At 61.8% G+C, this 230686-nt stretch carries 201 protein-coding genes, 2 tRNA genes and 3 pseudogenes (2 of these 206 running past the window's edge); 97 read left to right on the forward strand and 109 right to left on the reverse strand.

The window, feature by feature from the left end; genetic code table 11:
• Nucleotides 1-545 carry the final stretch of a pyridoxal phosphate-dependent aminotransferase gene (locus DBIPINDM_RS05260; protein ID WP_258584742.1) on the forward strand. The gene continues 568 nt to the left of window position 1, outside the view, so 545 of the gene's 1113 nt are visible here — the last part of the coding sequence; the start codon falls outside the window, past its left edge; the stop codon is at nt 543-545.
• Between the two features lie 98 nt (nt 546-643).
• Here the strand turns inward: DBIPINDM_RS05260 and DBIPINDM_RS05265 are convergent, their stop codons facing one another.
• Nucleotides 644-1153 (reverse strand): MarR family winged helix-turn-helix transcriptional regulator, encoded by a 510-nt coding sequence (locus DBIPINDM_RS05265; RefSeq protein WP_258584743.1) that lies wholly within the window; start codon nt 1151-1153, stop codon nt 644-646.
• A gap of 203 nt (nt 1154-1356) precedes the next feature.
• Here DBIPINDM_RS05265 and DBIPINDM_RS05270 point away from each other — a divergent pair, with 203 nt between their 5' ends.
• The 13 genes and pseudogenes from DBIPINDM_RS05270 to DBIPINDM_RS05330 all read left to right on the forward strand — a co-directional run bounded on the left by DBIPINDM_RS05270 (nt 1357) and on the right by DBIPINDM_RS05330 (nt 14027).
• Entirely contained in the window at nt 1357-1641 is a 285-nt protein-coding gene (locus tag DBIPINDM_RS05270) for an acylphosphatase (protein ID WP_258584744.1), read from the forward strand.
• Nucleotides 1642-1723: 82 nt separating this feature from the next.
• Entirely contained in the window at nt 1724-2374 is a 651-nt protein-coding gene (locus DBIPINDM_RS05275; RefSeq protein WP_258584745.1) for a TetR/AcrR family transcriptional regulator, read from the forward strand.
• Between the two features lie 61 nt (nt 2375-2435).
• A complete protein-coding gene (locus DBIPINDM_RS05280) occupies nt 2436-3599 on the forward strand; it encodes an isovaleryl-CoA dehydrogenase (RefSeq protein ID WP_258584746.1) in 1164 nt (387 codons plus the stop codon).
• A gap of 1 nt (nt 3600) precedes the next feature.
• Entirely contained in the window at nt 3601-5208 is a 1608-nt protein-coding gene (locus tag DBIPINDM_RS05285) for a carboxyl transferase domain-containing protein (RefSeq protein ID WP_258584747.1), read from the forward strand.
• A gap of 1 nt (nt 5209) precedes the next feature.
• Entirely contained in the window at nt 5210-5740 is a 531-nt protein-coding gene (locus DBIPINDM_RS05290) for an O-acetyl-ADP-ribose deacetylase (protein WP_258584748.1), read from the forward strand.
• 120 nt (nt 5741-5860) lie between these two features.
• Entirely contained in the window at nt 5861-6232 is a 372-nt protein-coding gene (locus DBIPINDM_RS05295) for a hypothetical protein (RefSeq protein WP_258584749.1), read from the forward strand.
• Nucleotides 6233-6268: 36 nt separating this feature from the next.
• A complete protein-coding gene (locus tag DBIPINDM_RS05300) occupies nt 6269-6637 on the forward strand; it encodes a hypothetical protein (protein WP_258584750.1) in 369 nt (122 codons plus the stop codon).
• A gap of 93 nt (nt 6638-6730) precedes the next feature.
• Complete coding sequence (locus DBIPINDM_RS05305; protein ID WP_258584751.1) at nt 6731-7048, forward strand: hypothetical protein; 318 nt, start codon at nt 6731-6733, stop codon at nt 7046-7048.
• Between the two features lie 48 nt (nt 7049-7096).
• A pseudogene (locus DBIPINDM_RS05310) lies at nt 7097-9056 on the forward strand (acetyl/propionyl/methylcrotonyl-CoA carboxylase subunit alpha).
• 383 nt (nt 9057-9439) lie between these two features.
• Nucleotides 9440-9937, forward strand: a complete 498-nt coding sequence (locus tag DBIPINDM_RS05315; protein ID WP_258584752.1) for a spore coat U domain-containing protein — start codon at nt 9440-9442, stop codon at nt 9935-9937.
• Between the two features lie 25 nt (nt 9938-9962).
• Nucleotides 9963-10679 (forward strand): molecular chaperone, encoded by a 717-nt coding sequence (locus DBIPINDM_RS05320; RefSeq protein ID WP_258584753.1) that lies wholly within the window; start codon nt 9963-9965, stop codon nt 10677-10679.
• Entirely contained in the window at nt 10651-13074 is a 2424-nt protein-coding gene (locus tag DBIPINDM_RS05325) for a fimbria/pilus outer membrane usher protein (protein WP_258584754.1), read from the forward strand. The genes DBIPINDM_RS05320 and DBIPINDM_RS05325 overlap by 29 nt, the downstream gene beginning before the upstream one ends.
• 14 nt (nt 13075-13088) lie before the next feature.
• Nucleotides 13089-14027, forward strand: a complete 939-nt coding sequence (locus DBIPINDM_RS05330; protein ID WP_258584755.1) for a spore coat U domain-containing protein — start codon at nt 13089-13091, stop codon at nt 14025-14027.
• Nucleotides 14028-14098: 71 nt separating this feature from the next.
• Here DBIPINDM_RS05330 and DBIPINDM_RS05335 read toward each other — a convergent pair whose 3' ends face one another.
• Both DBIPINDM_RS05335 and DBIPINDM_RS05340 read right to left on the reverse strand, forming a co-directional pair.
• Nucleotides 14099-15220, reverse strand: a complete 1122-nt coding sequence (locus DBIPINDM_RS05335) for a branched-chain amino acid ABC transporter substrate-binding protein (protein ID WP_258584756.1) — start codon at nt 15218-15220, stop codon at nt 14099-14101.
• 427 nt (nt 15221-15647) lie between these two features.
• The gene (locus DBIPINDM_RS05340; RefSeq protein ID WP_010915070.1) at nt 15648-15914 is read right to left on the reverse strand and encodes a sel1 repeat family protein; all 267 of its coding nucleotides are present in this window, start codon (nt 15912-15914) and stop codon (nt 15648-15650) included.
• 438 nt (nt 15915-16352) lie between these two features.
• Here DBIPINDM_RS05340 and DBIPINDM_RS05345 point away from each other — a divergent pair, with 438 nt between their 5' ends.
• The 6 genes from DBIPINDM_RS05345 to DBIPINDM_RS05370 all read left to right on the forward strand — a co-directional run bounded on the left by DBIPINDM_RS05345 (nt 16353) and on the right by DBIPINDM_RS05370 (nt 21198).
• Nucleotides 16353-16694, forward strand: a complete 342-nt coding sequence (locus DBIPINDM_RS05345; RefSeq protein ID WP_258584757.1) for a DUF2147 domain-containing protein — start codon at nt 16353-16355, stop codon at nt 16692-16694.
• A 544-nt stretch (nt 16695-17238) separates the two neighbouring features.
• Entirely contained in the window at nt 17239-17877 is a 639-nt protein-coding gene (locus tag DBIPINDM_RS05350) for a hypothetical protein (protein WP_258584758.1), read from the forward strand.
• Nucleotides 17878-18089: 212 nt separating this feature from the next.
• Nucleotides 18090-18245, forward strand: a complete 156-nt coding sequence (locus DBIPINDM_RS05355) for a hypothetical protein (RefSeq protein WP_258584759.1) — start codon at nt 18090-18092, stop codon at nt 18243-18245.
• 41 nt (nt 18246-18286) lie between these two features.
• On the forward strand, nt 18287-18481 hold the full coding sequence (locus DBIPINDM_RS05360) for a hypothetical protein (RefSeq protein ID WP_258584760.1): 195 nt from the start codon (nt 18287-18289) through the stop codon (nt 18479-18481).
• A gap of 116 nt (nt 18482-18597) precedes the next feature.
• Nucleotides 18598-20061: an AMP nucleosidase gene (locus DBIPINDM_RS05365; protein ID WP_258584761.1), complete on the forward strand. Its 1464-nt coding sequence runs from the start codon at nt 18598-18600 to the stop codon at nt 20059-20061.
• A 126-nt stretch (nt 20062-20187) separates the two neighbouring features.
• Nucleotides 20188-21198, forward strand: a complete 1011-nt coding sequence (locus DBIPINDM_RS05370; protein WP_258584762.1) for an endonuclease/exonuclease/phosphatase family protein — start codon at nt 20188-20190, stop codon at nt 21196-21198.
• 37 nt (nt 21199-21235) lie between these two features.
• On the opposite strand, the gene DBIPINDM_RS05375 is transcribed toward DBIPINDM_RS05370, so the two are convergent.
• The 3 genes from DBIPINDM_RS05375 to DBIPINDM_RS05385 all read right to left on the reverse strand — a co-directional run bounded on the left by DBIPINDM_RS05375 (nt 21236) and on the right by DBIPINDM_RS05385 (nt 23816).
• Entirely contained in the window at nt 21236-21832 is a 597-nt protein-coding gene (locus DBIPINDM_RS05375; RefSeq protein ID WP_258584763.1) for a DUF922 domain-containing Zn-dependent protease, read from the reverse strand.
• A gap of 94 nt (nt 21833-21926) precedes the next feature.
• Nucleotides 21927-23606 (reverse strand): electron transfer flavoprotein-ubiquinone oxidoreductase, encoded by a 1680-nt coding sequence (locus DBIPINDM_RS05380; protein ID WP_258584764.1) that lies wholly within the window; start codon nt 23604-23606, stop codon nt 21927-21929.
• 63 nt (nt 23607-23669) lie between these two features.
• Nucleotides 23670-23816 carry a hypothetical protein gene (locus DBIPINDM_RS05385; protein ID WP_258584765.1) on the reverse strand — a complete coding sequence of 49 codons (147 nt, stop codon included), beginning with the start codon at nt 23814-23816 and terminating at the stop codon, nt 23670-23672.
• A 10-nt stretch (nt 23817-23826) separates the two neighbouring features.
• Between DBIPINDM_RS05385 and DBIPINDM_RS05390 the strand changes: the two genes are divergently transcribed.
• From DBIPINDM_RS05390 to DBIPINDM_RS05400, 3 genes are read left to right on the forward strand one after another with little or no spacing between them, the layout of a single operon-like run.
• Entirely contained in the window at nt 23827-24471 is a 645-nt protein-coding gene (locus DBIPINDM_RS05390) for a hypothetical protein (protein WP_258584766.1), read from the forward strand.
• 51 nt (nt 24472-24522) lie between these two features.
• Nucleotides 24523-25398 (forward strand): uracil-DNA glycosylase, encoded by an 876-nt coding sequence (locus DBIPINDM_RS05395; RefSeq protein WP_258589470.1) that lies wholly within the window; start codon nt 24523-24525, stop codon nt 25396-25398.
• A gap of 54 nt (nt 25399-25452) precedes the next feature.
• The gene (locus tag DBIPINDM_RS05400) at nt 25453-26265 is read left to right on the forward strand and encodes a helix-turn-helix domain-containing protein (RefSeq protein ID WP_258584767.1); all 813 of its coding nucleotides are present in this window, start codon (nt 25453-25455) and stop codon (nt 26263-26265) included.
• Here the strand turns inward: DBIPINDM_RS05400 and DBIPINDM_RS05405 are convergent, their stop codons facing one another.
• Nucleotides 26266-27288 (reverse strand): DMT family transporter, encoded by a 1023-nt coding sequence (locus DBIPINDM_RS05405; protein WP_258584768.1) that lies wholly within the window; start codon nt 27286-27288, stop codon nt 26266-26268. It abuts the gene before it with no gap.
• A 148-nt stretch (nt 27289-27436) separates the two neighbouring features.
• On the opposite strand from DBIPINDM_RS05405, the gene pepN reads away from it, so the two are divergent.
• Together pepN and DBIPINDM_RS05415 are read left to right on the forward strand one after the other, a co-directional pair.
• Nucleotides 27437-30082, forward strand: a complete 2646-nt coding sequence (gene pepN, locus DBIPINDM_RS05410) for an aminopeptidase N (RefSeq protein ID WP_258584769.1) — start codon at nt 27437-27439, stop codon at nt 30080-30082.
• Between the two features lie 196 nt (nt 30083-30278).
• On the forward strand, nt 30279-32600 hold the full coding sequence (locus tag DBIPINDM_RS05415) for a PAS domain-containing sensor histidine kinase (protein WP_258584770.1): 2322 nt from the start codon (nt 30279-30281) through the stop codon (nt 32598-32600).
• Between the two features lie 45 nt (nt 32601-32645).
• Here DBIPINDM_RS05415 and DBIPINDM_RS05420 read toward each other — a convergent pair whose 3' ends face one another.
• The 20 genes from DBIPINDM_RS05420 to DBIPINDM_RS05515 all read right to left on the reverse strand — a co-directional run bounded on the left by DBIPINDM_RS05420 (nt 32646) and on the right by DBIPINDM_RS05515 (nt 54677).
• Nucleotides 32646-33125: a hypothetical protein gene (locus DBIPINDM_RS05420; protein WP_258584771.1), complete on the reverse strand. Its 480-nt coding sequence runs from the start codon at nt 33123-33125 to the stop codon at nt 32646-32648.
• A gap of 50 nt (nt 33126-33175) precedes the next feature.
• Nucleotides 33176-36136: a bifunctional [glutamine synthetase] adenylyltransferase/[glutamine synthetase]-adenylyl-L-tyrosine phosphorylase gene (locus tag DBIPINDM_RS05425; protein WP_258584772.1), complete on the reverse strand. Its 2961-nt coding sequence runs from the start codon at nt 36134-36136 to the stop codon at nt 33176-33178.
• Complete coding sequence (locus DBIPINDM_RS05430) at nt 36136-37617, reverse strand: sensor histidine kinase (protein ID WP_258584773.1); 1482 nt, start codon at nt 37615-37617, stop codon at nt 36136-36138. The genes DBIPINDM_RS05425 and DBIPINDM_RS05430 overlap by 1 nt, the downstream gene beginning before the upstream one ends.
• A gap of 130 nt (nt 37618-37747) precedes the next feature.
• Complete coding sequence (locus DBIPINDM_RS05435) at nt 37748-38422, reverse strand: response regulator transcription factor (RefSeq protein WP_027046649.1); 675 nt, start codon at nt 38420-38422, stop codon at nt 37748-37750.
• A gap of 352 nt (nt 38423-38774) precedes the next feature.
• Nucleotides 38775-40331: a Do family serine endopeptidase gene (locus tag DBIPINDM_RS05440; protein ID WP_258584774.1), complete on the reverse strand. Its 1557-nt coding sequence runs from the start codon at nt 40329-40331 to the stop codon at nt 38775-38777.
• Nucleotides 40332-40464: 133 nt separating this feature from the next.
• Nucleotides 40465-40932: a cytochrome c-type biogenesis protein gene (locus DBIPINDM_RS05445; protein WP_258584775.1), complete on the reverse strand. Its 468-nt coding sequence runs from the start codon at nt 40930-40932 to the stop codon at nt 40465-40467.
• The gene (locus DBIPINDM_RS05450) at nt 40929-42920 is read right to left on the reverse strand and encodes a heme lyase CcmF/NrfE family subunit (protein ID WP_258584776.1); all 1992 of its coding nucleotides are present in this window, start codon (nt 42918-42920) and stop codon (nt 40929-40931) included. The genes DBIPINDM_RS05445 and DBIPINDM_RS05450 overlap by 4 nt, the downstream gene beginning before the upstream one ends.
• A gap of 38 nt (nt 42921-42958) precedes the next feature.
• Nucleotides 42959-43402 carry a cytochrome c maturation protein CcmE gene (gene ccmE / locus DBIPINDM_RS05455; protein WP_258584777.1) on the reverse strand — a complete coding sequence of 148 codons (444 nt, stop codon included), beginning with the start codon at nt 43400-43402 and terminating at the stop codon, nt 42959-42961.
• An 8-nt stretch (nt 43403-43410) separates the two neighbouring features.
• Nucleotides 43411-44544: a c-type cytochrome biogenesis protein CcmI gene (gene ccmI / locus DBIPINDM_RS05460; protein ID WP_258584778.1), complete on the reverse strand. Its 1134-nt coding sequence runs from the start codon at nt 44542-44544 to the stop codon at nt 43411-43413.
• Nucleotides 44545-44661: 117 nt separating this feature from the next.
• Entirely contained in the window at nt 44662-45099 is a 438-nt protein-coding gene (locus DBIPINDM_RS05465; RefSeq protein ID WP_258584779.1) for a hypothetical protein, read from the reverse strand.
• A gap of 209 nt (nt 45100-45308) precedes the next feature.
• Nucleotides 45309-46757, reverse strand: coding sequence for an ATP-binding protein (locus tag DBIPINDM_RS05470; RefSeq protein WP_416361743.1), 1449 nt, complete (start codon nt 46755-46757; stop codon nt 45309-45311).
• On the reverse strand, nt 46720-47385 hold the full coding sequence (locus DBIPINDM_RS05475) for a response regulator transcription factor (protein WP_019857144.1): 666 nt from the start codon (nt 47383-47385) through the stop codon (nt 46720-46722). The genes DBIPINDM_RS05470 and DBIPINDM_RS05475 overlap by 38 nt, the downstream gene beginning before the upstream one ends.
• Before the next feature lie 88 nt (nt 47386-47473).
• Nucleotides 47474-47773 (reverse strand): hypothetical protein, encoded by a 300-nt coding sequence (locus tag DBIPINDM_RS05480; RefSeq protein ID WP_258584780.1) that lies wholly within the window; start codon nt 47771-47773, stop codon nt 47474-47476.
• Between the two features lie 173 nt (nt 47774-47946).
• Nucleotides 47947-48354 (reverse strand): DUF3168 domain-containing protein, encoded by a 408-nt coding sequence (locus tag DBIPINDM_RS05485; RefSeq protein ID WP_258584781.1) that lies wholly within the window; start codon nt 48352-48354, stop codon nt 47947-47949.
• Between the two features lie 471 nt (nt 48355-48825).
• Nucleotides 48826-49548 (reverse strand): SDR family NAD(P)-dependent oxidoreductase, encoded by a 723-nt coding sequence (locus DBIPINDM_RS05490; RefSeq protein ID WP_258584782.1) that lies wholly within the window; start codon nt 49546-49548, stop codon nt 48826-48828.
• A 135-nt stretch (nt 49549-49683) separates the two neighbouring features.
• Nucleotides 49684-50490: an ABC transporter permease gene (locus tag DBIPINDM_RS05495; RefSeq protein ID WP_258584783.1), complete on the reverse strand. Its 807-nt coding sequence runs from the start codon at nt 50488-50490 to the stop codon at nt 49684-49686.
• A complete protein-coding gene (locus DBIPINDM_RS05500; RefSeq protein WP_258584784.1) occupies nt 50490-51323 on the reverse strand; it encodes an ABC transporter permease in 834 nt (277 codons plus the stop codon). The genes DBIPINDM_RS05495 and DBIPINDM_RS05500 overlap by 1 nt, the downstream gene beginning before the upstream one ends.
• A 20-nt stretch (nt 51324-51343) precedes the next feature.
• Nucleotides 51344-52456, reverse strand: a complete 1113-nt coding sequence (locus tag DBIPINDM_RS05505) for an ABC transporter substrate-binding protein (RefSeq protein WP_258584785.1) — start codon at nt 52454-52456, stop codon at nt 51344-51346.
• Between the two features lie 69 nt (nt 52457-52525).
• A complete protein-coding gene (locus DBIPINDM_RS05510; RefSeq protein WP_258584786.1) occupies nt 52526-53620 on the reverse strand; it encodes an ABC transporter ATP-binding protein in 1095 nt (364 codons plus the stop codon).
• Between the two features lie 169 nt (nt 53621-53789).
• A complete protein-coding gene (locus DBIPINDM_RS05515; RefSeq protein ID WP_258584787.1) occupies nt 53790-54677 on the reverse strand; it encodes a LysR substrate-binding domain-containing protein in 888 nt (295 codons plus the stop codon).
• Between the two features lie 75 nt (nt 54678-54752).
• Between DBIPINDM_RS05515 and DBIPINDM_RS05520 the strand changes: the two genes are divergently transcribed.
• The 5 genes from DBIPINDM_RS05520 to DBIPINDM_RS05540 all read left to right on the forward strand — a co-directional run bounded on the left by DBIPINDM_RS05520 (nt 54753) and on the right by DBIPINDM_RS05540 (nt 60944).
• Entirely contained in the window at nt 54753-56339 is a 1587-nt protein-coding gene (locus DBIPINDM_RS05520; RefSeq protein ID WP_258584788.1) for an amidohydrolase, read from the forward strand.
• 40 nt (nt 56340-56379) lie between these two features.
• The gene (locus DBIPINDM_RS05525; RefSeq protein WP_258584789.1) at nt 56380-57312 is read left to right on the forward strand and encodes a dimethylarginine dimethylaminohydrolase family protein; all 933 of its coding nucleotides are present in this window, start codon (nt 56380-56382) and stop codon (nt 57310-57312) included.
• A 220-nt stretch (nt 57313-57532) separates the two neighbouring features.
• Nucleotides 57533-59686, forward strand: coding sequence for a transglycosylase domain-containing protein (locus DBIPINDM_RS05530; protein ID WP_258584790.1), 2154 nt, complete (start codon nt 57533-57535; stop codon nt 59684-59686).
• A 111-nt stretch (nt 59687-59797) separates the two neighbouring features.
• Nucleotides 59798-60382, forward strand: a complete 585-nt coding sequence (locus DBIPINDM_RS05535) for a DUF1214 domain-containing protein (RefSeq protein ID WP_258584791.1) — start codon at nt 59798-59800, stop codon at nt 60380-60382.
• A complete protein-coding gene (locus DBIPINDM_RS05540) occupies nt 60375-60944 on the forward strand; it encodes a DUF1254 domain-containing protein (RefSeq protein WP_258584792.1) in 570 nt (189 codons plus the stop codon). The genes DBIPINDM_RS05535 and DBIPINDM_RS05540 overlap by 8 nt, the downstream gene beginning before the upstream one ends.
• A gap of 81 nt (nt 60945-61025) precedes the next feature.
• Here DBIPINDM_RS05540 and DBIPINDM_RS05545 read toward each other — a convergent pair whose 3' ends face one another.
• The gene (locus DBIPINDM_RS05545; protein WP_258584793.1) at nt 61026-61211 is read right to left on the reverse strand and encodes a hypothetical protein; all 186 of its coding nucleotides are present in this window, start codon (nt 61209-61211) and stop codon (nt 61026-61028) included.
• 210 nt (nt 61212-61421) lie between these two features.
• Between DBIPINDM_RS05545 and DBIPINDM_RS05550 the strand changes: the two genes are divergently transcribed.
• Complete coding sequence (locus tag DBIPINDM_RS05550; RefSeq protein WP_258584794.1) at nt 61422-62450, forward strand: hypothetical protein; 1029 nt, start codon at nt 61422-61424, stop codon at nt 62448-62450.
• Here DBIPINDM_RS05550 and DBIPINDM_RS05555 read toward each other — a convergent pair.
• The 3 genes from DBIPINDM_RS05555 to DBIPINDM_RS05565 form a co-directional block, all read right to left on the reverse strand.
• Nucleotides 62428-62775 (reverse strand): DUF1491 family protein, encoded by a 348-nt coding sequence (locus DBIPINDM_RS05555; protein WP_258584795.1) that lies wholly within the window; start codon nt 62773-62775, stop codon nt 62428-62430. The genes DBIPINDM_RS05550 and DBIPINDM_RS05555 overlap by 23 nt on opposite strands.
• A gap of 69 nt (nt 62776-62844) precedes the next feature.
• Nucleotides 62845-63636: a peptidoglycan-binding protein gene (locus tag DBIPINDM_RS05560; protein WP_258584796.1), complete on the reverse strand. Its 792-nt coding sequence runs from the start codon at nt 63634-63636 to the stop codon at nt 62845-62847.
• Nucleotides 63611-65374, reverse strand: coding sequence for a sensor histidine kinase (locus DBIPINDM_RS05565; protein ID WP_258584797.1), 1764 nt, complete (start codon nt 65372-65374; stop codon nt 63611-63613). The genes DBIPINDM_RS05560 and DBIPINDM_RS05565 overlap by 26 nt, the downstream gene beginning before the upstream one ends.
• Nucleotides 65375-65907: 533 nt before the next feature.
• Here DBIPINDM_RS05565 and DBIPINDM_RS05570 point away from each other — a divergent pair.
• Nucleotides 65908-66258: a DUF5330 domain-containing protein gene (locus DBIPINDM_RS05570; protein ID WP_258584798.1), complete on the forward strand. Its 351-nt coding sequence runs from the start codon at nt 65908-65910 to the stop codon at nt 66256-66258.
• A gap of 101 nt (nt 66259-66359) precedes the next feature.
• Nucleotides 66360-66788 carry a SufE family protein gene (locus DBIPINDM_RS05575; RefSeq protein WP_258584799.1) on the forward strand — a complete coding sequence of 143 codons (429 nt, stop codon included), beginning with the start codon at nt 66360-66362 and terminating at the stop codon, nt 66786-66788.
• A 93-nt stretch (nt 66789-66881) separates the two neighbouring features.
• Here the strand turns inward: DBIPINDM_RS05575 and DBIPINDM_RS05580 are convergent, their stop codons facing one another.
• The gene (locus DBIPINDM_RS05580) at nt 66882-67307 is read right to left on the reverse strand and encodes a MucR family transcriptional regulator (RefSeq protein WP_010915014.1); all 426 of its coding nucleotides are present in this window, start codon (nt 67305-67307) and stop codon (nt 66882-66884) included.
• 450 nt (nt 67308-67757) lie between these two features.
• Nucleotides 67758-68125, reverse strand: a pseudogene (locus DBIPINDM_RS05585) (SH3 domain-containing protein).
• Between the two features lie 116 nt (nt 68126-68241).
• On the opposite strand from DBIPINDM_RS05585, the gene DBIPINDM_RS05590 reads away from it, so the two are divergent.
• The 9 genes from DBIPINDM_RS05590 to DBIPINDM_RS05630 all read left to right on the forward strand — a co-directional run bounded on the left by DBIPINDM_RS05590 (nt 68242) and on the right by DBIPINDM_RS05630 (nt 76979).
• The gene (locus tag DBIPINDM_RS05590) at nt 68242-70365 is read left to right on the forward strand and encodes a S9 family peptidase (RefSeq protein WP_258584800.1); all 2124 of its coding nucleotides are present in this window, start codon (nt 68242-68244) and stop codon (nt 70363-70365) included.
• Complete coding sequence (locus DBIPINDM_RS05595) at nt 70362-70988, forward strand: LysE family translocator (RefSeq protein WP_258584801.1); 627 nt, start codon at nt 70362-70364, stop codon at nt 70986-70988. Before DBIPINDM_RS05590 ends, DBIPINDM_RS05595 begins: the two co-directional genes overlap by 4 nt.
• A gap of 152 nt (nt 70989-71140) precedes the next feature.
• Nucleotides 71141-71530: an SET domain-containing protein gene (locus DBIPINDM_RS05600; RefSeq protein WP_258584802.1), complete on the forward strand. Its 390-nt coding sequence runs from the start codon at nt 71141-71143 to the stop codon at nt 71528-71530.
• 102 nt (nt 71531-71632) lie between these two features.
• Nucleotides 71633-72508, forward strand: a complete 876-nt coding sequence (locus tag DBIPINDM_RS05605; protein WP_258584803.1) for a helix-turn-helix domain-containing protein — start codon at nt 71633-71635, stop codon at nt 72506-72508.
• Nucleotides 72509-72588: 80 nt separating this feature from the next.
• Nucleotides 72589-73482 carry a PhzF family phenazine biosynthesis protein gene (locus DBIPINDM_RS05610; RefSeq protein ID WP_258584804.1) on the forward strand — a complete coding sequence of 298 codons (894 nt, stop codon included), beginning with the start codon at nt 72589-72591 and terminating at the stop codon, nt 73480-73482.
• A gap of 79 nt (nt 73483-73561) precedes the next feature.
• Nucleotides 73562-74314, forward strand: coding sequence for a transporter substrate-binding domain-containing protein (locus DBIPINDM_RS05615; RefSeq protein WP_258584805.1), 753 nt, complete (start codon nt 73562-73564; stop codon nt 74312-74314).
• An 81-nt stretch (nt 74315-74395) separates the two neighbouring features.
• A complete protein-coding gene (glnP, locus tag DBIPINDM_RS05620; RefSeq protein ID WP_258584806.1) occupies nt 74396-75052 on the forward strand; it encodes a glutamine ABC transporter permease GlnP in 657 nt (218 codons plus the stop codon).
• A 2-nt stretch (nt 75053-75054) separates the two neighbouring features.
• Nucleotides 75055-75777 (forward strand): glutamine ABC transporter ATP-binding protein GlnQ, encoded by a 723-nt coding sequence (gene glnQ / locus DBIPINDM_RS05625; protein WP_258589472.1) that lies wholly within the window; start codon nt 75055-75057, stop codon nt 75775-75777.
• A gap of 14 nt (nt 75778-75791) precedes the next feature.
• Nucleotides 75792-76979 carry a serine hydrolase domain-containing protein gene (locus DBIPINDM_RS05630; RefSeq protein ID WP_258584807.1) on the forward strand — a complete coding sequence of 396 codons (1188 nt, stop codon included), beginning with the start codon at nt 75792-75794 and terminating at the stop codon, nt 76977-76979.
• Nucleotides 76980-77024: 45 nt separating this feature from the next.
• Here DBIPINDM_RS05630 and DBIPINDM_RS05635 read toward each other — a convergent pair whose 3' ends face one another.
• A complete protein-coding gene (locus DBIPINDM_RS05635; protein ID WP_258584808.1) occupies nt 77025-77978 on the reverse strand; it encodes a cytochrome c in 954 nt (317 codons plus the stop codon).
• Nucleotides 77979-77986: 8 nt separating this feature from the next.
• A complete protein-coding gene (locus DBIPINDM_RS05640; RefSeq protein WP_258584809.1) occupies nt 77987-78424 on the reverse strand; it encodes a c-type cytochrome in 438 nt (145 codons plus the stop codon).
• 12 nt (nt 78425-78436) lie between these two features.
• Here DBIPINDM_RS05640 and DBIPINDM_RS05645 point away from each other — a divergent pair, with 12 nt between their 5' ends.
• Nucleotides 78437-78604: a hypothetical protein gene (locus tag DBIPINDM_RS05645; RefSeq protein WP_258584810.1), complete on the forward strand. Its 168-nt coding sequence runs from the start codon at nt 78437-78439 to the stop codon at nt 78602-78604.
• Here the strand turns inward: DBIPINDM_RS05645 and DBIPINDM_RS05650 are convergent.
• The gene (locus DBIPINDM_RS05650) at nt 78586-79185 is read right to left on the reverse strand and encodes a superoxide dismutase (protein WP_095786539.1); all 600 of its coding nucleotides are present in this window, start codon (nt 79183-79185) and stop codon (nt 78586-78588) included. The genes DBIPINDM_RS05645 and DBIPINDM_RS05650 overlap by 19 nt on opposite strands.
• A 177-nt stretch (nt 79186-79362) precedes the next feature.
• The gene (locus DBIPINDM_RS05655) at nt 79363-80241 is read right to left on the reverse strand and encodes a branched-chain amino acid aminotransferase (protein ID WP_096456197.1); all 879 of its coding nucleotides are present in this window, start codon (nt 80239-80241) and stop codon (nt 79363-79365) included.
• Between the two features lie 156 nt (nt 80242-80397).
• Here DBIPINDM_RS05655 and DBIPINDM_RS05660 point away from each other — a divergent pair, with 156 nt between their 5' ends.
• Nucleotides 80398-81060, forward strand: coding sequence for a haloacid dehalogenase type II (locus DBIPINDM_RS05660; RefSeq protein ID WP_258584811.1), 663 nt, complete (start codon nt 80398-80400; stop codon nt 81058-81060).
• Between the two features lie 168 nt (nt 81061-81228).
• A complete protein-coding gene (locus DBIPINDM_RS05665; protein WP_258584812.1) occupies nt 81229-82059 on the forward strand; it encodes a L,D-transpeptidase in 831 nt (276 codons plus the stop codon).
• 57 nt (nt 82060-82116) lie between these two features.
• Here the strand turns inward: DBIPINDM_RS05665 and DBIPINDM_RS05670 are convergent, their stop codons facing one another.
• The 3 genes from DBIPINDM_RS05670 to DBIPINDM_RS05680 all read right to left on the reverse strand — a co-directional run bounded on the left by DBIPINDM_RS05670 (nt 82117) and on the right by DBIPINDM_RS05680 (nt 88643).
• Nucleotides 82117-83049, reverse strand: coding sequence for a hypothetical protein (locus tag DBIPINDM_RS05670; RefSeq protein ID WP_258584813.1), 933 nt, complete (start codon nt 83047-83049; stop codon nt 82117-82119).
• Nucleotides 83046-86624: a CHAT domain-containing protein gene (locus DBIPINDM_RS05675; RefSeq protein WP_258584814.1), complete on the reverse strand. Its 3579-nt coding sequence runs from the start codon at nt 86622-86624 to the stop codon at nt 83046-83048. Before DBIPINDM_RS05675 ends, DBIPINDM_RS05670 begins: the two co-directional genes overlap by 4 nt.
• 471 nt (nt 86625-87095) lie before the next feature.
• Nucleotides 87096-88643, reverse strand: coding sequence for a helicase HerA-like C-terminal domain-containing protein (locus DBIPINDM_RS05680; RefSeq protein ID WP_258584815.1), 1548 nt, complete (start codon nt 88641-88643; stop codon nt 87096-87098).
• Nucleotides 88644-88959: 316 nt separating this feature from the next.
• Between DBIPINDM_RS05680 and DBIPINDM_RS05685 the strand changes: the two genes are divergently transcribed.
• The 3 genes from DBIPINDM_RS05685 (at nt 88960) to DBIPINDM_RS05695 (ending at nt 92826) form a co-directional block, all read left to right on the forward strand.
• Complete coding sequence (locus DBIPINDM_RS05685; protein WP_258584816.1) at nt 88960-90402, forward strand: methylmalonyl-CoA mutase subunit beta; 1443 nt, start codon at nt 88960-88962, stop codon at nt 90400-90402.
• Nucleotides 90399-92519 carry a methylmalonyl-CoA mutase gene (gene scpA, locus DBIPINDM_RS05690; RefSeq protein ID WP_258584817.1) on the forward strand — a complete coding sequence of 707 codons (2121 nt, stop codon included), beginning with the start codon at nt 90399-90401 and terminating at the stop codon, nt 92517-92519. The genes DBIPINDM_RS05685 and scpA overlap by 4 nt, the downstream gene beginning before the upstream one ends.
• 67 nt (nt 92520-92586) lie before the next feature.
• Nucleotides 92587-92826, forward strand: coding sequence for an AbrB/MazE/SpoVT family DNA-binding domain-containing protein (locus DBIPINDM_RS05695; RefSeq protein WP_258584818.1), 240 nt, complete (start codon nt 92587-92589; stop codon nt 92824-92826).
• A 2-nt stretch (nt 92827-92828) separates the two neighbouring features.
• Here DBIPINDM_RS05695 and greA read toward each other — a convergent pair whose 3' ends face one another.
• Nucleotides 92829-93302, reverse strand: coding sequence for a transcription elongation factor GreA (gene greA / locus DBIPINDM_RS05700; protein WP_258584819.1), 474 nt, complete (start codon nt 93300-93302; stop codon nt 92829-92831).
• Between the two features lie 140 nt (nt 93303-93442).
• Between greA and DBIPINDM_RS05705 the strand changes: the two genes are divergently transcribed.
• Nucleotides 93443-94819, forward strand: a complete 1377-nt coding sequence (locus DBIPINDM_RS05705) for a TIGR03808 family TAT-translocated repetitive protein (RefSeq protein WP_258584820.1) — start codon at nt 93443-93445, stop codon at nt 94817-94819.
• Nucleotides 94820-94828: 9 nt separating this feature from the next.
• On the opposite strand, the gene DBIPINDM_RS05710 is transcribed toward DBIPINDM_RS05705, so the two are convergent.
• Together DBIPINDM_RS05710 and DBIPINDM_RS05715 are read right to left on the reverse strand one after the other, a co-directional pair.
• On the reverse strand, nt 94829-95833 hold the full coding sequence (locus DBIPINDM_RS05710) for an asparaginase (RefSeq protein ID WP_258584821.1): 1005 nt from the start codon (nt 95831-95833) through the stop codon (nt 94829-94831).
• A 78-nt stretch (nt 95834-95911) separates the two neighbouring features.
• The gene (locus DBIPINDM_RS05715) at nt 95912-97078 is read right to left on the reverse strand and encodes an acetyl-CoA acetyltransferase (protein WP_258584822.1); all 1167 of its coding nucleotides are present in this window, start codon (nt 97076-97078) and stop codon (nt 95912-95914) included.
• A 200-nt stretch (nt 97079-97278) separates the two neighbouring features.
• On the opposite strand from DBIPINDM_RS05715, the gene betI reads away from it, so the two are divergent.
• The 5 genes from betI to betB all read left to right on the forward strand — a co-directional run bounded on the left by betI (nt 97279) and on the right by betB (nt 103583).
• On the forward strand, nt 97279-97869 hold the full coding sequence (gene betI / locus DBIPINDM_RS05720; RefSeq protein ID WP_258584823.1) for a choline-responsive transcriptional repressor BetI: 591 nt from the start codon (nt 97279-97281) through the stop codon (nt 97867-97869).
• Nucleotides 97866-99395: a choline-sulfatase gene (gene betC / locus DBIPINDM_RS05725; protein ID WP_258584824.1), complete on the forward strand. Its 1530-nt coding sequence runs from the start codon at nt 97866-97868 to the stop codon at nt 99393-99395. Before betI ends, betC begins: the two co-directional genes overlap by 4 nt.
• Entirely contained in the window at nt 99392-100396 is a 1005-nt protein-coding gene (locus DBIPINDM_RS05730; protein WP_258584825.1) for a threonine/serine dehydratase, read from the forward strand. Before betC ends, DBIPINDM_RS05730 begins: the two co-directional genes overlap by 4 nt.
• On the forward strand, nt 100389-102041 hold the full coding sequence (gene betA / locus DBIPINDM_RS05735; protein ID WP_258584826.1) for a choline dehydrogenase: 1653 nt from the start codon (nt 100389-100391) through the stop codon (nt 102039-102041). Before DBIPINDM_RS05730 ends, betA begins: the two co-directional genes overlap by 8 nt.
• 78 nt (nt 102042-102119) lie before the next feature.
• On the forward strand, nt 102120-103583 hold the full coding sequence (gene betB, locus DBIPINDM_RS05740) for a betaine-aldehyde dehydrogenase (RefSeq protein WP_258584827.1): 1464 nt from the start codon (nt 102120-102122) through the stop codon (nt 103581-103583).
• Nucleotides 103584-103590: 7 nt separating this feature from the next.
• On the opposite strand, the gene DBIPINDM_RS05745 is transcribed toward betB, so the two are convergent.
• Together DBIPINDM_RS05745 and DBIPINDM_RS05750 are read right to left on the reverse strand one after the other, a co-directional pair.
• Entirely contained in the window at nt 103591-105831 is a 2241-nt protein-coding gene (locus DBIPINDM_RS05745) for a mannose-1-phosphate guanylyltransferase/mannose-6-phosphate isomerase (protein WP_258584828.1), read from the reverse strand.
• Nucleotides 105832-105873: 42 nt separating this feature from the next.
• The gene (locus DBIPINDM_RS05750; protein ID WP_258589473.1) at nt 105874-106773 is read right to left on the reverse strand and encodes a LysR family transcriptional regulator; all 900 of its coding nucleotides are present in this window, start codon (nt 106771-106773) and stop codon (nt 105874-105876) included.
• A 100-nt stretch (nt 106774-106873) separates the two neighbouring features.
• On the opposite strand from DBIPINDM_RS05750, the gene DBIPINDM_RS05755 reads away from it, so the two are divergent.
• From DBIPINDM_RS05755 to DBIPINDM_RS05780, 6 genes are all read left to right on the forward strand, one after another.
• On the forward strand, nt 106874-107758 hold the full coding sequence (locus DBIPINDM_RS05755; RefSeq protein ID WP_258584829.1) for an NmrA/HSCARG family protein: 885 nt from the start codon (nt 106874-106876) through the stop codon (nt 107756-107758).
• Nucleotides 107759-107833: 75 nt separating this feature from the next.
• Nucleotides 107834-107910: transfer RNA gene (locus DBIPINDM_RS05760), tRNA-Pro, on the forward strand.
• 910 nt (nt 107911-108820) lie between these two features.
• Nucleotides 108821-109102 (forward strand): hypothetical protein, encoded by a 282-nt coding sequence (locus DBIPINDM_RS05765; protein WP_258584830.1) that lies wholly within the window; start codon nt 108821-108823, stop codon nt 109100-109102.
• A gap of 599 nt (nt 109103-109701) precedes the next feature.
• Nucleotides 109702-109917 carry a hypothetical protein gene (locus DBIPINDM_RS05770; RefSeq protein WP_258589474.1) on the forward strand — a complete coding sequence of 72 codons (216 nt, stop codon included), beginning with the start codon at nt 109702-109704 and terminating at the stop codon, nt 109915-109917.
• Nucleotides 109918-109921: 4 nt separating this feature from the next.
• Nucleotides 109922-110359, forward strand: coding sequence for a hypothetical protein (locus DBIPINDM_RS05775; RefSeq protein ID WP_258584831.1), 438 nt, complete (start codon nt 109922-109924; stop codon nt 110357-110359).
• 333 nt (nt 110360-110692) lie between these two features.
• Nucleotides 110693-111037 (forward strand): hypothetical protein, encoded by a 345-nt coding sequence (locus tag DBIPINDM_RS05780; protein ID WP_258584832.1) that lies wholly within the window; start codon nt 110693-110695, stop codon nt 111035-111037.
• A gap of 45 nt (nt 111038-111082) precedes the next feature.
• Here DBIPINDM_RS05780 and DBIPINDM_RS05785 read toward each other — a convergent pair whose 3' ends face one another.
• The 4 genes from DBIPINDM_RS05785 to DBIPINDM_RS05800 all read right to left on the reverse strand — a co-directional run bounded on the left by DBIPINDM_RS05785 (nt 111083) and on the right by DBIPINDM_RS05800 (nt 116496).
• A complete protein-coding gene (locus DBIPINDM_RS05785) occupies nt 111083-112702 on the reverse strand; it encodes an ABC transporter ATP-binding protein (protein WP_258584833.1) in 1620 nt (539 codons plus the stop codon).
• Nucleotide 112703: 1 nt separating this feature from the next.
• The gene (locus DBIPINDM_RS05790; protein ID WP_258584834.1) at nt 112704-113825 is read right to left on the reverse strand and encodes an ABC transporter permease; all 1122 of its coding nucleotides are present in this window, start codon (nt 113823-113825) and stop codon (nt 112704-112706) included.
• Nucleotides 113818-114741, reverse strand: coding sequence for an ABC transporter permease subunit (locus DBIPINDM_RS05795; protein ID WP_258584835.1), 924 nt, complete (start codon nt 114739-114741; stop codon nt 113818-113820). The genes DBIPINDM_RS05790 and DBIPINDM_RS05795 overlap by 8 nt, the downstream gene beginning before the upstream one ends.
• A 162-nt stretch (nt 114742-114903) precedes the next feature.
• Nucleotides 114904-116496: a peptide ABC transporter substrate-binding protein gene (locus DBIPINDM_RS05800; RefSeq protein ID WP_258584836.1), complete on the reverse strand. Its 1593-nt coding sequence runs from the start codon at nt 116494-116496 to the stop codon at nt 114904-114906.
• 283 nt (nt 116497-116779) lie between these two features.
• On the opposite strand from DBIPINDM_RS05800, the gene DBIPINDM_RS05805 reads away from it, so the two are divergent.
• On the forward strand, nt 116780-117226 hold the full coding sequence (locus DBIPINDM_RS05805) for a TadE/TadG family type IV pilus assembly protein (protein ID WP_258584837.1): 447 nt from the start codon (nt 116780-116782) through the stop codon (nt 117224-117226).
• Nucleotides 117227-118996 (forward strand): TadG family pilus assembly protein, encoded by a 1770-nt coding sequence (locus DBIPINDM_RS05810; protein WP_258584838.1) that lies wholly within the window; start codon nt 117227-117229, stop codon nt 118994-118996. It begins immediately after the preceding gene.
• Here the strand turns inward: DBIPINDM_RS05810 and DBIPINDM_RS05815 are convergent.
• The 10 genes from DBIPINDM_RS05815 to DBIPINDM_RS05860 all read right to left on the reverse strand — a co-directional run bounded on the left by DBIPINDM_RS05815 (nt 118990) and on the right by DBIPINDM_RS05860 (nt 135209).
• Nucleotides 118990-120648: an alpha-glucosidase family protein gene (locus DBIPINDM_RS05815; protein ID WP_258584839.1), complete on the reverse strand. Its 1659-nt coding sequence runs from the start codon at nt 120646-120648 to the stop codon at nt 118990-118992. The two genes, DBIPINDM_RS05810 and DBIPINDM_RS05815, sit on opposite strands and share 7 nt — an antisense overlap.
• The gene (gene glgX, locus DBIPINDM_RS05820; protein WP_258584840.1) at nt 120648-122648 is read right to left on the reverse strand and encodes a glycogen debranching protein GlgX; all 2001 of its coding nucleotides are present in this window, start codon (nt 122646-122648) and stop codon (nt 120648-120650) included. Before glgX ends, DBIPINDM_RS05815 begins: the two co-directional genes overlap by 1 nt.
• Nucleotides 122649-122847: 199 nt before the next feature.
• Nucleotides 122848-124476: an alpha-D-glucose phosphate-specific phosphoglucomutase gene (locus DBIPINDM_RS05825; RefSeq protein ID WP_258584841.1), complete on the reverse strand. Its 1629-nt coding sequence runs from the start codon at nt 124474-124476 to the stop codon at nt 122848-122850.
• A gap of 3 nt (nt 124477-124479) precedes the next feature.
• On the reverse strand, nt 124480-125925 hold the full coding sequence (gene glgA, locus DBIPINDM_RS05830) for a glycogen synthase GlgA (RefSeq protein ID WP_258584842.1): 1446 nt from the start codon (nt 125923-125925) through the stop codon (nt 124480-124482).
• A gap of 59 nt (nt 125926-125984) precedes the next feature.
• On the reverse strand, nt 125985-127250 hold the full coding sequence (gene glgC / locus DBIPINDM_RS05835) for a glucose-1-phosphate adenylyltransferase (protein ID WP_258584843.1): 1266 nt from the start codon (nt 127248-127250) through the stop codon (nt 125985-125987).
• A 54-nt stretch (nt 127251-127304) separates the two neighbouring features.
• Nucleotides 127305-129518: a 1,4-alpha-glucan branching protein GlgB gene (gene glgB, locus DBIPINDM_RS05840; protein WP_258584844.1), complete on the reverse strand. Its 2214-nt coding sequence runs from the start codon at nt 129516-129518 to the stop codon at nt 127305-127307.
• A gap of 105 nt (nt 129519-129623) precedes the next feature.
• Entirely contained in the window at nt 129624-132092 is a 2469-nt protein-coding gene (locus DBIPINDM_RS05845; protein ID WP_258584845.1) for a glycogen/starch/alpha-glucan phosphorylase, read from the reverse strand.
• A gap of 132 nt (nt 132093-132224) precedes the next feature.
• Nucleotides 132225-133007, reverse strand: a complete 783-nt coding sequence (locus tag DBIPINDM_RS05850) for an ATP-binding cassette domain-containing protein (protein WP_027034295.1) — start codon at nt 133005-133007, stop codon at nt 132225-132227.
• Between the two features lie 2 nt (nt 133008-133009).
• Nucleotides 133010-134071, reverse strand: coding sequence for an ABC transporter permease (locus tag DBIPINDM_RS05855; RefSeq protein WP_258584846.1), 1062 nt, complete (start codon nt 134069-134071; stop codon nt 133010-133012).
• 160 nt (nt 134072-134231) lie between these two features.
• Nucleotides 134232-135209, reverse strand: coding sequence for a sugar ABC transporter substrate-binding protein (locus DBIPINDM_RS05860; protein WP_409371715.1), 978 nt, complete (start codon nt 135207-135209; stop codon nt 134232-134234).
• Between the two features lie 268 nt (nt 135210-135477).
• Between DBIPINDM_RS05860 and DBIPINDM_RS05865 the strand changes: the two genes are divergently transcribed.
• The 4 genes from DBIPINDM_RS05865 (at nt 135478) to DBIPINDM_RS05880 (ending at nt 139477) form a co-directional block, all read left to right on the forward strand.
• Nucleotides 135478-136704 (forward strand): ROK family transcriptional regulator, encoded by a 1227-nt coding sequence (locus tag DBIPINDM_RS05865; protein WP_258584847.1) that lies wholly within the window; start codon nt 135478-135480, stop codon nt 136702-136704.
• Nucleotide 136705: 1 nt separating this feature from the next.
• Nucleotides 136706-137152, forward strand: coding sequence for an RbsD/FucU family protein (locus DBIPINDM_RS05870; protein ID WP_258584848.1), 447 nt, complete (start codon nt 136706-136708; stop codon nt 137150-137152).
• Nucleotides 137149-138072 (forward strand): carbohydrate kinase family protein, encoded by a 924-nt coding sequence (locus DBIPINDM_RS05875; protein WP_258584849.1) that lies wholly within the window; start codon nt 137149-137151, stop codon nt 138070-138072. Before DBIPINDM_RS05870 ends, DBIPINDM_RS05875 begins: the two co-directional genes overlap by 4 nt.
• 262 nt (nt 138073-138334) lie before the next feature.
• Entirely contained in the window at nt 138335-139477 is a 1143-nt protein-coding gene (locus DBIPINDM_RS05880) for a DegT/DnrJ/EryC1/StrS family aminotransferase (RefSeq protein WP_258584850.1), read from the forward strand.
• Between the two features lie 197 nt (nt 139478-139674).
• On the opposite strand, the gene cysQ is transcribed toward DBIPINDM_RS05880, so the two are convergent.
• Genes cysQ through cysD form a run of 3 tightly spaced genes read right to left on the reverse strand, consistent with a single transcriptional unit; the run spans nt 139675 to nt 143319 of the window.
• Complete coding sequence (gene cysQ, locus DBIPINDM_RS05885) at nt 139675-140463, reverse strand: 3'(2'),5'-bisphosphate nucleotidase CysQ (RefSeq protein WP_258589475.1); 789 nt, start codon at nt 140461-140463, stop codon at nt 139675-139677.
• Between the two features lie 10 nt (nt 140464-140473).
• On the reverse strand, nt 140474-142411 hold the full coding sequence (cysN, locus tag DBIPINDM_RS05890) for a sulfate adenylyltransferase subunit CysN (protein ID WP_258584851.1): 1938 nt from the start codon (nt 142409-142411) through the stop codon (nt 140474-140476).
• A 2-nt stretch (nt 142412-142413) separates the two neighbouring features.
• Nucleotides 142414-143319 (reverse strand): sulfate adenylyltransferase subunit CysD, encoded by a 906-nt coding sequence (gene cysD / locus DBIPINDM_RS05895; RefSeq protein WP_056563762.1) that lies wholly within the window; start codon nt 143317-143319, stop codon nt 142414-142416.
• Between the two features lie 592 nt (nt 143320-143911).
• Here cysD and DBIPINDM_RS05900 point away from each other — a divergent pair.
• A complete protein-coding gene (locus DBIPINDM_RS05900; protein ID WP_258589476.1) occupies nt 143912-145171 on the forward strand; it encodes an O-antigen ligase family protein in 1260 nt (419 codons plus the stop codon).
• A 16-nt stretch (nt 145172-145187) separates the two neighbouring features.
• Nucleotides 145188-146141, forward strand: coding sequence for an NAD-dependent epimerase/dehydratase family protein (locus tag DBIPINDM_RS05905; protein WP_258584852.1), 954 nt, complete (start codon nt 145188-145190; stop codon nt 146139-146141).
• Here DBIPINDM_RS05905 and DBIPINDM_RS05910 read toward each other — a convergent pair.
• The 3 genes from DBIPINDM_RS05910 to DBIPINDM_RS05920 form a co-directional block, all read right to left on the reverse strand.
• Nucleotides 146120-146674, reverse strand: coding sequence for a sugar transferase (locus DBIPINDM_RS05910; RefSeq protein ID WP_258584853.1), 555 nt, complete (start codon nt 146672-146674; stop codon nt 146120-146122). The two genes, DBIPINDM_RS05905 and DBIPINDM_RS05910, sit on opposite strands and share 22 nt — an antisense overlap.
• A gap of 79 nt (nt 146675-146753) precedes the next feature.
• Nucleotides 146754-148742 (reverse strand): nucleoside-diphosphate sugar epimerase/dehydratase, encoded by a 1989-nt coding sequence (locus DBIPINDM_RS05915; protein ID WP_258584854.1) that lies wholly within the window; start codon nt 148740-148742, stop codon nt 146754-146756.
• 220 nt (nt 148743-148962) lie between these two features.
• Nucleotides 148963-150369, reverse strand: a complete 1407-nt coding sequence (locus tag DBIPINDM_RS05920) for a glycosyltransferase (protein WP_258584855.1) — start codon at nt 150367-150369, stop codon at nt 148963-148965.
• A 239-nt stretch (nt 150370-150608) separates the two neighbouring features.
• On the opposite strand from DBIPINDM_RS05920, the gene DBIPINDM_RS05925 reads away from it, so the two are divergent.
• Entirely contained in the window at nt 150609-151337 is a 729-nt protein-coding gene (locus DBIPINDM_RS05925; protein WP_258584856.1) for an FkbM family methyltransferase, read from the forward strand.
• Nucleotides 151338-151404: 67 nt separating this feature from the next.
• Nucleotides 151405-152400, forward strand: a complete 996-nt coding sequence (locus tag DBIPINDM_RS05930; protein ID WP_258589477.1) for an acyltransferase family protein — start codon at nt 151405-151407, stop codon at nt 152398-152400.
• Here the strand turns inward: DBIPINDM_RS05930 and DBIPINDM_RS05935 are convergent.
• From DBIPINDM_RS05935 to DBIPINDM_RS05950, 4 genes are read right to left on the reverse strand one after another with little or no spacing between them, the layout of a single operon-like run.
• The gene (locus tag DBIPINDM_RS05935) at nt 152353-154896 is read right to left on the reverse strand and encodes a glycosyltransferase (RefSeq protein WP_258584857.1); all 2544 of its coding nucleotides are present in this window, start codon (nt 154894-154896) and stop codon (nt 152353-152355) included. The two genes, DBIPINDM_RS05930 and DBIPINDM_RS05935, sit on opposite strands and share 48 nt — an antisense overlap.
• On the reverse strand, nt 154865-156718 hold the full coding sequence (locus DBIPINDM_RS05940; RefSeq protein ID WP_258584858.1) for a hypothetical protein: 1854 nt from the start codon (nt 156716-156718) through the stop codon (nt 154865-154867). Before DBIPINDM_RS05940 ends, DBIPINDM_RS05935 begins: the two co-directional genes overlap by 32 nt.
• Nucleotides 156711-157469, reverse strand: coding sequence for an ABC transporter ATP-binding protein (locus DBIPINDM_RS05945; protein ID WP_258584859.1), 759 nt, complete (start codon nt 157467-157469; stop codon nt 156711-156713). Before DBIPINDM_RS05945 ends, DBIPINDM_RS05940 begins: the two co-directional genes overlap by 8 nt.
• 8 nt (nt 157470-157477) lie before the next feature.
• Complete coding sequence (locus tag DBIPINDM_RS05950) at nt 157478-158287, reverse strand: ABC transporter permease (RefSeq protein WP_258584860.1); 810 nt, start codon at nt 158285-158287, stop codon at nt 157478-157480.
• A 366-nt stretch (nt 158288-158653) separates the two neighbouring features.
• Between DBIPINDM_RS05950 and DBIPINDM_RS05955 the strand changes: the two genes are divergently transcribed.
• The 4 genes from DBIPINDM_RS05955 (at nt 158654) to DBIPINDM_RS05970 (ending at nt 164621) form a co-directional block, all read left to right on the forward strand.
• On the forward strand, nt 158654-159772 hold the full coding sequence (locus tag DBIPINDM_RS05955; protein ID WP_258584861.1) for a glycosyltransferase family 4 protein: 1119 nt from the start codon (nt 158654-158656) through the stop codon (nt 159770-159772).
• Between the two features lies 1 nt (nt 159773).
• Nucleotides 159774-160889: a glycosyltransferase gene (locus tag DBIPINDM_RS05960; RefSeq protein WP_258584862.1), complete on the forward strand. Its 1116-nt coding sequence runs from the start codon at nt 159774-159776 to the stop codon at nt 160887-160889.
• 232 nt (nt 160890-161121) lie between these two features.
• Nucleotides 161122-163446: a glycosyltransferase gene (locus tag DBIPINDM_RS05965; protein WP_258584863.1), complete on the forward strand. Its 2325-nt coding sequence runs from the start codon at nt 161122-161124 to the stop codon at nt 163444-163446.
• 89 nt (nt 163447-163535) lie between these two features.
• Nucleotides 163536-164621 (forward strand): glycosyltransferase, encoded by a 1086-nt coding sequence (locus DBIPINDM_RS05970; RefSeq protein ID WP_258584864.1) that lies wholly within the window; start codon nt 163536-163538, stop codon nt 164619-164621.
• A 126-nt stretch (nt 164622-164747) separates the two neighbouring features.
• Here the strand turns inward: DBIPINDM_RS05970 and DBIPINDM_RS05975 are convergent, their stop codons facing one another.
• Together DBIPINDM_RS05975 and DBIPINDM_RS05980 are read right to left on the reverse strand one after the other, a co-directional pair.
• Nucleotides 164748-166526, reverse strand: coding sequence for an FkbM family methyltransferase (locus tag DBIPINDM_RS05975; RefSeq protein ID WP_258584865.1), 1779 nt, complete (start codon nt 166524-166526; stop codon nt 164748-164750).
• A 225-nt stretch (nt 166527-166751) separates the two neighbouring features.
• Entirely contained in the window at nt 166752-166967 is a 216-nt protein-coding gene (locus tag DBIPINDM_RS05980; RefSeq protein WP_258584866.1) for a hypothetical protein, read from the reverse strand.
• 92 nt (nt 166968-167059) lie between these two features.
• Here DBIPINDM_RS05980 and DBIPINDM_RS05985 point away from each other — a divergent pair, with 92 nt between their 5' ends.
• Nucleotides 167060-168703, forward strand: coding sequence for a glycosyltransferase family 4 protein (locus DBIPINDM_RS05985; RefSeq protein ID WP_258584867.1), 1644 nt, complete (start codon nt 167060-167062; stop codon nt 168701-168703).
• A gap of 35 nt (nt 168704-168738) precedes the next feature.
• Here DBIPINDM_RS05985 and DBIPINDM_RS05990 read toward each other — a convergent pair whose 3' ends face one another.
• From DBIPINDM_RS05990 to DBIPINDM_RS06065, 15 genes are all read right to left on the reverse strand, one after another.
• On the reverse strand, nt 168739-169434 hold the full coding sequence (locus DBIPINDM_RS05990; RefSeq protein WP_258584868.1) for a hypothetical protein: 696 nt from the start codon (nt 169432-169434) through the stop codon (nt 168739-168741).
• Between the two features lie 329 nt (nt 169435-169763).
• Nucleotides 169764-170504 (reverse strand): ABC transporter ATP-binding protein, encoded by a 741-nt coding sequence (locus tag DBIPINDM_RS05995; protein ID WP_258584869.1) that lies wholly within the window; start codon nt 170502-170504, stop codon nt 169764-169766.
• 8 nt (nt 170505-170512) lie between these two features.
• Nucleotides 170513-171322 (reverse strand): ABC transporter permease, encoded by an 810-nt coding sequence (locus DBIPINDM_RS06000; protein ID WP_258584870.1) that lies wholly within the window; start codon nt 171320-171322, stop codon nt 170513-170515.
• A 63-nt stretch (nt 171323-171385) separates the two neighbouring features.
• The gene (locus tag DBIPINDM_RS06005) at nt 171386-172090 is read right to left on the reverse strand and encodes a hypothetical protein (RefSeq protein ID WP_258584871.1); all 705 of its coding nucleotides are present in this window, start codon (nt 172088-172090) and stop codon (nt 171386-171388) included.
• A gap of 116 nt (nt 172091-172206) precedes the next feature.
• Nucleotides 172207-173451: a class I SAM-dependent methyltransferase gene (locus DBIPINDM_RS06010; protein WP_258584872.1), complete on the reverse strand. Its 1245-nt coding sequence runs from the start codon at nt 173449-173451 to the stop codon at nt 172207-172209.
• Between the two features lie 48 nt (nt 173452-173499).
• The gene (locus DBIPINDM_RS06015; protein WP_258584873.1) at nt 173500-174456 is read right to left on the reverse strand and encodes an NAD-dependent epimerase/dehydratase family protein; all 957 of its coding nucleotides are present in this window, start codon (nt 174454-174456) and stop codon (nt 173500-173502) included.
• 21 nt (nt 174457-174477) lie between these two features.
• Nucleotides 174478-175467 (reverse strand): GDP-mannose 4,6-dehydratase, encoded by a 990-nt coding sequence (gmd, locus tag DBIPINDM_RS06020; RefSeq protein WP_258584874.1) that lies wholly within the window; start codon nt 175465-175467, stop codon nt 174478-174480.
• 109 nt (nt 175468-175576) lie between these two features.
• Nucleotides 175577-176992, reverse strand: coding sequence for a mannose-1-phosphate guanylyltransferase/mannose-6-phosphate isomerase (locus DBIPINDM_RS06025; protein WP_258584875.1), 1416 nt, complete (start codon nt 176990-176992; stop codon nt 175577-175579).
• A gap of 3 nt (nt 176993-176995) precedes the next feature.
• On the reverse strand, nt 176996-178423 hold the full coding sequence (locus DBIPINDM_RS06030) for a phosphomannomutase (protein WP_258584876.1): 1428 nt from the start codon (nt 178421-178423) through the stop codon (nt 176996-176998).
• Between the two features lie 440 nt (nt 178424-178863).
• Complete coding sequence (gene rfbD / locus DBIPINDM_RS06040; RefSeq protein ID WP_258584877.1) at nt 178864-179751, reverse strand: dTDP-4-dehydrorhamnose reductase; 888 nt, start codon at nt 179749-179751, stop codon at nt 178864-178866.
• Complete coding sequence (gene rfbB, locus DBIPINDM_RS06045; RefSeq protein ID WP_258584878.1) at nt 179748-180818, reverse strand: dTDP-glucose 4,6-dehydratase; 1071 nt, start codon at nt 180816-180818, stop codon at nt 179748-179750. The genes rfbD and rfbB overlap by 4 nt, the downstream gene beginning before the upstream one ends.
• Nucleotides 180818-181369 (reverse strand): dTDP-4-dehydrorhamnose 3,5-epimerase, encoded by a 552-nt coding sequence (gene rfbC / locus DBIPINDM_RS06050; RefSeq protein ID WP_258584879.1) that lies wholly within the window; start codon nt 181367-181369, stop codon nt 180818-180820. Before rfbC ends, rfbB begins: the two co-directional genes overlap by 1 nt.
• Before the next feature lie 3 nt (nt 181370-181372).
• A complete protein-coding gene (gene rfbA / locus DBIPINDM_RS06055) occupies nt 181373-182254 on the reverse strand; it encodes a glucose-1-phosphate thymidylyltransferase RfbA (RefSeq protein ID WP_258584880.1) in 882 nt (293 codons plus the stop codon).
• Nucleotides 182255-182336: 82 nt separating this feature from the next.
• Nucleotides 182337-183371, reverse strand: a complete 1035-nt coding sequence (locus DBIPINDM_RS06060; RefSeq protein WP_258584881.1) for an NAD-dependent epimerase — start codon at nt 183369-183371, stop codon at nt 182337-182339.
• Between the two features lie 64 nt (nt 183372-183435).
• The gene (locus tag DBIPINDM_RS06065) at nt 183436-184026 is read right to left on the reverse strand and encodes a biotin transporter BioY (RefSeq protein ID WP_258584882.1); all 591 of its coding nucleotides are present in this window, start codon (nt 184024-184026) and stop codon (nt 183436-183438) included.
• Between the two features lie 114 nt (nt 184027-184140).
• Here DBIPINDM_RS06065 and DBIPINDM_RS06070 point away from each other — a divergent pair, with 114 nt between their 5' ends.
• A complete protein-coding gene (locus DBIPINDM_RS06070) occupies nt 184141-185049 on the forward strand; it encodes an MBL fold metallo-hydrolase (RefSeq protein ID WP_258584883.1) in 909 nt (302 codons plus the stop codon).
• A gap of 57 nt (nt 185050-185106) precedes the next feature.
• Here DBIPINDM_RS06070 and DBIPINDM_RS06075 read toward each other — a convergent pair whose 3' ends face one another.
• Entirely contained in the window at nt 185107-185892 is a 786-nt protein-coding gene (locus DBIPINDM_RS06075; protein ID WP_258584884.1) for a DUF1499 domain-containing protein, read from the reverse strand.
• Nucleotides 185893-185972: 80 nt separating this feature from the next.
• Nucleotides 185973-187601, reverse strand: a complete 1629-nt coding sequence (locus tag DBIPINDM_RS06080; protein ID WP_258584885.1) for a fatty-acid--CoA ligase — start codon at nt 187599-187601, stop codon at nt 185973-185975.
• A 321-nt stretch (nt 187602-187922) separates the two neighbouring features.
• Between DBIPINDM_RS06080 and DBIPINDM_RS06085 the strand changes: the two are divergent.
• Together DBIPINDM_RS06085 and DBIPINDM_RS06090 are read left to right on the forward strand one after the other, a co-directional pair.
• Nucleotides 187923-188264: pseudogene (locus tag DBIPINDM_RS06085) on the forward strand (hypothetical protein); the annotation flags it as partial.
• Between the two features lie 142 nt (nt 188265-188406).
• Nucleotides 188407-188796, forward strand: a complete 390-nt coding sequence (locus tag DBIPINDM_RS06090) for a DUF427 domain-containing protein (protein ID WP_258584886.1) — start codon at nt 188407-188409, stop codon at nt 188794-188796.
• Between the two features lie 32 nt (nt 188797-188828).
• Here the strand turns inward: DBIPINDM_RS06090 and DBIPINDM_RS06095 are convergent, their stop codons facing one another.
• The 3 genes from DBIPINDM_RS06095 to ppdK all read right to left on the reverse strand — a co-directional run bounded on the left by DBIPINDM_RS06095 (nt 188829) and on the right by ppdK (nt 193721).
• Nucleotides 188829-189569 carry a polysaccharide deacetylase family protein gene (locus tag DBIPINDM_RS06095; RefSeq protein ID WP_258584887.1) on the reverse strand — a complete coding sequence of 247 codons (741 nt, stop codon included), beginning with the start codon at nt 189567-189569 and terminating at the stop codon, nt 188829-188831.
• Between the two features lie 250 nt (nt 189570-189819).
• Nucleotides 189820-190923, reverse strand: coding sequence for a glycosyltransferase family 9 protein (locus DBIPINDM_RS06100; protein ID WP_258584888.1), 1104 nt, complete (start codon nt 190921-190923; stop codon nt 189820-189822).
• Between the two features lie 119 nt (nt 190924-191042).
• Nucleotides 191043-193721 carry a pyruvate, phosphate dikinase gene (ppdK, locus tag DBIPINDM_RS06105; protein ID WP_258584889.1) on the reverse strand — a complete coding sequence of 893 codons (2679 nt, stop codon included), beginning with the start codon at nt 193719-193721 and terminating at the stop codon, nt 191043-191045.
• A gap of 225 nt (nt 193722-193946) precedes the next feature.
• Here ppdK and DBIPINDM_RS06110 point away from each other — a divergent pair, with 225 nt between their 5' ends.
• Both DBIPINDM_RS06110 and DBIPINDM_RS06115 read left to right on the forward strand, forming a co-directional pair.
• Nucleotides 193947-194291, forward strand: a complete 345-nt coding sequence (locus DBIPINDM_RS06110; RefSeq protein WP_258584890.1) for a VOC family protein — start codon at nt 193947-193949, stop codon at nt 194289-194291.
• Nucleotides 194292-194420: 129 nt separating this feature from the next.
• A tRNA-Gln gene (locus DBIPINDM_RS06115) sits at nt 194421-194495 on the forward strand.
• A 59-nt stretch (nt 194496-194554) separates the two neighbouring features.
• On the opposite strand, the gene DBIPINDM_RS06120 is transcribed toward DBIPINDM_RS06115, so the two are convergent.
• Complete coding sequence (locus DBIPINDM_RS06120; RefSeq protein WP_258584891.1) at nt 194555-195256, reverse strand: WbqC family protein; 702 nt, start codon at nt 195254-195256, stop codon at nt 194555-194557.
• A 60-nt stretch (nt 195257-195316) separates the two neighbouring features.
• Nucleotides 195317-196405 carry a dTDP-4-amino-4,6-dideoxygalactose transaminase gene (gene rffA, locus DBIPINDM_RS06125; RefSeq protein ID WP_258589478.1) on the reverse strand — a complete coding sequence of 363 codons (1089 nt, stop codon included), beginning with the start codon at nt 196403-196405 and terminating at the stop codon, nt 195317-195319.
• A gap of 340 nt (nt 196406-196745) precedes the next feature.
• Between rffA and DBIPINDM_RS06130 the strand changes: the two genes are divergently transcribed.
• Nucleotides 196746-197750: a glycosyltransferase family 2 protein gene (locus DBIPINDM_RS06130; protein ID WP_258584892.1), complete on the forward strand. Its 1005-nt coding sequence runs from the start codon at nt 196746-196748 to the stop codon at nt 197748-197750.
• Here the strand turns inward: DBIPINDM_RS06130 and DBIPINDM_RS06135 are convergent, their stop codons facing one another.
• Complete coding sequence (locus DBIPINDM_RS06135; protein WP_258584893.1) at nt 197751-198731, reverse strand: class I SAM-dependent methyltransferase; 981 nt, start codon at nt 198729-198731, stop codon at nt 197751-197753.
• A gap of 80 nt (nt 198732-198811) precedes the next feature.
• Between DBIPINDM_RS06135 and DBIPINDM_RS06140 the strand changes: the two genes are divergently transcribed.
• From DBIPINDM_RS06140 to DBIPINDM_RS06155, 4 genes are all read left to right on the forward strand, one after another.
• Nucleotides 198812-199465 carry a class I SAM-dependent methyltransferase gene (locus tag DBIPINDM_RS06140; protein ID WP_258584894.1) on the forward strand — a complete coding sequence of 218 codons (654 nt, stop codon included), beginning with the start codon at nt 198812-198814 and terminating at the stop codon, nt 199463-199465.
• Entirely contained in the window at nt 199462-200127 is a 666-nt protein-coding gene (locus tag DBIPINDM_RS06145) for an acetyltransferase (protein ID WP_258584895.1), read from the forward strand. The genes DBIPINDM_RS06140 and DBIPINDM_RS06145 overlap by 4 nt, the downstream gene beginning before the upstream one ends.
• Nucleotides 200128-200203: 76 nt before the next feature.
• A complete protein-coding gene (locus tag DBIPINDM_RS06150; RefSeq protein ID WP_258584896.1) occupies nt 200204-201034 on the forward strand; it encodes a hypothetical protein in 831 nt (276 codons plus the stop codon).
• 129 nt (nt 201035-201163) lie between these two features.
• Nucleotides 201164-201919 carry a class I SAM-dependent methyltransferase gene (locus DBIPINDM_RS06155; RefSeq protein ID WP_258584897.1) on the forward strand — a complete coding sequence of 252 codons (756 nt, stop codon included), beginning with the start codon at nt 201164-201166 and terminating at the stop codon, nt 201917-201919.
• A gap of 88 nt (nt 201920-202007) precedes the next feature.
• Here the strand turns inward: DBIPINDM_RS06155 and DBIPINDM_RS06160 are convergent, their stop codons facing one another.
• Nucleotides 202008-202334, reverse strand: a complete 327-nt coding sequence (locus DBIPINDM_RS06160) for an EamA family transporter (RefSeq protein ID WP_258584898.1) — start codon at nt 202332-202334, stop codon at nt 202008-202010.
• A gap of 414 nt (nt 202335-202748) precedes the next feature.
• Here DBIPINDM_RS06160 and DBIPINDM_RS06165 point away from each other — a divergent pair, with 414 nt between their 5' ends.
• Nucleotides 202749-204827, forward strand: coding sequence for a hypothetical protein (locus tag DBIPINDM_RS06165; RefSeq protein ID WP_258584899.1), 2079 nt, complete (start codon nt 202749-202751; stop codon nt 204825-204827).
• 40 nt (nt 204828-204867) lie between these two features.
• Here the strand turns inward: DBIPINDM_RS06165 and DBIPINDM_RS06170 are convergent, their stop codons facing one another.
• From DBIPINDM_RS06170 to tnpA, 5 genes are all read right to left on the reverse strand, one after another.
• Nucleotides 204868-205683: a phytanoyl-CoA dioxygenase family protein gene (locus DBIPINDM_RS06170; protein ID WP_258584900.1), complete on the reverse strand. Its 816-nt coding sequence runs from the start codon at nt 205681-205683 to the stop codon at nt 204868-204870.
• On the reverse strand, nt 205680-206681 hold the full coding sequence (locus DBIPINDM_RS06175) for a class I SAM-dependent methyltransferase (protein WP_258584901.1): 1002 nt from the start codon (nt 206679-206681) through the stop codon (nt 205680-205682). Before DBIPINDM_RS06175 ends, DBIPINDM_RS06170 begins: the two co-directional genes overlap by 4 nt.
• A 387-nt stretch (nt 206682-207068) precedes the next feature.
• Nucleotides 207069-208640 (reverse strand): IS66 family transposase, encoded by a 1572-nt coding sequence (gene tnpC / locus DBIPINDM_RS06180; protein ID WP_258581801.1) that lies wholly within the window; start codon nt 208638-208640, stop codon nt 207069-207071.
• 54 nt (nt 208641-208694) lie between these two features.
• On the reverse strand, nt 208695-209048 hold the full coding sequence (gene tnpB / locus DBIPINDM_RS06185; protein ID WP_014761846.1) for an IS66 family insertion sequence element accessory protein TnpB: 354 nt from the start codon (nt 209046-209048) through the stop codon (nt 208695-208697).
• Complete coding sequence (tnpA, locus tag DBIPINDM_RS06190) at nt 209029-209502, reverse strand: IS66-like element accessory protein TnpA (RefSeq protein ID WP_258580855.1); 474 nt, start codon at nt 209500-209502, stop codon at nt 209029-209031. Before tnpA ends, tnpB begins: the two co-directional genes overlap by 20 nt.
• Before the next feature lie 251 nt (nt 209503-209753).
• Between tnpA and DBIPINDM_RS06195 the strand changes: the two genes are divergently transcribed.
• Nucleotides 209754-210095, forward strand: coding sequence for a hypothetical protein (locus DBIPINDM_RS06195; RefSeq protein ID WP_258584902.1), 342 nt, complete (start codon nt 209754-209756; stop codon nt 210093-210095).
• Here DBIPINDM_RS06195 and smc read toward each other — a convergent pair whose 3' ends face one another.
• The 3 genes from smc to DBIPINDM_RS06210 form a co-directional block, all read right to left on the reverse strand.
• Complete coding sequence (smc, locus tag DBIPINDM_RS06200; protein ID WP_258584903.1) at nt 210096-213554, reverse strand: chromosome segregation protein SMC; 3459 nt, start codon at nt 213552-213554, stop codon at nt 210096-210098.
• A gap of 117 nt (nt 213555-213671) precedes the next feature.
• Nucleotides 213672-214415 carry a DsbA family protein gene (locus tag DBIPINDM_RS06205; protein WP_258584904.1) on the reverse strand — a complete coding sequence of 248 codons (744 nt, stop codon included), beginning with the start codon at nt 214413-214415 and terminating at the stop codon, nt 213672-213674.
• Nucleotides 214416-214569: 154 nt separating this feature from the next.
• Nucleotides 214570-215079: a DUF721 domain-containing protein gene (locus DBIPINDM_RS06210; RefSeq protein WP_258584905.1), complete on the reverse strand. Its 510-nt coding sequence runs from the start codon at nt 215077-215079 to the stop codon at nt 214570-214572.
• Nucleotides 215080-215133: 54 nt separating this feature from the next.
• Between DBIPINDM_RS06210 and mutY the strand changes: the two genes are divergently transcribed.
• Both mutY and DBIPINDM_RS06220 read left to right on the forward strand, forming a co-directional pair.
• Nucleotides 215134-216252, forward strand: coding sequence for an A/G-specific adenine glycosylase (gene mutY, locus DBIPINDM_RS06215; protein ID WP_258584906.1), 1119 nt, complete (start codon nt 215134-215136; stop codon nt 216250-216252).
• Between the two features lie 10 nt (nt 216253-216262).
• Complete coding sequence (locus tag DBIPINDM_RS06220) at nt 216263-216874, forward strand: HAD family hydrolase (protein ID WP_258584907.1); 612 nt, start codon at nt 216263-216265, stop codon at nt 216872-216874.
• A gap of 65 nt (nt 216875-216939) precedes the next feature.
• On the opposite strand, the gene DBIPINDM_RS06225 is transcribed toward DBIPINDM_RS06220, so the two are convergent.
• Nucleotides 216940-218073, reverse strand: a complete 1134-nt coding sequence (locus DBIPINDM_RS06225; RefSeq protein WP_258584908.1) for a site-specific DNA-methyltransferase — start codon at nt 218071-218073, stop codon at nt 216940-216942.
• 176 nt (nt 218074-218249) lie between these two features.
• Here DBIPINDM_RS06225 and DBIPINDM_RS06230 point away from each other — a divergent pair, with 176 nt between their 5' ends.
• A complete protein-coding gene (locus tag DBIPINDM_RS06230; protein WP_258584909.1) occupies nt 218250-218939 on the forward strand; it encodes an HAD family hydrolase in 690 nt (229 codons plus the stop codon).
• 41 nt (nt 218940-218980) lie between these two features.
• On the opposite strand, the gene DBIPINDM_RS06235 is transcribed toward DBIPINDM_RS06230, so the two are convergent.
• On the reverse strand, nt 218981-219739 hold the full coding sequence (locus DBIPINDM_RS06235) for a hypothetical protein (RefSeq protein ID WP_258584910.1): 759 nt from the start codon (nt 219737-219739) through the stop codon (nt 218981-218983).
• 129 nt (nt 219740-219868) lie between these two features.
• Between DBIPINDM_RS06235 and thrC the strand changes: the two genes are divergently transcribed.
• From thrC to DBIPINDM_RS06255, 4 genes are read left to right on the forward strand one after another with little or no spacing between them, the layout of a single operon-like run.
• Nucleotides 219869-221266, forward strand: a complete 1398-nt coding sequence (thrC, locus tag DBIPINDM_RS06240; RefSeq protein ID WP_258584911.1) for a threonine synthase — start codon at nt 219869-219871, stop codon at nt 221264-221266.
• 14 nt (nt 221267-221280) lie between these two features.
• The gene (locus DBIPINDM_RS06245; protein WP_258584912.1) at nt 221281-222573 is read left to right on the forward strand and encodes a M16 family metallopeptidase; all 1293 of its coding nucleotides are present in this window, start codon (nt 221281-221283) and stop codon (nt 222571-222573) included.
• A gap of 13 nt (nt 222574-222586) precedes the next feature.
• Nucleotides 222587-223183 carry a GNAT family N-acetyltransferase gene (locus tag DBIPINDM_RS06250; protein ID WP_258584913.1) on the forward strand — a complete coding sequence of 199 codons (597 nt, stop codon included), beginning with the start codon at nt 222587-222589 and terminating at the stop codon, nt 223181-223183.
• A 3-nt stretch (nt 223184-223186) separates the two neighbouring features.
• The gene (locus DBIPINDM_RS06255) at nt 223187-226075 is read left to right on the forward strand and encodes an EAL domain-containing protein (protein ID WP_258584914.1); all 2889 of its coding nucleotides are present in this window, start codon (nt 223187-223189) and stop codon (nt 226073-226075) included.
• 299 nt (nt 226076-226374) lie between these two features.
• Here DBIPINDM_RS06255 and DBIPINDM_RS06260 read toward each other — a convergent pair whose 3' ends face one another.
• Nucleotides 226375-226983 (reverse strand): YqgE/AlgH family protein, encoded by a 609-nt coding sequence (locus tag DBIPINDM_RS06260; protein ID WP_027046619.1) that lies wholly within the window; start codon nt 226981-226983, stop codon nt 226375-226377.
• A gap of 171 nt (nt 226984-227154) precedes the next feature.
• On the opposite strand from DBIPINDM_RS06260, the gene DBIPINDM_RS06265 reads away from it, so the two are divergent.
• The 3 genes from DBIPINDM_RS06265 to DBIPINDM_RS06275 all read left to right on the forward strand — a co-directional run bounded on the left by DBIPINDM_RS06265 (nt 227155) and on the right by DBIPINDM_RS06275 (nt 229093).
• Complete coding sequence (locus DBIPINDM_RS06265; RefSeq protein WP_258584915.1) at nt 227155-227961, forward strand: protein-disulfide reductase DsbD domain-containing protein; 807 nt, start codon at nt 227155-227157, stop codon at nt 227959-227961.
• Nucleotides 227962-228044: 83 nt separating this feature from the next.
• Nucleotides 228045-228527 (forward strand): peroxiredoxin, encoded by a 483-nt coding sequence (locus DBIPINDM_RS06270; protein WP_258584916.1) that lies wholly within the window; start codon nt 228045-228047, stop codon nt 228525-228527.
• 89 nt (nt 228528-228616) lie between these two features.
• A complete protein-coding gene (locus DBIPINDM_RS06275; RefSeq protein WP_258584917.1) occupies nt 228617-229093 on the forward strand; it encodes a DUF2938 domain-containing protein in 477 nt (158 codons plus the stop codon).
• An 18-nt stretch (nt 229094-229111) separates the two neighbouring features.
• Here the strand turns inward: DBIPINDM_RS06275 and rnhA are convergent, their stop codons facing one another.
• The 3 genes in view from rnhA to ispH are tightly spaced (at most 5 nt apart) and all read right to left on the reverse strand, a layout consistent with a single transcriptional unit that may run on beyond the window.
• Nucleotides 229112-229642 carry a ribonuclease HI gene (gene rnhA, locus DBIPINDM_RS06280; RefSeq protein WP_258584918.1) on the reverse strand — a complete coding sequence of 177 codons (531 nt, stop codon included), beginning with the start codon at nt 229640-229642 and terminating at the stop codon, nt 229112-229114.
• Nucleotides 229639-230616, reverse strand: a complete 978-nt coding sequence (locus tag DBIPINDM_RS06285; protein WP_258584919.1) for a homoserine kinase — start codon at nt 230614-230616, stop codon at nt 229639-229641. The genes rnhA and DBIPINDM_RS06285 overlap by 4 nt, the downstream gene beginning before the upstream one ends.
• A 5-nt stretch (nt 230617-230621) precedes the next feature.
• A protein-coding gene (gene ispH / locus DBIPINDM_RS06290) for a 4-hydroxy-3-methylbut-2-enyl diphosphate reductase (protein ID WP_258584920.1) crosses the window boundary here: on the reverse strand, nt 230622-230686 show its end. Its footprint extends 946 nt past the window's final position; only the last 65 of its 1011 coding nucleotides appear in the window; its start codon lies off the right edge, out of view; its stop codon occupies nt 230622-230624.

Genomic DNA, 230686 nt, shown 5'->3' on the forward strand with positions numbered 1-230686 from the left:
TGCTGGTGCTCGACGAGGCCTATGGCGAATTGGGGCCGGCCACGGCCCTGCCGCCGATCGACATCTCACGCCCGAATGTCGTCCGCATGCGAACCTTTTCAAAGGCTTACGGGCTTGCCGGGATACGCTGCGGCTATGCGGTGGCGGAGGCCCAGGTGATCCGCAACTTCGAGAAGATCCGCAACCACTATGGCGTCAGCCGCATGGCGCAGATCGCCGGCGTCGAGGCGCTAGCCGACCAGGCCTATCTCGAGACGGTGGTGGCGCGGGTGGCTGCCGGGCGCCGGCGCATCGCGGCGATCGCCGAGCAGAACGGGTTGAAGCCGCTGGCCTCGGCGACCAATTTCGTCACCATCGATTGTGGCCATGACGGAGCCTTCGCGCTGAAAGTGCTGCAGGGGCTGCTGTCGCGCGACGTGTTCATCCGCAAGCCGATGGCGCCAGGGCTCGACCGCTGCATCCGCGTCAGCGTCGGCCTCGACCACGAACTGGACATTTTCGCCGAGGAACTGCCGGGCGCGCTGGCGGCGGCGCGAGGGAACTAATGCATGTCGCCCAAAAGTGACCCCGGTTTTGGGTGGACACATGCATGAAAACATCGGCCTAAAACGCGTCGGATGAATCTGTTTCGACGCGACGCGCTTTAGGCAATTTCGCAGCGTTCGGATGCCGGTGCCCCGCCCAGCAGATGCCTGACGCGCGCCAATATGTCAGACAACTCGGCGGCTTCCTCGTCGTCCAGATTCGCGGTCAGGCGGACGAGATCGCAATCCGCGGCCGCCTGGAGCGCGGCAAGCGCGGCCTGGCCGCGGACGGTGAGCGAGAGGACGCGACCGCGCAGGGCATTGGGGCCGGCATGCGTTTCCATCAGGCCGGCGGTAGCGAGTTTTCGAAGGATTCTCGTGACGTAGGCCGGCTCCAACTGGAGCTCCTGGGCGATGTCGGACGCTGCTGGTGCGAAATCGATTTGAAACGCCCGCGCCAGAAAGCCTGCCTTGCCCTCAGGGGTGGCGGCAATATGGCCGGATCGACGGCCCAGTTCGAACAGCACCCGCGCCTCGGTCAGCGTATAGGCGCTGTGCGTCAAGGTTTCGTCGAGCAGCCCGATCAGGCCGGTATAGAACCGGTTGAAGCACCTGAGGTCGCTGACCAAGACATTCCGATCGGCGGGCATGTCCTGCGCCTTCCATGAGATTCCACGTCGGCAGATCATGACGCAAAAGTTGACCAAGTCAACTATTTATTGGATCAAGTCATCTATCTTCCGAACAAACCTCGACTCATATTCGATAGCCTCCCCTTCAAGCCAGTTGCCTTCGCTCGATCCTGCGCCAGACTCTATGCAAGGAGCGCGAGATGAACGATCAGAAAAGGGCAGTGCAGGCCAGCGTGCACGGCAGGGTGCAAGGCGTCGGCTACAGGATCTGGGTGAGAGGCGAAGCGGCAGGGCTTGGGCTGGTGGGCTGGGTGCGCAACGAAAGAGACGGCTCGGTAACGGCATGGCTTGCCGGCGCCGACGCGGCGGTTTCGGCCATGATCGAACGACTTTGGCAAGGCCCGCAAGGCGCTTCAGTCTCACGGATCGATGTCGAGGAGATCGAGACCTGGACCGCGCCTGGAGACTTCAGGATCGTCGCATAGGCGCATGCGCGTCTTGAATTTATCGGGCGCTCTTGAATTAATTGAACGTTCGTTTTATTATCTCCGAATTGACGAGGCGATCATGGCGCGCACCACAGGATCCGACGGCGGGCGAACCGAGGCGGCAGTCCGCGAAGCGGCGGTCAATCTGATCGCACGCTACGGCTACGAGGCGATGTCTATGCGCCAGCTGGCGGCCGAGGTCGGCGTCCAGGCGGCCGCGCTTTACCGCTATTTCCCGACCAAGGAAGACCTGTTGTTCACGCTGATGCGCGAGCACATGGAAGGACTTCGCGAGGCCTGGGAACACGCCAAGCCAACCGGCGCCGATCCGGCGGAGCAGCTTGCGGCCTATGTGCGCAACCACATCGCTTTCCATATCGAGCGCCGGCACGCCACGCATGTGTCGAACATGGAATTGCGCAGCCTGTCGCCCGACAGGCTGACGCAGATCCTGCGCATGCGCACAGCCTACGAAAAGGAACTGCGGATCATCCTGCGCGACGGCGCCGAGGCCGACGTCTTCAACATCGAGGACACCGGCCTGACGGCCATGGCGCTGATCCAGATGATGACCGGCGTCATCGTCTGGTTCCGGCCCGGCGAGCGGCTGTCTGTCCCTGAAGTAACGGCGACATATCTTTCAATGACAATGCGCCTGGTCGGCGCGAGGATGGATACCTACAGCGCCGCGCGTCCCTTCGGTCGCGCAAAGGACGCTGTCGCACTTTGATTTGAGTATGATCCCGAAGATCGAGAGCGATCTTCGGGATCATACTCGGGGGAGGAACGAGATGTACACGAACACGCTCAGCTTCGGGCATGACGAGGATATCGAGGCGCTGCGCGACCTGGTGCGGCGCTTCGCCCAGGACAGGATCGCGCCGATCGCCGGCGATATCGATCGCGACAACGAATTTCCGGCGCATCTGTGGCGCGAGCTCGGTGCGCTTGGCCTGCTCGGCATCACCGCCGATCCCGATTTCGGCGGCAGCGGCATGGGCTATCTCGCCCACGTGATCGCGGTGGAAGAGATTTCCCGCGCCTCGGCTTCGATCGGCCTCTCCTACGGCGCCCACTCCAACCTCTGCGTCAACCAGATCAACCGCTGGGCGACGCCGGCACAGAAGGAGAAATTCCTGCCGCAGCTGTGCTCGGGCGAGCGTGTCGGTGCGCTGGCGATGTCGGAATCCGGCGCCGGCTCCGACGTTGTCTCGCTCAAGCTGCGTGCCGAAAAACGCAATGACCGCTATGTGCTCAACGGCACCAAGATGTGGATCACCAACGGGCCGGACGCCGATACGCTGGTCGTCTACGCCAAGACCGATCCGGAGCGGAAATCGCGCGGCATCACCGCCTTCATCGTCGAGAAGGCGATGACGGGATTCTCCGTGGCGCAGAAACTCGACAAGCTCGGCATGCGCGGTTCCAACACCGGGGAGTTGGTGTTCGAGAATGTCGAGGTGCCGTTCGACAATGTGCTGCACGAGGAAGGACGTGGCGTCGAGGTGCTGATGTCGGGCCTCGACTATGAACGCACTGTGCTTGCCGGCGGCCCGATCGGCCTGATGGCGGCGTGCCTCGACGTGGCGATCCCCTATGTGCACGAGCGCAAGCAGTTCGGTCAGCCGATTGGCGAATTCCAGCTGGTGCAAGGCAAGCTGGCCGACATGTACACGGTGATGAATGCGGCTCGCGCCTATGTCTATGCCGTCGCCGCTGCCTGCGATCGCGGCCAGACCACCCGCAAGGACGCCGCCGGCTGCGTTTTGTTTGCCGCCGAAAAGGCGACGCAGATGGCGCTCGACGCCCTCCAACTGCTGGGCGGCAATGGCTATATCAACGATTATCCGACCGGCCGGCTTTTGCGCGACGCCAAGCTCTACGAGATCGGCGCCGGCACCAGCGAAATCCGGCGCTGGCTGATCGGCCGCGAGATCATGGCGGAGGGGGTGTAGCATGACCACGCTCCAAACCCAGATCTCCCCCTCCTCCGACACCTTTCGCGCCAATGCCGAACGCATGCGCGCACTGGTCGCCGACATCGCCGAAAAAGCCGCGACCGTCGAGCGCGGCGGCTCGGAGGAGGCACGCGAGCGCCACGTCTCCCGCGGCAAGCTGTTGCCGCGCGAACGCCTCGCCCAATTGCTCGACACCGGCTCGCCCTTCCTCGAGATCGGCCAGTTCGCGGCGTGGTCGATGTATGGCGAGGAGATTTCGTCGGCCGGCATGATCGCAGGCATCGGCCGTGTCGAAGGCACCGAGGTGATGGTCGTCGTCAACGATGCCACGGTGAAGGGCGGCACCTACTACCCGCTGACGGTGAAAAAGCATCTACGCGCGCAGGAGATCGCGCTGCAGAACAATCTGCCCTGCATCTATCTGGTCGACAGCGGCGGCGCGAACCTGCCCAACCAGGACGAGGTGTTTCCCGACCGCGAGCATTTCGGCCGCATCTTCTACAACCAGGCCAACATGTCGGCAGCCGGCATTCCGCAGATCGCCTGCGTCATGGGCTCCTGCACCGCGGGTGGGGCCTATGTGCCGGCGATGTCGGACGAGACGATCATGGTGCGCAACCAGGCAACCATCTTCCTCGGCGGCCCGCCGCTGGTGAAGGCGGCCACCGGCGAAGACGTCAGCGCCGAGGATCTGGGCGGCGCGGACGTGCATACCAGGCTTTCCGGCGTCGCCGACCATTATGCGATGGACGACGACCATGCGCTCGCCATCTGCCGTCGCATCGTCAAAAACCTGAATCGAAACAAGACCGTAAGCCTGAACTTACAGAAATCGATTCCGCCACTTCATCCGGCGGACGAACTCTACGGCGTCGTCCCGACCGATCTGCGCCAGCCCTACGATGCGCGCGAGGTGATCGCACGCCTCGTCGACGGGTCCGAATTCGACGAGTTCAAGCAGAACTACGGCACCACGCTGATCACCGGCTTTGCCCATCTCCATGGCATGCCGGTCGGCATCATCGCCAACAATGGCGTGCTGTTTTCCGAAAGCGCGCTGAAGGGTGCGCACTTCATCGAACTGTGCTGCCAGCGCAAGATCCCGCTTGTCTTCCTGCAGAACATCACCGGCTTCATGGTCGGCCGGAAATACGAAGCCGGCGGCATCGCCAAGGACGGCGCCAAGCTGGTGATGGCGGTTGCCACCGCGAGGGTGCCGAAGGTGACCGTCATCATCGGCGGTTCATTCGGCGCCGGCAATTACGGCATGTGCGGCCGTGCCTATTCGCCACGCTTCCTGTGGATGTGGCCGAATGCGCGCATATCGGTAATGGGCGGCGAGCAGGCGGCGACCGTGCTTGCCATGGTCAAGCGCGAAGGCATCGAGCGCAAAGGGGGCGAATGGAGCGCCGAGGAGGAAGCAAAATTCAAGAAGCCGATCCTGATGAAATACGAGCATGAGGGCCATCCCCTCTACTCGTCCGCCCGCCTCTGGGATGACGGCATCATCGATCCGGCGAAGACGCGCGAGGTGCTGGCGCTCAGCCTGTCCGCCGCGCTCAATGCCGAAATCGAGGACACGCGCTTCGGCGTGTTCAGAATGTGAGATGACCAAGGCTCTGGACAGGATCCGCATCCACACCGGCGACATCACGAAGCTGGATGTCGACGCCATCGTCAATGCCGCCAATTCGTCGCTGCTCGGTGGCGGCGGGGTCGATGGCGCCATCCATCGCGCGGCGGGCCGCGAGCTCGAGTTCGAATGCCGGATGCTGAACGGGTGCAAGGTCGGCGACGCCAAGATCACCAAGGGTTATAAACTGCCGGCTCGACACATCATCCACACAGTCGGACCCGTCTGGCAGGGCGGCGGCAAGGGCGAGGCCGAACTGCTGGCGTCCTGCTATCGCAGGTCGCTGGAACTCGCGGCCGCCAATGATTGCCGCTCGGTGGCGTTTCCGGCGATCTCGACCGGTGTTTACCGCTACCCGAAAGATGAGGCGACCGAGATCGCCGTCGGCACGGTCAGCATGGTCGTCGAAGAGAAAGACATGCCCGAAACCGTCATCTTCTGCTGCTTCGACGAGGATGCGGCGCAACTATACCAGCGAACAGTTGCTGCGCTCCGGAAAGACTGAACTGTATGGACCAACCGATTCATCAGCACAGGCAAACTCGAATCCCCGACAACGAACTGGCGGCGAGGCAAAATATTCGCTACTGCTTATCCCGCGCAATGCAATGGGGACAGGGCGGGAATGGAACTGAAATATTGCCGGGGGACGGCTGCTTCGATACTTGCAGGATTGCTTATATTAACAACAGCCGGCACCAGCCCGGCAGAGTCGCTTGCAGGAAGCAAAGGGCATACTCGCTTTCCTGTCTTTATCGCACCGGGTTCGATAGGAGGTTGTGGCAAGCACTACCGCGAATACGTCGCGGCGCGTGGCCATTCCGCCTACGCAATGACGCCGTTCAACTGGGCGACGGAATTCACGATCTGCGGGGTCTCCTTGAATGCACCGTCGCAGCAGGCGGCGGAGGACAAGGCAATGAAGTCCTGCGAATCTGGCCGGAAACAGTGGAAGATTTCCACGGCCGGAACCTGCGGAATCGCCGCATCCAAATAGCTTTCAAGCCGCAAGCGTATTCCCGGGGGAAACAGAATGAAATTCGTGACCATCAAACGGACAGCCGTATCGACGCTGGCCGGACTGCTGATTGTAGCCGCGGTCGGCGCTTCCGCAGCCGGATCGCTGGCGGGCAGCAAGGGAGACGTGCGTTTTCCGCCCACCCTGGGCTCGGGCGAATGCAATGTTGCCTACAAAGCCTATGTCGCGGCGAGCGGTCATTCGGCCTACGCCACGACCTTCTATTCGCGCGTTGTCGACCTCTACATCATCTGCGGAACGAAGCTCAACGCGCCGTCCCAGAAGGCAGCGGAAGAGATGGCGCTGCGCAACTGCCAGGCCGGCTTGACACGGTGGAAGCTCAAGACCGCAAGTGGCGGCTGTGCAATCTCGTCATCGAAATAGGCAACCAGCCGAGACTTTTTTCCGAATGGGGACAGCAGAATGAAATCCACGAATTCCAGGCGACCAGCCATCGCGATACTGGCCGGGTTGGTCATGATCATCTCGTCCGGCACCGGCGTGGCCGGGTCGCTGGCAGGAACCGAGGGGGACAAGCGTTTTCCCCCGAATTTGGGCGACTCGAAGTCACCATGCGCCAAGGCGTACAAGGCCTATGTGGCCGCCAGCGGCCATTCGGCTTATGCCACCACGCCATATTCAAGGGTGGTTTCACTGTACATCCTATGCGGTGCGCAGCTGAATGCGCCGTCGCAAAAGGTGGCGGAAGGGTTGGCGATGAAATCCTGCGTGGCCACGCGTGCGCACTACAAGGTGACGAACGGCGGCGGCTGCGAGATTGCCGCTTCGAAGTAGGCCGGCGCCTGCCCAATAGCGCCGCCCGAGACAGACCCGGGAGGCTCCATGTTTAGCAAGATCCTGATCGCCAATCGGGGCGAGATCGCCTGCCGTGTCATCCGCACGGCCCGCAAGCTCGGCGTGCACACCGTCGCCGTCTATTCGGATGCCGACGCGAAATCCCTGCATGTCGAGATGGCCGACGAGGCTGTTCATATCGGCCCCTCGCCTGTCGGCGAAAGTTATCTGCGCGGCGACAAGATCGTCGCGGCGGCGCTTTCGACTGGGGCGCAGGCCATCCATCCCGGTTACGGCTTCCTGTCGGAAAATCCTGATTTCGTCGACCAGGTGGTGGCGGCAGGGCTCATCTTCATCGGCCCGTCGGCGGCCTCGATCCGCGCCATGGGACTGAAGGACGCCGCCAAGCGGCTGATGGAGAAGGCCGGTGTGCCGGTGGTGCCGGGCTATCATGGTGAGGCACAGGAGATCGTCCTGCTTGCGTCCAAGGCACGCGAGATCGGCTACCCCGTACTGATCAAGGCGCGCGCCGGCGGCGGCGGCAAGGGCATGCGCCGCGTCGAGCATCCCGATGATTTCTCCGAGGCGCTGTCCAGCGCCCGGCGCGAAGCGAAAGCCGCGTTCGGCGACGACCGCGTGCTGGTCGAAAAATATGTCGACAAGCCGAGGCACATCGAAGTGCAGGTGTTCGGCGACAATTTCGGCAATGCGGTGCATTCTCTACGAACGCGACTGCTCGGCGCAGCGCCGCCACCAGAAGGTGATCGAGGAAGCGCCCGCCCCCGGCATGACGCCGGCTTTGCGCAAGGCAATGACGGAAGCCGCCGTGAAGGCCGCCAAGGCGATCAATTATTCCGGCGCCGGCACCATCGAGTTCATCGTCGATGCCTCGCAAGGCCTCAAGGCCGACCGATTCTGGTTCATGGAAATGAACACCCGCCTGCAGGTCGAGCATCCGGTCACCGAAATGGTCACCGGCACTGATCTGGTCGAGTGGCAGTTGCGGGTCGCCAGCGGCGAAAAGCTGCCGAAGATGCAGAACGAGATCGTGCTTGCCGGCCATGCCTTCGAGGCGCGCATCTATGCGGAGGACGCGGCAAAAGGGTTCCTGCCGGCAACGGGCACACTGCACCATCTGAAGTTTCCCGAGCCCGACGCGGCGACGATGCGTATCGAGACCGGCGTGCGGGCCGGCGATGCCATCTCGCCCTATTACGATCCGATGATCGCCAAGCTGGTCGTCCATGCAAAGGACAGGCAGGCGGCGCTGGAGGCCCTCGGCGCGGCGCTGTCGCAAACCGAGATCGCCGGTTCCACCGTCAACACCGCCTTTCTTGCCGCCCTTGCCGCCGATCCGGACTTTTGCGCTGGTGACGTCGACACCGGCCTGATCGGCAGACGTCAGGAGGCACTGACCGAGGTCGCGCCGCCGACTGCTGAAATCGTCGCGGCTGCCGCCCTTGCCGCCTCCGGCGCAGGCGCTTTGCCGCCATCGAACGACCCATGGTCTTCGCTTTCCGGCTACGCGCATTTCCACTGTGTGGCGCGTCGCACGCGGCTGAAGTTCGGCGAGGCCGATATACTGGCGAAGGTTTCGGTGCGGCCGGACGGGCGCTTCCTGGTGGCGCTCGATGCGCCCTATGACAGCGCCAATGCACATGATTTTCGCGCCGTTCCTCGCCTCGCCCGCTGGCCAGGCCACGTCACCGTGTTCGAAGGCGCCGTCGGCTATACATTCGTGGTGCCGGACCCCTTGGCCAGGAGCGATGACGCGGCAGCCGCCTCCGGCAGCCTGCGCGCGCCGATGCCGGGTCTGGTCAAGCTGGTGCGCGTGGCAAAGGGCGACGCGGTGATCAAGGGACAACCTTTGCTGATCCTCGAGGCGATGAAGATGGAGCACACCATCGCCGCCCCGCATGACGGGGTGGTTGCCGAGATCGCCGTGGAGGGAGCCCAGGTCAGCGACGGGACCGTGCTTGTGCGGTTCGTCGAGGAACAGAACACGTAGAGCTCGATCCCGAAAACTGGATCCGGTTTTCGGAAATGATCTATCGCGACATCCCAAGGCACATTGGAAGCGCCCTGCCAAAATCAAAGCGGCCGCGACGAGATGGGCGCCGGCAGTACTCAATCGTGATAAAATATAAAACGCAACCCCTTTTTATATGTCGATATTATCAATCTCGCTCTTGGCTGATTCAGGGTCAATTGGATAGAAAAACGTATATATAAGATTTTACTTAAAGACCTTTTTACCATCCGCTGACCTGAAATTTGCTTTAGGTTTATTTATAGCCTATACCTACTCTGGGTTTGATATCTGCAAACGATGGGTTAGCGTTAACGGGATCGGGCGGATTTCCTTACGCGGGCCTTTTCGAGGAAAAACCCATGAAGACTTCCATCAAAGCGCTCGCTTTGACCGCCGCGTTGACACTGCAGTGGTTCAGTCCCGCACAAGGAGCGACCGCCACCGGCAATATGACAGTCCGGATCACCATTCAGGCGGAGTGCAAGGTTCAGACCGCGACCGATATGGATTTCGGCACAAATGGTGTCATTGACGCCAATGTCGACCAGACCAGCACCATTTCAGTGCAATGCACCAACAGTACGCCCTACAATGTCGGCCTGAGCGCCGGTGTCGGCGCCGGGGCAACGATCGCCGTCCGCAAGATGACCGGCCCAGCAGCCGCGGTCGTCAACTACTCGCTTTATCGCGACGTGGCGCGAGCCCAGCTATGGGGCACCACCATAGGCACCGACACGGTGGCAGGCACCGGCAATGGCGCCGCGCAACCACTTACGGTTTATGGCCGCGTGCCGCCGCAAACAACGCCTGGTGCGGGTGTCTACACAGACACGGTTGCGATCACCGTCACCTACTAAGGTGCTGTCAAACAGGGAGGACGCCATGCGTTCCATGCTCAAAAGCATTAGCGCGATCGCGCTTTTGCTCCTCGCGGTCGGTTTGGCGCAAGCAGCGTCGCTTCGGGTAGCGCCGACCAGCATCGAGATGATCGCGCCGGACAGTGCGGCGGTCTTGACCCTGCGCAACGAGGCGAAACAGCCCATCAACGTACAGATAAGAGTGTTTCGCTGGACTCAAGAGGGCGGCATCGAACGGCTCGAGCCGACCAGTGATGTTGTTGCCAGTCCCCCGGCTGCGAAGCTTGGCCCCGGCGCCGACTATCTGGTGCGGGTTGTGCGGGCATCGAAATCAGCCGTTGCAGGCGAGGAAAGCTATCGTGTGATCATCGACGAACTTCCTGATCCGTCGAGAAAGAAGGCCGGTACCGTCAGTCTGGTCCTGCGCTATTCGGTTCCGGTGTTCTTTCGCAATCCCGACGCGGCTGCTCCAAATGTTTCCTGGAGCCTCTCAGGCAAGGGGCGCGGGCTGCTCCTGACAGCAAAAAACACTGGCGAAAGTCGCTTGAGATTGTCCGATTTGACGCTGACGCAGAGCGGGCGAAAACTCGGCAACCGCAACGGTCTTGTCGGCTATGTGCTCGGCGGTGCGACCATGCAATGGCCGATCGCGGGGAAGACGCTTTCGGGCGGGGCGGTTTCGCTGTCGGCCCAGAGCGATTTTGGACCGTTCGATGCCAACGTTTCGATCAAGGGCCAGTAGGGTCGCGATCACCGCTGTCGTGGCCGCATTTTCCACCATGCAGGTCAAAGCACAAGATGTGTTGCCGGCCCCCGCGGCAACGGATTCCGCGGCGGCTCCAGCCGACGGCCGCGATCTGTATCTGGAAGTCTTCGTCAACGACGTCTCGACCGGGCTGATCGGCGCTTTCAGGCAGCTGTCGGATGGCGGCCTGGCTTCCACGCCAGACGAATTGCAGCAGGTTGGGCTGCAACCTGTCGAAAGTGCGATGGGTGCCGATCACCTAGTGCGGGTCGATCGGCTCCCTGACGTCTCCTATCGTATCGATGAAGCGACCCAACGTCTCTATGTGACGGCCACCAATGCGGCACGCTCCGCCCACGTCATCGACATCGCTCCGCAGGGTAAGCAGGACAGGCTCGAGCCGCAATCCGGCTTTGGCGGCGTGCTGAACTACTCCCTGTTCGCCAGCATCAACGATCTGAAGGATCCTACCTTGCAGCTCTTTAGTGGCGTCTCAGGCGGTTTCGATGCGCGGCTTTTCAGCCCTTACGGAACGTTGAGCCAAGGCTTTATCGTTGGCCTGTCCGACGGCGAACTTGACGGCTTCACCCGGCTGAACACGACCTGGAGTTATTCCGATCCCGAGCGGTTGCTGACCTACAAGGCGGGTGACTTCGTCTCGGGTGGGCTGGCATGGACAAGGCCTGTGTATCTCGGCGGCTTTCAGGTCCAGCGCAATTTTTCCTTGCGTTCCGATCTCGTCACCTTGCCGCTTCCGAGCTTCTCGGGAACAGCTGCTGTCCCCTCCACGCTCGAAGTCTATACACAGAATGTGCGGACCTATTCCAGCGACGTCCCGGCCGGGCCGTTTCAGGTGACAAACCTGCCAATATTCACCGGAGCTGGCCAAGCCCAAATTGTCCTGCGCGACAGCCTCGGCCGCGAAACCACCGTAACGTTGCCATTCTACAATTCCAGCATGCTTCTGAAACGGGGCCTCCTCGACTTCTCCGCCGAGGTCGGCTCTCCGCGGCGCAATTTCGGTGTCGAATCGTATGATTATGACGGCGGCATCTATGGCTCGGCAAGTGCGCGCTATGGGCTGACCAACCGGCTGACACTGGAAGGCCACGTCGAAGGCGGCGAAGATCTTGTGAATGGCGGCGCCGGCATAGCGTTTCCGCTCAGCTATTTCGGCGCAGCCTCCATTGCTGCGGCCGGCAGTCGTCACAATGGCCAGACGGGCGCGCTCGTCAACGCCTCGCTTGAGCTGAGCTACGATGGGTGGTCGCTCTATGGCCGCATGCAGCGCGCGTTCGGGGACTACGAGGACATTGCATCGGTCACCGCCGAGATCAATGCTGTACCGGGTCCGAACGAGTTCCCGATCTTCACAGCCGGCGTTTCTCGCGCGCTCGATCAGGTAACGCTGAGCGTGCCGATGCCGCTTGATTTTTCAAACCTCAACCTCTCCTACGCGCACCTTAAGAGCGCCGAGGGAGAGAGCAGCCAGATCGTCGGCGTTTCGTACAGCCAGACAGTGTTCAAGGACAGCAGCTTCTATGCCACCGCCTTCACCGACCTTGACGACAAAAACAGCTTTGGCGTGTTTGCGGGCATCTCCGTACCGCTCGGCCGTGATGTCACCGCCTCAACCGGGGTCGCAGACGGCCCCGACGGCGTGTCGGTGGTCGCCGACATCGCCAAGTCCGAACGGCTGGAGAACGGCAGCATCGGCTGGCGTGCCAGGACGTCCGAGGGCGGCACACCCAACCGGTCTGCGGCCGCCAGCTACCGTTCACCATGGGCGCGCGTAGAGGCCGGCATCCAGCAATTCGACAAGAGCGTTCGCGGAACCGCGGAACTCGATGGGGCAATCGCCGTCGCCGGTGGCGGCGTTTTTGCCACCAACCACATCAACGACGCGTTCGCGGTTGTCGATGTCGGTGTTGCTGGCGTGGAAGTCCAGCACCAGAACAGGCGGGTCGGCGTCAGCAACCGGCAGGGAAAGATCCTGGTTCCCGATCTGAACTCCTACGAAGACAATACCATTTCCATCGACCCAAGGAACTTGCCGGTCGATGCCGATGTGCCGGAGACGCGCAAAATCGTCGTGCCGGCCGGTCGAAGTGGCGTCGTCCTTGATTTCGGCGTCTCAAAGGCTGCCGATGCGGCGCTTGTCTCCCTGGTCGACAGCAAAGGCACGCCGATCGCCGTCGGCGCCAAGGGCCGTGTCGAGGGCGCCGACGAGGAATTCGTGATCGGCTATGACGGCGAGGCCTATATCCGCACCCTCCACCGACAAAATGCCGTGGCCATTGAATTGCCGGATGGCAGCTCGTGTCGAGCCGAATTCGCCTATCGAGCGGTACCCGGCCAACAGGTGGTCATAAAGCAGGTCATCTGTTCTTGAGGCGAGGACGAACAATGCTGCGTTTCGCTATGCTGTCGGCCGCCCTGCTCTTGCCGACCGTTGCCTGGGCCCAAAGCTGCAGCTTTGGCGTATCGGCGATGAATTTCGGGTCGGTCGACACGCTTTCCGGTTCACCAAGCAATTCAACAGCCACGCTCAGCGTAAACTGCTCCGGATTGTTGTTGCAGCGCATCCTCATCTGTCCAAATCTGGGTACGGGCAGCGGCGGTGCGACGGCTTCGGCTCGTCAAATGCTGAGCGGCGCCAATCATCTCAACTACCAGCTTTATTCGGATTCCGCGCGCTCGGTGGTGTGGGGCTCCTATGCGTGGCCGTATCCGCCGACGGCGCCGGGCTTTGCGCTGACGCTGAGCGTGCTCGGCAGCGGTTCAGCCAGCCAGACGATCTATGGCGCGGTATTGGGTGGACAGGCGATCGCGGTGCCGTCGACCTATCTCTCCACATTTTCCGGGAGCCACGTCGAGTTCCGCTATCGAGCCACTCCCAGCAACGATTGCAGCACCAGCGCAGGCTCCGTCGACAGACCCACATTCACGATCAACGCGATCGTTCCGGCCAATTGTCTGCTGGCAATCCAGAACATCGATTTCGGATCAAACGGCATTCTGGGCGCCAATGTCGATGCGACTGGCGGGGTTTCCATCACCTGCACCCCGGGCACGCCCTATACAGTGTCGCTCAGCAACGGAACGACTGGTTCGGCCCCAACCGCGCGCAAGATGTCCAAGGGCGTGGAAACCGTAACCTACGGCCTCTACAAGGATAACGCACGCAGCCAGGTGTGGGGCGACGCAGCGACGCCAGGCAGTACGGTTGCGGGAGGCGGCAGCGGTGCGGCGCAAAATCTCACCATCTACGGCCGTGTTCCCGCGCAAACGACACCTTCGGCCGGCGTCTATACCGATACCGTCGTCGTTACCGTGACCTATTAGGCCGCTGCATCAGAGCGCCGCGCGTCCAGAAGAACGCGCGGCGCTGCAATGCCGCTAGATGATGTCAGCGACTACTGCGCGATCGGCGCGTATTTGCCGTCATGCCACTGGTTGATGTCGTAGCTGGCATTCTTGAGGTCACCCTTTTCGTCGAAGGTGACATCGCCGACGACAGTGCTGATCGGCGTGCCGTTCTTCAGCGCTTCGGCAACCTTGGCCGGATCGTCGCTGCCGGCACGCTTGATGCCTTCGGCGAAAGCCTGGACGACGGCGTAGGAGAACAGGGTGAAGCCTTCCGGCACGAAGCCGCCGGCCTTGATCTTCTCGACAGCCGCCTTGGCTTCCGGCTTTGCCTGCGGGTCCGACGGGAACACGAACATGGTGCCCTCGCCGGCCGGGCCGGCAACCTGCCAGAATTCCGGCGAAGCAATGGAGTCCGGCATGATCAGCTGGAACTTCAGGTTCTGTTCGGCCGACTGACGCAGGATCAGGCCAGCTTCAGGATGGTAGCCGCCGAAATAGACGACGTCGGCCTTGAGATCCTTGAGCTTGGTGACAAGCGCCGAATAGTCCTTCTCACCGGGATTGATGGCGTCATAGTAGACTTCCTTGAGGCCGCCAGTGTTCATGGTTGCCCTGACGGCATCGGCCACGCCCTGACCGTAGGCGCTCTTGTCGTGCAGGATGACGACGTTCTTGCCGGCAAACTTCTTGGCGATCCATGGGCCGATGAAGGCACCCTGTGCGTCGTCACGCGTATAGAGACGCATGATTGTCGGCCAGCCGGCCTTCGCGGCCGCGTCGGTCAGCACCGGGTTCGAGGAAGCCGGGCTCATCATCAGGGCACCGGCTTCGGCATAGACGGCCGAGGCCGGAATGCTCGAGCCCGAGCAGGCATGGCCATCGATGAACTTGACGCCGTTGGCGACGATGCGGTTGGCGACCGACACGGCCTGCTTGGGATCGCACTGATCGTCCTCGATGTCGAGCTTGATCATCGAGCCGTTGACGCCGCCCGCGGCATTGATGGCGTCGGCGGCGGCCTGTGCGCCCTGCTTGAACTGATCGCCGATGGTGGCGAGCTGTCCGGTCATCGGGCCGACCACCGAAACGGTGATGTCGTCGGCTAATGCGACCGGCGCACTCATCATCAGGCCGAAAATGGCCGCGCTCAAAATACTCATTTTTTTCATGACAATAAAACTCCTCCACTCACGCGCGGCCGCCCCGGCCGCGCTTCTTCCAGAGAGGCGGGACAATTTCATCCTTCATTGGGCCTGTCTAGGCGCATTGGCACCGCTCGATTGGGCCTGCGAGGCGTCATTCAAGCAAAAAAGCCACGCCAGCCTTGTTCCGGCTGGTCGTGGCTTTTTTTGCCTGTCGGGCTGTTTCCCCAGCGCCCCCGCGCCGCGAACCCCAACGTCGCCTTCCCTGTCTTCCTGCTGACCATGATCTTTCCCGATTTTCGGGATCATGGTTCGTCGCGCGGCTTGGACCTGGCGGCCTGCCGCATTCTTGTTGTTGATGGCCTGTGGCCTGGCTGTCTGCGCAGCCTTATCCCTGTTTTGGCCCGACCGTCTTGGAGCGGTCTTGGCCGGAGCGTCCCCGTCTGGCAGAACTTTAGTGCATGGTCATCCATTCGCGGGCTTCGCGCAGCGCCTTGGCGATCTCGACCTTCGACATGGCCGCCGACAGTTCAGAGCGCAGTTCCGCGGCGCGGGCCGAGCCCTTGATGGCGGCGATGTTGAACCATTTGTGGGCGGCAACGACGTCGGTCTCGCAGTCGCGGCCGGTCGCATACATCATGCCCAGTTCGAAAAGAATGTCGGCCTGGGCAGTTGCCCCCATGGCGCCGAAACCTGCTTCAAGCATTTCAAAACGTGCCATTTTAGTCCCCTGTCTGGCTCCCGAGAGCTGCCTCCGTTTGTCTTGTCCGGGCCGCTCTTTCGATGCTTCCGAGAATGCCGATCAGGCTTGAATCCGTCGTTAAATGGCGTGCTTAATTTGAAGAAAACAAAGCTAAAACAAGAGGTAAACGCGCAAATTCGTTAAGGATACGAAGCCAGCAATTCAGCCGATTTGCGCCAAATTTGACGAAAATTTTCGCGGCCGGAATCAACACTCCGCTAACCACGGGAAACAAACACGACGCGCCGGTCGTTTTCGTTTCGCCGCCGACAAGGCGAATTCGGGCGGCTTCAAAATGCCAAAGTCTTCCGTTGCGGCACCGCTTTTGTTTTGTCGGGAGCTGGATTAGCTTACGTTTGCGTAAGCGGCAGACCGGCGAGGCGGAGAATTCGGCCGGCTATCCAAAGGGAGCACGACATGTTTCGAAAAGTGAGCCTGGCTCTTGCAGCCACATTGATGATTGCCGGGGCGGCGTGGGCCGATCCGATCGAGGGCAACTGGAAGACGCAAGCGGGCGACACCGCCGCCATTTCAGGCAGCGGCTCGTTCTCCATCACGCTCAAATCAGGAAAATATGCCGGCAAGACCATCGGCTCGCTGAAGGCAGCCGGCGACAACAAATATGCCGGCAGCATCACTGATCCGGCGAACGACAAGACCTATTCGGGCAAGGCGACATTGTCGGGCACCTCGCTCAAGATGAGCGGATGCGTGCTCGGCGGACTGATCTGCAAGAGCCAGACCTGGCACAAACTTTAATTCTGCTGAGTGATATCGGGCGACCTCCAGACCAATGGAGACGCCCACACCTGCCCCACAAATTCAAACCAGACTTCGAGCAAAGCCCTTGAAATAACCCGTTAACAGGTTCTTACTTGCTGCAGGCAGGTTGGGGCTCTGTCAGGTTATGCGTCCAGTTTCTCTAGTTGTAGCAGTTGGGTCAATTGTCGCGGCAGCGGCGTCTCCGGTTTGGGCGCTAGAGTACACTCCAGTTTCCTCTCCAGGCCAACAGCCATTCCTAGTGGTCTCCGGAGAATTTGGCGTCAGCGAACCACTGACAGCATTCACAAACGCCGTTGTAAGCAGCGGGGCCAGGGTGATTGTCTTCAACTCCCCCGGAGGCAGCGTCGGCACTGCAATACAGCTAGGACGTATGATCCGGACAGCGGGCTTGGACACACTCCAAGTTCGCCAATTGCAGTGCGCCTCGGCTTGCTCACTTGCCTTCTTGGGTGGTGTCCGCCGAGTTGCAGATGCGGGCTCCATTGGCGTTCACAGGGCATCTTTCGATACGAATAGCGGAATGTCCGCTGATGAAGCTGTGGCTCAAATCCAGGCCGGAACTGCTCAGGTCATGGCCTACATGACGGAAATGGGAGTAGACCCCAAGCTCATGGAAGTAGCCTTGAGCTACGACAGGTCCGACATGAGGTACCTATCGGCCAGCGAAATGGCGGAAATGCGGGTGACCAACGTCGCGGTCACGCAATCGCCGGTAGATACATCTCAGGTGCCCACGAGCTCCAATCCTGCGCCTGTGCCAGATGTCAACTCCAAGCAAGAGTTGGAGGGCGCTGCGGTAGCGTTCATTAAGGGGCTTATAGAGCACCATGGGGACAACGCCGATTTGGCTCTCGCTGAGGTTCAGTCTTCCTACGCTCCCACCGTTGACTACTATGGGAAGCTGACAGACCTAGGCTCGATCATTCAGGACAAGCGAAACTATTTCGAGCGTTGGCCCGAGCGGGGATACAACGTTCGCGATGGTAGCCTGATGGTCTCCTGCGCTAACGACAGATGCATGGTCTCGGGCACCTATGACTGGATCGTGCGTAGCCTGCCTAGGCACAAGCAGGCAAAGGGCGTAGCGAACTTTAGCTACACGATATCGATTGGGTCCAACCCCAAGATCGTTGCAGAGACTAGCAAAGTCTTGCGCTGATAGAGGGTGAGTTCTACCCGCCGGCAGGCCCCGTTTTCGTTTCAGCGGCACGTCGAGCCCTGGTGCTCTCGCCCTGCTCACTGTGGCCGTCCGGGCTCGCGGCGACCCGGTCAGATCCCGTCAATCAATTTGAACCGCAGATGAACGCCGGCATCAGAGCCGGTTCAGAGGCGTTGGGGCATTCTCTCCCGTGTTGAAGGAGACACGACCCAATGCTTGCTCGCCGCTTCACCATCGTTTGCCTGCTGATGAGCCTGTTTGGGATGTTCTTCGCCATCCTCGTCGCTGAAGCGGGCCGTTCCCCCCGCTCCTGGGACGAAGCCACCAGAATGTGTGGCCTCGCCTGCCCGACCAACCTTCGCCACTGAGACAAAGAAACCCGGACCTCGAACAGAAAAGCACAAACATCATGAACCGCATCGCCGCCAACACCCTCAAGACCCTCCGGCTTCTGCCGCGGGCGGCGCTTGTCCTGATGCTTCTGGCCGCTCCGGTTCTGGCGGTGCCGATGATGCGCGCCGATGCCGGCTCGACGATCGAGGCGCCGGCCCTGAAGCAGTCCGGCGTGGGTTTCGTCCTGCTGGTCAGCCTGCAGCGGGGATAAAGAAAAATGGCGGTTTGGGCGCCTTCGACGGCGACACCCCTCCCAACCGCCCGTCCAAGTCTCTATATTGAGTCATGGAAAAGCGAATCTACCCCCAGGCCATCGAATCAGTCGTCATGCCGGAGCCTTTTGGCCGGCAAAGCTTCGACAGCGCCGAAAAAGCCGTTGCCGCACTGCAGCTGCTCTACGACCGCAACACCAAGTTCCTGCGCGATGCCTTCGCCGCACTGGCGGCAGCCGGAGGCGACAGCAGCAAGCGCTACCGGGCCTTCTATCCCGAGATCGGCGTCACCACGAGTTCGTTCACCCAGGTCGACTCGCGCCAGGCCTATGGCCATATGCCGACGCCCGGCCATTTCGCCACCACGATCACGCAGCCGCGGCTGTTCGAGCGGTACCTGATCGAACAGCTGCGCCTGATCATGCGCAACCACGGTGTCGCGGTCACGGTTTCGGAATCGACCACACCCATTCCGCTGCATTTCGCCTTCCTGGAGGGAACTTATGTCGACGGGGCCGCTGCGGAGCGCATCAAGCGGCCGATCCGCGACCTGTTCGACGTGCCGGATCTCGACGGCACCGACGACCAGATTGCCAATGGCACGTTCGAAGTGGCCTTCGGCGAACCAAGACCGCTGGCACCATTCACGGCGCAGCGCATCGACTATTCGCTGCACCGCATGACCCATTACACGGCGACCAGCCCGCAGCATTTCCAGAACTTCGTGCTGTTCACCAACTACCAGTTCTACATCGACGAGTTCGTCGCCCGCGCCCGCGACCTGATGGAGAAGGGCGGCGGCGGTTACGCAGAATTCGTCGAGCCGGGCAATGTCGTGACCAGGGCCGGACAGAGCGCGCCTGGCGAAGGCGTTGGACCGCAGCGCCTGCCGCAGATGCCGGCCTATCACCTGAAAAAGCCGAACCATGGCGGCATCACCATGGTCAACATCGGCGTTGGCCCTTCCAATGCCAAGACGATCACCGACCATATCGCCGTGCTGAGGCCGCATGCCTGGGTGATGCTTGGCCATTGCGCCGGGCTGCGCAACACCCAGGCGCTCGGCGACTATGTGCTGGCGCATGCCTATGTGCGCGAAGATCACGTGCTGGACGACGACCTTCCCGTCTGGGTGCCGATCCCGCCGCTGGCCGAGATCCAGGTTGCGCTGCAGGAAGCGGTCGCCGAAGTCACCGGCCTGTCGGGCTATGACCTGAAGCGCATCATGCGCACCGGCACGGTCGCCACCATCGACAACCGCAACTGGGAACTGCGCGACCAGCGCGGACCGGTGCAGCGCCTGTCGCAGTCGCGTGCCATCGCGCTCGACATGGAATCGGCGACGATCGCCGCCAATGGCTTCCGCTTCCGCGTGCCCTACGGCACGCTGCTGTGCGTTTCCGACAAGCCACTGCATGGCGAGCTGAAACTGCCTGGCATGGCGACCGAGTTCTACAAGCGCCAGGTGGCGCAGCACCTGACCATCGGCATCAGGGCGATGGAGAAGCTGGCCGAGATGCCGATGGAGCGGCTGCATTCGCGCAAGCTCCGAAGCTTTTCGGAGACAGCGTTCCAGTAGGCGGTCGCGAGGCAGCGGCGAGGCAATTCGTCGTCTTGATCAGGCCGCAATTTGGCCGATAAGCAGATCGAACGCAGGCGGCATCCAGCAGACACGACCTCAATGATAACAGGCGCGCGCTTGAAAATGACGGCTGGGTTGGCATTCCTGGCGATGACGGCATTGTCGGTCGCGCTGCTGGCCGGGTTCTTCGGCACGCTGCATCCGGCTTTCGATTCCTTCTCGCATTTCCGCATGCACTTCAGCGGGCTTATGGCGCTTCTGGCGCTGCCACTGCTTGCCAGCTCGTTTCGGCTGCAGGCAGCAGCGGGGCTGGTCTTTGCCATCGCCTGCCTGGCCACGACGGCAAGCGCGCTGCCGAGGCTTTGGCCGCAGCCTGCGGCTGCCAAGCCCGCCGATCAAGCCGTCTACAGCCTGCTGCAGATGAATCTGCGCTTCAACAACCCGACACCGAAAAAAGTGCTCTCCCTGATCGGCCGCACCAACCCGGACGTGATCACCCTCGACGAGGTGTCGGAGATGTGGACGACCGAGCTTGGCACCATCACCAGCGCCTACCCCTACCGTATCCTCTGCCCCTACCCGAACGGCATGTTCGGCGTGGCGCTGCTGTCGCGCCGGCCCTTTTTGGCCGGCACGACACCGCGGTGCGAGCCGCGCGGCGCGATGGCGACCGCGACCATCGACTTCGGCGGCATTCCCGTCGATGTCGCCGCGATCCATTTGAGCTGGCCGTGGCCGAAGGAGCAATACTGGCAGATCGGCGAACTTGCGCAGACACTGGCCGGGCTTGGCCCGACCGCGATCATGGCCGGCGATTGCAACGCCGTGCCGTGGAGTGCGGCGGTGCGGCGGGTCGCGGCTCTCGGCGGGCTGACACTTATGCCTTCGGCCGGCCCGACCTGGATCCACCGGACACTGCCCGACGTCCTGCGCCGCTATGCGGGCCTGCCGATCGACCAGGTGTTCAGCAAAGGTGGGCTGACCATCCTGTCTTCGACGCGGCTGGAGGATACCGGCTCCGACCATCTGCCGGTGCTGGTCGAGTTCACGCTTCGCCCTGACGACAAGCAGCCTGAGAATGACCACGCCACAGCACTCGCGGCGAGTAACCTGTCAGCCAAGCCTCACGGCTGAGCGAAGCCCGCGCCACGACGCTGACCGGATCACTCGTTCATGGTTTTTTGATCAAGGCAGCGATCAGATGCTCGACATGGCCGCCGTTGCTGTGCTCGCGCCGATCGAAGGCGTTTTGTTTGGCCTCATATTCGGCATAGACAGCCTTGATGCGAAGCTGAGCTTCGCGGCGCGTCTTGTAGCAAGACGGGTCGTTGGCCACCCGCAGGCCGGCTATCGACCTTTCCGTAGCGCGCATCATTTCCCTGGCGATGCGCCCATGTGTTTCCTCATGGGCGCGAACACCGGCGAAAAACCTGTTCCAGCGCCTTTTCAGTGCCGGCGTCGCGGGCGAGGCAAAGCGAGGGAAGGTGTAGAAAAGATTGAGCGTGCCATTGACGCCCCGCATCCGGCAGAAGCCGTTGCTCTGACCGGCGTCGAGGTCCCAATCGACGGTATAGGCAGTCGTGGCGATGGCATGCGTCATGAAGCCGTGCCTTGGGCCCTTGCTGTCCATCGCCTCGACGAGGGCCGCGCCCGAGCTTCCCGTAATGTCGTAAGTCCGCGTCTGGACCACCGCCCTGGTGCCGGCCAGGGCCTCTGGCGCACACAGCGCTCCAATAGCGACGAGGCATGTCATAACCATCCGGCGCATCGGCCTTCTCCCCTATCCCGGGAGAAGGAACCATAGACCGGTGGCCGTTTCAACGGTTTTGCCGCCGAGGCCCAAACCGCCCGGCCGCGCGAGGTCACATACCCTGGTAGACCGGACCTTCTCCGCCCTGTGGCGGCACCCAATTGATGTTCTGGTTCGGGTCCTTGATATCGCAGGTCTTGCAGTGGACGCAGTTCTGCGCGTTGATGACGAAGCGCACATCTTTCGCCGCCGGATCAGCGGCGGCATTGCCGTCCTTGTCGACCCATTCATAGACGCCAGCCGGGCAATAGCGTGTCGAAGGCCCGGCAAAGACATCGTGCTCGGACCGCTTCTGCAGTTCCATATCGCCGACCAGCAGATGGACCGGCTCGTTCTCTTCGTGATTGGTGTTGGACAGGAATACCGAGGACAGGCGGTCGAATGTCAGCACGCCATCCGGCTTCGGATAGGCGATCTTCTTGTGCTTGGCGGCTGGCTCGAGCGCCGCATAGTCGGCCTTGCCGTGCTTCAGCGTGCCGAAGGGCGAGACGCCGAACAGCGTGTTCAGCCACATGTCGAGGCCGCCAAGGCCGATGCCGACGATGGTGCCGAAGCGCGACCACAACGGCTTGACGTTGCGCACCTTCTTCAAATCCTTGCCGATGTCGGTGGCGCGCCAGGCCGCCTCATAGGAGGAAAGCTCGTCATTGGCGCGGCCAGCGCCGATCGCCTCGGCGACATGCTCGGCCGCCAGCATGCCGGAGAGCACCGCATTGTGCGAACCCTTGATGCGCGGCACGTTGACGAAGCCCGCCGCGCAGCCCATCAGCGCGCCGCCTGGGAAGGACAGTTTCGGCACCGACTGCCAGCCACCCTCGGTGATGGCGCGCGCACCATAGCCCAGGCGCTTGGCGCCTTCGAAGGTGCCGCGGATCGCCGGATGGGTCTTGAAGCGCTGGAATTCCTCGAAAGGCGATAGATACGGATTCTTGTAGTTGAGGTGGAGAACGAAGCCGACCGCCACCTGATTGTCCTCGAGATGGTAGAGGAACGAGCCGCCGCCGGTCTTCATGTCGAGCGGCCAGCCGAAGGAATGCTGGACCAGGCCTGGCCGATGGTTCTCCGGCTTGACCTGCCAGAGTTCTTTCAGGCCGATGCCGTATTTGCCAGGCTCGCGGCCATCGGAAAGCTTGTATTTGGCGATCAGCTGCTTGGCGAGCGAGCCGCGCGCGCCTTCGCCGATCAGCACATATTTGCCCATCAGCGCCATGCCCGGCGCGAAGCCCGGGCCGTGCGTGCCGTCCTTCTCGACGCCCATATCGCCGGTGACGACGCCGGTGACGGCGCCTTCTTCATTGTAGAGCAGGCCTGCGGCGGCAAAGCCCGGATAGATTTCGACGCCAAGCGCCTCGGCCTTACCAGCCAGCCAGCGGCAGACATTGCCGAGCGAGACGATGTAATTGCCGTGATTGTTCATCAGCGGCGGCATCAGAATGTTGGGCAGGCGGAACGAGCCGGCAGGGCCGAGCACCAGGAAATGATCCGCCGTGACCGGCGTCTTGAAGGGATGGCCATCCTCCTCGCGCCAGCCGGGCAGCAGCCGGTCGATGCCGATCGGGTCGACGACGGCGCCGGAGAGGATGTGGGCGCCGACCTCGCCGCCCTTTTCCAGCACGACGACGGAAAGCTCGGGATTGACCTGCTTGAGGCGGATGGCCGCGGCAAGGCCGGCCGGACCGGCACCGACGATGACCACGTCGAATTCCATGCTTTCGCGTTCGATATCGCTCATCAACCCCTCCGCACTGGCTTGCCGCTGTTGCGTATCTTGCTGGCTCCTGCGCTGCATAGCGCATCAATTGGCGACAGGAAACCGGCGCAGACGTGACAATGCGGATTTGGCCAAAAAGTCGCGCATCTTGCAGCAGGGCAGCCGTTTGTGCACGGCGAGACCTGCAGTGCTCGCGTTTTTTAATTGTTCGACGGCTTGCTTATCAGCCATACTTCCCGCCATGCGCATTCCTGGGCCTGCCGGCTTTTCTTCGACGCGCTTTGTTTTCCCGCCCGGCCGGGCCTGCCGGGCGATTCTTCTGGCCCTTCTGATGTCGGCACCGGGGCACGCCGCCGCGGACGAAGTGAAAGTCTGGGCGACAGGCGCCTATTCCTTTTCCGACGAGCTTGGCGGCTTCCGCATCACCGGTGCTTCCGGCATCGGGACCAAGGACGACCCGCTGGTCATCACCGAAGAGCTGAATTCGGCGACACCGGTGACGCTGACCATCCGCACCACCAAGCCGATCCAGACATTCGGCAAGGCGGGCGAGTTCGCCAACGGCATCATGTATATGCGCATCGACGTGCTCAACAACAGCGGCCAGGCCTGGATCGAGTTCCAGTTCGAGCTTCAGGAGATCCTGAACCAGCCGAGCGTGTTTGGAGACGGGTTCTCGTTCGACCAACGCAACAAGACGCCGGAAAATATCTGGTCGAGCAATTTCGCCGATTTCGACCGCGAGTTCGAACCTTATGACCGGCTGCTGTTCAAGAACGGCAAGGTCGACCCGCACAAGACCGTCAGCTTCGAGTTCCTGATGACCGACTATACGCCGCGATGGACCTTCTATGTGGTGCAGGATCCGCGCATCCCGACGGGATAGGGCAAGCGGCCGGCCTTGCAAATTGCAGTCATGCGGACGAATGTGCGCACCATGACTGCCGCCTCCCCCAACAACCCTACCGAAATTGCCGACATCCTGGCCTTCTATGCCAGCGCCGGCGTCGATGAGGCGTTGGAAGACGCCCCGGTGAACCGCTTCGCCGAGCCGGCGCCGAGGCCTGTCGAGCGCGCACCGGTGCAGGCGGCGCCCCCTCGCGAGGAGAGGGCGCCGGAGCGGCCAGCGGCTTCGCCCGGCTTGGATACGAGCAACGTGCCGGATGCGCCACCGGCACGTTCATCGGTAGCCGCCGTGCCAGACGAAGCTCAGGCGGCGCTGGCGCGCCAGTTGGCAACAACGGCAACAACCTTGGACGAGTTGCGCCAGCATATGGCTGCCTTCGACGGCTGCAATCTCAAGACCACCGCCAAGAACCTGGTGTTCGCCGACGGCAACCCGGAGGCCGCGGTCATGCTGGTTGGCGAAGCGCCGGGCCGCGACGAGGATATTGAGGGCTTGCCCTTCGTCGGCCGCTCGGGCCGGCTGCTCGACCGCATGCTGGCCGCGATCGGGCTCGACCGCACTTCGGTCTACATCGCCAATGTCATTCCGTGGCGGCCGCCAGGCAACCGCACGCCGACGCCGCACGAGACCGAGATCTGCCGGCCGTTCATCGAGCGGCAGATCGAGCTGGTCAATCCCAAGGTCTTGGTCAATCTCGGCGGACCCTCGGCCAAGACCTTGCTCAACACCTCCGAAGGCATTTTGCGGCTGCGTGGCAACTGGCGCGTCCACACCACGGCCTCCGGCATCGCCATTCCGGCCATGCCGACACTGCATCCGGCCTATCTCCTGCGAACGCCCGCGCACAAGAAGCTGGCATGGCGGGATTTTCTTGAGGTGAAGGCGAAGCTGCGGGCGCTCTCCTAGCGATGACCTCGCGGGTAATTGAAATGCCGTCCCTGTCGCCCTAACCATCCTCCCATGACATCAGCCCAAACCTCCGCCGGCAGCCTCATTCGCGAATGGCGCACGCGCCGCCGCATGAGCCAGCTCGACCTCGCCATGGAGGCCGAGATTTCGCAGCGGCATCTGAGTTTTGTCGAAAGTGGGCGTGCCGCGCCCTCGCGCGATATGGTCTTGCATCTGGCGGAGCAGCTTTCGATCCCGCTGAGGCAGCGCAACCAGTTGCTGCTGGCGGCGGGCTTTGCGCCGAGCTTCAGCGAAAGGCCGCTGACCGACACGACACTGGCACCGGCGATGGCGGCCGTCGAGATCGTGCTCAAGGGGCATGAGCCCTTCCCGGCGCTGGCTGTCGATAGGCACTGGAACCTGGTTTCGGCGAATGCCGCAATTGCTCCCTTCCTTGCCGATGTCGGCGAGGCTTCGCTGCTGGCGCCGCCGGTCAACGTGCTTCGCCTCAGCCTGCACCCCGGCGGCATCGCACCGCGCATCGTCAACCTCGCGGAATGGCGCACGCACCTGCTCGAACGTCTCAAGCACCAGAACGATGCCAACGGCGATCCGGTGCTGGTCGAACTGGAGCGCGAGCTGCGCAGCTATCCTTCCGGCCTCAAGGGCAACAGGCCAACACCCGTCGAGCCGAATGCCATCGTGCATCCGCTGCGCCTCGCGCATGGCGATCAGGTGCTGTCTTTCATCAGCACCATCACCGTGTTCGGCACGCCGCTCGACGTGACCTTGTCTGAACTGGCGATCGAGTCCTTTTTCCCGGCCGACGAACAGACTCGCTCGGTGCTGGTGCGACTGGCCAAGGAGCGGAACGAACGATCCTGATCACCCCTGTGGCAGTGTCACCTTTCGCGTTCGGGTGCGCTCAAGGCCAAGCTGGCGCTCGCGCCAGATGATGAAGACGCCGGCGGTCACCACGATCGCACCACCGACCAGCGTGCTGAGCGAGGTCACGTCGCCGAAAACAAAATAGCCGACGATGACGCCGAGGATCATCGAGGTGTACTCGAACGGCGCCACCACCGAAGCCTCGGCATGGCGATAGGCCGAGGTCATCAGGATCTGGCCGAGGCCGCCGCAGAAGCCGGCCATGATGAGCAGCGCGGCTTGCGCCGGCGTCAGCGATTGCCAGCCGAAAGGCAGCGTCAGCAGCGAGAGCACGCTCGCGGTCGACGAGAACCATAACACGATGGTCGCCGTCTTCTCCGTTTGCACGAGATTGCGCACAAGCAGCATGGCGACAGCCGAGACCGCCGCGGCCACCAGCGCGGCCATGACGCCCAGGACCTCCTGGTCGTCGAGCGCTTCATCCGAATTGAGCAGGGTCAGTTCCGGCCAGGAAATGATGAGCACGCCGACAAGACCAATGGCGACAGCGCTCCAGCGATAGACGCGGATCGTCTCGCCAAGGAAGACCGAGGAGAACACCACGACCAGCAGCGGCTGCGCATAGTTCAGGGTGATCGCCTCCGGCAGCGGCAGCCTGGTCAGCGCGAAGAAGCCAAGCCCCATGGCGCCAACGCCCACAATACCGCGTGCGACGTGGTTGAAGGGACGTTTCGTGACGAATGCCGTCGACAGCTGTCCCTTCAATGCCAGGAAGGCAATGATCGGGAAGATGGCGAAGAAGGAGCGGAAGAAGACGATCTGCCCGGCCGGCACGTCGCCGGCCGCCTTGATGCAGGTTTGCATGCCGACAAAAACCGCGACGGACACGATCTTCAGGGCGATGCCCCTCAGCGTACCGTGGCCGCCGGTTGTTTCTGGTTGAGCACCGGCTCCTGATGTCACGCTGGCGATGAGTCCATGATCGTTGCCTGTATGCCCGGCAACGCTGGCATTCAACATGCTTTAGCCGCGATGCCGCAAAGAAGGCCCCGATAGACCCCCTCGCAGTTTTGTCGAGGGACTGTTTCGTGTAAAGAGCGCGGACTTCAAATTTCTTGGACCAGCGGGAACGTCCGCTTCCAACGCAATCGACAGGAAAACCCAGGGAATGCGCACGGACACCGGCCAGGTCTTCAAGCTCGAAGACTATCGCCCCAACGATTATCTCATTCCGCAGACCAACCTCACCTTCCGCCTTTCGCCTGAGGCTACAATCGTCACCGCGATATTGACGGTCGAACGCCGCGACGGCGTGTCCGCTACGGCGCCCTTGGTGCTCGACGGCGACGGGCTGAAGCTCAAGCGCATCGAGATCGACGGCAAGAAGGCAAAACCGGCGGATCTGCTGGTGACGCCTGACCAGCTCACCATTCTCAAGCCACCGGCCGCGCGCCGCTTTCAACTGTTGATCGAAACCGAACTGGCGCCCGCCGGCAACGAAGCCCTGATGGGCCTCTACCGCTCGAACAATGTCTATTGCACGCAATGCGAGGCCGAGGGCTTTCGCCGCATCACCTATTTCCTCGATCGCCCCGATATCCTGTCCGTCTACACCGTCCGCATCGAGGCGTTGCGCGACGAGGCGCCGCTGCTCCTGTCCAACGGCAATCCGGTCGACAAGGGCGATATCGGCGACGGCTGGCACTATGCTGGATGGCACGACCCCTTCCCCAAGCCGTCCTATCTGTTCGCGCTGGTGGCCGGCAATCTCGGCCAGGTCGCCGACAGTTTCGTCACCCTATCCGGCCGCGAGGTCGAGCTCGGTATCTATGTCGAGCCCGGCAAGGAGACGCTTGCCGGCTACGCCATGGACGCGCTGAAGCGATCTATGAAATGGGACGAGGAGGCGTTTGGCCGCGAATATGACCTCGACGTCTTCAACATCGTCGCCGTGTCCGACTTCAACATGGGCGCGATGGAGAACAAGGGCCTCAACATCTTCAACGACAAATATGTGCTGGCCGACCAGGAGACGGCGACGGACGCCGATTTCGCCAATATCGAGGCGATCATCGCGCATGAATATTTCCACAATTGGACAGGCAACAGAATCACTTGCCGCGACTGGTTCCAGCTTTGCCTGAAGGAAGGCCTGACGGTCTTCCGCGATCATGAATTCTCCGCCGACCAGCGCTCGCGCGCGGTCAAGCGCATCGCTGAAGTGCGCACGCTGCGCGCGCACCAGTTTCCCGAGGACCAGGGTCCGCTGGCGCATCCGGTGCGGCCGCGCCGCTACCGCGAGATCAACAATTTCTACACGGCGACGGTCTACGAAAAGGGTTCCGAAGTGGTGCGAATGATCCGCACCATCCTCGGGGCCGAAGCCTTTCGCGCCGGCATGGACCTCTATTTTGAGCGGCATGACGGCGATGCGGCGACGATCGAGGATTTCATCAAGGTGTTCGAGGATGCCTCGGGCCGCGACCTGTCGCAGTTCGCGCTCTGGTATCATCAGGCCGGCACGCCCAATTTGACGGTCAGTTCGACGCACAATGTGGCCGCGCAAGAATTCACGCTCGAGATCGAGCAGTCGGTGCCGCCGACGCCTTCCGAAAGCCGCAAGCGGCTGATGCATATCCCGCTCGCCTTCGGGCTGATCGGCGCCGGCGGCAAGCCTGTCGCATATAGCGGCGTCGAGGGCGCCAGCGTCGAGGACGGCATCATCCATGTCCGCAAGCGTCGCCATATTGTGCGTTTCTCAGGCGTTGCCGAACGTCCGGCGGTGTCGCTCAACCGCGGCTTTTCGGCGCCGGTGACTCTGTCGGTCGAGCAGAAGGCCGACGATCAGTTCTACCTTGCCCGTCATGACAGCGACGCCTTCTCGCGCTGGCAGGCCTTCAACACACTGCTCACCGATGCGCTGATCGCAGCCTTCCGCGAAATCCTTGGCGGCAAGCAGCCGGTCTTCGCGACGCGGCTGACCGAGCTCGCCGGCAGCATCGCCGCCGACGAGACGCTGGAGCCCGCCTACCGGGCCCTGGCGCTGGCGCTGCCAGGCGATGCCGACATCGCCCGCGACATCGGCAAGAACATCGATCCCGACGCCATCCACGCAGCCCGACAGGCTCTTGCGCTCGCAATCGCCACGGCGAACCAGGAACCCTTCGCGGAACTATATGATCGCCTCGCCGACACGGCCGTGTTCAGCCCGGATGCGGCAAGTGCGGGACGGCGCGCCCTGCGCAACATCTTGCTGGATTATCTCTCGCTGCTGCCGGGTGGAGCGGCATTGGCGGCTGGGCATTTCCAGTCGGCGACCAACATGACCGACCACGCGTCCGCCCTCGCCGTGCTCGCGTATCGCCACCATGGTTCGCCGGAGGCAAACAAAGCGCTGGCAGCTTTCGAAAAGACCTATGCGTCCGACCCGCTGGTCATGGACAAATGGTTCCAGATCCAGGCCGGCGTGCCCGGACCACAGGCAGTGGACACGGTTCGGGCGCTAACCGCTCACGCGGCCTTCTCGATGGCCAATCCGAATCGGGTGCGCTCGCTGATCGGCACATTCTCCAGCGCCAACCAGACCGGCTTCCACCGCGCCGACGGCGAAGGCTACCGTTTCTTCGCGCAGACGGTGCTCGAGGTCGAAAAACGCAATCCGCAAGTGGCGGCAAGGCTGGCGACGGCGCTCAGATCATGGCGTTCGCTCGAACCGGGCCGGCAGGCCAAGGCCCGGGAAGCGCTGCTTTCGATCGCCAATGCCGAAAACCTGTCGGCGGATCTGCGCGATATCGTCGAGCGGACCCTGGCCTAGGCACCCCTTGCCTTCTCCCGTGCGGGAGAAGGCCGGCTTCCAAACCTCCGAAAGCCCATTATTTTAGTCGATTTTTAATCTTTTTTCGCCGGACCACTGGACAAGGCGAATCACGTTTGATTCTTTACTGACGATTCGGATGTGCGGCGTTTGCCGGATCACCAAGCAGCATAGGCAAATTCGGGGAGTGCCATTTATGGCGAAGGCGGACGCGTGGGGCGCGCCCGGTGGGATGGCTTTTGCGCGTCGCGAGACGCGCAGCGACGGCCTTGCCGGGAATACGCGGCTCATCGCCGAACCCGCCTACAAGCGGCTTCTGGCCGCCGAGCCGCTGCTGCGCCGGTCGATACCGGCCCTCATCATCATCTTCCTTCTCGTCATCGCGGCGCTGCGCGTGCTGTCGCTGATGAACGAACGCGACGATGTCGAGCGTGATGCCAAGGCGATCCTGACGCTGGCGGCTGGGCAACTGGCCAGTTCGCTAGCCACCACCTCGGATACCGTGCCCGGCGCCATACAGGACCTGCTGGAGACCACCAGCCGCCAAGGTGCGATGGGCCGCAGCCATGTGCTCGTCATCACCGACAGCGCCTTCAAGATCACCGCGGTGACGCCGCGCTCGATGCCTTGGCAAGGCCATGCCCTCGACGGCCTCGTCGAGGGCGGTCAGCCCCTGTTTATGTTCGGTGATCGCGCCGGCGTCATGGAGGTCAATATCGGCGGCCAGGACTGGTACGCCGCGGTCAGCGTGGCCAAGGACCGGAAGGGTGCCGCGGCGGCCCTGGTGCCGCAGGAAGCGGTCTTCGACACCTGGCGCAAGACCGTCTCGCTCAACGTCACCCTGTTCGTGCTGACGGCCGGCGTGCTGATCATCATCCTCTACGCCTATTTCGGGCAGGCGGCGCGCGCGCAGGCCGCCGATCGCATCTATCTCGAAGCGCATCAGCGCATCGACATGGCGCTGGTGCGCGGCCGCTGCGGCCTGTGGGACTGGGACATGGTTCGCGGCAAGATGTACTGGTCGCGCTCGATGTACGACATGCTGGGCTACGAGCCTTGCGAGACGATGCTGTCCTTCGGCGAGGTCGACGAGATCATACACCCCGAGGACGGCGACCTGTTCGAACTCGCCAACAGAATTGTCGCCCGCGAAATCGATCACATCGACCAGGTGTTCAGGATGCGGCATGCCGATGGCCAATGGGTGTGGATGCGCGCTCGTGCCCAGGTCATGGATCCGGAGGCACCGGAAATCCAGCTGATCGGCATCGCCGTCGACGTCACCGAGCAGCGCCATCTGGCGCTGCGTTCCGAGGCGGCCGATCTGCGGCTGAGAACCGCGATCGAGAACATCAACGAATCCTTCGTGCTGTGGGATTCGGCGCAGCGGCTGATCATGTGCAACTCCAAATACCAGCAGGACAACGGGCTCTCGGATCGCGACGTGATGCCGGGCGTGACGCGCGCTTCCCTGGAGGAACGGATGCTGGCCTTTGCTTCCGAGCGCCGGCTTGCCAACACCAATGGTCCGCAAGGCGGCGCCACTTTCGAGCGGCAGCTGGCTGACGGCCGCTGGCTGCAGGTCAACGAACTCAGGACCAGGGATGGCGGCATCGTCTCGGTCGGCTCCGACATCACCCAGATCAAGCTGCATCAGGAAAAGCTGGTCGACAGCGAACGCAGGCTGATGGCAACGATCCATGATCTTAGCCTCGCCAGGCGCTCCGAAGAGGAGCGCTCCAGTGAGCTGGTCGACCTCAACCGCAAATACATGAAGGAAACCGAACGCGCTGAAGCAGCGAACCGGGCCAAATCCGAATTCCTGGCCAACATGTCGCATGAACTGCGCACGCCGCTGAACGCCATCATCGGTTTCTCCGAACTGATGGAACAGGGGCTGTTCGGCCCGTTGGGGTCGGAGCGCTACGAGGAATATGCCACCGACATCAACAGCAGCGGCAAATATCTGCTCGGCGTCATCAACGACATTCTCGACATGTCCAAGATCGAGGCCGGCCAGTTCTCGCTGGACCAGGAGCAGATCGACCTCGGGCCGCTGATCAGCGAGACGGTGCGCGTCGTCTCGCTGCAAGCGGCACAGAAGGCGATCACCGTGGAAACGCGTATCGCCGACGCGCTGACGCTGTTTGCGGACCGCCGGGCGATCAAGCAGATCGTCATCAACCTTCTGTCCAACGCGGTGAAGTTCACGGGCCAGGGCGGCCACATATCGGTCAGGGCCCGCAACACGTCCGGCGCGCTGGTGCTGACGATCGAGGACAATGGCTGCGGCATCCCGAAAGCGGCGCTCGGCAAGCTCGGGCGGCCCTTCGAACAGGTGCAGAACCAGTTCTCCAAGAACCATGCCGGATCCGGGCTTGGCCTTGCGATCTCGCGCTCGCTGGCCGAGCTCCAGGGCGGCGCGCTGAAAATCCGGTCGACCGAAGGCGTCGGCACGATCGTATCGGTGCGCATTCCGGTGAAGAAGGCGACCCAGGCGGTCAAGGTCGCGGCTTGATCGGCAGGCTCCGAGCGACGTTCCCGGAGCCTGCATCAGACAATCTCACTGCACGCTGCCGTCGTTGCCTTCGTCATCCGATTGACGGTGATGGCCAAAGCGGCCGCCCGTCGGCAACTCACCCTTCTCGATCTTGCCGTCATTGTTCTTGTCGAGCATGGCGAACACCTTCTTCTCACGGCCGGTGATGTCATCCGTGGTCAGCGTGCCGTCGCCCTTGGCGTCGTAGCGGGCGATGATGCGCTTGGCCATCCGCTCGAAGCGCGCCTTCTCCAGCGCGTCGGCGAGTTGGGCGACGGTCAGCTTGCCGCCATTGGCGGCAACGAGCTTCTTCAGCCGCGCGTTCATGGCGTCGGAGAACTGGTCGAAGGTGATGGCGCCGTCTGAATCGCTTATCGCCTTGTTGAGGCGCATCATCGTGTCCTCGCGCATTTTTCCGCTGGCATTGTTTTCAGCGTAGGCCGTGGTGCCGACGGCGCCGGCGAGCGCTGCGAAGGCAAGGGCAAGCTTGGTTGACTTTCTCATGGTCTTCTCCTGTTGCATCGTCACCCCCGATGCGGGCCGGACCAGCTACTTCACGGTCGTCCGGCACGAAGCAAAAAGTCAAAGTCCTTCCTGACCTTTTGCGACGTCTCCTTGAGGTGTGCTTCCAGCACACCGAAATCCGGCAGGTCGGTGACCGCCAGAAGCAGATCCGAAAGCCCCGGCGGAACGTCATCGCGCTCAAAGGCCCCGGTGAGGCACAGCCGCGTCATCTGGGTCAGCGCCAGATAGAGCGCGAAGGCGGCACCAAGTTCCTGCCTGACCCCGGCATCCGCGAAACGAGGTGCCAGACGTGAGAGAATCTCGGCCGTACCGGTGGCACGTGGCCCGGCCTCGACCTGCCCGGTGATGACAGCCACCTGGGCGATGAATTCAAGATCGATCAGTCCCCCGGGGATCAACTTGATGTCCCAGAGATCGCGCGGCGGCTTTTCCATCTCGATCATGGCCCGCATATCCGAGGCTTCCGACCTCACCTTTGCCGCGTCGCGCGGCTGGCCAAGCACGGCCGCGACTTCCGCTTCGACCTCGGCGCACAGGCCGACATCGCCAGCGATGGCGCGTGCCCGCGATAGTGCCATGTGCTCCCAGGTCCAGGCCTCCTGGCGCTGGTATTTCTTGAAGGCATCGATATGGGTGGCCACCGGCCCCTTGTTGCCGGACGGCCGCAGCCGCAGGTCGAGCTCGTAGAGCACCCCCTCCGCCGTCGGTGCCGAGACGGCCGAGATCAGCCGCTGCGTCATGCGGGTGTAGTAATGCGAAGGCGCCAGCGGCTTGTCACCGTCGGAGTCCTCGGCGTCCGCATCGTGGTCGTAGAGCAGGATGAGGTCGACATCCGACCCCGCGGTCAATTCGCGGCTGCCAAGCTTGCCCATGCCGAGCAGCGAAACCACGCCACCGGCGATCCTGCCGTGGCGCGCCGCGAATTCGGTTATCACCGCCTGCAAGGCCGCTTCGATGGTGAGATCGGCCAGATCGGAAAAGGCGCGGCCGGCCCGGGCCGGATCGATCGAGCCGGCAAGCAGCCGCACACCGATGAGGAATTTCTGCTCCGAGGCAAAGATGCGCAGCCGGTCGAGCACGTCCTCATAAAGGCGATCGCCTTCAAGAAAGGCGGAAAGCCGTGCCGACAGATAGGCGCGGTCCGGCAGTTCACTCAGCAAGGCCGGGTCGAGCAGGCCGTCGAAAACATGCGGCCGGCGCGTGATGATCGCCGCCAGCCGGGGTGCGGCCCCCATGATCGTCGCCATCAGCTTGAGCAGCGCTGGGTTTGACTGCAGCAGCGAAAACAGCTGGATACCGGCCGGCAGGCCGGCAAGAAATTCGTCGAAGCGGATCAAGGCCTCGTCCGCCCGGCGCGTCTGGCCGAAGGCCTTGAGCAAGGCCGGCGTCAATTCCGTCAGCCGCTCGCGCGCCTCCGCCGACCGGGTGACGCGATAGCGGCCGAAATGCCAGCCACGAATGACGCGGCAGATGTCGCTCGGCCGCTGGAAGCCGAGACCATGCAAGGTTCGCAGCGTGTCGGGATCATCGACATCGCCGGTGAAAACCAGATTGCCAATGCCCGCCGAAAGCTCCGGTGCGGTTTCGAAAAGTGCTGCATAATGGCGTTCGACCTGCTGCAGCGAGGCGCGGAACGCTCCGGCAAATGCCGCCGCATCGGCAAAGCCCAGCATATGGGCGATCCGTTCCAGCCCCTCATCGTCTTCCGGCAGCGTATGCGTCTGCTCGTCGGCCACCATCTGGACGGCATGCTCGACGCGGCGCAGGAACCAGTACTGGCGGGCGAGTGCGTCACGCGCCTCGGAGGTGATCCATCCGCGGGCGGCGAGCTGGCCGAGCATCGGCACGGTCTCGCGGCCGCGCAGTTCCGGAAAGCGGCCGCCGGCGATGAGCTGCTGGGTCTGGACGAAGAACTCGATCTCACGGATACCACCACGGCCGAGCTTTACGTTGTGGCCCTTGACGGCAATCTCGCCGTGGCCCTTGTGGGCATGGATCTGGCGCTTGATCGAATGGACGTCGGCAATCGCCGCGTAGTCCATGTATTTGCGCCAGATGTAGGGCTGCAACTCCTTGAGGAAGGCAGCACCCGCGCCCAGATCGCCGGCGGCCGGACGCGCCTTGATCATCGCCGCACGCTCCCAGTTCTGGCCCCGCGCTTCGTAATAGCGCAGTGCGGCTTCAACCGGGATCGCCAGCGGTGTCGAACCGGGATCCGGGCGCAGCCTCAGATCGGTGCGGAAGACATAGCCGTGCTCGGTGCGGTCCTGCAGGATGCGCACCAGCCGTCGCGTCAGCCGCGAAAACAGCTCGGTGGCGTCGAGAGGGTCGACAATTGCGGGTGCTTCCGGATCGAAGAAGACGACAAGATCGATATCGGAGGAGAAATTCAGCTCGTGCGCGCCGAGCTTGCCCATGCCGAGCAGGATCCAGCCAGATTGCCGCGACGGGTTGTCGAGGTCCGGCAGTTTGAGTTTGCCCTGACCATGCGCGTCACGCAGCAGGAAGTCGACGGCCGCACGGGTGCAGGCATCGGCAAGATCGCTCAGCCGCCGTACCGTCAGCGACGTTTCCGCCTTACCGGCGAGATCGGCCAGCGCGATCAGGAAATGCGCCTCGGCCTTGCACTGGCGCAGCTCCATCATCAGGCCGGATTCGGAGACCGCCTCGGCCAGCGGCGCCTGTTCGATCGCGGCGGTGACCGCTTTCAGGCGCGCCTCGACCGGCTGGTCGAAAAGAGCATCCAGAATCCGCGGCCGGCGACGCGCCGTGTCACGCAGGAATGGTGAGAGGTCGAAGACAGCGGCCAGGAAATCCTGGCCCTCCCCCTTGCCGGCCAGGAACTTGGCCAGCCGCGCCAGCCCTTCTTCGCGTGCCGCTGTAGCGATTTCGGCCAATTCGTGCCGCGCCCGGCCTTCGTCGAGAGGGGCAAGCCCGACCACAGGCTTCAGCAACCAGTCCGTGACCGTCCGTTTCGCAACCGCAGCCATCAGTGATCCTCCCGTGCGGGGAAACTCATGACCACGGATAGTCCCGGATTGCCAGGCAAGAGATCAAGCCGTCCATAGTGGAATGTCATGACCGCCTTGGCGAGGCTGAGGCCGAGGCCAGAGCCCGGCTGCGAACGGCTCTTCTCCAGCCGCACGAAACGTTCGGTTGCCCGAGCCCGATCGGCATCGTCCGGAATGCCCTGGCCGTTGTCGGCGACACAAAGCCTGATCTCGCCATGTGTCCGCTCAAGCGTCACACGAACCGCGGGCTTGGAGGTGGAGTCGGTCGAATATTTGATCGCATTGTCGACGATGTTGGACAGCGCCTGGGCGATCAGTTCGCGGTTGCCGTTGACGACAAAAGCGCCGTTCACTTCGGCTTCGAGCGAAACGCCAGCCTCTTCCGCCACCGGCTCGTAGAGCTCGACAACATCACGCACGGCCGCCGCCAGATCGACGCGGTTGGTGTGTTCGGACGAATATCCGGCCTCGAGCCGGGAGATCATCAGGATGGCGTTGAAGGTCTTTATCAGCTGGTCGGACTCGGTGATGGTGCCTTCGAGCGCCTGGCGATAGTCGGCGGGCTTGTGCTTGCCGGAAAGTGTTGCTTCGGCACGGTTGCGCAACCGGGTCAACGGTGTCTTCAGATCATGCGCGATGTTGTCGGAAACCTGCTTCAGGCCTTCGTTGAGCGTTGCGATCCTGGCCAGCATGGAATTGAGGTTTTCCGAAAGCCGGTCGAACTCGTCGCCGGCGCCGGTCACCGGCAGCCGGCCCGAGAGATCACCGCCCATGATGCGGCGGCTCGCCTCCGACACGCTGTCGATGCGCTTCAGCGCGGCACGGCCGACAAAGAACCAGATCAAGATGCCACCCAGGCCCATCATGCCAAGCGCCAGCATCAGCGCACGGCGGATGACGGCGCGGAAGCGCTCCGGTTCGCCAAGATCGCGGCCGACCAGCATGATCATCTGGTTGGGCAGCCGCAGCACCAGCGCAATGGCGTTGTGACCCTTCTCGCCTTCGGCCTGCGGTGTCGCGTTGTCGCCAGTTGCAGGAGCCGGCGTCTGGTCGGACGTTCCGCTGCGCAGGCGATCAAGCTCGCCTTCGCCGAAGCGCTTGTAGGAGAACGGCTCGGTCGTCCAGCCCTCTGTGTCAATCACCCCAGGTTCCAGGCTCTGCACGTTGCCGGTCAGGATCTGGCCATTGGCATCGGCGATGAGATAGAGGTTGGCGCCAGGCTGGCGGGAGCGGTTTTCGACGACGCGCACCAGCACGGGCAGGCCGCCGCGCTGATAGGCACGAGCGAGGCCGAGCACTTCGTCGTTGATGGTCTCCTGCGTCTGCGCCGTCAGCATGCGTGCCGACAGCGAGGTCATGTAGAAGACCAGCAGCACGGCGCAGAGCGCGAACAGCAGAAGGTATAACGCCGAAAGCCGCGCTGCCGTCGTCTTCATGATGGCCGGCACGGAAAGAGCCATGCTGTCGCCTAGACCAGCGTGACGTTTGGTCGAATCGTCATGCTGATCCAGCTCTTTGTTGGAGCATGATCTCTGGACAACGGAAACCGTTTGTCCGAGAAAACCGGTTCCCACTTTTCGGGATCATGCTCTAGCCACCCTTCAGCATATAGCCGGCGCCGCGAACCGTATGCAGGATCGGCTTGTCGAAGCCCTTTTCGATCTTGCCGCGCAGCCGCGAGACGTGGACATCGATGACATTGGTCTGCGGGTCGAAATGATAATCCCAGACATTTTCGAGCAGCATGGTGCGCGTCACCACCTGGCCGGCATGGCGCATCAGATATTCGAGCAGGCGGAACTCGCGCGGCTGCAGCGTGATCTCGCGCGCCGCCCGGCGGACCGAATGCGACAGCCTGTCGAGTTCAAGGTCGCCAACCCGGTAGACGGTCTCGGCCTCCTTGGCGCTGGCGCGGCGGTTCAACACCTCGACGCGGGCCAGAAGCTCGGAGAAGGCATAGGGCTTGGTCAGATAATCGTCGCCGCCGGCGCGCAGCCCGGTGACCCGGTCATCGACCTCACCCAGTGCCGACAGGATCAGGACCGGCGTGGTGTTGCCCCGGGAGCGAAGGCCGGCAATGACCGACAGGCCGTCGCGGCGCGGCATCATCCGGTCGATGACCATCACGTCATAGTCGCCGGCGTCCGCAAGCGCGAAGCCTGTCTCGCCGTCACCCGCGACATGCGCGGTATGACCGGCTTCGGTAAAGGCTTTCTGCAGATAATCCGCAGCCTCGCGATCGTCTTCTATGACGAGAATCTTCATTGGGCCGTTATACGCGATTTCGCTGGAAGGTTGAGTAGCCGGCATCTGCATTTTAGCCTTTGCCAAAGCGCGTCGCGATCAAGATGATCGAGACCGCGCGCGATAAAATCTTGTTCTCTGGTTGTCTTCATACCGGACATGCCTGTCTCAGGGCATGATCCTGCAATCACCACATCCTCTCGGCGCAGGCGCGAGGAAGCGTTTTGGGCGGCTTCCAAAATGTGCGGCAGCGGGCGATGGGAGGCCCGCTGCCGCTGGAGGAGAGCACGATGACTGACTAACGTACCCGGCTCCATGCTTTCCCATGCGGTGGCTCGGGGGTGTTGAAACCGCCGCACCGGAAAAGTCGTTGTCAGCCCTTGGCGACGGGCAGCGCGACGAAGCGGTTGTTGTTGTCGCGGGTGATCTGCATCAGCACGGCCTTGCGGCCGGACTTCACCGCGTCGGTCATCGCCTTGGTGACGTCCTCGGTGCCGTTCACTTCGTTCGAATTGACCGCCGTGATGATGTCGCCCGGCTGGATGCCGCGGTCGGCGGCATCGCTGTCGGGATCGACATCGGTCACCACAAGACCCTTGCCGTTTTCGGACTTGGTGACGGTAAGGCCGAGATCGGCCAGCGTGTCGGGCTTGGCCGGAGCGGCGGGCTGCTGCTGCTGGTCGTTCGAGGCCTGCTTGTCACTGGCCGGCAGCTTGCCGAGATCGACCTTGATCGTCTGGCTCTTGCCGTCGCGCCAGACGGTGACGTCAACGGACTTGCCCGGTGAATAGGCGCCGATCAGGCGGGCGAGTTCCTTCGGCGAAGCGACGTCCTTGCCCTCCACCTGGGTGATGACGTCACCGGCCGTTATGCCGGCCTTCTTGCCGGGGCCATCGTCCTGGGCGCTCGACACCAAGGCGCCGTTGTTGGACTTCAGACCGAGCGATTCGGCGATGTCGGATGTGACCGGCTGGATTTCGACGCCGAGCCAGCCGCGCTGTACCGCACCGTTCTTCATCAGGTCCTCGACAACCTGCTTGGCGGTCGAGGCCGGAATGTCGAAGGCGATACCGACACTGCCGCCGGAAGGCGAGAAGATCGCCGTGTTGATGCCGACCACCTGGCCGTTGAGGTTGAAGGTCGGACCACCCGAATTGCCGCGGTTGACCGAGGCATCGATCTGGAGGAAATCGTCATACGGGCCGGCGCCGATGTCACGGCCACGCGCCGACACGATGCCAGCGGTGACGGTGCCACCGAGACCGAACGGATTACCGACGGCCACGACCCAGTCGCCGACGCGAACCTTGGAATCGTCGGCGAAGTCGACATAGGTGAACTTGCCGCCTTCGACCTTGAGCACGGCGAGGTCGGTACGCGGATCGGTGCCGACCAGCTTGGCGTCGAGTTCCTTGCCGTCATTGGTCACCACGGTGAAGGCGGTGCCCTCTTCGACGACGTGGTTGTTGGTGACGAGGTAGCCGTCCTCGGAGATGAAGAAGCCGGAGCCCTGGGCCACCGGGCGCGGCTGGTCGTTGTTGCGGTCGCGGTGACCGAAGCGGCGATGACCGTCATCGTTCTGGCCGCCCTGATCGCCAAAGCCACGGAATTCCTTGAAGAAGCGGCGCAGCTGCGGATTGTTGGGAAGGTTGTTCATGCCGTCCAGATCATCGGACTGGTCGGAGCCGTCATCGGCAGTCGGCTGGATCTTGGCCTTCACCTTGACGCTGACGACGGCCGGCGAAACACGCTCGACGACATCGGCGAAGCCTTGCACCTGCGGCGCCTCGACGCGTACGGCATCGGCCAGAACGGGGCTGGTACCAGTGGTCAGCGCGCCAACGCCGATCACGCCAGCGACGGCGACGGAAGCGGCAGCAGCCAGAAGACGCTTACGGGTGCGGGAATATGAATTGGGGGCAATATTCATGGGTCTCTTATCCTCTTTCAAACGGACGCTGCTTGATCGGCATCCTCGGGGAGAGAGAATTAGAGAGGCGCACATTACGGCGCCATTTCCGACACATGAAACTTTGGTAATGTTGGTGGGGCGGTCGCCGCCGTCAGTCGCGGTGCAGGATAGCGTCCAATGCCGCCTGTTCATCTGGCGACAGGGACTTTGTCGCCAGTGTCCGGCGCGACCGCGCGCTGAGCAAGATGAAGATGCCGCCGGCAAAAAGCAGGATCGCCGGCGTCCCCCAAAGCAGTGCGTTACGCAGGTCGAAACGCGGCTTCAGCAGCACGAATTCGCCGTAGCGCGAAACGACATAGTCCATAACCTGCTGGTCGGTATCGCCGGCGACCAGGCGCTGGCGCACCAGGATGCGCAGATCGCGGGCAAGATCGGCATCGGATTCGTCGATCGACTGGTTCTGGCAGACCATGCAGCGCAGGCCTTCCGACAGCGCCCGCGCCCTCGCCTCAAGCGCCGGATCCGCCAGCATCTCGTCAGGCTTCACCGCCATTGCCGTGCCGGCAAAGAACAGCGCCAGCAACAGGACAATCGAGGTCAGGGAAAGCCTTATGCTCATGGCAGCGCCGCGGGCGCCACGGCGCCCGCCTGCTTGCGCCGGCGCGAGGGTGCGCCGATGCGCAGGCGTCTGTCCATCAGCGACATGACAGCGCCCGCCATCATCACCAGGCCGCCGCCCCAGATCAGCGTCACCAGCGGTTTCCACCACAGGCGCACCACCACCGAGCCGTCCTTGCCTTCATCACCGAGCGAAATGTAGAGCTGCGAAAAACCAAGGGTCTTGATGCCGGACTCCGTCGTCGTCGTCTGACGCACCGGATAGTAACGCTTGGCGGAACTGATTTCGCCGACAGGACTGCCGCTGACACCGATCAGCTCGAAGCGGCCGCGGTCCTCGCTGTAGTTTGGCCCCTGCACCGGATAAAGCCCGACAAAACGCAGCGTGTGGCCGGACAATTCCACCGTCTCGCCGGCGCGCATGGTGAGGATCTTCTCGGTGCCGAAGGAGAGCGTGGCGACGATGCCGAGCAACGTCAGGCCGAGGCCGAGATGGGCCAATGCCGTGCCGAAGACCGAGCTCGGCAGGCCGGCGAAGCGCCTGAACATGACGGCCGGTGCAACCGATCCGACGCCGGACTTGACCGCAAGGTCGGTGAGCGCTCCGGCGACCAGCCAGACGGCAAGGCCGATGCCGAGGGCGGCGAAAACCGAGGCGCCGTCGATAAACAAGCCGGTGACCAGCATCGCCGCAAGCGCCGTAGCAAAGGCCGCCATCAGGCGTTGCGATGCAGCGAAGACGTCGCCCCGCTTCCAGGCCAGCAGCGGTCCGAACGGCACCAGGGCCAGAAGCGGCAGCATCAAGGGGCCGAAGGTCAGGTCGAAGAACGGCGCCCCGACCGAGATCTTGTCGCCGGTGAGCGCCTCCAACGCCAACGGATAGAGCGTGCCGACGAGCACCGTGGCGGTCGCTGTCGTCAGGAACAGATTGTTGAGGACGAGCGCGCCTTCGCGCGAGATCGGGTGGAACAGCCCGCCGGCCGTCAACCGCGAGGCGCGCAACGCAAACAGCGCCAGCGAGCCGCCGATGAACAGCGTCAGGATGCACAGGATGAAGACGCCGCGCGTCGGATCGGTGGCGAAGGCGTGCACGGAAGTCAGCACGCCCGAGCGCACCAGGAAGGTGCCGAGCAGCGATAGCGAAAAGGTGAGGATGGCGAGCAGCAGCGTCCAGATCTTCAGCGCCGAGCGCTTTTCCATGACGATGGCCGAATGCAGCAGCGCGGTGCCCGCCAGCCACGGCATAAAGGAGGCGTTCTCGACCGGATCCCAGAACCAGAAACCGCCCCAGCCGAGCTCGTAATAGGCCCAATACGATCCCATGGCGATGCCGCCGGTCAGGAACATCCAAGCGACCAGCGTCCACGGCCGCACCCAGCGCGCCCAGGAGGCGTCGATACGCCCCTCGATCAAGGCGGCTACGGAGAAGGAAAAGCAGATCGAGAAGCCGACATAACCCAGATAGAGCAGCGGCGGATGGATGGCGAGGCCGAGATCCTGCAGGACCGGGTTGAGGTCGCGGCCTTCGATCGGCGCCGGATTGAGCCGGATGAAGGGGTTGGACGTCGCCAGGATGAACAGGAAGAAGGCAGCGCCAATGGCGCCCTGCACGGCCAGCACATTGGCGCGCAGCGTCGCCGGCAGGTTGGAGCCGAAAGCGGCGACCAGCGCGCCGAAGAAGGTCAGGATCAGCACCCAGAGCAGCATCGAGCCTTCGTGATTGCCCCAGGTTCCGGTGATCTTGTAGATCATCGGCTGCAGCGAATGCGAGTTTTCCCAGACGCTCGCCACCGAGAAATCGGAGTTCGCATAGGCGCTCGCCAGTGCTGCAAAGGATAGCGCCGTCAGCGCAAAGCCGGTCACCGCGACAGGACCGCCGACAGCCATCAGGCGCTGGTTGTTCAGGCGCGCGCCGAACAGCGGCACGATCGTCTGCACCAGCGAGAGCGCGAACGCCAGGACCAGCGCGAAATGTCCGGTTTCAACCATGGTTGTTTCCGAAATCCACGTTTGCTCTCCCGCCAGAGTTACTCACTCTTGCTCTCCTGCCAAACGCCCTTGGCCTTCAGGCCGTCAGCCACTTCCTTGGGCATATAGCGCTCATCATGCTTGGCCAGCACGCTGTCGGCAACAAAGACGCCGTCCGGGCCGAAAGTGCCCTCGGTGATGACGCCTTGCTCTTCGCGAAAAAGGTCGGGCAGGATGCCGGTATAGGTGACCTTGACCGATTTATGCGTGTCGGTAACGGAAAAGGCGACCGTCGCCCCCTGCCCGCGCTGGATGGTGCCTTTTTCAACCAGACCGCCGAGCCTGATGCGCTGGCCGGGCTGGACGCTGGCCGTGGTGAGGTCAGCCGGCATGTAGAAATAGGACGCCTTCTGGCCAAGCGCATAGAAGGTCAGCCCGGTGGCGGCGCCCAGGAAGACCAATCCGCCCACAATGACCGACAATCGCTTCTGCTTGCGCGTCATATCCAGTTCTACTCCGTCGCCGTCAGGCCGAGCGAGGCGGCAAAGGCGGTGAATTTCTTGGCTTCGTCACTGCCGGCGCCAAAGACGGCGATGGCGCGACCGAGCGCCTCGCGCGCCTGATCGGCCTTGCCCAGCACGACATAGGAACGAACGAGCCGCATCCATCCTTCCGGGTCACGCGGATTTTGCCGCAGTTTTTCGTCGAGGCCGGCGACCATCGTGTTGATCATGGCTTCGCGATCCTGCGGCGATAGGGAGGATGCGTTGTCGACATCCGCGGCGTCAGGGCCTTTCGCGGTCGCGCCGGAAGCGACTTCGCCGGATTTGGCCAATGCCTGCTCGACGGCGCCGCGCCATGGCGAATCCGGCGGCAAAGTGCCCAGCATCGCCTGCCAGGCCGTCACCGCTTCCTTGTTTCGTCCCTCCTGCGCCAAGGCCATGGCCAGGTAGAAGCTGGCTTTCGCATTGGCCGGATCGAGCTTCAGCGCCGCCTCGAAGGCATCCTGGGCATCGGCGGAAACAATGCCGCCCGCCGCACCGGCGATTGCCTCGCCGAGGCCGGCCTGGCGAACAGCGCTGTCGCCATCGAAGCGGATGGCGTTGCGATACGCGGCCACCGCATCGGAAAAGCGCTGCATGCGCAGATAGACCGGGGCCAGCACGTCCCATCCCCTGCCGTCGGAAGGGTTGGCGGCAAGATGGGCCTCGGCCCGCGCCACCAATTCGTCGACCGAACTGTCGGCCGGGTTCTTGGCCAGCCGTTCGCTGAGCGGCTGCGATGGCAGGTCAGGCGAGCCGATCTGGCTGTAAACACCCCAGCTGACCAGCGGCACCGCCAGCACGGCCGCGGTCGCGACAAGCCGCGCCGTGACCGAGACCTGCCTGGCCGATGCCTTGCCGGCCGTATCCGCATTGTTGAGGCGAAGGATGCGGCGCGCGATCTCGGCGCGCGCCTCGGCCGCTTCCGCCGGCTGGATCAAGCCGCGCGCGGCGTCGCGGTCAAGCTCGGACAATTGATCGCGATAGACTTCCAGATCATGCTCGCCGCTCGACGACGCGCCCTTGGCGCCCCCAGCCAGCGGCAGCAGCACCGCCAGGCTCGCGCCCAGCGTCAGTATCGCGGCTATGACCCAGAACAGCATGGTTCTTCCAATAACGGCAGAGCCCTGCCCTGCCAACACAGGCATCCTGCGACGCTTTGACGGTCGGCGCGCCTGACGTCCTTGATCGACATCAACCGGCCGGAGCCGGTCTGGATATCAGGTCAGCGGCGTCCAACTGCCATCGGAGTTGCGGCAAGCGGTTCCGCGCGCCGTCACCCCGGCTCCGCCGGTGAACACCGTCTGCGTGTACTGGCGGCAATCCTGCGAACCGACGCGATAAGGTTGGGCCGGAACCACCTCGCCGTAGTGCGAAGCCTGATCGCCTTTCCACGCCACCTTCTGGCCGCTCGTCGTATATTCGAGCGCCTTGTATTCCGCCTCGAGGGCGCTGCGTTTTTCCGATTCACTGAGGCCGTTGCCGATCGAGCCGCCGATGAGACCGCCGTCCATTGCCGAAATGATCGACTTGGTGACCTTGCCGCTTGACGGAGGCGTCGAGGCCGGTGTCGGCGCGAGCGTTGGGCCCTTGCCGCTCAAGGTGGAGCAGCCGGACACGGCCAGTAGTGCGGAAACAAGCGCGACGCGAATCTTCATGCCAACAACCGGTTTTCTTGAGTTGGAGCCTGCCATGGATGCGCCGGGGGCCGCGTCATCGGAGAAGTAGGCGTGGCCATAGTATTGATATTTGTCGGAAATTTGGCCGCTGCCGGCCACTCCTGGAGCAATCGGTATTGCTCCGGGATCAATCGATATGCCGCCATAACACACGCCGTCCATCGCTGTCGATTGGCCCCGAGAAAGCGTCACTGAAGGCTCCGCAATCGCACCACTGCCTTCAATCCACCCAGGCCGGACCGTTCGAGCGCGAGAACGCCTCCATACTCGTTGACGAGGTCGGCGACAATGGCCAGCCCCAGACCTGTTCCCGGTTTTGTCTCGTCCAGACGCCTTCCACGCTTCAGCGCATCGCGCGCCTTGTCTTCGGGAATGCCTGGGCCATCGTCGTCGATGCTGATCTCAAAAAGATTGTCATCCTTGCCGGCCGACGGCGCCACCGTGACCGACACCGCGCTCTTTGCCCATTTCATCGCATTTTCGAGAAGATTGCCGAGCAGTTCCTCAAGGTCCTCGCGCTCACCGGCAAAGACGATCTCGGTGGCCGGCAGGGACAGCGACAGGCTGGTTTGCGGATTGAGCTTCTGCAAGACCCGCACCATGCGCTGCACCAGCGGCGTCACCGGCGTGCGGTAGACGACGCTGTCGCGTTGCGCCGCGACGCGGGCGCGCTGCAAATAATGGTCGACCTGCTTCTGCATCGAGGCGGCCTGCTCGGCGATCAATTGTCCCTTGGCGCCGCCAAGCGCTCTGCCTTCGTTGAGCAGCACCGCCAGTGGCGTCTTCAGCGAATGGGCGAGATTGCCGACCTGGGTTCGCGACCGCTCGACGATGCGTTTGTTGTTTTCGATCAAGGCGTTGGTTTCGTTGGCTAACGGTTCGATCTCGGCCGGGAAGCGGCCGTCGAGCCTCTGCGCGGTGCCTTCGCGCACCATGGCAAGCGCGTTGCGGACCCGGCGCAGCGGCTGCAGGCCGAGCAGGATGGCGATGGCGTTGATGGCGATCATGCCGACGCCGAACAGGCTGAGATAGGTCAGCAGGCGACGCTGGAAGGTGGAGATTTCCTGTTCGAGTTCGCTCTGGTTGCCCATGACGCGGAAACGCGCCGCGCGGTTCTTGGCATCGAGCACGAATTCGCTCTCGAACACTTCGAGCTGCTCGCCGTCGATGCCTTCGGCCGGATAGCTGCGCTGGAAGCTGGCGTTGAAGGGCACCTCGGCGACGCTAGGCGACGGGATTTTGCCTGTCATCGACGACGAATGAAGATCGCCGTGCACGCCTTCCGAGGCAGGTTCCACCGACCAGTACCAGCCTGAATTCGGTTCCGAAAACCTGAGATCGCCAAGGTCGGGAGCGCCCGTCAACGCACCCGTGTCGGAAATGCCGATGGACCCGATCAGGTTGAACAGATGCGCCGACAAAAGGCTGTCGAAGCCACGCTCGCTGGCCTGGCGGTAAAGCGTGGTGATCAGGGTGAAGATGACGACAAGGGTCAGGATCGCCCAGACCGTGGAAAAGGCGATGACGCGGAACGTCAGCGAACGCGGCCACGAACGCAGCGAAAGTGGCCCCCTTGCGGTTGGTTTGAGCGGTTCCGAGTTACGCCTCCGGCTCGCGCATGCGGTAGCCCATGCCACGCACGGTTTCGATCATGTCGATGCCCATCTTCTTGCGCAACCGCCCGACAAAGACCTCGATGGTGTTGGAATCGCGGTCGAAATCCTGGTCGTAGAGATGCTCGACCAGTTCGGTCCGCGAGACCACCTCGCCCATATGGTGCATCAGATAGGCAAGCAGGCGGAATTCATGCGAGGTCAGCTTTAGCGGCACGCCGTCGACATCGGCCTTCGAGGCCTTGGTGTCGAGGCGGAGCGGCCCGCAGGTAAGTTCGGATGAGGCATGGCCGGCGGCGCGGCGGATCAGGGCCCTGAGCCGCGCCAGCACCTCCTCGATGTGGAACGGCTTGGTCACATAGTCGTCCGCGCCGGCATCGATGCCGGAGACCTTGTCACTCCAGCGGTCGCGCGCCGTCAGGATCAGCACCGGCATCTTGCGGCCGCCGCGGCGCCAGCGCTCGACCACGCTGATGCCATCCATTTGCGGCAGGCCGATATCGAGCACGACGGCGTCGTAGGGTTCGGTGTCGCCGAGGAAATGGCCTTCCTCGCCGTCAAAGGCACGGTCGACGACATAGCCGGCGTCGACCAGCGCGTCCGCTATCTGCCGGTTGAGATCCTTGTCATCCTCGACGACGAGTACACGCATGCGGAGATCGACACCTGTTGAAGAGCTCGTTCAGATTGAAGACTGGGCAGATATAGGCCGATTCCGGCGGCCTGGGAAACGGGAGGGGTCAGTTCTGCGGAACGACGATCTCGGAACGGCGCGGACGCTGCCCGTCCTTGCCAGGCACCAGCACGACGATGACGCAGACCGGCTGACCACCGCGTGTCGACTGCGAGGCCTTGGCCAGCGTTCCGCCATTCTGCTCGGCCACCTGCTGGCCGATCGCATAGCAGTCGGACGCGGCCAGGACGATCGGGCTGGACTGGTCGGGCGCGATCACCGGCATCGCTGTCGCCTGCGACGCGAACAGCCCGGCAGCACAGAGCGCCAGGGTCGCGGTTCGAAAGTGGGAGCGAAGCGTTTTCATGGTCGGCGTTGTAACGCATCGGTGCTGAACGTGAAATGAACGGTGATCGGTGCGAAAACCATGTCCGCTACACCCCTGAAACGCGAGACGACCGGCGGTGATTTCGACGCCCCAACCCGACGAAATCCCGCAGACGCCAGTCTAGACTCCGTTTCGGTCAGATTGAAAGCGTGTCAGGCACTTTCCTGAGTCAGCGCACGAAACCGCAGCAGTCCGTGGTGCACAAGGAGATCCTCGTCGTAACGGGCCTCGGTGAATTCAAGCGACAGCCGCGTCTCGCCACGAGGGCCGATCACCAGTGCGGCGTCGGCGAGGCGAGCCTTGATGGCATTCATGATGGCAAGCGTTTCGTCGTCGCCGTGGGCTTTCGACCAGACATGCAGCGTGACCAGCTGATCGTCGTTGTTGTCGGCGCCGGTGTTCCAGTCAAAGGCGCTGGTCTGGCCGCAGGTCACATAGGGAAAGGCGGCATTGTCGGTTGCCTGTTCGAGCAGTCCAGCACCACCCAGCAGCGCCGACAGCGACGCGTCGCTTTTGAGCCTTAGAAAAAGTGCCTGCAGCAAATCGCCGGGCGCGGTCATTTGTCGTCCCCCTCGCCTGTCACGCCTTGTACAAGCGGTTCGCGACACTGGCAAATTCGCGCATAGCGTACCCGGCTCGACAAGCTTGCGCCATATCGCATGATTCGTCTCGTGGCGATTATGAAAGCCGGTGATCTCGAAAATACGACTCTGTTATGAACAGATTGCCATGCCGAGCAACCTTGCGGAACCAACCGGCTCAGCCGGCAGATTGCCCGAGCGCCTTGCGGCAAAGGGACAGTAGAGCCATATCGGAATTCCTCGGGCCAAGGAGCGAAATTCCGTACGGCAGCCCCTCGGCCCAGTCACACCCCCTCGTCGGAGCCCGGTCGATGCTCGGTATCCAGGCGCCATGGTCGGACTAGCTTCGTTGGCCTGGATGGTGCGAAAGATCGGCCGTCACGCGACCGGACCACGATGCCATGAATATCCCCGAAGCGGCGGGGCTTATCCTTTGAGTTCGCAGCGCTGTTAGTATCGGGCTCGGCCGCCCGACATATCGAAAACAGCGCCGGTGTTGAACGCACTGGCGTCCGAGCAAAGCCACACCACGAGCGCCGCTACCTCATTCGGATCGCCGAGCCGCTTCAGCGGACTTGCCGATATCATCGAGTCGACGGTCTCATTGCCGAGATCCCGGATAAGGCGCGTATCAATCGGACCCGGAGCGATGCAGTTGACGCGAATATCGGTATCGCTGACCTCACGCGACAGCGCTTTGGTAAAAGCGATGACACCGGCGCTTGCCGCGGAATAGGCCGCAAGGCTCGGCAGTCCCTCTTTCCCGGCAAGGGATCCCATGTTGACGATACGACCCTTGCCCGCTCGTCGCATGAGTGGGAGCACCCGATGCGTTACTTCGAACGTGCCAAGGAGGTTGACCTGCAGGATCCGCTGCCATTCCGCCGGTTCGAATTCCTCGAACGGCTTGTAGCTGCCCAGCCACCCCGCATTGTTCACGAGAATGTCGATTCCGCTTTCGCCCATAGTGGCTAGCGCTTGCATGACGCTGTCGCGTTTCGTCACGTCCACTGAAAGAGAACGAGTGCCTTCCAGCTCGACAGGCTCAATATCCCAGATCCAAACGTCCGCTCCACTCAACGCGAGCTTACCAGCTATCGCTCGGCCGATACCACGGGCGCCACCTGTGACGATGGCTGTTCGGCCCGCAAAGTCATACGTCACCGACATCATCACCTCCATGAAACGCCAGTGCGTTGTCTATTTAGCGCCGCATCGTGAGTGAAGTCGAGGAGAACAGATGGACGCCTGGCGTTAGAAGACGGCATTCAGCGCCGGGCAGGTTCGGCTGCGTCTCGGTGCGGTTGTCTAGTGTCCGGCGCGCTGCCTGGTGACCACGCTGCGCACCGCCAGCACCAGCACAGTGATGATGATCAGGATCACCGAAAGGGCGGCGATCGCCGGGTCGATGTTGTCGCGCAGGCCCATCCACATCAGGCGCGGCAGCGTGATGGCGTTGACCGAGGTGATGAACAGCGTGACGCCGATCTCTTCCCAGGAGAGCACGAAGGACAGCAAGGCCGCGGTAATGATGCCGAACTTGATGTTGGGCATGATGATGCGGGTGGCGCGCTCCCATATGCTGGCGCCAAGGCCGCGCGCGGCAAGGTCAATGCGCCGATCGAGCTGGCTGAGCGAGACGAGGATCAGCACCGTGGCGAAAGGCACAGTCATCACCGAATGCGCCATGGCGACACCGAGCCAGGTGTCGTAGCCGAAGAAGGAAGAGACGCCGGAGATCGAGGTCAACAGGAAGTAGAGCGTGATCGCCGAGACCACCGGCGGCACCACCATCGGCAACAGCACGAAGCCGACGAGCGCGGCGGTAAAGCGCGGTTGGAACATCCAGACGCCAAGGCTGAAGCACAGCGCGAGCACGGTGGAAAAAGCGCTGCTGACGACGCCGATGCGGATCGAGAGCAGGATCGAGTCGATCCAGCGCGGGTCCTCGATCAATGCCCTGTAATGGCGCAGCGACAGTTCACCTGACGGCATTGCCAGCATGCGGCTTGGCGTCAGCGACACCGGGATGACGGCGAGCAGCGGCATCAGCAGGAACAGCGCCACGAGGGCGGCGATGACCAGCGAGACGGGACCGGGGCGATAGGTCGGCATCAGATCAACTGCTTCGGTCTGACATAACGGAACAAGAGCGCCATCAGCGCGCCGACGAACACCACCAGCACGACGCTGATCGCAGCGCCCAGCCCCCAGTCCGGGCTCTGGAAGATCCTGAGATAGATCAGTTCGGCGATCATCACGCTGCGGCCGCCGCCAAGGATCGCCGGTGTGACGAAGAAACCGAGCGAGAAGACGAACACGATCAGCGCCGAGCCGATGATGCCGGAGCGTGTCATCGGCACGAACACCGTCCAGAAGGTGCGCATGCGGCTGGAGCCAAGGCCACGCGCCGCCAGAAGCACGCGGTCGTCGAGGCTGCGCATGGCCGAGGCCAGCGGAAAGACCGCGAAAGGAATGAGGAAATGCGTCATGCCGACGACGACGCCGAACTCGTTGCGCACCAGCGTCAGCGGTTCGGAGATGAAGCCGATCGACTGCAGCCAGGTATTGATCAGGCCACGATTGGACAAAAGCGCCACCCAGCCGAAGGCGCGCGTCAGCACCGAGATCCAGAACGGCACCAGGATGCAGAATTCGGCAATGAGGCGCTGCGCCGGGCTGCCGCGCACCCAGACGACCGTGATGGCATAGGCGGCGGCGACGGACACAATAGTGACGATGGCCGCGATGCGCAGTGTGCGGATGAACACCGACTGGACCAGATCGTCGGTAAGCAACGCTTCATATTGGCCAAGCCCTGGCGTCGGCAGAGTAAAACTCCACTTCACCACGCCGAGGAACGGCCAAGCATAGGCCAGGACGAGGAACAGGAGCAGCGGCGCCATCAACAGCGCCGCGCCCATCCTGTCGGAGAGAACGCCTCTCATCTCAGATCAGCATCCAGCTCTCAAGCGGAGATGATCTTGGTGTATTCGTCGAGCGCCGCGCCGTAGTTCTTGGCGTACCAATCCATATCGAGCGCGATCTGCTTCTTCATGTTCTCCGGATCGACGGGGTTGATGCGCTTCTTGTCGGCGGGGATCAGCGCGTCGGCGGCCGGATTGGCCGGGCCCTGGCCGAGCTTGTCGAACATGACGAGCTGCTTTTGCGGGTCCTGCGCGCTGGCGATGAACTTCATCGCCGCATCCTTGCCGCCCGGGTTGTTCTTGAGCACTGCCAGCGCGCCGGGCGAGATCAGGCCCTGGTCCCAGATGAACTTGATCTTGCCGCCGGAATCCTGCTCGATCAGCGAGGCGCGCGTCGACCAGACGATGGCCATCGAGGCTTCGCCATTGAGCAGCACGCTCTGGCTCTCGGCGCCGCCACCCCAGTAGGCGACGACGTTTTCCTTGAAGGCAGCGATCTTGTCGTGTGCCCGCTTGAGGTCGAGCGGATAGAGCGAAGCCGGCGCGATGCCGTCGGCCAAAAGAGCCGCTTCCCAGCTCGATACGCCCCATTTGTAGAGCGACCGCTTGCCGGGGAACTTCTTCACGTCGAAGAAGTCGGCCATGCCGGTCGGTGCGTCCTTGCCGTATTTCTCGGAATCATAGGCGATGACATAGGAGAAGAAATAGGTCGAAGCGGCATACTCCCAGCCGAAGCCGGGGCGCATCTTCGTCTTGTCGACGATCTTATAGTCGATCGGCTCCAGTGCGCCCTGAGCGCCGAGCGTAATCGCCGAGAACGGATCGACGTCGACCAGATCCCAGGTCGGCGCGCCGCTCTTGAACTGTGCCGAGATGGCGCCTTCGGTCGGGCCTGAGCCGTCCATCTTGACGGTGATGCCGGTGTCCTTGGTGAAGGCCTGGCCATAGGCGGCATCATAGGCGGTGATGGCGTCGCCGCCCCAGTTGACCAGCACCAGTTCCTTGGCTGCGGCAAAGGCTCCGGTCGAGCGCAGCAGCATCGGCGTGCCGGCAAGCACGAGGGCCGCAAGCTGCGTGAACTGGCGGCGCGAAATCTCGCCGCGTCTCGTCCTTTCGGACAGCGTTTCGATGGCCTGTTTCTTGGTGTTGTTCATGTCAGTTCCCCTTTGTTTTAGTTGATTTCAATCCGGAAGCCGGTGCGGCAGGTCAGGCCGCGCCGGCGCTCATTGTCCTCCGTCCGGAAGGAGGAAACCCTTTTCCGCCGGCCAGGTCAGCCAGACGGAATTGCCTTTGCTGAGGGCCGCGGCCGCAACCTCGTTCGGCACCGAGACGGTCACCTTGGCGCCTTGGCGCGTGGTCAGATCGAGCTTGGTCGCCGCACCGAGATAGGTCGAGGCAATGGCTGTCGCGGCAATGCCGTTCTCGCCGACGGCTGCTTCGCGCGCGATCGACATGTGTTCGGGCCGGATCGCCAGGATGGCGTCACCACGGACTTTCTCGGCCTTGCAGTGCATGTTGACCGCTCGGTCCTCGCAAAGGCCGGTAGAGCCATTGTCGGCGGGCTTGACCCCCTTCAGCGGCAGCATGTTGATCTCACCGAGGAACTCGGCGACGAAACGGTTGTCCGGCCGGTCGTAGACTTCATCCGGAGCACCGACCTGCAGCAATTTGCCGTGATTGAAGATGGCGACGCGCGAGGACAGCGCCAGCGCCTCACTCTGGTCGTGGGTGACGAAGACGAAGGTGGTGCCGGTCTCCTGGTGCAGGCGCTTCATCTCGGCCTGCATCTGGCCGCGCAGGCTCTTGTCCAGCGCCGAGAACGGCTCGTCGAGCAAAAGCACGCCCGGCTCGAACACCAACGCCCGGGCAAGCGCCACGCGCTGCTGCTGGCCGCCGGAGAGCTGCGAGGGCAATTTCTTCTCGTGGCCGATCAGACCGACGCGCTCGATCATCTCGCCGACACGCTTCTTGATGTCGGCGGCCGATTTCTTGCGCACCTTGAGCGGGAAAGCGATGTTGGCCTCGACGCTCATATGCGGGAACAGCGCATAGCCCTGGAACACCATGCCGGCGGCGCGCTGCTCGGCCGGGCGATCGGTGATGTCGGTGCCGTCGCTGAAAAGCTTGCCTTCGGTCGGCTGCACGAAGCCGGCCAGGATCATCAGGAAGGTGGTCTTGCCCGAACCGGAGGGTCCGAGCAGCGTCAGGAACTCGCCGCGGCCAATGTTGAGCGACAGATTGTCCAGTGCACGGAACGAGCCGAAGCTCTTGCCGATCCCGATTGCCTTGATCTCTGCGGCTCGGCCGGGTTGCTGCATCCTGCCCCTTCCTCAGTCTCTGGTGAAATCGTAGGCAGGCTCACGGCTCACCGCAACCGAATAGTTTTCGCCTGATCGGCAAATTTGATTCACGGGTGGATGGAAGGGCGGCGCCGCCGGAGCTGCCGATCTCCCCCCTCGTGGGGGAGATCGGCTAATCTCAATACGCCTAGAGCCTGTTCTCCGACAGCTTTGCCCTTAGCCAGTCGCTGAAGGCATTGAGCACGGGATGGCTGGCCTTGGCGTGCTCAAAAACCAGGAAATAGGAGCGTGGCGAGGGCACCGAGGCTTCAAACGGCTTGACCAGCCGGCCCTCGCTCAGCGCCCGGCGGCCGGTCAGCTCGTCGCCCATGGCAATCCCCTGCCCGGCGACCGCCGCCGAAAAGACGAGGTTCATGTCGGAAAAGAAGATACCGCCTTCGGTATCGGGATTCTCCACCTTGGACAGCGCCAGCCAGCGCGCCCAGTCCTCGGTATCGCCGAGATGCAGCAGGTTGGCGCGCAGCACGTCGGCGGGTTTGGAAAATCCGCCCACCTTGTTGAGCAGCGTCGGGCTGCAGAGCGGCGTGAAGGAGACTTCGCAGAGCAGCTCCACGGCACGGTTCGGCCAGTTGCCAACGCCAAAGGCGATGAAGGCGTCGGCCTCCGGATTGCTGACATCGTCGAGGCGGCGAGGCGTCAGGATCGAGAGCGCCACGTCCCGATACATTTGCTGGAACTCGCCGATATGACTGCACAGGAACATCGAAGCGAAGCCCGGAGGGCAGGAAATGGCGAAGGAACCACCGACGCCGGCGCCGCTGTTTTGCGCCCCGGCGTCGCCGAGCACGGTCAGCGCCTTCCTGACATCGGCTGCGTAGCGCTGGCCGCGCGGCGTCAGCGCCACCCCCTTGCCGATGCGCTGCAGGAGATCGAAGCCGAGATCGCGTTCCAACAGCCGCAACTGGTGGCTTACCGCGCTGCGGGTGAGGTGCAGTTCGTCGGCGGCACGCCAGACGCTGCCGTGGCGGGCGAAACTGTCGAGGGCGCGCAGCGCCTGTGTGGATGGAATTCTCAAGAGGTGAACCGAATTTGCATGAACCGGGAAAACATATCACTTTTTGACGAGCCGCTTCACTGCTTTCTTTGACGCATGGACAAACCGGTGACGACATCGGCGCAAGAGACGGCGCTTGCCTGCCTCGACGGCATCCAGCCGCTGCTGTCGGCGTGGACACGTACCATCTTCGATTTCGGCGAGACCGCCTGGCGCGAATACCAATCCGCTGCCTGGTATGTGGCACGGCTGAAGCTTGAGGGCTTTTCCGTCGAGGAAGGCTCGGGCGGCATGCCGACGGCGTTCTGCGCCCACTGGACGAATGGCGCCGGGCCGACCATCGGCATGTATGCTGAGTATGATGCCGTGCCCGGCAACTGCCAGGACGCGGTGACGGTGAAGCAGCCGCGGCCCGGTCTTGGCGTCGAGGCCGGCGGCCACACCGACCCGCATTCGGGGCTCGGCATGGCAAGCCTTGGCGGCCTGCTCGCCACCAAGGCCGCGATGCAGCGCCACGGCATTCCTGGCACGCTGCGCTTTACCGGCGAGCCGGCCGAAAAAGTGCGGGGGTCGAAGCCGATCCATGCCGCCAGGGGCTATTATGACGGCCTTGCCGGCATGATCTCCTTCCATCCCTTTTACATGCTGCCGCTCTGCAACACGGCGCGCTGGGACACGCATTGCGGTGCCGCCTACGCCATGATCTACCGCTTTGTGTGCGACGAACCCGAAAATTGGGTTCGCGCAGGTGACGGCGCACCGATCCCGCAGGCGCATTCGGCGGTCCGCGCCCCCGGTGCCAACGATGCGCTGATGACGATGTACATGGCTTCCAAGGCGCTGCGCGACTCCATGCTGCCGCACCAGGGCGGCTGGTCGATCAGCGAGGCGATCCTGACCGCCGGCCAGGCAACCGCCGACAATCTGCCGGCGGGGCTGGCCGAAATCCAGTACATGATCCGCGTGCCGACCATCGGCATGGCAGAGCAGGTCACCGCCGTGCTCGACCGCAATGCGGCGGCGGCCGCCACGATGAGCGGCTGCCGATACGAACGCCACTGGGTGTCGAAGTCGCGGCCGGGGCTGGCCAATCACGCCATGGCCGAGATCGCCTATGAGGCGCTGTCGACGGTCGGCCCGCCTCATTGGGACGAGGCCGCCAGGGCGGTCGCGCGCGAAATCCAGGTCAATGCCGGGGCTGCCGCGACCGAGAACCCCTTCATCGATGAGCTGGAGCGGCTGATTTCGCCACAGGAGGCCGAGGCGATCCTTCGTCGCGACCTGCCGCCTTCGCAGGTGAATTCGACCTCCGACGACTACACCGACATGAGCTGGCATGCGCCGACCGCGCGCTTCTATATCGCGCGCCCGGCGTTGCGTTCGGCGAATGGCCACGCCTATCCCTCCTGGGGGATGAATGCTCTAGGCGGCATTTCCGCCACCATCGACCCGATGGTCACCTGCGCAGCCAAGACGATCGCGCTGGCGGCGCTGCGCCTGCTCGAGGACAGAAAAGCCCGCGATGCAGCGATGGACGAGTTCGTCACCCGCACCGGCGGCGGCGTCGGCGGCTCCAACTGGATCGCGCCGCTCTGCGACTACGATCCGCCGATCAATTTCCGCTGGCCGGAATATGTCACCACTGCGCGCGGGCGCGACTGGTGGATCCCAAGCAATGCATGACCCGACCAACTCTTGAGAACAAGCCCACGAGGAGAACCGCATGACCGTTCATGATCGCATCGTCGCCGAGCCGTTTTCGCTGCAGCGCCGCAATCCGGCCGGCGGTACCAAGCCGCTGACATCATGGGGCTTCGCCAACGAAACCGACGTGTTGACCGACGTGCTGCTCGGATCGCCGAATTTCCTGCGCCATCTGTCGACCAGCTCGCTGTCGCGGAAACATCTGCGTGAGGCGCCGTGCAACGTCCAGATCGCGCAGGCTCAGCACAAGGACCTGGTCGCCGCCTATGAGCATTTCGGCGTCAACATCCACTGGCACGAGCCGACGCCGGAACTGCCGATGCAGGTCTATTCCCGCGATTCCAGCGTCATGACGCCTTATGGCGCCTTCATCACCGCCATGGCCAACTGGTGGCGGCGCGGCGAGAATTATGCCGCCATCCGCACCTACGAAAAGCTCGGCATCCCGATCTACGACATGGTCACCGCCGGCACGTTCGAGGGTGGCGACTTCAACGTCATCGAGGAGGGCGTGGTGCTGATCGGCTGCGGCGGCGCCCGCACGCAGGAAGAAGGCGCCCGCCAGGTCCAGTCCTGGTTCGAGAAAGAGGGCTGGGAGACGCGCATCGCCTTCATCGACGAATATTACGTCCATATCGACCTGATGGTGGTGCCGATCGCCGAAAAACTGACCGCCGTCTGCCTCGCCTGCACCGAGCCCGGCATCGTCGACTGGCTGAAGGGCAAGGGCCACGAGATCATCGACGTGCCGTTCCAGGACACGATGGCGCTCGGCTGCAACTTCATGTCTCTGGGCAAGGACCGGGTGATCGCGCCGACCTCCAGCAAGACGCTGATCGAAAAGCTCAAGGCGCGCGGCTTCGAGGTCGCGGCCGTCGACATGAGCGAGATCTCCAAGACCGGCGGCGGCATCCATTGCATGGCGCAGGCGCTGAAGCGCGAAGCGGCCTGACAGCCCGGTAACGGCAAACCACCCTCGCCCGCCGGATCAAGAATCTGGTGGGCGGGCGACCGTGTCACCGGTTGCCTGCTTTTTCATCAACAAACCTTGCAGCTGTGTCCTCGCCGCCCTTGTGAGCGTCCACAAAATGGATGAATAGTCGGACAGGGCGCTGCCCTGAAATTGCCCGCTTGCGGTTTTCAGGTCGCGCCACAGCCGAGCCGGGTTTTGAATGATCAGCCCTGAACCGCGCAAGAGAAGAGGTCCGATCGCGTCGCGCCTTCTGGCGCTGGACGCGTGGATCGATTCCTCGCTCTACGAGATCGGTTTCAAGGCACGGCAGTTCTGGGAAGCCGCGACGATCTTCTCGCGGCGCTTTCGTCTCAAGGGCTGGCGCCGCGGCATCGTCGAACTGTTGAGCGAGGGCTTTACGCTCGGCGCCGGCGGCATTGTGGTGATGCTAGCACTGGCCATTCCCGCTTTCCAGGATACGGCCGGCGACTGGCGCGCCCAGGGCGATTTCGCCGTCACCTTCCTCGACCGCTACGGCAACGAGATCGGCCAGCGCGGCATCATCCAGCGCGACTCGGTGCCGGTCGACGAGATGCCCGATCACGTCATCAAGGCGGTGCTGGCCACCGAGGATCGGCGTTTCTTCGATCACTACGGCATCGACGTGCTGGGCCTTTCGCGCGCCATCTTCGAGAATGTGCGGGCCAACTCTGTCGTCCAGGGCGGCTCGAGCATCACCCAGCAATTGGCCAAGAACCTGTTCCTGACCAATGAGCGCACCTTCGAGCGCAAGATCAAGGAAGCCTTCCTGTCGCTGTGGCTCGAGGCCAATCTATCGAAGAAGGAAATCCTGCAGCTCTATCTCGACCGCGCCTATATGGGCGGCGGCACGTTCGGCATCGAGGCGGCGGCGGACTTCTATTTCGGCAAGAGCGTCAAGGACCTGAACCTTGCCGAAGCTGCCATGCTGGCCGGCCTGTTCAAGGCGCCGACCAAATACGCACCCCATATCAACCTGCCGGCAGCGCGCGCCCGCGCCAATGTGGTGCTGTCCAACCTTGTCGATTCCGGCTTCATGACCGAGGGCCAGGTGCTGCAGGCAAGGCTGCACCCGGCCGACGTCGTCGACCGTGGCGAACAGAAGAGCCCCGACTACTTCCTCGACTGGGCCTTCGACGAGGTCAAGAAGATCGCCAAGCCGGGCCAGCATTCTCTGGTTGCCCACACCACCTTCGACGCCAACATCCAGAAGGCGGCGGAGGAGTCCGTCGAGTTCCACCTGCGCCAGTTCGGCAAGGAGTACAACGTCACCGAAGGTGCCGTGGTCGTCATCGAGACCAACGGTGCGGTGCGGGCGATCGTCGGCGGCCGCGACTACGGCGCCAGCCAGTTCAACCGCGCCACCAAGGCGCTGCGCCAGACCGGCTCGTCCTTCAAACCCTATGTCTACGCCACGGCGATGGAACACGGTTTCACGCCGAACTCTGTCATTTCCGGTGGACCGATCAGCTGGGGCAACTGGTCGCCGCACAATTACGGCGGCGAGTCGGCGGGCAACATCACGCTATTGATGGCGATGGCCAAGTCGATCAACACCGTGCCGGTGCGGCTGGCCAAGGACCATCTCGGCATCGCGCCGATCAAGGCGATGGCGGAATCATTCGGGGTGGAATCGCCGCTGGAGGGACACAAGACCATGGTGCTCGGCACTTCGGGCATGACCGTGATGGACCAGGCGACGGGCTACAGCGTGTTCGCCCAGAACGGCTTCGTCGGTTCCCGGCACGGCATCACCCAGCTCGTCACCCGCACCGGCGACGTGGTGTACGACTGGACCAAGGATGCGCCACCGCCGCACCGGGTGCTCTCCGAGCAGGCGCTGAAATCGATGAACACCATGCTTGCGGCCGTACCGGTGATGGGTACCGCGCGGCGGGCGCTCATTCCGAACATCGTCGTCGCCGGCAAGACCGGCACGACGCAATCCTATCGCGACGCCTGGTTCGTCGGCTTCACCGGCAACTACACGGCGGCCGTATGGCTGGGTAACGATGATTTCACCCCGACCAAGAACATGACGGGCGGCTCGCTACCGGCGATGGTGTGGCAGCGCCTGATGGTCTATGCGCACCAGAACATCGACCTGAAGCCGATCCCCGGCATCGACAAGCCGTTCGTCGACGAGGAGATCGCGGCAAAGGCCGCGGACGCGCAGAAGAAGAGCGATGAACAGGCCGCGGCCGACGCGGCCGCCGAACGGCCGGCGGTGCTGTCCAGCCGGACCACGCAGACGCTGAGGGACATGACGCAGCTGTTCCAGTCCGCACCCAAACTCGACGCCTCCACGCCGCCCGAAACGCTTTCGGCGCTGTGACATCAACCCCGGCGCTGGCCGGGCCAACAGGCAAATCCATCACGCCCGCTTGCCACGAGGCCCCGCGCCGCGATATCCCCGAACGGCAATCCTTCATTCACCCGGCCCCTCATGCTCAAGAATGCCTTCCTGATGCTGCTTTCGCTTGCCATAGCCATTGGCGGCGGCGGCGCCAGCGTCTGGTATGCGTTGAAGATCCAGGACGGCGTCGGCGCGATCCGGATCGGCCAATGGACCGCCTTTCCCGACATCGGCACGCCGGCCGCGGACCCCTATTCCAAGGCGCGCGTGGCGCGCGAGGGCGTGCTTGCGCTCGGTCGCGCCGAAGGCCTGTCCTTCGTCGCGGAAAATGACGCTGCCGGCGGCCAGCTCAAGCGGGAATGCAGCTACAAAATAGAGGGCAGATTTCCGACCGCCCGCTTCTGGACGCTCTATGCCGCCGATCAATCGCTCGGCGTCGTCGAGACCGGCAAGCCGCGACTTGCAGCACTTCAGTCCTACGAGGTGCTGCGCCAGGCCGACAATTCGGTGATCATCTCGGTCGGCCATCACCCGATGCAAGGCAACTGGCTTCTGACCGACGGTTCCGGACGGATGTATTTCGTCCTGACTTTCTACGACACACCGATCGCCAGCAGCACCGGCCTGTCGGACGTTTCGCTGCCCAGGATCGTGAAGGCCGGCTGCGATGCGTAGTCTCTATGCCGCGATGCGCAGGCTTTTCCATGCCGTCCTGCTCGGCCTCGTCGGCGCCGGCATCGTGCACATCGTGGTGCTGCTTCTGGTGCCCGAATTTTCGGAACGCGACGCCTGGTCGCGACTGTCGATGGCGTCCGATCTTTACCGGATGAACCGGCTCGATGCCGAGGCGGGCGGCGCGCCGGTGGTGAAATCGGTCGACCCTCTGTTCTACGCCACGGCCTGCCGGTTCGACCTCGAGGAAGGCATGGTCCGCATCAAGGCGCCGGGGAACGTTCCCTTCTGGTCGGTGTCGGTCTATGACCGCAACGGCCACAACATCTATTCCTTCAACGACCATACGGCGACCGGCGGCAAGCTGGATGCCGTGGTACTGACGCCGGCGCAGATGATCGACGTGCGCAAGGACCTGCCTGAGGATCTGCAGGGGGCGATCTTCGTCGAAGCGCCGATCGACGAGGGCATCTTCGTCATCCGCAGCTTCGTCCCGGACGACAGCTGGAAGCCGATCGTGTCGCGCTTTCTCGATCAGAGTTCCTGCGAGCTGCAGGATTTCTAGACCAGATCAAGGCCTGACGTCCGTACCAGGAGAGTCGGCAGCGGATGCTGCCTGGTGAGCCAGTCGCCGCTTCAGGAAGACTCAGTGGTGCGGCATCGGCGTCCGTGGCGATCCCGGCTTGTCGGGTCCGACTGGCCGCGCTTCGCCGGTACTGGACCGCTCATAGCGGATGCCGGGAAAGATGATCACCGCCGCCGGTATTTCGGTGGTTTGTTTGGCTCGATTGGTCGGTGCCGCACGCGGCACGAAAGACAGTACCATGCCCATGATTCGCGCATTCCTCTCGGTTTCCCCGGAGCACAACGCAACGCCTCCAAATATCATTAAGGCCGGCAGAGGGTTAACGGAGCGCTAACGGATCACCGCTAACTTGATCTTTGTCTTGGGGTCAGGACGTTCTGATCAAGGCAATCGCTCAACCGACACAGTCCCGGTTGAGCGTGATCAAGGCTGTGTGTCGAGTATCGGGTATCCTTCGTGTCATCTTCGGACTTCAGGCAAATCGCGATACGGACGGAATCGGGTAAGGCCGAAAGGCTGTTCCGCGCCGCGGTGTCGGCGTTCTGCTCGCTAACCCGCCCGTCCCGCCGTGAGATCGGCCAGCTCGAAGACCTGACGCTGCCGCTGTTCGACGATGTGTCCGTCGAATCGCGACGCTACGTGGCAGCCGCCCTTTCCGAATGCGAATATGCCCCCGCAGCACTGGTGCGCCGCCTCTGCGAAGAACCGGTCGACATCGCCGCGCCGCTGCTGATCCGCTCGCGCGCCGTCAGCGATATCGACCTGATCGCGCTGATCGGAAGGCACGGGCTGCCGCATGCGCGCGCCATCGCCCGCCGCAAGGACCTGAACCCGACCATCGCCGACCTGATCAGGGCGCTCGAGAGACCGACGCTGGTGCGGGTGCGGGAACCGGAGATGCAAGCCCCCGCGCCAACCGTCGCAGCCACAAATGCGGAAGCGGTCGAGGATAATGCGACAGGGCAACAGTCTTCCGGCATTGCCGCCGAGAATGCGCGGCGCAGGCTGCGCTCCATGATGCGCACCGGCGACGAAGCGCTGGCGGCGAAGGTCGATGCGTTCCCGGGCTCGGATACCTATGTCAAACTGCGCGAGACGGCGCTGACGGGAAACGCCGCTTTCTTCCAGACCGCGCTGGCGGACGCGCTCGACATTGATTTCTCGACCGCGCGCGCGCTGACCGCCAACCAGAACTATGCATCGCTGCTTGCAGCGCTGCGCTCGCTCGACCTCAGCGAGGACCGGGCCTTCCTGATCACGGTTGCCATCTATCCCAGCCTCTTCCCGCATCCGCAGGCCATCCGTACCTATCTCGACCGTTACCGTCTGCTGCATCGCGATGTGGCTCTGGACCGGGTGCGGGGATGGAAAGCCGAGACCCTGTCCAGGATGGTTCGTGACGCTTCACCCGCAAACAGCGACAGCTCCAAGGCCTCGAACAGCGACGAAGCCGCCCCCAGCCTCAGGGCGTCTTCACGGAAATAAGCTCCTCGACGGGAACGGTCCCGGCCTCGATCTCGACCACCCAGATGTCGGGATCGAACTTCTTTTCCCTTTCAAGACGGGCATCGAGCACGGCGGCATCATCGCCGGCGGCGAGAAGGCTGAAGAAGCGGTCGTCGGGCTTGGCCGAATCGTAACTTGTCTGTGGCGCCGGTCCGTAGAGGGCGATTTCACCCAGCCTGCCCCGCGCCAGCACGAAAACAGCGCCGGCCTCGGTCGCGCCACGGTTGACCACGGCGGCAAAACCGCCGGCGCCGAAAACCCGGCGCACCAAGGCAGAAACCCACAGATCCGATGTGACGCGCATGAGAGAACTCCGGAAGCTGCGCGCTATCTATCGGTATTTCCCCCGCTCGGCGAGCCGTCGTTTCAGGCCTCAGTTGGTCAGGCCGATCTCGCGCATCTTGACGTAGACGATCTCGTCGGGCTCGCCGGTCTGCGGCAGCCCGAACAGCGACTGGAATTCCTTGATCGCCGCCTTGGTGCGGGCGCCGACGACACCATCCAGCTGCATATCGTCGTTGCCGAACGCCTTGAGCCCGGCTTGGATCTTGACGATGCGGGGGTCGGGTCCCTGGGTCGGGGTCTGGGCGGCATTCGTCTGCCCAGAGTTGGTCTGCAAGGACACCGGAACGGCGGCCGGCTGCACGTCGGGACGAGGCTGCGGTTTGGGCACGGCAGCGGTCTTCGGCGTTGCGCCAAGCTGATCCAGCAGCAGCGCATCGATCTCGCCGGAAGCGTTGAGCCCAACCTTCTGCTGATAGGCCTGTATGGCCTTGCGTGTGTTGGGGCCGGAAATGCCGTCGACCGTGCCGGGATAGAAGTCGAGGTCCTTCAATATGCCTTGCACCTGCTCGACCACCGGATCGCCCTTCATCGGGGCGGGCGCCGCATTGGGCCGCACGATGTTGATCGTCGTCTCCGGCTCGTCCGCGGCAGAGTGCGCCAAACCCTGGAAATTGCGGGTGGCGAAGAACGCCCCGGCATGCGGGAAGGGCTGATACCACAGTGCATTCGCCGAGACATAGAACAGCGTCACCAAAAATGCCGTCGATCCACCCACCAGCACGGGATTGCGCGAAATCATCCCGCCGACGGCGATGGCGCCGTCCTGGAAGGCATTGCTGCGGCGTTTGACCGCCTTAGGCTGTTTTGCGGAGCGAGCCATTTCTGTCCCCTTTCGCCCTCGTCACCGGCATCGTCAGCACCCCTGCCTGGTTCGCCGGGCGCCCCTTCGGCCCGTTGACCGGCAGGCTGATGGTCACCGTGGTGCCCTCGCCCGGCATGCTTTCGATCGACATGGTGCCTTCGTGCAGCGCCACCAGCCCCTTCACCAGTGACAGGCCAAGGCCGGTCCCCTCGAAACGGCGCGTATAGTCGTTCTGGATCTGCATGAAGGGCTTGCCGAGATTGGCGAAATCCTCCTCGGCAATGCCGATGCCGGTGTCCCTGACCCAGAAATGCAGACGCGAACCGATCCGCTTGGCGCCGACGACGACGTCGCCGCCGTCGGGCGTGAACTTGATCGCATTGGAGACCAGATTGATCAGGATCTGCTGCACGGCGCGGCGATCGGCATTGATGTCGCCGGCGTCGGGAGCGATCTGCGTCTGCAGGTCGATATTCTTGGCCTGCGCCTGCAGCCGCATCATCGACTGGCACATTTCGACGGCTTCCATGAACCGGAACGGCTCCGGTTCCGCCGTGTAGGCGCCCGATTCGATCCGCGACACGTCGAGTATGGATGTCACGACGGCCAGCAGATGCTGCCCCGAATCCCGCACCAGGCCGACATATTCCTTCTGGCGCGGATCCTTGAAGACGCCGAACATCTCATGCAGCAGCATGTCCGAGAAGCCGATGATGGCGTTCAACGGCGTGCGCAGTTCATGGCTCACCACCGCCAGGAACCGCCCCTTGGCCACTTCCGCGGCTGCTGCCGTCTCATTGGCCTGCGCGAGCTCCTCACGCAGCCGGGCCGTCTCGTCATTCTCGCGCAGGATGAGCGTGAAGACGTCGCCCTGTTCCTCGCCACGCAGCAGTTCGAGCAGGAACGGCCGATAATTGTCAGCCATCAAGCGACTGTCATTTTGGCGATTGTCACTCTGGCCATTGCCGTTCTGGGGCAGCCTGATGCGCAATTCGAGGCGGCGCGAGGCAGCACCATCGCGCAGGTCGGCCAGGGCGCTGAGATAGGAGACACGGTCCGACAGGTGGACGCGGTCGAAGAGGCCGGTTCCGGAAAGCAGTTCCGGCGGCAATTTCAAAAGCGTGCGCGCCTTGGCCGAGGCATCGAGCACCTCGCCGTGACGGGCGACCCGCAGGACCACCGCATCGAGGATGTCTTCCAGCCGATCGCCGCTATCCAGCGTATCAGCCGCACCGGCGCTATCGCGAAACGCCGATAGGCGCGGGATCAGCGTCAGTGCCCAGGCCAGCGGCACCAGCCAATGCCAGGCGGCGATCTGCGCGCCCGCGAAAGGCAAGAAAGCCGCAGCCAGAGGCTGAAGGGCAATGGCGGCAACGGCCGAGATCGCTCCCCACAGCGCTGCACGCCGCGAGGCGCCGATCCACCAGGCTTCGAACGGCAACGCCACGGCAAGCATGGCGACAGGAGAGCTCAACCCACCGGCGGCGGCGATGAGACCGCCAAGGGCAACAGCCGCCATCGCCAGGGCGATCGGTGCCGCCGTGGCCATCTTGCCGGTCGCCGCCACCAGCAGGGCGATAAACCAGCACAGACCGAAGGCCGCGAAGATGGCCGCCATGGTGACCGCTGCACCCATGCCTGACGTAACCAGGGTGACCGCGGCGCCAGCGGCAAAGAATGGCGCCGCCAGCATGACGCCGATGAAGCGGCGCTGGCGCTCGCGGCCGCTCTGCCCAAGAATCGAGGGATGGACCATACGTTCGCAACCGGCGGCAATCGCGCCAGGCAATTCAGCGTATCTGGCCTTGATCGGCATCAACTCAACGCACTCGCACTCGTCGTGAACAGCTCTGCTTTTGCAGATTGTTTTGATTGGCTCTGAAACTCTCATTCAGCGTTTAAGGAATGGATAAGGCAGGGCCGACCAAAGCCCGGCCTGTGGCAAATATCGGGATGCTTGCTGCCAAAAACCGGGGCAAATGCCGCCATAGTAAATGGAGGGTTATCTCCGAACGCCTGCCGTCGGCGGACCATGGGCAGGGAGAGAACCGCCGGAATTCCAGAAAAATCCTGTAGAAACAATCGGATAGATGGTTATCAAGAGGTAACGAAAATCGTCCCGATATGAAACAAATCCATGGCAAAACGCTTCGTTTCGAATTTGCCTAAAATTTGAGGAAAATTCTCGGCGAAGCTGCAAGCCGTCCTTCGTGCCTGTGTGCCAACATCCTGCCCATAAAAGAGGTCATGCCATATGATGCATGATCCGGTCACGACGAGAGGCAAGGCATGTTCTTCCTGATAAGAATGGCTTTCTGGTTTTCACTGGTGCTGCTGGCGCTGCCGCTGAGCGTCGGTTCCGACGAGCCGGGGCAGGAAAGCGTCGGGCCGATCCAGGCCCTGTTCGCGGCACGCGACGCGGTGGGCGACATTGCCGGCATTTGCGAGCGCAAGCCCGATGTCTGTGAAACCGGCAAGTCGGCGATGCACACCATCACCGCACGCGCCAAGGAGACCGCCAAGATCGCGGCCGCCATGCTGGACGACAAGTCCACCGGTCCCGACACCTCGACAATGACCGGCAGCGTGCCGGAAGAGATGGTCCTGCCCGAGACCGTCAACCTGCCGGTAAAGAATTAAGCCGTCTCGACGGCGCACCGCGGGCCGTCTGCCCTCTCGACGCCCGCGGTGTCCTTGTTTTTTTCGTGACGCGGCACTGCTGCGTGACTATATCCGGGGTGATGACGACCACGATCCAGACGATCCGCGACGACTTCTCGTTCCTTGACGAATGGGAGGACCGCTATCGCTACGTCATCGAGCTCGGCGAAGCGCTGCCGCCGTTTCCCGACGAGGAGCGCAATGCAGTCAACAAGGTGCCAGGTTGCGTCAGCCAGGTCTGGCTGACCACCGAACGGGGACCGGGCAGCGATCCAGTCATCACCTTCACCGGCGATTCGGACGCCCATATCGTGCGCGGGCTGGTCGCGATCATGCTGGCGTTGTTTTCCGGAAGAACCGCCAGCGAAATCCAGAAAACCGATGCGGAAGCGACGCTGAAGGGACTCGGCCTGGACGAGCACCTGTCGCCGCAGCGCGCCAATGGTCTTCGCTCGATGGTCAAGCGCATCAAGCGCGATGCCGAAATGGCACTCAAGCAGACCGCTTGACGCCCCTCCGGTCGGCACGACCCTTTGGCGTCCCCAAAATCAAACGGCGCCCGAAGGCGCCGTTGATGTCGGTTCGAGCTGACAAAGCAGCGATTACCGAGCCTTGCGCTTGCGGCCAAGACCCATCTTCTTGGCGAGCTGCGAGCGGGCTGCCGCATAGTTCGGAGCAACCATCGGATAGCTCGGGTCGAGATTCCACTTTTCGCGATACTGGTCCGGCGTCAGATCATAGTGGGTCATCAGGTGACGCTTGAGCGACTTGAACTTCTTGCCGTCTTCAAGACAGACAATGTAGTCGTCATGAACCGAACGCTTCGGGTTGACAGCCGGCTTCTGCTTGTCGGCAGGGGGCTGTTCGGCGGTTCCGCCCACACGCCCGAGAGCGGCGTGGACATCGGATATGAGGTTCGGCAGTTCGCCGACCGGCACGGGATTGTTGCTGACATAGGCGGCCACCACATCGGCGGTCAGCTCGATCAGCGCATCATTGTTTCTGGAAGGTGTTTCGACAATATCCATGGTCTTCAGGCCCCAACAAGAGTTACGTCGGTATGCGCCCTTTTTTACAGGCAGGGCATTGCACGAAATTTGAGCAGGTAGAGTTCCTACGATTCGTGTCGCGGGCACATCAATGCGACCATAGAGCAAGTAAGTCAATTCGCTCTTTGCATTATATTTAGGAATGTTGATCAACTATTCGGCAATCAGCTTCAATCTTTCGTGCATCATGTAATTTTTCGATATTTCGCTCGCCAAACCGGCAAAGGCTGACGTTACGTCAGCTGATCGTTACATTCGCGATAACTCACAAAGCAGATTTCAATGCTCTGGTTTGCTTTGGCATCGAGCCGACAATCTTGGTTGTTCACATCTGTCCACAAAACCACAGGTTGCCGCTCATCTTTTCGCAGGCAACCAGGCGACATGCCCCGCCGGCTGGCCGGCTCAGAGTCAATCGCTGGTGGTCGATCAATACGGGGTGATGTACTTGCCATAGGCCCAGCCGGTGACGAAGGCGTCGTTCTTGGCCGGGTCATGCCAGATCTCGCTCCAGCGATAGCGGACCGTCTGCCGTTGCTTCCATGCCGGTTGATTGGAGATATCGAGCAGGTTTATGCCGCCAGTGCATCGTCCGGTCATCTGCAAGACGGTCCCGTTCGGGTATGCGGCCTGCTTCTGGGATGTGCCGGACGGATACTTACGCACATTGAGCGTGTCGCCGAACGGCACATTGGCCACTTGCCAAGCCGCGAATACGGTCGCATGAGACTGGCCGCAAAGACCAGAGTTAGCGAAGCAACGGCGAAAGTCGCAGCAATCCAAGATCGAATAGTCATCATCTTTCCTCCCGGCCTATCTCCTGCAGCCGACATCACCTCCAGGCCGCGGCCCTTGAACCCACCCTCATCAGCGTATTCATTCGCCATTCAAGATATTTCCCAAGCGAGACGCAATGACCAAGACTTCCCGATTTCCCATCGTCAGCCCGCCGACACCCGAGAAGCGGCCGGTTTTCGACACGCATCACGGCATCACGCGAACCGACGAATATGCCTGGCTGCGGGCCGACAACTGGCAGGAGATGTTCCGGGACCCTTCCCTGCTCGATGCGGGCATCCGCGCCGAACTCGAAGCCGAGAATGCCTACCAGTCGAAGCTGATGGCCGACACATCAGACCTGCAAAAGCAGCTTTTCAAGGAGATGAAGGGCCGCATCAAGGAAGACGATTCTTCCGTTCCGATGAAGGACGGCCCCTATGCCTACGGTTCTTCCTTCAAGCTCGGCGGCGAGCAGCCACGCTATTTCCGCACGCCACGCGACGGCGGAGATGAGCAGATCCTGCTCGACGGCGACGCCGAAGCCGAGGGCAAGGCCTATTTCCGGCTCGGCGGCGTCGATCATTCAGCCGATCATCGCAAGCTCTTATGGGCATTCGACGACAAGGGTTCCGAGTTCTACACGCTGCGCGTGCGCGACCTTGCCGACGGCAAGGAGTTGGCGGACCAGATTCCCGCCACTGGCGGTTCGGGCGTGTGGGATGCGGGCAATGACGGGTTCTTCTATACCCGTCTCGACCCTAACCACCGGCCGTCGAAAGTGCTGTTCCACGCATTGGGACAAGACCCTGAAAACGACCGCCTGATCTATGAGGAAACCGATCCCGGCTTCTTCATGAATGTCGATGGTACCCGCAACAACCAATGGATCATGATCGGCATCAACGATCACGAGACCTCGGAATACCGCCTGCTGAGCGCCAGCGATCCGTTTGCCGAACCCAAGCTGGTTTCGGCGCGCGAGACCGGCCTTCAATACGAGCTGGAGGAAGGCGGCGACATCTTCTTCATCCTGACCAATGCGGACGGCGCCAAGGACTTCAAGATCATGACGGCGCCGGCAAACGATCCAGTCCGCGCCAACTGGCAGGAACTGGTGCCGCATGAGCCGGGCCGGCTGATCCTGTCGGTGATCGGCTTCAAGGACCACATGGTCCGGCTCGAGCGCAAGGAGGGCCTGCCGCGCATCGTCGTGCGTGACCGCGCCAGTGGCGAGGAGCACCTTCTGTCTCTCGATGAGGAGGCTTTCTCGCTCGGCCTGTCGGGCTCCTATGAGTACGACACCGAGATCATGCGCTTTTCCTACTCGTCAATGACGACGCCGGCGCAAGTGTTCGACTACAATGTGCGCACCCGCGAGCGGGTATTGCTCAAGACCCAGGAAGTGCCATCCGGCCATGATGCGGACCATTATGTCACCAGGCGGCTGATGGCGCCCGCCGCCGATGGCGAACTGGTGCCGATCTCGCTTTTGCACCATCGCGACACGCCGCTCGATGGATCAGCACCTTGCCTGCTCTATGGCTACGGCTCCTACGGCATCACTGTGCCGGCGGCCTTCAACACCAACTGCCTGTCGCTCGTCGACCGCGGCTTCGTCTACGCCATCGCTCACGTCCGTGGCGGCAAGGACAAGGGCTACGGCTGGTACGATGACGGCAAGCGGTCGCACAAGATGAACACCTTCACCGATTTCATCGCCTGTGCGCGCCACCTTGTCGCCGAGCGCTACACCGCGCATGACCGCATGGTCGCGCAAGGCGGCTCGGCCGGCGGCATGCTGATGGGCGCCATCGCCAATATGGCGCCGGAGTGCTTTGGCGGCATCGTCGCAGAGGTTCCGTTCGTCGACGTCCTCACCACCATGCTCGACGCGACCTTGCCGCTGACGCCACCGGAATGGCCGGAATGGGGCAACCCGATCGCGTCGGCCGACGACTACCGGACGATCGCCGCCTACTCGCCCTACGACAATGTCGCGGCCCTCGACTATCCGCCGATCCTGGCGCTTGCCGGCCTCACCGATCCGCGCGTCACCTATTGGGAGCCGGCCAAATGGGTGGCGCGGCTGCGCGACCGCAAGAGCGGCGACAATCCGGTGCTGTTCAAGATCAACATGGACTCCGGCCACGCCGGCGCGTCCGGCCGGTTCTCAAGGCTTGAGGAGATCGCCTATACCTACTCCTTCGCGCTGAAGGTGACAGGAAAGGCGCAGCTTACCGAGGAAACCCTCCGATGATCGATCTGTCCACGTTGATTGCCTACATCGCCGTCGTGCTCGGCTTTGTCTTTATTCCGGGTCCGGCCACGCTGTTGACGATCGCCCGGGCAACGAGTTCGGGAACGAAGGTCGGAATCGCGACCGGTGCCGGGATCGCGGCCGGCGACATGTTTCACACTGTCATGGCGATGGTCGGCATCTCGGCGATCATCGCCACGTCGGCGACGCTGTTCAGCATCGTAAAATACATCGGTGCGGCCTACCTCGTTTATCTCGGCATTCGCGCGATCATCGAGAAAACGCCGGCCGACCCGACTGCCGGCGCGCTCTCGATCCCTGCCGGCAAGGCGTTTCGACAGGCTGTCCTCACCGAAGTGCTCAACCCCAAGACCGCGCTTTTCTTCCTGGCATTCCTGCCTCAGTTCGTGCGGCCCGAAAACGGAGCGGCGGTGCTTCAACTGGCCGTATTGGGAATTGTCTTCGTCGCGCTGGGCCTTTTCAGCACGGTCATCTTTGCAGTGAGCGCCGGTCGGCTTGGCAGTTTCCTGCGCCGAAATCCGACGGTGCTGAAATGGCAGGGCAAGGTTGTCGGCGGCATCTACTGCGCCCTGGGCGTCCGTCTGGCCCTGCAGCAACGCTGACAGCGACCAGCGCGCGTCATCCGGCAGGCATGATGATCATGACTTTTTGAATTCCGCATTGCTTATTTCCACTCGCAATTGCGACGCCCGCGCGCTACCCAAAGCACGATTTTCTTGGGGTAACGAAGCCCACGCTCGCACAAGGGTCCATTATGCTGCTCGTCGACGTCTATCTCGACAAATCGCCCATCCAGGGCATCGGTGTCTTTGCCAAGAACCACATTGCCAAGGGCACGCTGGTCTGGAAGCTCGACCCCCGCTTCGACCGGATCATCGATGTCGAGACCTATGAAGGCGAGACCGGGCCGGTGAAGAACTATCTCGACCGCTATTCCTACCCCGACCGGCGCGACCCGGCCTATATCGTCTTCGAAGCCGACGACGCCCGCTACATGAACCATGACGACGAGCCGAATTGCGATGTCTCGTCGCCCGAGGAAACCTACGCCTTGCGCGACATCGCACCGGGCGAAGAGATGACCTGCAACTACAATCATTTCTTCGAGACGGGCTTCGATTTCCTCGGCGATCGCCACCTGTAATCTGAAGACGGCAGCTGATCCGGAAAGCGGGGTCTCAAGACTTCGATTGCCCGGCCATTGTTTCGGCTGCTAACCTAAGGTTCGATAAATTCGAGCCCCAGAATGCTGCGGTCTTTCGAGCAACTGCGCGACACGGCAAAGGCCGATCTTTTGATCGCGGCCGACGAAGAGCATGCGGCTCTGGCGGGCAGCGGCGCCTACGCCATGCCGTGGCATTGGCACGACTGCCTGATGTTCATCCTGCCAAGCCGTGGAACGGTCGAGCTCAAACACGAAGACCAGCGTGAAGGGACATGGCTGTCGCAGGACCGGTTCGCCGTCGTGCCGCAGAACCGTGCGCATGAGACCTGCGCCGGCATTGGCGCGCACCGTCATGTCGCCATCTACGTCACCGGCGCCATTCTTCGCCGGCTCGACCGGGAGGTCGGCTCGCTCAGCGAGTTCCATCGGCGCACCCGCGCGACGGTTCTGGTTCGCCGTACCGCCACGGTGCGGGCGCTGCAGGCGCTTTCGCTTCGCAATGGCGGCGGCGCCTATGGCAATTCCGGGGTCAGGCACTCGCTGAGCTCCGCCCTGCTCGTCCAATGCATCGCCGAGGTCATGGCCGGCGAGATGATGCCTGGCGCTTCGCATCGCGAGCACGGGATGGCATTGATCGAGGATCTGAAGGAGTTCCTCACCCTTCATGCCGATGAGCAGGTCCCCCTCGACGCCCTGGCGGATCGCTTCGGTGTCTCCAGGCGCCACATCACCCGCCTGTTCCGCGAGGGCACCGGTTTTTCGGTGGGTGAATTCCAGCTGCGCATCCGCCTGCAGACTGCGCGCGAGTTGCTGAGCGGAACCGACCTGCCGATCGGCGAGATCGCCTTCCGGGTCGGTTTCGACAGCGGTGCGGCACTTGCCCATGCCATGCGTAGGGCAGACGGCCGCTCACCTTCCGATATCCGCAGACGCGTGGCCCAACCGATCAAACCATAAGGCCCGTTCGAACGCGCGGCACGGCCGCTATCGCCCTAGGCTCTGCGCAGTGAATCCTGCGTAACGGCCAGAAGGTGAGAATGCGTCCCGACGTTCGACTTGTCAGTGTGTTTGCCGCTGGTCCTCATGGAGGCAACCCGGCACCGATCGTCGTCGATGCCGCTGGCATGTCCGACGCCGACATGCAGCAGGTCGCACGCTCCTTCGGTCATGAGAGCGGTTTCGTGTTCCCGCCGCCGCCAGGCTCGGATTGTGATTTCGAGTTCCGCTTCTGGGTGCCCAACCATGAGATGTCGATGTGCGGGCACGCCACCGTCGGCGCGCTGTGGCTGCTGGATCGACTGGGAAAGCTGCCTGCTGATGATCTGACGATCTGGACCCAGAGCGGCCGGGTCGACGCCAGGATCGGCAAGCGGACGGCGCATGGGGCGGCTGTCGAGATTTCGCAACCGGCCGCCAGCGTCCAGCCACTTCCCGATGCCGAGAAGAGCCGTGCGGACATTATCGAGATCCTCGGCATCCGGGCGGACGATCTGGCATCGGCGCCGATCCAGAATGCATCGACCAGTCGGGGCAAGACGCTGGTCCCGCTGAACAGCGTGGCGGTGCTCGATCAGTTGAGACCCGACTTCACGGGGATGGAAGAGCTGTGCAGCCGGATCGGTTCCACCGGCCTTTATCCCTATGCCGTGTTCGATAGGGATGCCCAGATTGTCGATGCCCGCCAGTTCCCGCGTTCCTCGGGCTATCCCGAGGACGCCGCTACCGGTATCGCGGCCGCGGCGCTGGCGTTCGGCCTGCTGTCGAACGGGATGGTGGAGACATCGGAACGCCAGATCATCATCCGCCAGGGCCGTGCCATGCTGCGCCCGTCCGAAATCCTCGTCCGCTTCCGTCTCGATGACGGGCAACCCGCCGGATGCTGGCTCGGCGGCGCGGTCCGGCTGGAAGAGCATGAGAGCGCCGCGCCATGAAAGCCGGATCAAGGGCCTGCCGGCGTTGGGGGCCAAGAACACAGAAAGCCTGAACCAGAACCAACCAAAGGGGAAAAAAATGCATCGCAGACAGCTTCTTCAACTTGGCCTTCTCGCGGCTCCCGCGATCATCCTTGCCAGATCAGTCAAAGCCGACGACGCCGAACTCATCGTCGGCTCCAATGTCGGCAGCCCGCCTTTTGCCTTCAAGGACGGCGACCACTATTCCGGCTTCGACATGGAAATGTTCGGCGAAGTCGCCAAGGGCCTGGACCGCAAATGGCGGGTGCAGCCGATGGATTTCGGAGCCCTGATCCCGGCGCTGCAGACCGGCAACATCGACGCCATCGTGTCCCAGTTGTTCATCAAGCCGGAACGCCAGAAAGTGATCGACTTTTCCGACCCCTACTATCAAAGCGGCCTGGTTGCGGTGACCAGGGCCGACAACACGACCATCAACACACCCGACGATCTGGCGGGCAAGACAATCGGCACCGAGACGGGCACCATCGCCGTCGATTTCATCAAGGATCACATCAAGGGCGCGACGCTCGACCAGTTGCCGAGCATCAACAACGCCCTGCTCGCTCTCACAGCCGGGCGGACGGATGCCGTGATCTACGACACGCCGGCGTTGATGTATTACGCCAACAATGCCGGCAAGGGCAAAGTCCGGGTCATCCATCCGACGCTGGAAGGCCGCGATGTCGGCATCGGCTTCAAAAAAGGCAGCCCGCTTGTCGCCCCGGCGAATGTGACGCTGGCCGCGATGAAGGCCGACGGGTGCCTGAAGGCGATCCGCGAAAAGTGGTTCGGGCCGGACGCGGCTTAGGCGGAACTGGCCAACGGTGATGAGACCTTCGTAGCCCTCATCACCGGCTTTTCGCCTCGCGAACGTTAGACTGGATCTCTCATGACTTTCGATTGGACTGCTGTGTTCGACGCCCTGCCGGATCTGCTGCAGGGGCTCGAAGTGACGATGCTGATTGCGCTTGCCGGCCTTGCCGGAGGCATTGTGGTGGGTGTGCTCACCGGCGTGCTGCTCACCTATGGTGGCTGGCTGGCGCAATCCCCGGCGCAGATCTATGTCGCCTTGATCCGTGGCACGCCGATTACGGTGCAGGTGATGTTCATCTACTTCGCGCTGCCCATCCTGATGAACATCCGCATCAGCGCGACCAGCGCGGGCATCCTCACGCTGATCATCAATTCAGGCGCCTACAATGCCGAGATCGTTCGCGGCGCGCTCGACAGCGTGGCCACGGGTCTGCGCGAAGCCGGGCTGTCCATGGGCCTGAGTTTCCGCAAGGTGCTGACCTATGTCATCGCGCCCATTGCGGTCAGGCGCGCTCTTCCCGCCATGGGCAATCAGCTCGTCTCGGTGGTCAAGGACACGTCCATATTCCTGGTCATCGGTGTCGGCGAGCTGACCCGGCGCGGACAGGAGATCATGTCCGGCAACTTCCGCGCCGTGGAAATCTGGACGGCCGTGGCGGTGATGTACCTCATCGTCATCAGCATCCTTGCCCTTAGCCTGCGGTTTGTCGAACGGGCGGCGCGTCTGCCATGAGCATGGTCGAGTTCAAGAAGGTCTCGAAGCAATTCGGCGCGCACCGTGTGTTGCAATCTATCGACCTTGCCGTCGATCGTGGCGAGGTCGCGGTGGTGATCGGCCCGTCCGGGTCAGGCAAGTCGACCATGCTTCGCTGCATCAACGTGCTGGAGAAGGTGAGCGACGGCGACCTTTTGGTCGACGGCCTCAGCGTGCTTGGCAACCCGCGCGATATCAGGCGCATCCGGCTCGAGGCCGGCATGGTGTTCCAGCAGTTCAACCTGTTCCCGCATCTGACGGCCATGCAGAATGTGATGTTCGGCCCGGTCCGCTCACGCGGCAAGAGCAAGGCAGAGGCGCGCGAGATCGCCGCCGCGCTGCTGCAGAAAGTCGGCCTTGGCGACCGGATGAACCACTATGCGTCGCAGCTTTCGGGCGGCCAGCAGCAGCGCGTGGCCATTGCCCGTTCGCTTGCCGTCGGACCGAAGCTGATGCTGTTCGACGAGCCGACATCGGCGCTTGATCCGGAGTTGCGGCAGGAAGTGCTCAGGGTCATGCAGACACTGGCGATGGAGGGCATGACGATGATCGTGGTGACCCATGAAATGGGTTTTGCCAAGAAGGTTGGCTCTCGCCTGCTGTTCATGGATGGTGGCCAACTCGTCCACGACGGCAAGCCAACAGACTTGCTGTCGCACCCGCCAAGCGAACGGTTTCGCGAATTCCTGCAGCACGTTCACTGACGGAGCATCCGACCATGATGAAAACATCGGCTTTCAAGGCCGCCTATGGGTTCAACCGCGACGAGGCCCGGCTCGGCAACTGGCGCGCCGCCCCATGGAATGTCTGGGCGTTCCGTCATGTCAGCGAATTCATCCCGACAGCGCGCATCGCGGCGACGCCTGGCCTGATCGAAGATCCGGTCGTCGATCCCGAGGATTTGCTGCGCCAGAAGTTCTCCCTCAACGGTGAAAGGATCACAGTCGCCGAGGCCCTTCGCGAGACCTCAACCGACGCCATGGTGGTCATGAAATCCGGCCGCATCGTCGCCGACGTCCACGCGCCTGACTTCACCCTGCAGAGCCGGCACATCCTGTTTTCAACCAGCAAATCGGTGACCTCGATCGTCGCCGGCATTCTGCGTGATGACGGCTTGCTCGATTTCGATGAACTGGTGCCGCGCTACGTGCCGGAGCTCAAATTCTCGGTCTATGGCGATGCGCGGGTGCGCGATGTCCTTGATATGCGGGTGAGCCTGGATTTCGAGGAGGTCTATCACGATCCACACGGCCCCTACGCGCGCTATCGCCGGGCCGGCCTGCTCGATCCCTGCGAACCCGGCGAAGAGCCTGAAACGGTCGTCGCGTTCATCGCCGGGCTGAAAAAAGGCCAGGGGGACCACGGCGGCGTCTATCACTACGCCTCCCCCAATTCCGACGTTCTGGGCTTGATCATCCAGGGCGCTTCTGGGCAGCGTTTTCCGGATCTCGCCTCGGAGCGCCTGTTTCAACCGCTCGGCGCCAGGCAGGATGCCTATGTCACGGTCGATCGAGCCGGCACACCGCGCACGGGCGGTGGCATCAACATGACGCCGCGCGATCTCGCGCGCATCGGCGAAATGATGCGGCAGGGCGGCGTCGCCAATGGAAGGCGTATCGTCTCGCAGGCCTGGGTGCACGACACCATCACCGGCGGCTCGTCCAAGGCCTGGTCCGAAAGCACTTCAGCGAGTTGGCTGCCGCAGGGCCGTTACCACAACAAATGGTATCAGACAGGGACCAGCAACGACGCCTTCTTCGCGCTCGGCATCCATGGCCAGTGGCTCTATGTCGATCCGCGGGCCGAGATGGTCATCGCGAAGTTCTCGTCACAGCCCGATGCCATTGTCGACGACGCCAAGGATTTCAATCTTGCCCTGTTCGATGCGCTGGCGAAGATCGCCTGAACTTGGCGAGATCGGGCGAACGTCCAACTTCTCGAATGACGCTAATCAATTCGCAGCCGGTTTCTTGCGTGCGGGATAACCGTTGGCATGCGGTGGTATCGCCTTAAGATAGGCGGCGATGGCGGAACGATCCTCCGGCGTCAGTTCGGCCATGTTGCGCTGCACGTCGACCATGGCGCCGCCGACGGAATCGAAATCGGGCGTGAAACCGGTTTCGAGGTAGTTGGCGATATCGGCTTCCGACCAGTTGGCGATGCCGCCCTCGCCCGATGTGATATTCGACACGATGCCGCTGCCTTCGGCGGCCACGGCACCGGCAAGCCATTCACTTTTCTTGGTGCCGCCTGCGAAGTCGCGTGGCGTGTGGCATTCGCCGCAATGACCAGGCCCCTCGACCAGATAGCGGCCGGCCACCACCGGATCAGGCGCGCCATCGGGCAAGGCAACAACAGGCCGGTCACTGAGATAGAGGCGCTTCCACAGGCCGATGCCACGCCTGATGTTGAACGGGAACGCCAGCGAATTGCCCGGCGCCTTGCCGGCGACTGCCGGCAGGGTCTTCAGGAAGGCGTAGAGATCGGCAATGTCTGATGGCTTCATGCGCGCGTAGGACGCGTAGGGAAAGGCCGGATAGAGATGCTCGCCCGAGGGCGACACGCCCTTCAGCATGGCGTTGGCGAGATCCTCGACCGACCACGCACCGATGCCATCCTTTGGGTCTTGCGAAATGTTGGGCGGCACGAAAGTGCCGAACGGTGTCTTGAGTTCGAGGCCGCCGACGAGCTGAAGCCGCACATCGCCCTGCGAGCCCGGTTTTGCATGGCAGGAGGTGCAGCCACCGGCATAGAAAATGCGCTTGCCGCGACCCGCGTCGCCCGGCCCGAGTTGCGCCAGTGCCGTCGCGTCAAGCTTGACCGGCGCCGACAGCAGCCAGCCAGCAGCCGCGCCGGCGCCACCCAGAACGAGAGCCACGCCGACGAGCTTCTTCAGCCATGCCATGGCTGAGATCAGCCCTTCTTGACCCTGTAACTCTGATGGCAGGTGCCGCAATCCGAGCCGATGATGCCGAGTTGCGCCTTCAGCGCATCGACATCGGCGGGAGCTGCTGCGACGGCGGCCTTGACGTCGGCGAGATACTTGTCCCCGGTGGCCTTGAAGCCGGCCATGTCTTCCCAGATCTTCGGCCCCGCCGTGGTGTCGCCGGCGTCGCTGCCTTTCGGGAACAACGCGTCGGCGTCGAACTTCTCGGCATTCGCCTGCAATGCCTGGAGTTGCGCTAGCACGGCAGCGGCATCAAAGGGGTCCTCGCCCTTGACTACTTTCGAAATGCCGCCGGCGATCTTTCCACGTTCCTTCATCAGAGCCTGCCGGTCGAGGATCGGGTCGGCGAAGGCCGCCGAACCGGCGAAGGCGAGCATAGAGATGGCGATGACAAGCTTTCTCATTCAATTGGCTCCATGATGAAGGCATTTCAGGACAGGACGTTAACGGATGCGGCGGACGGAATATTCCTTTGCTCGGACGATTTTTGCCGGGCCTTCGCAGCCACCGACATCGCTCCAGAAAAAGAAAAGCCCCGGATTGCCGGGGCCTTTCTGACGATCGATCACTTCGCCTTTTCGTAGAGTTCCAGCACATGATCCCAGTTGATCAGGCTGTCGACGAACGCCTCGAGATATTTCGGGCGGGCGTTGCGGTAGTCGATGTAGTAGGAGTGCTCCCAGACGTCGACGCCGAGGATCGGTGAGGCGCCGTGGACGAGCGGATTCTCGCCGTTCGGGGTCTTCGAGATCGCCAGCTTGCCGTCCTTGACCGAAACCCAGGCCCAGCCCGAGCCGAACTGCGTCGTGCCCGCGGCGATGAAATCAGCCTTGAACTTGTCGTAGCCGCCGAGATCGCTGTCGAACGCCTTTTGCAGCGCGCCCGGCAGCTTGTTGCCGCCGCCGCCCTTCTTCATCCACTTCCAGAAATGGATGTGGTTGTAGTGCTGGGCTGCATTGTTGAAGAGACCGGCATTCTTGCCGAACGACTGCTTGACCACTTCTTCGACCGACAGGTCGCCCATGCCGGCTTCCGCGGCCAGCTTATTGCCGTTGTCGACATAGGCCTTGTGGTGCTTGTCGTGGTGATACTCCAGCGTCTCTTTCGACATGTAGGGCTGCAGGGCCTCATAGTCGTAAGGCAGAGCGGGCAATTCAAAAGCCATGGGTAGTACTCCCTCGTGGAAAAATCCGGTGTGGATACCGGATTAAGATAGGTCTGGATTGAGCTGGGACAACTCCGGAAGTGAAGCGCCGGTTCCCTTTCTAAGCGGGTTCCAGAAAACTGTCACACGGTTTTCCTGCGGCGAACCGCGCAGCGACAAAACGGCCGGGCTGGCGCGTCAGCCAGCCGACGTCGAATGCGCCCAGTCCCAATAGAGCTCGCGCGCCTTCTTGGCCACCGGCCCGGGTTGCAAATTGCGATCCTCGATGCGCGTGATCGGCACCACCTTGGAATGGTTGCCGGTCGAAAAGATCTCGTCCGCTTCGAGGAAATCCCGAACCGACAGTGTCTTTTCCGTCGTCTTGAACCCATACTCGCCGAGCAGCGTCATCGTGCGCGAGCGGGTAATGCCGGACAGGAAGGTGCCGTTCGGCGCCGGCGTCAGCACATGGCCATCCTTGACCAGGAAGATGTTGGAGCTTCCGGTCTCGGCGACATTGCCCAGCATGTCCAGCACCAGCGCATTGTCGAAGCCACGCATCTTGGCTTCGAGGATGGCGCGGCCATTGTTGGGATAGAGGCATCCGGCCTTGGCGTTGGTCGGCATGGTCTCGATCGTCGGACGCCGGAACGGCGACACCGTCACCGAAAACCCGGTTGGCGAGATCATCGGCGATTCATAGAGGCAGAGGCAGAAACGGGTCGAAGCGGGATCGGCCGGCACGCCCATATAGCCGCCATGCTCGGCCCAGTACATCGGCCTGATATAGACCGCTGTCTTGCCGTCGAACTTTTTCAATCCATCCCAGGTCAGCCCGACGATCTGTTCGGGCGACATGTTCGGCTTGAGGCCAAGTGCGATCGCCGAGGCGTTCACCCGCCTGGCATGGAGGTCGAGGTCGGGCGCCACGCCCTCGAACCAGCGCGCCCCGTCGAACACGCTGGTGCCCAGCCACATGGCATGGCTGCGCGGCCCCAGAATGGCGACATTGCCCTCGTACCAGTCGCCATCGACGAAAGTCCATGTCGCGGATTGCGCCGCTGCCGCCAGTGTCATCGCGTTATCCCGTTCCGATCAATCTTGTGTGACAACATTGGATGATGCTTTGGCCGCTGCCGTCAACGGGCATAGGGGGAGTTTTGTTGAGGCCAGCGGCGGGCGCGATGCAATCAAGGCTTGCACCTTGCCCCGCCTCGCCTCAAAACTGTTGCCATGCAATACGCCGCCTATGTTTTCGACGCCTACGGCACGCTGTTCGACGTGCACGCCGCCGTGCGCCGGCATGCCGATCAGATCGGCCCGGATGGCCAGTTGCTGTCCGAAATCTGGCGCGCCAAGCAGCTCGAATATTCCTGGGTGCGCACGCTGATGGGCGCCTATGCCGATTTCTGGCAACTGACCGAACAGGCGCTCGACTTCGCCTTGCGCAAGGTCCCTTCGGCAGATCCCGGTCTCAGGTCAAAATTACTGGAAGCCTACTGGCGGCTGGATTGCTACCCGGAAGTGCCGGCCGTGCTGAAGGCGCTCAAGGCTTCGGGAGCCAGGCTGGCAATCCTCTCCAACGGCTCGCCCGAAATGCTGGAAGCGGCGGTCAAGTCCGCCGCGCTCGACCAGGTCCTGGACGACATCTATTCCGTCGATGCGGTGCGGCGCTTCAAGACCGATCCGGCGGTCTACGACATGGTCGCCACCGGTTGGCGCCTCTATCCCGGCGCGGTGTCCTTCCAGTCCTCCAATCGCTGGGACATTGCGGGCGCCACCAAATTCGGCTTCCGCACGGTTTGGATCAACCGCTCCAACCAACCCGAGGAATACCGGGACTTCCCGCCGGCCCTGATCCTGCCAACCCTCGAAGCCTTGGTGCCCGGCAGCTAGGGCTGTGGCCCGGGCGCCACAGTGGCGGCGCAGTCACAGCTTCGCCTTTGTTTGTCCACGTTCGGGCCAGAATCGGAACCGCCTATCGCGCCAGGTGTTGTCAGGCACCCGCAACGGCGGTCGGCGTATTGACGCTTTGTTGCGATTTGAGTCTTAAAGAAGGCAGTCATGTCCACAACCGAAATCGAATCCTTTCGCCTGAGCCGTCGCGGCTTCCTCAACGCCGCAGCATTGGGCGCCGCATCGATCGCGGTTTCCGCATGCGCCACTACCGGGCCGGGCCCGGTCGAGCCGCCACCGCCAACCTATGTCGAGCCGCCGCTTGCCGATTATGCGTCGATGTACGCGGCCGTCAGCGATGGCGACTTCGACCTGCCGGCCATCCCCGTCGACAGGATCGATCCGCAGTTCCTGCGCCAGATCGTTCCCGACCCGACCGGGCAGAAGCCCGGAACGATCGTCGTCGATACGACAGGCCATTTCCTCTATCTGGTTCGTCCGGGCGGCCAGGCCATCCGCTATGGCGTCGGTCTCGGCCGCGCCGGCTTCGAATGGTCGGGCGACGCCGTCGTGCAGTGGAAGCAGAAATGGCCGAAATGGACACCGCCGGATGAAATGGTCGCCCGGCAGCCGGAATTGAAGCAATACAGCGCCGACAATGGCGGCATGCCTGGTGGGCTGAAGAACCCGCTCGGCGCCCGCGCGCTCTATCTCTTCCAGGGCAATGTGGACACGCTTTACCGCCTGCACGGCTCGCCGGAATGGCGCTCGATCGGCAAGTCGGTTTCGTCGGGCTGCGTGCGCCTGATGAACCAGGACATCATCGACCTCTACGACCGTGTACCTTCGAAAACCCCTGTCATCGTGACCAGCGATGCCAGCCAGCCGATGGTGGCGGCGGCGACGGCGAACCACAAGGCCATTCCGATCGACGCCGGCGTGCCGGACGGATCGGTGCTGCTCGGGCCGGTCAAGGCGATAACGAACGCGATCTTCTGATCCGCCCGAGGTGTATATGGCGGCGGTCAAGTGATCGGTTATTCGTCTGGTGGGGTTTCAGTCCGCCATGCGGCTGATGCCCACCACGAAATAGTTGTACGGCAGCAAGCTGCGCGGGCTTCCGCGAGAGGTGATGCTGCCTGACGTCGGATCGTAGACCCAGTCGGCCCAATCCCAGATTGGAGACAACTCCTCCTGCACCTGCAGGGCGATGTATGCGCCTTCAGCAAGCCTGGCACGGCCAGGGATATTGCTGAAGTCCAGGCCCATGACGACGTCCTGGACCGGGACGTTTCGATTGCGTTTGGCTATCACGCGGGTCAATCCATAAGCCATCTCGGCGAACGGTTTCACCACGGGCTGAATGGTCTTGGTGATTTCGAGGCCCTGTTTGAATGCATCGGATTCGAGCAGATCGAGGAAACTCTCGTCGGCGTCGTTCTTGACATTTACGGTGTAGCAGCGAAATGCCAGCCCCTCTTCGCCAACGTTGAGCCCGACGAAGATGGGGTAGCCAATGATTCCGGCCTGCTGGCCTTCCCGTACGCGGTAGGTCGAGTTGAAATGAAGGTCCGCGTCCGGGCCGGTGGATTGGTTGCGTGCATAGAAATCGAACAGGACACGGTGGGCACCTCCGCCCGGATAGTCGGCCACACGCAGCCAGTTAAGCGTGACCTTGACCCGCGCCCCACGCAGTCTCTTGTCCGGTTTGATGTTGCCGGCATGCACGATTGGCAATGGCTCCCGGGCTCCAGGCGGATGCGGCGCGATGTGCCCGAAGACGTGGGTCGTGTAACGCCACCGTCGCGGCCCGAACAAATCGTCGAACACTCCCGGGAGGCCGAAGCTACCGGGCGCTTTTTTATGACTGTCCCCGGCCGGTGCCTCGATAGTTTCGCCCGCTTCCCGCAGCGCCTCGGCGATTGCATCGTGCGACCGTTTGCCGATGACCGGTATGTCGTCGAACCAGCCTGTCTGAGGGATGCTCATGATGGGACCTCTCCTTGCTGGTGTCTTACCGTTTCGATGAATTCGATCAGTGCGCGAGACAAAGCCACCACATGTGCTCCACCAGGGCCCAATTCTCCGGCACGAGACAATGAGGATCGGGCGTAAATCAGCGCCTCGTCAAATTCTTTCATCCTGAGTTTGAGCCGCGCCATTTCTCGACAGCCCATCGCGGCGCCCAAGAGGTCGTGCATGCCTTCAGCGATCTGAATGGCCTTTTCGTAATGAACCGCGGCATTCTCCTGATGGATTTTCGATTGTGAATAATACCCGCCGTCGTCGAGGATGTTTCCAATTAGAAGGTTCAAGTGCATCTCCGCCTGCGGATAGCCATCCTCCTGGGTATCCTTGGCCTCCAACGCTGCCGCCAAGGCTCCATTGAACCGCTCCTGGACGACAGAAACGTCGTTGGTCGTGACAATGGCATGATGAAACCGTTTGTAGCGCAATTGCGCCAATTCGTACTTGCACATGCTGCGCGTCGCCGAGTCGCGCGAGTCCAGATGGTCAAGCGCGCGCTCATACCATTCCTGCGCGACTTCTATGTTCTGCTCGCCTTGATCGATGTCGGCATAACAATGCCCAATGTGCATAGCCATCGGGCCCAGCTCATTCTCCAAATCCAGCCCCAAAGCCAGCTGGTACACGGTCTCGCCGAGTTGGGCGGCTTTTTCCAACTGGTCGGTTGCCTTTCGCCCGACAATGCTGGCGATGTGCATACGCACCGCGTGGACATACACCTGTGCCGCCTCGTGCAACTGCGGCGACAAATCCTGAGGTTGAATCTCTGCAATAGGGGATCCGAATTCCGTCTCCACACGCTCTTCGAGCATGCCGAAAAGTCGGTTTGCTTCGCTGACACGGGCATCCTGGCAAGCGAGAGAATGCGCCATGCCGATCGTCGCAAACCGATACTCTTCCAACCCCTCTCGCGATACCATCGTCACCGGGTCCAGCATCCTTTCGATGGTCGCAATCGCGATACGGCGGGATTCAGCATGTCGGCCAGAACTGTCGTATGAATTTCTGATTATCCAGGTCGCACTCAAGTACTCCTGCCAGAGGCAGTGGCGTTCGGCGAGCCGCCGCGCGTGGAGCAAATTTGGCTCGTGGATCTTTACGATGAATCGGCCGACTGACTGATTTTCGGTGTTATGGCGGGCAAACGAACAATAGCTGACGACGCAGGTAACAAAGATTTTGGAGACCTCAGCCAATGGCGATCGTACGTCACCGTCATTTTCCGGATATGCGCTGTCGAACATTTTCTTGAAATACCAAGGCAGTGCAGGGTGGACGCTGAAAAGCCGGTCGCCAAGCTTTGTTAAAAGACCTATCTCGGCCGCCCGGTTCAAGAGGATCGCCCATTCCTGCATATGCGTGTCAGGGCCGCCGAATATACCTGGATCGCCGTGACTTATCGCTTCCAGCCGCGCCAGGATACCGACGTCGACAACGCTCTGAAAAAGGTGGAGCAGCGCCAGCCTTTTGCGCTCAGCTTCGCTGAAGGACCGATCGAAGCCATAGGCCAGAGATGCGCCGAGTGATCGGCTGCGGCCTTGCTCCTCGTTTTCGTCAAAGGCCGCCTCGCCATTCCGCAGCCGCTCGACCATGGCGTCTGCCGCGTCCCGAGTCGCAACCCCATCCCGCAAAGCCTGGCGGATGACCACCGTAAGCGTCAAAGGATTGCCTTGGGAGAATTCCAGCAAAGGCGTCATTACGTCCACATTTCGCATTTCGGAGTGGCGACGCCGGATGATGGCGGTGGCGAGCAGGCGACGGTCCTGCCACGACATTGGCGGGACTCGCACTCGGACCGGAAGGTCGCCTAGCCAGTTGGTCTCGTCCCGCCGCGAAGTCAGCAGCACTTTGGCCTTGGTATGAGCGAGATCACGCAGGAAATCCCGCAAATCGGCCTGCTCGTCCTCTGTCCACGCCGATTCGGCGCCAGATGGAAAGCCCGTGATCTGCTCGACATTGTCCCATATCCAGAGAGCTGGATTTTGTTTCAGTATTTCAATCGCCAAGGTTCGGCGCCTGTCGTCGTCCAGCGTAAGCCAGGGCACACGCTTCGCCTCCAGAAGAGGAGCGAACCGCGTTCCGATCTGGTCCACCACCCGAGACAATGGAAGCCGTTGCTCAAAGCTGCTGAACAGCACCGGACCATCCACCCCACCGGTGACGGAATACCAGCGCGCGAACTCCGCCGCCGTGGTCGTCTTGCCACTGCCTGCATAGGCATGCAGCAGCACGATCGCATCCCGGTCGAAAGCGCGATCAAGGGCGAGCAGCGTCTCGTCACGACCGATGAAGCCGACATCGGGTTGCCTCGGCAGTTCAGCTGTGGCGCGGCTTGCGCTCCAATCGGTCTCATCGAAAAGCGCAGCGGCTGAATCACGCTCCGGAAACAGCCTCATCGGGGCGGCTTCGTAGATCGCCGGAACAGACCAGTCCTGCAGCTCGATCGGTTTGTCGACAACAGTGCGGGTGCGTTCGTCACCGAGATGTTTACGCGCGCGGTTCGCGGCACGGCCGAGCGTCTGGCCCTGTGCAAGTGCTTGATAGAACTCGCCGACGAACTGGGCCGCCGTCGCCACGTAGACGTTGTAGCGCATGGCCACGACGCCGGTGACTCCTGCATCCACCACGGACTGCGCGAAGGATCCATAGGCGCGAACCTGATCCTCATGGGTACGTGGCGCATTCGCATCGTCGTGAGGTTCTGTCACTCCGCTCTCGGAAGCGCCAAGCCCAGAGCGGCAAGCATTCAGCACGAGCGTTGGAACGCGTGTCTCGTAGAGGAGGTTGCCGACCGTCGTCCCGTCCACCGCCTGCACCCGGCTGGGATGCTTGTCATCCTCAAAACAGATGTAGCCTCGCGCCGCATCCGTTGCCGATGGCGCGGACAGCCGGCGTGGATCGAACATCTTCTGGAGGTTGAGAGCAGCCAGGCCTTTGGAATCGATGTAGAGGCCATGGCCGTCGAAATGAACTACATGGTACGGCGTTCCTTTTTCCTTTGCACGGCGCAATGTTTGACCCAACATGGCGAAAGTCGCCGGCCGAAGCACGTCAAGGTCGACAGCTGCCGAACCGGCTTCCGTCAGTGCCTTGACGATATGCATTGCGACAGAACGAAACGGTACGTCGTCGGCGCCGGCGGGACGACATATCACGACTAGAATTCGCACCGGCCCGGCCGCAACGTCAGCCATGCGCGGTATACGAGCGACCTGAGATTGAACACGCACGAACTCTCCGCTCGTCAGCGCCAACGGTGCGTCGGAACGAGGATCGCGCAATAGTTCCCAAGGAAAGGCATGTGCCTCGCGGATGCCGGCCGAAATCTCGATTCGGGTGTCGGCGATGTCATCGCAGACATCGCTCCAGAGCCGGATCGTGTCACGATTGGCTTCAAAGATCGCGCTGAACAGGGATCGGCCGATATCGGCCATCCTTCGTTCAACGCCGGCTGCAACCTGCGGCGCAGGATCGGCGCTTCGTTCGAGGTAGTCCTCCAGATACCAGCGGAGCCGCGCCTGGTCCGTCTCGGTCATAATAGGAGCTATCGTTGCTGTCGCGGTACGACGCGCCCCGCGGCCTTCCAACGAGATTTCAATCGGATGGGCGCCACCCTCTACAGTTAGATGACTAAGTCGTAGCACAAGCATCAAGCACCTCGCAGCGGAGTGACGCGCGTTGGACCGGCCGATATCTGTGACAGAGTTACATATATAACATTATAGTAAAGCGTGAGCCATGCAATCAAGCAACTGAATGAAATTGCCCGGATATCGACGCGAATCCGGGATGCAATCTTCTGCTTGAAAGACAGGCAATCATTGCTGCGATAGACGAGCGGCAAAAATGCGACCGATCGTCTTGATGGCTAAATGAACGGCAGTCTGATCAGGCCGGAACCTTTGACCTACCGACGGAAGAGTCACTACTGGCACATAGCCGACGGCTCTGGGTTCAAAACATCGGGATTTATCCGAAAACCGCTTCGCGCTTTTCGGTGGGATGTCCTACCGCCCCCGCGAAAGGCTCCCCAGGATCCCGCGCACGATCGCGCGTCCGACCGACGAGCCAACGGACCGAACGACCGACTTGATCGCGGCCTCCGCCACAGTCTGGCGATTGGAGGGGCGCGGCGCCGGCGCCCGACGCCCACCTGACTGCGGTGCGGGATCGTCATTGCCGAATCCCGGAATGGTCCAGCGCGAACCGCCAGTGCCTGCCTGCTGCGCCTGCGCTTCGGCGTCCTGCGCCTCCTTGGCCCTCTTCTGCAGCATCTCGAAGGCCGATTCGCGGTCGATGACCTGATCGTACTGGCCGGCGACCGGGCTTTCCGCGATCAGTTTTTGCCGCTCGGTGGGGGTTATCGGTCCAAGCCGCGACGACGGCGGACGGATCAGCGTGCGCTGCACCATGGACGGCACACCCTTGTCCTCCAGTGTCGAGACCAGCGCTTCACCGGTGGCGAGCTGGGTGATGGTGGTGGCGCAGTCGAAGTCGGGATTCGGCCGGAACGTCTCGGCCGCCGTCCTCACCGCCTGCTGCTCTCGCGGCGTATAGGCGCGCAGCGCGTGCTGAACGCGATTGCCGAGCTGGGCCAGCACCTTCTCGGGGATATCGAGGGGGTTCTGGGTAACGAAATAGACGCCGACGCCTTTCGAGCGGATCAGGCGGACGACTTGCTCGACCCGATCGATCAGCACTTTCGGCGCTTCGTCGAACAGAAGATGCGCCTCGTCGAAGAAGAACACCAGCTTCGGCTTATCGGGATCGCCGACTTCCGGCAACACCTCGAACAGTTCCGACATCAGCCACAACAGGAAGGTCGCGTAGAGCCGCGGATTCATCATCAGCTTGTCGGCGGCAAGCACGCTGATCGCACCGCGCCCATCACGCGTGGTGCGCATGATGTCGGAGATACGCAGTGCCGGCTCACCGAAGAAATGCGCGGCACCCTGCTGCTCCAGGACCAACAGGGTGCGCTGGATTGCTCCCACGGAAGGCTTGGTGACATTGCCGTAGCGCGAGCCGATCTCGTCGGCGCGCTCGGCGATGTTGGAGAGCAGCGCCTGAAGATCCTTCATGTCGAGCAGCAGCAGGCCTTCCTCGTCGGCCAGACGGAAGGCGATGTTCATGATGCCTTCCTGCGCCTCGGTCAGGTTCATCAGGCGCGACAACAGCAGCGGCCCCATCTCCGAGACGGTGGCGCGGATGGGATGGCCCTGCTCGCCGAACAGGTCCCAGAAGATGACCGGAAATTCCTGGAAATCATAGGGCTCGAGCTTGACCTGCGCGGCCCGCTTGACCAGGAAATCCTGCGCCGTGCCCATCATGGAAATGCCGGACAAGTCACCCTTGATATCGGCGCAGAACACAGGCACGCCGGCATTCGAAAAGCCTTCGGCCAGGATCTGCAAAGTGACGGTCTTGCCGGTGCCGGTGGCACCGGTGACCAGGCCGTGGCGATTTCCATATTGCAGCAGCAACTGCTCTGGGCGCTGATAGCTGTCGTCGGGCTTGCGGCTGGCGCCGATGAAAATACTGGTGTCGTCAGCCATATGTCGGGTCTCCGCAAACTGATGAGTCAAAAGCCAGCCTTTGGCCGAAGGTATAGTGAGGCTGCTGCACAGCGACAATGATAATTGTCCAAAGCCGGGCCAATCGTCCAAATCGGGCCAACCGCCGAAATCGGATTTTTGGAACTTGCGGATTTTGCTGGTGTTTGGCAATCGTCCATGGTTCGTCGACGGAGCCGCCCTATATATCTGGCGGATCGAATTCAGCCCTCGGAAGTGCATTGCATTGCGGTAATGAACCGGGGACCGTAGACTGAATGCTCCCGGCTGGTGCGGCCGCATGAAACGAGGAGGATGGATGGGCGCCGGAGCCTTGATCAGGGGTACTGAACCTGTGAACGCAGAGCGCCAGCGTTGGCTGGCACTGGCGGAAAAAGCGTTGGCCGGCTCATCCTTCGAGGAAAAGCTGGTCTCGCACACCGACGACACCATCCGCATCGAGCCACTCTACGACCGTGCGACCGGATCCGAGCCGATCGTGCGCGCTAATCCTCGGTCGCCCTGGATCGTCAGCCAGCGCGTCGACGACCCCGATGTCGATCGCGCCAAGGCGCAGGTCCTGGATGATATCGCGCAGGGCGCGACGGGATTGTCGCTCGTCTTCGAAGGTGCTCCGAACGCATTCGGCTACGGTCTGCCGAGGACTGCACAGGCGCTGGAAACGGTGCTGGAGGGTGTACCCCTCAACCGGATCCAGATCCGCATCGACACCCACCCCTGGAGCCGCCCCATGGCCGACTGGCTGGTGGCGTTCCTGAGCAAGCGCCGCTCCGATCCGGCAAAGCTTAACCTGTCGTTCGGCATCGATCCGGCGGCAATCCTTGCTGGCACCGGCCGGCTGCGCATGTCGATCGAGGCGCTGCAGGAATCGATGCCGCAATCGCTGGCACATTTCTTCTCGATGGGCGTTCCCGGCGTGCTGCTGGAGGCGGACGGTCGCGTCTTCCACAATGCCGGCGCCACGGAGGCGCAGGAACTCGGCATCATGTTGGCTTCGGCGGTCTCGTATCTGAGAATGTTCGAGAAGGCGCGGCAGCCGCTGGTCTATGCGGCACCGCATATCGGCTTCGCGCTCAGCGTCGACCAGGACCAGTTCCTGTCGATGGCCAAGGTGCGGGCGCTGCGCAGGCTGTGGGCACGGATGCAGGAGGCCTGCTCGATCCCCAACTCCACGGCCAACATCCATGCCGAGACATCATTTCGCATGATGACGGCATTGGACCCGGAGACCAACATCCTGCGCACGACGATCGGCTGTTTCGCCGCGGCCGCGGGCGGAGCCGATTCGATCTCCATCCTGCCTCATACGATCGCGCACGGCCTGCCGGCGCCTTTTGCCCGCCGGGTCGCGCGCAACGCGCAGTTGATCATGGCCAATGAAAGCCATGTCGATTACGTCGCCGATCCCGCCTATGGGTCCGGCGCGGTCGAAACGCTGACATCAGACCTTTGCGAAGCCGCGTGGGCGGAGCTGCAAACGATCGAAGCCGAAGGGGGCGTATTGTCCAGCCTTCGGGACGGACACATCCAGAAGCGCGTTCGCGCAGCGGCCGCCCTGCGCGATGCCGCCTTCAAGGCCGGTGAGCGGGCCATCATCGGCACCACACTCTATCCGCAGAAGAGCGAGCGTCCGGTCGAGACGCTGGACGCAAAACAGCGGCCTGCTTTCACCGAAGGCGTCGTCCTGTGCGAACCGCTGTTTCCGGCCCGCATCGACCAATCCATCGGGGTGGCCTCTTGATCCCGGATTTCAGTCAGATCGGCTGGGCGCCGCCGCGCCGCGGACCGGTCGAGGTCAAGGGCCAGCGGACGACGCCGGAAGGGCTTGTCGTCAAGCATCTGTACAATCAGGGCGACCTCAAGGGCCTGCCGCATCTCGACACCTATCCGGGCTTGCCGCCCTTCGTGCGCGGCCCCTACCCGACCATGTATGTCCAGCAGCCCTGGACGATCCGGCAATATGCCGGCTTCTCGACGGCCGAGGAATCCAACGCCTTTTACCGGCGCAATCTTGCCGCTGGCCAGAAAGGCCTGTCGGTCGCCTTCGATCTCGCCACGCATCGCGGCTATGACAGCGACCACCCGCGTGTTGCCGGCGATGTCGGCATGGCGGGCGTCGCCATTGATTCCATCCTGGACATGCGGCAGTTGTTCGACGGCATTCCGCTCGGCGACATGACGGTGTCGATGACGATGAACGGCGCGGTGCTGCCGATCATGGCGCTTTACATCGTCGCGGCGGAAGAACAGGGCGTTGCGCAGAAGGATCTGGCCGGGACCATTCAGAACGACATTCTGAAGGAATTCATGGTCCGCAACACCTACATCTATCCGCCAAAGCCCTCGATGCGGATCGTTTCGGACATCTTCTCCTACACGTCGAAGAACATGCCGAAGTTCAACTCGATATCGATCTCCGGCTACCACATGCAGGAAGCCGGTGCGACGGCCGACCTGGAACTCGCCTATACGATCGCCGACGGCATCGAATATGCCCGCGCCGGCGTCGCGGCGGGCCTCGATATCGACCGTTTCGCGCCGCGCCTGTCTTTCTTCTGGGCGATCGGCATGAATTTCTTCATGGAAGTCGCCAAGCTCAGGGCTGCACGCCTGCTGTGGGCGACCCTGATGAAGAAGAATTTTGCGCCGAAGGACGAACGCTCGCTGTCGCTGCGCACCCATTGCCAGACTTCAGGCTGGTCGCTGACGGCGCAGGACCCCTACAACAACATCGTCCGTACCATGATCGAGGCGATGGCGGCCACGCAAGGCCACACCCAGTCGCTGCACACCAACTCCTTCGACGAGGCGATGGCGCTGCCGACCGACCATTCGGCGCGCATCGCCCGCAACACGCAGCTCATCCTGCAGAAGGAATCCGGCACCACGCGCATCATCGATCCGTGGGGCGGCTCCGCCTATCTCGAACGGCTGACCCATGATCTGGCAGCGCGCGCGTTGACCCATATCGAGGAGGTCGAGGCTCTCGGCGGCATGGCTGCGGCGACCGAACAAGGCATTCCGAAGCTGCGCATCGAGGAAGCGGCGGCGCGCACGCAGGCGCGCATCGATTCCGGCGAGCAGATGCTGGTCGGCGTCAACGCGCATCGCCCCGAGAACGACATCGAGGTCGATGTGCTGAAGATCGACAATGCCGAGGTCAGGGCTCGGCAATTGTCGAAGCTGCAACGGCTGAAGGGCACGCGCGAGGTCGCGGCCGTCGAAAGCGCGCTCGATGCGCTGACGCGCGCGGCGCAAGGCAATGAGAACCTGCTGGAATTCGCCATCCGTGCCGCGCGCGCCAATGCCACGGTCGGCGAAATCTCGTTCGCACTTGAAAGAGCCTTTGGCCGCCACGTCGCGACGGTGCAGACCATTTCCGGCGTCTACCGCAAGGCGCTTGGTGACAATGCCGTGGTCGACGCGCTGCAGGACAAGCTTAGCGCCTTCGAGAAGAAAAACGGCGGCAAGCCGCGCATCCTCGTTGCCAAGATGGGACAGGATGGCCACGACCGTGGGCAGAAGGTGATCGCCACGGCCTTCGCCGATCTCGGCTTCGACGTCACCGTCGGCGCGATGTTCCAAACGCCGGAAGAGATCGCGAAACTGGCGGTCCAGCATGACGTCCATATCATCGGCGCCTCGTCGCTGGCGGCAGGACACCTGACGCTCATCCCCGAATTGCGCGACGCGCTGAAAAAGCTTGGCCGGGGCGATATGGTGATCGTTGCGGGCGGCGTCATCCCGCCACAGGATTACGACGCCGTGCTGCAAGCCGGCGCGGCGGAGATCTTCCCACCGGGGACTGTTATTCCGGAAGCGGCGGACCGGCTGATGGACCGGCTGCTGGCGGGCTGAGCGAAACATTCCTGTATTGCTGGAGAAGGTTGTGCCACAATGACGGGCGCAACCAAGGGTAACGACCGTGAAAACCGTCATCCACAGACTCGACGATGGATCAGGCGCCGTGATCTTACCACGGGAAATGCTCGACACCCTGAACCTGCAAGTTGGCGATCAACTCCAGATTACCGAAACCGATGACGGCGTCATTCTAAGACCGGTGGGGAGTGACGACGTCGAACGGCAGATGCGCGCTGCTCGTGATGTCATGGACAAATATGAGGCCGCATTGCAAGGCTGGCCAAATAGACGAACCAACTGACGTCAGCCATCAGAGAGCTTGACGATTTCCCATTCCTTGCCGTTGACCGCAGCCAGGTCGCCGATCTTCTTGCCGAACAGAGCGACCGCCATCGGCGAGACGTGGGAAATCGTGCCCTTGGTAGGATCTGCCTCGTCCTCGCCAACAATCTTCCAATGCACCTTCTTGCCGTCATCGCCTTCCAGCGTGACGCCCATGCCGAAGCGGACGACGTCGCTGCCGGGCTCCGGTACGGACAGCTCGGCGTTTTCGCGCCGGGCTGTCCAATAGCGCAAATCACGCGACACGACCGCGATGCGCTCGCGATCGGCCTTCCTCTCGGCTTTCGCTAGTATGTCACGCAGATCGGCCAGATTCTCCTCGATCTGCGCCAGGCCACGCTCCGTCACCAGATTGCGGTGCGTGCTGATTGGGCGCTCGCCGACACCGGCGATAGCATTCTCACTGTCTTCTTCGCGGGTGAAAGCTCTGCTCATTCCCTGAACCTAGGCCTCGAATGGCTGCTCGACAAGCCATTGTCGATCCTTCGCGAAGAGGAACAGAACGTCTGGCACGATTCCTGCTGTGTCAAGGCTGACACTGCGATGTCTGGGCTGAACACTGGGATTCTGTGCCGATGTTGAACAGACGAACGCTGCTGACGCAAACCGCCGGCTTTGCCGTCATGGGCCTTTCGCTCGGCAAGGCGGCCGCCGCCAGCCTGACCGGCATCGAGAAGGCCTCGATGCGCGGCTCGATCAACGCCACCGACCTTGGCGTGCAGCCCGGCACCTTCGACGACCAGAGCAAGGCCTTCGCCAAGCTGCTGCGTGACGCGAACGATCGCGACATACCGGTGTTCCTGCCGGCGGGCACCTATGTGGTGTCGAACCTCTCCCTGCCCAGCCGCGTGCGTCTTTCCGGCGTGCCGGGCGCAACGCGGATCGTCTATGGCGGCGACGGCCACCTCTTCATGACCGAACAGGCCGACCATATCGAACTGAGCGGGTTGGTCTTCGACGGTTCGAACCGCTCGATGGGCGACTATGCGCAAGGACTGCTCGATCTGCGCCGGGTCGCGCATCTCGTCGTCGACAATTGCCAGATAACCGGCAGCGGCAAGAATGGACTTGCCTTGGAACACGCGGCCGGCCGCATCGAACGCTCCGACATATCGGGCGCGGCGGACGCCGGCATCTATTCGGTCGAGGCAGCGGGACTGGCGATCACGGCCAACACCGTCTCCGACTGCGCCAATGGCGGCATCCTGGTGCATCGCTGGCAGGCGGCGGAGGACGGCACCATGGTCACCGGCAACCGTGTCGAACGTATCGGCGCACGCAGCGGCGGGACCGGCCAGAACGGTAACGGCATCAACGCCTTCCGCGCCGGCAATGTCATCATCTCGGGCAATGTCGTCTCGGACTGCGCTTTCTCGGCGATCCGCGCCAACAGCTCGAGCAATTTGCAGATTTCAGGCAACACCTGCTCGCGCTCGGGCGAGACCGCGGTCTATTCCGAATTCTCGTTCGAGGGCGCCGTCATCAGCAACAACATCGTCGATGGCGCGGCCAACGGCATCTCGATCGTCAACTTCAACGAAGGCGGCCGCATGGGTATCTGCTCGGGCAACATCGTGCGCAATCTGTCGACCAGCGGCCCCTACACCGCCGATCCGCCCGGATTCGGTGTCGGCATCGGCGTCGAGGCCGACACCATCGCTTCCAACAACGTCATCGAGAACGCGCCGCTCTATGGCATGTCGATCGGCTGGGGGCCATATCTGCGCAATGTGGTCGCCACGGGCAACATCATCCGCAAGGCCGGCACCGGCATCGTCGTCAGCGTGGTCGAGGGCGCCGGCACGGCCGTCATCTCCGACAATGTCATCGACGGCGCGCTGAACGGCGCCGTCATCGGCCAGCGCTGGGCGGAACCGGTGACAGCTGACCTCACCCAGTTAAGCAATAGCGGCTTTGCGCATCTGACCGTCGAGCGCAACCGCGTCAGCTGAGAGCGATTTTCAATTCAAGGCTGGGGTCGGCCTCAGCGCCCCGACCTTGGCGCCGATCCGGCTTTCGATTGGGGCGTTCGCCAGATCGAGCAGCTTCGCCGCCACGGCCTCGTCGGCACGCAACAGCCTGGCAAGGATGGCGGCAGCCATCGCCTCGCCGGCGCGACCGGCGCCATCATCGCATTTGATCGCTATGCCCAGGCCAAGTTCAGGTATCGCGCTGCAGTGGACACCTTCGGCGCCACCTTTCGCAAAGATCCGGCCCGGTGCCGCCTCCATCAAAGCGACATCGGCGCGGCCGGTGCCAGCAACGAAGAACGGCTCCGCCATGCAGGCTCCCAGCAGACGCTTCGCTGCCTTGGCTCGCTCGGGACCAAAACCATTTGCCGTGGCCATGCGGGCAAAGCCGAGGCCGAAACTCCTGAGCGGCACCGCATAGGTCGGGATCGAGCAGCCATCGGTTGCCCTCTCATCGGCGCCATGGACAGCGCCGGTGACCGACTGCATGGCGTCGCGCACCATCTCCTGCAGGCCGTGGCCCGCCTTGACGTAGCCGCGGTGTGCAATGCCGGAATGCACGCAGGTGCAGAGGAAGCCGGAATGTTTGCCTGAACAGTTGTTGTGCAGCGCGTTCGGCAAATCGCCGGTGCGGGCGAGTGCAATCTCGGCGTCATGGTTTGAAGGCCAATGCGCGCCACATTCAAGCGCCGATCCGTCCAACCCAGCCTTGGCCAGCATGGAGCGCGCCAGTTCGACATGCGCTGGCTCGCCCGAATGCGAGGCACAGGCCAGCGCCAACTCGCGATTGCCGAAGCCGTAGGCATCGGCGGCACCGGTTTCGACCAGCGGCAAGGCCTGGATGGCCTTGACCGCCGAGCGCGGAAACACCGGCTTGGAGGTGTCGCCGATCTCCAGGACCGGCTTGCCGTCGGCATCGAAGACCGCGACGGCACCGCGATGCACGCTCTCGACGATCGCGCCGCGCAGAACTTCGACCAGAACCGGATTTGTCATGTCACCTCCCGCCAAATCAAAGTGTTACCGCGTCCTTTGCGCGCCCCAAAAGGCGCGCGGCGCAGTAATGCGGGCGGTTTACCTGATCCGATCGAGAATGGAAACGTAGTTGGCGACGGCCGCGCCGCCCATGTTGAAGATGCCCCCCAGTTTTGCGCCCGGCACCTGGATGCCGCCGGCTTCGCCGACAAGCTGCATGGCGGTGAGCACATGCATCGAGACACCGGTGGCACCAATCGGATGGCCCTTCGCCTTCAGCCCGCCGGAAGGATTGACCGGCAGGCGGCCGTCCTTCGCCGTCGTGCCGTCCAGCGCCAGCCTGGCGCCCTCGCCCGGCTTGGCCAGGCCCATCGCTTCGTATTCGATCAACTCGGCAATGGTGAAGCAGTCATGCGTCTCGACAAAGGACAGGTCGTCGAGCGTCACGCCGGCGTTCTTCAGCGCGCGAGTCCAGGCCTGCTCGCAACCCTCGAACGACAGGATGTCGCGCTTCGACATCGGCAGGAAGTCCTGCACGTGTTCGTTGGCGCGGAAGGCGACGGCGCGGCGCATCTTCAGCGCGGTCGCCGTGTCGGCAAGGATAAGGGCGGCGGCACCGTCGGAGACCAGCGAGCAGTCGGTGCGCTTGAGTGGACCGGCGACGAAGGGGTTCTTCTCGCTCTCCTGGCGGCAGAATTCGTAGCCAAAATCCTTGCGCATCTGCGCGTAGGGATTGTCGACGCCATTCTTGTGGTTCTTGGCGGCGATCATCGCCAGCGCATCCGACTGGTCGCCATAGCGCTGGAAATAGGCCTGCGCGATCTTGCCGAAGACGCCGGCGAAGCCTGCGGGCGTCTCGCCATCCTCCGGCAGATAGGACGCCTTGAGAAGATTCTTGCCGATCTCAGGCCCGGGCGTCGTTGTCATCTGCTCGGCGCCGACCACCAGCACGATGCGGGCCGCGTTGGCGTCGATGGCGCGGATGCCTTGCCTGACCGCCGCCGATCCCGTGGCGCAAGCGTTCTCGACACGCGTCGCCGGCTTGAAGCGCAGCCGGTCGTCGGCCTGAAGCACCAGGCTGGCGGTGAAATCCTGCGCCGAAAAACCAGCGTTGAAATGGCCGAGCACGATCTCATCGACCTCGTCCGGGCCGATGCCGGCGTGATCAAGCGCGTCCGTCGCGACCTTGACGATGAGGTTCTCGAGCGTCTCGCCCTCGAGCTTGCCGAAGCGCGAATGCGCCCAGCCGACGATGCATGCGGTCATGGCGGTCTCCATCCTTGGCGCCAGCCTAGCCTATGGGCTCATGGCGCAGTTCGCCTTTATTGTTCAAATATAAACATTCTTACCCGAGCCGTGAAGAGCCGGAACGAGACAATCACTTGGTGCAGGCCGCGCCAGTGTCGATTTTTTTGTTGATTGACTCGTCAATAAAAAATAATCCTGCTTCAAAGGACCGTAGAAAGATGCCGAAAGTCGGAATGGAGCCACTGCGCCGCAAGGCGCTCATCGACGCGACGATCTCTGCGATCGGCGAGCGCGGCTCCCTTGACGTGACCATGTCCGAGATCGCCGGTCGCGCTGGCGTGTCCTCCGCACTTGCCCATCACTATTTCGGCGCCAAGGACGAGCTGCTGCTGGCGACGATGCGGCACATCCTCGCCGAACTGACCATCGACATGCGCCGCGCCCTGCAATCCGCCGCCTCCCCGCGCGAACGCGTCTCGGCCGTGGTCGCCGTCAACTTCTCCGACATCCAGTTCCAGCCGGAAACCATCGCCGCATGGCTTGCCTTCTATGTCGAGGCGCAGAAGTCATCCGCGTTGCGGCGGTTGCTCAGGGTGTATGCGCGGCGGCTGCACTCGAACCTAATGAGCGGGCTGACCGGCATCCTGCCCAGGGCAGAGGCCGACCGCGCCGCCGAAGCGACGGCCGCGATGATCGACGGGCTCTACATCAGGCGGGCGCTGAAGGACGGCGTGCCCGACGCCGCGACCGCGATCGCGCTGGTCGAGGACTATCTCGAAACCAAACTCGGCGAGCGGCAAAAACAGTGACAGTCAAGCGACCCAATTTCCTGATCGTCATGGTCGATCAGCTCAACGGGACTTTTTTTCCCGATGGGCCGGCCGCGTTTCTGCACGCCCCGCATCTGAAAGCTTTGGCGGCGCGTTCGGCACGCTTTGCCAACAACTACACGGCCTCGCCGCTCTGCGCGCCGGGGCGCGCCTCGTTCATGAGCGGCCAGTTGCCGTCGCGCACCGAAGTCTATGACAACGCCGCCGAATTCGCCTCGTCGATCCCGACCTTTGCCCATCATCTGCGCGCCGACGGCTATCACACAGTCCTGTCGGGCAAGATGCATTTCGTCGGCCCCGACCAGTTGCATGGTTTCGAGGAGCGGCTGACCACCGACATCTATCCCGCCGATTTCGGCTGGACGCCGGACTACCGCAAGCCCGGCGAGCGTATCGACTGGTGGTATCACAATCTGGGCTCGGTGACCGGCGCCGGCGTTGCCGAGATCTCAAACCAGATGGAATATGACGACGAGGTCGCCTTCCACGCGGTGCAGAAACTCTACGACTTCGCACGCGTCTCCGACGATGCCACGCACCGGCCCTGGTGCCTGACCGTCTCCTTCACCCATCCGCACGACCCCTACGTGGCGCGCAGGCAATATTGGGACCTCTACGAAGACTGTCCGGCACTCGAGCCCGAAGTCGGCTTCATTCCCTACGACAAACAGGACCCGCATTCGCAGCGGCTCTACAAGGCTTCCGATTACGACAGCTTTGACATCACCGCCGAACAAATCCGCCGCTCGCGGCGCGGCTATTTCGCCAACATCTCCTATCTCGACGACAAGGTCGGCGAGCTGCTGTCGGTGCTTGAGCGGACGCGCATGCTCGACGACACGATCATCCTGTTCTGCTCGGATCACGGCGACATGCTCGGCGAGCGCGGCCTGTGGTTCAAGATGTGCTTCTTCGAGGGCTCGGCGCGGGTGCCGCTGATGATCGCCGGCAACGGCGTGCCGGCAGGCCTGATCGAGGCGCCAGTCTCCAACCTCGACGTAACGCCGACGCTGTGCGATCTCGCCGGCATCGACATGAGCGCTATCGCGCCATGGACCGACGGCCAGTCGCTGCTGCCGCTGCTCGAAGGCAAGAAGCGCAGTGAACCGGTGCTCATGGAGTATGCCGCCGAAGGCTCCAATGCGCCGTTGGTGGCGATCCGCGAGGGGCGTTACAAGTTCGTCCATTGCGAGATCGATCCGTCACAACTCTACGATATCGAAGCCGACCCGCATGAATTGAACAATCTCGCCGCCGATCCGGCGCATGCCGGTGTGGTGGCAGCTTTCCTGGAAAAGGTGCGCGCACGCTGGGACATGGCGGCTTTCGACGCCGCCGTGCGGGCCAGCCAGGCGCGGCGCTGGGTGGTCTATCCCGCTCTGCGCAACGGCACACACTACCCCTGGGAGTTCCAGCCGCTGCAGAAGGCTTCGGAACGTTACATGCGCAACCATATGGATCTCAACGTGCTCGAAGAGCAGAAACGGTTCCCGCGAGGCGAATGATGGCAGACCTTCTCGTCCCCTCCCTCGATCATCTCAAACAGGCCTATGCCGTCACCTCCAGGGCGACGCAGATCACGCCGCTGCTGGAATCGACAGCGCTTGCCAGGGAGACCGGCGCTGCCCGTGTTTTCATCAAGCCGGAATCGCTGCAATGGGCAGGGTCCTTCAAGGTGCGCGGTGCCTATTGGCGCCTGAAGCAGCTTTCGCCCGATGAGGCCAAGAAGGGGGTCGTCGCCTATTCCTCCGGCAATTTCGCGCAGGGGCTGGCCGCCGCCGGCCAGGCGCTCGGCATTCCGGTCACCATCGTCATGCCGATCGACGCACCAGCCGCCAAGCGTGACGCGACGGCGGGCTATGGCGCACGCGTCGTGCTGACCGATCATGGCGATCGTGCCCGTGAAGAGGTCGCCGCCGCCAAGGCGCGCGAGATCGCGGAGACGGAAGGCCTGGCCCTGCTACATCCGTTCGACGATCCGGAGATCGTCGCCGGCCAGGCGGGTGCCGGGCTCGAAGCGCTCGACCAGCTAGCCGCCAAGGATACCAGCGCCGACCTGTTGTTCTGCTCGGTCGGCGGCGGTGGACTGATCGGCGGCGTTTCGCTTGCCTTCCACTATCTGTCGCCCGCGACCGAGATCATCGGCGTCGAGCCGGAAGGTTTCAACGGCATGGGCTCGTCGCTGGCGCATGGCAGCATCGAGACGATGCCGATCGGCCCGAAGTCGATCTGCGACGGGCTGATGTCGCGACGGCCGGGCGACGCGCCGTTCGCGGCGGTCAAAACCGCTGGCGTTCGCGGCATCACCGTCGACGATCAATCGGTGCGGCGCGCCATGCGGATCGCCTTCGAGCGGATGAAGCTGGTGCTGGAGCCGTCTGGGGCAGCGTCACTGGCGGCACTGCTCGGCGGCAAGGTGGATGTGGCGGGTAAAACCGTCCTTGTGGTGGCAACCGGCGGCAATGTCTCGCTCGCCGATTTTATGGCGCATATGAACCATGCTTGAAGCGGATTTCGTCATCATCGGCTCCGGCTCGGCCGGCTCGGCCATGGCCTATCGCCTGTCGGAGGACGGCAAGCATTCGGTCATCGTCATCGAATTCGGCGGCAGCGATATCGGGCCGCTGATCCAGATGCCGTCGGCGCTGTCGATCCCGCTCAATATGAGCCTCTATGACTGGGGCTTCGCCAGCGAGCCGGAGCCGCATCTCGGCGGCCGCGTGCTGGCGACGCCGCGCGGCAAGGTGATCGGCGGCTCGTCCTCGATCAACGGCATGGTCTATGTGCGCGGCCATGCCCGGGACTTCGATCATTGGGTCGAAGACGGTGCAACGGGTTGGGGCTTTGCTGACGTGCTCCCCTATTTCAAGCGCATGGAAGACAATGACGGCGGCGAGGACGGCTGGCGGGGGCACGGCGGGCCGCTGCATGTGCAGCGTGGCTCGCGCAGAAATCCGCTCTATGGTGCCTTCGTCGAAGCGGGCCGCCAGGCCGGGTTCGAACTGACCGACGACTACAACGGCTCCAAGCAGGAAGGCTTTGGGCCGATGGAACAGACCATCCGTGGCGGCCGCCGCTGGTCGGCGGCGTCAGCCTATCTGAAGCCGGCTCTCAAACGCAGGAATGTTAGCCTGGTCAAGGGTTTCGCTCGCCGGGTGATCATCGAGAATCAACGCGCCATCGGCGTCGAGATCGAAGCTCACAAACAGATTCAGGTCGTTAAGGCGCGACGCGAGGTGATCATTGCCGCGTCGTCGATCAATTCGCCCAAGATCCTGATGCTGTCGGGCATCGGACCGGCCGCGCATTTGCGCGAAAACGGCATTGCCGTGGTCGCTGACCGGCCCGGCGTCGGTCGTAATCTGCAGGACCATATGGAGCTTTATATCCAGCAGGAATCGACCAAGCCGATCACGCTGAATTCGGTGCTGAATCCATTCTCGAAAGCATTGATCGGGGCGCAGTGGCTGTTCTTCAAGACCGGGCTTGGCGCCACCAACCATTTCGAGGCAGCGGCCTTCGTTCGCTCGCGCGCCGGCGTCGACTACCCTGACATCCAGTATCACTTCATCCCGGCGGCGGTACGCTATGACGGCAAGGCGGCGGCGAAATCACACGGCTTCCAGGCGCATGTCGGGCCGATGCGGTCGAAGTCGCGCGGCTCGGTGACGCTGCGCTCGCCCGACCCGAAAGCGCAGCCGGTGATCCGCTTCAACTACATGTCGCATCCGGACGATTGGACCGAGTTCCGCCACTGCATCCGGCTGACCCGCGAAATTTTTGGCCAGTCGGCCTTCGACGCCTATCGCGGCCAGGAAATCTCGCCGGGTTCGCACGTGCAGTCGGACGACGATCTCGATGTCTTCATTCGCGACCATGCCGAGAGCGCCTACCATCCCTGCGGCACCTGCAAGATGGGTCGCGCCGACGACCTGATGAATGTCGTCGATCCGGAATGCCGGGTCATCGGCGTCGAAGGCCTGCGGGTCGCGGACTCCTCGATCTTCCCGCGCGTCACTAACGGCAATCTCAACGCGCCGTCGATCATGACCGGCGAGAAGGCATCCGACCATATCCTTGGCCGCACGCCGCTGGCGCCGTCCAACCAGGAACCATGGATCAATCCGCGCTGGCAGGCGTCGGACAGATAGAGCATGATCTACCCGACAGATTGAGCCGTCCATAGATCGAGCCGCCCGTTTGGGGCGCAGACCATTCGGAGACTTCCCATGCGCGCCCAGCCCACGGCATCGCACTATGTCAACGGACGCTATATCGACGACGAGCAAGGCGCGCCGCTGCCGGTCATCTATCCGGCAACCGGCGAGACCATCGCCATGCTGCGCTCGGCAACGCCGAACGTCTTGGAGCTTGCCATCGAGGCCGCACGCGCCGCGCAACCAGCCTGGGCTCGGCTGAAGCCGGTCGAACGCGGCCGCATCCTGCGCCGTGCCGCCGACATTCTGCGCGCCCGCAATGCCGATCTCGCGCGGATCGAGACGCTCGACACCGGCAAGGCAATCCAGGAAACGCTGGTTGCGGATGCGCCTTCGGCCGCAGACTGCCTTGAATATTTCGGCGGCGCGGTGGCCGCCTACAATGGCGAGTCCGTCGACCTCGGCGGACCCTTTGCCTACACGCGGCGCGAGGCGCTCGGCGTTTGCGTCGGCATCGGCGCCTGGAACTATCCGATCCAGATAGCCGGCTGGAAATCGGCACCGGCACTCGCCATGGGCAACGCCATGGTGTTCAAGCCGTCGGAAAACACGCCGCTTTCGGCATTGGCTCTGGCCGAGATCTACAGCGAGGCCGGCCTGCCGGACGGCCTGTTCAATGTCGTGCAAGGCTATGGCGATGTCGGTGCAGGCCTCGTTGGCCACGATGTCGTCGCCAAGGTTTCGGTGACCGGCTCGGTTCCAACCGGCCGCAAGGTGCTGTCGCTCGCAGGTTCAAAGATGAAGCACGCGACGATGGAGCTCGGCGGCAAGTCACCGCTGATCGTCTTCGACGATGCCGATATCGAGAACGCCATCGGCGGCGCCATGCTCGGCAATTTTTACTCCACCGGCCAGATCTGCTCCAACGGCACAAGGGTCTTCGTGCAGAGCGGGATTCACGACCGCTTTGTCGACCGTCTGGTCGAGCGGACGAAGAAGATCCGCATCGGCGATCCGCTCGACCCCGAGACGCAGATGGGGCCCCTGGTCTCCAAGGCGCAGCACGACAAGGTGGTCGGCTATATCGAGATCGGCAAGCAGGATGGCGCTGTTCTCGCCTGTGGCGGCAACGTGCCTTCACTGCAGGGTTTCGGCGGCGGCTTCTTCGTCGAGCCCACGGTCTTCACAGGCGTCACCGATAATATGCGGATCGCGCGCGAGGAGATTTTCGGGCCGGTCATGAGCGTGCTGAAATTCGATGGCGAGGACGAGGTGATCGACCGCGCCAACGACACCGAATTTGGCCTCGCCGCCGGTGTCTTCACCCGCGACCTGCCGCGCGCCCACCGCGTCATCGCCGAGCTGCAGGCCGGCACCTGCTGGATCAATGCCTACAATCTGACGCCGGTGGAAATCCCGTTCGGCGGTTTCAAGCAGTCCGGCATTGGGCGCGAGAACTCGCTGGCGGCACTGGCGCTCTATTCGCAGCTGAAGTCGGTTTATGTCGAAACGGGGGACGTGGCGAGCCCGTATTGAAACGGGCTTAAGCCGCCTCCCCCGACGTTCCATCCAGATACTGCGTCAGCGCACAAACCAGGTGATAGAAGATGCTGGCCGGCACGTCGGTCGCCAACGAGCGGCCGCGTTCGTCGATGCGGTCGATCCACAGGCCGAGGGGTGCCGGGTCGATGTGCCAGCGGAACAGCCGGCCGACGCGTTCCTCGATCTCCGGCTTGAGATCGGGTCCGCCCGAGCCATCCAGGGCAATGGCCGCCTTGACCGCTTCGGCCTGTGGCCAACTGCGCGAGATCAGGTCCAGCGGCAGGCCCCGCCGAGAGACGGCGCCATAGGCAAGACCGGTGGCGCGGTTGAGGCCATTGGCGATGGCCGAGGCATAGAGCTTCCTGGCGAAGCCGCTCAGTTCGGCCTGGCCGCTGCGTCCGGCAAAATCGACCAGCAGCGAAGCCCACTCGAAGTGATGGCCGGGCTCGGTCCAGGCGCCTTTCTCGCCGGCTGACGGCTTCCATTCGTCATCGAAATATTCGCCCAGCGTCCAGCTTTCCCGGTCGAAGAAATGGCTCCGGAAGAGATCGATGATGCGCGCCGCACGGCGCAGATGGGCACGCTCGCCTGTGGCCTGATGCCAGGCCAGGAACGCTTCGAGCAGATGCATATGCGGGTTGGAGCGCCGCTCGCCCTCGCCGTCCGATGTTTCGAGGAAGCCGGTCATGCGATGATCCTCGAGATGTGCATCAAGGAAGGCAAAAGTTTCCTCGCCGAGCCGCAAGGCATCGGGATTGCCCGACATATGCGCATGCGCCAGCGCCAGCAGAACGCAGGAATGGTCGTAGGCATCCTCGGTGGGGTCGGCGACGGAGCCGTCAACATGCAAGGTGCGCACCCAGCCGCCTTTGTCGGTGCGGCCATTTCTGACCATGAACTCGATCCCGTGGCTGATCAGCCGGTCGGCCGGACCGTCCCAGCCGCGCGCGCTGGCGACCGCGAAGGCATAGACCTGCCTGGCCATTGTGCGCATGCGCTTGGGTTTCATCAGCGGCGCGCGATCAAAGCCGAGCGCTTCATGGAAACCGCCATGGCGCTCGTCGACACCCGATGTCGACCACAGCGGCAAGGTCTCCTGAAACAGCCAGTGGTGCACACGCCGCCGCCAGGCGCCGCTTTCGATGACGCGATCATGCGCCGGCGTGAACCTGGTTTCCAGCCGGCCCGATTTTTCGAGCTGCTCGACGATCTTCTTGACGTGCTGGCTGTGGCTGACCGGAGCAACGAAAGTGGCGTCGGCAGTGGAAACGATGGCGACATCCTTCATGCCGATCGCCGACAGCAGGCGGCCGTCGCTGCGGATGTAGGAGTTCTCGCAATCGATGGCGACAACATCGCCGATGACGACATTGCCGTGGTCGTCGGCCGGACCGACGTCGAGCAGCGATTGCCAGGAGCCGAGATCGTTCCAGCGGAAGTTGGCTGGCACCATGGCAATGCCTTGCGCCCGCTCCATGATGGCATAGTCGATCGAGATCGAGGGGATGGCCTCATAGAGCTCCAGCGGCATATAGAGGCCGGACAGGTCCGATGTCGCCGCCTTGTAGGCGGCTTCTGTGGCCTGCCAGATGTCGGGCTCGAAGGCGGCGAACGCGTCACGCATGGCAGCGGCGCGAAACAGGAAGATGCCGGTGTTCCAGTAAAAGCTTTCCGCCTTGAGATAGCTCTGCGCCGTCGCCAGGTCCGGCTTCTCGACGAAGCGCGTGACGTCGAAGATGCCGCCCTGCGCGCCCGCCACCTCGATATAGCCATAGCCGGTTTCGGGCTGCGTCGGTTTGATGCCGAACACCACAAGCCGGCCGGCACGCGCCGCCTCGGCGCCTGCCTCGACGCTCTGCCAGAATTGCCCTGGGGTTGATATTTCGTGATCCGACGGCACGACCAGGACCAGGCTGTCGCCGAATTCGGACAGGGTGCGCAGCGTTGCGAGTGCGATCGCAGCGGCGGTGTTGCGCCCCGTGGGCTCGAACAATGGACCACCGCCGGCGAGATCGAGGCCGGCCAGGTCGGCATGGACACGATCGGCATGGCGCTCGGAGGCGATCAGGAAGATCGGTGTTTCGCCGGCCGGCCTTGCCGTCAGCCGGCGCAAGGTCTTGGCCAGCATGGAGCCATCGCCGGACAGGTCGTGAAACTGCTTCGGATTGTCCTCGCGCGACAGCGGCCAGAGCCGCGAGCCGACGCCGCCGCTCATGACAAAACTGACGATGCGCTGGCTCATTCGGGTCTCGCTCAGAAGTTGGTCTGGGGTAGCAGACATGCCTTAAGCCGTGTTTACCCGATTCGAAATCCGCTCGACCGCGAGATCGATGAAGGCCTTGACCAACGGTGAGAGGTGTCGGCTGCTGGGATAGAGAACGTGCAGGCCGCCCTCGGGCGTCGTGTAGCCATCGAGAACGCGTTGCAACCGTCCCTCCGCGATGAGTGCCTCGGCCATCACCTGAGGCAGTTGGGCGATGCCGAAGCCTGCGATTGCGGCCGCCACCACCGCCTGCATCTCATTGGCGGCGAAACGCCCGGCGACGTCGACACTTTCCTGGCCTTGTGGTCCATCCAGCACCCAATGAGCGCCTGAGGCCGACGGCCCCGCAATAACGCATCGATGGCGGACGAGATCGGCCGGGCTTTCCGGCATTCCGTACCGTGCGAGATAGTCGGGGCTGGCGCAGAGCAGCCTGTGCGTGGAACCGATCTTGCGGGCGATGAGCGTCGAATCCTCAAGTCTGCCTGTGCGGAAGGCGAGGTCGATGCCGTCCTCGACCAGGTTGAGCTTGTCGTCGGTGAGGCGGAGCTCGACATTGGTCTTCGGGTACAGCGCCAGAAACTCGACCACGGCACGGATGAGGAAGTGACCGCCAAAACCGACCGGAGCCGAAATGCGGATCGTGCCCGAAGGCTCCGCCCTCGCCTCGGCGAGACGCAGATTCGCCTCCTCGATCGTCCGCAGGCCCTGGCTGCTTTGCTCATAATAGAGACGTCCGGCGTCCGTCAGATTGAGGCTGCGTGTGGTGCGTTGCAGCAGACGCACACCGACCTCGCGTTCGAGTGCGGCGACACGGCGGCTGACCGTCGTCTTGGGCATGGCGAGCAGGCGCGCGGCTGCGGTGAAGCTGCCGGCTTCGACGACGCGGGCAAACACGATGACATCGTTGAGGTCGATCATTATGCTCAATATTGGGACAAAGTTTTCCAATTATAGGCAGTTATGCATCAATGAGACAGAGCCTAATTTCGCTCCAGACAAACAAGAAGGAGCAAATGAGATGACCAGCAAACGAAGCATTCTTGTGACCGGCGCCACGGGCCAGCAAGGCGGCGCCGTTGCGCGTGCCCTCTTGTCCAGGGGCCATCGCGTCAAGGCGCTGACGCGCAAGCCGGACAGCGAAGCCGCACGGCAACTGGCTGCGGCGGGCGCCGAGGTCGTGGCCGGCGATCTCGCCGATGCAGCCTCCGTCGTGAAGGCCGCAACAGACGTCGACACCATGTTCCTGATGGGCAACAGCTACGAGGCCGGCCTCGAGGAGGAAACCCGCCAGGGGATCCTGGCCGCCGATGCGGCGAAGGCCGCCGGCATCGGACACCTGATCTATTCATCCGTTGCCGACGCCGACAAGCAGACCGGCATTCCGCATTTCGAAAGCAAGTATCTGGTCGAGCAGCATGTCAGGCAGCTCGGCATTCCCTATACGATCAGCGCGCCGGTCGCCTTTATGGAGAATGCCGTCGCGCCGTGGTCGATCGGCGCGCTCAGCCAGGGCACTCACGCCTTCGCCATGCCGCCGAAGCGGGTCCTCCAGCTGGTTGCGCTGGCGGATATCGGCGCTTTCGTCGCCGCGCTTGCGGAACGGCGGGAGCAGGTGTTCGGCAAGCGCTTCGATTTCGCCGGGGATGAATTGTCCGGCGAAGAGCAGGCGAAAATCCTGTCCGAGGCCATCGGCCGCCCGATCCGCTATCAAGAAATCCCAATCGCTGCTGCCCGCCAGCAGAGCGAGGACGCGGCACTGATGTTCGAATGGTTCGACCGCGTCGGCTACGACGTCGATATCGCAACTTTGCACAGACAATTCCCCGAGGTGCGCTGGCACAGCTTTGCCGACTGGGCGCGCGCATTCAACTGGAGCGCCAGCGGCCTGCGTGGCGAAAGCTGACGAAATGCGACAGAAGTGCTGCCATTGCCGCTTGCAGGAATGAAGTGTGGCGGCTATAAGCCCGCGGTCTGGTCACGGAGTGTAGCGCAGCCTGGTAGCGCACCTCGTTCGGGACGAGGGGGTCGCAGGTTCAAATCCTGCCACTCCGACCAGAAAAACAACGTGTTAGCGCATCCCGACTTTGGCGCTCAAACTGATATCACACCTGAGATACGGTGAGATGGGCCGCCTCCTCGGTGCAGCCCTTCCCTTTGTCGCCAACGCGCTACACAAGTGGGCTTGTTGAAAGCGCAGACGACGTAGCTGGCTGCAGCCTGTCGGTCATTGCGCGTGAATTTTTCATTCGCCGCGCGTCATTCAACAACGCCGCGCCATCCGTCTCGATCCTATCGACAAGTTCGCCGGTTTGATCCACGCTGATGCCTGTTTCATTGGACAGGAACCAGACGCGAAAGCTCCTGTCATCGGATGGAACAGGGACAATGAACTCCCCGCCATCGTTTCGGTCCTCTGCTGAAAGCCTGTGGCGCTTTCGCAGTGTTCGCTTCCACCGGTCACCTTCCAATAGAGGGTCGATGGACATAGCTGACGTCGAGCTTATCGCAGGCCGAAAAACCCCAATATCGCTATGACGATGACCACCGCTCCAACGAGCCAAATGATATTGTTCATGATCGTTCTCCTGTTGCCTGGAAAAGCCCGCGCCTCTGGCGAAGGAACGCGGGCCGACCAGCCTTTGCCGGCTGATCTTCAGCAGACGGCAAGGCGCCTGCTACAAGGAGTAGAACTATTAGATACGCCTAATGTTCCGCCATGCGGCAAGGATCGAGAGAGGCGGGTTTTTGGGCGCGGTGTTGCCGATGCGCGCACGACCGATGCGTCGAGACACATCGTTCTTTGCAAGTCCCCTGAGCGAGAGGCGCTCCTTCTCAGCCCTGGGCACGTGATCGCTCGTCCTGCGAATTGCCATTGCCTTTCCGGCTGCCTTGGGAAACCCGGAACCAAAGCGACCAGCGGCAGTTATTCCAACGAAGGGCTAATCAAGACAATGGAGAAATTACAATGAAAACAATGATCATGTGCGCTTTGGCGCTTTCCATCGGATTGCCGGCTATCGCTTCGGCGGCCGAAGCCGATGTCGTTATCAAAACCCACCATCGTCACCACAGCAACGTCAAGGTCATCAACGAGGACGGCCAGCGCTTGCATCATCGTCACCATGGCACCGTTGCGTTCTACGATCATGGCCGCCGGCACCATCGTCCGGATGCCGTCATTGTCACAGGCTCCGTCTCCACCCATCATCGACATCACCCCGTGGTGATCGAAAACAACGGCTATTGATCGACGCAGCTGGCCCGGCCCTTTGTAGTTTGGGCCTGCCGGCAAAAAATCTGAAATGTGGCTGGTGATCTGGCGTGCCGATACAAGGCATCATCAACGAACCATCGTGTGAGACGACGCCATCCAGCCCCTCCGAAAAGGTCGCAGAATCTCGCCTCGTTGGCTGGAATGCAGGCCGTGGCGCCTGCAGATATTTAGGGTTCGCTCGCCACACGGCGCGGCGAGCGAACCCTATCAGCGCAGGAAGGGACGTGGCTGCGCCAATCTGCAAATCATTCGTGCTCGACCTCTCGGATGGTCAGCCATGGGTCATTCCAATCGCCATGAAAGTGATGGCCACCGCAAAGATCAGTGCGAGCAACCAGCGCGCTTGGCCAACACTCTTGTCCATCAGCTTCCTCCTGAACGTGCAGCGGACAACGGCTACGAACAGTGGCTGTTCCGAGCGGCACCACAGGTAAGACCATTGCATTTTACGGTCAGACTAAAGTCCGGGGCTGTACCGGACCGAAGCCCAGCCCGGGAACGTTTGCGCTGCGGCTCTGTTCGGTTGCTGGACCCGAAGATAATCAAATGAGCGGAACTGGATGAACGCCACCATGTCGAACAGCGAGACCGCAAGATCCGATGCTCTGGGGACGCGCGTAGCCGACCTCAAGTGCAGGATGCAGGAAGCCCGGATTACCATGAGCGAAATGAAGACCTTCCAAAAGGTCGCAGCCATGATGGTCGACGGACGAGGAAGCATCGATGGCGACGATTTGATCGCCGCGTCCTTCGTTGCCGATACGTTGCTTCACGAGAAAACGCTCTGAGACCATGCGGACAATCAGCAAGCTTTTTGAGTCCCATGCCGAAGCCGCCCGGGTTGCTGGACAACTGGTGGCGGTCGGTGTTCCTCGCGTTCAGATTGCCATTATCGGGCCCTACCAGGACGAGGTCGGGTTTCTGAGGACTCCGTGTGTCCTCCTTGGCGCCGTCGGTGCGGTATTGGCCTGCCTGAGCGTCATGATCGTCTACGGCGCCGATCCGTTTCCGGCAGGACTATCGGCAAGAGCACTGATTTGCGCGATCTGCGGCGGCGGTGCCGGCGGGTTGCTCGGAGCATTCATCACGGCTGCCACAAAGCTGGATGATCGGAGCGTTGCCGAGCGAATCGTTCTGGTGACCGCGCATGTCGATGACCATGAGACTGACATCGCCCAGGCAGTGCTCGGCGGTTGCGCTCCCACCGCATTCATCGCAGCAGCGGCGTGAGTTCCGGGGAAACTGAACGAAGGGCGCGGTACGAAGGCCGGGTTGCCACAACCAGCACGAGCCGCTGAGATTGCACCGTTGGCCAAGGGCCGCCGAAAGGCCGGCCCGGCGTCAACCGAGACGGACTCTCTCCGTTTCCAGGGATTGAATTTAGACACTCGACGGATACCAACTTCGAATGACCGAGAACGTTCCCATATCGGCTGGAAACCCCCTGTGTGTTCATGCTCCCACAGGGTTTCCGTCGCTAGCGCATCTTTGACGAAATAATCGTCGGCTCCAGATAGTTCGGTGGATATGATGAAGCCAGTGAACGGCGAGCTGGATGTGGACATGAATTTGATTTCAACGACAGCCTCGACATCGGCTCTTGTGATTGCGGTGCTTCTCGTTACCGGCTGCTCGTCGATCGGCAGGACGGTCGATCCGACGAAATACGACAAGATGACCTGTACAGAACTCAACAGCGCGCTGGGGACCAACGCCGGCGAGATCTCGCAAACAGCTATCACCCGCGGCAAGGTCGCCAACACCAGTGTTCCGCGCTGGCTGCTTGGCGGTTCGCGTGTAAAGACTGCGGTCGCCAACCGTGAAACGGCCAGGATCGACCGGTTGAAGCAGGAGCAGGACACCATTGCCGCCACTCGCGCACGCAAGTGCCCGAGGTCGGCGGGTTGAGCGAACGGACGCCGCCACGATGATTGCCTTACCTGAAGTGCCGTCTCACGCGCTCAGCCGGAAGCGCGTGACATCGATCGCCGCGGCCATCAGCGTCTGCGTGTAGACGTGCTGCGGATTGCTGAAGATCGCCTCTGTCGGCCCCTCTTCGACGATCTTGCCCTGCTTCATGACGATGATGTAGTCGGCCATGGCGCGCACGACCGAGAGATCGTGGCTGATGAACAAGTAGGACAGTTCATGGTCGGCCTGCAGCTTGCGCAGCAGTTCGACGATCTGTTTCTGCACCGAACGGTCGAGCGCCGAGGTCGGCTCGTCCAGCACGACCATCTTGGGCTTCAGGATCATGGCGCGGGCAATGGCGATGCGCTGCCGTTGCCCGCCGGAGAATTCGTGCGGGTAGCGGTTGCGGGCGTTGGGATCGAGGCCGACCTCAAGCAAGGCCTCGACCGCGCGCTGGTCGCGCTGTTTGCCCGAAAGGTTTGGCTCATGCACCAAGAGCCCCTCGGTGATGACCTGGCCAACGGTCATGCGTGGCGACAGCGAGCCGAACGGATCCTGGAAGACGAGTTGCATCTGGCGCCGCAGCGGCCGCATCTGCTGCCGGTCGGCCTGGGAAATGTCGCGATCGCCGAAACGAATAAGGCCGTCGCTCGGCAGCAGCCTCAGCAAGGCGCGGCCGAGCGTCGATTTGCCCGAGCCGGATTCGCCGACAATGCCGATGGTCTGGTTGCGCTGCAGCCGGATGGAAATGTCGTCGACGGCACGCAGCATCAGCGGCTCGCCGGCCAGAAACCCGCCGCCGATCCTGAAGGTCACTTCGACGTTCCGGCCTTCGAGCACCACGGGCGCATTGGCGGGCGGAGGCGCCTTGGTTCCCGTCGGCTCGGCCGCCAGCAGCATCTTGGTGTAGGCGTGCTGCGGGTTGGCGAAGATCGCTTCCGCCTCGCCTTCCTCGACGACCTCGCCCTGGCGCATGACATAGACCCGGTCGGCGAAGCGGCGGACGATGCCAAGATCGTGGGTGATGAAGACGATCGCCATGCCAAGCTTGCGCTGCAGTTCGGCGAGCAGCATCAGGATCTGCGCCTGGATGGTGACGTCGAGCGCCGTGGTCGGCTCGTCGGCGATCAATATGTCGGGGTCGTTGGCGAGTGCCATGGCGATCATCACGCGCTGGCGCTGGCCGCCGGACATTTCATGCGGATACGATTTCATCCGCCGCTCCGGATCGGGGATATGCACGAGGCGTAAAAGCTTGAGCGCCTCTTCGCGTGCCTCGGCGGCATTGAGGCCGCGATGCCGGCGGATCGGTTCGATCAGCTGGTTGCCGATCGAATAGAGCGGATCGAGCGAGGTCATCGGCTCCTGGAAGATCATGCTGATCTTGGCGCCGCGGACCTTGTTCAGGTCGGATTTGCTCAGTGTCAGCAGGTTGCGGCCGCGATAGTCGACGCTGCCGGTGGCTTCGCCATTCGAAGCCAGCAGGCTCATCGCCGCCATCATCGTCTGGCTCTTGCCGGAGCCGGACTCGCCGACCACGGCAACTGTCTCGCCCGCATTGACGTGGATGTTGATGCCCTTCACCGCTTCGACGGCACCGTCGAGCGTGCGGAAGCGGACGCGCAAATCCTTGACGCTGAGGATCGTTTCGGGAGTGGCCATGTCAGCGATCTCTCGGGTCAAGTGCGTCGCGCAAGCCGTCGCCGACGAAATTGAGCGCGAACAGCGTCGAGACGAGGAAGAAGGCGGGGAACAGAAGCAGCCAGTTGGCTGTGCCGATGTTCTTGGCGCCGACCGAAATCAGCACGCCCCAGCTGGTCATCGGCTCCTGCACGCCGAGGCCGAGGAACGACAGGAAACTCTCCAGGATGATGACCTGCGGCACCAGCAGCGTCATGTAGATCACCACCGGGCCGAGCAGATTGGGGATGACATGGCGCAGCAGGATGCCGCGCTGGCCGACGCCCATGGCTTCCGCCGCCTGGACATATTCCTGGCGGCGGATCGACAATGCCTGGCCGCGCACGATACGGGCCATGTCGAGCCACAGCACCGCCCCGACCGCCAGGAACATCAGCACGAAGTTGCGGCCGAAGAACACCACCAGCATGATGACGAAGAAGATGAACGGCAAGGAGTAGAGCACATCGACGATGCGCATCATCACCTCGTCGATCTTGCCGCCGGAAAAGCCGGCGGCGGCGCCATAGATCACCCCGATCACCACCGCCACAACGCCCGCGAGCAGGCCGATGGCCAGCGAGATGCGCCCGGCCATCAGCGTGCGCGAGAGAAGATCGCGGCCGGTATTGTCGGTGCCGAACAGGAAATATTGCTGCTTGACCGATGTGCTCATCGTCACCTCGAGGCCGTCGGGTGACTTGCTCTCGATCTTGGTGTCGTCAAAGGCATCGGAACGGTCGAGGTAGCGGATGTTGCGATCATCGATCGGCTTGGTCGAAGTGACGGTGACTGTGACGCGGCTGCCTTCCTGATGCCACTCCTTGAGGTCGACCCGCATGCGCTTGATGGCGTCCGTGAGTGCCCCCTGGATCATATCTGGCTTCGGATAGGCCGACAGGCTTGGCGGCATGCGGACATAGTCGGCATAGATGGTCGTGTACTGATGCGGCACGAACCAGGGTCCGAACACGCTGACGAGCCCGATCAAGGCGAGATAATAGAGGCTGAACATGGCGGCGCGGTTGGCCTTGAGCCGCGCCCAGGCATCGCCCCAGAGCGAACGGCCAACGATGGCGGGAGCTGTGGCTGCGATGTCAGTCATAGCGCACCCTCGGGTCGACGACCGCGTACATGACGTCGACGATCAGGTTGAAGACGATGGTGAAGATAGCGATCACCACCACCGTTCCCATCACAAGCGTGTAGTCGCGGTTGAGCGCGGCATCGACGAAATAGCGGCCGACGCCGGGAATGGAGAAGATCGTCTCGACGATGACCGATCCGGTCAACAGGGCCGCCGCCGCCGGGCCGGTGAACGAGACGATCGGCAGGATGGCGCCGCGCAGGGCGTGCTTGACCACCACCGACCAGTCGGAAAGGCCGAGCGCGCGTGCGGTGCGGATATGATGGGAGCGCAGCGACTCGATCATCGAACCGCGCATGAGGCGGGCAACGATGGCGATCTGCGGCAGAGCCAGCGTCAGCACCGGGCCGACCTTGTTGATGAAGGCGCCGTCGCCCCAGCCGCCGATCGGCAACAGCTTCCAGGTCAGCCCGAACAGCAGCTGGATCAACGGCGCGATGACGAAGGTCGGGATGGTGCTGCCGGCCGTCGCCAGCGCAATCACCGTATAGTCGCCAAGCTTGTTCTGGTTGAGCGCGGCGATGGTGCCGAGCACGGAACCGAGCAGCAGCGCCAGGATCAGCGCCGAGGCACCAAGCTGGACCGAAATGGGCAGGCCCTTGGCGAACAGTTCGGTGACGGTGAAATCCGGCATGTTGTAGCTCGGGCCGAAATTGCCGCGCAGCAAATTGCCGAGATAGTGGACATATTGCAGCCAGAGCGGATCGTTGAGGCCGAACTGGGCTTCAAGGTTGGCCTTGATCTCGGGGCTCAGCCCCCGCTCCTGGTTGAACGGACCGCCTGGCGCCACGCGCATCAGGAAGAACGCCATCGTCACGATGACGAACAGCGTCGGGATGGCGGTCAAAAGCCGCCGGAATACGTATCGCAGCATCGGTGCCCCACTTGATCCGGAACACGCCCATCCAGTTGGACGATTGTGCTCCAGCCTTCAAATCTTCGCACCGGATTTTCCGAAAATCGATTGCGCTTCCCGGCCGATGCGATGGCAAACCAGCGCTGCCGCGCACCGAGTGCGCGGCAGCTTGGCCAGGGATCAGTCCTTGCTGACGAAGCGCGACGGATGCACATCCATCACATTGTCGACGAAGCCATGCAGCTTCGAGGAAACGATGTCGTGGTAGCTGTAGTAGAGCAGCGGGATCTGGCCGACATCGTCGACGAGAATGCGCTCGGCTTCGGAGAGCTCCTTCATGCGCTCCTCGGGCTTGCCGCCGGCGGCGGCCGCCTTGTCCATGGCCGCTTCGTATGGCGCGCTGTTGTAGTTCGAGTAGTTGTTGCCGCTCGCCTTGCGCGAAATGCCGAGGAAGGTTTCCGGATCCTTGTAGTCGGCGATCCAGGCGGCACGCGCCACGTCATAGTCGCCCTTCTGCTCCAGGAAGGAATAGTGGGTCTTGGTGTCGGTGTTGAGCAGCGTGACGTCGACGCCGAGCGGCTTCAGCTGCTCCTGGATGGCGACCGCGGTGTTCTTGTGGTTCTCCGAGGTGTTGTAGCGGATTTCCATCTTCAGCGGATGCTCGGGCGTGTAGCCGAGTTTCTCGAGGATCTTCTTGGCCGCGTCCTCACGGTCGATCTGCGGCATGTCGGCGTATTTGGCCATTGCGGGCGTGTAGCCCTCGATGCCGGGAGGCACCATCGAATAGCCGGGCAGCATCGAGTTCTGCCAGACCTTTTCGGCGATGAAGTCACGGTCGATCGCCATCGAGATTGCGTTGCGCAGTTCAGGGTTGTTCCACGGCGCCTTGTCGGTCTTGATCGCATAATAGTAGGTGCCGAGATACGGGCCGACATGGATCTGGCCGCCGAACTTGGTCTTGAGGTCGGCAAGCTGTTCGGTCGGCAGATCGTCATAGCTGTCGAGTTCGCCGGCCTCGAAGCGCTTCATCGCCGATGAACGATCTTCGGTCGGGATGTAGTTGACCACGTCGAACTTGACGGTCGCGGCGTCCCAGAATTTCGGATTCTTGACCAGTTTCATGTGGTCGTTGGGAACCCATTCGGCCAGCGTATAGGCGCCATTCGAAACAAGATTGCCGGGCTTGATCCAGTCGGCGCCGAGCTTTTCGATCGAGGCTTTACTGACCGGATAGGTCGCCTGATGGGTCAGCATCTCCAGGAAGTAAGGGGTCGGCGCCTTCAGCGTCACTTCCAGGGTGTTGGCGTCGATCGCCTTGACGCCCATGTCCTCGGGCTTGCCCTTCTTGGTGTTGAAATCCTCCGCACCCTTCACCGGATACAGCATCGAGGCGTATTCGGCGCCAGTTGCCGGGTCTTCCAGCCGGTGGAAGGCGTAGACGAAGTCGTCCGCCGTCACCGGGCTGCCGTCCGACCACTGGCCGTCCTTGCGCAGCTTGAAGGTGTAGACGGTGCCGTCATCCGATACCGTCCAGCTTTCGGCGGCGCCCGGAATGAGGTTGGCCTTCTCGTCCTGCATGACGAGGCCCTGGAACAGGTCGCGCAAGACATTCGCTTCATAGACCGTCGAGGTCTTGTGCGGGTCGACCGACTCCGATTCAGCGGCGGTGCCCCTGTTGTAGACGCTCTCGGCGAACGCTGGCGTGTAGAATGCGCCGGCGGCTACCGCCATGGTGGTGGCGAATACCGTCGCCTTCAGCATGTTTTTCAGCATGAAGTTCTCCCTGTCGGCGCTGCCGTCGGCGCGCCTTTTCGTGTTGACGCCCCGGAACCGATGTCTGGCCCCTTTGAGCGCGCCGCCGGTTCCCTCCGGCAGCTGGTGGCAGGAGACTAGACAGGAGGTAAGCTCTTTTCAACCGAGTACTGATTGACCCTAAGTCAATCCTCAGAATCGAAGAAGCAACGGCTAAATTAGAGCGGCGCTTTCAATCGCGCGCATCCTCAGGTTGTACCTGGAGTTTTCGCTTTCTGCATGCGAACTTTGGCATGTTGGCAGCATGGTTCAGAACCTCATTTCCAGGGTCCGAAGACGCGCGTTCCGAACAGACAATTCGGGAACTTCAGCGGTCGAGTTCGCTCTGCTGTCGCCGCTTTTTATCCTTCTTCTACTCGGAATGGTTGCGTATGGCATCTATTTTGGCGCTGCCAACTCGATCCAGCAGATCGCGGCGGATGCCGCGCGGACGGCCATAGCCGGCTTGAACCAGACCGAGCGGCAGACCCTCGTGGCTGCCTTCCTCACCAACAACGCCAGTGGCTACCCCTTCGTGGACGCCAGCAAACTGACCTACCAGGCCAATGACAGCGTGGCCGATGGAAGCCAGTTCGTGGTGTCCATCTCGTACGATGCCCGCAACCTGCCGATCTGGAATCTCTTCCCGGGCATAGCCATGCCGGGGACCACCATCAAGCGTCAGTCAACCATCAGGGTCGGGGGTATCTAAATGCTGCAGCGTGCGGGCAAGGGCATCGGCCGGCTTGCACGGTCGATGCTGGGAGACAGGAAGGCGAACTTCGCCGTCATGACCGCACTGAGCGCGCCGGTCGCGCTGGCGCTGGCCGCGGTGGCCATAGACGAGGCCTCCATCTACGCCGAGCGCCGGCAAGCTCAGGCGATGGTCGACCTGGCGGCGATCACCGCCGCCTCGAACATCACCAATGTCAACACGGCGGTCGTCACCACGCTCACCGACAACGGCATGCCAGGTGTCGTCGTTCAAGCTTCGGGCCAGACCATTCCCCCAGCCGTCGGGAAAACGGTGGTGACGGTCACGCAAGGCCGATATGCCTCAACGACCACCAATGTCACCCAGCGCTTCCAGGCGGGCGTGACACCTTACAATGCTGTGCGTGTCACGCTGACGAAAATCCCCGCCCGCTATTTCGCGAGCTCCATCATCCCCAGTCCGGTTATCGGTACCCAGGCCACGGCCAGCATGACGCCGCAGGCGACATTCTCGGTCGGATCGAGACTGCTCAGCGTCAATGGCGGCATCCTCAACGCTCTTCTGAGCGGACTTCTCGGCGGCAACATCTCGCTCAGCGTCATGGACTATAACGGGCTGATCTCGGCTGATGTCAGCGTGCTTTCCTTCATCAATGCGCTCGCCACACAACTGAACATCACGGCCGGCACCTATTCGGACGTGCTGGCCTCGAAGGCGACCGTCGGCCAGATCGCCACCGCCATGGCCAACGTTCCCGGCCTCGGCAATACGGCCAAGGGCGCCCTGCAGACCATCGCCTCCAAGTCGACCAGCACGGTCAAGATCCCGCTCAGCAGTCTTGTCGACCTCGGTTCCGTCGGCAGCCTGGGTCTCGGGCAACAGCCGTCCGGCCTCGGCGTCGACGCAAGCGCCATGGGGATGCTGACCGCCGCTGCCGTGCTCGCGAACGGCACCAACCAGGCCGCGGTCAATCTCGGCGCCACCATCCCGGGGCTGCTCAACACCCAGCTCAGCATCGCCATCGGCCAGCCGGCGCAATCCTCGCCCTGGCTGGCGATCGATGGCATTGGCACTGTCGTGCGGACTGCCCAGACGCGCATCAAGCTGACAGCCTCCGTCGGTGTCGGCACGCCCGGCCTCGGCGGCGGCATCAGCCTGCTGGCCGTCAATCTGCCGCTCAATGTGGAAGTTGCCTACGCCGAAGCGAAGCTGACCGACATCACCTGCCCGACAGGCCCTTCCAGCATCAGCGTTTCCATCGCCGCGCACCCGGGTATTGCCCAGCTGAACCTGGCTAACAGCAACAATCCCTCCGGCTTCGCCGATTTCAGCCAGCCGCAGACCTTCACCGACGCCGAGATCGCCGATGTGAGCCTCCATCTGCTGCTGATCAACATCCCGCTGATCCAGGTGATGGGTTCTGCCGCGACCGCGATCACCAACAACAGCCCGCAGACCCTGACCTTCAATGCGACAGATATCGCCAACAAGACGATCAAGACCGTTTCGACGCGCAACATCTCGCAGTCGCTCACCACGTCGCTGGTCAACAACCTGTCGCTTTCGGCCAACCTGCTTGGTCTCGGCATCGATCTCACCGCCCTGCTCGGAACGGTCAAACCCGCAGTGGTGACCCTGCTCAACACCGTGACGGCGCCCGTCGACGACTTGCTCTACAATGTGCTGTCCGCCCTGGGTGTCGGTGTCGGCCAGGCCGACGTGCGTGTCACCGGGGCGACCTGCGGACGCGCCGTGCTGGTTCAGTAGAGCCGACCAAGGAAGCAACCGAGAGCCGGCAGCGAGAGCGCCTCTTCCTCGACAACAGCGCCGCCATCCAGGACAGGCGCGACAGCTCCGATATCCCCGGGCAACGGCCAATTCGCCGGCTCTCCAGCGAAATTGAAGACACAGAGCAGCGTCTGCCCGCCGCCTTCGCGGATGAAGGCGAGCACGTCGCCCTCGGCATCGAGAAAGCGGATCGAACCGCTGACCAGCGCTGGATGGCGCCTGCGCAAGGCGAGGGTTGAACGGTAGGCGGTCAGCACCGATTGCTCGTCGCCGTTCTGTAGATCGGCGGCGCGGGCGCGATGGCTGGTGGGAACCGGCAGCCAGGGCTTGCCCGTTGAGAAACCCGCATTGTCGGCGCCGGCCTCCCAAACCATCGGCGTGCGGCAGCCATCCCTCCCCTTCACGCCCGGCCAGAAGCGGATGCCGACCGGATCGCGCAGATCCTCATAGGCGAGCTCCGCCTCCTCCAGGCCGAGTTCCTCGCCCTGATAGAGGCAGATCGAGCCGCGCAGGCAAGCGAGCAGCATGATCGAGAATTTGGCCACCGCGTCGGCATCGCCGTCCGGCCTTGTCCAGCGGCTGACATGGCGCACCACGTCATGGTTGGAAAACGCCCAGCAGACCCAGCCGTCGGCGACCGCATCTTCGAAGGCCTCGACACAGCCGCGCACATGCGCCGCCGAAAATTGTGGACCGAGCAAGTCGAAGGTGTAGCACATATGCAGCTTGTCGCCGCCGGAGGTGTAGGCGGCCAGCGTCTGCAGCGAGCGGCCCTCATCGCCGATTTCGCCGACGGCGGCGCGGTCCTGATACTCGTCGAGCAGCGCTCGGAAGCGCCTGAGGAAGGCCAGGTTTTCCGGCTGCGTCTTGTCGAACAGATGCTCCTGGTAAAGGTAGGTGTTGGTCTCGCCATTGGTGCCGGCGACGCTCGACGCCAAAGGCGGGTTGCTGCGCAGCCAGCGGTCGTGGACATAGTAATTGACGGTGTCGAGCCGGAAACCGTCGACGCCACGCTCGAGCCAGAAGCGCACCGTGTCCAGCAGCGCATCCTGGACCTCCGGATTGTGGAAATTCAGATCGGGCTGCGAGGCGAGGAAATTGTGCATGTAATATTGGCGGCGCGTCGAATCCCACTCCCAGGACGGGCCACCGAAGACGGACAGCCAGTTGTTGGGCGCATTGGCATCGGGCTTCGTATCGGCCCAGACGTACCAGTCAGCCTTGGGATTGTCGCGGCTGGCGCGGCTTTCGATGAACCATTCGTGCTTGTCGGATGAGTGCGACAGCACCTGGTCGATGACGATCTTCAGACCGAGCCGGTGCGCCTCGGCGACCAGAGCGTCGAAATCCTCCAACGAACCGAACATCGGATCGACGTCGCGATAGTCCGACACGTCATAGCCCATGTCGGCCATCGGCGACTTGAAAAAGGGCGACAGCCAGACGGCATCGACGCCGAGCGAGGCGATGTGGGCTAGCCTTGCCGTGATCCCCTTGAGATCGCCGCTGCCGTCGCCGGTCGTGTCCTGGAAGGAGCGCGGATAGACTTGATAGATGACGCAGCCGCGCCACCATTCGGTCCGCTGCTCCGCCCCCGGGTCGGCCCAAGGGCTGGCATTGTTATCGGCCATTACGAACCCTTCCCGGCGCGGCCCTTTGCGGCCCGACCTTCGATCATGAAATGGACGCTGCGACCCGGCAGTGGTCGCGCAAGGTCGATCGGCTGCGTGTCGATCACCGGCTGCCATCGGCACCCTTCCCGCGCGGGCAAGGTGAAGACGCATTGGCGACGATCGCCGTTGACGATGACGGCAAGGCGGCCGCCGCCGGCATCGCCGAGCAGCATGACGAGGCGGTGCCGGGCGGGGTCGTTCCAGTCCGTCTCGGCAAGCGGCATGCCGGTCTCGGTCAACCAGGCGACGTCGGCGATGCCAGAAGCCTCGGTCGGCTCTCCTGTCAGGAAATGCGTGTCCGACAGAGCGGGGACGGCACGACGAAGCATGCCGAGCGCCGATGCGTAGCGCTCCAGCGCCTGGTCGCGGCCTGCCCAATCGAGCCAGGTGATGGCGTTGTCCTGCGCATAGGCGTTGTTGTTTCCCTTCTGGGTGCGGCCGAACTCGTCGCCTGCGGTCAGCATGATGGTGCCGCGCGAGGCAAACAGCGTGGCAAGCAACGCGCACTGGTCGTCGAAGCGGTCGCGGATGATCGCCGCACTGTCCGCATCGCCCTCGACGCCGTTGTTCCACGACAGGTTCTCATTGTGGCCGTCGCGGTTCTGCTCGCCATTGGCTTCGTTGTGCTTGCGCTCGTAGCGGACGATGTCGGCCAGCGTCATGCCATCATGGGCGGCGATGAAATTGACCGTGCGGCTGGCCGGTTGACCTGCCTTGGCAAACACGTCGGACGAGCCGGCAAGCCGCGTCGCCAACACTCCCACCGCGCCGGCATCGCCGCGCCAGAAACGTCTGGCATCGTCGCGATATCTATCGTTCCACTCGAGAAAGGGCGGCTGAAAATTGCCAAGCTGGTAGCCATCCGGCCCGATGTCCCAGGGCTCGGCGATCAAGACGCGATCGGCCAGCAGCGTATCCTCGTGCATCGCCTTCAACAACGGCGCCTGGGTATCGAATGCTCCTTCGACGCGGCCCAGCACCGGCGCCAGATCGAAGCGGAAGCCGTCGACGCCGGCATGGCGGACAAAGTGGCGAAGCGTGTCGAGCACCATGTCTCGCACCACCGGTTGATCGCAGGCGACCGTGTTGCCGGTGCCGGTGTCATTGACCAGCCTGCCATCCGGCAGATGCCGGTAGTAGGCCTGATTGTCGAGGCCGCGCAGCGACAGCGTCGGCCCCAGCCGGTCGCTTTCGCCTGTGTGGTTGAAGACGAGATCGAGGATGGTGCCGATGCCGGCCTGACGCAGCGCGGCGACCGTGTCGCGCAATTCCGCCAGCCCACCGGGGGCCAGGCGCGGGTCGAGCGCCATGAAGGTGACGGGATTGTAGCCCCAGGCATTGCTCAGGCCCAGCGGCGGCAGATGCCGCTCGTCGATCGACGCCGTCACCGGCATCAGTTCGACGGCTGACACGCCGAGCTTTTTGAGATGCTCGATGATGACAGGATGAGCAAGTGCCGCGATCGTGCCGCGCTGCGCTTCCGGAATGTCCGGATGCAGCTTGGTGAACGCGCGGACATTCAGCTCATAGATCAGGCCGCCCGGGCGAAACAGCGGCGGTAGCACAGACGCCGCAACGGGCAAGGCCTTTGCCACGGTCTTTGGCATCAGCGGCGCGGTGTCGGCACCCTCATTGCGCCGCGCGGCGAGCCGCCAGTGATAGGCATAGGGCCGGTCGATTTCGACGGCGTAGGGATCGCTCAGCAGCTTGTCTGGATCGAACCACAGCCCGCGCTCGGGCGCATAGTCGCCATCGGCACGGAAGCCGTAACGGGTGCCGGCGGCAAGGCCGGAGACGAAGAGCGCATGGACGCCGTTGCCTTCCGGCTTCAGTTCCAACCGGTCGAGTTCGCGATTTCCCTGCTCGTCGAACATCGAAACCCAGAGGCGGCGGGCCGACGAGGACCATGCGGCGAAGCGGATGCCTTGGGGGGTGATGGCGGCGCCGAGTTGGGTCACGGGTGCGCCTTCCCTTCTCCCCTTGTGGGAGAAGGTGGATCGGCGCGCAGCGCCGAGACGGATGAGGGGTGCGTGACGGAACGAGGCGTTGGCAATCTGGATCGAAGAGCGCGCCAAGCTGGAGCACCCCTCATCCGACCGAGCTTCGCTCGGCCACCTTCTCCCACAAGGGGAGAAGGAAAAGCCGCCACCACCACCCTCAAGTAATCACGCTCGGCTTGTTGCGGCCGGTGTGGCTCTTGATGCCTGCAATGTCGTCGGCGGCGGCGATGAGGTCGGCGAGTGCGACCTGGGTGTCGAGATCGTGCCTCGCCTTGTCCGGCTCGTAACGCTCGATATAGACGCGCAGCGTCGCGCCCGACGTGCCGGTGCCGGAAAGCCGAAAGACGACGCGCGAGCCGCCTTCGAACAGCACCCTGATACCCTGATGCTCGCTGGTCGAGCCGTCGACCGGGTCGTGATAGGCAAAATCGTCGGCCTTGGCGATCTTCAGGCCGCGTACGCTGGTGCCGGGCAAAGAGCCGAGCTTGGCCCTGAGTTCGTCGACCAGCGCGTTGGCGCGGTCGCTCTCGACCTCCTCATAATCGTGGCGCGAATAATAGTTGCGCCCATAGGCCGCCCAGTGCTCGGTGACGACCTGCTTGCAGCTTTCGCCGCGCGCCGCAAGGATGTTGAGCCACAACAGCACGGCCCACAGTCCATCCTTCTCACGCACATGGTTGGAGCCGGTGCCGGCACTCTCCTCGCCGCAGATCGTCGCCATGCCGGCATCGAGCAGATTGCCGAAGAACTTCCAGCCGGTCGGCGTTTCATAGATGCCGATGCCGAGTTTTTCGGCGACGCGGTCGGCGGCACCACTGGTCGGCATCGAACGGGCGATGCCCTTCAGCCCGTCCTTGTAGCCGGGCGCCAGGCGGGCATTGGCGGCAAGCATCGCCACCGAATCCGACGGGGTGACGAAAATGCCCTTGCCGATGATCAGATTGCGGTCGCCGTCGCCGTCGGAAGCGGCACCGAAATCCGGCGCATCCGGTCCCATCATCTCGTCATAGAGATGCTTGGCGTGCACCAGGTTCGGATCCGGATGATGGCCACCGAAATCCGGCAGCGGCTTGAAGTTGCGGCAGGTGCCGTTGGGCGCACCGAGGCGGTTTTCGAGGATTTCCTTGGCGTAGGGACCAGTCACCGCGTGCATGGCGTCGAAGCGCATGCGGAAGCCCGACTTGAACAGTTTGCGCAGCGCGTCGAAGTCGAACAGGCTTTCCATCAGCTCGGCATAGTCGGCGACCGGATCGATGATCTCGACCGTCATGCCTGCGGCCTTAACGGTGCCAATCGTGTCGATGTCGATCGGATCGATGTCTGCGGTCTTGAAGCTCGCAATCGCCTTGGTTTTTTCGAAGATCGCGTCGGTCAGCTTTTCCGGCGCCGGGCCGCCATTGCCGGCATTGTACTTGATGCCGAAATCCTCATGCGGGCCGCCGGGATTGTGGCTTGCCGACAGGATGATGCCGCCGAAGGTCTTGTATTTGCGGATGACATGCGAGGCGGCGGGCGTCGACAATATGCCGCCCTGCCCGACCATCACCTTGCCGAAGCCGTTGGCGGCGGCCATGGCGATCGCCTTCTGGATAACCTCGCGGTTGTAGAAGCGGCCGTCGCCGCCGATCACCAGCGTCTTGCCCTTGAAGCCGTCGAGCGCATCGAAGATCGACTGGATGAAATTCTCGGCATAATGCTCCTGCTGGAACACAGGCACCTTCTTGCGCAGTCCCGACGTGCCGGGCTTCTGGTCTAAATAGGGTTTGGTGGGAACGGTCCGTATCATGCTTCAGGCAACCCTTTTCGAAAGCAGCAGGCGATAGAGTTCGACATATTTTTCCGCGCTCTTGTCCCATGACACATCGGCCTTCATGCCCTGGCGCTGCAGCGATTCCCAGATCACCGGATTGGCATGTGCGTCGACGAGACGGCGGATGGCGTGCAGCATGGCAATGCCATTGTTGGGCGCGAACTGAAAGCCGGTGGCGACGCCAGCAGAAACTGCGGCCTCATTGGCATCGATGACCGTGTCCGCCAGGCCGCCGGTGCGGGCAACGATCGGCACGCAGCCATAGCGCAGACCGTATAGCTGGGTCAGTCCACAGGGTTCGAAGCGCGACGGGATAATGATGGCGTCGCAGCCGCCCTGCATGGTGTGCGACAGCCCCTCATCATAGCCGACGACCACGCCGATGCGGCCGCGATGGCGTGCAGCAGCAGCAAGCAGCGCGCCTTCCAGTCCTGCATCGCCTGAGCCCAATATGGCCAGGCGTGCACCGGTCGCGACGATGCCGTCGACCACGGTGGCCAATATGTCCATGCCCTTCTGCCAGGTCAGCCGGCTGATGACGCAGACGATCGGGCTGTCGTCGCGGTCGAGGCCGAAGCGCTCCTCCACGGCTGCCCGGTTCGGTGCCCGTGCCTTGAGCGTGGCGGCTGTATAGTTCGACACCAGATGCTTGTCGGTTTGCGGATCCCAGATGGCGGTGTCGATGCCGTTGACGATGCCGTAGAGGTCACTGGAGCGCATGTTGATGAGGCCGTCGAGACCCATGCCGAATTCCGGCGAGCAGATTTCCTGCGCATAGGTTGGGCTCACCGTGGTGATCGCCCAGGCCGCCTGCAGGCCAGCCTTGAGGAAGCCGACGCCGCCATAATATTCGACGCCGTCGAGCGCCATTGCCACCGCCGGCAGACCGAGTTCGCCGAAGATACCGGCGCCGAACTGGCCTTGGAAAGCAAGATTGTGGACCGTCATCATCGACGGGACGCCGACCGCCTTGCCGTAGCGCATATAGGCCAGCGTCATCGCCGACTGCCAGTCATGGGCGTGGACGATATCAGGCTGGTAGCCGGAGATGGCGCCGCCGGCGATGTCACCGCCGACCTGGCTGAGTGCCGCGAAGCGCCGCCAATTGTCCGGCCAGTCCGCGCCCGCAGCATTGCCGTAGGGGCCACCGGGGCGGTCGAACAGATGCGGCGCGTCGAGCACGAACAGCTCGAGCCCGGCAATCTGGGCGGCGTGGACCGAAGCCTTGCCGCCCTGCAGCAGCGGATATTGGTAGACGGCCTTCTTTTTCTTGAAGGCATCCATCACCACGGGAAAGCCGGGAATGAGCGTGCGCATCGTCACGCCCTTGGCGGCGAGCGCGATGGGCAGCGCGCCGGTCACGTCGGCAAGCCCGCCGGTCTTGATCAGCGGGAATATCTCGGGCGTGACCGACAGAACCTGCATGCGTTTATGGTCCGATCCTGTCCAATTCTTTGTTTCTAAGCAATTCGCGTGGAATTGCTCTAGAGTTTCAGCTTGTCGATCATGTCCTGGGTGACCAGGCAGATGCCCTTTTCGGAAACACGAAAACGCTTGGCGTCGAGAGCGGGGTCTTCGCCGACGACCAGCCCTTCCGGTATCCTAACACCATGGTCGATGACGACGCGCTTCAACTTTGCGTTCCGGCCGACATGAACGTCGGGCAGCATGACGACTTCTTCCAGCGTCGAATAGGAATTGATGCGCGCGCCGGTGAAGATCAGGCTGCGTTTCAGCGATGCGCCCGAAACGATGCAATCGCCCGAGACGAGCGAGGACACGGCCGAGCCGCGCCTGCCGTCCTCGTCATGGACGAACTTTGCCGGCGGCTTCAACTCGGCGTAGGTCCAGATCGGCCAGTCGCGGTCGTAGAGATCGAGTTCCGGGGTGATATCGGTCAGGTCGATATTGGCTTCCCAATAGGCGTCGACGGTGCCGACATCGCGCCAGTAGGCCTCGTTTTCCATCGTCGAGCGGACACAGGACTTGGCGAAACGGTGGGCGATCGCCTTCCCGTGCTGGACGATATAGGGGATGATGTCCTTGCCGAAGTCACGGCTCGAACCGGGCTCGGCGGCATCGCGGCGCAATTGTTCCATCAGGAACTTGGTCTTGAAGACGTAGATGCCCATCGAGGCCAGGGCAAACTCAGGCTTGTCGGGAATACCGGGCGGATCGGCCGGCTTTTCGACGAAGGCGATGATGTTGTCCTTGCCGTCGACATGCATGACGCCGAAACCGGTCGCTTCCATGCGCGGCACTTCGAGGCAGCCGACGGTGACGTCGGCATTGGCGTCGACGTGCTGGCGAAGCATCAGCTCGTAATCCATCTTGTAGATGTGGTCGCCGGCCAGGATGACCATGTATTCCGGGCCATAGGCCTCGATGATGTCGATGTTCTGATAGACAGCGTCGGCCGTGCCTTCATACCACTGCGTTTCCGAGACGCGCTGGCTGGCCGGGAGGATGTCGAAGCTTTCGTTTCGTTCAGGCCGCAGGAAGTTCCAGCCGCGCTGCAGATGGCGGATCAGCGAGTGCGCCTTGTACTGGGTGGCGACACCGAGGCGGCGGATACCCGAGTTCAGCGCGTTGGAGAGCGCGAAATCGATGATGCGCGTCTTGCCGCCGAAATAGACCGCCGGCTTGGCGCGACGGTCCGTCAGTTCCTTGAGGCGGCTGCCACGGCCGCCGGCCAATACATAGGCCATGGCATCGCGTGCCAGCGGCTGGGTCCGTTTCAAGTCTGCCATTTCTACCCTCCCAAGTTACTCAAGTCTCGCCCTGTTACCTCGGCCTCGACGGGCTCAGTCGGCAACGAATTCAAGCATGATCGTCGACAGCGGCGGCAGAATCATCGTTGCCGAGATGCTCTTGCCCTCCGCCCTCGCCTCGACCATGCCGCCATTGCCCATGCCGGAGCCGCCATATTCGGATGCGTCTGTGTTGATGATCTCGCGCCACTTGCCGGCCTTCGGCAACGGTACGCGATAATTGTCGCGCGGCACCGGTGTGAAGTTGGAGATGACGGCCACCGGGCTGCCACCCGGCGCGTTGCGCACCCAGGCAAAAACCGAATTCTGGCTGTCATCGACGATCAGCCAGGAAAAGCCTTCCGGCTCGCAATCGCGGCCGTGCAACGCCGGGCGCGAACGATAGAGATAGTTGAGATCGCGCACCGTCTGCCAGACGCCGCGATGCGGGCGGAAATCAAGCAGGTTCCAGTCGAGCGCACGCGCCTCGCTCCATTCGCGGCGCTGCGCGAACTCCTGGCCCATGAACAGCAGCTTCTTGCCGGGATAACCCCACATGAAGCCGTAATAGGCCCGCAAGGTCGCGAATTTCTGCCAGTCGTCGCCGGCCATCTTGCCCAGCAGCGTGCCTTTGCCGTGCACGACCTCGTCATGCGAGAGCGGCAGCACGAAATTCTCCGAGAAGGCGTAGGTCAGGCCGAAGGTCAGGTCGTTGTGGTGGTGCTTGCGGAAAATCGGCTCCTTGGCAAAATACTCCAGCGTGTCGTGCATGAAGCCCATGTTCCACTTGAAGCCGAAGCCCAGCCCGCCTTCATGCACCGGCGCCGAGACCTTCGGCCATGAGGTCGATTCCTCGGCGATGGTCATGACGCCGGGATGGTGGCCGTAGACCTCCTTGTTCATCTTCTGCAGGAAGCTGACCGCTTCGAGGTTCTCGCGGCCGCCCTTCTCGTTGGGGATCCATTCGCCGGCCTTGCGCGAATAGTCGAGGTAGAGCATCGAGGCGACCGCATCGACGCGCAAACCGTCGACATGATATTTCTCGGCCCAGAACAGTGCGTTGTTGACCAGGAACGATATCACCTCGCGGCGGCCGAAATTGTAGATCGCGGTGTTCCAGTCGGGGTGGAAGCCCTTGCGCGGATCGGCATGTTCGTAGAGCGCGGTGCCGTCGAAATGGGCCAGGCCATGCGCGTCGACCGGGAAATGCGCCGGCACCCAGTCGAGGATGACGCCGACGCCGGCGCGGTGTGCACCATCGACGAAACGGGCAAAGCCGTCCGGATCGCCGAAGCGGGCCGACGGCGCATAAAGACCAGTTGTCTGATAACCCCATGACGGGTCATAGGGATGTTCGGAGATCGGCATGAACTCGATGTGGGTGAAGCCGGTCTCGACCGCATAGGGGATCAGCCGGTCGGCCAGTTCATCCCATGACAGGAACGTACCATCGTCGCGAAGCTGCCAGGACCCGGCGTGGACTTCGTAGATCGAGATGGCTTCGCGGCGGTGATCGGCATTGCGCCAGAAATTGCGGTGCGCCTCATCGCCCCACTCATGCGCCGGCGGCACGGCAACAACCGAAGCCGTGGCCGGACGCAATTCGGACTTGAACGCAAAAGGATCGGCCTTCAGCGGCAGCCTGACGCCATCGGGGCCGATGATCTCGTATTTGTAAGGCCGCCCGGCCCCGATGTCGGGCACGAACAGTTCCCAGATGCCGGTGTCGCGGCGATCGCGCATCGTGTGGCGGCGGCCATCCCAGTCGTTGAAATCGCCGACCACCGAGACGCGTTTTGCATTGGGAGCCCAGACGGCGAAATGCACGCCGGTGGCGCCTTCGTGCTCGATGACATGCGCGCCAAGCTTGTCGAACAGCCTAAGGTGCGATCCTTCGGCGATATAGTAGTCGTCCAGAGGCCCGAGCACCGGGCCGAAAGAATAGGGATCGGTCAGCCACCAGTCGCCGCCGGCATTGCGCGCGTGGTAGCGCAGCGGCTGCCGCTTCTTGATCGACAGCTTGCCTTCGAAGAAGCCGGCATCGTCTCGCCTGGACAATGCACCAGCCTCGATGCCGGTCAGCGTATAGGCGGTGACGGTCTCGGCGTGCGGAACGAAGCAACGGGCAAACAGGCTCTTGCCGATCTCATGGACACCAAGGACCGCAAACGGATCCCCATGCGTGCCGGCAACAATCGCCGCAACATCGCTGGCTGGCGCCAGTCCGTCCGGCCCGCTTGTCGCAGCGGTCGCGCGCGGCTTCCTCATCAGGCAGTGTCCCTCCCAGGGCACTAGGTTTTTTTTCCAGTGATGTGAGTTGGCATTCAACCCGCATCACCGGGACCACATTGTTCGTGGCCTCATGCAATCACATCAGGCAGGCACGTTCCAGATTTCTTTCGCGTATTGGCGGATCGTACGATCGGACGAGAACCAGCCGACGCGCGCGACATTGCGGATTGCTCTCGCATACCAGTCTGGGCTGTTGCGCCAGACAGCGTCGACATCCCGTTGAGCGGCGGCGTACGCGTCGAAATCGGCGGCGACCATGAACCAGTCGCTGTTGTAGAGGCCGTTGATCAGGTCGCGGTAGCGATCGGGATCGTCGGGCGAGAAGACGCCCGAGGAAACGGCCGCGACCGCCTGCGCCAGTTCGGGGGACCCCTCGATCACGGCGCGCGGGTTGTAGCCATTGTCGCGCCGCTCGGCGACCTCCGCCGTGGTCAGGCCGAAGATGAAGATGTTGTCGTCGCCGACACATTCCTTGATCTCGACATTGGCGCCGTCGAGCGTGCCGATGGTCAGCGCGCCGTTGAGCGCGAACTTCATGTTGCCGGTGCCCGATGCTTCCATGCCCGCGGTCGAAATCTGCTCGGACAGGTCGGCGGCCGGCATCATGATTTCGGCCAGGCTGACATTGTAGTTCGGCACGAACACCACTTTCAGCAAACCGCGAACGGCCGGATCGCGGTTGATGACCCTGGCGACGTCGTTGGCGAGTTTGATGATCAGCTTGGCGTTGTGGTAGCTGGGCGCCGCCTTGCCGCCAAAGAATTTCACGCGCGGCATCCAGTCGCGCTCGGGATGCGAGCGGATCTGGTCGTAAAGCGCGATCGCCTCGAGGATGTTGAGAAGCTGGCGCTTGTATTCGTGGATGCGCTTGACCTGGATGTCGAACAGCGCCGAGGGATCGACCTTGATGCCGAGCCGGTCGGCGACGAGATTGGCCAGCCGCACCTTGTTCTGCCGCTTGACGCCGGCGAACTTCTCCCGGAACGCGCTGTCATCGGCAAAGCCGTCGAGCCCTTTGATGGCATCGATGTCGTCGAGAAAGCGGTCGCCGATCGCCTCGCGGGCGAGCGAGGTCAGCCCTGGATTGCACTGGATCAGCCAGCGCCGCGGCGTGATGCCGTTGGTCTTGTTGTTGATGCGATCTGGATAGAGCTTGTGCAGGTCGGCGAACACCGTTTCCTTCATCAGCTCGGTGTGCAGCGCCGACACACCGTTGATCGAGTGCGAGCCGACAAAGGCCAGATTGCCCATGCGCACGCGGCGGTCGCCATTCTCCTGGATCAGCGAGATGCGGCTGATCTGCTCGTCGGAAAACTGGTTGGTGGCACGGGCTTCAAGCAGCACCTGCGCGTTGATGGCGTAGACGATCTGCATATGGCGCGGCAAAAGCCGCTCGAACAGCGGCACCGGCCAGCTTTCCAGCGCCTCGGGAAGAAGCGTGTGGTTGGTGTAGCCGAAGGTGCGCTTGGTGACGTCCCAGGCAAGGTCGAAGTCCATGCCGTGGACATCCATCAAGAGCCGCATCAACTCCGGCACCGCGATCGCCGGATGGGTGTCGTTCAAGTGGATCGCCGCCTTGTCGGGCAGCGACTTCAGGTCACCATATTGGCTGAGATGCCGCTGCACGATGTCCTGCAACGAGGCAGTCGAGAAGAAATACTCCTGCCGCAGCCTGAGCTCCTGCCCGGCCATGTGGGAATCAGCGGGATAAAGCACGCGCGACAGCGCATCCGCCTTGTTGCTTTCAGCCAGCGCGCCTATGTGGTCGCCGGCGTTGAACTTGTCGAGCAGGATCGGATCGACCGGCATGCCCGACCACAGCCGCAGCGTGTTGACGCGATTGCCACGCCAGCCGACGACAGGCGTGTCGTAGGCAACAGCCAGAACATGCTCGGTCGGCTTCCAGACATGGCGCTCGAGCCGGCCGTCCTTTGAGGTGATCGACTCCACCGAGCCGCCGAAGCCGACTTCGAAGGAGCGCTCGCGCCGTTCGAATTCCCAGGGGTTGCCGTGATCGAGCCAGGTCTCGGGCAGTTCGACCTGCCAGCCTCCTTGAATCTCCTGGCGGAACATGCCGTTGGCGTAGCGGATGCCGTAGCCATGCGCGGGAATGTCGACGGTCGCCATGCTTTCCATGAAGCAGGCGGCGAGCCGGCCAAGGCCACCATTGCCGAGCGCAGCATCGGGTTCGAGCGCCGCGATGAGATCGAGGTCGACGCCGAGCGACGACAGCGCCTCGCGCATATTGTCCATCAGGCCGAGATTGGAAAAGGCGTCGCGCATCAGGCGGCCGATGAGGAACTCCAGCGACAGGTAATAGACGCGCTTTTCCTGCTGGTCATAGGCCTCTTTCGTCGCCTGCATCCAACGATCGACGATACGGTCGCGCACGACCTTGATCGAGGCCGTCAGCCAATCGTACTGGGTCGCAACGGTGGTGTCCTTGCCGACCCTGTATTTGAGGGCCACCAAGACTTCCCTTGCGAGCGTCTTTGGATCAGGATTTTCGAGCAGTGGCGGAAGGGGTTCGGATGTCATCACACGCGTCATGCTGCCTCTCGTGCTGTTGCCCCGATCATACCGGCTTTCACCAATCCTCCCAGCCCATGCTAGCGCATCTTTCAGGATGTTCAATCGATTTAGACAATCGCAGAACGAAGCGCCCCTGCGGCAACTTGGCGGTCAGGCTGCCAGCGCTGCCTCCGGGGGTGCCTTTGCTCCGGTCATGAAGGCGACGGCATCGGACATCGTATATTGCTTGGGATCGATGACGCACAGGCGACGGCCCAGGCGGTGAATGTGGATACGGTCGGCCACCTCGAAGACATGCGGCATGTTGTGTGAGATCAGCACGATCGGCAGGCCGCGCTTCTTGACGTCGAGGATCAGTTCGAGCACGCGGCGGCTCTCCTTGACGCCGAGGGCAGCCGTCGGCTCGTCCATGATCACCACGCGGCTGCCGAAGGCAGCGGCGCGCGCCACCGCCACGCCCTGGCGCTGGCCGCCCGAGAGCGTCTCCACCGCCTGGCTGATGTTCTGGATGGTCATCAGGCCAAGTTCGGTGAGTTTGTCGCGGGCACGCTTTTCCATCGCCGGGCGGTCCAGCATGCGCAGCCACTGGCCGAGGAAGCCCGGTTTGCGGATCTCGCGGCCAAGGAACATGTTGTCGGCGATCGACAGGGCCGGCGACAGCGCCAGATTCTGATAGACGGTCTCGATGCCGGCTTCGCGGGCTTCCATCGGCGACTTGAAGGCGACGGGTTTGCCTTCAAGTCGGATTTCGCCCTCGTCGGGCGCGGCCGCGCCGGAAATCGCCTTGATGAGCGATGACTTGCCGGCGCCATTGTCGCCGATGACGGCGAGGATTTCGCCGGGATAAAGATCGAAGTCGGCATTGTCGAGCGCGGTGACGCGGCCATAGCGTTTGACCAGCCCGCGAGCGGTAAGGATGGGTTCCTGGGTCATGACTATGCCGAAACCTTTCTGATCCATTGGTCGATCGCCACGGCGCCGATGATCAGCACACCGGTGAGCAGCACTTTCCACTGCGGATCGGCGCCCAGCATGTTGAGCCCCATGGAGACGACGCCGACGATCATCGCGCCGAAGAGCGTGCCCAGGATCGAGCCGCGCCCGCCGAACAGGGAAATACCGCCAATCACCGTCGCGGTGATGGCTTGGAGATTGTAGTCGGTGACGGCGGCCGAAGGCGAGATCGAGCCGTTGCGGCCGATGGAGACCCAGGCGGCGAAAGCGGCGATCAGCCCGGCAAGGGTGTAGACCGTCATCAGCACCTTCTTGGTCTGGATGCCCGACAGTTTCGCCGCCTCCTGGTCATCGCCAACGGCGTAGACATGGCGGCCCCATGCCGTGTGATTGAGCACGTACCAGAGGATCATCACGAGCACGACCGTGGCAATGACGCCGAGCGTCAGCACCGCCGTGCCGATCTTGAAGCTCAGGGCGAACAGATGCAGCAGCGGCGCCTGGGTGTCGACGTCGGTGTCGCGGATCGTCTCATTGGCGGAATAGATGAAGTTCGTGGCCATGACGATGTTCCAGGTGCCAAGCGTCACGATGAAGGGCGGCAGTTTCATATAGGCAACCAGCAACCCGTTGAGCAGCCCGCAGGCCGCACCCGCGGCAAGCCCGATCGCCACGGCGAGAATAGCCGGCATACCGTAGCTGACCGCGCAATTGCCCATGATGACGGCGGAAATAACCATGATGACGCCAATCGACAGGTCGATGCCGGCGGTCAGGATGACCAGTGTCTGCGCGGCACCCAGAATGCCGACGATGGCGATCTGCTGCAGGATCAGCGTCAGCGTATAGGACGAAAAGAAGCGTCCGCCGATGGCGATGCCGAAAATGATGATCGACAGGACCAGCACGATCAGCGGCACAGCGGCCGGCGTCGAATGCAGGAAATGCTGGATGCGCTTGACGGCCGATTTGTGTTCGTCAAAAGCGGCGACGCTGGTGTCGCTGCCCGAGAGAACCTTCTCGAATTCCTGAGCTTGAGCCATGTTTCCTCCCCGTGAGGTGTCAGCCTAGCGCCGACGCCCGTCCACGCCTTTCCGGTCTGTCGCCGGGATTGTTCGCGGTCACGCGACCCATCGTCCACCCGAAGCGGCCGGGGATCAAGCCCCGACCGCTCGAGTTCGGTAATTACCGGTCAGACCGGCATCAGCCCCAGCACTTGGCGAGGCCTTCCTTGGTGTCGATGGACTTCACACCCTTGGCCGGCTTGTCGGTCACCAGGTTGACGCCGGTATCGAAGAAGTTCTTGCCTTCGGTCGGCTTGGGCTTCGTTCCATCCTTGGCGAAAGCGGCGATCGCCTGAATGCCAAGAGCCGCCATCTGCAGCGGATATTGCTGCGACGTCGCACCGATGACACCTTCGGTCACCGACTTCACGCCAGGGCAGCCGCCGTCGACGGAAACGATCAGCACCTGCTTTTCAAGACCCACGGCCTTGAGCGCCTGGTAGGCACCGACAGCGGCCGGCTCGTTGATGGTGTGGATGACGTTGATGGTGTTGTCCTTCTGCAGAAGGTTCTCCATCGCCTTGCGGCCGCCCTCCTCATTGCCGTTGGTGACGTCGTGGCCAACGATGCGCGGATCGGTCTCGTCGCCGATCTTGTTGGGGTCCTTCACGTCGATGCCGTAGCCCATCATGAAGCCCTGATCGCGCAGCACGTCCACGGTCGGCTGCGACGGCGTCAGGTCGAGGAAGCCGATCTTGGCGTCCTTGGCCTTGTCGCCGAGGGTGGCGGCGGCCCAGGCGCCGATCAGCTTGCCGGCCTCGAGATTGTCGGTGGCGAAGGTGGCATCGGCCGCGTCGATCGGATCAAGCGGCGTGTCGAGCGCGATCACCAGCAGGCCGGCGTCACGCGCCTTCTTCACGGTCGGCACGATGCCTTTGGTGTCGGATGCGGTGATCAGGATGCCCTTGGCGCCGTCGGCAATGCAGCTTTCGATCGCCGCCACCTGGCTCTCGCTGTCGCCGTCGATCTTGCCGGCGTAGGTCTTGAGGTCGACGCCGAGTTCCTTGGCCTTTGCGGTCGCACCTTCCTTCATCTTGACGAAGAAGGGGTTGGTGTCGGTCTTGGTGATCAGGCAAGCGCCAACACCGGCCGCGGATGCGGACGACGCAAACGCCATCAGACCCAGGGCAGCGGCGGCAAACACGGTCGATTTCAACAGTTTTGTATTGGTCACGATCTTCCTCCCAGTGGAACCATTCCGGATGCCGGCCAACCGGCATCTACGGCGCATCCAACGAACTTCTCCCAGCGTGGACGCCGGTTCAACAGACACCAGACCGAAGGCGCTGTCAATAATTAAATCACTCTTATTTATTATTGACAGCCTTGCGCCGTTCACTCATTCTGGCCCAAAAGCATTGAGGGGAAACGACGGGAGGAACAGGGTGGAGACCGCCACTGCGAGGCACGGTTCGCCCGAAGCGAATGAGAGCCTGATTCACCGCGGCACCAACCAGAGTGGCATGCGCGACCACAACGAGCGGTTGGTGCTCTCGCTGGTGCGCCAGCATGGCAGCCTGGCAAAATCCGACATCGCCCGCATGACCGGACTTTCGGCGCAGACGGTTTCGGTTATCATGCGCGAACTGGAGGAAGAAGGCCTGCTCGTTCGCCAGGCGCCGTTGCGCGGCAAGATCGGCCAACCTTCCATACCGATGGCGCTCAACCCCGAGGGCGCCTTCTTCATCGGCCTCAAGATCGGCCGCCGCAGCGCGGAACTGGTGCTGATCGATTTTCTTGGGCATGTGCGCGCGATGCTGCAGCACTCCTACCGCTATCCGGCGCCGCGCGAGACGGTGGAATTCGTCACATCGGGCATGAAGAAGATGCGTGGCGAACTGACACCGGCGCAGGACAAGCGCATCGCCGGCCTCGGCATCGCCATGCCGTTCGAACTGTGGAACTGGGCCGACACCGCCGGCGCGCCGCGCGACGTCATGGACGAATGGCGCCACCGCGACATCAGGGCCGACATCCAGGCGCAATGCGAGTTTCCGGTCTATCTACAAAACGACGCCACCTCGGCCTGCGGCGCCGAACTCGTCTTCGGCCAGGCTGGCGGCGCGCGTGACTTCGTCTATTTCTATATCGGCGCCTTCGCCGGCGGCGGCATCGTGCTCAACGGCCGGTTGTTCGGCGGTCCAACCGGCAATGCCGGCGCGCTCGGCTCGATGCCGGTGCCCGGGCCGGATGGCAAGCCGACCCAGCTGATCGACGTGGCGTCGATCGCCATGCTGGAAAAGGCGCTCAATGCCCGGGGCGTCGAAGCCTCGCATCTGTGGACCTCGCCCGAAGACTGGGGCGAGATCGGCTCCGAACTCGACGACTGGATCGCCAGTGCCTCTCAGGCGCTAGCCTATGCCATCGTCGCGGCGTCCTCGGTCATCGATTTCGAGGCGGCAGTGATCGACGGCTGGATGCCGAAGGCGGTGCGCCGCCGGCTGGTCGATGCCATTATCGCGGCCATCGCCACAATCGACGGCGAAGGCCTGAAACTTCCCGCCGTTCGCGAGGGAACCGTCGGCATCCATGCCCGGGCGCTCGGCGGCGCCAGCCTGCCGCTTTCGGAACGCTTCCTCATCGGTTCGACGACGATTTCCAGGAGCGCCTGAAATGCTGATCGGGATCCCGGCGCTGCTCGGTCCGGAGCTTCTGGCGACACTGCGCGCCATGGGCCATGGCGACGAGATCGCCCTTGTCGACGGAAACTATCCGGCCGAGGAGCAGGCGAGACGCCTGATCCGCGCCGACGGTCATCCGCTCATTCCGGTGCTCGATGCGATCCTGAGCATCCTGCCGGTCGACGACGCGGTACCGGAAGCGCTGTTTCGCGCGTCCGTGAAAGGTGATCCGTCGCGCGCCGATCCAGTCCATCATGAGATCGAGGCGATCTGCGCCAAACGCGCGCCGGGCCGCAAGGTGGTTGCACTGGCCGGCGCCGACTTCTATGCACGGGTCAAATCGGCGCATGCCATCGTCGCGACAAGCGAGCCGCGGCTTTACGCCAACATCATCATCCGCAAGGGCGTGATCTATCCGCCGGAGACCAGGAAGCCATGATCCTCTGCTGCGGCGAAGCCCTGATCGACATGCTGCCGCGCACCACGACGCAGGGTGAGCCGGCCTTTGCTCCCTATGTCGGTGGCGCGGTGTTCAACACGGCGATCGCGCTTGGCCGGCTCGGCGCGCCGGCCGGTTTCTTTTCCGGCCTGTCGTCGGATCTTTTCGGCGGCCAGTTTAGGGATGCGTTGGGGGCGAGCAAGGTCAGTTCCACCTACGCCCACACTTCGTCGCGACCAACGACACTGGCCTTTGTGAAGCTCACCAACGGCCAGGCGACATACACATTCTACGACGAGAACACAGCCGGACGCCTGTTGACCATCGATGACCTGCCGGCGCTCGGTAACGAGATCGAGGCCATGCTGTTCGGCGCCATCAGCCTGATCTCGGAGCCCGCCGGCAGTGCTTATGAAGAATTCATGCGGCGCGAGCACGCAAGCCGCGTCATGATGCTCGATCCCAACATCCGGCCGAACTTCATCCCGGACAAGGCCAAGCACCTCAGGCGCATCCGCGAGATGATGGCGATGGCCGACATCGTGAAGCTGTCGGACGAAGATTTGAACTGGTTCGGCGAAGCCGGCTCGCATGAGGATGTCATCCGCAACTGGCTCGACCGCGGCCCCAGGCTGATTGTCGTGACCCATGGCAGCGAAGGGGCCGTCGGCTACAGCAAGGACCATGCCGTCACCGTGATGCCGGAAAAGGTCGAGGTGGTCGACACGGTCGGCGCGGGCGACACCTTCAACGCCGGCATCCTCGCCTCGCTGCATGAACAGGGCCTGCTGACGAAGGCGGCCATCGGCAGCCTCACGCAAGACGCCATCCGCAAGGCGCTGTCGCTTGGTGCCAAGGCAGCAGCGGTGACCGTGTCACGCGCGGGCGCCAATCCGCCGTGGCGGCATGAAATCGCCTGAATAACGCTCAACTTAAGTTGAGCCAGCCGATCACTTTATGTTTCGCAGGGCTGGCCTGTGAGACTATAAAGGCGCAATTGCGCCCGGCGAAGCCCGGATTTCCGGCATCTTGTGGAGATACACCGGAAATCAGAGGTAACAGACTGCGACACCTCTGCAATTCGCGGTTCTGCCTGTCCGGCTTTCTCGGCAGGCGCAACTCTGGTACCAGCGGGCCGTTATCTGGCTAAACCGCCTGGTTAAAACCGTTTTTGAGGCCGACATGCAATTCATTGATCTTGGCGCGCAGCGCGAACGCATCCGCGACCGGCTGAAGGCCGCGATCGACCATGTCGTCGAGGACGGTCGCTACATCCTGGGTCCCCAAGTCGCGGAATTCGAGAAGAAGCTCGCCGCCTATGTCGGCACCAAGCATGTCGTCGCCTGCGCCAACGGCACCGATGCGCTGCTGCTGCCGCTGTTTGCCGCCGGCATCGGCCCGGGCGACGCGGTGTTCGTGCCGAGCTTCACTTTCGCCGCCACCGCCGAAGTGGTGGCGCTGGCCAAGGCGGAACCCGTCTTCGTCGATGTCGATCCGGTGACCTACAACATCGATATCGCCAGCCTCGAGGCGGCCATCGCCATGGTCAAGAAGGAAGGCCGGCTGAAGCCGAAGGCGATCATCCCGGTCGACCTGTTCGGCCTTGCTGCCGACTATGATGCCATCATGGCGATCGCCAACCGCGAAGGGCTGCTGGTGATCGAGGACGCCGCCCAGTCGATGGGCGGGTCGCTTGACGGCAAGATGTGCGGTGCTTTCGGCCATGTCGGCTCGACCAGCTTCTATCCCGCCAAGCCGCTGGGCTGTTATGGCGACGGCGGCGCGATGTTCACCAATGATGACGCGCTGGCCGACAAGCTGCGTTCCTTCGCCTTCCACGGCAAGGGCGAGACGCAATACGACAACATCCGCGTCGGCATCAATTCCCGGCTCGACACGCTGCAGGCGGCGATCCTCATCGAAAAGCTCGCCATTCTCGAAGACGAGATGGTGGCGCGCCAGGTGGTGGCAAACCGCTACGCCGAAGGGCTTGGCGATATCGTCACAGCGGCCCGCAACCTCGACGGCAGCCGTTCAGCCTGGGCGCAGTACGCGATCGAGACGCCCAAGCGCGACGGTCTGAAGGCGCATCTGAGCGAAAAGGGCATTCCGTCCGTCATCTACTACGTCAAGCCGCTGCATGCCCAGGTCGCCTATCGCGACTACCCGCGCACGCCGACCGGTCTTGCCGTCTCGGAGGACCTGCCGAAGCGCATCCTGTGCCTGCCGATGCACCCCTATCTCAGCGAAGCCGACCAGGACCGGATCATCGAGACGATCCGCAACTATATCGGCTCGAACTCGGCGCAGGCTGCGGCCGAGTAGACCTGCCCTTCATCATCCTCGGGCTTGACCCGTGGATCCATGCCGTGACCTCAATCGGGAAACACAGCGGAGCAGAATTCTGAACCGTTGCAAGGCCTTAGCGTCACGGCATGGATCCTAGGGTCTGCACCGCGTCGCTTCGCTCCTTGCTTCGCCCTAGGATGACGAAGCGATGGCAGGCCGTAAGTCACAAGCGCTCAAACAGCGCTCGCACTCTTCCCGCTCGCGATAAAATGCGGGTTGGCGAAATCGCTATCGCTCGCCTGCTTGCGCTTGCCGTAGACAAGCGGCTCGCCATCCAGGGTGCGCGTCATGCCGCCAGCGGCGCGCAACACGGCATCGCCGGCAGCGGTATCCCACTCCATGGTGCGGCCGAAGCGCGGGTAGACGTCGGCTTCCGCCGCGGCGAGCAAGCAGAATTTCAGGGACGAGCCCACCGAGACGATCTCGGCAGCACCAAGATCACGGATGAAGGCATCGGTTTCAGGCGTGTTGTGCGAGCGGCTGGCGACGACGGCGAGCGGCGTACCCCCTGCCCGCACGGTGATCGGCCGGCGGCCGGTGATGCGATAATCGCTATCCACGTCGAGGGATTCCGCCCTGCCCGGCCGCCCACCGAAGAAGCGGCCAGTGCAAGGTGCGAAGACGACACCGACTTCCGGCACGCCATGGCGGACAAGCGCGATGTTGACGGTGAAGTCGGTGCGGCGGTTGACGAATTCCTTGGTGCCGTCGAGCGGATCGATGAGGAAGAAGGCATCGCCGAGATCGGACGGCATGATTCCGGCCGCCGCTTCCTCTTCGGCCACGCAGGGAATTTCGGGAAATGCGGCGCGCAGGCCAGCGAGAATGATCTTCTCGCTCTCGCGGTCCGCCTCGGTCACCGGCGAGGAGTCCGATTTCCGGTCGACCGCGCAGCCGGCGTGGAACACGCGCATAACCTCGCGCCCGGCGGCCAGGGCCAGCCGCTCGAAGATGTCGAGCATCGATCTGTCGTCAGATACCGCCGCCGTTGTCATATTGGTCTTCGGCAATGTCACGCTCGTTCAGCCAGTGTTCCAGGGCATCTACCATCTCTTCCGCCGATCTGCCGAGCGTCTTCAGATGGATCTCCGGTTTTTCCGGCGCTTCGTAAGGGGAATCGACACCGGTGAAGTTCTTGATCTCGCCATTCAGCGCGCGCGCATAGAGGCCCTTCGGATCACGCCTGGCGCACTCTTCGAAAGGCGTGTCGACAAACACCTCGATGAACTCGCCATCGGCCATCAACTCCCTGGCCATGCGCCGTTCGGCGCTGAACGGCGAAATGAAGGAGACAATGACGATCAACCCGGCATCGGCCATCAGCTTGGCCACTTCGGCCACCCGGCGGATGTTCTCGACGCGGTCGGCATCGGTGAAGCCGAGATCGCGGTTGAGACCGTGACGGACATTGTCGCCATCCAGGATATAGGTGTGCCGGCCGGTGGCGAACAGCTTCTTCTCGAACAAATTGGCGATGGTCGACTTGCCGGAGCCGGAAAGCCCGGTGAACCAGAACACCGCGGGCCGCTGGTTCTTCATATCGGCGCGCACGCGTTTGCCGACATCGAGCGATTGCCAGTGGATGTTTTCGGCACGACGCAGCGAGTGCACGATCATGCCGGCACCGACCGTGGCGTTGCTGAGGCGATCGATCAGAATGAAGGCGCCTGTGGTGCGGTTTTCGGCGAAGGGATCGAAGGCGATCGGCGCCCGCGTCGAGATGTTGCAGATGCCGACTTCATTCATTTCAAGCGACTTGGCCGCCTCATGGGCGAAGTCGTTGACATTGATGCGGTATTTCAGATCGGTGACGGTGGCGCTGGTCTGGTCGGTTTCGGTGCGCAGGATGTAGGAACGGCCCGGCAGCAGCGCATGCTCGTCAAACCAGACGATGTTGGCGGCGAACTGATCGGCGACCTGCGGCCGGGCGGCCGGCGAAACCAGCATGTTGCCGCGCGAGACTTCGACCTCGTCGTCAAGAACGAGCGTGATGGCCTGGCCGGCCACCGCCTGTTTCAGATCGCCGCCATAAGCGACAATGCGTTTGACATGCGAGGACTTGCCGGATTTGGCGACGACCACCTCGTCGCCTTGCGCGATGGCGCCCGACGCGATCGTGCCGGCAAAGCCGCGGAAATCGAGATTGGGGCGATTGACGTATTGCACCGGAAACCGGAACGGCTGCTCGACAGCGGCCTCTTCGACCGAAACGGTCTCGAGATGCTCGATCAGCGTCGGGCCGGAATACCATTGCATGTTGTCGGAGCGGCTGCTGACATTGTCGCCGTAGCGGGCCGACATCGGGATCGGCACGATGGTCTGGAAGCCGAGATCGCGCGAGAATTGTCCGTAGTCTTCGACGATCCGATCGAAAACCGCCTGATCGAAATCGACGAGGTCGATCTTGTTGACGGCCAGTACGATGTGGCGGATGCCGAGCAGCGAGGCGATGATCGAATGGCGCCTTGTCTGGCGCAACACCCCTTGCCGGGCATCGATCAGCACGATCGCCAGGTCGGCGGTCGAGGCGCCGGTTGCCATGTTGCGCGTATACTGCTCGTGGCCGGGCGTGTCGGCGACGATGAACTTGCGCTTCGGCGTGGCGAAGAAGCGGTAGGCGACATCGATGGTGATGCCTTGCTCGCGCTCGGCCTCGAGGCCGTCGACCAGCAAAGCGAAATCGATATCGTCGCCGGTGGTGCCATGCTTGCGCGAATCGCGCTCGAGCGCGGCAAGCTGGTCTTCGAAGATCTGTTTGGTGTCGGATAGCAAGCGCCCGATCAACGTCGACTTGCCGTCATCGACCGAACCGCAGGTCAGGAAGCGCAGCAGCGACTTCTTCTCCTGCGCGGCCAGATAGTCGCGGACGCTGTCGGTGGGAGCGAGGCTCTTTGCCATGATGTGGCGCATGGTCAGAAATACCCCTCGCGCTTCTTCTTTTCCATCGAGCCGGCTTCATCCCGGTCGATCAGGCGACCTTGGCGCTCGGAGGTGCGCGCGGTCAGCATCTCGCCAACGATGGCTTCGAGCGTGTCCGCATCGGATTCGATGGCGCCGGTCAGCGGATAGCAGCCCAAAGTGCGGAACCGAACCAGCCGGTTCTCGACTGTCTCGCCGGGGCGAAGTTTCATGCGATCGTCGTCCTTGAGGATCAGCATGCCGTCGCGTTCCACCACAGGTCGTTCCTTGGCGAAATAGAGCGGCACGATCGGGATGTTCTCCTGCAGGATGTACTGCCAGATATCGAGCTCGGTCCAGTTCGACAGCGGGAAGACGCGGATCGATTCGCCCGATGCGATGCGGGTGTTGAATATCTTCCACATTTCGGGGCGCTGGTTCTTCGGATCCCAGACATGCTGGGCGTTGCGGAAAGAGAATATACGCTCCTTGGCGCGGGATTTCTCCTCGTCGCGACGGGCGCCGCCAAAGGCGGCATCGAAGCCGTATTTGTCGAGCGCCTGGCGCAGCGCCACGGTCTTCATCACATGGGTGTGGGTGTTCGAACCGTGGTCGAACGGATTGATGTTGTCGCGCACGCCGTCTTCGTTGACATGAACCAAAAGGTCGAAGCCGAGTTTCTGCGCCATCTGATCGCGAAAGGCGATCATTTCGCGGAACTTCCAGGTGGTGTCGACATGGAGAAACGGAAACGGCGGCTTGGCGGGATAGAACGCCTTCATCGCCAGATGCATCAGCACGGATGAATCCTTGCCGACCGAATAGAGCATCACCGGCTTGGTGAAGGCGGCCGCGACCTCGCGGAATATGTGGATGGATTCGGCTTCAAGCCGCTGCAGATGCGTAAGCGCTATGGTCATAGACTGTGAGCGTTCTCTCGTGCCTTGCGCCAGAAGACCTTGCGTCAAATCATCGAGCTTTTTGCGCCCGGTTCAAGCTTCGCTTCTGAACAAAGTGTTTCGTGCGGGCGTTCTAGCAGATCGGCGCACGGCAGAACAATGCAAGACGAGCCCGGCAGCGGTCGGTTCGGGAATGAATTTTCCACGCTTTCGCCATAACCCGAAAATTTCTGTTCGCAAGGCCTCGAACCGGGAAAAGGCAGGAAAAATATTGCTCGGGATGACCTGAGGACAAACGCTCCTGGCGCCTTTTGCCAACCGACCGGCGCCGGGCCGCCGATTTTCGGTGACAACAAGCCCCGGCGCACTATCGAAAAGACAGCCCAGCCGTTATACAACCTCCGGAAGCGGGCAAGATGCGTCATCAGGCATGGGCGATTTCGAGGCGAGTACATTCGGTTCCGCCGAACAGGATGTGCCGCATAAAGCTACTCGAGAATAGCGAGCCCGAAACTTGAACCGGCTATCGTCGATCAGACCGCAACTCACGCCGTCGCGGATCAATATCTACTTCTCCATTCTTTGCTTCTTTTTTCCACCGGTCCTGGGATCGCTGGTCAGCTTCGTGTTCAATGGCGGCGGCCTGTGGTCCGTCCTGTTGATCGCCTTGAAGAAGAGGCGCTTCAACGCCGACAGGGCGATGATGGCGCTGACGATCGCGATCTATGCCTATTGCGCGGCCAATCTCGTGGCGTCCATCGTCAACAACGCGATCGTCCAGGATGCGCCACGCCTTATTCCGCTCGTGACCTTCCTGCTTTTCCCCATCTCCTATTCGACCTGGAGCATCACGCAGAAAACCACACTCGTCCGCATCATCGTGCTCAGCAGCCTGGCCGCCTGTTTCGTCGCGCTGCTGCTGGCCGTTATCCAGCAATATTGGGTGGGGATGAGGGCCAAGGGCGGGGCCGGCAATGCGATAGTGTTCGCGGAGGTGCTTTGCCTTGCCGTAATGGTCTGTGTGGCCGGCGCCTTGTCGGGTCTCGAGAGACACAGGATCGCCCTCATCTGCGCAGCCCTTGGCGGAACGATCGCCATCGTCTACTCCGGTACGCGCATTATCTGGCTGTCGCTGCTGATCGCCGGCATCGCCGTCCTGCTGATCAACCAACAGAGGCTGAAAGGAAGGAATGCCATTCGCCTGCTGGTGCTGCTGGTGGCGGTCGGCGCCGTGATCGCGGCCGTCGGTTTCCAGACGATATCCGGGCGTGTCGACTTTATGCGCTCCGACTTGGACGCGCTCGCTACCCATGGTGACTACACGACGCCTATCGGATTGCGATTCGCCTTGTGGGATATCGGCCTGAAGGCGTTTCGTGAGATGCCCTTGTTCGGACATGGAGTGGGTGCCACCCAGAGCTTGATAAAACAGGGCTTCCGCGATCAGTTCGGGATGGATGCAGGCTTCAATCATTTCCACAACGGCTTCCTGACCGCCTTGGTGCAGGCAGGAATCCTGGGCGCCGTGACACTGGCGGCGATCTTTGTCGTTGCCGCCAGGAATGCCGCCTTGGTCCTGCGGAACAGCGCCGATCCGATCGAGCGGTTCGGCGCCACAATGATTGTCATCGTGGTGATCACCTATCTCACAGCCGGAATGACAGGCATCCTGGTCGGTCACGACATCCTGGACTCGATGCTGATGGTCTTCCTGGTGTCGGGAACGTATCTCGCCTCCGGACGTCAGGCTCCGTTGCCGCAAGACCAGGCACTTGCGCCGGTGACGGACGAACGAGTGCTTGCGCCAGTGGCGGAAGACCGAATCCTCCCGCCGGAGACGGAAGACCGGGTGCGTCCATCCGTGACCCAATAGCCGTTCCGGGAAAGACATGAAGGTTTTGGTCACAGGCGCGACGGGCTTCATCGGCCGTCAGGTGGTCAGCCAGCTTCGAAAGGCCGGCGCCGAGCTTCGCCTCGCGTCCCGCCGCCCGGAGAGGCTCGGTCCGGGAGATGACGCCATGCCGATGCCCGATTTCGATGCGCCGGCGGCTGCCTTCCTTGCGCTTACCAGGGATGTTACGGATGTCGTTCATAGCGCGGGCCTGAACAATGATGAAGGCAACGCCACAGAAGCCGATTTTCGGGCGGCCAATGCGGAATTGAGCGCAAGGCTGGCGCAAGCCGCCGCCGAACAAGCAAGCGGACGCTTCATCCAGCTCTCCTCAATCCGGGCCGTGATCGGCGCGTGCGTCAGCGCGACGATCGATGCGGACACGATACCCGACCCGCAATGCGCTTATGGGCGCTCGAAGCGCGAAGCCGAGATCAGGGTGCTGGACGCCTATGCGTCGCATGGCCGTTCCGACGCCACCGTGCTGCGGCTGCCGCCGGTCTACGGAAGCGGCATGAAAGGGAACCTGGCGACGCTGATGCGCCTGGCCGACACGGCGCTGCCGCTGCCGACAGGCGCACTGACAGGAACCCGCTCGCTGCTGTCGTCGCGATCGGCGGCAGGCGCGGTGTGGCATCTGCTCAGCCATTCGGGGCCGCTGCGCCCGATCTATGTTGGCAGCGATGTGCCGCCGGTTTCGATCGCTGACATTGTCGGCGCCTTTCGCAGCGGTTTCAGACGTCCGACGCGCCTGATGGCCGTGCCGGCCGGGCCGTTGCGGGCAGCCGCGGTCCTGCTGGGCAAGCGGACGTCCTGGGACAGCTTGACCGCGACACAGATATGCGACCCTTCCCTGCTCGTATCCGTAGGCTGGCCGCCGGAAACCGGCACGCTGGAGCAGCTGGCCGAGATAGCGCGGCTCGGAAACGCTCAATCGCCTCCGTTGCGATAGAGCGTTGCAAACAGGATGCGAAGGTCGAGCCAGAACGACGCCGTCCTGAGATAGGCGGCATCCGTTTCGGCCAGAAGCTGCGGGTCCGACATGTCGATGCCCCTGATCTGGGCCATGCCGGTAATGCCCGGAAGTGCCGCCAAGACCCCCAGCCGCCTGCGACGCTCGATCAGTTCCGTCTGCGTCGGCAGGCAAGGGCGCGGCCCGACCAGGCTCATCTCGCCTCGCAGAACATTCCAGAACTGCGGCAGCTCATCGAGCTTGAATTTCCGCAAGGTCCTTCCGACCGCGGTCACGGCATTCGCTGGCGCTTCGTGCGAGGGCAAGGACGGCGTTCCCTGAACCATCGTCCTCAACTTGTGGCAGCGAAACAACATACCATCGCGGCCGACCCGCGTTTGCGAAAAAATCACCGGACCGGGCGATGATGCCCGCACCGCAAGGACGCAGAGCAATAGAACAGGCGACGTCACCAACAACAGCAGGGCTGTCGCGACGAGATCGAAGGCTCGCTTCAGTCCCTTCACGGCCATCCCCCGATCGATAAAGACGCCGGCCGAGGGATGGATATCCAGGCAAAATCTCGCCGTTCAACCGTCAGCTGCAATGTATCTAACCTGCTTGTCCGACGGTTCTCGAGCCCGTTTCCTGCCGCGTGTCGGGCGCTGGTGTCTCCGGCCGATGGAGTTCCGCCAAGACGGCAAGGGCGGAAGCCTTGTCCTGGTTCTTCATCGCCGCCTGCAGCGCAGCCAGCGCGGCCTGAACCATCGGCCACGCCACGACATCGGTCCTGAGACCGAAGATCTTGGCGATGTCGAGCGTGACGATCTCTTCATTGGCGCCCTGGAGCGTCTCATGCAGCTTCTCACCGGGCCGGATGCCGGTGAAGCGGATCGGGATATCCGCATAGGGCGTCTTGCCGGCCATGCGGATCATGGTTTCCGCGACTTCGAGAATCGGCACGGGTTTGCCCATGTCCAGCATGTAGATGGCATAGTCGTCCTTGCCTTCACGCGACTGTGCGTCGGCGGCCGCCATGATGACGAGGTCGACAGCTTCCGCCACCGTCATGAAATAACGCGTCATGCGTCGATCGGTAATCGTGACCGGACCGCCCGCTTCGATCTGTGCCTGGAAGATGGTCGCCACCGAACCATTGGAGCCAAACACATTGCCGAACCGCACGGCTATGAACTTGGTGCCGGAACGGCGCCCGTCCGGCGCGACTGCGTGGCTTTCGTGCAGGGAACTGACGAGCTGCTCGGCCGCTCTCTTGGTGATGCCAAGCACCGAGGTCGGATCCACGGCCTTGTCGCTCGAGATGAGCAGGAACTGCGGAACGCCACATTTGGCGGCAACCTCAGCGCAGACAAGTGTGCCGAAAACATTGGTCTGAATGGCCGATTCCCAGTTCTCCTCGAGCAGCGGAACGTGCTTGAGCGCCGCGGCATGAAAGATGATGTCCGGTTTGAATTCCGTGACGACACGCGTCATCTGGCGCCGGTCGGCGACATCGACAATGCGGACTTTCAGGCGATCATGGTCCTTCTCATCGACATACTGGCTCAACTGGAAGATGCCGAACTCGGAATTGTCGGCGACCAGCACCGCCCCTGCCCCCAGCTCCAACGACCGCTTGACCAGTGTGCGGCCGATAGACCCGGCGCCTCCCGTGACCAGGACGCGCTTGCCGCCGACGAAGGCACCAATGCGTTCGATATCGGACGGCACCGTCGGGCGGCGCAGGATCGTTTCCATCTCGACTTCGTCGAGAACGATCTTTCCCTCCTGCCCGAGTTGCGAAAGCCTGGAAAACTGTACGACGGCTATGCCGCCATGGCGGGCGACACGCACAAGCTCGGAATATTCCTCGATCTCATGCTCGACGCCGCTGCCGAAAATAAGCAGGTCGATGCTCTTGGTGCCGGCGGCGTAGTCCTCCAGGACATCGATCAGGCGCGGCCGGGACGCCACCACGGGAACACCTCGAATCCGTGTGCCCAACGGTGCACCGCGCTCGGTCGCCATGATGCCGGCGATGGAATAGTCGGCCGGCTCTGCCGTGCGTGTGAAGCGAATGATCAGGTCGGCCTCGCCAAGCCGACCGACGAAGAGCGCGCGCTTGGCCTGCACCTTGTTGGTCTTGTTGGTGAGGATGCCCCAGCTCGCGCCGTCGCGAAGAAATCGGTAGAACAGCCGAGGCGCCGATATGATGGTGAAGGAAACGAGGAAGAAGACGATGAACTGGCGCTCGTTGAGGCCAGCCACGGGCTGCAAGAAACGAGACATCAGCGAAACGGTATAAAGCACAACCGTCAGAATCGCACAGCCCTTCAGAATGTTGAAAAAGTCGGGGGTCGAGGCAAAGCGCCAGATCGTGGTGTAGAGACCACAATATCTGAACAGCAGGTGGCTGATGAGAACGACCCCTGCCCAGGTGACAAAGCCTTCGTGGGAGAATGCATCGAACGAAAGATCTGACCTGGAGAGGACGAGACTAAGCGCCACCGCGACCAGGACCATGGCCATATCCTGGACCATGATGAAGGCGCGCCGCATCTTCGGCCGACTTCCGGATACGGCTTTTACATAGGAAGTCATTGGCCAGTACTATACTCCAGGCAAGGATTCGAACATTACAGCCTCGCGCGATCGAATGACATCCCTCACCGATCGCTCGTTTCGAAGTTCTAATCCTCAGCCCCCGCTGCAGTCATCGCATAGCGTGGAGTTGCAGCCATCGCCAGAGTTTTTTTGATTTCCGGTTGGGCGAAGAAGATCAGCCATGCCGGTTCGTGTCGCTGGTGCATCATTGGCTGCGTCAAGACCTGAACAGCTCAAACAATCCGCGCTTGAAGTTATCATAGGCGAACTTCCGGGACGAAAGGTCTCTGGCGTCTTGCTGCCGGCGCACGACCGCGGGGCGATCCGCGAGGATCGACATAACCCGGTCCGCGAATCCCTCGCAGTCGCCGACATCGACCAAATCCAGGGAGGCAGACGCATCCTCCAGTTCCAAGGTAATGAGCGGGATGTTCGTTGCAACCACGGGCACGCCCAAATGCAGCGCCTCGGTGATCTGAGTTGGGAAATTCCCTTCCATTTCAGATGTGAACAGCAGACATAACGCGTTCTTGTACAAATATCCGAGCTCCGCGTCCGTCAGCTCCGAAAGCGAAATCAGATGCTCACCTGCGTCGGCCGCCGGCTTGCCTGTCAAAGGCGAGGTCAAAATCCCGACGAGTTGATCCCGGTTTCCCGCCGCCTTCAGCCGCTCGTTTACGATCGCCACGGTCTTTGCGAAATCTGCCAGCCGCTTCGAGGGCCGGTTCCTGGTGGGATAGAATACGTAGTGCGCAGGCAGCGCCCCAAGCCGGCCAGGGGATTCGGCATCACGAGAATTGTCATTCAGGAACGGCAAGGGAACATGAACTATGTTTTCGGGTCGTGCGGCCAATTCCGTCTCAGGTAGATAGGACGCGGTAAAGGCAGAGTTCGTCAGGATTCGGCGCGCCTTGGCGACCATCCTTCTGCCTATCATCGCAGATTGCCACCTGGCACCCATCTCAGCTGAATCCTTGTAAAAATAAGGCATGTAATCGGGAAGGTAAAGAACAACATTTTTACCACTTAGATGATAAAGCTCCGGGTAAGTATAGTAGTGCGAAACGATAACGTGACCTATGCCCGCATCTGCATTGATTAAATCGACGTATTTCGCGCGCGGCATATCGCCTCTAATGAGCCTGATATCGCCTATCTGCTGCTTTACCCGGCGCGCGGCCTTGAAAATTGCCACTGCTATTATTGATGCCAGGGCGCTCGGCATGCGCTTGAAATCTCTCGCTCGGTAAACCGTGTTGAGGTGATCGATATTGGCCGAGAAGGGACGCACCGATGCAATCCGGCGAAGGCGGCCGATCGCCTCAAAGGCCTTGCTGGTGCCAAGAACCTCTTCATCAACCACCATAATCCTCAGAGCCACCCCGCCGACAGAGCTGAGGAAGCCGTGAATGCGTTCAACGTCTTCCCGATGGCTTGTAACGACGACCTTGAAACCAAGATCGACCAACGCGCGAATGATTTGGCGGACAACGCGCGCGATTCCCTCCGCGCAATGGTATCCGCCGTCGCGGTGAACGATGAGCGGCCCGAAGCCGTGGAATGCTACCAGGACGGTTTCGGCGGCCGGCGGATCCACGTTCGCCGTTGGCGTGTTCTCGATCATTCGGTTTCCGGCTCACGGCAGGCGGTCTGGTATTGCAGCGCGCCACCGATTGTCAAATGCGATTCTCGAAATGCATGCCCATTGCATCTGTCGTGGTTCTGAGGATTCCCGCTACAAGTTTCCCTTGATCGTGGGAGGTGCTTGCAATAGACCGCCAGACAACCGAGCCATACACGTGACTTACGCAGCAAGGCCCTTTATGAACTGTTGGGGGCACTAGCTGAAAGAGGAATTTGCTGTTGTTTCAGGAATATGTCGCACGCGCTCGGCGAGCCTATGGCTTTTCGATAGATTTCCTGATTACCGATCAAGTCGCGCAAGACTGGTACGGTCCGCAAAATCAGGAAATGATAGAGCGCCTTTGGTGTGTTGAAAATCTTCGACCCGGAATGGTGGCCGTCGATTGCGGCGCCCATCACGGCATGATGACGGTCCTTTTCGCGAACAAAGTGGGGCCGCAGGGCTTTGTGCATGCGTTTGAGCTTTTGCCATTGAACGCCAATGTCATTAGCCGAAATGTCGTGCTGAACGGGTTGGCTAACGTGCGCGTTGTTCCGGTTGGCGTCGGCGAGTTTTCGTCTACCCATCGCGCGGAAACACAGCAGGGCAATGCCGTCTTGCGCAGCGGAGGCGACGCCACCGTGCGCCTCGTCAGCCTCGATGAAGAATTCGGCGAACGGGTTAAGATAGATTTCCTGAAACTCGATGTTGAAGGCGGTGAGTTGCCGGCGCTTCGCGGGGCGAGAAAAACTCTCGCCTATTCCCGCCCTCTGATCGACCTAGAAATACACTCCTTCCTGTTCGCCGATCCAGAAAAAGAGGTGGCGGCAATCTTCAATGAATTAGGACCGAAATGGCGATTTGGGGTGTCAGATAACCAGTCCCCGATCGAAGATATGGGATCTGTGCCGGATATCCAGCGTGTTGCGCGGATGTTCAATCCGCACGTCTTTCTGACGCCTCGCTGATCGTTCCAAGGCCGCAATCTCTCGCGGCTGACAAAATTGCCGCCGAAGGGGATGGCCATTGATCGGGGTGATGAGGTTTCTTTTCGCGCTGGGAGTGATTGCTCAGCACCTAAATTGGCCCTTCAATCCAAATTCAGGCCTGATATCTGTTTTTGGATTTTACACTGTAAGCGGATACCTAATCACAAGAGTACTTGACACAACCTATCGAGCTAATATTTTACCGTTCTTGGTCAACCGGGCGCTTCGAATTTATCCGGCGTATCTCGTTGCAATGCTCTTCGGCCTTGGCATCGGCCTCATAATGGGCGGAACACCACTTAATCCGGCGATTGCCATTCCAGATTCGTTTGATGCATGGATACGACAGGTAGGGATTTTTGGGCTCCTGCCGCTTGCTGGGGTGGGAGGCTATCCAATCCGACTGGTGCCGCCCGCTTGGTCCCTAAATATGGAGCTGACTTGGTATCTTATGATGATCCCTTTGAGCCGCCGGGTCGGCTTGTGGCTTGCGGCCAGCATTTGCATCGCTGCGGCGCTAATAAATCGGGGCGATTCAGGGCACGTCTACTATGCGTATTACGGACCGTCACTCTGTTTCGCACTCGGAGCCGCCGTCTATCGGTTCAGATTGAAGCTGAGCAAAGCTCATATCATTCCAGCCTTTTCCGCGTTGCTTCTCTTGGTTGTGGCAGCCGATATCTATGGCGCCTCGGCTTGGCTGCTCTATGCCTCATCAGCAGCCACGGCCTATGCCTTGTCATGCGCCGACTTCAGATCTTCCAGATTCGCCAAGGCCGATCAAAGGATGGGCGATTTGGCCTATCCGATGTTCCTCTGTCACTGGCATGTTGCAGCGCTGTTTGGTTCGCAGCCCGGGTGGCCGCTGCTGCTAACGAGCTTGCCCGCCATTATCGGTGTTTCCGCCCTGATGGTGGTGGCCATTGAACGGCCTATGGAGACAATCCGCAAACTGGTTCGACCAAGGGGAAGCGCCGGCAGGTGGCCACCGGTATCAGGCGCCCCCAACTCCGAGGCTCAAGCTACGCAGGCGCCGCTCTAAGTATTCTGCGACAAGGGTAACGTCATGAGTAGTACGCCATCGGTTCGCCGCTTGCATAACGTTTTTGGCACGTTCGCTGCCGCTTTTGAGTTCTCCCAATATGTCTACTATGCCTCGAGCAATGGCACTTGCAGTCAAGCCAGGTAAGGAAAACACAGCAGGTCGAACATCATCAAATATGGGGATCGGTGTAACAGCGACAGGCCTCATAGCCGTCATTCCCATTCGAACTGCGGCACTCGAAGACTCGCCCGTGCGCTGGTAGGGGAAAACAATCAAATCGGCCGTTTGCAAGTACCTTATGCTCTCCGCGTCTTCCAAAAAATCATCAATGATTGTAACGTGACCTTCTATGCCAAGTGAACGAATCTGCTGTTTGCATTCCTCAATCAATCCTGACGAAACCCCCGTTTCATCTCCATAATTCGCATTCACCATCAGCAGTTCGATTTCAGTCCCGTGCTTTAGGATCTCGGCCGTGGCTGAAATCAATTCCGAAAGCCCCTTTCCAGGTAGGAAGAAACCGTATGACGCAATACGTTTCCTAGTGCGTTTCTTGACGGCCAGATCATTTTCTCTGATCGGAGCGCCTTGTGGAAGTAACTCCACATTTCTTTCCAACCCAAGATCTTCAAGGCGCTTCATGTCGGCGACACTATGCACGAAAATAGCGTCAACGCGCGCAAGAGCGGCTCCAAGAACGCCCAACCGGTTGTTAGGCATCTCATCCACAGGATCCATCGTTGAATGAAGCACAATGCTCACTGAAACTCCGGCACTAACTTGCTCATCAATCAAGTCAGATAGAGCGAGAAAATCAAAGAATCCATAATTAAACTGGATGACCAATTGATCGAGGTCGAGCGGGGCTAGCTGAGCACGAAGTTCAAATAGGTCGTCCTGCTTGCCCTGCCGCCAGCAAGGAACAACATCAATGCCCGGAAATGTGCCTCGATCTGCGTATGTCGTAAATATGGTCGGTTTATCCTTCATGCGACTAACCAGATTTTGGGAATAAGAAGCTATTCCGCATCTGGTCCCCCAGGTGCTTATCCATCCCGCTTTGATCGGCGCTCTGCGCAACCAGTCCGCTCCTAGTTCGATTTCGTTTCTGACATAAGAGCTTGCCGCCTCTGAAACATCGGCTTCTCGCACAGCAACCTGCCGCAGAGCGCTGAAGACGGCGCTCTCGTCGGCAATCTTGCGTGCCGGCCTCTCCGTCACCATAGATTTATGCAGTTTCGCAAGGGCCGCTATCGCAGTCTTCGCAGTACGCTGCCATGTAAATTGCTTAGCGTGATCGACGCCAACGTCACGTAACCATGAAAGTCTGACTTCATCTTGGAGAAATTCCGCGATTTTCGAGCTCATGGAGTCAATAGATTCAGGATCAAAGCCGGCGCTTGCATGTGGAAGAAATTCAGGCAGACTGGTCGTATACGAACTGACGACAGGCGCCCCGCAAGCCATTGCCTCTATGATCGGAAGCCCCAGTCCTTCCCAGAACGATGCAAACACAAACAGGCGACAGGATCGATAGAGCTCGACCAATTCTGCATCTTCGACCCGACCGGTAAAGACGATTGCATTATCCGATAATCTGGATTGCCCAGCGACGTTGCGAAGATGCTGATAAATCCCTGGCCAGCCGTTGCCGACCAGTACCACTTGGTACCGTTCTCGTATCTCCAGCGGCAGTCTCGCAAATGCCTGAATTAACCCTTCTTGATTTTTTCGCATGTCAAAACTTGCGGTATACAGAAGGTATTCGCCGTCTATTCCGTGCTTTTTGCGAATCTCCGCTAGAAGATCAGGATTAGGAAGCGTTCTGAAAAACTTTTCATCTATGCCACCCTGAATATTCACGATCTCGCCTGAGAAATCCAATAATAGACGGCGCGCCTCGTCTGCTGAGTATTTAGAAATAGCCATAAGCAAATTGGCTCTTGAAAGGCAATCAATTCTTTGGAGGTAATGCTCTCTAATGGCAGTATCGTTCAGATAGTGATCTTGATTTACCAGAGGAATTAAATCATACAGGGTTGCCGCCACTGGCATTGATGAATTGGCAATTCCAATGGAAGAAACAACCTCCTCATCAAATCCCTCAATCACGCTAGCGATGTGCAAAACATCAGGATTTACCTGACGTATAAATTCTTCACGAATAATTTCTGCAGTCGAGATTGATTCCTTTCTGCCGCGCCTGAAGGAGGCTCCAGCAGGAACATCAAAAACCATTATATTTGTTTGAGGCAATATATTTCGAAATTCATTTCTGATACTCTGTATGGCCTGAGGAAGACGATTGTTAAGAAGGACAATTAATTCATGCTCCCGAGAGGCCGATATCATAGCCTTGGCCAGATCAAGTGAATATCGACCAATGCCACCTAATCGGCTCCCTGATTGGCAGCACTGCAAGTCTATAGCTATTCGCATCTCTTTCGGTCCTAAAGAAACATCATTTGCCGATCTTGGAAATAATTTCTGCAACTCGAGAGTCGAAGGCCTTCTTCCCTCGCCGCGGAGCTTGCACACGTTCTACCTTTGCTTGTTCATCTATCACTCTGGAAGCCGCTTGCGGGCTCGGTGAGTGGCCGAGAGAAAATAGAAGGACGCGCCTTTCAAGCGCCGGGAAAGGCGACACAAGAACTCTAATCGACACCTTGGCCCAATGATGTCGCCTGGCGAACGATAGCAAAACTAGAGCAAGCGCGCGAACGGTGGCACGCGGCGATGCTTGTATCGCGAGACTTTGGTGCAGATCGAGCCGTCTTCTGATAAGGCCTCCAAATTGGCGATAGGATCGTGTCATTCTCCAGGAGCGGCTTGCGTGTATGTCGCGAAGTTCTCGAGAGGTGCGGTCAGCGATGGTCCACCATTCGTGACACTTTTGCTTCCAAATCTGCTGATTTCGCTCGGAAATAGCTAGGCGGTCTCGAAGGGCTTTATCACCTGCCTCAATCACTTCCGCTCGACCAATGGCGGAACGTAATTCCGCCTGCCAAGACTTCCTCTCGGCGTCGAAGATATCGATCAGTTTTGCTAATGCATTTCGGTCGCGCTCTGCCTGTGCGTGCATCCTCTCCGCCTCACGGGCCGCCATGCTGGTCGCCTCGTTTGCCTTTCGCTCTGCGGCAAGGCGATTTACCAGTTCGGCTTTTGCGCGTTCGGCTTCCATCGTCCTCTGGCCGAGGCTAACAAGCTCCGATTGCTGAGCAGCACCCTTGGCGTTCAGATCACGAAGAGCGGCGGCCTCTCTATTTTCCATGCGGATTAGAACATCTCGAAGACGTCTGGTCTCGACCGAGAATCGTTTCGTTCTCGATCGACCTTCCAATGAAGGAGCATTCTCTTCACGAAGCCGCTGGATGTAGGCAATTCGGTCAGCGTCGTGGCCTGTTTCTTCGAGCCATTTCAGCACGCGCCGCTCAAGTGGGTCGAAAAAAGCCGCGTCACCACTGTCATAAGGTGCCTGAGCCACACTGCAGTCTGAAAGGTCGACTCCTTCTATTCCGAAGCGTTTAAGATTGTCCAGAATTTCGGAGCGATAGTCGGAGCTTTCTGAAAGCTGGTCAATGTTTATTAAGAGGTCAGCCGCTTGCCCTGCTTCAATCATCGACAGCATATATATCGTAAAATACGTAAGATAGCTTGCCTCCGCGGAAGGTCTACGAGTTTTATAAAATGATAACTGTTCATAAATACTTGATTTACTGCAGTTTTCAAACCTTATATTCTCCTTTAGAATAGAAATAATCCTGTGGTGACTTGGAGCATTTAAAATAAGTTGGTGCACCGTATCGAAATAGTCAGTCGCTTTCAGGGACCACCACTGATCCCAAGAGTTGCGCCAGAGGAAAACATGAGATCCGCCAAGCTGCTCTTTCAAGAGTGTCATCCGCATGGCTGTTCGGCACTCCTGAATGATCGGTCGCTTTGGAGCTGCTTCGATTATCGCCTTAAGATAGGCTGATGTTGCGCTTGTAGCGGTCCCGCCGAAATAATCAGCATAGATTATCTCTGGGGAGATGACGTCTTTCCATGCAGAATGGATATCATAAAGCTCCTGGAAATATGGCTTTTCAAGTTGAGGGTGGCGCGCGGATCGCTGAGCTGAGCCCGAGCCTTCAAAGGTCAATAGAATGCCAGGACTATTGCGCGCATAAAAAGAGATTTCATGTATAGGTTCTTGAAAGCAAGTATAGTATGGCGATCCGTCATGCGCAGCGCGCCTAAAAGCATGAAAGAGATAGGTGCTTCCGCTTCTATGGAGCGAATGGATGAAAAATGGATTATATTCGAATTTACTCATGAGGCGATTCCAAACCGAAGTAGGCCGGGAGAATTTCCTTCGCAGGCCCGTCCATCCGCACACGACCATGTTCCATCCACAGGATGCGGTTGCAATTCTTTCGAAGCAGCTCGCGTGAGTGGCTGGCAAGCACAAGTATCTTGGTCGTCTCCACGATCTCGCGCAGCCGCCTGTCGGCCTTGTGCTTGAAGTCCTCGTCGCCGGTCGAAAGCCATTCGTCCATGACCAGGATTTCCGGCCTGATCGCCGTCGATGTCGAGAACGCCAGGCGAAGCTGCATGCCCGACGAGTAGGTCCGGAACGGCATGTCCAGAAAATCGCCCAGTCCGGTGAACTCGGCGATGCCATCGAATTGCTCGCGCAATTCGTTCGGCCGCATGCCCATCATCGCCGCGCGCAGCCTGATGTTCTCGCGGCCCGTCGCTTCCGGGTCGATGCCCAGGGAGATGTTGATAAGCGATACGCATTCGCCTTGGATTGCCGCCGAGCCGCTCGTCGGCTTGTAGATGCCCGACAGCACGCGCAGCAGTGTCGTCTTGCCGGAACCGTTGTGGCCGACGAGGCCGATCCGGTCCCCCTCATTCACGGCAAAGCTCACATCCTCCAGTCCGCGCACGATGACATGACCATCGACCCGACGGTCGATCGCGCCGCCTGTGGCGACGCTCAGCACCCTGTTCTTGAGCGAGCGGCTTGCCGCGTTGAAGACCGGAAATTCGACCGAGACGCCGGCCAGTATGACGGAAGCCATAGCGATTCTCAAAGCCAATAGGGGATGCGATGACGATAACGGCCGAACAGCAACAGAGCGACCGTCCAGCCAACGATCGCAAACACGATGCAGGCCATCCAGCTCGTCGCGGACGGGAGCTCGCCCAGCAGCGGATCGCGCACGACACTGATGAGATGGTAGAAGGGATTGAGGTCCAGCAACAGCCGCGAAATGCCCTCGGGCAGCGTTCGGGCCATCCACATCACCGGGGTCAGGTACATGATGACCTGCAGGAGATTCTGCATCACCTGCGTCATGTCGCGGTAGCGTGCGCACAGCACACCCAAAATGAGCATGATCCAGAGCAGATTGAGCGACAAAATGACAAAGCCGGGCAGCGCCAGGACAACGTGCCATGTAGGCATGCGCCCGACGGCCAGCAGAACGAGCGGGTAAATGAGAATGTTGTGACCGAGAATGATGGCGTTGCGGTAGAGCGTCCGCAGCACGTGCGTGAACAAGGGCATACGCACCTGGAGGATGATGCCTTCAGCACCGACAAAGGTCGTGCATCCCTCGTTGATGGCCGAGGCGATGTAACCCCAGAAGATCAGACTGACGCAAATGTAGGGGAGAAACTCCTGCATCGGCGTGCGAAAGAGGGTGCCAAAGACGAAGCCGAGCGCGCCGATCAGCACACCCATGTTGATGGTCAGCCAAAACGCTCCGACCCGCGAGCGCCGGTAGCGCTGGGCCACGTCCTGCCAACTGAACGTCGTCGCCAGGTGGTGTTTCTTCAGCGCGGCTCTTATGTCGGCGAAGGCCTCTGCGAGGACGCCTGTCTTAGTCGGCAGCATATGTCCCGATCATGTGTTCTGCCCAAGCCCGGCTGTGCGATACATTATTGCCCCGGCGACATCAAGTTGATGAACCGTCTTTGTCAAACTCATCGAGCAAAGCACGAGCCACAACAAAATCTCACGGCGCAGGCCTTCTAATGAGATCCGTTGGGACGACGAACGGCCGCCGCATCGTCTCATCATGTCGGCACTATTCCCGGCTCACGAGCTCGCGCTCGTCGCAGGCGATGTTGCAATGGAGTTCGACTCTGCTATGCGGAAGGGAGCGCCGGGCTCATGAAAAGTCGGGATCAAGGCCCAAACCTGATATCGCGGCGAAATGCTTGCTGCCGCCGCATACAGTTCAGTGTACCCAGATCGTAGATGAAAATCGGAATCGACGCACGCAACCTTGTGCCTGGCCTCACGGGTATCGGAAGATACGTCGTCGAGATGACGCGGGCGCTGGTCGCAGCCGGACACCGACCAATTCTCTATCTGCCCGAGTCGCCGGCCAACGGCCTTGGTGAGCTCGTTGGAGCCGATATGCGCGTGGCGGCTTTCCCAGGCGCTGCCGCTCGCATGATCTGGTCGCAAACGGCACTGCCACGCGCAGCGGCCAACGACGCGGTCGATGTCTTTTGGGGGCCGGCGCACCGGCTTCCCTTCCGTTTGCCGGCGCCGATGCCGCGGGTGGTCACAATTCATGACCTGGTTTGGGCCTATGCGCCCGAAACCATGCGTTGGCAGACATGGGGCGCGGAGCGCGCCTTTGTGGGCGCAGCAGTGCGCCGGGCTGATGCAATCGTCGTGGACTCGAATTCAACGGAGGGGGCGCTCCGGGAGAGGTACCCCAGCCTGGAAGCCCCAGTGACAACGATCTATCCCGGCTACACCCACCTTGTGCCGGGCGACATTGCCGCCGTGCGCACGCGTTTTGGAATCGACCGGCCCTATCTGCTGTTTGTAGGGACCCTTGAGCCGCGCAAGAATCTCGTTCGCCTTTTGCAGGCCTGGGCCAGCCTCGGCCCGCAGGTCCGTTCCGGACATCTGCTGGTTATCGCTGGTGGGCAGGGTTGGCACCTCGGCGATCTCCGATCTCGCCTGGCGGATCTCGGCATTTCCGACCAAGTGCGGCTCACCGGGTACCTGGATGACACCGATCTGGCATCGCTCTATGCTGGAGCTCGGGCGCTTACGATGCCGTCGCTCTATGAAGGGTTCGGCTTTCCCATTCTGGAGGCAAACGGTTTTGGGGTACCGGTTCTGACCTCCAACGTCTCTTCAATGCCTGAAGTTGCCGGCGAAGGCGCCTTGCTGGTCGATCCGCTGTCAGTCCGCGATCTCACCGCAAAGCTGCATCAACTGCTTACTGACGATCGCGACCTTGCACAACGAGCCGCGACCGCCAAGGCCAATGCGGCGCGTTTCGACTGGCATCTCAGCGCAAAGCGTTTGATCGAGGTTTTCGATCAAGCCATTGCCAAGCGGAAAAGCCGCTGACATGCGCGTCCTCCACTTTTTCAAGACATACTGGCCTGACACGTTCGGCGGCATGGAACGAGCAATCCATGCAATCGCCTGTGGAACGTCGAAACTGGGCGTTGAGCCAACGGTGCTTTCACTGAGCCGCAAGCCGCAGGAGAACAGCGTCTTCTTCGACGGGCATTGGGCCTACAAGGCACAGCTCGATCTGGAGATCGCTTCGACGGGCTTTTCGCTGGGCGCCTTCAAGCGCTTCGGCGAACTGGCTGCGCAAGCCGATGTCATTCACTATCACTTCCCCTGGCCGTTCATGGACCTGGTTCATTTCGGCATGCGGGTGCGCAAGCCAACCGTGGTCACCTATCAGTCTGATATAGTCAAGCAGAGCACGCTGCTGCAGGTCTATCGTCCGCTGATGCATCTCTTCCTCAACAGCGTTGACCGCATTGTCGTGGCCTCGCCCAATTATCTGGAGACGAGCGCTGTCCTGCGAGGACAGCGTGCCAAGACAATCGTCATTCCGAACGGCCTGGACGCGAACGATTATCCGGCCCCCACCGAAGCACGGCTGCAACAATGGCGCGCGCGGTTTCCCGGCAAATTTTTCCTGTTCACCGGTGTGCTGCGTTATTACAAGGGCCTGCATGTCTTGATCGAGGCGGCGCGCCTGAGCGGCTATCCGGTCGTTATCGTCGGTTCAGGTCCGATGGAACAGGAGTTGCGCGCACAAGCCGACGCAAGCCGGTTGTCGAATGTGCATTTTGTCGGCGCGCTGGAAGAACAGGACAAGATCGCGCTTCTGACCCTGTGCAGCGTGGTCGTCTTCCCATCCCATCTGCGCTCGGAAGCTTTCGGATTGTCTCTTGTCGAGGCAGCGATGTTCGGCAAACCGATGATCTCCTGCGAGATCGGCACCGGCACAAGCTTCATCAACCTGGACAAGGTGACGGGATTGGTCGTCCCACCCGCTGATGCGCCGGCCTTGGCCGCAGCCATGGCGCAGATGTGGATGGACGCGGACATGGCTCAACGCTTCGGGGAAAATGCGGCAGAGCGATATTGGAGCTTGTTCACGTCTGAGAAAATGGCGATCTCCTATACGAAGCTCTACCAGGATCTCGTCGGAAATATCTAATATTTCTTCGGCTGCAGGAAATAAATCTTACGTTACCGAGCTTCTCATACCACGAGAGTGAAGCGATAGCCAAGACCCCCTTGGCCGTTATATTAATCGAAACTAATTATCGAATCGATTCCCGGACGGCCTCTTCCCATGGGCGCGATATTCCGGTCCTTTTCGCTTGTCATTTTCCGTTTGCAGCGAGTAGTTTCTGTTTGCAGCGAGTTGGAAGTGGGCAACGGCGGCGATGGGCTACGGCATGGACAATTGCGAAATTGTATTCGATTTGAGATGCCTGCAAGACCCGTCTTACAAGGATCGCGGTGTCGGCAAGCTGTCGGCGAATCTGGTCAGGGCTGTCGGCCGCCTTCGCGAAAGAATTGGAGTATCGACCCTCGGGTTGGTTGATCCCGCCTTGCCGCCGCTCGAGGATCGTTTCCTTCATCTCGTCGATCGGGCTCGCAGCAATGCCTATCTGGGCGTCAAGGAATGTTCGACCGTGTTCTTCGAACTGTCCCCCATGACCCATGATCCGTTCTTCCTGGGTCGCATCGTGAACGACCCGGATATTCTCAAGCTCGCGATTGTCTACGACTTCATCCCACTCATGAAGCCGGAACGTTACCTGCCAACGGCTTCCAATCGCCTCGACTATCACACCCAGCTGATTTGGCTTTCCCGCTACGATCATTTCTTTCCCATCTCGCAGCATACATCCGACGAGCTCCGGCGCATTCTCGACGTAAATCCGATGCGCATTATGAAGACCGGGGCGCCGATAGACAGCGCGTTCGAGCGCGCCGACACTTCCGGGCGGCGGCAAAGATTTTCCGAGCGCTATGTTCTTGCCTGTGGCGGAGCCGAACCTCGAAAGAATGTCGAGTGCCCTATCCTCGCCCATGCCGGAAGCGCCGTGATGCAAGACGCCGGCATTCGGCTCGTTGTCACTGGGAACTACCCACCGGTTTGGCAGGCAATCCTGCGCGATCTGCACACCGCCAATGGCGGCAGGCCCGAGCTTCTCATTTTCCCTGGTTTTGTCGACGAAGATGAACTCGTATCGATCTACCGCGGCGCGCTTTGCACGATCGTTGCAACGTACATGGAGGGATTCTCGATTCCGGTCGTCGAGGCAATGGCGGCCGGCTCACCGGTAATCGCATCTTCCATCCCTGCTCACAAGGAACTGATCGGGCGTGACGATTTGATGTTTTCTCCAGATAGCGCGGAGGAACTCACAAAGAGACTCGAAGCGATTATCGTCGATCAGGCGGGGCGCACCGAGATCATCCGGGATCAGTCGACACGGTGGCAGCGGTTTCGGGCCGACAAAATCGCGGATGAATTCTGGGCGACGGTGGGCGATTTGGTTACGCGTCGTCAGCCGAAGCGCACCGGCATCCTCAGGGGTGCGCGACCACGAATTGCATTCCTCAGCCCGATGCCGCCTGACCAGTCCGGGGTTGCGGACTATTCCGCCGCAACAATCAGGGAACTCGGCAAGCTGGCCGATGTCCACGTATTCTCAAAACATGCGCTTGGGACCACACCTGACGGCGCGGCATCGGTGCAGCAGATCACCATCCTTCCCTGCCTGTCTTCGGGCTTTGATCGCGTGGTTGGGGTGGTAGGGAATTCACATTTTCACCTGGAGGTGTTCCAGTTGCTTGAACGCTATGGCGGCGCTTGCATCGAGCACGACAATCGCCTCCTCGGCTTCTACGGAAGTCTCCTGGGTTCGGCGCGCGCCTGCGCGGTTGCGGAACGCGAGCTCGGGCGATCTGTAACCGAGGACGAAATCATTTCTTGGCTGCAGGATGAGTCAAGGCTGCGGGCAACGTTTCTCGGGGAAATCGCCGAATGGGCTTCGCCGATGTTCGTCCACTCGCGGGTGACGGCCCGGATTGTTCAAGAGCGTTTTTCCAAGACGGCGGTCTACCTACCTTTTTCCATCTATCGGCAATGGGAGAGTGATCCGACCGATCAAAGGTTGAAATCGGCAGCCAGACAGAGTCTCGGCATCGCCGCAAAAGAATTCGCAATCGTCTCTCTTGGTTTTGTTCACTCCACGAAAGCGGTCGAAGAGTGCATTTGGGCTGTTGACCTCATGCGAAGCTGGAACATTCCGGTAAAACTATATTTTGTTGGCGAGCTTACAGGAGATGAAGGGCCTTTCAAGGATATGGTCTCCCAGCTCGGCTTGACAGATCATGTAGTGTTTTCATCGAGCTTTATCCGTGAGACACAATATCGAGACTATTTGCTCGCGGCTGATGCAGCGGTTCAGTTGAGAACCCATCGCTTCGGAGGCTTGTCCGGCGCACTGCTCGACTGCATCACCGTTGGGCTGCCCACCGTTACAAACGAGGACTTGGCTATGGCGATGGAGGCTCCGACATACGTCGCTACCGTGCCAGATCAACCGAGCCCGGTTCTCATCGCGGAAGCGCTGGCCGGGATCAGCCAGGCAGGCGTCAACCGGTCTCAATTCGATGAGGAGCGACGACGCTATTGCGAAGTTCGTAGTTTCAAGAACTACGCACGGCTGCTGTGCGAGGGGCTTGGATTCTGAGGCTGTCGCCAATCGCCAAAGACCGTAAGAGAAGAGCATTGTCACGAGCCCCAATCTTTGCCGATCTGACGGAATTGACGAGCCATCCGTTGCGCACGGGAATCCAGCGGGTAGAACGCGAGATTTTGCGCCGCTGGAGCGGGCCGCGGCCGCTCGTCCCGTGTCGGTTCGACTCGGAGAAATTGGCTTTCTGCGCGCTCCCCGACACTGTGGTGGAAATACTCACCGGCGACGGCAAGCACTCTGTTGAGGATGAAACAGAACGACTTCTGCCACATCTCCACAAGGGCACCCCGATTTCCACGACCGATCTGAAAGCCGGCCTGCACAACCCCGAGGTGTTTTTCGACCTGCAACGTGCCGAAGCATACCGGGCGCTGTGCCATGAGGGCATCGCCTCGGTCAGTTGGCTGGTGTACGATTTCCTGCCCTATCTTCATCCGCAGGACTGGGAGCCGCGGACGACAGGGCGACTGATGCACTATCTGCGCGCGCTTCGCGAAGTACCGCGCGCTGCGTTTATCAGTGAACAGACCCGCCGCGAGTACGTGCATCGCGTCATACGAAAGGTTGGTCGCGCAGGTCCCGCGATCCCGCTCGGGGGCGACGGCGTAGCGATGTCCCGGCAAAAATTCGACGCCAAAAAGCGAATGTTCACCTATGTTGGGACGATCGAGCCCAGAAAAAACGTTGCCGATATTCTTGAGGCCTTTGAGCTGCTTTGGCAGCAAGATGTCGACGTCGAATTGACCATCATTGGTCGGATAGAAAGCCGATCGACGCGCGAGCCTGTGATCCTGGAGCGCCTCAAGGCCGAACCGCGGTTCAGATATCTGGGTCATGCAAGCGATGATGCGATCAGGCAAACCTTGGAAAAAACGCGAGCAACCCTGTTCGTCAGCTCCCTGGAGGGCTTTGGCATTCCGCCCTATGAAAGCTTGGCAAGCGGCATTCCGGTCATTGCATCCGCGAACCTGCCAAGCCTCGACGTGCTACCACCAGGCGGCCGTGTCATCCTCGACGAGATAAGCCCCAACGCGATTGCGAGCGCGGTGCATCAGCTGCTTGACGATCCGTTCGCGAAAAGGCTTTGGGATGAGGTGACGAGACTGCAAATACCGACTTGGGACGGATTTGTGCAGACACTCGCGTCATGGCTGCACGACGCAGGCTAGAGCAATTCCAGGAAAAGTGTGAAACGGTTTTCCCGGAAAAAGCGCGTAGCGCTTTTCCCTAGCTAGGGAATTGCGTCAAACAAAGAGTTAGAGCGGTTTCCCGTTTCCGTGAAACGGTGAACTGCTCTAACGTCCTCGCGGCGGGTTTGTCGCTATCGTCAGGGCGAGCGCCTCCAGGCTCCTCACGAGTTGAGCCTGCTCCTGCCGCAACGCCTGGATGTCATCCGAGCGCGCATGATTGTCCAAACTCCTCGCAAGCTGAGCCTGCTCCTGTCGCAACGCCTGGATGTCATCCGAGCGTGCATGATTTTCCAAGTTCCTCGCTAGCTGAGCCTGCTCCTGACGCAATACCTGGATGTCATTCGAGCGCGCGTGATGAAGGGTCTCATGTGAGCGATCGAGGCGTTCGTAGACGGGTTGCAACAGAAATGTTCTGAGCCGCCACATGACTGGACGCACAAAAGGCCTGAAAAGGACCTTGTAGACACCAAGGGCTCCCTTCTTCACGGTGGAGCGTAGGGGACCTGGAACAGGGCTGGAGGGCGGCTCATAGCTGGCCGGTGAAACCATGGAACTCTCCGTAGGCGTGATATCAATCGCGTTATCACGATCGACAGCATGATGAAACCGGCGCAAAAGCCGCGCCAATGGCAGAACGCTCCTCAGGGCGCGCGGCCCCCCCTCATCGCGAAGCTCAAGGACGAGGCGATCGTAGCGTGCGGCAAGAGAGGTCGCGGAAGCGAGCGAATGACGTTCCTGCTCCAGCTGTCTGGACAGGGCAGCAACATGGGCCGTCAGACGCCTGCCGTCCTCCTCCGCCCGCTCGCGTTCTTGCTCCAGCTGTTTGGACAGAGCCGCCGCTTGGGTCGTCAGGCGCATGCCCTCCGCCCCCGCCTGCTGCTGTTCTTGCTCCAGCTGTGTAGACAGGGCTGCCGCTTGGCCTGTCAGGCGCTTGCGTTCGGCCTCCGCCTGCTTTTGTTCTCGCGCAAGGCGTCTGGACAGAGCCGCTGCGTGGACTGTCAGACGCTGGCTTTCAGCCTCCGCCCGCTCGACTGCCGCCGTCAACTCAACCGATCGTCCTTGAATTTCGGCGCTCTTTTGGCGTTGAGCTTCGCATTCTGCGGAAAATTGATCTCGCTGCGCAATGATCTCACTGCGTTCGGCCGTCAGTTGCTTCACTGCTACGCCTGAATGCCATTGTTCGAATGTCAAATGGCCATCGAGAACGTTTACCGGCACCTGGAAGTGGCGGAGCAGCTCTTTGCTCTCGGCCCTCACATAAAAGACATTGATGCCGTCGAAATACGCACGCAAGAACCTGTTTGCGAGCAGAACAGGCTCCCAATTCTGATTGACGAGCTCGTTCGACCATGGGGCAGTCGCTTCAATCACCAGCACCAGCGGTCGAATCAAGCTCCAGTCTGTCGCTCGAATGATTGCAGCTTCCGACCCTTCCGCATCGATCTTGAGAAAATTGATCTCTTGTCCGATGGCATGCTGGGCGACCAGACTGTCGAGCGTCACAGCCAGGACTCGAAGCATCTCCCCTTCGCCGTCCGCCATGACCGGCCCTTCGGCCACTTTGGACATGCCGGGATCGGATTGATTCTCGAAGAAATCAACCTCACCCTCCTGGTCTGTGACCACGGCCCTTACATTTGTGTCGCGCGGTCGCTCCCGCGCCAGCTCGTTGAAAACCGCTCCCGGTTCGACGTTTATGCCGGACCACCCGCGATCGTAGAAGGTTTTGGTGACGGATCCTATGGTTGGGTGATAGGCGCCGATGTCGATATAGAAACCGGTCGCGGCATCCTTGAAAACGCGCTCAAGCAAAACGTCTTCACAATTCTGGGCGTAGCTGATCATAGCGGGCGCTGCCGGTGAGGGCGTTGCGTCGGCGCCCATGGTTTTTCCTTAGGTCTCATTCGAATCGAAAAAGCTCCATTGGTCCCGCAGCTTCGCTGTCTAACTTAGCTGAAGCCGTTTGACATTAGTGGGAAACTCTCAACCGAGGTAGTCGGCAGCCCCGTTGGACCGCCCATCGGCACGCCACGGCTGCGATGGACGGCAGTGACTCCGCATAGCTCCAACACGGCTCTTGGTCGGATCAATCTGGCCAGATTTCTCATTTCAATTCACCTGTTGGGGTTGCATCGTGCGCGCAACCCCTTTGACGATCCGTGCGGTCGGCACCGCCTTGCGCTTTGCTGGTCGCATGCTGCCATGTCCGAAAATTGTCGAACTGTTTGCTGAAAACGGGACATCCGCTAAAACCCCGCCAATGGACAAGGACATTTCTCCCATGCGCGGTTTCGCGATCTGCGCGGCGCCACGGTCGGGCAGCAATTTCCTGTCGTAGCGCTGATAAGTTATAGAGTTGGCGCCGTGCGCCGTGGACTGTCTGAGCGGACAGTTCGTCGTAAGGAGCCTGCCGATCCATGACCTTCGAACAGCCGCTGACGGTGCTGATCGCCAACATTTATCTGACAGGCCGTTCGGGAACCGAGATCGTCACAAGGGAAGTCGCCTTCGCCCTCATGCGCGCCGGGCACAGACCGATCGTCTATGCACCCGGGCTAGGACCGATCGCGGAAGAGATCCAGGCTCGCGGCATACCTGTCACCGACGACATCTCGACCATCGCCGCAGACATTGACATCATCCACGGCAACCATACCCAGGTCACCGCGATCGCCACGGCGCGCTTCCCGAATGCCCCGGCACTCTACTTCGCCCACGACTTCGTCGCCTGGCACAGCGCCCCACCGCTTCTCGCCAACGTCTGCAAATACGTGGCCGTCGACGACACGGTTGCCGAACGGCTGCAGTTTGAAGCCGGCATTCCGGCCGACCGTATCGTTACGCTGCTCAATGCCGTCGACACCGACCGGTTCGCACCCGGGCCGCCGCTGCCGGAGCGTCCGCGCCGAGCCCTGGCTTTCGCCAAGAACACGCAGCATTTGCACGCGGTGCGCGCGGCCTGTGCGGAGCGCGGCATCGAGCTGGACGTGATAGGAGCCTCCATCGGCAGCATCGTGAGCGAACCCGAAACCCTGCTGCCGCAATACGACCTCGTCTTCGCGTCGGCGCTGAGCGCCCTTGAAGCCATGGCGTGCGGACGCGCAGTCATCGTTTGCGACGGCCGCGGTCTTGCCGGAATGGCTCGTTCCGACACTTGGGATGGATGGCGGCGGCGCAACTTCGGGCTGCGGGTGCTGCAGCAGCGCCTGTCGCCCGAGGCAATCGCAGCCGAGATCGACCGCTATGATGCCGTCGACGCGGCGGAAATCTCGAGCAGAACCCGCCAAGAGGCAAGCATGTCAAAATGGTCGAACGCTTGCCTGTTGCTCTATCGCGAAGCAATCGGCCAACACCGCGCCAAGCCTGCGAGCAAGGACGAGTTGAACCTTTCGCTGGCGCGTCATATGCAGACCTGGCTGCCGAAGCCTGGGCCGATATGGCCGTGGATGACGGAACGTGAGGATCTGCGGGCGCAGCTGGCTCGCGTGCAGGCAGAGCTAGAGCTAGCCGAACTGGCGCAGGCCGAACTGGCGCAGGCCGAGCTGGAGCAGGTCGAGTTGGAGCCAGCCGGGCCGGATCAGGCCGGGCTGGAACCGGTCGGGCTGGAGCCGGTCGAGGCGAACAAAGTGGTATCATTCGCCCAGGCCGACGATCCCGAAAGATTTGTGCACCTGACGGGATTCTCCGCGGTTGAACACTGGGGAGTCTGGACTGACGGCGACCTGGCGACAGTCGAATTCAAAATCTCCTCCGCGGCTGCGCCAACCTCGTTAAGACTGGGTCTGGTGCCTTTTCTTCATGAGAACCATCCGGAAGTCATCGCTGAGCTTTTCATCAACGGAATGTGGATCGAACGACGGGTGTTCGGACCGACCGCTCCTGGTGCGCCGCTTTTCCTTCAGCAAGACTGGCAGGTGGCGTTGCCGCCCGAAGCTGCGCTGGCCCGGAGTCTCGCTGTGAGCCTCAGGATTGAGAATCCGGCAAGCCCACTACAGGTGGGCCTGTCGGACGATCGACGGCGGCTTGGATTGGGGTTATGCCTGATCGAACTTGGCGAATGAGGCCCTGACCTTCGGCCAGGATGCTCATCCGGGATTCAAGCCGCCAGTTGCCTGGCCAGCGGCTCGACGTGTTCCTTGAAGCGAAGCACCGTCTTGTAGTAGCCGCTTTTCACCCGCTCCGTGCCCCAACGCTCATAGGCCGGCGGCTGCTCGGAACATTCTGAAATGTCCAGGTCGTAGTCGACCGGAGTAAGGCGCTCCACGCTGAAGCTCGTAAGCCCATGCGCCGCACGCAGGCGGTCGGCCTCCTCGGTCAATTCCGGATAATTGTCGACGGCCCTGAGCTTGCGGTCGAAGGCGCCTGCGTCGAGATGAAGCTCTATTCCCTCTCGTGTGGCGGTTTGGCGCCTCAGTGCAACCGCCTCGAGCGGAAATTCGAGATTGGGCAGATCGCGACCACTTCGGTCGCGCAGGCGCGCCAGCGCCGCATTGACGAGCAGCCGGCAGACGTCATGCCCCGGATTGAACCCCTCGACCGCGTCGGCGGCGACATAGTCGATCGCCTCGCCGGCGAGAATTGTGGCTATTTCGTCAACGAGCGCCCTGAATGTCTCCGCTTCGCCGGCGAGAATGGCCCGGTAGAGATCGCGGTCCGCCATCCTGCCGAAGAACGCTGCCGCGGGACGCGCGCCGGCGCCGGCCAGCACTTCGGCCGTACGGTCGAGCCGGCCGGCATCGAGATGACCCGAGCCGTCTGTCAGCACCAGGACCAGAGGCTTGCTGGTTTCCATCCAGTGATGGACCCGTAATTCATGCCCCGGATGGGCAACGATCAATGCAGCCTTTCTGCCGTGCCACCAGCTCTGCTCGTTGCTAACCACGAGTGCGCCCCGAGGCTCTGGGATGCATCATCGCAAAGCTTGGGTGCAGATTGACGCAGGTTTCCTGCGGTGGGCTCGAGGCAGCGGTAACGGCGGATGCATCCCGTGCAGGCATGGCCTCGATTTTCATTGTTTCTCCGTACATTTCATCAGAATCGTACGAGTTCCAATGACCGCATGACTATTGATTGCTATTGTCTGCCTTAGTGGAGATCGTTCTACCTCCATTCGAAAAACTATCAACCGAAATAGGCTGTCAGAACCTCATTGGCGGGACCGTCCATGCGCACACGGCCATGATCCATCCACAGGATGCGGTTGCAATTCTTTTGAAGCAGCTCGCGTGAGTGGCTGGCAAGGACAAGTATCTTGGTCGTCTCCACGATCTCGCGCAGCCGCCTGTCGGCCTTGTGCTTGAAGTCCTCGTCGCCGGTCGAGAGCCATTCGTCCATGACCAGGATTTCCGGCCGGATCGCCGTCGATGTCGAGAACGCCAGGCGTAGCTGCATGCCCGACGAGTAGGTCCGGAACGGCATGTCCAGAAAATCGCCCAGTCCGGTGAACTCGGCGATGCCATCGAATTGCTCGCGCAATTCGTTCGGCCGCATGCCCATCATCGCCGCGCGCAGCCTGATGTTCTCGCGGCCTGTTGCTTCCGGGTCGATGCCCAGGGAGATGTTGATAAGCGATACGCATTCGCCGTGGATTGCCGCCGAGCCGCTCGTCGGCTTGTAGATGCCCGACAGCACGCGCAGCAGTGTCGTCTTGCCGGAACCGTTGTGGCCGACGAGGCCGATCCGGTCCCCCTCGTTCACCGAAAAGCTCACATCCTCCAGTCCGCGCACGATGACATGGCCATCAACCCGACGGTCGATCGCGCCGCCTGTGGCGACGCTGAGCACCCTGTTCTTGAGCGAGCGGCTGGCCGCGTTGAAGACCGGAAATTCGACCGAGACGCCGGCCAATGTGATGGAAGCCATAGCAGGGATCATAACCAATAGGGGATGCGATGACGGTAACGGCCAAACAGCAACAGAGCGACCGTCCAGCCAACGATCGCAAACACGATGCAGGCCATCCAGCTCGTCGCGGACGCAAGCTCGCCCAGCAGCGGGTCGCGCACGACACTGATGAGATGGTAGAAGGGATTGAGGTCCAGCAACAGCCGCGAAATGCCCTCGGGCAACGTTCGGGCCATCCACATCACCGGGGTCAGGTACATGATGACCTGCAGGAGATTCTGCATCACCTGCGTCATGTCGCGGTAGCGCGCGCACAGCACACCCAAAATGAGCATGATCCAGAGCAGATTGAGCGACAAAATGACAAAGCCGGGCAGCGCCAGGAAAACGTGCCATGTCGGCATGCGCCAGAAGACCAGGAGGACGAGGGGATAGATGAGGATGTTGTGGCCGAGAATGATGGCGTTGCGGTAGAGCGTGCGCAACACATGGGTGAACAGCGGCATGCGCACCTGCAGGATGATGCCTTCGGCCCCGACAAAGGCGGTGCATCCCTCGTTGATCGACGTCGAAATGTAACCCCAGAAGATCAAGCTGACGCAGATGTAGGGGAGAAACTCCTGCATCGGCGTGCGAAAGAGGGTGCCAAAGACGAAGCCGAGCGCGCCGATCAGCACGCCCATGTTGATGGTCAGCCAAAACGCCCCGACCCGCGATCGCCGGTAGCGCTGGGCCACGTCCTGCCAACTGAACGTTGTCGCCAGGTGGTGTTTCTTCAGCGCGGCTCTTATGTCGGCGAACGCCTCTGCGAGGACGCCTGTCTTAGTCGGCAGCATATGTCGAGATGTCCCGATCGTGTGTTCTGCCCAGGCCCGGCTGTGTGCGAAAGGTTCGATACATTATTGCCCTGGCGACATCAAGTTACGGTCTAATCGTATGAGATCGCCGTTCTTGTCTAACCAGGGGGCCAGCCGCTTCCGTATATCCGCCAGAACATCAGGCTTCGTAATGAACTCGCTGCGGTCTGAGATATGCCGGCGATGGAAAAAAGTCTCTTCGTCATAATAAGTCCACCCGCCATCGACGATCTGGCGCTTCCTGCTCTCGATTTCCTTCAGAAGGTGCGAAACACGGCGTTTGCTCAAACTGTGGCAATCCTTCGTCCATTCCAACAGGCTGTAGTCGGGACAAACATACCGACCGATTTTCCATGTCGAGAGAAGCCTTCGATTCTCAATCTCCTCCATGCTCAGGATGAGTGAGTGTGCTGCTATGCGTTCATAGAGGCGCATCCACGGCAGCATCACCGTATCGACCACGTGCGCAGGTTCTCCTCCGAACGTGTTTAGCCACGAGAGAACCGCGTTTTCCGGCTTTCGGATGGTGCAGATCGATTTTACGGAGCCGGTCCGCAGCAAAGAGAGCAGCTCATCGTCAGCATCATGCGCCTTGTAGATGGCATGGGCAGTCTCGTTTGAAGTAAACTGCGCGCGTTTGTCGGAAGTGACCGAAGCAACATTACCTCTCCGCGACAGGGCTCGCCTGACCACGTTGAACGAGTAGGTAGACCCGCTGCGCGGCATTCCGGCAATGAATATCAGCATTCTTGTCACGCAGTTTGACGGTTGACCAAGCCAGCCGACGACACAAGGAACAGCGGCTTCACTCCTCTATCGTATTTCCACCTTCCAGCAATCGACGATGCCCCTGAGAACCCCGCCTATATGATCTCTATCTCGGGGAACGGGAAAATAAACCTCCCGCCATCTGCCAGGTATTCGCGTTCACGACGCAGGATTCCGTCCTTGAAATGCCAGGGCAGGACCAGGAAGTAGTCTGGCTTCATCGCCCGCGCTTCGGCTTCGGAAATGATCGGTATGTGCGTCCCGGGGGTCATGCGGCTAAACTTTTCCGGATTGACTTCGGCGATGGCCGGAATCTCGGCTTGCGTGAAGTTGCAGAATTGCAGGACGACATTGCCCTTGGTCGAAGCGCCGTAGCCCAGCACTTTCTTGCCGTCGGCGACGAGTGTCCTGATAAGACGTGACAGGTCGTCCTTGTGCCGGAACACGCGCTCCTCGAAGTCGCGAAAAGGCCGCGGTGTGGACAGTCCCATGCGGTCTTCCTGTTCCAGCAGCCAATCGATGACCGGCTGATCGGCTCTGAGACTTGTGTTGCCCTTGTGGGTGGCCGTGACCGCGAAACTGCCGCCGTTGATGTTGTTCATGACAACATTTGAGACCTTGAGACCAGCCGCCTCCAGTATCTTCACCACAACTCCGAGGGAATAATACTCGACATGCTCATGGCAAATCGTGTCATAGGAGTTGAGGCGAAGCATGGACGGCATGTAGCTTTGCTCGAAATGCCAGATGCCGTCTTCGGCAAGGACCTCGGCCACCTGGCGGGCGAAGGCGATGGGATCCTCAAGGTCATAGAACATCGCAATGGATGTCACGATCTTGGCCGACTTTTGCGAGATGCCACGATAGGCTTCGGCCGAGAAAAAGTCAGGCACCAGTTTCACGTCGTCTGGACAATACTGGGCAAACCTCCTGCCCGTCGGATCGATGCCAATACGCGTCAACCCTGCGGTCGAATAGGCTTTGAGGGTCGTGCAATCGTTGCTCCCGATGTCGAGAACGACGTCGCCGCCGCGTGGCGAGGCGAGCCTCTCCAAGAAGCGAACCTTGTGCGTCAAATGATCGACCATCGACTGGTTGAGGCCCGAGCGATAGCCATAATTGTCTCCGTACATTTCGCTCGGCTCATAGGAGTGTCTCAGTTGCAGAAGTCCGCTGGAGGCAGACCAGACCAGTTCGAGTGGCCCCCTGGTCACGGATTCAGACGCCGACTTGGGAAACACTCCGGTGAGCGCCTGCTCACCCAGATTGAGCACGGAGACGAGATCCTTGTCCTTGCCGACACGGCAGGTCTCGATGGTGCGATACCTTACCTCGTTCATGAATTCTGACTTTCAATTGGTCGGTGAAAGCCGACTGATTGCAGTTCTCTACGCTTGGGCCACCCGTGCGCGGCAGTCCTTCAGAACCTCGGCAAGGACCTCCTCGAAGGGATGCTCAGGCACCCAGCCGAGACGCGTTCGGGCACGGGTTGCATCCCCAACAATGCACGGCAGATCACTTGGTCGCAGCCGCAGCGGATCTTGTTCGGTGACGATCTTGACACTGCTTCGCGCCAAGAGCTGGTCCAAAATATCTCCCATCCGCCATGAGATGCCCGATGCAATATTGAAGATGGTGTTGGGCTGGAGATCGTCGCTGTTCAAGGCGACATGCGCATAAGCACTGGCGACGTCCCGCGCGTCCAGGAAATCCCGCTGCGCGTCAAGATTGCCGACGCGAATGACTGGCGGGGCCAAGCCTGCTTCAATCCGCGCGATCTGCATGGCGAAGGCAGGTACGGCAAATGCCTCGGTTTGCCCTGGCCCCGTGTGATTGAAAGGGCGCAGACGAATGCATTTGAGGCCGTGACGGGAAAGCGCACCCAATGCAAGGTCGGCCGCGGCCTTGGTCACGGCATAGTCGTCCATTGGCGCCAGCAGCGCATTTTCATCAAGCGGCCGGCCAGCTTTCGCGCTCTCGCCATAGACCAGGCCCGACCCGACATAGAGCAACCAACATCCCGGTGCCTCGTCGAGAATGGCATGGGCCACGTTGAGCGCACCCTGGACATGGATGCGCCAGGTGTTTTCAGGGTCAGCCTGGGCGGCGCCAAGCGCGGCGACGGCCGCCAGGTGGACAACATGCGTCGGCTTGTGACGGGCAATCGCCTCATGAACAGCGACCTTGTCGGTCACGTCGAGCGCTGCGATTTGACCGAACACGGGGTGCGGTCCCGCGTCCTTGGAGGTCGCAATAACCGTCAAGTCGCGACCGCAGATGCTGTGCAACGCTTCATAGACATAGGGACCGACAAAGCCCCGTGCGCCGGTGATCAAAACTCGCATGCCGACCTCGCTAACCGCACCTCAAAGGTGTTGGTCACGTCTTACACGCTCAAGATCGGCTTCGACCATCTCGATGACGAGTTCCTTGAGGCTCGTCTTTGCCTCCCAGCCCAATTTCTCTTTGGCCTTGGTCGGATTGCCATGCAGAACTTCAACTTCCGCAGGCCGCAGGAAGCGTTCGTCGATGGAAACGTGATCCTCCATATTAAGACCGGCATGTTCGAAGGCGAGCTTGCAGAAGTCCCGAACAGAGACGGTCCTGCCGGTCGCGACCACATAGTCGCTTGCCGTGTCTTGTTGCACCATCAGCCACATGGCTTCCACATAGTCGCGTGCGTGGCCCCAATCGCGCTTGGCGTCCAGGTTGCCGAGCGCCAGCTTTTCCTGCAGTCCAAGCTTAATGCGGGCGACAGCATCGGTAATCTTGCGGGTGACGAATTCGATGCCGCGCAGGGGCGATTCATGGTTGAAGAGAATGCCGCTCGACGCGTGGAGCCCAAAGCTCTCGCGATAATTGACCGTCATCCAATGTGCATAGAGCTTGGCTGCGGCATAGGGAGAGCGCGGATAAAAGGGGGTCTTTTCCGACTGGATGGGTTCCTGGATCAGCCCGAACATTTCCGAAGAGGATGCCTGGTAGAAACGGGTTTCGGGACACGTTATCCGCACCGCTTCCAGCACGTTGGCTGCGCCAATGCCCGTCACGTTGCCAGTCAAAAGCGGTTGCTGCCAAGACGATTTGACGAAGGATTGGGCGGCAAGATTGTAGACTTCCGCCGGACGAACCTCCTGGAGCACCCGAATGAGGCCGGAGAGATCCGTCAGATTGCCGTCGTGGAGCACGATCTTGTCCGCGATTCCAAGCCATTTCAGCCGTGAACCGACCACATCGGCCGAGGCACTGCGTCGCAAAAGGCCGTGGACCTCGTATCCCTTCTCAAGCAGGAACTTCGAGAGATAGGCTCCATCTTGTCCGGTCACGCCGGTGATAAATGCTTTCTTGGAATTCATGATGAACCTGTCTCTACCTTCTTGATCGCTATTTCAGGAATGCAAACCATCTGCCCAAAAACGGAAACCGTAGCCAATTCGCAGACATGCCCGATGGGTTGTCTTCAGGCTACGTGCGGCCATAAACGTCATCAAATCGCACGATATCGTCTTCGCCAAGATATTCCCCGCTTTGCACTTCGATCATGACGAGCGGAAGAATGCCGGGATTTTCGAGGCGATGCTTGTGGCCGCAGGGGATATAGGTGGACTGGTTGGTCGCCAGCAGGATTTCACTCTGGCCATTGACGACCTTCGCAGTCCCGCTCACCACCACCCAATGCTCGGAGCGGTGATGATGCGCCTGAAGGCTCAGGCGCGCGTTGGGCTTCACCTCGATCCGCTTGATCTTGAAGCGTGGACCTTCCTCCAGGACGGTGTAAGTGCCCCAGGGGCGATGCACGGTGCGATGCACGGTCGCCGCCTCATGCCCCTCCACCTTGAGGCGATTGTAGAGGTCCTTGACTTCCTGCGCCTTGTCCTTGTGGGCAATAAGAAGCGCATCTGGCGTGTCAACGATCAAGAGATCCGAAACGCCGACAAGACCCACAAGCCGGTCTTCGCTGTGCACGTAACAGTTTGTCACACCATGGAGCATTGTTTCGCCGGTCGTGCGGTTGCCGTTGTCGTCAGCTGGAACAAGCTTCGATAGAACGGTCCATGAGCCGATATCGGACCAATCGAAACTGCAGGGCACGAAACCCACGTTCTTTGCTTTCTCCATCACCGCATAGTCGATGGAAACAGCAGGAACGGCCGCGAAACCATCCTTGTCTATCTCAACAGTGACGCGGTCCGCGGCATCGCTTGTCCTGGCTTTCTCGAGCGCTGTGCGCGCATTGGACAACACATCCGGACACAGTTCCTGCATCGCAGCGATCATGGAGCGGGCCGCAAAACAGAACATGCCTGAATTCCAGAAAAAACGACCACTGGCGATAAATTGGGCCGCTCGTTCCGCATTCGGCTTTTCCACGAACCGAAGGACCGTATCTCCCTCGGCCTCGATATAGCCAAACCCGGTTTCAGGGCTCTCGGCCTTCATGCCAAACGTGACGATCCGTCCTGTGGCCGCGATCGCCGCCGCCTTCGCCACGGCCGCGCCAAAACCGGCTTGGTCCAGGATCAGATGATCCGCGGGCAGCACAACCAGAACCGCGTCTGGATTATCGCGCGCGACCTGCAACGCAGCGAGCGCGACCGCGGCTGCCGTGTCACGACCGAAAGGCTCCAGCAGGAACGTGTTCTTGACGCCTGGCGCCGCCACCTCCGCATACTCGTCTGCCGTCAGGAACAGCAGATCGCGGTTGGTGACCGTCACAATTTGATCAACGCCTGCAAGTCCGGCTGCGCGGGCGTACGTCCTGCGAATGAGGGTTCCCCCTCCCGGCAAGGGAATAAAGGGCTTGGGGTGCAACGCACGAGAAATAGGCCAGAGGCGGGAACCGACACCGCCACTTATGATGACAGGAACGATATTGGTCAAACTTCAGCTTTCCAGGATTTGAGTTCGGCTGAGGTCAAGACCCCAACCGAGCAATTCGTCTGCGCGGGATTCTGTCTTTGCCTCGATGTAGCACCGCAATTCGGGCGCGTTGCCTGACGCACGGAAGTGAACAACCTCTCCGTTGCGGGCGGTGATACGCACGCCGTCGCGATTGTCAATATCCGCGACGCCCCCGAGAACCTCGAAAAGAGTGTCGGCATGGACGGCATCCGTCGCCAATTTTTTGAGGAAAGACGCGCTGTTTTCCGCCGACACGCCTTCAAGCCGGCCACTGGCCGCGGCAAGGAATCCGAAACTGGCCGCGATCTCGGCGAGCGGGCGACCTGTCGCTGCAATCGTTGAAAGCGCACAGAGAATTGGCAACAGCGAATCCCGGGTTCGCAAGGCCGCGAGCGTGCGGCCATCCTTCTCGACGGATGAACCCAGAAGAACGCCGCCATTTGCTTCGAACCCCACAACGCATTTCGCCCCTTGAGCGAGGGCCGTGCCGATACCTTCGATAACATAGGGCGAGCCTATGCGGGTGCGCACCACTGTCGCGAAATGCCCGCAACGCTCCAGGGCAGAATTGGAACTGACCGGCGTAACGACGCAGTCGGCATCAAGAAAACGCGCCGTGATCGCGCCGATCAGATCGCCGCGCACGAAACCGCCACGCGCATCCGCCACAAGCGGCCGGTCGCCATCGCCATCAGCGGACACGATGGCACCGAACGGCTCCGCCGCCGCCCAGTTTTTGAGAAGCGATAGATCCTCTTGCCTGAGCGCCTCGGTATCCACCGGAATGAAATGCGTGGACCTGCCGAGCGGCACCACCTCAGCCCCCAGCGCACGAAGGATATCGACAATGATGTCCCTTGCTACGGACGAATGCTGGTAGACACCGACGCGGACGCCATACAGGCTACCCGGCTGAAAGAAGCCAAGAAAATGATCTCTGTAGCCTGCGGACGGTTCGGAGTCCGACTGTACGGGTTCGACGGATGGCGGCGATCGATCGGCCATCTGCAAGCCTGCGTGGATTCCTACAATCTCAAGCTCATCGCGCTTGTCGATCTCGCCGTCCGCCCGGTAGAATTTAAGCCCATTCCTGTCGTCGGGAATGTGACTGCCGGTCACCATGATCGCCGGGGCATTTTTGCCGGTGGCATAAAGTGCGAGTGCCGGCGTGGGCAAGGCGCCGCAATCGACCGGCACCAAACCGGCTTCGGCGATCGCGGCATGGACAATCCCCGCAATCTCGGGACTGGAAGAGCGAAGGTCCCGTCCAACAAGGATCTTCTCGCCCTCGCTCAATACACCACGCCCCATAAGCATGCGTGCGAAGGCAATCGTATAGGTGCGCGCCGGTGGTCCCTTGATCTCGCTGACGAGACCGCGCAGCCCACTGGTGCCGAACTTCAAAGTCACTGATTGCCACCCTTTCCCAGCAATCCGGCCTCGGCACAAATTGCGGCAAGGCCCCTCACCTGCCACAGCCTGTGACAGCATGAAGGCTGGTGAGCGACAACGTCGGACAGCGCGCCGCTATAGATCAAAGCCAGCGACCTGATCTTCATACACAGGCAGTTTTTGCTTAGAGACCGCTAATATTACTGGATACAGCCGGTTCTCATTGCCTCGAGCAAGGATCATTCCTTTCAAGAAGCTCTCCGTGAATTGCCAAGCCCCCACCTGACACCCAAGCTGCCCGTGCTTAGGTTTCGCGCAATGGCTTGTCAATCTCGGACACGGGACCGAGTTCGATTTCAACACCGCTGCAAGGGATTCAGGCGACAGCGACCGTGAAGGCTACAGACCAAGCCTACCGAGTTCAGGCAAATCGAACGCTGATTGAAACCGCGAGCTCTTCACGGACGATCCAGGATACGGCGCACGACCCGCTCGGTGGATTTTCGCCATTCCGGCGCGCTCCATCCGAATATGGCGGCGAATTTTGCGCTCGACAGCCGCGAACTGGCGGGACGCCGCGCCTTGGTCGGATAGTCCTTGGTGGCGATATCCCGCACATCAGCCCAAGGACCGCCAGAGGCCCGGCTTGTGTCCAGGATATGACGGGCAAAGCTACTCCAGTTGGTCTCGCCCGTGCCGGCCAGATGATAGGTACCGAACGCACTGACGCTCTTGCCGCCATGCATCGTCGTCGCCGCATGCAGGATGGCGTCGGCGATATCGAGCGCCGAGGTGGGATTGCCCCACTGATCGGCCACCACCGAAATCTCGTCGCGGTCGGCAGCCAGCCGCAGCATGGTCTTGACGAAATTCCTGCCGAACGGGCTGTAGACCCAGGCAGTGCGCAGGATCAGGTGGCGTGGGCCGGCAGCAGCCACCGCCTCTTCGCCGGCAAGTTTGGAGGCGCCGTAGACGCCAAGGGGTGCCGTCGCGTCGGTCTCGAGATAGGCACGAGAAGCGCTGCCATCGAAGACATAGTCGGTCGAAAGATGGATGATTGGAACACCGAGCCGCGCTGCCGCTTCAGCCACCTTGCCGGCGCCGGTTGCGTTGACCGCAAAGGCCAGATCGGGCTCGTCCTCGGCCTGATCCACCGCCGTGTAAGCGGCGGCCGACACGACGATATCCGGCTTGCCCGCCGCGATGGCGTCGATGACGGTCTCGGGTCTTGCCAGGTCGAGCTCCGGACGGCCAATGGCGACGACCTCCACGCCGGCGTGCGCCTGGCCGGCCTCCAGCAGGCTTGCCGCGACCTGGCCGTCGCGTCCGGTGACGACGAGCCTCACGCGCCACCCTTGCGCGCTTCGCCCAGTCTTTCACCGGCGTAGCGCTGCTCGCGGATCGGCCCCCACCACCATTTGTTGTCAAGGAACCAGTCCACGGTTCTGGCCAGGCCGCTGTCGAAATTCTCCCTCGGCGCCCAGCCGAGCTCGCGGCCGATCTTGGAGGCATCGATGGCGTAACGGCGGTCGTGGCCGGGGCGATCGGTGACGAAGGAGATCAGGTCGCGGTAGCGCTTGCTCCCGGCCCGGGGACGCCTGACATCGAGCAGGTCGCAGATCGTCTCGACGACGGCGAGGTTCGTCCGTTCGGAATTGCCGCCGACATTGTAGCTCTCGCCGGGCGTGCCCTTGGTGGCGACGAGTTCCAGGGCCCGCGCATGATCCTCGACGAACAGCCAGTCGCGCACATTGGCGCCTGCGCCATAGACAGGCAGCGACTTTTCGTCGAGCGCGTTGAGAATGACGAGCGGGATCAGTTTTTCGGGAAAATGATAGGGACCGTAATTGTTCGAACAGTTGGAGAGCACGACCGGCAGGCCGTAGGTCTCGTGCCAGGCGCGCACCAGATGGTCCGAGGCTGCCTTCGAGGCGGAATAGGGCGAGGACGGTGCGTAAGGCGTTTCCTCGACGAACATGCCGCCATCGAAAGGCAGATCGCCGAACACCTCGTCGGTCGAGACATGATGGAAGCGGAAGCGGCTTTTCCTGTCGTCGGCAAGGCCGCGCCAGTATTCGAGCGCGGCATTGAGTATCCGGTAGGTGCCGACGATGTTGGTCTCGATGAAGGCGCCCGGCCCGTCGATCGAACGGTCGACATGGCTCTCGGCGGCGAGGTTCATGACGATGTCGATATCGTCACGGCGCAGGAGATCGAGCACCGCCCTCTCGTCGCAGATATCGGCATGGGCGAAGCGATAATTATGCGCATTCTCGATCGGTCGCAGCGAGGCCAGGTTGCCGGCATAGGTTAGCTTGTCGAGATTGGTCACCCGGTAGGCCGGATTGACGCACAGATGCCGGCATACCGCCGAACCGATGAAGCCGGCACCGCCTGTCACCAGAAAATTCATCAGGCAAACACCTCTGCGGCAGCAAGCATCGGCGCCTTAAGGTCCTTGTCCGAAAGCTGGAATCCGCCAGCGATGGACGGCCACTTGATACCGATGGCGGGATCATCGAAACGGATCGAGCGTTCATGCTCGGGCGAATAGGTGTCGGTCACCTTATAGAGGACCTCGGTGTCGGGCACGAGCGTTACAAAGCCATGTGCAAAGCCCCTTGGCACTAGAATCTGGTTGCCCTTTTCAGCCGAAATCTCGTGAGCGATCCATTTTCCAAAAGTTTTCGAGCTGCGGCGGATGTCAACACAAACATCCAGAATCCGGCCGCGGATCACACGCAGCAACTTGTCCTGGGTCCGCGGCGCAAGCTGATAATGCAGCCCGCGCAAGACGCCCGCCGCCGCGGAATAGGAATGGTTGTCCTGCATGAAATGCAATTTAATTCCGGCCTGCGCAAAGCGCTCGGCATTGTATGTCTCCATGAAGAAGCCGCGTGCATCGCCATGCCGCTTTGGAACGATTTCCAGCACGCCTTCGAGGCCGAGGGACCTGATTTCCAACGCTTAGCCCTCCGACAGATCGGCGACGCGCCGGCGCAGATACGCGGCATATTCATTTTTACCCAACCGGGTTGCGCGTTGCAGTACTTGCTCTGCCGTCAGCCAGCCCTGCTCGAAGGCGATCTCCTCTGGGCAAGCGACCTTGATGCCCTGCCGGTGTTCAATCGTGCGCACGAAGGAAGAAGCGTCGTTCAGACTGTCATGGGTCCCTGTGTCGAGCCAGGCATAGCCGCGCCCCAGCCGGTGCACATGCAGCAGGCCGCGATCGAGATAGGCGTTGTTGACCGCCGTGATCTCGAGCTCGCCGCGGGCCGAAGGTCGAATGGACGAAGCGATATCGACGACGGTGTTGTCGTAGAAATACAGCCCGGTGACGGCCCAGTTGGATTTCGGCTTTTGCGGCTTTTCCTCGATCGTGAGCGCGGTTCCGGTGGCCTTGTCGAAGGAGACGACGCCATACCGTTCAGGATCATCGACACGGTAGGCGAACACCGAAGCGCCGGTGTCGCGCGCAGCGGCGGTGCGGCAAAGCTGCGACAGCCCGTCGCCAAAATAGATGTTGTCGCCCAGGATCATCGACACGCTGTCCTTGCCGATGAAGTCGCGGCCGATGATGAAAGCTTCCGCGAGCCCATTGGGGTGCGGCTGCTCCGCATAGGAGATATCCAGCCCAAAATCCGATCCGTCGCCGAGTAGATCACGAAAGACGGGCAGATCTCGCGGCGTCGAAATAACCAGGATCTCGCGAATTTCCGCGAGCATCAGTACGCTCAGCGGATAGTAGATCATCGGCTTGTCGTATACCGGAAGAATTTGTTTAGAGACTGCCAATGTCAGCGGATAAAGGCGCGTTCCACTACCTCCCGCAAGGATAATTCCTTTCAAGAAGCTCTCCCTGACATGCCCAAATCTCCTCGGCAGCAGTGGTAGCCATACTACACCCTGAAAAGCTGCTACCAGCGCCCGCTTATATCCTAGAGTCGTTACCAAAATACGCCTGGTACCACTCGACGAACCGCCCTACCCCGTCGGACACCGACGTACCGGGCCGATAGCCGACCGCCGCTTGGAGAGCCGAGGTGTCGGCGAAGGTGTCCGGCACATCGCCGGCCTGCAGCGGCAAGAACTCGATGATGGCCTTGCGGCCAAGCGCGTTTTCCAGCGCCTCGACATAGGCGGTCAGCTTCACGGGATTGTTGTTGCCGATATTGAAGATGCGCCAGGGCGCACTGCTCGTTGCCGGATCCGGATGGCCGGAATCCCAGGCAGGGTTGCCGGCGGCAGGGCTGTCGCTGGTTCGGATCACGCCCTCTGCGATGTCATCGACATAGGTGAAGTCGCGCGTGTGGTTGCCATTGTTGAACAGCTTGATCGGCTCGCCGGCAAGGATGCTCCTGGTGAACAGGAACAGCGCCATGTCGGGACGCCCCCAGGGGCCGTACACCGTGAAGAAACGCAGCCCAGTGGTCGGCAGCCCGAACAGGTGACTGTAACTGTGCGCCATCAGCTCGTTGGCGCGCTTGGTCGCGGCATAGAATTGCAGCGGATGATCGGCCGGGCGGTGCTCGGAAAACGGCATGTCGGTGTTGGCGCCGTAAACGCTCGAGGTGCTGGCATAGGTCAGGTGCGCTATGCCGCCGCTGCGACAGGCCTCCAGCATGTTGGTGAAGGCGACGATGTTGCTTTCGACATAGGCGCGCGGGTTTTCCAGGCTGTAGCGCACCCCGGCCTGGGCGGCGAGGTGGATCACCCGGTCGAAGGCGTGGTCGGCAAAGCAGCCGTCCACGATCTGTCTGTCAGCAAGATTGCCGTGGATGAAATGATAGCCGGCATTGGTGCTGCGGCTTGCATCGCTCAGCAGCCGCAGCCGCGCCTGCTTGATCCGCGGATCATAGTAATCGTTGACGCTGTCGATGCCGACAACCTCGTCGCCACGCTCCAGGAGTCGCCTGGCGACGTGATAGCCTATGAAGCCGGCGGCGCCGGTGACCAGAACCTTCATCAGAAGCGCCCGTCCTCGGGAATGGACCCACGACGTCTATGGCACGCCAAGCTTCCGACAGACCTCAGGAGCGCTTCAGCAGCGACCAGACAGCCGGCACAAGGCTGGCCGCCAGCGCAACCTTGATCAGGTCGCCAACGATGAACGGCACGACGCCGAACTGCCAGGATTTTTCCGGGCCGATGAGCAGCGCCAGCCAGGCAAAGCCCATCGCCATCATCACCACTTCGGCAACCAGCATCGCATTGAAAAGCTTGATCGGGTGGCGATCCCAGCCGCGATCGGCGGCCCAGCCGACAATCGCCGCCATGACCACGAAGCCAGCGAGATAGCCGCCGGTCGAACCGAGCATGTAGGCAATGCCGATGCCTTTCTCCGGCGTGCCCTGGAAGATCGGGAAGCCCATCGCGCCTTCCGCCATGTAGAGCAGCAGCGTGGCAATGCCGAGACGCATGCCGAAGGCGGCGGCGATCAGCAAGACGGCGAGCGTCTGCATCGAGATATCGACGGGGCCCAGCACAACCTTGGTCTTGGCCGACAGGGTCAAAAGCAGCGTTCCGGCGATCGCCAGCAAAAGCTGCGTTGCCAGTCGCGCCGCGCCTTCTTGCGGCAAAGCCAGAGAAACAAGCGGGCGCATCGTCGTTGCAGTTGCCATGGTCTTCCCCAATCCGATCTGTCGCGATCCAATAATCGCGGTCCTGCGTTTTCCTATATTGGCTTGCGTGCTATGCGGCAATCGGTTTTGCCGTTCCGGGAACAATGTGCCGATATGGCTCTCAAATTTGATACCAGCTTCGATCCGCACTACGGCCAGGGCGTGAACGTGGCACCGGACGTACAGCGCGTCACGGTCCGAAATCCCAGCCCCTTCACTTTTCATGGCACCAACAGTTATGTCGTCGGGCGCGACACGCTGGCGGTGATCGATCCCGGGCCGGAAGACGAGGCACATCTTCGGACCTTGCTCGACGTGATCGCCGGCAGGCCGGTAAGCCATATCTTCGTTAGCCACACGCATCGCGACCATTCCCCGCTGGCGGCCCGGCTGAAGGAGCGCACCGGCGCTTTGGTGATGGCGGAAGGGCCGCACCGGCCGGCAAGGCCATTGCATATCGGCGAGACCAATGCGCTCGACGCCAGCGCCGACACCGCTTTCGTTCCCGACATCGCGCTGCCAGACGGCGCGTTGGTCGCCGGCGACGGCTGGGCGATCCGCTCGATTCTGACCCCCGGCCACACCGCCAATCATGCGGTGTTCGCACTGGAAGGAGCCGGCATCCTGTTTTCGGCCGATCATATCATGGCGTGGGCGACATCCATCGTCGCGCCGCCGGACGGAGCGATGGCCGATTACATGGCATCGCTGGACAGACTGATCGAGCGCGACGACCGCCTGCTGCTGCCTGGCCACGGCGGACCGGTGACGAAGCCGCGCGCTTTCATGCGCGGATTGAAGACGCATCGCAAGATGCGCGAGCGGGCCATATTGGAGCGGGTCAGGGCCGGCGACCGGACCATTCCCGACATGGTCAAGGCAATCTATCGCGACACCGATCCCCGACTGCATGGCGCCGCCGGACTGTCGGTGCTTGCCCATCTCGAGGACCTGGTGGCGCGTGGCATGGTGTCGACAGACGCTGCCCCTGCCATCGATGGCATTTTCACGCCGGCTCGATAGGCCTTACCTAGCCCGGTCCCCATCTCGCCTCAGGCGCGGGATTCGCAGGAAAAATGACTATTCGGCAGGCGCCGCACCGACCTGGCCGGCGACTTCCTGATCCAGTTCCGCCAGGAAATCTGTGACGCGCGCGGCATTGTCGCCAAGGTCGTAGCGTCCATAACGCGAAGCCGATCGCATGTCGACGATCACCGTATCGCCATCGTCCGTCACGCGGATCGCCACATCTGAGGGAAGGCCGAGCACGAAGCCCTTGGCGACAGCGGTAATGGTCACGTCGCTTTGCCCGGCGAGGTCGGGATAGGGTTCGGACAGATCCCAGCCGCGCCGGTCGAGCACTGTTTCGACAGCGTTGACAATGGTCTCGAATGGCAGGTCGTAGCTGCGTGCGGTGACCAACGGATAGCTGTCGGTCTGCAGCCGCTGTTCGCCTGGCGTGGATGGGACAAGCACATTCATGTCCTTTGTCCGGTCGCTGACGTCGAGCGCGGGCGGATCGTCGAAATCGGTCGAGATGTCCCTGAGCGGCGGATAGATTGTCGCCCAGTAGGCGGCAACGCCATAGGGGGCCAGCACCAGCAATGCCAGCAAGGCGCCGACGGTCAGGTCGCGGCCACCGCGGTCACCAAATTTCCACAGCCTCGAAAAGGCCAAGGCGGCGAACAACAGCGCCAGTGCCGCCAGCAGCGCGACAATGCCCAGCACCCACAGGAACACCGGCGTTTCGACGAGATCAAAGCGGTGGCCGACGAAGTCGGTCAGCAAAAGCACCGCTGAAAACGCGGCGGTGCGCCGCGACCAGCCGGCGGCCTTCGACGTTTGCCGTTCGGGAATGCTAACCATAGTTCTCTGCGCTGCCCCAACCCGGACGGAGGTTTAGTGCCTTTTCGCGGCGGCTTGAAGCCGAAACACGCAACATCCCGTCAATCCGTCGGCAGGCGGTAATCCTTGAACTGCTGGCGCAAGGTGATCTTCTGGATCTTGCCGGTGGCGGTATGCGGTATTTCGCCGACGAAAGCGACATCGTCGGGCATCCACCACTTGGCCACCTTGCCATCCATGAAGCCGAGAATATCCGCCTTGGTCGGTTCCTTGCCCGGCTTGGCAACGACGACCAGCAAGGGCCGCTCGCCCCATTTCGAGTGATGGACGCCGATGGCCGCCGCTTCCGCCACATCCGGGTGGCCGACGGCCAGATTCTCAAGGTCGATGGTCGAAATCCATTCACCGCCGGACTTGATGACGTCCTTAGCCCGATCGGTGATCTGCATGTAGCCGCCGGCATCGATGTGGGCGACGTCTCCGGTGTCGAACCAGCCGTCCTCATCGAATTGCTCCGCGCCGACGCCACCATAATAGGCGCGGGCGACGGCCGGTCCACGCACCTTCAGGCGGCCAAAGGTCTTGCCATCCCAGGGTTGCGCATTGTTCTCGTCATCGGTCACTTTCATTTCAACACCGAAGGGCGGATAGCCCTGCTTCTGCTTGACGTCGAGCCGGGCCTCACCCTGGAGATTGGCATATTCGGGCTTCAAGGTGCACAGCGTGCCGAGCGGCGACATTTCGGTCATGCCCCAGGCATGGATGACCTGGACGTCGTAATTGTCCTGGAATTTCGTCATGATCGCGCGCGGACAGGACGAGCCGCCGATGACGACCTTGTTCAGATAGGGAAGCTTCTTGCCGGTCTCCTCCAGATATTGCAGCAGCATCATCCACACGGTCGGCACGGCGGCACTGAAAGTCACCTTCTCGGTGTCGAGCAATTCATAGATCGAGGCGCCGTCCATCTTGCAGCCGGGCATGACCAGCTTGGCGCCGATCATCGGGCCGCTCTGGCCAAGGCCCCAGGCATTGGCATGGAACATCGGCACCACCGGAAGGATCGTGTCGCGTGACGACAGGCCCATCGCGTCGGGCATGGCGGCGATCATGGCATGCAGCACGTTCGAGCGGTGGCTGTAGACGACGCCCTTGGGATCGCCAGTCGTGCCCGATGTGTAGCACATGCCGGCGGCGGTGCCTTCGTCGAAAGTCTTCCAGGCGAAATCGCCATCGACCTCGTCAAGCCAGTCCTCATAGGCGACGGCATTGGGCAAGGTCGTTTGCGGCATGTGTGCCTTGTCGGTCAGCACGATCACTTTTTTCAGCGATTTGACGGCACCGGCGATCTTCTCGAGCAACGGCATGAAGGTGAGGTCGACGAAGACGGCCTTGTCCTCGGCATGGTTCATGATCCAGACGATCTGCTCGGGAAACAGGCGCGGATTGAGCGTATGATAGATCGCGCCGACGCCCATGATGCCATACCAGGTCTCGATGTGGCGCGCCGTGTTCCAGGCCAGCGTGGCGATGCGGTCGCCCAACCCATAGTCGTCTCGCTCCAGCCGCTGGGCGACCTTGAGAGAACGACGATGGATATCGGCATAGGTGGTGCGCACGATCGGTCCCTCGATCGAGCGCGACACGATCTCGCGCACCCCATGCTGCTGTTCAGCGTTGTCGATAAGCTTGTGGCACAGCAGCGGCCATTCCTGCATCAGGCCCAGCATCTGGTTCCTCCTCCCTCGCGCATTTTGCGTCGTAGCTTTGGTTCATTGTGAAGCGAACCGGCGGATTGTCCAGTCACGCGCTTGCGCGGCGAATGAATTTCAGAGTCCGTGCCGCAACGGCAAGCAGTTGAATTTTGGCATGTTTTGGATTTCGGGTTGCTGGGCACTCGTGCCACCGAGATGGCAGGAGGGTCAAAACCACCACAATGGCGGCAGTGCCCTACCCCACGAAATGACCGGGAAATCCGCCACAATCCGGCCATCGTCGGCGTTAAGCTTCGTTAACGGGCAAGGGGCGATTGGCGACTGAAAGAGGTTCGCATGGACGCGCAGCTCGACGACAAGGCCCTTGAGAGCACACTGGCCGAAAGTCTGGCCGATCTGGTTCCGGACGAAAAGACTGTTTCCGAAGACGAATTTGTTGAAGTTGTCGGCGGCGCGCTCGAAGCGGTCGGCGGCACACTGCTGTTCAAGATGTGCGTGGAGAATGAAGGGGAAGGCCAGCACGTCGCGGCCGCCTCCGTCGGCGCTGGCGGCAATCGCCAGTTCCTGCTGCTCACCTTGCCGACCGGCGGCGGCTCGCTGAAAGTCGAAACCGTTTCGAGGAGCAGCAACCCGGTGGCGGGCATCGCGGCCGCCTATGCCGGACTGATGGACGCATTCAATAACCGCCGCCTGAGCCTCGGTGGACACGCGAAAGCACTACGGCGCCTCGGCGACCGGCGCCGGTTTTCGTGATGTGAACGGACCTTGCGCAATAGCCCTACCCGCCACACCTTAGGGGGCGAGGTAAGGAGAAACCAGCATGGACAAGATCGCCAACCCGGCACCCGGCTTCCAGCGCAATCCCGACAAGATCATCACCATCGAGCCCTTTGTCGGCACCGTCACCGTGCGCGCCGGCGATACGGTCATCGCGTCATCCACCAAGGCCAAGGTGCTGACCGAACCCCCCTATTCCCCAGCCTTCTACATTCCGTTCGCCGACATCGATTTCGACAAGCTCAGCAGCACGCAGCACTCGACCCATTGCCCCTACAAAGGCGACGCCAGCTATTGGAGCGTGCTGCCTGCCGGCGAGACCGGTCAGAATGCGATGTGGGCTTACGAGCGGCCTTTCGACGAAATGACCGAAATCCGGGACCACGGAGCGTTCTACGCCAGCAAGGTCAGCATCGAAGCCAAGCCGAGCTGAGCAGGCGTCAGTTCCAGCACATCCCTGCGAGATTAGTCGGTGGTGCCGTGATTGCCGGTGCCGTCGGCATCGTCCAGGCGCACAAAGGTCATACCTTTTTCCTTGAGCGCCAGCAGGCCCTGCACCACGCCCTCGCCGGCCGCATGGGTCGGCTGGTTGATGTGGGCGATGATAACGTCACCGTCCTTAGCCGCGGCGATGCGCCTGGCGGTTTCCCTGGCGCCGAGCAGCGAGCCGCCATCGCCGTTGATCGAGAAGCCGGCAATCTTGAAGCCAAGCTTGCGGATCATCGCGATCGCCGAGGGGCTGTATTCGGCGGTTGCGCCGCGGAACCATTTCGGCGCCGGTTCACCGGTCCTGGCAAGCGCCGCGGCCCCCGACTCGACCTCGGCCAGCACGGCATCCGGACTGCCGGCGCTCTTTATGCCATAGATCTTCTGCGGCGTGTCGACCGCGGGAACATGGCGCCCGCCGTGATTTTCCAGTTCGAAAAGATCGGGATGCGCCCGCATGATCTCGACGGCTTCGGAGTTCCGCTTCAGCCAGATGCCGGTGACGAAAATGGTGGCCGGGATCTTGTTTTCCACCAGCGCCGAGAGAATGCGTGTGTCGGTCTGCCCGCCGCAGGCATCAAGCGTGAGCGCAACGCGGCCGGCCCCACTTGCCGCGGGCTTGATGTGCAGCGTGGGTTCGACCAACGGCGCGGCATGGGCGCTGGACACTACCGCCAACGACAGGGCGATCATGCAGAGATGTATTTGCAGCAGACGCATCAAACCGAATTCCTGATTGGAGCGGTTCACCGTTTCACGGAAACGGCGCCCGCTCTGACTCTTTAGTTTTGGAGCAACTCCTGTAGGAAAACCGTTTCACAGTTTCCTGGAATTGCTCTTCAAGCCGGTATCCAAAGACCCGCATGAAGGCGGAAATCGGGACGATGGATAGCAGAAAAATGCCTGGCGCGGCAATTTGACCGCGCACTGGTGCACGAGCCATTCGACAGCCTTTAACGATCACTCGCCGTCAGACAGCGCGCTCCCGCTTCATCTCGGTGCGCGTGAGGAGCTCGCGCGCCGCTTCGACGACAGGCTTCACCTCCAGGCGCCAGACGCAGCACGCCTTGCTGGGGTCCTTCGGTCGGCACAAGCCCTTGGCCACGCAGTCGCACGGCATCGGCGGCCGAAGCGCGATGCTGGGCACGCCGACAGGCCCCCAGCGCGACGGATGCGTCAGGCCAAAGAGCCCGACAACCGGCGTGCCCGTGGCGGCGGCCATATGCATCGGGCCGCTCTCATTGCCAAGAAACAGCCGCGCCTGTTTCAGGACAGCCAGCAAGGTCTCGAGCGATAGCGACCCGACGAGGTCGACGACCGGCGCCGCCGTCCTGGCGATGATCTGCGCGGCGGCCTCGCGTTCGTCCGGCCCTCCCACCAGGGCAATGCCCAATCCGCTGTCGGTTGCAATTTCGTCGATAGCCTCGGCAAACCGTTCCGGCTGCCATTGCCGGCCCTTGAAGCTCGCGCCCGCATGCACGGCGATGAAGCCGTTTGGGTTGAGACGATGCTTGCCCAGAAGCGCCAGGGCTTTCAGGGTCTCCGATGGCAGCGGCTGAAGGCTCGGCACCGTCACACGCAGATCGATGCCGAGCGCCTCAAGGGGCGAAAGATAGCGATAGACAAAATGCTGGCCGCCAAACCCCTGCGGTTTTGCAAACAGATTGGCGGGTTGCCGCTCCAGTAGTTTCAGGGGCCTTTCGGGCGGATTGTAGCCGACGCGGGTCTTTGCGTTGACGAGCCCGCTGACGAGGCGCGAGGTCTTGGAATCGGTCAGGTCGATCGTCAGGTCAAAGCGGAAGCCGCGCAGCGCCCGCACCATGGTATAGAGCTCTTTCCCACGCTCCAGCGGGGTGCCCCGCATGCGGGCCCGCCTGAACGCAACCACCTCGGAAGCGATGCCGTGCGCCACCACGAAACTCTCGAAGTGAGCTTCGCAGAGGAACACGATCCTGGCGCCGGGGAATTCGAGCTGCAGGTTCCTGGCGAGTGTCGAGGCGAGGACGATATCGCCGATGAACTTCGTTTGAATGACCAGGATCGAGCGGAACGGCGCGGGTGAGATCTGCAACATGTGATTCCGGGGACAATTGGCGGGCCGTCCGCAAATTGGGCAGGAACAATGTCGAGATTACGCAATGCCTTCAGCACGTTCGCGTGAGTTTTCATACAAAACCGTAAGCTTTGATCCCCCTATCCGCGCCCCGTTTTCGCCACCTGGACCGCGGCCTGCGCGGCCGCCAGCCTGGCGATCGGCACGCGATAGGGTGAGCACGACACATAGTCGAGACCGACCTCCTCGCAGAAACGGATCGATGCCGGGTCGCCGCCATGTTCGCCGCAGATGCCGAGCTTAATGTCCGGCCGCGTCGCCCTGCCCTTTTGCGCGGCCATGCGTACCAGTTCGCCGACGCCGTCGATGTCGAGCGAGACGAATGGATCCTGCTCGATGATGCCCTTCTGGCGGTAGGTCTCAAGGAACGAGGCCGCATCGTCACGCGATATGCCGAAAGTGGTCTGGGTAAGATCGTTGGTGCCGAAGGAGAAGAACTCGGCAGACTCGGCGATGACATGGGCACGGATCGCCGCGCGCGGCAGTTCGATCATCGTGCCTGTGAGGTACTCGATCTTGACGCCGCTCTCATCCATGACGCTCCAGGCGACCGCATCGATGCGCGCCTTGACGTAATCGAGTTCCTTCACCAGGCCGACCAGCGGCACCATGATCTCGGGCACGACCAGGGCGCCGGCTTTCTTGCCGGCCTCGACGGCGGCCTCGAAAATGGCGCGCGCCTGCATCTCGGCGATCTCGGGATAGGAGACGGCCAGCCGGCAGCCGCGATGGCCGAGCATCGGGTTGAATTCATGCAGGGCCTCGGTGCGTTGCCTGAGCTTGTCGGGCGACACATTCATGACGGCGGCGACTTCGGCGATTTCGGCTTCGGTCTTGGGCAGGAATTCGTGCAGCGGCGGATCGAGCAGGCGGATCGTCACCGGCAGACCGGCCATGATCTCGAACAGTTCGAGGAAATCCGAGCGCTGCATGGGCAGAAGCTTGGCCAGGGCGGTGCGCCGATCCTTCTCGGTGTCGGCCAGGATCATCTCGCGCATGGCGACGATGCGCTCGCCGTCGAAAAACATGTGCTCGGTGCGGCAGAGACCGATGCCTTCGGCGCCGAAAGAACGCGCCATACGGGCATCAAGCGGTGTTTCGGCGTTGGTGCGCACCTTCATGCGGCGCACCGCGTCGGCCCATTCCATGATGGCGGCGAAATCGCCTGATAGTTCGGGCTGCAGCATCGATACGGCGCCCTTCAATATCTGGCCGTTGCTGCCATCGATGGTGATGATCTCGCCTTTGCGGAAGGTCGATCCCATCGCCATCAGCGTGCCGGCCTTGTAGTCGACGCGCAGCGAGCCGGCGCCCGAGACGCAAGGCTTGCCCATGCCGCGCGCCACGACGGCGGCATGGCTGGTCATGCCGCCGCGCGTCGTCAGGATGCCTTCGGCCGCATGCATGCCGTGAATGTCCTCGGGGCTGGTCTCGATGCGCACCAGGATCGCCTTGCGGCCTTGCGTCTTCAGATCCTCGGCATCGCCGGAGGAAAAGACGATCTCGCCGGTAGCAGCGCCGGGCGACGCCGGCAGGCCGACGCCGATGACGTCGCGCGCGGCCTTCGGGTCGATGGTCGGGTGCAGCAATTGGTCGAGCGAGGCCGGATCGATGCGGGCGACGGCTTCCTCCTTGGTGATCAGGCCGTCCCTCGCCATCTCGACCGCAATTTTCAGCGCCGCCTTGGCGGTGCGCTTGCCCGACCGGGTCTGCAGCATCCACAATTTGCCGCGCTCGATGGTGAATTCGAGGTCCTGCATGTCGCGATAGTGCTTTTCCAGGCTGTCGGAGATGGTGACGAAGGACTGGAAGGCGTCCGGCATCAGCTTCTGCAGCGACGGCTTGTCGGAGCCGGCGGCGATGCGGGCGGCCTCGGTGATGTTCTGCGGCGTACGGATGCCGGCGACGACATCCTCGCCCTGCGCGTTGACCAGAAACTCGCCATAGAGCTGCTTTTCGCCGGTCGACGGGTTGCGGGTGAAAGCGACGCCGGTGGCCGAGGTCTCGCCCATATTGCCGAACACCATGGCCTGGACGTTGACCGCCGTGCCCCAGCTTTCGGGGATGTCGTGCAGGCGCCGGTAGGTGATGGCGCGGTTGTTCATCCAGCTCGAGAACACCGCGCCGATGGCGCCCCAGAGCTGCTCGTTCGGATCCTGCGGGAAGGGTTTGCCGAGCTCCTCCTCCACCTTGGCCTTGTAGAGTTCGATGACGCCCTGCCATTCGGCTGCCGTCAACTCGGTGTCGAGTTCATGGCCCAATCCACCCTTCTGGTCCTCCAGGATTTCCTCGAACACCTCGTGATCGAGGCCCATGACGACATCGGAATACATCTGGATGAAGCGGCGGTAACTGTCATAGGCAAAGCGCGCATCGCCGGAATCGGCGGCCAACGCCTCGACCGTCTCGTCGTTGAGGCCGAGATTGAGCACGGTGTCCATCATGCCGGGCATCGACGCACGAGCGCCGGAACGCACGGAAACCAGCAGCAGCTTCGACGGATCGCCGAACCGGCGGCCGGTCAGCCGGCCGATCTGATCGAGCGCGACCGCGACATCGGCTTCCAACCCCGCCGGATAGGCATGGCCATTGGCGTAATAGGCGTTGCAGACCTCGGTGGTGATGGTGAAGCCCGGCGGCACCGGCAGGCCCAGGCTGCACATCTCGGCCAGATTGGCGCCCTTGCCGCCCAGCAGATTCCTGTCGCCGGCACGGCCTTCCGCCGCACCATCGCCGAAGGTGAAAACCCATTTGGTCATGCTTTGCTCTCCGGTTGCAGGAGATTGGAAAGATTGGCGAAACGGAAAGTTCCACCCTGGTCCGACTTTGGAGCGATATGATGCTGCAGTGCGAAAGGCAAGCGCCGGCAAAGCCGTCCGGCCGCTACAATCGATTAAGGAAAAGCCCTGTCCAGACATGCGGCAAAAAGACTTGCCACCTCAGGGCTCGATGACTAGAACATAAAGGGAACAAAGAGGTGCGCCATGAAACTGACTGGAAAACTCGACTATCTGGAAATGCCGGCGACTGGCGGCACGCTGGACCGGTTGAAGGCTTTTTACAGTTCTGCCTTTGCCTGGTCGTTCACCGACTACGGGCCGACCTATTCAGCCTTTGCCGAAGGCCTGGACGGCGGTTTTCAGGCCGATGCCGCGGACGCACCGGCCAAGCCGCTGCCGGTGCTCTATAGCGACAATCTCGAGGAGACCCTCGGCGCCGTCGAAAGCGCCGGCGGCACGATCGTCAAGCCGATCTTTCCGTTTCCCGGCGGCCGGCGCTTCCACTTCGTCGATCCGGCCGGCAACGAGCTGGCTGTCTGGGGTGAATAGCCCGCTCCGACAGGATCCAGTGACAATTGTGGATTGCTCGATTTGGGCGTTCTTGCCCTCACTCATAAAGCATTGTGCTTTTCGGCTGCTCTGCTAATAACGCGCCGCACAAGCGACTCTGACGGCTATTGGGGCGTCGCCAAGTGGTAAGGCATCGGTTTTTGGTACCGACATTCCCAGGTTCGAATCCTGGCGCCCCAGCCAATCTATGATTGTGTATTTAAATCAATAATTTACTAGATTTTCCGATTTAGACGCCTGAACTAGGCCCGCTTGGCAACGAACCGCATGAACCGAGGCGATTGCTTGCCGCAGTTGAACAGCAGATCAAGGATCGACACCTGGTGAATGAACCCCTCCCAGAGCTGGGGATAGGCTGGATAGCCCTCGTAGTCGAACCATTCGAGATCGATGCCCTTGAGCTCGAAGACATCAGGCACGATGTAGTCCTTCGCCGACGGCCCGGAAACATAGACAGTCGCTCCCGCCTGGGCACAGATGTCGGCCAACCGCTCGGTTTTGGCACCGTTGAGCTGGTACGCGCTGGACGATGTGATGGCCGTGGTGATCTCCAAATACCCGCATATTGCCGCGATAAAGCAGTGGTTCAGCTCCGATATGTGCGTGTAGTGGCGGCTATAGAGCGGCTCCAGCCATTCGGCTATTTCCGAAAAGCAGCTTGCCCGGCGGTAGTTTAGCTGTAGCTGCCGCCAGTGCGATTGAGCCCAGTCGGCGCCGTCTATCTCGGTCTCGCGGATCTTCTGAAGATATCTTCCCTTGGTCACGACAGGCACGGTCAGCCATTGGGCTCCGGCGGGCGTCTTGATCTTGTTGCGATTGCGCCAGTCGCGACGGGTATATTGCATGTCGTCGTAGAGGATGAACTCGTCGACTGAAGCGATGAGGTCGAAATATCCCTTCCAGGGGATATAGTTCGACTGGAGAATGGCCACCCGCTTCGTCATCTGCTCGCAGCTTCACCCATCCAAGAATCCTGGGAATAGCTCAACGCCCTTACGGATTGTTCAGCGGTGACCGGCGCTCAGCACCGCGGCTACGCCCTCCTGGGCAGCGAGACTGAGGCCAAACCACAGCGGCAGTCTGATCAGGCGCGCGGCGGCATCGGTGGTGACGCGCAGTTCGCCGTGCGTCCGGCAGTAGCGTCGGCCCGCCGGCGATTCGTGCAGCGGAACATAGTGGAAAATGGCGGCGATGCCATTTTCCTGGAAATCGGCCAGCACGCCACGCCTGTCAACGCCCTCGGGCAGCAGCACATAGTAGAGATGCGCATTGTGTTCGCACTCGGCCGGAACGATTGGTCGACGAAGTTGCCCGACCTGCTCCAGCGGCGCCAGCAGCTCGTGATAGCGGTTCCAAATCCGCAAGCGCTCCGCGGTGATCGTCCCCGCATCCTCGAGCTGTGCGAGCAGGAATGCCGCCAGCAAATCGCTGGGGAGATAGGAGGAGCCGACGTCCTGCCAGGTGTATTTGTCGACCTCGCCGCGGAAGAACCGGCTGCGGTCAGTTCCCTTTTCGCGGATGATCTCAGCCCGCTGGCTCAGCTCGGGGTCATTGATCAGCAGCGCCCCGCCCTCACCCGAAATCAGGTTCTTGGTCTCATGGAAGCTTAGCGTCCCAAGATCGCCGATGCTGCCGAGCGGCCGCCCCTTGTAGCGCGCCATCGCACCCTGGGCAGCGTCTTCGACGACCTTCAGCCCATGCCGATGCGCAATATCGAGTATGGCGTCCATCTCGCAGCCCACTCCGGCGTAGTGGACCACCACGATCGCCCGTGTCCTTGGGGTTATCGCGGCCTCAATCAGGCGCTCGTCGAGATTGAGGGTATCCTCCCTTATGTCGACGAATACGGGCACGCCGCCGCGCAGCACAAACGCATTCGCGGTCGATGTGAATGTGTAGGACGGCATGATGATTTCGTCGCCGGGAACAATATCCAGCAGGAGAGCCGACATCTCCAGCGCCGCCGTGCATGAATGGGTCAGCAGCGCCTTTGCGCACCCGACATGCTCCTCGATCCAGGCATGGCAGCGTTTGGTGAAGGTCCCGTCACCGGACATGTGCTGGGCTACCCGCGCCTCAGCGATGTAGAGCATCTCCCGTCCGGTCAAGTGCAGGCGATTGAATGCAACAGGCAGCGACCCTGCAGTCCGCAAAGGCTTGTTCAAAGAATCGGACACTGTCGTCCCCCCGCCAAACGGCGCTACTGGTGTCACCGAAAGAAAGTACCTCCTGTACTTCAACCACGACAGTTCCATTAATTGCCGGCTTGAGCAAGCCAACTTGGGAAATTGGACGTGAGGACATCCGATTTTGGCGCCGAGGACGTAGAATGAAGGAAGCCAGGTTGACGGTGTTGCTTTTCCTGGGGCAACGATACCTGAAATGATACGTTGGGCGGAAGCGCCTGGCGCTGCAATGGACCCGTTCCCCCTTATGAAGCTTTCCGTCGTCAGCACGCTCTACAAGTCAGAGCCCCATATCGCCGAGTTTTGCGACCGGGTCTCTGCGGTGGCGCGTCACCTGGTTGGGGATGAATTCGAGATCATTCTCGTCAATGACGGCTCTCCCGATGGCAGCCTGGACCTTGCGATCGCGCGCAGCATGGTTGATCGGCACGTCACAGTCATCGACCTGTCGCGGAATTTCGGCCACCACAAGGCGATCATGACCGGGCTGGCCCACGCCAAGGGCGATCGGGTGTTCCTCATCGACAGCGATCTCGAGGAAGAGCCCGAGTGGCTGCTGTCTTTTGCCGACCGGATGTCGGACCGCCAGCTCGATGTGGTCTACGGGGTTCAGAAATCTCGACGCGGCGGCACCCTTGAAAGATGGACCGGCACGCTGTTCTTCTCAATCACCAATGCGCTGAGCGACCTGCAGCTGCCACGTAATTTGGTGATCGCGCGGCTGATGACTCGGGCCTACGTCGCCGCGCTCGTCAGCCATCAGGATCATGAGTTTATCATCGCCCATCTGTTTCAGCTGACCGGTTTCCGGCAGGATTCGCAGCTCGTCGTCAAGCACGCCCTGTCCCCTACGACGTATTCGATCAGTCGCCGCATTCAAATGGCGGTGCGTTATCTGATGACGACGTCGACCAAAATTCTTTATCTGATACTATATTTTGGCCTCACAATTTCAATGCTGTCGGTATTGACGATGGCGTTTTACCTCACAAGATATGTTGTCTATGGCGTTGGCGTTACCGGATTTACCTCCATAATCATTTCCATTTGGTTCTTTGGCGGCATGACGATGCTCACCCTCGGCATTCTTAGCGTATATATTGCCAACATACTGTCCGAAACCAAACGTCGTCCCTACACGATAATTCGAGATATTCATCGTGGCCCTGCGACAGGGATTGAGGGGCAGGTCGATGGTCATGCCGCCGTTGAAGATCGGTCATCCCTTGGGCCGGAGAGGGTTCGCGACTAGCTAGTCGTCGACGCCATCACTCGGAGCATTCTGCACAGCTCGGCCAAGTGTTTTTTCCAGCCAGGCGACCACGGATATCCCCTCGACCGCCGCCGCATCCAGCACTCGGTCGCGCAATGCGGGGGAAACGCCCTCCAGCTTGCCGAAATAGCGGGTCCGGTGCGATCCGCCCCGTCGTCCGGGGAACGTGACGTCGAGATTGAGCGGCGGCTCTCCCTGGCCCTTCACGAAGCTGATCAGATAGAAGGACCCGCCGAGAATCCACCGGCAGCCGACCTGTCGCGCATCGACCGGGATACAGTCCAGCGGCGCACGATGGCGAAACAGGGGATTGGAGTTTTCCAGTATCCTGGCGAATTCGCTGTTCGCGAGCCAGGGCGCGATTCCTTCGTCGCCGACCACGACCCGCCCGTTCGGCTTCACGACGCGGGTGATTTCAGCCAAAGCTTCCTTGTAGTCGGGGAACAGGTTGAAGCCGCCGAAATGATAGGCCGCATCGAAGAATCCATCCGCGAAAGGCAAGTGCATCACATCGGCGCAGAACAACTGCAGGCGTGAAGTGTTCTTCTCGGCGCGGAGCAGCCGGTCCCGGCCCGTCAGCACCATTTCGAGGGACAGGTCGCCGGCAAATACGTCAATGGGCATATCCAGCAGATGGATGGTGTCGCGGCAGGTTCCGCAACCGATCTCGAGCACCCTGCTATCCGGCCGAAGCTCGAGTTGGGCAAACATGTCCCTGCGCGTTTGCTCCTCGTCCGCAAGGAACATGGCAAACATTACCTCGATGCCATGATCATATTCGCTTGCCCGCTCGCGGTAATAGGCCTGGCTGTCGGAAGAGGCCTGCACCTGGCCGGAGCGGATGAGCAGTTGCGGGATGCCGTCGATCAGAGGATAGCGCTCATCTGGCCCGCCCAGCAACGCGGAGCCGTCCGGCGTCTTTGTCAGCGGCTGTCTAGTCAACGGGGAAACAAAATTCAATTCCGGTATCATTCGCGGAACCGCCCATTTAGACTTGGATACACGATTCTGTGAGCGAAAACCCACCGATGGTTATGCCCATGACGTCTATTGGCGCCCCGGCAACGGACAAAAGCGGGGCAATGTTGCTTGAAGTCGCCCGCTACTATGGCGACAAGGTGCAGGCGCACGGCCCCAGTCCGAAGGGTGTGGATTGGAATACGGAAGAAGGCCAGATCCTTCGCTTCAGACAATTGGCATCGTTGATCGACCTGCCGGGCGACTTCACGGTCAACGACCTCGGGTGCGGCTACGGTGCCTTGCTGCCGTTCCTCGCAGATCGCTTTCCCGGCATACGGTACTATGGCTGCGATGTGGCTGCAGAGATGATTGAAGCAGCCGCCACACTTTTTGGTGATCATTCCAACGCCCAGTTTGCCGTCGGATCCGTGCCGGCGCAGATTGCCGATTTCGGCTTCGCGAGCGGTATCTTCAACGTCAGGCTGACACGTCCGGATGATGAATGGGCGGCTTATCTGGAGTCGACGCTGGACGTCCTCCATGCCACCAGCCGGCGCGGCTTCGCCTTCAATTGCCTTACCTCCTATTCGGATCCGGACAAGAGAAGAGCCGATCTCTTCTATGCCGATCCAAGGCACCTTTTCGACATCTGCAAGAAAAAATATGCGCAGCGCGTGGCACTGCTGCACGACTATGGTCTCTATGAATTCACCATCCTGGTCAGGAAGTCATGAAGCGGCCCATCGTCATATTCGGAGCAGGCGATATCGCTGAGCTTGCCCACTACTATTTCACGCGCGATTCCTCTTACGATGTCGCCGCCTTCACCGTTGACAGTGCATTCCTGACCCAGAACCGGCTGGCGGGCCTTCCTGTCGTGCCCTTCGAGGCGTTGACCCGGGAATATCCGCCGAGCAGCCATAGTGCGTTCGTGGCGCTCAGCTACAGCAAGCTGAATGAGCTTCGCCGCGAAAAATATCTGGCGCTCAAAGCGTTGGGCTACGATTTCGTGAGCTACATCAGTTCCAGGGCAACCATCCTCAACGACGGCAAAATCGGCGAAAACTGCTTCATTCTCGAGCACAATGTCGTTCAACCTTTCGCATCGATCGGCAACAATGTGACGCTGTGGAGTGGCAATCACATCGGGCACCACTCCCGCATTGCCGATCATTGCTTTCTTGCCTCGCATATCGTGGTCTCGGGCGGGGTCGACATCGGCGAGGCCTGCTTCCTGGGTGTCAACGCGACGCTGCGCGATCATATCCGGGTGGGCGAGAGGTGCGTGATCGGCGCGGGAGCGCTAATTCTGGCGGATGCGGCGCCCGACGGCGTCTATCTCGGCAACGCGACGGAGCGGTCGAAAGTGCCGAGCTCGCGGCTGAGAAGGATTTGACGCGGTGCGATGGGAGAAACTCGGTCGCCTGTTCTGTCCGACCGGCGATATCGAATGGATGCGCTCGCACGCCACCGTGCCGATCGCCGAGCACGTATCGGGCGATCTGTTCAGAATCTATTTCGGGTCTCGCGATGCATCGCAACGCTCGCACACCGGCTATGTTATCGTCGACCTTTCGTCGCCGGCGCGGATTGTCGAGGTAGCTCGGTCGCCTGTCTTGGTGCCGGGAAACCTCGGCGAATTTGATGACAGCGGCGCCCTGGCGAGCTGGCTCACGGTCGTGGGTCCGACGAGATATCTCTACTATATCGGCTGGAATCTGGGCGTCACCGTTCCCTTTCGCAATGCCATTGGCCTCGCCACGGCGTCGGTTGACGGCCCGTTTTCACGCTTCGCCGCGGGTCCGCTGATTGATCGCTCGATGACTGAGCCACATTTTGTCGGCAGCTGCTGTGTGCTGCATGAGGCCGGCCTCTGGCACATGTGGTACTTGTCTTGCGTCGGGTGGACCCAGTTGGCCGATGGGCCACGACACCGCTACCATATCAAATATGCGAGTTCCGACGACGGCATCCACTGGCGCCGTGACGGACGCGTCGCCATCGGTTTCGCGAACGAACAGGAATATGCGATATCTCGCCCATCGGTTGTGAGAGACGGCGAGCTGTGGCGCATGTGGTATGCCTATCGCGGCGACCGCTATCGCATTGGCTATGCCGAGTCGGCCGACGGCCTGAACTGGACCCGGCTCGACCACGCCGTGGGCATCGCGAGCTCAGAGTCAGGCTGGGATTGCGAGATGATCGAGTATCCCTATGTGTTCGATCATGGGGGGCAGCGCTACATGCTCTACAACGGCAATGGTTACGGGAAGACCGGCTTCGGCCTGGCCGTGCTCGTTTAGCAAGGCTTGAGCCGACACATGATCGTTTGCCCGCGCTGCAGCCTGCAACATGCATCACTGGACGCAGGCTGTCCGGCCTGCGGCTTCGTTCCGGCCAGCCGGAACGGCTTCCCCGCCTGGGCGCCCGAAATGGCAAACGAAGGCGGGGGGTTCCATGAGACCTTCTTTGCCGAACTCGCCCGGCGCGAGGCCGGGAATTTCTGGTTCGAGGCGCGCAATGCCATCATCGTTCGCACGCTGAGGCGGTTCTTTCCGCAGTTGCGCTCATTCCTCGAGATCGGCTGTGGCACGGGCTTTGTCCTGAGCGGCATCGCTCGCGCCTTTCCCGACGTCCGGCTTGTCGGGACCGAAATCTTCATTGCAGGGCTGCCCTTTGCCGCCGCCCGCGTGCCGTCGGCAAGCTTTGCGCAGATGGACGCAAGACGATTGCCCTATGCCGCGGAATTCGACGTGGTGGGGGCGTTCGACGTGATCGAGCACATCGAGGAAGATGTCGACGTGCTGGAGAATCTGAAACGCGCGGTGAAGCCTGGAGGGGGCGTGATCATTTCGGTGCCGCAGCACAAATGGCTTTGGAGCGACATCGACAAACAGTCGTTTCATTTCCGGCGCTATGAAAAGCGGGAACTGCATGAAAAGATCGAAGGTGTGGGGCTGGAGATCGTCTACAGCACGTCGTTCGTGTCGCTTTTGTTGCCGCTGATGTTCCTGTCACGGCGGCGCAAGAGCGAGAGCCCGGAGTTGGACGCCGGCAGGGAATTGCGGCTTGGACCGACGTTGAATGCCTCGTTGCGGGCCGTCATGGGGATCGAAAGCCTGATCCTGGCTGCGGGCCTCACCCTTCCGGTCGGCGGATCCCGACTGGTAGTGGCAAAACGTCCGTGACAGGCAGCGCTGCTCGCGCAGGCAGCCCGCCCCTTATCGACAACAGCAGCCTTGCAAGCGCGCGCCTTAGGCTGAATCGACATTCGGCCTAAGGCAATTGGGTCGCCGCAAGCACCACGCCGAGGACAATCAAGCCGTTGCCCGCAAGGGACTGCCAGCTGAACCGTTCGTGCAGGAACACGATCGAACCGGCGAAAATCAGGGGATAGGACAGGGCTGCAAACGGGAAGGCCACCGATAGGGGAATTCTCGATATCCCTGCGTACCAAAGAGCGCTGGAAGCCACGAGGCCAAGGCCTCCTATCCAAACCTGCCGGTCGGCGAGCAAACCAAGCAGATACGGCCAGCCCCCCTCAAAGCTGAACGGCACCGTCCCATGTTCGGTCAGGCGAGACTTGATGATGATTTGGGCCATGGTGAGCAAAAATACGGCCGCAACAATAAGGGCAATGCCGGTGGCACGGTTATCCAGTTTGCTTCTCCATCTGCTCGAATCGGCCGGCGCCTTAGCATTTGGACTGTAGCATGCCAGCTGTCCATTTTGGGCTGGGTAGCAGCTACAGGCGCCCTCCAGTTGCCTCTCCGTCTCGCAAGAACCGTTGATACCCGCTTCGATTGGCCGGTGCAGGTTGACAAAGGCGAAGCCAAACGATCCATCTAGGCCAGTTGTCGTGCCCGGCCCTGGTTGCGGGTGGTGTGCACGGCCTAGGGCAATTCCAGGAAAAGTGTGTAACGGTTTTCCCAAAGGGATTGCGCCAAAACAAAGAGTTGGAGTGGCTCACCGTTTCCGTGAAACGGTGAACTGCTCTAGGGGGAGCCCAACCGAACCATGGCAATCCAGGAGCAGTCCCGGACAATCCCGGCTGAGCAGAATTTGCCAGCAGGGGGATTGTCCAAAGCCAAGTCCTATTGGTTTCCCGCGGCTTTATTAATTCTGGCGATCAATTTCTGCTTCCTCGTATTTTACGTTTTCGTGAAATACAAAACCATATTTCACTCCGACAGCGCAATGAAGGTGCTGCTGGCGCGAGAAATTGTCCAAAGCCGTAATTTCTTCCCGCCGGATTGGTACTATGGAAACAATGACATTGTCGTTGTATTCGGCCATCTCTTTATTATTCCCGCCCTGGCTTTTCTTCCTGCCGGCTTTACAGTTCATGCGATCTCGGGCCTCGTCACATCCATACTCGTGCTGCACAGCGTCTGGCTGGCTGCCGGCCTGGCGCCGATCGGCAAGACACGGCGGACGCTGATAACCGCGTCAGTAGCGGCGGGCATGTCCGGAGTTCTGGCTGAAAATCTCTACGGACAGGCGTCATACGGCACAATTCTCTACATGTCGCTGTATTCGATATACTGCCTCGTCAGGCTGATGAGAGAGAGATCGACGAAGAACGTCGTCATATGGAGCGTTTTGCTCTGTGCGCTGATTACCGCCGAGTTCTGGGGCAATCCTCAGCGCGCAATCGTTACCATAGGGATGCCGCTCATCGCCGCAGCGCTGTGGTCGATACACAGGCTGCATCCCGCAAGTGTGGGAAGAGCTTCCTTGGTGGGCACGGCCGCTTCGATCTGCGCAGCGATAGGCGGCGGGACCATCCTCTATGGAGTGACCTTTGCGCATGCAAACAATGCCTCGCGCGACGCGTCCTCCATCCAATGGCTGCCATACGAGGCGATCGCCAGCAACCTCATGGTGCTGGGCAAGGAGGTCCTGGCGGTTTTCGGCGGGTCTCCACCCGGAGGCAGCGGACTTCTGACCGTGATCGGCCTCTACGGCGCGCTGCGATTGATTGTGGCGGTCATATTGGTGGCGTTGATCGTGCGGTCGGTGGCAACATCGGCGAGGCCGCACGAGGAGGTCAGACCGCTCGCCATCTATGGATCGTTGGCGCTTCTGTCGGTGTGCCTTCTGCAAGTGGCAACGACCATTCCAAACCTTGCCGATCCGATCGGCAGTTCCCGTTACCTCGTACCGGCGCTGGTCACGATGGCCATCGTGGCGTTGGCCACGCCTCTCGACATGCGCCTGAGACCCATCGAGTTCCTCAGCGTAGCGGTGGTCCTTGCCGGATTGCTGACAAGTGCCTACCCGACATTTGTCAGGTCGGATACGCTGTCGCATCTGAACTTGGTGCAGCAGAAACCCCGTACCATCGATTTGTCGGACTTGGCTCGCTACCTCCAAGCCAATGGGCTGACTTATGGCTACGCCACCTATTGGAACGCCGGCTCGGTCAGCGTGTTGTCCGACGAACATGTCCTGGTTCGGCAGATCACCCTGGACAGCGCCCTGCCGATGCCCATGCGTTTCCTGTCCGCGGACCGCTGGTACAATGCCGATACGTGGAAGGGCGAGACGTTTCTTCTGCTCTCACAGGAGGACGCAAACAAGATCGACTGGGGGCGGTTGGCGGCGCTCGGGTTACCCGTTTCGCGGAAACTTCAATTCGGCGACCTTGGCATCTTTGTATTTGCAGAAAACATTGCTGCGAAGCTGCCGGGTTGGGATGTCCGGTTCATGCAGCCGGTAACTTTTCATGCCGACGCCCAGGCGCTTACGCAAGTGGGCTCCCTGCAAGAGCGCAGCGACGGGAAGGCGCTGGTGGCGCCGCCGGAAGCGAATGGCGCGCTGTACTATGGTCCCTATGTGAGCGTCGCCCCGGGAACGTATCGCCTTACCTTTGACGTCGAAGCCGGCAGCAGTCCGACTGCCGCGCTGCGCCTTGACGCCGCTGCAGCGCCGGGCGGAATAGTTCTGGCGCAGAAAGACCTGACGGAAAGTCACGGCCCCCAACAGCTGCTTTTCTCGCTCGACCACACATCGGTTATGGAGTTTCGAGTCTGGGCCCTGGGAAACGGCGCGGTGGCGTTCAAATCGGTCACCATCGAGCGGGCAAGTCCGTAGCGGCGGAAGCGGGGCGTGCACGGTGCCGCCTTTGCAGGATTTACTTCTTAGCTCGCGCGCTGAACCACGCGTCCACCGAGCGATACTCGTCCAGACCAAACCCGAGAATCTTCTTCTGATCCGCGCTCAATCCCGGAAATTCGGACAAGACCGCCGGAAGATGAAGCTGCTGCCGCAGCATCGGGATGGTGAAAACGTGGTTCACACCGCGCCGGTTCCGGTCGGTGTGGTTGGTCGATCCGGCGTGATAGAGCATGCAGTCCAGAATGATGAATGTCCCCCGCGGCACGGTTACCTGAATCTGACGCCGCCGCACCGTCTCGTCCGAGGGAAAACCCTCGCGATGATGGCTGGCAGGTATGACCCGGGTGGCACCATTTTCGGTTGTGAAATCGTCAAGCGCAAACAGGGCACTTATTGCAAGCGGCTGCGAACTGACGAAGTGCTGGTAGGGAAGATCGCGATGGTAGGACGCCTGTCCATATTTGCTCTTGTTGGCGCGATTGATCAGCCCGTTGACCTGATTGAGGATGTAGTAGCCACCAAGCATCCTTGAGAGCAACTGCGCCAGCCGCTCATTGAAGGCTATGGCCATGAACGCCGGAGCGTATTTGGGGAGGACACGGATAGTGTCGCGCTCGCCGATCGCCGAAAGGTCGTAGCCCGCAGTCGCGGCTTGTTCGGCGTACTCCACTTCAGCGGTGTCAAAGTCACGGGACAGCGCATCCAGTTGCTCGCCGGTCAGCCCGGCGTCGAGCGTCGTATGGCCGGAGAGCCGGAGATCTTCAATCAGGACATCGATCTCGTCGCGAACGACCGCGGTTTCCTTGACCCCGTAGCGATCGATCTCGTTCACAGGCGCTCCTTGAGACGGCTGGAGAAGAGGTAGGGATGGACGATGTGCATGCCGCTGCCCCGAAACTTTCCGGCCACCGCCAACCAGCTTCGCGGATTTACGGCGGCCACTATGATAGTCTGGGGATGCGCGGAAGCATACTCGCTGGCTCTCAGCCACGGCCGGTCGTCGAGAGTGGCCGCGAGTGGCTTGTCCGTCAGGAGTGCTTGGGCTCCTTTGACGAGCCGGGGGGCATAGGTCCGCAGCAGATTTCGGAATTCCCCGGCTCCAAACATCGCGTAGGGCCTGTCGTCCAGCCACTCTGATGCGCCATCATCAATTTCCGACCAGCCCTTCAGGAAATCCGAGCGCGCCTGTGCCAGCAACAGGTATTGGAGATCCAAGGGAGCTTCCCGCGCGGTCGCGTTGGAATTTAGCAGGGTCAGTCGAAAACCCTTTTGCCGTCCACGCAGCGCAACGCTCCCAGTGACGTGCAATCCCGCTGCCGCCGCGACCATCCGCAGTGACTGTTGGGAGAAACTCGAGACATGATCGAGGAACAACAGCTCCGTGTCGGCAACATCGCCGTCCGGGCAGATCACCAACACGTGGCCTCCATCCGAGAGGGCACGCCTGGACACGGAAAGGAACGCCTCCGGACTGAGGGCGTGCTCAAGGACATTTACCGAGAGGCAGAGGTCGTACCCTCCGGCAATCTCACCGAGGGCTTCTTCGGCATAGCCTTGCCGGATCGTCGCCCGTGCTGGATCCCGCTGCCGAGCCGACGCGACCAGTTGAGATGCCGCTTCGAAACCCAGCGCTTTCCTCAATTGCCATCGCCGCGCAAGCTCTTCGAGCAAGGCACCGGTCCCCGCCCCGAATTCGACGACGCTTCGGGGGCGAAGAGTGCATCCGAGAAGCGTGACCGCGGATTCGTCTATGCGAGCGGCAAAACCTTCGGCCCGGGCGGCATCGGCAGCCGGATCGACCAAGCCGAGATCGTATCCGTCGCTGTACATGGCGTCCCGATCTTCAGGCTTCAGTGGGGTGATATGAAAGCCATGTCCGCACCTCAGGCACGAGGCCTTCTCAAGGGGGCAGCTGAGAATTGCGCCATCGCTCCTAATTGAAAGGGATGGATGGGGTAGCGCCAGCCTCATTGGTGCGCCGGCCCCGCAAGCAGGACAAACGGATACACTCAAACTGTTGCCCCTCCGCCGCTTCCATATTCGGCCAATGGCCGTCCCGCGTAAATCCCCCAAGGCGCCATCGAGGTCTCGCCCTCCTCGCACCGGCGAAGCTTCGTTGCTTTTCTGACGATCCGATGCAATCGTAGGTAAGCGCTCATTTCCCCGCACATTGACGGCCCTTGCAACAACTGATCGCTTTCAGACGGACGCGTCGGGTCAGGCTGCGGCGGCTTTGAGGAAGTTGAAGGGCAGGAGATCGTCGATAGCCACGTTCTCGGGGCGCTGAGGCAGTTCAGTGAGGACGTGGCGCAACCACGCTAACGGCTCGACGCCACAGGCGCGGCAGGTTAACATCAGGCTGTAGACGATGGCGCTGGCCTTGGCTCCGTCGACAGTATCGCTGAACAACCAACTCTTCCTGCCAGTTGCAAAAATCCTGATGTCGCGCTCCAGAAGATTGTTGTCGATCGGCATGCTGCCGTCCTCGGTGTAACGCGTCAGATATCCCCATTGGTTCAGGGTGTAGGAGACGGCGTCGCCGAGCTTGCTGTCCGGCAAGACTTTTGGGGCGATGTCGTCGAGCCATGCCTTGAGAGCATGGAGGATGGGGACACTATGTTGCTGGCGGAAGCGGCGAATGCAGTGATCTCGCGTTTCGCCGTCATCGGGGATTTCGTTCCGCGCCTGCCTTTCAACTCGGTAGAGCTGTTCGAAGAACCGGAGTGCCTGTTCCGGCGGCCCGCCGCCTTTCTTCCTCGCCTTTAGGGCATCGACGAAGCGCCGCCTGGAATGGGCCATGCATCCAAGATGCGTTGCCCCTTCCAGCGTGCGCCAGGCGGAATAGCCGTCGCTCATCACGATGCCGCGGTAATCGCCGAGGAAGGCCTGCGGGTGTATCTGGCCGCGGCCCGGCTGATATTCGAGCAGCACGATCGGCTCGTCACTGTCCTGGCCGCTCCGGTATGCCCACATGTACGAGGTGCTGGCGGCCTCTCTGTCCATTTCCTTCAGCACCTGGACCGTGGTCTCGTCACCATGGATGAGGGGCTGCGATCTGAGCCGCAGCTTCAGCGCGTCATAGATGCGGGAGAGATGCTTTTCGCTCGAGCCGATCACCCAGTGGCCCAGAGCGCCTCGGCTGACAGGAACGCCGGCGCGCTCGAATGCCTGCGCCAGGCGGTAGAGCGGTGTGCCGTCGACATACTTATGAACGAGCGCGAAGGCCAGCGTCGAGGCCGTAGCGATGCTGCCCGGCAAAGGTTGCGTGGGCATCGGCGCGGTCACGACCGGCGTGCTGATCCCGGTGCGGTCGCAATGACGGCAAGCATATTTGAACCGCACATTCTGCAGGACCTTCGCCTTCACCTCGATATGAAGTTGCTCGGTAACGGTCTCGCCCATGCGATGCATCTGGTGACGGCAGCAAGGACAAGCCTTCTGGGCGTCGGGAAGGTCATACTCGACACGCTCGCGCGGCAGGTTTTCCGGCAAGGCCTTGCGGCCGCGCTTCTTTCCCGTCGCCCCTTCGCTCGCCGGCAAGCCCGTGTCCGGCAGGACAACGACATCGCCATCTTCGTTGTCGGCGGCGTCCTCATCCGCGGCCTGTTCGGCTTCATTGAAGAGGCGGTCAATGTGTTTTTCACTGCGCGGCGCAAAACGATGCAGTCGTGCAAGCGCCAGCTCTTCCTCGAGTTTGACGACGCGTTCGGTGAGTTGACGGTTCTCCGCCCGAAGCGCAGCAATACGCGCCATCAACTCTTCAACAGTCGGTTCGCCGGGTCGATTCATCAGATTCTTGAATCGAAAGCATGCCGGCGCGTCAATCGCTCAATTCGAGAGCCCTCAACCGGCAACCTGATATTGCCGCACCGGATGGCGGACCATCGCATCGATATCGATGCCGTCGAGGATCCAGTGCAATTGCTCGGTCGTAAGCGTGACCACCGCTGCCTCCCGGCGCGGCCACCGGAACTTGTCCTCGGTCAGCCGCTTCAGGACCAGCACGAAGCCGGACCGGTCAAAGAACAAGAGCTTCATCCGGTCGCGACGGCGATTGCAGAAGGCAAAAACCGCTGGAGCAAACGGATCGAGCGCCATCGTCTCTTGGACCAGAACCGCAAGGCTGTTGATGCCGGCCCGGAAGTCGATCGGCTCGCGGTGCAGGTAGACTTTCAGGTCAGCGCCCAGTCTGAACATGACCCAGTGCTCCGATGGTCGCCGTCAATGCATCCACATCACCGCATTCCAGCGTCAACTTCACGCCGTTCGGCAGTGACGCGCTCACCTTGGCTGGAGAGGAAAAAAGCGCAGCCCTTTTGGCTTCCGACCCATGCACTTCATCACAGGTCGCCGGCAAATCCACCGCAGCCATGCTGCTCTGTCGCAGCAAGACCCGATCGGAAGTGCTTTCAATCTGAACCGGGATGAACGCCGGTGATGAGGACGGCGGGAGGGACTGGGTCTCAGTGCGCTTCTTTATCCACTTCCGAAGAAGGTTCGCATTGACCCCATGTTCGAGCGCAAGCCTCGATACCGACACGCCAGGCTCAAGGCAGGCCGAGACAAGACGGTCCTTCGATGCAGGGTCGTATCGGCGTCGCCCGTTCCGACCAACAAGCCTTACCTGCAATTTCTGATCATCTTCTTCCATCACAAGGTGTCCACCTATTTGGGTGGACACCTCATGCATCAGAGCACTCAACAGCAAAAGGTGCGGGGAAATTCGCGCTTACAATCGTAGCGCTCTGCGCTGCCTCTGCTTCGTGCATCGGAGTCAGCCGGCGGACTTCGACCTTTGGCGGTCGAAATCATTGTTGGATCACAATGACATCCTGTTCAGTCGCCTTATGGACCGCCTTTGTCGTCACGCTCGTTGCGGTTCTAGTCCTCGCACTGCTGCCAGTGCCCGAGCTTCAGGAATTCGGGATCGATATCGGTTTCGAAGATGACAAGCTCAATCACGCCAGCGCATTCGCCACCCTGGCTGTTCTTGGGGGTCTTGGCTGGCCCAGGCGCAAGGTCACACTGGTCATTTTCCTGGCCCTGGTCGGTGCCGCGATCGAGGTCCTTCAGGGCACGACGCTGATAGAGCGCGATCTCGACGTGTTCGACTGGGTTGCCGATTGCATCGGCATAGCGGGCGGCCTCGTGGTCGTGGGCTGTGTAAACTGGATCATGCACCGCAAAGGCTGGAGATGGCGTGTCGCTTCCGGATCGTCCAAGCAATCCGGGGAGACCGAATGATCAGCTCGCCTCGCGCATCGCTTCGGCGGCCTGCAGATCGACCGACACCAGCTGGCTGACGCCCTGCTCGGCCATGGTCACGCCGAACAGCCGGTCCATGCGCGCCATGGTGATGGGATTGTGGGTGATGATGACGAAACGCGTCTCGGTGGTCTTGGCCATCTCGTCCATGAGATTGCAGAAGCGCTCAACATTGTGATCGTCGAGCGGCGCGTCGACTTCGTCGAGCACGCAGATCGGCGCCGGATTGGTCAGGAAGACGGCGAAGATCAGCGACATCGCCGTCAGCGCCTGCTCGCCACCCGACAGCAACGTCATGGTCTGCGGCTTCTTACCCGGCGGGCGGGCCAGGATTTCGAGCCCAGCCTCGAGCGGGTCCTCGGATTCGATCAGCTGCAATTCCGCCGTGCCGCCGCCGAACAGATGCGAAAACAGGCGCTGGAAATGGCTGTTGACGAGATCGAAGGCGGCCAGCAGCCGCTCGCGGCCTTCGCGGTTGAGGCTCTGGATCGCTTGCCGGAGCTTGCGGATCGCCTCGATAATGTCCTCGCGCTCGGTAACGATCGCCTCCAGCCGGTCGGAGAGCTCTTTTTGCTCTTCCTCGGCGCGCAGATTGACGGCGCCGAGCCGTTCGCGCTCGATCTTCAGCCGATCGAGCTGGCGTTCGGTCTCGGGCATGTCGGGCATCGGATCGTCGGCTTCCAGGCCGGTATGGCGGATGACCAGGTGCGGCGGCGTGTTCAGCGTTTCCTGGATGCGCGCCTCGACCTCCAGCCGCCGTTCGTCGGCCGCGGTCAGCCTCTCCTCGGCACGGACACGGGTTTCGCGCGCCTCGGCCAGCGATTGGATGGCGCCGGTGGCTGCCTTGTCCAGTTCGGCCTGCCTGCTCTCCGCTTCCTGCAGACGATCGGCCGCCGCCTTGCGCAAGGTCTCGGCCTCGGTCAGCTGCGACAGCAATGCCCGGCGCTTGGCGTCGATCTCATCAGGCGCATCGGCGAGACGCTCGCGCTCGGCCTCGGCCTCGGCCTTGCGTTCACCGAGCGATGCAATCTGGGTCGAGGCGTTTTCGGCACGCACCAGCCAGTTGCTGCGCTCGGCGCCGATGGCATCGAGCCGGCGCACGCGTGCTTCGGCTTCCCGCCGCAACCCCTCATGCACGGCGCGCGCATCGGCAAGCGTGGCGCGATCGCGGGAGACATTGGCCGAGGACTGTTCGAGCTGCAATTGCAGGTCGCCGAGATCGGGTGCGTCCTGTAGCAGCATTTCGGCCTCGACGAATGCCGCCGCGGTTTCCTCATGGCTGTCGACGATGCGGGCGCGGGCCTCATCGAGTGCCGCGCGCCGGCTCGACAGTTCGCCGCCGGCTTTTTCGGCCTCGGCCAGCGCATTGCGGGCAGCATCCAGCCGATGCTGGGCGTCTCGTCCAGCCTGGCGCGTGTTGCGTTCGACCTCGCTCGCCTGGCGAAGCGCCTGCTCGGCTTGCGCCAGCGCCTCCTCGGCCTGGCGCAGGACGAGCGTCGCCTGCACCGCTTCGGCATCGAGTTCGGCAAGCCGGTTCTTCTGCGCCAGCCTTTGTGCCGCGGCAGTCGGCGCATCGGCGCTGGCGGTGAGGCCGTCCCAGCGCCAGAGCGCGCCTTCACGGCTGACCAGGCGCTGGCCCGGCGCAAGCAGCGCCTGCAGCCGGCGGCCATCCCCAGCCTCGATGATGCCTATCTGCGCCAGGCGGCGGGCAAGTTGGGCCGGCGCACGAACCACGCTGGCGAGGTTCTTGATGCCTTCCGGCAGAGCCGCGTCGCCAGGCTGGATCTGGCTTTCGCCCCAATGCGCGGGCGCGCTGCGGTCCAGCGGCACGTCGAGGTCTTCGCCAAGGGCCGCACCAAGCGCCGTCTCGAAGCCGCGCTCGACGCTGATCTGCTCCAGCACCGAAGGGAAGAGATCGCCGCTGGCGGCGTTGAGGATCTTGGCAAGCGTGCGTGCTTCGGTCTCGATCCGCGCCAGTTCGGCCCTCGCATCCTGAAGCGGCGGACGGGCAGTGCTTTCGGCGGCACGGGCATCGATGACCGACTGCTCGGCCTGCGCCACGGCGGCCTCGGATTCCTCGAGAATCTCCATCGCCTGCTCGACCAGAACGCGCTTCTCGGCCGGATCCGGGAGGCCGGCCACCTTCGAGAGGATGTCCGACAGTTCGCGGTCGACCTCGGCGAGCTGGCGGGCGAAGCGGTCGCGGCGCTCGGCGGTTTCGCGCAGCGTGCGTTCGATCTGATGGCGCGAGGCGGCGGCCTCGGCCCGTTCGGCGGTCAGCGCGGCGAGTCTGGCTTCGCTTTGCGCAAGCGTCGATGCCGCCTGTTCGAATGCAGCGCGGGTGGTCGCCTCGCGCTCCGCGGCGCCGGCGTTCTCGGAATTCAGCGCGGCCTCTTCGGTGCGCAGCCGTTCGAGAACATCGGCATTGTCGCGCACCATCCGCTCCTCGCGGGCGATGTCGCCGTCGAGCTGCTGCAAGCGGCGCTCGATTTCCGTCTGGCGGGCACGGATGCGGCCGGCCTCCTCCTCGATCTGCGACTTGGCGATCGACAGGCGCTGGAAGGCGGCGGCAGCCGCGGCTTCCGCGTCGCGCAGGTCAGGCAAGCGGTGGGCGCTGATGCCCTGCTCCCTGGCGGCGGCCATCTGCGCGGCGGCGCGGTCGCCAACCAGCGCGGTGGCAACCGCCAGCGCCGAGCGCGCCTCGCCTTCCTGCGTCTTGGCCAGCGTCCAGCGCAGATGCAGCAGCGTTGCTTCGGCCTTGCGGATATCGGCAGACAGGTTCTTGAAGCGGGAAGCCTGGCGCGCCTGGCGCTTGAGGCTTTCGATCTGGCTTTCCAGCTCGCCGACCACGTCGTCCAGGCGTTCGAGGTTCTGTTCGGCCGCCTTCAGCCGCAGTTCCGCCTCGTGGCGGCGGGTGTGCAGGCCGGAAATGCCGGCAGCCTCTTCGAGCAGGGCACGGCGCGCCTGCGGCTTGGCCTGGATCAGTTCGCCGATGCGGCCCTGCCCGACCATCGAGGGCGAGCGCGCGCCGGTCGACTGGTCGGCGAACAGAAGCTGCACATCCTTGGCACGCGCTTCCTTGCCATTGATGCGGTAGAGCGAGCCGGCCTCGCGCTCGATGCGGCGCGAAACCTGCAACTCATCGGCGTCGTTGAAGGCTGATGGAGCCGAGCGGTCGCTGTTGTCGAGGAAAAGCGTGACTTCGGCGGTGTTGCGGGCGGGCCGCGTGCCCGAGCCGGAAAAGATGACGTCGTCCATGCCGGACGCGCGCATGTTCTTGTAGGAGCTTTCGCCCATCACCCAGCGCAGCGCCTCGACAAGGTTCGACTTGCCGCAGCCGTTCGGCCCGACAATACCGGTCAGGCCGCGTTCGATGACGAACTCGCCGGGCTCGACGAAGGACTTGAAACCGAGGAGGCGAAGGCGCGAAAATTTCATTCGCGCCGCCCCACAAGCGGGTTCCGCAAAAGTGTCCCGCGGTTTTGCGAATAGAGCCCGCGGCAAGACAAATGGACGGGCACGCCGAAGCGCTGCCGCTTCAGCGCTGACCTGATGTCAGAGCAGAGGGTCGATGATGGCCGACATTTCCTCAATCGACATCGCCCCTTTGTAGGTCTTACCGTTGATGAAGAAGGTCGGTGTCGAGTCGACCTTGAATTCATTGGCGCCGCGCTTCTGGACCGATCTCACATCGTCCAGAAGTTTCTGGTCCGTCAAGCAGGCCTCGAAGGACTCCTGTGTAAAACCGGCGAGCTTCGAGATTTGCAGCAGCGCATCCTTGGTGTTCGACACCCCAACCCAGTTCGCCTGCTGCGCAAACAGCACGTCCACCATCGGGAAATAGTTATCCTTGGCGCAGCGCGCCAGCATGAAACCGGCTTCCGCGCTTGGATCGAACGGGAATTCGCGCAGGATATAGCGCGCCTTGCCGGTGTCGATATACTTCTTCTTCAGGTCCGGGAAGGTGGTTTCGGCGAAATGCGCGCAGTGCGGGCAGGTCATCGAGGCGTATTCGACAATGGTGACCTTGGCGTCATCCTTGCCGAGTTGCTTGTCAGGCAGCGCGCCCGGCTTCAGCAATTCGGCCATGTCGACGTTGCCCTGAGACTCGGGAACCTGAACGGCAGCCGGCGTGGCCGGCTTTGCGGGAGCGGCCGGATCCGCCGGCTTCACATCCGCCGCCTTGGCCTCTTCGCCGGAGTCGCTGCAGGCGGCGAGCAGGGCCACGGCCGGAATGGCGGCCAGCGAAGACAGGACGTTTCTGCGAGACAGACTTTTGCCGAACGGAGGACGGTTCATACGAATCACCTGACAAGGGTTGGATTTTGCAATGCAAAGGCACGAAAAGGCGAGAGTTGGCGCGAATTAAGGCATCTCCATCCCCAATCCAATCGTGAAACCTGACAAAGGCGATCACGAATGCGAGATGTTGACGACAAATCGATGACTGTCTTCAAGGGGTCTTTGACTTCCTTTCACCCAGGATGGTTGCGCCAAGCCTTTCAAGCGAGGCGCGCAGCCCGTCATCTTCGATCAGTTCGACCGTGCTGGACAACTTCGTCTTCTCCGCCGCCGTCAAGGGCCTGAAGGTCGGTTTAGGCCGTCCTTTGTCCGTCGTCACCGGTTTTTGCACGATCCTGATGCGGCCTATTGCCGTAAAGCCGAGGAAAGCGTTGACCCGGTTGATGATCTCGCCGGTCTCATGCTGCAGATGAAGCGCCGCCATGCCTTCGCAGGCGATAACCAGCACCGCCGGCTCGAACGGATCGTCCTCATGCAGCCGGCGCGGCCACTGGATCTTTTCGGGCCGCGAGCGGCTGGCTAGGCGCGGTCCGGCGATCTCTTCCCAGGACTGGACGAGACCAATCGACATGCCTGCCCGCTTGCGCAGCACCGGATCGAGGATTTTGGTCGCAAGATCGCTCACCGGGACGGGATTGCCGTAGGGCGTTCTCCCTGCCATGTACGTTCTCCAGCCACGACCCCAGCAGATACCGGCCAGGCCAATACACGATCAATGGCACCAGCAGACCAGACCCGCAAGACCCAGACCCCCAAGGCGATACCGGACGATACCGCGTCGCGCCTTCTGGCCTGGTACGATGTGCATCATCGCGAGTTGCCGTGGCGTGTGAGCCCGCGCGAGCATGCACGCGGCGCGCGGCCCGACCCCTATCGCATCTGGCTTTCCGAAGTCATGCTGCAACAGACCACCGTCGAGGCGGTGAAATCCTATTTCCGCGCCTTTGTCGAGAAATGGCCTGATGTCGAGGCGCTGGCAGCAGCACCAACAGAGGACGTCATGAAGGCCTGGGCGGGGCTCGGTTATTATTCCCGCGCACGCAACCTCAAGGCCTGCGCCGATCTGGTGGCGGCGCGTGGCGGCCGGTTTCCCGACACCGAGGCTGCTCTGCGAGACCTGCCCGGCATCGGCGCCTATACGTCGGCGGCCATCACGGCGATCGCCTTCGACCGCCCCGCCGCCGTTGTCGACGGCAATGTCGAACGCGTCATCTCGCGGCTGTATTCGATCACCACGCCGCTGAGCGAAGCCAAGGCCGAGATACGGGCCCATGTCGAGGCCATGGTGCCGACGGCAAGGCCGGGCGACTTCGCCCAGGCGATGATGGATCTCGGCGCCACGATCTGCACCCCGCGCCGGCCGCGCTGCATGCTATGCCCGCTGCGCGAGGATTGCAGCGCCGTTATTTCAGGCGACCCCGAAAATTTCCCGGTGCGGCTGCCAAAAGCCGACAAACCGCAGCGACGCGGTGCTGCTTTCGTGGCCGTGCGCGAGGACGGCGCCATTCTTCTGCGCAAACGGCCGGACAAGGGCCTCTTGGGCGGCATGACCGAGGTGCCGACCACCGCCTGGACCGCACGCATCGACGGCGCCACCACGCAAGCGGCAGCTCCGTTCCCGGCTGACTGGAGGCGCATCGGGACAATTTCGCATGTCTTCACCCATTTCGCCCTCGAGCTCGAAATCTTCCTGGCCCGCAGCAGTGGCGAGACACCGGCCGGCCATTTCTGGTCATTGCGTCAGGACATTTCGGGGGAGGCACTGCCCACTGTCATGAAAAAGGCAATCGAGGCTGCGATACCCGGCGCGACGAAAAAGCAACGCCCGCATTGAAAGAGGCTTCATGACTGAGATCCGCCACATCGTTTTCGACATCGGCAAGGTGCTGGTCCACTACGACCCCAATATCCCCTTCAGCCGACTGATTCCCGATGAGAAAGAGCGGAAATGGTTCTTCGACAATGTCTGCACGCATGACTGGAACATCGAGCAGGATCGCGGCCGGACCTGGGAAGAGGCAGAGGCGCTGCTGATCGCGGACCATCCGGATCATGCGGAAAACATTCGTAATTTCCGGCGTCACTGGCACGAAATGGCGCCGCATGCCTATGCGGACAGTGTTGCCATCCTGGAGGGCTTGATCGACACCGGCCACGACGTGACGCTGCTGACCAACTGGGCCGCCGACACTTTCGTCGAGGCGCGCGGCCGCTTTCCATTCCTCGACCGCCCGCGTGGCATAACGGTGTCCGCCGAGATCGGGCTGATCAAACCGGATCGCAGGATCTACGACCATCACGTCGCTGCATTCGACCTCGATCCCGCCGCATCGCTGTTCATCGACGACAGCCAGAAGAATGTCGACGGCGCCCGGGCGGCGGGCTGGCAATCGGTGCTGTTCACCGATGCCAAGACGCTTCAAGCAGATCTTGAACGCTTCGGAATCAAGGCGTGATCTGAATCGCTTCCGGCGATCCGCCGAGACTTTGAATCAACGCGAAAGCCGCAGATCGCAGGGGGTCAGCCCCCTGCCCGCTCCATGCCCAACCGAGCAATGCGGCGCAGTTCGTCGATCGGGGTGAGCCCGCCGCTGCGCTCATAGTGCCAGAAGGTCCAGCCATTGCAGGCGTCCAGTCCCTGCACTTCGGCGCCGATCTTGTGGATCGAGCCGGCGCTGTCGCCGATCGCCACCGTGCCGTCGGCACGCACCTTGGCGGCCCAGCGCTTCTTGGCGTCATAGAGCGTGGCGCCCGGCGTCACCAGCCCGGTGTCGATCAGGCTGACGAAGGCAACGCGCGGCTCGGCGCGCTTGCCGGTCAGCACCGTCAAATCGGCATCTTCCAGCGGCCGCACCGCATCGATACGCTCATTGGCGGCGTCGATATAGGCCTGCTCGCGCTCGATGCCGACGAAATGGCGGCCAAGGCGCTTGGCGACGGCGCCTGTCGTGCCGGAGCCGAAGAAGGGATCGAGCACGATGTCGCCGGGCTTGGTCGAGGCCATCATGATGCGGGCGAGCAACGCTTCCGGCTTCTGCGTCGGGTGCAATTTGTCGCCATTGTCGTTCTTCAGCCGCTCGCCGCCGGTGCAGATCGGAAACAGCCAGTCGGAGCGCATCTGAATGTCGTCGTTGGATGCCTTCAGCGCCTCATAGTTGAAGGTGTAGCCCTTGCCCTTCTGGTCACGCGAGGCCCAGATCATCGTCTCATGCGCGTTCTGGAAACGGCGGCCACGGAAATTTGGCATCGGGTTGGTCTTGCGCCAGACCACGTCGTTGAGGATCCAGAAGCCCAGATCCTGCATCTTGGCGCCGACCCGGAAGATGTTGTGATAGGAGCCGATGACCCAGATTGTGCCATTGGGCTTCAGCACCCGCCGCGCCGCCAGCAGCCAGGCGCGGGTGAAGGCGTCATAGGCTTCAAAACTCTCGAACTGGTCCCAGTCATCGTCGACCGCGTTGACCTTGGACTGATCGGGGCGATGCAGGTCGCCGTCGAGCTGCAGATTGTAGGGCGGATCGGCGAAGATGACGTCGATCGACTTTTCGGGCAGGCGGTCGAGGGCTGCAACGCAGTCGCCCTTGAGGATCGTGTCCAGCCATTCGGATTGCTGGGGAGCATGGGAAAGGTCGTCGAGAAGACGCACGGCAGACATTTTTACACCCAGGGCACGCGTTACTGTTTACTCCCCGTTATGGTTACCGATCAGCGTAAATATTCGGTGAAGGCCCGTGCGACTACCTGCCAGGTTTGCGAAGGCCGGGCCATTGGTGTATGCCGCGCCGCCTGAGGCCTTCATGGCCGTTTCATCCTCCCTTTGTCCGGATCACCATGCCCCAGCCAGACCTTGTCATCTTCGATTGCGACGGCGTCCTCGTCGATTCCGAAATCATCGCCGCGCGGGTCGAGGCTGAGTTGATAACGCTCGCCGGATATGAAATCTCCGCCGAGGAGGTTGCCGAGACCTATGCGGGCCTGACGTTCAAGGACATCCTGATGCGGATCGAGGAGAAGTCCAAAATCCCGTTCCAGGCGTCGCTGATCGATCGCGCCGAAGAGCTCGTCGACCGCAAACTGCGCAGCGATGTTCGTGCCATCGAGGGCGTGCGCGAAGCGGTCGCCTCGGTCACGGCGCAACGCTGCATCTGCTCCAACTCACGCTCGGAGCGGATAGAATTCATGCTGGAGAAGGTGCATCTGCTGCCGTTTTTCGCCGGCCGCATCTTCTCGGCGCTGGAAATACCGAGCAAAAAGACCAAACCCGCGCCGGACGTGTTCCTGTTCGCGGCCGAAAAACTCGGCGCAAACCCGGCGAACACTTTCGTCATCGAGGATTCCGTGCACGGCGTTGCCGGCGCCAGGGCAGCCGGCATGCGGGTGATCGGCTTTACCGGCGCCAGCCACAGCTATCTCGGCCATGCCGACGCGCTGACGGAGGCCGGCGCCGAAACAGTGATCCGCCGCTGGGCAGAGCTGAAAAGCGTCATCGCGGCACTGTCGGAATGGTCGGCCGACGCCTGAGCAATTTACGCCGCGACGCACGCTTCCCTCAAGAACCGCGACTAGTTTGTCGCGGTGGTCTTCTTCCTGTGGGTCTTCTTCGGCTTGTCCGTCGTCGCCTTCGGCGCGGTTTCGTCATAGCCGGCATAGGCCTGATAGTCCTGCGCCGTCGGTGCCGGCACGACGGCATTGGAATCGGTGAAGACGAACTGGGTGGCGACCGAGGGATCGGTGACCTGGACCTGATACTGGTGAATCTGCGAATAAAGCACGTCGGTGCCGTGCATCACCGCGGTGCGGATCGGCATGGTGATGGTGCCGGGCGTGAACTTCGGTCCCGGCACGATCTTGCCTGCAACCGCGATCTTCATCGTCAGTTGTCCGTCGGCACGGCTGCAATCGCGGGTCACGTCGGAAATCGACGCCTGATAAATGATCCTCGCCGAATCGTCGGGCGGAGAGGCAGCGGCGGCCGCGTCGGCTGCGGCGGCGGCCTGTGCCTCTTGCGCCTGCTGCTCGGCTTCGGCCTTGTTCCTCGGCTTGTGCATGGGCTTCGACTTCGGCTTGGGCTTCTTGACCTCGTTGACATAGGTGTTGAAGAAGGCGGTGCCGTCGCGCACCGTCACCCTCGGGCAATAGGCATTCAACTGGCTGGCGAGGATCTTGGGATCCTGCGGAGGCGGTGGCGCTGTCGGGTCCTTCTTGCCGAAGCCGAGGTTCAGGATGCCATTGTCGCCTGATTGGCAACCGGCGGCGGCGAGCATAAAGCCCGTGAGCGCAAGACCCGCCAAAAAGCGACCACTGAGTGTACGAAACGCCATGAAACTGCACTTCCCTCTCGTAAAGCTGGTGACGTATATCAACGGCGCGGCAAAAATGCGACTGGAGCCGGCACAGAAATTAACCACCTTGTGGTGAACGGAAAAGCCAAGCGGCAACGGGACTGAGACATGCAATATGTGAGTACGCGCGGGGAAGCACCCGCGCTTGGATTTTCCGATGCCGTGCTGGCGGGGCTGGCGCGCGATGGCGGGCTCTACGTGCCGCGCGAGTGGCCGCAGTTTTCCGCCTCCGAGATCCGCGCCATGCGCGGCCTTGCCTATCCCGACCTTGCCATCCGTGTGCTGTCGCCCTTCCTTGGCGGTGAAATCGCAGCGCCGGTCTTCGAACGACTGGTGCGCGAAGCCTACGCCACCTTCCGCCACGAAGCCGTCTGCCCGCTGGTGCAGACCGGCTCCAACACCTTTGTCCTCGAACTCTTCCACGGCCCGACGCTGGCGTTCAAGGATGTGGCGATGCAGTTGCTCGCCCGGCTGATGGACCATGTGCTTGCCGAACGCGATCAGCACGCCACCATCGTCGGCGCCACGTCAGGCGATACCGGCGGCGCGGCCATCGACGCCTTTGCCGGACGCAGCCGCACCGACATCTTCATCCTGTTCCCGCATGGCCGCGTTTCGCCGGTGCAGCAGCGGCAGATGACGACGTCGAAGGCTGAAAACGTCCATGCGCTGGCGATCGAAGGCAATTTCGACGACTGTCAGGGCCTGCTCAAGGACATGTTCAACGACCACGCTTTCCGTGACCGGGTGGCGCTGTCGGGGGTCAATTCGATCAACTGGGCCCGTATCATGGCCCAGATCGTCTACTATTTCTCCTCGGCACTGTCGCTCGGCGCGCCGGACAGGCCGGTGTCCTTCACCGTGCCGACCGGCAATTTCGGCGATATCTTCGCCGGCTACGCCGCCAAGAAGATGGGCCTGCCGATCGAGCGGCTGGTCATCGCCACCAACGACAACGACATATTGGCGCGCACCTTCGCGACCGGCGAATACCGCACCAAGGGTGTCTTTGCGACCACTTCGCCGTCGATGGACATCCAGGTTTCGTCGAATTTCGAACGCCTGCTGTTCGAGGCCTCGAACCGCGACGCGGCGACCGTGCGGCGCTACATGGATGGCCTGAAGCAGTCTGGCGCCTTCACCATAGAAGCCCGCGAAATCAATGGGATGCGGTCCGAATTCGACGCCGGCCGTGCCACCATGGACGAGGTCGCCGCCACCATCCGCTCGACGCTTGCGGCCAGCAATTATCTTCTAGATCCGCATACCGCCGCGGCCGTGCATGTCGCGGCCGGCAAAGCATCTGGCGCCGTGCCGATGGTGGTGCTGGGCACCGCCCATCCGGCAAAATTCCCGGCCGCGGTCGAGGCCGCAAGCGGAGTCTCGCCCGCCCTGCCCGCATGGCTAGGTGGATTGATGACATTTGAGGAAAAGTACACGGTACTTCCATCCGACCTGAAAATGGTGGAAGATTACGTCAGCCGCCGCGCGCGGGCGGCGCGTTAGGGAGTACGAGCCATATGGGTGTTGAGGTAAGCCGTCTGTCGAACGGCCTGACAGTCGCCACCGAAACCCTTCCAAGTATCGAATCGGTTGCCTTGGGTGCCTGGGTCAAGTCCGGCGCCCGCAATGAACGTGACGACGAGCATGGCATGGCCCATCTGCTCGAGCACATGGCGTTCAAGGGCACGAAGCGGCGGACGGCCTTCGAAATCGCCTCGGAAATCGAGGATGTCGGCGGCGAGATCAACGCCGCCACAAGTGTCGAGACCACCTCCTACTATGCCAGGGTGCTGTCCGACGACGTGCCGCTGGCGGTCGACATCCTTGCCGATATCCTGCAGGAGTCCGAATTCGACCCGCAGGAGCTCGAACGCGAGCAGCACGTCATCCTGCAGGAGATCGGTGCCGCGCACGACACTCCAGACGATATCGTCTTCGACCGTTTCACCGAGACGGCCTTTCGTCACCAGACCATCGGCCGCTCGATCCTGGGCACGCCGGAGACCGTCAAATCCTTCACCTCCAAGCAGTTGCACGATTTCATCGAGCGTCAATATGGCGCCGAGCGGATGGTGATGGTGGCTGCCGGCGACATCAAGCACGACAATTTCGTGCGCGAGGTCGAGAAGCAGCTCGGCGGTTTCCGCAGCAAGACCGACAGCACCATCCCGCAATACGCGCAATATGTCGGCGGCGATTTCCGCGAGGACCGCGACCTGATGGACGCCCAGATCGTGCTGGGCTTCGAGGGCCGTGCCTATCATGTGCGCGATTTCTACGCCTCGCAGGTGCTGTCGATGATCCTCGGCGGCGGCATGTCGTCGCGCCTGTTCCAGGAAGTCCGCGAGAAGCGCGGCCTATGTTATTCGGTCTACGCCTTCCACTGGGGCTTTTCCGATACCGGCATCTTCGGCGTCCACGCCGCGACCGGGCAGAGCGACATCGCCGAACTCGTGCCTGTCATCATCGACGAGTTGCAGAAGGCCGGCGAGAACATCCTGCAGGAAGAACTGGACCGCGCGCGTGCCCAGTACCGCGCCGGGCTGATCATGTCCGCCGAAAGCCCGGCCAGCCGCGCCTCGCAGATCGCAAGACAACTTCTTTTGTTCGGCAGGCCGATCGCCAAGGAGGAATTGATGGAGCGCCTGTCGGCGCTGACGGTGGAGCGGCTGACCGACCTGTCGTCGCGGATGTTCTCGACCAAGCCGACGCTTACCGCTGTCGGGCCCGTGGGTACGCTGGCACCATATGAGGCGATCCTCGATTCGCTTCCGGGCACGCAGACCACGGCCCGCAGGCTCGCCGTCTAAGCCCCCAAGCGCCGTGTTCGCGCTCCCTTTCTTTCGCCGTGACCTGCCGGCGCTGAAGGGCAACCTCGTCACCTTGCGCGTGCCATTCACCAATGACTTCCGGGAATGGTCGACATTGCGCGGCGAAAGCCGGGCCTTCCTGGAGCCGTGGGAACCGCGCTGGACTCCCGACGAACTCGACCGCACGGCATGGCGCCTGCGCATCAGCCGCTACCGCGAAGACTATGCGCAAGGGACCGCGATCGCCTTCTTCATCTTCGAGAAGTCGAGCGGCAAGCTGGCCGGCGGAATCACGCTCGGCAATATACGCCACGGTGTCTCGCAAAGCGGCCATGTCGGCTACTGGATCGGCGAGCGCTTCGGCGGGCGCGGCCTGATGACCGACGCGGTCAAGGTCGTGGCGCGCTTCGCCTTCGATACGCTGAGGTTGCACCGGATCGAAGCGGCCTGTATTCCCGACAATATCCGGTCGATCCGCGTGCTTGAAAAAGCCGGATTCCGGCGCGAAGGACTCTTAAGATCCTATCTCAGGATCAACGGCATCTGGCAGGACCACTACCTCTACGCCCGGATCGCGGACGATCCGTTGGGCGCAGGAACAAAGGACTGATTTTTGACGAATTTCCTGCGAAACGGGCCGCTGTTCGCCTTTGTCCTCGCGGCGATCCTGACGCTGTGCGCGGCTTCGTCGGCCTTTGCCGTCGAACCGATCAAGATTGCCCGCGACGATGTCGCGCTCGACCTGTCGCGCGCCTTCGAGATCTACCGCAACCAGGGCGAAAACTTCCAGGTGTCGACCGCGCCCGGGCCGGACGGCATCGTGCGGCGCATCGAGGTCGAGGCCAATGATGCGCGCTCGACCGGCGACTGGGCGGTGTTCGCGCTGGCCAACACCACCGACCAGCAGCTCGACAGGCTGATCGTAGCGCCGCATTTCCGACTGGTGAATTCCGGCATCTTCTGGCCCGATCTCGGCGCCACCCGTATTGCCGCGATCACGCCCAGCGAGGGCTTCGCGCTCGACCGCCAGACCAGCCCTGACGCAGATGTGTTCCGGGTGACGCTGAACCCAGGCGCGGTGATCACCTTCATCGCCGAACTCGCCTCGCCCAAGCTGCCGCAGGTGTATCTGTGGGAGCCGGAAGCCTACAAGGACTCGGTCAATTCCTACACGCTGTTTCGCGGCATCGTCATCGGCATCGCAGGCCTTTTGGCGCTGTTCCTGACCATCCTTTTCGTGGTCAAGGGGACCTCGATGTTCCCGGCGACCGCGGCACTTGCCTGGGCGGTGCTTGCCTATATCTGCGTCGATTTCGGCTTCCTCAACAAGGTCATCGAGATTTCGCCCGGCAATGAGCAGATGTGGCGAGCGGGAACGGAGGTGGCGCTGGCAGCGACCTTCGTGGTCTTCCTGTTCGCTTATCTCAACCTCAACCGATGGCACGGCCATTTCAGCTATGGCGCCCTGGTCTGGATCCTTGGGCTGGTGCTGATTGCCGGCGTCGCAATCGTCGATCCGGCGGTCGCCGCCGGCATCGCCCGCATCTCCTTTGCCGCCACCGCGCTGACCGGGCTCGGCCTGATCATCTTCCTCGGTATACGCGGCTATGACCGCGCCATCATGCTGGTGCCCAGTTGGGTCATGGTGCTGTTGTGGCTATGCGGGTCGTGGATGGCGATCACCGGCATGCTCGACAACGACATCGCCCAGCCGGCGCTCGGCGGCGGGCTGATCCTGATCATCCTGTTGATCGGCTTCACCGTCATGCAGCACGCCTTTGCCGGCGGCGCGCTGCATCAGGGGCTGTTCTCCGATCTCGAACGCCAGGCGCTGGCGGTTGCCGGATCGGGCGACACGGTGTGGGACTGGGACGTGCTGCGCGACCGCGTGGTGACCAAGCCCGATGTCAGCATCCAGCTCGGCCTTGCGCCCAACAGCCTCGGCGGTGCGGCGCGCAACTGGCTGCCGGTGCTGCATGCCGATGACCGCGACACCTTCCGCACGACGCTCGACGTGGTGCTGGAGCACCGGCGTGGCCGGGTGTCGCAGAATTTCCGCCTGCGCGGCGCCGATGGGCACTATCACTGGTTCAACTTGCGGGCGCGACCGGTCATTGGATCGGACGGCGAGGTCATCCGCTGCGTCGGCACCATGGTCGACGTCACCGAGCAGAAGAAGTCCGAGGAGCGGCTGCTGCACGACGCCGTGCACGACAATCTGACCGGCCTGCCGAACCGCGAATTGTTCATGAACCGGCTGGAGGCGATCATCTCGATCGCCCGTACCGAAGAGAAGGTGCGCCCGACCGTCTTCGTCATCGACATCGACCGCTTCAAGCAGGTCAATGACGGGCTCGGCATCTCGGCCGGCGACACCATACTGCTCACCATTGCGCGCCGCCTGCACCGGCTGCTAAAGCCGAAGGACTCGCTGTCGCGCTTCGCCGGCGACCAGTTCGCGCTGATGCTTTTGTCCGAACAGGACCCTGCCCGCATCGCCGGTGTGGCGGATGCCATCAAGCATGCGATCAACAACCCGATCACCTTCGCCAAGCGCGAGATCGTGCTGACCGCCTCGATCGGCCTGATCACCTGGACTTCGGCGCAAACCTCGGCCGAGGACATGGTCAAGGACGCCGAGCTTGCCATGCATCAGGCCAAGCGCTTCGGCGGCGACAGGATCGAGCCGTTCCGCCCGGCGTTCCGCACCGTCGGCACCGACCGGCTGCAGTTCGAATCCGACCTGCGGCGCGCCATCGAGCGGCGCGAATTCACCCTTGCCTACCAGCCGATCGTGCGTCTGGAAGACGGCAGCGTCGCCGGCTTCGAGGCCTTGCTGCGTTGGGACCATCCGCGCCGCGGCATGATCCCGCCGGCCGATTTCATCCCGGTCGCCGAGAGCTGCGGGCTGATCGTGCAGCTTGGGCTGTTTGCCATGCAGCAGGCGGCCGAGGACCTGGCCGGATGGCAAAAGCAGATCGGCGATGCGCCGCTATCGGTCTCGGTCAACCTGTCCAGCCGCCAGCTCATCCGCCGCGACCTGGTCAGCGATGTCCGCTCCGTCATCGCAAGGGCCAATCTGAAACCGCGCTGCTTCCGGCTCGAACTCACCGAGTCGCTGGTCATGGACAATCCCGAGCAGACCGCCCACGTGCTGACCAAGCTCAAGCAACTCGGCATCGGCCTGTCGCTGGACGATTTCGGTACCGGCTATTCGTCGCTCGCCTATCTGACGCGTTTCCCGTTCGACACGATCAAGATCGACAAGAGCTTTGTCGACGACAGCACGCCCAAACGCGCCGTACTGCTCAAATCCATGGTCAACATGGCGCATGAGCTCGGCCTGTCGGTGGTCGCCGAGGGCATCTCGGACGAACGCGATGCGCTGGAGCTGCGCCAGATGGGCTGCGAATATGTGCAGAGCTTCATGTTCGGCGCACCGATGCCGGGCGACCAGGTGCTGAAGACGCTGAAGGAACAGTATCCGCTGACGCAGGCCTGAGCCGTTTCACGCGCGTCGCCCAAGCCTGCGGTGGCTTTGGAACATACCTCGAAAATTAGCCGAAACGACCATCCCTTCGTCATCCATGGGCGGAGCAAGGAGCGAAGCGACGCGGCGCAGACCCGAGGATCCATGCCGTGACGTTAAGGCGTTGCAACGGTTCAGAATTCTGCGCCGCTGCATCCTTCGGCCAAGGTCACGGAATGGATCCTAGGGTCTTCGCGACGGAGCTTCGCTCCTGCTTCGCCCTAGGATGACGAAGGTGGGGGACGGCTTCCGCAATCTCGAATGCCTGCGAGTTACGCGTGTCCGGCGGCCAGGCTGAGATGGGCGAGGTCGATGCCGATCGAGGCGAGGATGCGGTCGTATTTGCGCTCGATGTCGGCGTCGAACAGGAGCTCGGGACTGGCCGGGCAGGTCAGCCAGCCATTCTCGGCGATCTCGGTTTCCAGTTGGCCCGCACCCCAGCCCGAATAGCCGAGCGCCATCAGCGCGTGACGCGGGCCGCGGCCCGACGATATGGCGCGTAATATATCGACGGTCGCGGTCAGGCAGATATCGTCGGAAACGGTCAGCGACGATTCCACGCGGTAGTCGCCCGAATGCAGGACGAAGCCCCGGCTGCGATCGACAGGGCCGCCATTGCGAACGACGAAATCGCGTGCCTGCGCCGGCAAGCGGATCGCCTCCTGCTCGTTCATAATGCCGAGCTGCACCAGGAGGTCCGGAAACAGCATCTGCTGTGTCTGGTTGATGATCAGGCCCATCGCGCCTTCATCGCTGTGCGCGCAGATGTAGATGACCGAGCGCGTGAAACGGTCGTCCTTCATGCCGGGCATGGCAATCAGGAACTGATCGTCGAGAAAACCGCGTCCAGCGGCTGTCTTCTTGTGGCGCAACAAATCCATGGCAGGGAAGGTAACGTGTTTCCCGGGCGCCGAAAAGATGCGCCGCGCCGGATTCGACCAAAGCCCATGGGGCCAGGCCGCCGTGGCTTGCCAGCAGGGGTCACGCAAATATGATACCGGGAGGGCGATGAAGTCATTGCGAAGCCACGAACGGACGATCAAATCACCGCCATGCAAAGCTTGAAAATCCTGTTGCTCGGCGCCGCCATCGGATCGGCGGCCGTCCTCCCCGCCTCTGCCTCCTCGTCCGCCTGGTACAACAGCGAAGGCGGCAAGGTGCGGCTAGTGACATCAGGCAAACCCGATGAGGCCGGCCGCATCCAGGGCGTTCTCGACATCGCCCTCAAGCCCGGCTGGAAGACCTATTGGCGCGATCCGGGCGACGCCGGTGTGCCGCCGCAGCTCGACATTTCGGCCAGCACCAACATCGCCGATGCCAAACTCTCGTTTCCGGCACCCCAACGCCACGACGATGGTTATGGCAAATGGGCCGGCTACAACTATCCGGTTTCGCTGCCTGTGACCTTCACGCTGGCGGCGCCGAACCAACCGGCTGTCATCGATGCCGACATCTTTCTCGGCATTTGTGAAACGATCTGCATCCCGGTGCAGACACGGCTGACCGTCGACCCCACTTCCGATCCAGACAATGCCGACGACGCAGCCCTGGTGAAGGCGAGTTTCACGGCATTGCCGGCGCCGGCAAAGCCTGATTTCGGCATCAACGTGCTGCCGGGCGATCACGAGACGCTGGTTGTCGAGGCGAGCTTTCCCGGTGACCCGGAGGCGGCGGATTTCTTCGTCGCCGGCGAGCGGGACTATATGTTCGGCACCCCTGCCCGCAGCGAGAAGGACGGCAAGCTGATCTTCACGGTGCCGATCCTCGACCGCCCTTCGACGACGCCAACGGATGGCGGGCTTCACTACACGCTGACGAGTTCGGCGGGCGCGGTCGAGGGGCTTCTGCCTTTCCCTTGATCCAGCTTGCCCAGACGATTGCAGGAAGCCGCCGAGTTCGCTACGCAAGCAGACATCCTTCCCATTCCCCAAGCGAGGAACTCATGACCATTTCCGTTGGCGACAAGCTGCCCGAAGCGACCTTCAAGACAATGACCGCCGACGGCGCCAAGGCGATCACATCGGCCGAAATTTTCCCGGGCAAGAAAGTGGTTCTGTTCGGTGTTCCCGGCGCCTTCACGCCGACCTGCAGCAACAACCATCTGCCCGGCTATCTCGAAAACCATGACGCCATCCTGGCGCGCGGCGTCGACACCATCGCCGTGGTTTCGGTCAACGACGTCCATGTCATGGGCGCCTGGGCGCGCTTCACCGGTGGTGAGGGCAAGATCCTGTTCCTCGCCGACGGCAGTGGTGATTTCGCCAAGGCGGTCGGCCTCGACAACGACCTTTCCGCAGGCGGCATGGGCCTGCGCTCGAAGCGGTTTTCGATGATCATCGACGACGGCAAGGTCATCGCGCTCAATGTCGAGACCAAGCCCGGCGTCGATGGGTCCGGGGCGGCCCACATTCTCGGACAGCTCTGAGTTTCAACGGCCGCGTCGGGCGAGACCGCAACAGCCGGCCTCGCCCGATAGCACTCCAGAACTGCCGGCTTTTCGGGGGGATTCCAACGATGTTTGACGTGTTCTGGCGCGCTGTCGTGATCGGCATCGGCGCCACCGTGCTGATGGATCTCTGGGCCATCTTCCTGCACAAGGCGTTCGGCCAGCCCCGGCCGAACTGGGGACCGGTCGGTCGCTGGGTCTGGCATGTCACCGACAAGGTCTTTCACAACGATATCGGCGAGGCAGAGCCTTACGCGCATGAAGTGGCGTTGGGCTGGGCGTTTCACTATTTCGTCGGCATTGTCTACGGCATCATCCTGGTCGTGGTGGCTGGCGCGAGCTGGCTTGCTGCGCCGACCTTCCTGCCGGCCTTCATCCTGGGCATCGTCACCGTCGGCGCTGGCTGGTTCCTGCTGGCACCCGGCATGGGCGCCGGATGGGCAGCCTCGAAGCGACCCAATCCCATGCAGATCCGGGCGCTCAACCTGGTGGCGCACACAGTGTTCGCGCTCGGCCTTTGGGGCACGGCGCTGCTGATACGTTAGACTCGCCAGCGGATTCGATCAGTAGCTCTGAGTAGAGCGCCGCGCCTTTGCTACCGCAGGCTGCTTTGACTGCGTGGCTGCCTTCGGCGCCGCGGCGGGTCTGACCGGACCCTTCTTGAACGGCGCCATGCCTTCCCGTGCCAATTCGTCGGCGCGCTCGTTCTCGGCATGGCCGGCGTGGCCCTTGACCCAGTTCCAGGTGACTTTGTGGCGCCGGTTGGCCTCATCCAGCGCCTGCCACAGTTCGCCGTTCTTGACCGGCTTCTTATCGGCGGTCTTCCAGCCGTTCTTCTTCCAGCCATGGATCCATTTGGAAATGCCGTCCATGACATATTTGCTGTCGGTGTGAAGCTCGACCGTGCAAGGCTCCTTCAGCGCATTGAGCGCCGAGATGGCGGCCAGCAACTCCATGCGGTTGTTGGTCGTTTCGGCCTCGCCGCCGGAAAGCTCCTTGGTGGTGCCGTTGAAGCGCAGGATGGCACCCCAGCCGCCAGGGCCTGGATTGCCCGAACAGGCGCCGTCGGTGAAGATTTCAACCTGTTTGCTCATGATACCCCGTATTCGGCCAATCCATATTCCGAAGCAGATTTGATCGCCCGATGGAACCGCATCCGCCTGACATATTCGGTCGGATCGCGTTTCATGACGAGGCCGCCATCGGGAACCGTCAGCCAGTCGTAGAGCCGGGTCAGCATGAAGCGCAATGCCGAACCGCGCGCCAGCATCGGCAGCGCCGCCTTTTCCTCTCCGCTCAGCGGGCGCACGCTCTGATAGCCGGCAAGCAGCGCCTTGCCCTTGGTGAGGTTGAAGGAAAAGTCCTTCTCGAAACACCAGGCGTTGAGGCAGGTGGCGACGTCGTAGGCATAGAGGTCGTCACAGGCGAAATAGAAGTCGATCAGGCCGGAGAGTTTTTCGCCGAGGAAGAAGACGTTGTCCGGAAAGAGATCGGCATGGATGATGCCTTCGGGGAGGCCTTTCGGCCAGTTCCGCTCGAAATCGACGAAGTCGGCGTCGACCTCGGCCGCCAGGCCCGGCTCGACCTCGTCGGCCCGCTCGCGAGCTGCGTTCCAAAGCTTGCGCCAGCCATCGATGGCGAGCGCGTTGGGACGGGTCATCGGAAAATCGGCACCGGCCAGGTGCAGGGCGGCCAGGGCCTTGCCGACCTCGGCGCAGTGCGTCGCCGTCGGCCGCCGCAGCGAAAGACCTTCGAGGAAGGTGATGATGACCGCCGGTCGGCCGGCCAGCGTGCCGATGACGCTGCCGTCATGCGCGGTCACCGGCAGCGGGCAGGACACCCCCTTGTTGGCGAGATGGCCCATCAGCCCGAGGAAAAACGGCAAATCCGCCTTGTCGACCCGCTTCTCATAGAGCGTCAGGATGTAGGAGCCACTGGTGGTGTGCAGCAGGAAGTTGGAGTTTTCCGTGCCCTCGGCGATGCCCTTGTAGGACAGGAGATCGCCGACCGGGTAGTGCTTCAGGAAAGCGCCGAGTTCGCCCTCCGCAACGTCGGTATAGACCGCCATCTGCCTTACGCGGCCCCATTGACGAAGGCCATGTCGGCCGGCGTCAGTTCGACATCGCGCAGTACCCGCA

Source organism: Mesorhizobium sp. AR02, from assembly GCF_024746835.1.
Taxonomy (GTDB): domain Bacteria; phylum Pseudomonadota; class Alphaproteobacteria; order Rhizobiales; family Rhizobiaceae; genus Mesorhizobium.

Coding starts and splice junctions, on each gene's coding strand:
- DBIPINDM_RS06220 (WP_258584907.1), top strand. CDS start 216,263: ATGACTGAGATCCGCCACATCGTTTTCGACATCGGCAAGGTGCTGGTC.
- DBIPINDM_RS06245 (WP_258584912.1), top strand. CDS start 221,281: ATGGGTGTTGAGGTAAGCCGTCTGTCGAACGGCCTGACAGTCGCCACC.
- DBIPINDM_RS05915 (WP_258584854.1), bottom strand. CDS start 148,742: ATGACTTCCTATGTAAAAGCCGTATCCGGAAGTCGGCCGAAGATGCGG.
- DBIPINDM_RS05785 (WP_258584833.1), bottom strand. CDS start 112,702: ATGGCCACTCCCGAAACGATCCTCAGCGTCAAGGATTTGCGCGTCCGC.
- DBIPINDM_RS05780 (WP_258584832.1), top strand. CDS start 110,693: ATGAATTTGATTTCAACGACAGCCTCGACATCGGCTCTTGTGATTGCG.
- DBIPINDM_RS05845 (WP_258584845.1), bottom strand. CDS start 132,092: ATGACGCGTGTGATGACATCCGAACCCCTTCCGCCACTGCTCGAAAAT.
- DBIPINDM_RS05290 (WP_258584748.1), top strand. CDS start 5,210: ATGACCAAGGCTCTGGACAGGATCCGCATCCACACCGGCGACATCACG.
- mutY (WP_258584906.1), top strand. CDS start 215,134: ATGGCACCAGCAGACCAGACCCGCAAGACCCAGACCCCCAAGGCGATA.
- DBIPINDM_RS06145 (WP_258584895.1), top strand. CDS start 199,462: ATGAAGCGGCCCATCGTCATATTCGGAGCAGGCGATATCGCTGAGCTT.
- glgB (WP_258584844.1), bottom strand. CDS start 129,518: ATGAGGAAGCCGCGCGCGACCGCTGCGACAAGCGGGCCGGACGGACTG.
- DBIPINDM_RS05280 (WP_258584746.1), top strand. CDS start 2,436: ATGTACACGAACACGCTCAGCTTCGGGCATGACGAGGATATCGAGGCG.
- DBIPINDM_RS05755 (WP_258584829.1), top strand. CDS start 106,874: ATGACCAGCAAACGAAGCATTCTTGTGACCGGCGCCACGGGCCAGCAA.
- DBIPINDM_RS05495 (WP_258584783.1), bottom strand. CDS start 50,490: ATGCCGACCTATCGCCCCGGTCCCGTCTCGCTGGTCATCGCCGCCCTC.
- cysN (WP_258584851.1), bottom strand. CDS start 142,411: ATGCGCCACATCATGGCAAAGAGCCTCGCTCCCACCGACAGCGTCCGC.
- DBIPINDM_RS06225 (WP_258584908.1), bottom strand. CDS start 218,073: ATGTCTGCCGTGCGTCTTCTCGACGACCTTTCCCATGCTCCCCAGCAA.
- DBIPINDM_RS06285 (WP_258584919.1), bottom strand. CDS start 230,616: ATGGCGGTCTATACCGACGTTGCGGAGGGCGAACTCGGCGCTTTCCTG.
- DBIPINDM_RS05615 (WP_258584805.1), top strand. CDS start 73,562: ATGCATCGCAGACAGCTTCTTCAACTTGGCCTTCTCGCGGCTCCCGCG.
- DBIPINDM_RS05405 (WP_258584768.1), bottom strand. CDS start 27,288: ATGTTGAATGCCAGCGTTGCCGGGCATACAGGCAACGATCATGGACTC.
- ccmE (WP_258584777.1), bottom strand. CDS start 43,402: ATGACGCGCAAGCAGAAGCGATTGTCGGTCATTGTGGGCGGATTGGTC.
- DBIPINDM_RS05795 (WP_258584835.1), bottom strand. CDS start 114,741: ATGCTGCGATACGTATTCCGGCGGCTTTTGACCGCCATCCCGACGCTG.
- DBIPINDM_RS05465 (WP_258584779.1), bottom strand. CDS start 45,099: ATGAAGATTCGCGTCGCGCTTGTTTCCGCACTACTGGCCGTGTCCGGC.
- DBIPINDM_RS05655 (WP_096456197.1), bottom strand. CDS start 80,241: ATGACACTGGCGGCAGCGGCGCAATCCGCGACATGGACTTTCGTCGAT.
- DBIPINDM_RS05990 (WP_258584868.1), bottom strand. CDS start 169,434: ATGGAAACCAGCAAGCCTCTGGTCCTGGTGCTGACAGACGGCTCGGGT.
- betA (WP_258584826.1), top strand. CDS start 100,389: ATGCTTGAAGCGGATTTCGTCATCATCGGCTCCGGCTCGGCCGGCTCG.
- DBIPINDM_RS05380 (WP_258584764.1), bottom strand. CDS start 23,606: ATGAGCGATATCGAACGCGAAAGCATGGAATTCGACGTGGTCATCGTC.
- DBIPINDM_RS05325 (WP_258584754.1), top strand. CDS start 10,651: ATGCCAACGTTTCGATCAAGGGCCAGTAGGGTCGCGATCACCGCTGTC.
- DBIPINDM_RS06140 (WP_258584894.1), top strand. CDS start 198,812: ATGACGTCTATTGGCGCCCCGGCAACGGACAAAAGCGGGGCAATGTTG.
- DBIPINDM_RS06265 (WP_258584915.1), top strand. CDS start 227,155: ATGCAAAGCTTGAAAATCCTGTTGCTCGGCGCCGCCATCGGATCGGCG.
- DBIPINDM_RS05850 (WP_027034295.1), bottom strand. CDS start 133,007: ATGACCCAGGAACCCATCCTTACCGCTCGCGGGCTGGTCAAACGCTAT.
- DBIPINDM_RS06175 (WP_258584901.1), bottom strand. CDS start 206,681: ATGTACAGCGACGGATACGATCTCGGCTTGGTCGATCCGGCTGCCGAT.
- DBIPINDM_RS05480 (WP_258584780.1), bottom strand. CDS start 47,773: ATGAAAACGCTTCGCTCCCACTTTCGAACCGCGACCCTGGCGCTCTGT.
- glgC (WP_258584843.1), bottom strand. CDS start 127,250: ATGGCAGACTTGAAACGGACCCAGCCGCTGGCACGCGATGCCATGGCC.
- DBIPINDM_RS05950 (WP_258584860.1), bottom strand. CDS start 158,287: ATGCTGCCGACTAAGACAGGCGTCCTCGCAGAGGCCTTCGCCGACATA.
- DBIPINDM_RS05445 (WP_258584775.1), bottom strand. CDS start 40,932: ATGAGCATAAGGCTTTCCCTGACCTCGATTGTCCTGTTGCTGGCGCTG.
- DBIPINDM_RS05275 (WP_258584745.1), top strand. CDS start 1,724: ATGGCGCGCACCACAGGATCCGACGGCGGGCGAACCGAGGCGGCAGTC.
- DBIPINDM_RS05630 (WP_258584807.1), top strand. CDS start 75,792: ATGATGAAAACATCGGCTTTCAAGGCCGCCTATGGGTTCAACCGCGAC.
- DBIPINDM_RS05675 (WP_258584814.1), bottom strand. CDS start 86,624: ATGACCGAGACGGACCAGGCGCGGCTCCGCTGGTATCTGGAGGACTAC.
- DBIPINDM_RS05305 (WP_258584751.1), top strand. CDS start 6,731: ATGATCATCTCGTCCGGCACCGGCGTGGCCGGGTCGCTGGCAGGAACC.
- glnQ (WP_258589472.1), top strand. CDS start 75,055: ATGGTCGAGTTCAAGAAGGTCTCGAAGCAATTCGGCGCGCACCGTGTG.
- DBIPINDM_RS06165 (WP_258584899.1), top strand. CDS start 202,749: ATGGCAATCCAGGAGCAGTCCCGGACAATCCCGGCTGAGCAGAATTTG.
- DBIPINDM_RS06095 (WP_258584887.1), bottom strand. CDS start 189,569: ATGCGTCTGCTGCAAATACATCTCTGCATGATCGCCCTGTCGTTGGCG.
- DBIPINDM_RS05450 (WP_258584776.1), bottom strand. CDS start 42,920: ATGGTTGAAACCGGACATTTCGCGCTGGTCCTGGCGTTCGCGCTCTCG.
- DBIPINDM_RS05905 (WP_258584852.1), top strand. CDS start 145,188: ATGAAGGTTTTGGTCACAGGCGCGACGGGCTTCATCGGCCGTCAGGTG.
- DBIPINDM_RS05500 (WP_258584784.1), bottom strand. CDS start 51,323: ATGAGAGGCGTTCTCTCCGACAGGATGGGCGCGGCGCTGTTGATGGCG.
- DBIPINDM_RS05635 (WP_258584808.1), bottom strand. CDS start 77,978: ATGGCATGGCTGAAGAAGCTCGTCGGCGTGGCTCTCGTTCTGGGTGGC.
- DBIPINDM_RS06160 (WP_258584898.1), bottom strand. CDS start 202,334: ATGGCCCAAATCATCATCAAGTCTCGCCTGACCGAACATGGGACGGTG.
- DBIPINDM_RS05540 (WP_258584792.1), top strand. CDS start 60,375: ATGCGTAGTCTCTATGCCGCGATGCGCAGGCTTTTCCATGCCGTCCTG.
- DBIPINDM_RS05360 (WP_258584760.1), top strand. CDS start 18,287: ATGAACCGCATCGCCGCCAACACCCTCAAGACCCTCCGGCTTCTGCCG.
- DBIPINDM_RS05775 (WP_258584831.1), top strand. CDS start 109,922: ATGCGGACAATCAGCAAGCTTTTTGAGTCCCATGCCGAAGCCGCCCGG.
- DBIPINDM_RS05370 (WP_258584762.1), top strand. CDS start 20,188: ATGACGGCTGGGTTGGCATTCCTGGCGATGACGGCATTGTCGGTCGCG.
- DBIPINDM_RS05825 (WP_258584841.1), bottom strand. CDS start 124,476: ATGATACGGACCGTTCCCACCAAACCCTATTTAGACCAGAAGCCCGGC.
- DBIPINDM_RS06275 (WP_258584917.1), top strand. CDS start 228,617: ATGTTTGACGTGTTCTGGCGCGCTGTCGTGATCGGCATCGGCGCCACC.
- DBIPINDM_RS05270 (WP_258584744.1), top strand. CDS start 1,357: ATGAACGATCAGAAAAGGGCAGTGCAGGCCAGCGTGCACGGCAGGGTG.
- rnhA (WP_258584918.1), bottom strand. CDS start 229,642: ATGAGCAAACAGGTTGAAATCTTCACCGACGGCGCCTGTTCGGGCAAT.
- DBIPINDM_RS06090 (WP_258584886.1), top strand. CDS start 188,407: ATGGACAAGATCGCCAACCCGGCACCCGGCTTCCAGCGCAATCCCGAC.
- DBIPINDM_RS05340 (WP_010915070.1), bottom strand. CDS start 15,914: ATGGCACGTTTTGAAATGCTTGAAGCAGGTTTCGGCGCCATGGGGGCA.
- DBIPINDM_RS06110 (WP_258584890.1), top strand. CDS start 193,947: ATGAAACTGACTGGAAAACTCGACTATCTGGAAATGCCGGCGACTGGC.
- DBIPINDM_RS05860 (WP_409371715.1), bottom strand. CDS start 135,209: ATGGCGTTTGCGTCGTCCGCATCCGCGGCCGGTGTTGGCGCTTGCCTG.
- DBIPINDM_RS05800 (WP_258584836.1), bottom strand. CDS start 116,496: ATGCTGAAAAACATGCTGAAGGCGACGGTATTCGCCACCACCATGGCG.
- DBIPINDM_RS05910 (WP_258584853.1), bottom strand. CDS start 146,674: ATGGCCGTGAAGGGACTGAAGCGAGCCTTCGATCTCGTCGCGACAGCC.
- DBIPINDM_RS05555 (WP_258584795.1), bottom strand. CDS start 62,775: ATGCGCGTCACATCGGATCTGTGGGTTTCTGCCTTGGTGCGCCGGGTT.
- smc (WP_258584903.1), bottom strand. CDS start 213,554: ATGAAATTTTCGCGCCTTCGCCTCCTCGGTTTCAAGTCCTTCGTCGAG.
- DBIPINDM_RS05485 (WP_258584781.1), bottom strand. CDS start 48,354: ATGACCGCGCCCGGCGATTTGCTGCAGGCACTTTTTCTAAGGCTCAAA.
- rffA (WP_258589478.1), bottom strand. CDS start 196,405: ATGCTCTACATCGCTGAGGCGCGGGTAGCCCAGCACATGTCCGGTGAC.
- DBIPINDM_RS06210 (WP_258584905.1), bottom strand. CDS start 215,079: ATGGCAGGGAGAACGCCCTACGGCAATCCCGTCCCGGTGAGCGATCTT.
- DBIPINDM_RS06070 (WP_258584883.1), top strand. CDS start 184,141: ATGGCTCTCAAATTTGATACCAGCTTCGATCCGCACTACGGCCAGGGC.
- DBIPINDM_RS06010 (WP_258584872.1), bottom strand. CDS start 173,451: ATGAACGAGGTAAGGTATCGCACCATCGAGACCTGCCGTGTCGGCAAG.
- DBIPINDM_RS05770 (WP_258589474.1), top strand. CDS start 109,702: ATGTCGAACAGCGAGACCGCAAGATCCGATGCTCTGGGGACGCGCGTA.
- DBIPINDM_RS05505 (WP_258584785.1), bottom strand. CDS start 52,456: ATGAACAACACCAAGAAACAGGCCATCGAAACGCTGTCCGAAAGGACG.
- DBIPINDM_RS05710 (WP_258584821.1), bottom strand. CDS start 95,833: ATGACAAATCCGGTTCTGGTCGAAGTTCTGCGCGGCGCGATCGTCGAG.
- DBIPINDM_RS06230 (WP_258584909.1), top strand. CDS start 218,250: ATGCCCCAGCCAGACCTTGTCATCTTCGATTGCGACGGCGTCCTCGTC.
- DBIPINDM_RS05565 (WP_258584797.1), bottom strand. CDS start 65,374: ATGGTCCATCCCTCGATTCTTGGGCAGAGCGGCCGCGAGCGCCAGCGC.
- DBIPINDM_RS05590 (WP_258584800.1), top strand. CDS start 68,242: ATGACCAAGACTTCCCGATTTCCCATCGTCAGCCCGCCGACACCCGAG.
- DBIPINDM_RS05385 (WP_258584765.1), bottom strand. CDS start 23,816: ATGGCTGATAAGCAAGCCGTCGAACAATTAAAAAACGCGAGCACTGCA.
- DBIPINDM_RS05805 (WP_258584837.1), top strand. CDS start 116,780: ATGGTTCAGAACCTCATTTCCAGGGTCCGAAGACGCGCGTTCCGAACA.
- thrC (WP_258584911.1), top strand. CDS start 219,869: ATGCAATATGTGAGTACGCGCGGGGAAGCACCCGCGCTTGGATTTTCC.
- DBIPINDM_RS05875 (WP_258584849.1), top strand. CDS start 137,149: ATGATCCTCTGCTGCGGCGAAGCCCTGATCGACATGCTGCCGCGCACC.
- DBIPINDM_RS05855 (WP_258584846.1), bottom strand. CDS start 134,071: ATGGCTCAAGCTCAGGAATTCGAGAAGGTTCTCTCGGGCAGCGACACC.
- DBIPINDM_RS06155 (WP_258584897.1), top strand. CDS start 201,164: ATGGCAAACGAAGGCGGGGGGTTCCATGAGACCTTCTTTGCCGAACTC.
- DBIPINDM_RS05640 (WP_258584809.1), bottom strand. CDS start 78,424: ATGAGAAAGCTTGTCATCGCCATCTCTATGCTCGCCTTCGCCGGTTCG.
- DBIPINDM_RS05580 (WP_010915014.1), bottom strand. CDS start 67,307: ATGGATATTGTCGAAACACCTTCCAGAAACAATGATGCGCTGATCGAG.
- DBIPINDM_RS05300 (WP_258584750.1), top strand. CDS start 6,269: ATGAAATTCGTGACCATCAAACGGACAGCCGTATCGACGCTGGCCGGA.
- rfbB (WP_258584878.1), bottom strand. CDS start 180,818: ATGAATTTTCTGGTGACAGGCGGTGCCGGCTTCATCGGTTCGGCGGTA.
- DBIPINDM_RS05575 (WP_258584799.1), top strand. CDS start 66,360: ATGACGACCACGATCCAGACGATCCGCGACGACTTCTCGTTCCTTGAC.
- DBIPINDM_RS05365 (WP_258584761.1), top strand. CDS start 18,598: ATGCCGGAGCCTTTTGGCCGGCAAAGCTTCGACAGCGCCGAAAAAGCC.
- DBIPINDM_RS05295 (WP_258584749.1), top strand. CDS start 5,861: ATGGAACTGAAATATTGCCGGGGGACGGCTGCTTCGATACTTGCAGGA.
- DBIPINDM_RS05595 (WP_258584801.1), top strand. CDS start 70,362: ATGATCGATCTGTCCACGTTGATTGCCTACATCGCCGTCGTGCTCGGC.
- DBIPINDM_RS05750 (WP_258589473.1), bottom strand. CDS start 106,773: ATGATCGACCTCAACGATGTCATCGTGTTTGCCCGCGTCGTCGAAGCC.
- DBIPINDM_RS06075 (WP_258584884.1), bottom strand. CDS start 185,892: ATGGTTAGCATTCCCGAACGGCAAACGTCGAAGGCCGCCGGCTGGTCG.
- DBIPINDM_RS06000 (WP_258584870.1), bottom strand. CDS start 171,322: ATGCTGCCGACTAAGACAGGCGTCCTCGCAGAGGCGTTCGCCGACATA.
- DBIPINDM_RS05315 (WP_258584752.1), top strand. CDS start 9,440: ATGAAGACTTCCATCAAAGCGCTCGCTTTGACCGCCGCGTTGACACTG.
- DBIPINDM_RS05660 (WP_258584811.1), top strand. CDS start 80,398: ATGCAATACGCCGCCTATGTTTTCGACGCCTACGGCACGCTGTTCGAC.
- DBIPINDM_RS05665 (WP_258584812.1), top strand. CDS start 81,229: ATGTCCACAACCGAAATCGAATCCTTTCGCCTGAGCCGTCGCGGCTTC.
- DBIPINDM_RS05535 (WP_258584791.1), top strand. CDS start 59,798: ATGCTCAAGAATGCCTTCCTGATGCTGCTTTCGCTTGCCATAGCCATT.
- DBIPINDM_RS05390 (WP_258584766.1), top strand. CDS start 23,827: ATGCGCATTCCTGGGCCTGCCGGCTTTTCTTCGACGCGCTTTGTTTTC.
- DBIPINDM_RS05790 (WP_258584834.1), bottom strand. CDS start 113,825: ATGACTGACATCGCAGCCACAGCTCCCGCCATCGTTGGCCGTTCGCTC.
- DBIPINDM_RS05680 (WP_258584815.1), bottom strand. CDS start 88,643: ATGGCTGACGACACCAGTATTTTCATCGGCGCCAGCCGCAAGCCCGAC.
- DBIPINDM_RS05870 (WP_258584848.1), top strand. CDS start 136,706: ATGCTGATCGGGATCCCGGCGCTGCTCGGTCCGGAGCTTCTGGCGACA.
- DBIPINDM_RS05345 (WP_258584757.1), top strand. CDS start 16,353: ATGTTTCGAAAAGTGAGCCTGGCTCTTGCAGCCACATTGATGATTGCC.
- DBIPINDM_RS05955 (WP_258584861.1), top strand. CDS start 158,654: ATGAAAATCGGAATCGACGCACGCAACCTTGTGCCTGGCCTCACGGGT.
- DBIPINDM_RS06120 (WP_258584891.1), bottom strand. CDS start 195,256: ATGACGAAGCGGGTGGCCATTCTCCAGTCGAACTATATCCCCTGGAAG.
- DBIPINDM_RS05330 (WP_258584755.1), top strand. CDS start 13,089: ATGCTGCGTTTCGCTATGCTGTCGGCCGCCCTGCTCTTGCCGACCGTT.
- DBIPINDM_RS05975 (WP_258584865.1), bottom strand. CDS start 166,526: ATGGGCGCCGACGCAACGCCCTCACCGGCAGCGCCCGCTATGATCAGC.
- DBIPINDM_RS05285 (WP_258584747.1), top strand. CDS start 3,601: ATGACCACGCTCCAAACCCAGATCTCCCCCTCCTCCGACACCTTTCGC.
- cysD (WP_056563762.1), bottom strand. CDS start 143,319: ATGACCATAGCGCTTACGCATCTGCAGCGGCTTGAAGCCGAATCCATC.
- DBIPINDM_RS05960 (WP_258584862.1), top strand. CDS start 159,774: ATGCGCGTCCTCCACTTTTTCAAGACATACTGGCCTGACACGTTCGGC.
- tnpA (WP_258580855.1), bottom strand. CDS start 209,502: ATGGAAGAAGATGATCAGAAATTGCAGGTAAGGCTTGTTGGTCGGAAC.
- DBIPINDM_RS05965 (WP_258584863.1), top strand. CDS start 161,122: ATGGGCTACGGCATGGACAATTGCGAAATTGTATTCGATTTGAGATGC.
- DBIPINDM_RS06080 (WP_258584885.1), bottom strand. CDS start 187,601: ATGCTGGGCCTGATGCAGGAATGGCCGCTGCTGTGCCACAAGCTTATC.
- DBIPINDM_RS05435 (WP_027046649.1), bottom strand. CDS start 38,422: ATGAAGATTCTCGTCATAGAAGACGATCGCGAGGCTGCGGATTATCTG.
- DBIPINDM_RS05525 (WP_258584789.1), top strand. CDS start 56,380: ATGACCGTTCATGATCGCATCGTCGCCGAGCCGTTTTCGCTGCAGCGC.
- DBIPINDM_RS05765 (WP_258584830.1), top strand. CDS start 108,821: ATGAAAACAATGATCATGTGCGCTTTGGCGCTTTCCATCGGATTGCCG.
- DBIPINDM_RS05610 (WP_258584804.1), top strand. CDS start 72,589: ATGCGTCCCGACGTTCGACTTGTCAGTGTGTTTGCCGCTGGTCCTCAT.
- DBIPINDM_RS05375 (WP_258584763.1), bottom strand. CDS start 21,832: ATGCGCCGGATGGTTATGACATGCCTCGTCGCTATTGGAGCGCTGTGT.
- gmd (WP_258584874.1), bottom strand. CDS start 175,467: ATGAATTCCAAGAAAGCATTTATCACCGGCGTGACCGGACAAGATGGA.
- DBIPINDM_RS05430 (WP_258584773.1), bottom strand. CDS start 37,617: ATGGCTCTTTCCGTGCCGGCCATCATGAAGACGACGGCAGCGCGGCTT.
- betI (WP_258584823.1), top strand. CDS start 97,279: ATGCCGAAAGTCGGAATGGAGCCACTGCGCCGCAAGGCGCTCATCGAC.
- DBIPINDM_RS05650 (WP_095786539.1), bottom strand. CDS start 79,185: ATGGCTTTTGAATTGCCCGCTCTGCCTTACGACTATGAGGCCCTGCAG.
- ppdK (WP_258584889.1), bottom strand. CDS start 193,721: ATGACCAAATGGGTTTTCACCTTCGGCGATGGTGCGGCGGAAGGCCGT.
- DBIPINDM_RS06005 (WP_258584871.1), bottom strand. CDS start 172,090: ATGCTGATATTCATTGCCGGAATGCCGCGCAGCGGGTCTACCTACTCG.
- DBIPINDM_RS06205 (WP_258584904.1), bottom strand. CDS start 214,415: ATGAACCGTCCTCCGTTCGGCAAAAGTCTGTCTCGCAGAAACGTCCTG.
- DBIPINDM_RS05745 (WP_258584828.1), bottom strand. CDS start 105,831: ATGAGCCAGCGCATCGTCAGTTTTGTCATGAGCGGCGGCGTCGGCTCG.
- pepN (WP_258584769.1), top strand. CDS start 27,437: ATGCGCACGGACACCGGCCAGGTCTTCAAGCTCGAAGACTATCGCCCC.
- DBIPINDM_RS05815 (WP_258584839.1), bottom strand. CDS start 120,648: ATGGCCGATAACAATGCCAGCCCTTGGGCCGACCCGGGGGCGGAGCAG.
- betB (WP_258584827.1), top strand. CDS start 102,120: ATGCGCGCCCAGCCCACGGCATCGCACTATGTCAACGGACGCTATATC.
- DBIPINDM_RS05670 (WP_258584813.1), bottom strand. CDS start 83,049: ATGAGCATCCCTCAGACAGGCTGGTTCGACGACATACCGGTCATCGGC.
- DBIPINDM_RS05475 (WP_019857144.1), bottom strand. CDS start 47,385: ATGCGTGTACTCGTCGTCGAGGATGACAAGGATCTCAACCGGCAGATA.
- greA (WP_258584819.1), bottom strand. CDS start 93,302: ATGAGCAGAGCTTTCACCCGCGAAGAAGACAGTGAGAATGCTATCGCC.
- DBIPINDM_RS06260 (WP_027046619.1), bottom strand. CDS start 226,983: ATGGATTTGTTGCGCCACAAGAAGACAGCCGCTGGACGCGGTTTTCTC.
- DBIPINDM_RS05425 (WP_258584772.1), bottom strand. CDS start 36,136: ATGGCTGCGGTTGCGAAACGGACGGTCACGGACTGGTTGCTGAAGCCT.
- DBIPINDM_RS05685 (WP_258584816.1), top strand. CDS start 88,960: ATGGGCGCCGGAGCCTTGATCAGGGGTACTGAACCTGTGAACGCAGAG.
- DBIPINDM_RS05350 (WP_258584758.1), top strand. CDS start 17,239: ATGTCCGCTGATGAAGCTGTGGCTCAAATCCAGGCCGGAACTGCTCAG.
- DBIPINDM_RS05600 (WP_258584802.1), top strand. CDS start 71,141: ATGCTGCTCGTCGACGTCTATCTCGACAAATCGCCCATCCAGGGCATC.
- DBIPINDM_RS05985 (WP_258584867.1), top strand. CDS start 167,060: ATGACCTTCGAACAGCCGCTGACGGTGCTGATCGCCAACATTTATCTG.
- DBIPINDM_RS05880 (WP_258584850.1), top strand. CDS start 138,335: ATGCAATTCATTGATCTTGGCGCGCAGCGCGAACGCATCCGCGACCGG.
- DBIPINDM_RS06270 (WP_258584916.1), top strand. CDS start 228,045: ATGACCATTTCCGTTGGCGACAAGCTGCCCGAAGCGACCTTCAAGACA.
- DBIPINDM_RS05395 (WP_258589470.1), top strand. CDS start 24,523: ATGACTGCCGCCTCCCCCAACAACCCTACCGAAATTGCCGACATCCTG.
- DBIPINDM_RS05570 (WP_258584798.1), top strand. CDS start 65,908: ATGTTCTTCCTGATAAGAATGGCTTTCTGGTTTTCACTGGTGCTGCTG.
- DBIPINDM_RS05605 (WP_258584803.1), top strand. CDS start 71,633: ATGCTGCGGTCTTTCGAGCAACTGCGCGACACGGCAAAGGCCGATCTT.
- DBIPINDM_RS05320 (WP_258584753.1), top strand. CDS start 9,963: ATGCGTTCCATGCTCAAAAGCATTAGCGCGATCGCGCTTTTGCTCCTC.
- DBIPINDM_RS05920 (WP_258584855.1), bottom strand. CDS start 150,369: ATGATCGAGAACACGCCAACGGCGAACGTGGATCCGCCGGCCGCCGAA.
- DBIPINDM_RS05995 (WP_258584869.1), bottom strand. CDS start 170,504: ATGGCTTCCATCACATTGGCCGGCGTCTCGGTCGAATTTCCGGTCTTC.
- DBIPINDM_RS05560 (WP_258584796.1), bottom strand. CDS start 63,636: ATGGCTCGCTCCGCAAAACAGCCTAAGGCGGTCAAACGCCGCAGCAAT.
- tnpC (WP_258581801.1), bottom strand. CDS start 208,640: ATGAATCGACCCGGCGAACCGACTGTTGAAGAGTTGATGGCGCGTATT.
- glgA (WP_258584842.1), bottom strand. CDS start 125,925: ATGCAGGTTCTGTCGGTCACGCCCGAGATATTCCCGCTGATCAAGACC.
- DBIPINDM_RS06100 (WP_258584888.1), bottom strand. CDS start 190,923: ATGTTGCAGATCTCACCCGCGCCGTTCCGCTCGATCCTGGTCATTCAA.
- DBIPINDM_RS05715 (WP_258584822.1), bottom strand. CDS start 97,078: ATGACCGCATGCATCGTCGGCTGGGCGCATTCGCGCTTCGGCAAGCTC.
- DBIPINDM_RS06060 (WP_258584881.1), bottom strand. CDS start 183,371: ATGAAGGTTCTGGTCACCGGCGCCGCCGGCTTCATAGGCTATCACGTC.
- tnpB (WP_014761846.1), bottom strand. CDS start 209,048: ATGTTCAGACTGGGCGCTGACCTGAAAGTCTACCTGCACCGCGAGCCG.
- DBIPINDM_RS06130 (WP_258584892.1), top strand. CDS start 196,746: ATGAAGCTTTCCGTCGTCAGCACGCTCTACAAGTCAGAGCCCCATATC.
- DBIPINDM_RS05420 (WP_258584771.1), bottom strand. CDS start 33,125: ATGAGAAAGTCAACCAAGCTTGCCCTTGCCTTCGCAGCGCTCGCCGGC.
- DBIPINDM_RS05645 (WP_258584810.1), top strand. CDS start 78,437: ATGATGAAGGCATTTCAGGACAGGACGTTAACGGATGCGGCGGACGGA.
- DBIPINDM_RS05400 (WP_258584767.1), top strand. CDS start 25,453: ATGACATCAGCCCAAACCTCCGCCGGCAGCCTCATTCGCGAATGGCGC.
- DBIPINDM_RS05335 (WP_258584756.1), bottom strand. CDS start 15,220: ATGAAAAAAATGAGTATTTTGAGCGCGGCCATTTTCGGCCTGATGATG.
- DBIPINDM_RS05520 (WP_258584788.1), top strand. CDS start 54,753: ATGGACAAACCGGTGACGACATCGGCGCAAGAGACGGCGCTTGCCTGC.
- DBIPINDM_RS05545 (WP_258584793.1), bottom strand. CDS start 61,211: ATGGGCATGGTACTGTCTTTCGTGCCGCGTGCGGCACCGACCAATCGA.
- DBIPINDM_RS05940 (WP_258584858.1), bottom strand. CDS start 156,718: ATGAGTAAATTCGAATATAATCCATTTTTCATCCATTCGCTCCATAGA.
- DBIPINDM_RS05705 (WP_258584820.1), top strand. CDS start 93,443: ATGTTGAACAGACGAACGCTGCTGACGCAAACCGCCGGCTTTGCCGTC.
- DBIPINDM_RS05510 (WP_258584786.1), bottom strand. CDS start 53,620: ATGCAGCAACCCGGCCGAGCCGCAGAGATCAAGGCAATCGGGATCGGC.
- DBIPINDM_RS06015 (WP_258584873.1), bottom strand. CDS start 174,456: ATGCGAGTTTTGATCACCGGCGCACGGGGCTTTGTCGGTCCCTATGTC.
- ccmI (WP_258584778.1), bottom strand. CDS start 44,544: ATGCTGTTCTGGGTCATAGCCGCGATACTGACGCTGGGCGCGAGCCTG.
- DBIPINDM_RS05440 (WP_258584774.1), bottom strand. CDS start 40,331: ATGAATATTGCCCCCAATTCATATTCCCGCACCCGTAAGCGTCTTCTG.
- DBIPINDM_RS05945 (WP_258584859.1), bottom strand. CDS start 157,469: ATGGCTTCCGTCATACTGGCCGGCGTCTCGGTCGAATTTCCGGTCTTC.
- DBIPINDM_RS05730 (WP_258584825.1), top strand. CDS start 99,392: ATGATGGCAGACCTTCTCGTCCCCTCCCTCGATCATCTCAAACAGGCC.
- DBIPINDM_RS05415 (WP_258584770.1), top strand. CDS start 30,279: ATGGCGAAGGCGGACGCGTGGGGCGCGCCCGGTGGGATGGCTTTTGCG.
- DBIPINDM_RS05810 (WP_258584838.1), top strand. CDS start 117,227: ATGCTGCAGCGTGCGGGCAAGGGCATCGGCCGGCTTGCACGGTCGATG.
- DBIPINDM_RS05530 (WP_258584790.1), top strand. CDS start 57,533: ATGATCAGCCCTGAACCGCGCAAGAGAAGAGGTCCGATCGCGTCGCGC.
- cysQ (WP_258589475.1), bottom strand. CDS start 140,463: ATGCTCGACATCTTCGAGCGGCTGGCCCTGGCCGCCGGGCGCGAGGTT.
- DBIPINDM_RS06235 (WP_258584910.1), bottom strand. CDS start 219,739: ATGGCGTTTCGTACACTCAGTGGTCGCTTTTTGGCGGGTCTTGCGCTC.
- glnP (WP_258584806.1), top strand. CDS start 74,396: ATGACTTTCGATTGGACTGCTGTGTTCGACGCCCTGCCGGATCTGCTG.
- DBIPINDM_RS05490 (WP_258584782.1), bottom strand. CDS start 49,548: ATGATGTCGGTGACGTATGACTTTGCGGGCCGAACAGCCATCGTCACA.
- DBIPINDM_RS05355 (WP_258584759.1), top strand. CDS start 18,090: ATGCTTGCTCGCCGCTTCACCATCGTTTGCCTGCTGATGAGCCTGTTT.
- DBIPINDM_RS06065 (WP_258584882.1), bottom strand. CDS start 184,026: ATGGCAACTGCAACGACGATGCGCCCGCTTGTTTCTCTGGCTTTGCCG.